Below are 230686 nucleotides of genomic sequence, written 5' to 3' on the forward strand. Positions count from 1 at the left end.
GCGGCACTGAAATACGTAGACAGCCACCGCGCAGAGCTGGGTGCATTCCAGAACCGTTTCAACCACGCAATCAGCAATTTGGACAACATTAACGAGAACGTGAATGCGTCGAAGAGCCGTATCAAAGATACTGACTTCGCGAAAGAAACGACGGCAATGACCAAGTCACAAATTCTATCGCAAGCGTCAAGCTCAATCCTTGCGCAAGCGAAACAAGCGCCAAACTCAGCGCTAAGTCTGCTAGGTTAATTTCAAACCTAAGATGAGAACCTCATTGGCTCGTGGTGAGAGATGAGCGAGTAAACCCAGCTTCGGCTGGGTTTTTTTCTGTCTTTTGGGGCCCCAGGATTTCTGCGAATCACGACATTAGAGCTTCATCACATTTCAGTAAGCCAAAGAAAATAATCGCAAAAAATTGAAAATTTCTTCTAAAGGATATTCATCGGTCGCCGTTAAAGGGACTGAGAGAAATGAGATGTACCTAAGTGAGGTGAGAGACACGACGGTACATTCACTAAAGCCTTAAGGAGATCAATTATGGCGATTAACGTTAATACTAACGTTTCTGCGATGACTGCACAGCGTTACCTAAACCAGGCAGCTGACGGTCAACAAAAATCTATGGAGCGTTTGTCTTCGGGTTATAAAATCAATAGCGCGAAAGACGATGCTGCAGGTCTACAGATTTCAAACCGTTTGAATGCACAAAGCCGTGGCCTAGATATGGCAGTGAAAAACGCAAACGACGGTATTTCTATTGCACAGGTTGCTGAAGGTGCAATGAATGAATCTACCAACATCCTACAACGTATGCGTGATCTTTCGCTTCAATCGGCGAACGGCTCTAACTCAAAAGCAGAACGTGTAGCGATCCAAGAAGAAGTAACAGCGCTAAACGACGAGCTAAACCGTATTGCTGAAACTACCTCTTTCGGTGGTAACAAGCTTCTAAACGGTACTTACGGTACTCAATCTTTCCAAATCGGTGCGGACTCAGGTGAAGCCGTGATGCTTTCTATGGGTAACCTACGCTCAGACACTTCAGCAATGGGTGGTAAGAGCTACGCAGCAGAAGAGGGTAAAGACGCATCTTGGACTGTTGGTGAGAAAACAGAGTTCAAAATGAGCTACACCAACAAGCAGGGTGAAGAGAAAGAGCTATCAATCAGCGCTAAGCAAGGCGATGATATTGAGCAGCTAGCGACATACATCAACGGTCAAAACGATGATGTAAAAGCCTCTGTTGGCGAAGATGGCAAACTACAAGTATTTGCTTCTTCTCAAAAAGTTGAAGGTGATGTTGAGTTTTCTGGCAACCTAGCAGACGAGATCGGCTTTGGTGGCCCGAAAGACGTAACAGTGAAAGACATCGACGTAACCACAGTAGCTGGCTCTCAAGAAGCAGTAGCGGTTATCGACGGTGCTCTTAAGTCCGTAGACAGCCAACGAGCTTCACTCGGTGCTTTCCAAAACCGCTTCAACCACGCAATCAGCAACCTAGACAACATTAACGAGAACGTTAACGCGTCTAAAAGCCGTATTAAAGATACTGATTACGCGAAGGAAACCACTGCGATGACTAAGTCGCAAATTCTTCAGCAAGCAAGTACTTCAATCCTGGCTCAAGCGAAGCAGTCTCCATCTGCAGCGCTAAGCTTGTTGGGCTAAGTGGTAAACCCAGCCTGAGGTCAACACCTTAGTGCTGGGGCACCAAAGCGATAGATTCTATCGTTAGCCCATAAGGTGGAAGGGAGATTGTAATGGATATATCCTCCTACGCATCGAACATCCAGCCTTACGGCACGCCAAATGGCACAAAGTTTGCAAATAAAAATGGCAATGATATAGGCACGTCTAGCCCAGCAAATTCAAATGGTGAGATTTCGCCGCAAAAAGCGAAAAACACCGAATACGACTTCTCTGTTCAAGCTGCGCTCGAGATGGCTGAAAGCCGTCAAGAACTGAACAAAGAAGAACGTGAAAAATTGGTCGCGCAAATGAATGAATTTGTCACGTCCATAAACAAAGGAGTCGCATTTCGAGTGGATGAAGAATCCGGACGAGATGTGGTGACGATTTATGAAGCCAATACCGGTGACGTGATTCGTCAAATTCCTGATGAAGAAATGCTAGTGGTATTGCGTCGCCTAGCTGAGCACACAGCCAACAGCGGGTTGTTGACTGAAAAAGTGTAAGTCGTTTTTAGAGGTGATTTGATGAGTTTAGGCCCTTTGGGGATGTCTGGCGGCATGGATATTAATTCCATGGTCAGCAAAATTGTGGATGCCGAACGCGTACCAAAGCAGCAACGCATCGACAACGAACGCACGACAATTAATGCCAGTATCAGTGCTTACGGACGACTCAGAGAATCATTGGATACGATGAAAAATCTCATGGCGAACTTTCGTCAGGAGAAAGCATTTGCCGTTCGCACTGTCGAAACGACCGATGACAATATCGTATCTGCCACGGCAACCACAGATGCTATCGCTGGCAAATATGCTATCGATGTGTTGCAGCTTGCTCAGAGCCATAAAGTCGCTTCTGACGTATTGCCAGAAGACGCAAAATTTGGCCCTGGTAAGCTGCAGATTTCGCTTGGTGATGAGCGTTTTAATATCGATGTTCGTTCCCGATCTAAGCTCATCGATGTCGTACGTGGCATCAATGGCGCTAAAGATAACCCTGGCGTTCGTGCATCTCTTATTAACGACGTCGAAGGTCCACGCCTTATCCTTGCTTCTAACCTCTCTGGTAAGGATCATCAAATCAGAGTCAGTGTGGAGGCAGAAAAAGGCAACCCTCTTAAATATTTCGAATACCAAACACTTGAAGACCGCGTCAACGCGCTTGAAGAAGCTCGTTCAGCGGCGGAAGATGTCTTAGGTCCTCTTAAATTTCCGGAACAACCAGCAGAAGAGCTGGATGCAAACGGCAATCCTCTACCTCCAGAAGAGCAAAAAGCGGCAGACGATGTACAAGATGATGCATCGCAAGCGCCAATCTCTGCGGCGGGTGCAGAAGCAGCCAAAGCTGGTCAAGAAGCCATTGATGAAGCCAACCGACGCGCGAGTTTACGCCCTGAAGACAGAATTCCAGGGTGGACAGAAACTGCGTCAGGTACTTTGTTGGACTCTTATGAAGAACCAGAGCTCGAACTCGACGAAAAGGCAATAGAGAAGGCACCAGATGTACCAGGCTGGAATAATGCCGCATCGGGCACCCTAACCGATTCTTACGTTACGACGAAAGAGGCTAAGCAGCTTCTTGAGCAAGAAAAAGCGGAAATCGAGCAAAAAATTGCGAGTGAAAAGCAAGCGTTAGACGAAAAAGTGGCACGTGGTGAACTTTCCGAAGCGCAAGCTAAGCAAATTCATCGCGCTAAACTTGATCCTCAAGAACGTGAGCGTCTGGAAAAAATTGATGAAGCAGAAGCGAAAATCGCAAAGGCACAATCTGCTTTTGAAGAATACCTTGGAATGACAGAAGTACAAGCAGGGCAAGATTCAGAAGTTCTGCTTGATGGAGTGGCAAAGCTATCTAGCCACAACAATGTGATTGAAGATGCGATCGAAGGTGTTGATTTAACGCTAAAAGGCAAATCAGAACCGAATAAACCGCCTGCTGAAATTGGTGTCGAGTACGACCGTCAAAGTGTACGCAACGATATCGAAAACTTTGTGGCAGCGTATAACTCGTTTTATCAAACCTCCCAAGCGTTGGCGAGTGTGGATCCGGTAACTGGTCAAAAAGGGCCGTTGTCAGGTGACAGCACCGTACGCAGTGCAGATTCACGATTAAAATCGGTCTTTTCTACTCGAATCGATAAAGCACCTGAAAACCTAAAGTCCTTAACAGAATTTGGCATTACGACCACACGTCAAGGCACCCTAGAAATTAACTATGACATGCTAGACCGCCAGTTGAACAATAACTTCAACGAGTTAGAAAAGTTCTTCGGTGGCAACACAGGTTTTGCTAAACGAGTAGAAGATGCGATTCACGGTATCACAGGTATTACAGGCAGTATTCGTACTCGAGAAAAAAGTCTCACAGAACAAAATTACCGTTTGAGTGACGATCAAGCGGCATTAGATCGCCGCATGGAAAGCCTAGAGAAGCGTACTCATGCGAAGTTTACCGCGATGCAAGATGCGACCGGTAAAATGCAGGGCCAGTTGGGCGCTTTGATGAGTGCGTTGGGTTAATAAATGCAAAAAGAACTCATGGAAATTAGTGATATAGATCAACTAATTACGCAAGAATTAGAAAAAATTGATTTTAATGCTGAAGAAATTCTTCGCTTGGTCGATATCAGGGAACGGTTATTGCAAAACCTGTTACCAATTATTCATCAAAATCCTTTGGTTAAGCAGGATGCAGAGTGGCAAGCATTGCTAACTCGTACCAAAAGAATTGTCGAGCTGATGCAATCGGAAACGTCAAAGGTCGGAAAAGAGCTCCATAAGTTTCGTTATGGCCAGCGTTCACTTCAGCAGTACAAAAAATTTATTTAAAAGAGGATTACTATGCGCGGTTCTTTGCAAGCATACAAAAAGGTATCAGTCGACAGCCAGCTTAGCGCGGCTTCTCCGCACAAAGTCATTCAAATGCTTATGGCTGGTGCGATTGAGCGCCTTATTCAAGGTAAAGCAGCCATGCAAGCAGGCAATATTCCAGCAAAAGGTGAGCGCTTAGGTAAAGCGTTAGACATCATTATCGCGCTACGCAGCTGTCTATCTATGGATGACGGTGGTGATATTGCTTCAAACTTAGATTCACTGTATGAGTTTATGATCACGCAAATTTCTGCTGCTAACCATCAAAATGAGCCTCAGCTGATCGACGACGTTATCGACATTATCCGTGAGATCAAGTCCGCTTGGGACCAAATCCCAACAGAGTTTCATAATCTTACCGCTGCTGAAGTTGGTATTTAATAGTCAAAACAATGCGTTAAGATACTAGACGAATATATTTGTCAATTGCGCAACGAGTTGTGTAGCAAAGTTTCTATCAAGCTCACACCTCTCCATTGCTTGGTTGCCTTATTTTTATATTCAAATAAAATAGAAGCCATTAGTAGCCCTAATGGCTTTTTTGTTGCTGATTTTCCTATTTTGTCTATCGTAAATTGAGTGTGGTGGTTCTGCCTTCTTTAGCACCCAATTGCGCAAATCAAGGTTTGGCCGCAACGCACCTAAAATAAAGGCAATCATTCTTACTTATGCATGGTTTGGCAAAGCTGCTTGTAATTGATGATGACGCATCAAGTCGTTTAAATTTAAGCAATATATTGGAATTTGTTGGAGAAAATTGCGAAGCGGTCAGTTCTGATCAGCTCAGCGATGTTGATTGGTCTAGCGTATGGTCGTGCTGTATTGTTGGTAATATTCCAGCAGGTCAAGCGGCGAGTACGGTTATCTCTCATTTAAACAGCGCTTACCACATCCCTCTTCTAGTCATGGGCCGTTTTCCTTTGCCTGTTGATGATCTTCCAAATTTTGTTGGTGAACTAGAGCTGCCGCTTAATTACCCACAGCTTAGTGAAGCGTTACGCCACTGCAAAGATTTTCTGGGGCGAAAAGGAGTGAATGTTGTTGCTAGTGCACGCAAAAACACGCTTTTTCGCAGCTTAGTTGGTCAAAGTAGAGGTATTCAAGAAGTTCGACACCTGATCGAGCAAGTATCAAACACGGAAGCAAACGTGTTGATCTTAGGTGAGTCCGGTACGGGTAAAGAAGTTGTTGCGCGTAACATCCACTATCACTCTTCATACCGCGATGGCGCATTTGTACCTATTAACTGTGGTGCAATACCGCCTGAGCTCCTAGAAAGCGAATTATTTGGTCACGAAAAAGGCGCGTTTACTGGTGCGTTAACTGCCCGTAAAGGTCGATTTGAGCTCGCAGACGGTGGCACTATCTTTCTTGATGAGATTGGCGATATGCCAATGTCGATGCAAGTAAAGTTGCTTCGTGTATTGCAAGAACGCTGCTTTGAACGTGTAGGTGGCAATAGTACCATCAAGGTAAATGTTCGAGTTGTGGCGGCGACACACCGTAATCTAGAAAATATGATTGAAGAAGGCACGTTCCGAGAAGACTTGTTCTATCGTCTGAACGTGTTTCCGATTGAGATGCCAGCGCTGAAAGAGCGCAAACAAGATATACCATTGCTGCTGCAAGAACTGATGACACGTTTAGAGGCGGAGGGCGGACAACCTATCTGTTTTACACCTCGTGCAATCAACTCACTGATGGAGCATAACTGGCCGGGCAACGTACGCGAGTTGGCTAATCTTGTTGAGCGAATGATTATTCTGTATCCAAATAGCTTAGTGGATGTAAACCATCTACCAACCAAATATCGCTACAGTGACATCCCAGAGTTCCAACCAGAGAGCAATCCATTTGTTTCGGTGGAAGAGCAAGAGCGTGATGTATTCCAAGATATCTTCTCTGAAGATTTTAGCTTTGAAGATCAAGACGACCTTGATCACAGCATGAACGCCCCGCAAGCGCTGCCACCGGAAGGGGTTAATTTGAAAGAGCTGCTGGCTGATTTAGAAGTTAATATGATCAGCCAAGCATTAGAAGCGCAGGGTGGCGTTGTAGCAAGAGCGGCGGACATGCTGGGTATGCGACGTACTACGCTGGTGGAAAAAATGCGTAAGTACAACTTACAGCGCTAGGTAAAGTGAAGTTTTAAGACGATATCTGAATAATCACTTGGGCTGGTTAACATCGCTTTTCTGGCATCCAAAACCGTTATCTCTGAGTGTCAACTTATTGTCGATGGCTTAACGTCCTGATAAATATAAAAAATAGCTTGGTACGCTAATTGCTTACCAAGCTATTTTAGTTTTAGCGGCGATATTTCGACAGGCAGTAATGGATAACAACACCAATCAATCCCATTTAGATTCCGTAGAGAATCAGGTTGAGCGCTACAAACAGGTGCTCGATGTGATGCCTGCTGGAGTGATTTTGCTCGATACGTACGGAGTAGTGCGTGAAGCAAATCCAGAAGCGCACCGAATTCTTGAGATTCCACTGGTTAACGAAAAATGGTTCAACGTTATCCAGGCGGTGTTTGACCCACGTGAAGATGATGGCCATGAAGTTTCCCTGCGGAATGGCCGTAAAGTTCGACTCGCCATCTCGGCGTCCACAACAGGTCAATTGATCCTGATTACCGATTTAACCGAAACCCGTTTACTTCAAGCTCGTGTCAGTGATTTACAGCGCTTATCGTCGTTAGGACGTATGGTTGCGTCGCTTGCTCACCAAGTAAGAACGCCGCTGTCGAGCGCTATGTTATATGCATCCAATTTGGGAGCGCCAAATCTTCCTCCAGCGACAAAAGATCGCTTCCAAACCAAATTAATGGATCGACTGCACGATTTGGAAAAGCAGGTTAATGATATGCTGCTTTTTGCTAAAGGTGGTGATAATAAAGTCATTAAGCCATTTACGATTGCCCAGTTGGTAGCGGAATATCAGCCGATGGTCGAAACCGCGCTAAAAAACAACAGTATTGATTACTGCCTAGAAGTGGAAGAAGAACAAACTGAACTACTAGGCAATGCGAACGCCATTGCATCCGCATTGAGTAATCTGGTCATGAATGCGATTCAAATGTCTGGTAAAGAATCGCAAGTCGATATTTTTTTCCGCCCGGTAAATGGTGAGTTACGCATTTCTGTGCAAGACAGCGGACCGGGAGTGCCCGAAGAACTGCAAGCCAAAATCATGGAGCCATTTTTTACCACACGTTCTCAAGGAACTGGATTAGGGTTGGCAGTTGTTCAAATGGTTTGCCGTGCCCATGACGGTCGATTGGAACTTATTTCAGAGCAGGGTGATGGAGCCTGCTTCACCATGTGCATTCCGCTAGAGCGAGTGCAAACAGAAGCGCAATAAGCGGCGTTTGGTAATAACAATTTCTGGAGAATCATAATGGCGCAAAGCAAAGTGCTGATCGTAGAAGACGATGAAGGTCTTCGTGAAGCCCTAGTCGATACTCTGGCTCTGGCAGGGTATGAGTGGTTGGAAGCGGACTGTGCTGAAGATGCACTGTTAAAGCTGAAATCGAATACGGTTGATATCGTCGTTTCTGATGTGCAAATGGCGGGTATGGGTGGCTTAGCTCTGCTCAAAAGCATCAAGCAGAATTGGCCTAACTTACCAGTATTGCTAATGACGGCGTACGCCAACATTGAAGATGCCGTGTCTGCAATGAAAGATGGCGCAATTGACTACATGGCGAAACCATTTGCACCAGAAGTGTTGCTAAATATGGTCAGTCGTTATGCACCGATAAAAAGTGATGACAACGGTGATGCTATCGTTGCTGATGAGAAAAGTCTGCGTTTACTCGCGTTGGCCGATAAAGTGGCACGTACAGATGCGAATGTTATGGTGCTAGGTCCTAGTGGCTCAGGTAAAGAAGTGATGTCGCGCTATATTCACAACGCGTCAAATCGTAAAAATGGTCCTTTTGTCGCAATTAACTGTGCCGCGATTCCTGACAATATGCTCGAAGCAACACTGTTTGGCTATGAAAAGGGCGCATTTACTGGTGCTGTTCAGGCATGCCCAGGAAAGTTCGAACAAGCACAAGGTGGCACAATCTTACTTGATGAAATCAGTGAGATGGACTTGAACCTGCAAGCGAAGTTATTGCGTGTTTTGCAAGAGCGAGAAGTAGAGCGCCTAGGCAGTCGCAAAAGCATCAAGTTAGATGTTCGTGTGTTAGCGACGAGTAACCGTGATCTTAAGCAATACGTGTCAGAAGGAAACTTCAGAGAGGACTTATATTACCGCCTGAATGTATTCCCAATTGCGTGGCCTGCACTTAAAGAACGTAAAGGCGATATTGCACCGCTTGCCAAGCATCTTGCTGAGCGTCATTGCAGCAAAATGGGCATGCCAGTGCCTCAATTCTCGACCGTTGCGTTAGAAAAACTATTGCAATACCCTTGGCCGGGTAATGTTCGTGAATTGGATAACGTGGTTCAACGAGCGCTGATATTAAGTGAAAATGGCGACATCGATGCAGAGCACATTTTGCTTGAGGGCGTAGATTGGCAAGATGCCAATAGCTTGCAACACGTGGTGCAAAACGCAGATATGGTCGTGCCCAATGTTAAGCCAGTTGCGCAAGCTGAGAATGTCAGCCGTCCAGTAACTGGTGGAGAAGGCTTAGGCAGCGAGCTGCGCGATCAAGAATACGCCATTATTTTGGAGACTTTGGTTGAGTGTAATGGTCGACGCAAAGAAATGGCGGAGAAACTGGGTATAAGCCCTCGAACCTTGCGCTATAAGCTTGCCAAAATGCGTGATGCTGGTATAGATATCCCGAATTAACACAGACAACGGCCATAAGACGAAAAGTGTAAGTAAATTGATTGCTAATGTCTTATGGCACGTTAATTGCTGTGTCAATAATCAGTTTTGTTAATAGTCAATCTTTTGGCTTAGAGGTGCTAATGAAAATTGATGGTATTCAGGCAGAAATGCGCGCCATGATGGTAGAAGCAACCAATACGGCTCCTACTGCAAGTGGGGCGAAAGTTGGAGCGGATTTTAACGATCTCCTAACTAAAGCCATCAATAACGTGAACACACTTCAAAAAGCATCTGGTGATTTACAAACCCGTTTTGATCGTGGTGATGCCGATGTATCCCTTTCTGACGTTATGATCGCTCGTAACAAGTCTAGTGTCGCTTTTGATGCGACGGTTCAAATTCGCAATAAACTCGTTGAGGCATATAAAGATCTCATGAACATGCCAGTGTAATTTAGGTAATAAGTGTGGCAGACAAGTCTACAGATTTAACCGTCACTGAAGGCGGCTCAGATGGTGCACTGGTAGCAAGTCCCGATGTGGATGTGGAGAGTCAAAATCCAGATCTAGAGGAGCGTAGTGCGTCAAAATTCGATATGGCAGTGGGCGACCTCGATTTACTTCGTCAGGTTGTGCTTGTGCTGTCGATATCCATCTGTGTTGCATTGATCGTGATGCTGTTCTTTTGGGTCAAAGAACCGGAAATGCGCCCACTTGGTGCGTATGAGACCGAAGAATTGATCCCCGTTCTGGATTATCTGGACCAGCAGAAAATCAATTATAAGCTTGATGGCAATACTGTTTCTGTTGAATCGAGTGAGTACAACTCGATCAAACTTGGCATGGTTCGTTCCGGCGTTAACCAAGCTACAGAAGCAGGCGATGATATTTTGCTGCAAGACATGGGCTTTGGTGTTTCACAACGTCTTGAGCAAGAGCGTCTGAAACTCAGTCGAGAGCGCCAATTAGCTCAAGCAATTGAAGAGATGAAGCAAGTTCGCAAAGCACGAGTGTTATTGGCACTGCCAAAGCACAGCGTGTTTGTGCGTCATAACCAAGAAGCGTCTGCGTCGGTATTTTTGACATTGTCGACAGGCACTAACCTTAAGCAGCAAGAAGTGGATTCTATTGTCGACATGGTAGCGAGTGCCGTGCCGGGAATGAAAACTTCTCGAATTACCGTCACAGATCAGCATGGCCGCTTACTCAGCTCAGGCTCCCAAGATCCTGCTTCTGCGGCGCGACGCAAAGAACAAGAATTAGAACGCAGCCAAGAGCAAGCGCTGCGCGAAAAAATTGATTCCGTACTATTACCCATTTTAGGTTATGGCAACTATACGGCGCAGGTTGATATCCAAATGGATTTCAGTGCGGTTGAACAAACTCGCAAACGTTTTGATCCAAACACCCCTGCGACCCGCAGTGAGTACGCACTCGAAGATTACAATAACGGTAACATGGTAGCGGGTATTCCGGGTGCGTTGAGTAATCAGCCTCCAGCGGATGCCTCTATTCCGCAAGATGTGGCTCAAATGAAAGATGGTTCTGTCATGGGGCAGGGGTCAGTTCGTAAAGAGTCCACGCGTAACTTTGAGCTAGATACCACCATCAGCCACGAGCGAAAGCAGACCGGGACGGTGGCTCGTCAGACCGTTTCTGTTGCGATTAAAGACCGTCGTCAAGTTAACCCTGATACGGGTGAAGTGACTTATACCCCAATGTCCGAATCTGAAATCAATGCCATTCGCCAAGTATTAATTGGTACCGTTGGCTTTGACCAAGGCCGTGGCGATTTGCTGAATGTATTGAGTGTAAAGTTTGCTGAGCCAGAGGCTGAGCAGCTAGAAGAACCACCAATTTGGGAGCACCCTAACTTCAGTGATTGGGTTCGTTGGTTCGCAAGTGCATTAGTGATTATTGTGGTTGTGTTGGTTCTGGTTCGCCCAGCAATGAAGAAATTGCTTAACCCTACCAGCGATGATGAAGACGAAATGTACGGACCAGACGGCTTGCCGATTGGTGCGGATGGTGAAACTAGCTTGATTGGCAGTGACATCGAAAGCAGCGAACTGTTCGAGTTTGGCTCAAGTATTGATTTGCCAAACCTTCATAAAGATGAAGATGTATTGAAAGCGGTTCGCGCTCTGGTTGCGAATGAACCTGAATTGGCTGCTCAAGTAGTGAAAAACTGGATGAATGACAATGGCTAACGATATCGTACCTCAAGATGACAACGCCGCGGGAATGCCAGTAGAGCTGGATGTTTCAACCATTACTGGCGAAGAAAAAGCGGCAATTTTGCTACTGAGTCTTAATGAACAAGATGCAGCTGGCATTATCCGTCACCTAGAACCAAAACAGGTTCAGCGTGTTGGTAGTGCGATGGCTCGCGCGAAGGATCTCAGCCAAGACAAGGTATCTGCTGTTCATCGTGCGTTTTTGGAGGATATCCAGAAATACACCAACATTGGTATGGGCAGCGAAGACTTTATGCGTAATGCACTGGTTGCCGCTCTTGGTGAAGACAAAGCCAACAACTTAGTTGACCAGATCCTACTTGGTACGGGCTCAAAGGGTTTGGATTCTTTGAAATGGATGGACCCACGCCAAGTGGCGAGCATTATTGTCAATGAACACCCACAGATTCAAACTATCGTATTGTCTTATTTAGAAGCAGACCAATCTGCAGAGATTTTGTCTCAGTTCCCTGAGCGCGTGCGTTTGGATCTGATGATGCGTATTGCCAACCTTGAAGAAGTTCAGCCATCAGCATTGGCAGAGCTGAACGAAATCATGGAGAAACAGTTCGCGGGTCAAGCGGGTGCACAAGCAGCCAAAATTGGCGGCCTGAAAGCAGCAGCGGAGATCATGAACTACCTAGACAACAACGTCGAAGGTTTGTTGATGGAGCAAATTCGCGATCAGGACGAAGACATGGCGACGCAAATCCAAGACCTAATGTTTGTCTTCGAAAACTTAGTCGAGGTGGACGACCAAGGTATTCAGAAGTTGCTGCGTGACGTACCACAAGACGTGTTGCAAAAAGCACTCAAAGGTGCAGATGACTCGTTACGTGAGAAAGTCTTCAAGAATATGTCTAAACGTGCTGCTGATATGATGCGTGATGACATAGAAGCGATGCCGCCAGTACGAGTGGCAGATGTAGAAGCCGCTCAGAAAGAAATCTTAGCAATTGCCCGTCGAATGGCGGATGCTGGTGAGCTTATGCTATCTGGCGGTGCTGACGAATTCTTATAATTTCTATTGCTTCGCAATTATCCTATTGCGGAGCACCCTCACTTCTTAATCGAACACACAATAGGTAACCCATGGCTGGCGATAGAAAACGTGGATTTATCCGTCCTGATGAAGATGATTCGATGATCGAACCTCAACGTTGGGGGCTGCCTGATTATGGCGAGCCTAAAGCCAAACAAGCAAAACAAACCGCGTTCAACTATGACCCGGGATGGGTGCCGAATTTTGATGAGCCTGAAGAAGAGCAGCCACTTGCGCTAACCGAAGAGCAAATTGAACTGATTAAGCAAGGTGCTTATCAAGAAGGCTTACATCAAGGTCAGGAAGCTGGCTTTAAGCAAGGTTACGACAAAGGTAAAGAAGAAGGGTTGCAAGCCGGCCATGCTGAAGGTCTCGAGCTCGGAAAAGCTGAAGGGGTAACTGCAGGGCAAGAATACATTCAGCAGCAAGTTGAAACTTTTATGAACTTGGCCAATCAGTTTGCTCAACCTTTGGAGTTGATGAATGCTCAGGTTGAAAAGCAGCTGGTGGATATGGTGCTCTGTTTAGTTAAAGAAGTGGTGCACGTTGAAGTACAAACCAACCCTCAAATTATTTTAGATACAGTGAAGCAGTCGGTTGAAGCGCTACCAATATCAGGCCACCCTATTACCTTGCACCTGAATCCAGAAGATGTCGCGATTATTCGTTCAGCTTATGGTGAAGAAGACCTTGATTGTCGCAACTGGACGTTAGTTGCTGAACCATCGCTCAATCGAGGTGACGTCCAGATTGAAGCCGGTGAATCAAGCATTAATTATCGCATGGAAGAACGCGTCAAAAGCGTATTGCACAGCTTTTGTGGCGCAAACCGTCATCAAGAGGGTGAGTAATCCATGCAAGCACTCGCTGACCGCTTAAAAAGCTACAAAGTTGAAGGCCTTACGACGCGCCCTGTCGCCTCTGGCAAACTGGTGCGTGTGGTTGGGTTAACGTTGGAAGCGACCGGCTGTCGCGCACCAATTGGCAGTTTATGCTTAGTGGAAACCATGTCAGGTCAGATGGAAGCCGAGGTTGTCGGCTTTTCAGGTGACAACCTATTTTTAATGCCAAGCGAACAAATTACGGGCATTTTACCTGGCGCGAGGGTCACCCCTTTAACCAGTGACGCTGGTTTGCCTGTCGGCATGGAGTTACTTGGGCGCGTGATAGACGGGGTTGGGAATCCACTTGATGGACTTGGCCCTTTGTATACCGATCACCGTGCCTCTTTTAATGCCGAGCCGATCAACCCGTTGGCTCGAAAACCAATTTCTGAACCGCTCGATGTTGGCCTAAAAGCCATCAATGGTTTGTTGACGGTTGGTAAAGGTCAGCGTATCGGTCTGTTTGCAGGTTCTGGTGTGGGTAAATCGGTCACGCTTGGCATGATGACGCGAGGCACCACCGCACAGGTTGTGGTCGTCGGCCTGATAGGTGAGCGTGGACGTGAAGTTAAAGAGTTCATCGAAGAGATCTTGGGTGAGGACGGTCGTCGCCGCTCAGTGGTGGTCGCGGCGCCTGCCGATGCTTCACCTCTAATGCGCTTAAAGGGGTGCCAAACGGCATTAACGATTGCTGAATACTTCCGAGACCAAGGGTTAGATGTTCTGCTATTGATGGACTCGTTGACTCGTTTTGCACAAGCACAGCGTGAAATCGCACTTTCTGTTGGTGAGCCGCCAGCGACGAAAGGTTACCCGCCTTCTGTATTTGCCAAGCTGCCAGCGCTGGTTGAGCGAGCGGGTAATGGAAGTGCCGAGCAAGGCTCGATTACGGCGTTCTTTACCGTGTTGACCGAAGGGGATGATTTGCAAGATCCGATAGCGGACGCATCGCGAGCTATTCTTGATGGCCATATTGTACTTTCTCGTGAAATGGCGGATGCAGGCCATTATCCGGCGATTGATGTCGAGAAGTCGGTGAGCCGTGTTATGCCGCAAATCACGACCGAAGAGCACGTTCTGATGTCAAAAGCGGTGCGACAGGTCTTGTCTATTTGTCGCAAGAATCAAGATTTGGTCTCGATTGGAGCGTACAAACCGGGTACCGATCCTGCTATTGATGGCGCATTTACTTTGAAACCGAAGTTAGACGAATACTTGCAGCAGAGCATGAAAGAATCAGTGTCATATGATATGTGCGTCAATATGCTTAGAAACATTTTGGGTGGGTGATAGCGCATGAATAATGCGATGGAGTTTCTACTTGAGCAAACTAAGGATCGTGAAGACCAAGCTGTGCTTGCACTGAACAAAGCGCGTTCTGAACTCGAAGATTATTACCGTCAGGTTGAACAAATTGAAAAGTATCGGCTTGATTATTGCCAGCAACTCGTCGACCGTGGTCAGGCGGGCCTAACGGCAAGTCAATATGGACACTTAAATCGATTCCTTACCCAGCTAGATGAAACTTTATCTAAGCAAAAGCAAGCAGAAAGTCATTTCAAAGAGCAGGTTGAAAACTGTAAAGAATATTGGTTAACCGTGCGTAAAGAACGCAAATCCTATGAGTGGATGATAGATAAACGCGAAAAAGAGAAACAACTTGCTGAAGCTAAGCGCGAACAAAAGCAAATGGACGAGTTTTCCACCTTACTTTATAGTCGAAAACCACATCGTTTCTAAACGTTATCGGTTCGATATTGCATTACGGTGTTGCAGTTGACTACATCTCTACCGATTCAAGTAAGGTAACTTTGATTGAGTCTTGTTCAATTAGCTCAAATACCTTCGGTCGAATCTCGCGAACCCACCACTCGTTGTATGTTTTTTCGTAGAGAGCCTGGCGTGCTTGTTCATTGTCGAACTCTCTAAGCCAAACAAAATAGTCATGTCCATCATCACCAGTGTGGACGTAAGTATTCAGTACACGCATGCCTTGTGAGCGTTGATAGGGCAACAGTTCTTCCTTCATCCAACTTAGCCACTGTTCTGTTTTGCCTGCTCTGATTCTATATTGGCGTAATTCTGTGATCTTCAAAGTGATTCCTTAATTGTTAAGTCAAATGTCTGTTTACGCTTATCGTTTTTCAAAGTCAATCAAGTAGCTGTACATCATGTTAGGAACCAGGTTCTCGGATAGGACTGTTGATGTTTGTTCCATAAACATGCCATCTATTAGCTTACCGAGAATTGGCTCAATATTGTGGTGTGATTTTTGCATTTTAGCTGTCAGTGTCGGGTCTTTTTGACCTTTGTTTGCCGCCAGTATCGCTGTCTGTCAGCGATACGCTCAGAGCCACGAGAACGAGAGTTTCTAAATGAGTGTGAATTTGTCCCATGTATCTGCGACTACCAAGACGCCAGTTTCTGATGTGTCCGCTAAAGCGTCCGCAGAGAGCACTGAGAGCAAGGGATTTTTAGAAACGTTAACCGATGCATTTGCTGGTAAACAAAAGCCCGAAAAAGTAGCAACAGAATCGACAGTGGTTGAAGAAAAAGAAAGAGCGGATGTAGGCAGTACTTCTTCTGCTAACGTCTCGGACGAATTGTTGGCGCAAGAAAGCCAAGAATCCGTCAGTGACGGGACCCATGATTTTGATGAAATATCAGCAAACAAACCGAATGCAATCTTAAGTGAAGAAGTAAGTTTACAAAAGGCGAGTAACAGCACACCTTTGGAGCATGATGTTGAAGCTATTGAAAAAGTGAAATCAACATCAATTGATACGAGTAACCCATCAAATACAATGGACGTAAAAAGCACGATGGGCGAAGGACAACAGCTTCTTGGTCGAATTGAACAAGCGAATCAAACCCTGAATGCGAGTAATGCATCCATCGATAGTGGCAAAGTTTTGCCTCAGAGCGCGAATTTAGTGCATTCGTTCCACGAGCAAGCAACCGTTTCGACACACCTTGATGAGCTGGCTTTGAATGAAACGCCATCAGTTCATTCGCTTGAACAAGCACAGATGATCCCAGGACAAGACTTAGAGCCAATTTTAGATAAGAATGGTCAACCTATCGATGTCGACAAACTTTCGCCTGAGTTTGCTGCTTGGCAAGAGCTAGCGAAACAAGCCAGCCATCCGACGGCTAAGAGCGCAGTCAGTGGTGAAGTAGCTAATGATCTGTCGCCGTTGTTAACAGACGTTGATGGTTCCAACATCGACGCGCTTCCACGAGTCTCCTTGGATGAACTTGAAGTTATAGATACTAAGTTGGCGCAAGGAAAACCACTGACTCAGCAAGAAGCTCAGATCATTGAAGGGTTGAAACAAGGAACGATCACGGCGGATATTCCTGAGCAAGACCTTGCCCAATTTGTTGCGCTCCCTAATGACATTAAACAGATTCTAGCAGAGCAACAAGTACAACATAACTTAACTCGCCAGGCTGGACCTATGGCAGTGTCTCAGCAAATCCAGCATACAGCGGCTCAAGTACCCCAGCCACAAGCTACTCATAGTGGAGATAAAGTCGCATTATCTTCAATGCCCGATACGTTGATAGCCGCGCAAGTGCCGACGTCGCTTCAAGGTGTGAAAGACGGAGAGATTAGCCAGAAAGTGATGAACGCAGCATTGGCGACTGGTGCGCTAAAGGCGACTGCTGATAAACAAGATAAGCCGGACCTCCAACATGGCTTCGCTGGACAGCTTCAGGCTATGGCAGGTCAGCAAGGAATTAATGTGCAGCAACAAGCGCGTATTGATGCTGCACAACAAGCTCAGCTTCCGTTGCAACTAACTAAAGAGCTAGCCAACGAGCAAGTTGCGGAAAAAGTGCAAATGATGATGTCGAAGAATCTGAAAAATCTCGATATTCGTCTTGATCCACCAGAGTTAGGTCGTATGCAAATTCGTATGACCATGAATAATGACGTTGCCAATGTACATTTTACAGTGAACAACCCGCAAGCTCGTGACATTATTGAACAGACGCTCCCTCGTTTGAGAGAAATGCTAGCGCAACAAGGTATGCAGCTGGCTGATTCTTCCGTCCAGCAACAAAACAGCGGGCAACAGCAAGGTAGGTATACTGCTGAACAACATGGTCAAAGCGCGCAAAGTGGCGGTTTTTCTGGACAGTCCGAAGAGGGTTTTGAATCTGATGTCAATCTGGATTTGAATGTCGCTTCAAAGCGTGATGGAATTAGTTTTTACGCATAAAAGGCCGTTTAACGGCAATGGAATATGGTTACCAAGCAACTCACTAAAACGTCTTGGTAACTCAAAAGAACAATAAGAGACAAGAATGGCAGAAGAACAGTTACAAGGGGCCGATGCGCCGAAAGGAAAAAGCAAGTTACTTATCATCATCATCGCTGTTGTAGTATTACTACTTGGTGGCGGGGCAGCGGCATTTTTTCTAATGGGCTCTGATGAACCTGCTCAGGCTGAATCGTCTCAACAGGCTCAAGTGAAGGCATCGGATGCTGCGCCCATCGCGTATGTGAATCTTCCTCAGGCATTTGTATTTAACGTTACTGGGGATAGCCGCGATAGGCTGGTTCAAATTAAAGCGCAGTTAATGGTTCGCGGTGCAGAAAATGAAGAGTTGGCGCGGTATCATTCGCCACTGATTGAAAGCTCTATGCTATCAACGTTTGCTTCCGCGACGGTTGATCAATTGCGCTCTCCTACAGGACGAGTGGAGTTGCGCGATCGTGCTTCCGAAGATATCAAAGCAGCGCTGAATGCTGCGGTCGGTAAGCCAGTGATTGAAAAAGTACTGTTTACAGATTTTGTTATTCAATAGGTAAAACGTGACCGATCTATTAAGCCAAGACGAAATTGATGCGCTATTGCATGGGGTTGACGATGTTGATGACGTCGATGAACCGATAGAAAACGACACTGAGGGTGCCGTCAATTTTGATTTCTCGTCGCAAGACAGAATCGTACGTGGTCGAATGCCGACGCTCGAACTTATCAACGAGCGCTTTGCACGGCACATGCGTATTAGTCTGTTTAATATGCTGCGTAAAACGGCAGAGGTGTCGATCAATGGCGTGCAGATGATGAAGTTTGGTGAATACCAGAACACATTGTACGTGCCAACCAGTTTGAACATGGTGCGTTTTCGTCCGTTAAAAGGCACTGCGTTGATCACCATGGAGGCTCGTTTAGTCTTTATTCTGGTAGAAAACTTCTTTGGCGGTGATGGTCGATTCCACGCCAAAATCGAAGGCCGCGAATTTACCCCAACGGAACGCCGCATCATTCAGTTGTTACTGAAAATTGTATTTGAAGATTATAAAGAAGCGTGGTCGCCAGTGATGGGGGTAGAGTTCGAATATCTCGACTCTGAAGTAAACCCAAGTATGGCAAACATTGTCAGCCCGACAGAAGTGATTGTCGTGAGTTCCTTCCATATAGAAGTTGACGGCGGTGGCGGCGATTTTCATGTCGTTATGCCTTACTCCATGGTTGAGCCTATCCGTGAACTATTGGATGCAGGTGTTCAGTCCGACAAGATGGAAACGGACGTTCGCTGGAGCTCAGCACTACGTGAAGAGATCATGGATTGTCCGGTTAACTTCCGCGTGAACTTGCTCGAAAAAGACATTTCTTTGCGTGATCTCATGGAGCTGCAACCGGGCGACATCATCCCGATTGAAATGCCAGAACATGCGACGATGTTTGTAGAAGACCTACCGACCTATCGCGTAAAAATGGGTCGTTCGGAAGACAAATTAGCGGTGCAAATTTCTGAGGAAATTGAGCGCCCACATGTCGTCAAAACAGATTTAGCTTTCTTAGGTAAAGACATCATGTCCGAGCTTGAGAGTGAAGACGATATAGACCATTAAGATACCTTATTAAACAGACATGCTATGGCATGAGTAAGGCGTAACACAGGATAGAAAAATGGAACCAAGTGACGATCAAAAGCTAGCAGACGAATGGGCAGCCGCTCTTGGCGAAGACCCGTCTGCCCCTTCTGTAGACGTAGATGAAGTATTGGCTGCGCCACTGGAAGAGCTAAAAGACACTTCAAGCCCAATTAGCGAAGATGAGCGTCGTAAACTCGACACTATTATGGATATCCCGGTGACGATTTCGATGGAAGTCGGTCGTTCTCAAATTAGCATTCGGAACCTGTTGCAGCTTAACCAAGGTTCGGTTGTTGAGTTGGATCGTCTAGCCGGTGAGTCGCTCGACGTATTGGTTAACGGTACTTTGATTGCTCACGGCGAAGTCGTGGTCGTCAACGATAAGTTTGGTATCCGTTTGACGGATGTGATCAGCCAAACTGAACGAATTAAGAAGCTGCGTTAAGATGAGTCGTTCAATCAAAATGCGATTGAAGCAAATCACTGGAGCACTGAGCTTAATGCTAAGTGCTCCTTATGCATTTGCTGCCGCACCAAATAATCTGGATCTTGCGACGACACTTGGCTCGCTTGTGCTTGTAATCGGCGTGATTCTTTTGCTGGCTTGGTTGCTGAAACATATGCAAGTGCCAGCGATGGGACAACAAAAGGGCTTGCGTATAGTGAGTCAGTTGCCAGTGGGTACAAAAGAAAGAATCGCAGTAGTTCAAGTGGGTGAAGAACAGTTTTTGGTTGGGATTACTAGCCAATCGATCCAAACTTTAGCCAAGTTAGATAAGCCACTGAAAGAGGAAGAGTTGGCGACCAATGCTTTTGCGACTCAATTTAGCCAGCTGATCAAAAAACATGACAAAGGGTAATCCAATTCGTTTGCTCCTGAGTACGTTGTTACTTTTTGTCGGCGTGCTGTTTTCTTCATTTACCTTTGCTGAAGCAGAGGAGTCAGCGCTGCCAGATAACTTAGCCGATGGAAGTAGTGTTACAGTTCAGGCTATGCAAAGTGATACTGGTGCTAGCCGTGCTATGTCCGTTTCTAGTGGCGGTGGTATTCCAGCATTCACCATGACCACGAACCCTGATGGCAGTGAAGACTACTCGATTACACTACAAATTTTAGCGTTAATGACCATGCTTGGCTTCTTGCCTGCCATGGTGATTCTGATGACCTCGTTCACTCGAATTGTGGTGGTGATGTCGATATTGCGTCAGGCAATGGGTTTGCAACAAACGCCTTCTAATCAGGTTATTATTGGTATTGCGCTGTTTTTGACCTTTTTTGTTATGTCTCCTGTCCTGAACGAAATCAACGACAAAGCTGTTCAACCTTATTTGAACGAGCAAGTTACGGCGCGAGAAGCGTTTGATGCAGCACAAGCGCCAATGAAAGCATTTATGCTTAAGCAGACCCGAATCAAAGATTTGGAGACGTTCGTAACCATGTCTGGAGAGCAAGTCGAGAATCCAGAAGATGTGTCGATGGCGGTGTTGATTCCGGCTTTTATCACCTCAGAGCTAAAAACTGCATTCCAAATTGGCTTTATGCTCTTCTTGCCGTTTTTGATTATTGACCTTGTAGTCGCTTCGGTACTGATGGCAATGGGTATGATGATGTTGTCACCAATGATTGTTTCGTTGCCGTTCAAGTTGATGTTGTTCGTATTGGTCGATGGTTGGAACTTGATACTCTCGACACTTGCGGGCAGCTTTGCCCTTTAGATAAGCGCAGATAGAGGATAAGACATGACACCAGAAATGTTTGTCGAGCTTTTCCGTGAAGCACTTTGGATGGTGCTTATCATGGTCTGCGCCATTATCATCCCAAGCTTGCTTATCGGCCTTGTAGTTGCGATTTTTCAAGCTGCGACATCCATCAACGAACAAACATTGAGCTTCTTACCGCGTTTGATTGTCACGCTTTTGGCCCTGATGCTGTTTGGGCATTGGATGACGCAAATGTTGATGGAATATTTCTATGGCTTGATTGAACGCTTACCTCAGGTGCTTTATTAGAGGCGCCTATGGAGTACCCCACTAGCGTTGTCTTAGATTGGATCGCAAACTACTTCTGGCCCTATGTTCGTATCTCATCCATGTTGATGGTGATGACAGTAACCGGGGCCCGATTTGTTTCGCCAAGAATCCGCCTTTACCTCGGTTTAGCCATCACTTTCGCTGTCATGCCAGCCATCCCCGCCGTACCTCAAGACATTGAGCTACTCTCGTTTCGTGGTTTCATGACCATTGCCGAGCAAATGATCATCGGCATAGCGATGGGTATGGTTACTCAATTTATGATTCAAACCTTTGTCCTGCTGGGTCAAATATTGGGTATGCAATCAAGTTTGGGCTTTGCTTCTATGGTTGATCCTGCAAATGGTCAGAACACGCCATTGCTTGGTCAGTTATTCATGTTCTTAACGACAATGTTTTTTCTTGCCACCGATGGACACTTAAAAATGCTGCAATTGGTGGTGTTCAGTTTCAAAACTTTGCCGATTGGCTCCGGCTCGCTCAACGCGGTTGATTTCCGTGAAATGGCAGGCTGGCTTGGTATTATGTTCCAAACGGCACTGAGTATGTCTCTATCTGGCATTATTGCGCTACTGACCATTAACTTGTCGTTTGGTGTAATGACCCGTGCCGCACCACAGCTGAATATCTTCTCGCTTGGTTTTGCTTTTGCTTTGATGGTGGGTCTATTACTTTGTTGGTACATACTGGCTGGTCTATACAGTCATTATGAAATGTTCTGGACAGTGGGTGAGGCGCAGATTTGTCGGCTTATTCGCTTGGAGTGCTAAGATTTGGCAGAATCAGACGGTCAGGAACGCACCGAAGAAGCCACGCCCCGACGGTTACAACAAGCCAGAGAAAAGGGGCAGGTCGCTCGATCTAAAGAGCTCGCATCAGCATCTGTGCTGATCGTTGGCGCCATTTCATTGATGTGGTTTGGCGAGGCGTTAGCACGTTCATTGTTTTCCATCATGAGCCGTTTATTTGATCTTCAACGAGAAGAGATTTTCGATACTGCAAAACTGTTTGATATCGCTTTGGGCGCGATGAGTGATTTGTTGTTCCCACTATTTTTGGTGTTAGCGACATTGTTTACCGCCGCCATGATTGGAGCAGCAGGTGTGGGAGGAATCAGTTTTTCTGCCCAAGCGGCCATGCCCAAGCTGTCGAAAATGAATCCGCTTAGCGGCTTAAAGCGAATGGTTGGAATGCAAAGCTGGGTAGAGTTGATCAAATCAATCCTTAAAGTGGTTCTGGTCACTGGTGTCGCCATCTATTTGATCCAAGCATCGCAGGCCGATCTGATTCAATTGAGCATGGATGTGTATCCGCAAAACATCTTCCATGCTTTAGATATTTTGCTGAACTTTATTTTGCTGATCAGTTGCTCGCTATTGATTGTGGTTGCCATCGATATTCCATTTCAAATCTGGCAGCACGCCGATCAGTTAAAAATGACCAAGCAAGAAGTCAAAGACGAATACAAAGAGACTGAAGGTAAGCCGGAAGTGAAAGGCCGTATTCGTATGTTGCAAAGGGAAGCGGCTCAACGTCGAATGATGGCGGATGTTCCTCAAGCTGATGTTATTGTTACTAACCCTGAGCACTTCTCGGTAGCGCTTCGTTATAAGCAGAAGACAGACCGTGCGCCAGTCGTGATCGCTAAAGGTACTGACCACATGGCGATGAAGATTCGAGAAGTCGCCCGCGAACATGACATTACGATTGTGCCCGCACCACCTTTGGCTCGTGCGTTGTACCACACGACAGAGCTCGAGCAAGAGATCCCCGATGGGTTATTTACTGCCGTCGCTCAGGTTTTGGCATTTGTATTCCAATTGAAGCAATACCGAAAACGAGGTGGACAGCGCCCGAAAATTCAAGATTATGATTTGCCAATCCCGCCCGAGCACCGTCATTGATACGAAAAGCGGTAAAGCCTTAAAAAAGCTCGTTTGATCAAAAGCTAAGCTCTATTTGAGTGTTTAGTCATTATTTTGGCGCTAATTATGGTACATAGATTGCTTAAAACGCTTTAATTATCAACCCTACCTAAACTTTTAGGCTAAAGCGGTCGCGTATTAATAGTAAGAGCTTACGTGACGCTTCAATCGATTGAGATCTCTCGCAGTATGAAGTTAAGCCTGCCGTTTGCAGATAAATTGCCACGAATCCCTCAACGTGAAATGCCAGCTATTGGTGCTCCGGTGATGGTTTTGGCCACCCTAGCGATGGTGGTACTGCCGATTCCAGCATTTTTGCTGGATATGTTCTTCACCTTTAACATCGCGCTGTCGATGGTGGTGTTGTTAGTGACCGTTTACACACGTCGCCCTTTGGACTTCGCTGCTTTTCCAACGGTATTGCTGATCGCCACGTTGCTCCGCTTGGCTTTGAACGTTGCCTCGACTCGTGTCGTCTTACTGCATGGTCATGAAGGCGGTAATGCGGCAGGTAACGTAATTGAGGCGTTCGGTAACGTCGTTATTGGTGGTAACTACGCGGTCGGCCTAGTGGTTTTCCTCATCTTAATGATCATCAACTTTATGGTGGTGACCAAAGGTGCGGGTCGTATCTCTGAGGTAAGTGCTCGCTTTACGCTTGATGCGTTGCCGGGTAAGCAAATGGCGATTGATGCGGACTTGAATGCCGGATTGATAGACCAAGAGCAGGCAAGAGTTCGTCGTTTTGAAGTGACCAAAGAAGCGGATTTCTATGGCTCGATGGATGGTGCCTCGAAGTTCGTAAAAGGTGACGCGATTGCCGGTATTTTGATTCTGTTTATCAACATCGTCGGCGGTCTGTCGATCGGTATGGCGCAGTATGGATTGGGTTTCGGTGAAGCGATTGAAATCTATACCTTACTGACAATCGGTGATGGTTTGGTCGCACAAATCCCATCGCTATTGCTGTCAATTGCAGCGGCAATGATGGTGACACGCCAAAACACCGATGAAGACATGGGTGAACAACTGGTCTTCCAGATGTTCGACAACCCAAAAGCGCTGATGATTACTGCGGCTATTCTTGGTGTGATGGGCATCGTACCGGGCATGCCACACTTTGCGTTTTTGAGCCTGGCAGTCGCGGCCGGTGCAGCGGCATATTTCATCGACAAACGGCAGAAGCAGAAAGCGAAAGAGCCCGCTTTACCAGCAACAGCAGACGAAGGTACAGAACCTTCCTCACAGCGCGAACTGTCTTGGGATGACGTCCAGCCAGTCGATATTATTGGCTTGGAAGTCGGTTATCGCTTAATCCCTTTGGTGGACAGAGACCAAGGTGGGGAACTGCTAGAGCGCGTAAAAGGCGTGCGTAAAAAGTTATCGCAAGATTTTGGGTTCCTAATTCCAGCGGTTCATATTCGTGACAATCTTGAGCTGACCCCAAACAGTTACCGAATTACATTGATGGGGGTTGCGGTGGGCGAAGCAGAGATTCGTCCGGATCAAGAGCTAGCGATTAACCCAGGTCAGGTGTATGGCATGATTGATGGTGAGCCAACCATTGACCCTGCTTTTGGACTGGAAGCCGTATGGATCCGAGAAGATCAGCGTGAGCACGCGCAGGCTCTGGGTTATACGGTTGTTGATTCATCAACGGTATTAGCGACGCACCTAAGCCAGCTATTGACCAACAACGCATCACAGCTAATTGGTCATGAAGAAGTAGAGAATTTATTAGAAATGTTGGGACGCAGCGCGCCTAAGTTAGTCGAGAACTTTGTTCCTGACCAATTACCATTAGGTGTGGTGGTGAAAGTCCTACAAAACTTGTTAAACGAGGCCATTCCAATCCGCGATATTCGCACGATTGTTCAAACTTTGGCTGAGTACTCAAGTAAGAGTCAAGAAGCTGACATATTGACGGCAGCAGTTCGAATTAGTCTTAAACGTCTAATTGTTCAAGAAATCAATGGTATAGAGCCTGAGTTACCAGTGATTACTTTGATACCTGAACTGGAACAAATATTGCATCAAACTATGCAAGCATCAGGAGGCGAATCCGCGGGGATTGAACCGGGACTCGCTGAGCGATTGCAGTCTTCACTAAGCCAAGCGACACAGGAACAAGAACTGAAAGGCGAACCTGCCGTTCTACTTACTTCTGGTGTATTACGCTCGACGTTGGCGAAATTTGTGAAGAACACAATACCTAATCTCCGGGTACTGTCTTACCAAGAAATCCCGGATGAAAAACAGATCAGAATTGTGCAAGCCGTGGGTAACTGATCTCACGCATCATTAATGGATTCATAGTTTGAAAATAAAGCGATTTTTTGCCAAAGACATGAGAACGGCGCTGCTCCAAGTGAAAGAGGAGTTAGGCGCGGAAGCGGTGATCATGTCAAACAAGAAAGTGGCTGGTGGAGTAGCGATTGTTGCGGCGATAGATAGTGAATCTAATCCGTCTCAAGCAAGCGCAGCGTCACAGCAAAATCGCGGTGCTTCTCAATCGAATCGCTATAACGAACATCGTCAAATGTCATCGTCTTCTGCTGATCGTTACCAAGATCGTCATTTAGATGAAGATAAAATTAGCCTGAACAGTAATAACAGTAACAATGAAAAAACAGGCTCAATGACGCAGCGATTCGCTAATATGCTTAAGCAATATAGCGGTGGTGCAGCAGATGCTGACGATCACGTAGCGGAAAATGAAGATTCGCTCTCTGCTTTGCTGCAACGCCAAAATAAGCATCGCGACGGCTACAACCAAGAAAAGCCAGCGCCATATCAACCAGATTCACCTTTGGCGAAGCTAATCGCACAGGACAATCGATTTGAACGTCCGACGCCCAAGCTGGACCCGACGCGATATGACCGACGTCGCCCAAGTGATGAGCGTGACGAATCGGCCGATGAGCTAGAAAGCATGCGCGAAGAGATGACGTCAATTCGTCGTCTGTTGGAGCACCAAGTTTCTGGCCTGATGTGGCAAGAAGTAGAACGCCGTGAGCCGCTAAGAGCTATGCTGATTAAGCGCTTAGAGCGAATGGGCGTTTCTCCGGAGTTAGCGGACCAGATGGCCTGTTATATCCCGGAAGATACAAAGCCAGCGCGAGCGTGGAAAGCGTTATTGTCGCTGGTGGCGGATCAAATCAATATTCCTAAACAGGACATTTTAAAACGTGGTGGCGTAGTCGCATTGTTGGGTCCGACTGGGGTTGGGAAAACAACAACCGTAGCGAAACTCGCAGCACGCGCAGCCATGGAATACGGTGCCGACAATGTGGCCCTTGTGACAACAGATACATATCGCATAGGTGCACATGAGCAACTCTCAATTTACGGAAGAATCATGGGTTGTCCCGTAAGAGTTGCTAAAGATTCTAACGAGTTAGCCGATGTTATATATCAGCTAAGAAACAGAAGACTGATTTTGGTCGATACGGCAGGGATGGGGCAACGAGATGTGAGGCTTTCCGAGCAGCTCGACACTCTAATGCAAGAGAGCGGAGAAGTGATTCACAGCTACCTTGTTTTGCCGGCTACCGCACAACGTCGTGTTCTACAAGAAACGCTGGATCACTTCCGACGTATACCACTTTCGGGTTGTATTATGACGAAGCTTGATGAGTCATTAAGCCTAGGCGAATTCATCAGTGTAGTGATTCAAAACGCAATGCCAGTAGCTTACATCGCTAATGGTCAGCGCGTACCAGAAGACATTGTGATAGCGCAACCAAAATATATGCTTGCGAAAGCAAATGAACTGTTAGAGAAGTCGACAGAGAACGAACCTCACTTTTGGAACAGTGACAGTGAAGGACTCTAAGGCGGCGGACTACTATGACTGAGAATATGATACACGATCAAGCAAGCGGCCTCCGTCGCTTAACACAACCATCGTTGACCAAAGTGATTGCTGTTACTGGCGGCAAAGGTGGTGTGGGGAAATCAAACGTAACACTGGGTCTGGCGATTTGTATGGCTCGCCAAGGCAAGAAGGTGATGGTTCTCGACGCTGATTTAGGTCTGGCCAATGTGGACGTGATGCTCGGAATTCGTGCAAAACGTAATCTAGGACATGTCTTAGCGGGTGAATGTGAGCTAAAAGATGCGATTGTCGAAGGGCCTTATGGTATAAAGATAATTCCTGCAACTTCTGGCACACAGAGCATGACAGAGCTTTCTCACGCTCAGCATGCTGGACTCATTCGAGCATTTGGTAGTCTTGAAGACGAAATGGATGTCCTGCTGATTGATACCGCTGCTGGTATCTCTGACATGGTAATCAGTTTTTCGCGAGCAGCTCAAGATGTGGTTGTAGTTGTGTGTGATGAACCGACGTCAATCACAGATGCCTATGCATTAATCAAGCTGTTGAGTAAAGAACACCAAGTTCAACGCTTTAAAGTTGTAGCAAATATGGTCAGAAGCTACCGTGAAGGGCGAGAATTGTTTGCAAAGTTGACACTAGTCACAGAGCGATTCTTGAATGTTAGCCTTGAACTCGTAGCATGTATTCCATTAGATGATAAAGTACGACAGGCTGTAAAAAGACAAAAAATTGTCGTTGATGCGTTCCCACGCTCGCCTGCTGCTTTAGCTATCAGCTCACTAGCAAACAAAGCGTTGACGTGGCCACTACCGAAAACACCAAGTGGACACTTGGAATTTTTTGTGGAAAGGTTGCTAAATCGTACCGAATTCGCAGAGGACCCTTTTGGTGAATAAAGCGATAACCTATGACCAACATGGCAAATTTAATAGCCAGCAGGCGTTCATTGAACGTTATTCAGTGTTGGTTAAGCGCATTGCTCACCACCTACTAGGCCGTTTACCGCCGAGTGTTCAGGTAGAGGATTTAATTCAGGCCGGCATGATCGGTCTTATCGAAGCTCAGCAGAATTATGATGGTTCTAAAGGTGCGAGCTTTGAAACTTATGCAGGTATCCGTATTCGTGGCGCAATGTTAGATGACATGCGTAAAGGCGATTGGGTACCGCGTTCTGTTCATAAAAATAATCGAGAGATTAACCAAGCGATTGCGGAGCTGGAAGGCGAATTAAATCGAGATCCTACTGATTCTGAAGTAGCCACGCATCTCGGTATGACACTGGATCAATATCATAGTGCTCTTACCGATATCAACTGCTCAAAATTAGTCGGTATTGAAGATTTAGGCGTTTCTGATGATGTGATTTCACCGGCGGATGAAACCGATGACAGCAACCCATTCAAAAGGGTAGTTGATGAATCATTTCGAAAAGCACTGGTTGAATCAATAAAACAGCTTCCAGAGCGTGAAGCTTTGGTTCTTTCGCTTTATTATGATGAAGAACTCAATTTGAAAGAAATTGGCGATGTGTTAGGCGTAAGCGAATCTCGCGTAAGTCAAATACTGAGTCAAGCGATGCAACGTTTACGTACCAAGCTCAGTGCGTGGACACAAAATGACTAAAAACACTGATTTTACGATTCAGTGGAGGCAATTTTGAATAAAAACATGAAGATCCTTATTGTTGATGATTTCTCAACAATGCGCCGTATTGTTAAAAACCTGCTTCGTGACTTGGGTTTCAATAACACTCAAGAAGCGGACGATGGTTTAACCGCATTACCAATGCTGAAAAAAGGTGACTTCGATTTTGTTGTAACTGACTGGAACATGCCAGGTATGCAAGGCATCGATTTGCTTAAACACATCCGCGCGGATGCAGAACTTAAGCATCTGCCAGTTCTAATGATCACGGCTGAAGCGAAGCGTGAGCAGATCATTGAAGCTGCTCAAGCAGGTGTAAACGGCTACATTGTTAAGCCATTTACTGCTGCAACATTAAAAGAAAAATTAGATAAAATTTTCGAGCGTTTATAACTCTCTCTTTCTCTTTGTTATTCGAGTCATTCATACCAATTATTAAATACCTATTAAATGACTCGTTTAGCGTTTTCAAAGTGATAAGAAGAACTAAACGTAAAAGGGTCTATTCAGAATGATCTCACTAGAGCAGGCGAAGTCACTCGTTCAAATGCTAGAAAACGGGGAACAAGACCAAGCCAATATGCTTGTTGCCTCGATCTACGAAGGTGCCGATAACCCAATGCTGCAAGAAATTGGAGCGTTAACTCGAGACCTTCACGAATCACTCAAGCAGTTCAGTCTCGATCAGCGCATGACCGAAATTGCGAAAGACGAAATCCCTAACGCTAGGGATCGTCTCAATTATGTGATCGAGAAGACAGAGCTTGCAGCCAACAAAACAATGGATGCGGTCGACTGCTGCCTTCCTATCGCTGACAACCTGCATGATTGCCTTCTAAAAGTTCGTCCTCAATGGAATGAACTCATGCACGGGCGCATAGAATTAAGCGAGTTTAAAGCACTGTGCCACCGAATCGACGGGCTATTAGTGCAAGTCGAAGGTGACAGCACTGAATTGCGCGGCCAGTTGACCGAAATTCTCATGGCGCAAGACTTCCAAGACCTAACTGGCCAAATCATTCGCCGCGTAATTACGTTGGTTAATGAAGTAGAAGGCCGCTTAGTGGAAATCCTAACCGTATTCTCTGGAAATAAACTCGAAGAACACATTCAAGTTTTGTCAGAACCGGCAGATAAAAAGAATACACAAACAAGCGAAGCCGAAGGCCCGATTCTTCATCCAGAACTGAGAGAAGATGCGGTTTCATCGCAGGACGAAGTCGATGACTTGTTGTCCAGTCTTGGATTTTAAAGGTAACGTATGAGCTACGATTTAGACGAAGATATTCTTCAGGACTTTCTCATTGAGGCTGGGGAAATTCTCGAGCTGCTTTCTGAGCAGTTGGTTGAATTGGAAAATAACCCAGAAGACAAAGACTTACTTAATGCTATTTTCCGCGGGTTTCATACCGTAAAAGGCGGTGCCGGCTTCCTTTCATTGGCAGAGCTAGTCGATACTTGTCATGGTGCGGAGAACGTGTTCGACGTTTTACGAAACGGTCAACGCACGGTAACGCAAAACTTAATGGATACGATGCTAAAAGCCTTGGATACGGTTAATACCCAGTTCCAGGCTGTTCAAGATCGTGAGCCGTTAGAAGCTGCGGACCCTGAGCTTCTTGAAGAACTTCATCGTCTATGCAAACCTGAGTCAGAAGATGAAGTAGCGGCAACCGTAGTTGAAGAACCAGTGGCTACTCCAGAACCTATTATTCCCGATCCTATCATCGAAGAACCTGCTGCACCGTCAGCACCATCAAGTGTCGGCTCTGTTGATGAAATTACCCAAGACGAATTCGAAAAGCTATTGGATGAGCTTCATGGTAAAGGTTCAGCGCCAGGCAACTCAATGTCTGCGACACCTACAACGCCATCTGAACCGCCTCAATCGAGTGCACCATCAGTTGAAAGTGGTGATATCACTGATGATGAGTTTGAACGTTTACTCGATGAACTGCACGGTGTAGGAAAAAGCCCTTCTACGGCAGAGGCTGCTGCATCTGTACCAGTAGAGCCACCTAAAGCGGCAGAGCCTTCCGCTCCAGTGGCATCTTCATCAAATCAAGACAGTGACTTAATGACGGACGAAGAGTTCGAAAAGTTACTCGATGAGCTACATGGTTCAGGTAAAGGTCCAACGCTAGAAGAATTGGACATGGCAACGAAGCCTGCTTCAGCAAACGTAGAGCAAAGCCCTGCGAAACCTGAGCCTGTTGCTAAGCCAGCACCTGTTCAAGCAGCGCCAGCACCAAAGCCAGAATCTAAACCAGTCGCGGTAAAAGAAGAAGCCAAAGCACCAGCGGTTAAAAAACCTCAGGCTGAAGCAACCGTTCGTGTTGATACCTCGACGCTTGATACCATCATGAACATGGTGGGTGAGCTCGTATTGGTGCGTAACCGTCTACTAAGCCTTGGTTTGAATAGCGACAACGAAGAGATGTCCAAAGCGGTCGCTAACCTTGATGTGGTAACTGCGGATCTACAAGGCGCGGTAATGAAAACGCGTATGCAGCCAATTAAGAAAGTGTTTGGCCGTTTCCCACGCGTTGTCCGTGACTTGGCTCGTAACCTAAATAAAGACATCGTGCTAGAAATGCGCGGTGAAGAAACCGATCTCGATAAAAACCTTGTAGAAGCATTGGCCGATCCGTTGATTCACTTGGTGCGTAACTCGGTTGATCACGGTATTGAAATGCCAGACGCACGCGCGAAGGCAGGCAAATCACGCACAGGTAAAGTGATTTTGTCAGCATCGCAAGAAGGGGACCATATTGAACTATCCATCGTAGATGATGGTGGCGGTATGGACCCGAACAAACTGCGTGGCATCGCGGTGAAGCGTGGCATGATGGATGAAGATGCGGCGGCACGTTTAACAGATAAAGAGTGCTTCAACCTTATCTTCGCACCTGGCTTCTCAAGTAAAGATAAAATTTCTGACATTTCTGGTCGTGGTGTGGGTATGGACGTGGTTAAGACGGCGATCAATACCTTAAACGGTTCAATCGATATCGATTCTGAGCTAGGCAAGGGCACTAAGATTACGATCAAAGTACCACTAACGTTAGCGATTTTACCGACTCTGATGGTTGGTGTTGGCGGTCATCCGTTTGCTCTACCACTGGCTTCGGTGAGTGAAATTTTCCACTTAGATCTTAGCCGTACAAACGTGGTAGATGGTCAGCTGACGATCATTGTACGTGAGAAATCTATCCCGCTATTTTACTTACAAAACTGGTTAGCATCCAAATCGCAAAACGTCCAAGAGCGTACTGGTCACGGTCACGTGGTGATTGTACAGATTGGTAACCAACGCGTTGGTTTTGTTGTGGATACGCTTATTGGTCAAGAAGAAGTGGTTATTAAGCCACTCGATAATCTATTACAGGGCACTCCAGGTATGGCTGGTGCGACAATTACTAGCGATGGCCATATTGCATTAATTCTAGATGTGCCTGATTTACTTAAGCGATATGCTGCGGCTTCACGCCTTTAAGCAAAGCTGACGTTATTAAAAGGAATAAGATGGCGATTAAAGTACTAGTCGTTGATGATTCGAGTTTTTTCCGACGTCGCGTGAGCGAAATCATCAACTCAGAATCGCGCCTAGAAGTGATTGACGTTGCGGTAAATGGTAGAGAGGCGGTTGAGAAAGCCAAATCTCTCAAACCTGACGTCATCACGATGGATATTGAAATGCCAGTGATGGATGGCATTACAGCTGTACGTGAAATAATGGCCGCTGCTCCAACGCCAATTCTAATGTTTTCGTCCCTGACCCACGACGGGGCGAAAGCTACGCTTGATGCGCTAGATGCGGGCGCATTGGACTTCTTACCGAAAAAGTTTGAGGACATTGCGCGTAACCGTGAAGAAGCGGTGTCATTACTTCAACAGCGTGTGATTCAGATTGCCTCGAAGCGCGCTTTCATGCGTCGACCTATCGCTCGCCCAACAGCGAGTACCAGCACGACTACTCGATCATTAGGTTCAAGAACGGCTTCACCTGTGACTCCAACACCAACTCGACCTGCTGCGACAAAGTACCGTGCTTCTGGTAAGAAGTATCAACTGACGGCAATTGGCACATCAACAGGTGGCCCCGTTGCTCTACAAAAAATTCTGACGCGCTTGCCGATGAACTATCCGCATCCGATTGTATTGATTCAACACATGCCAGCAACGTTTACTGCTGCGTTTGCCAGTCGTTTGAACACCTTGTGTAAGATTCAAGTGAAAGAAGCACAAGATGGCGATGTGTTACAGCCCGGTGTGGCATACCTTGCACCAGGTGGGAAACAAATGATGGTGGATGGACGAGCGGGCGCTGCTCGTCTTCGCATTATTGATGGCGGCGATCGCATGAACTACAAACCATGTGTGGATGTGACTTTTGGTTCTGCCGCAAAAGTATATGGCGACAAAGTGCTCTCTTTAGTGTTGACAGGCATGGGTGCAGACGGTCGTGAGGGCGCTCGCATGTTGAAGTCTGCAGGCTCAACTATTTGGGCACAAGATGAAGAAAGTTGTGTTGTTTATGGCATGCCCCAAGCGGTTGCTAAAGCAGGCATTTCTTCAGAAGATTTACCGCTTGACCGCATCGCTGAACGCATGTTGGTGGAAGTTGGCCTAGCTTAGGATTCATCATGATTGTTTGGAGTGTAGCTAACCAGAAAGGAGGCGTGGGTAAAACCACCTCAACAGTGACATTGGCGGGCTTATTGAGCCAGAAAGGCCATCGAGTATTGATGGTTGATACTGATCCTCACGCCTCACTGACTACTTATCTCGGTTATGATCCTGATGCAGTAACTTCGAGCCTATTTGATTTATTCCAGTTGAAGACGTTTTCTCGTGAGACGGTTAAACCGTTGATTTTAGAAACAGAGCTGGAAGGAATGGATATCATTCCCGCGCATATGTCCCTTGCCACGCTTGATCGCGTAATGGGTAATCGCAGTGGTATGGGATTAATCTTAAAACGGGCGCTGCAAACTGTCTCACAAGACTATGACTATGTGTTGATTGACTGTCCGCCAATCCTTGGCGTGATGATGGTGAACGCGTTGGCAGCCAGTGACCGAATTTTGATTCCTGTTCAAACAGAGTTTTTGGCAATGAAAGGTCTAGAGCGCATGATGCGTACGCTAACCATTATGCAAAAATCTCGCCCGGGCTGTTTCAAAGTGACTATCGTCCCAACCATGTACGATAAGCGCACGAAAGCGTCATTGCAGACATTGATGCAACTGAAAAAAGATTACCCAAATCAAGTGTGGACCTCAGCGGTGCCTATTGATACCAAGTTCCGCGATGCCAGTTTAAAGCACTTGCCAGCTTCGCATTTTGCATCTGGTAGCCGTGGTGTGTTTGCCTATAAACAGCTACTGATTTACCTGGAGAGGTTGGCGTTCGATGAGCAGTAATGATGTGCTGTCCAGTGAACAAGCACTTGATGACTACTTTAATGCATTACTGGATGATGAAACTGAAATAACGACTCTTGAGGAAGACCTTGACCTGTTGGCTCAAGAGGTATCATCTGCAGAGCCAGAGCCAGAGCCAGAGCCAGAGCCAGAGCCAGAGCCAGAGCCAGAGCCAGAGCCAGAGCCAGAGCCAGAGCCAGAATTGCAGTTACAATACCCGGAGCCAGAAACGTACCAGTTTCAAGAAACATATCCGCCAGAGTTGGAAGCTCCAAACCTGGAAGATGTTCAAAGGCTATTAAGTCAGCTTGAAGCAAGCAACCCAGTGGCTGAGTTGGATATTGATAGTATTCTTGAACAAAATACGATTGATATTGCAGCAGAGATAAAAGCGGCTGAGCCTGAGGTACAAACCTTTAGTGAGGTGCCTGAGCTTCAGGGTGTTGCGGAAATACAGGACTGGGTGATTGATGAGCCAGTTTTTGAGGAAGCTCAACCAGAGGTGGATGAACCTCACGCAGTGATCGAACAAAGTATCAATATAGAATCGAACGTCGATACTGAACTCGAAACACAAGCAGATTCCGATATACCAACGGTCTGGGAAAGCACGAAGCGAAGTGAGGACTTCCAAGTTCTTTACTTTGATGTGAATGGTGTCACGTTTGCTGTACCTCTTGATGAGTTAGGTGGTATTCATCGCATTAGCGAGCTTAACCATTTGATAGGAAAACCCGCCTGGTATTTGGGGCTACAAACAAATCGCGAGCAACAGTTTGATGTCGTCGATACCGCGAAATGGGTGATGGCAGATAAGCTTCGTGATGATAGCTATAAAGATAACTACCAATATGTCGTCATGCTTGGTGAGAGCATGTGGGGGTTGGCCAGTAACCAATTAATTGGGACTGAAACGCTTAATATCGACAAGGTTCGCTGGCGTGAGCAGGCGGGTAAACGCCCTTGGCTAGCGGGCATGGTAAAAGAAAAAATGTGTGCCTTAATTCATGTCCAGGCACTCATTGACATGCTAAACGCCGGTTTAGATGTCAAATCACTGAATTAGATTTAAGTCGGGAACGACATTAACGAGGATTAACTATGTCTCAAGCTTTTGAAGTAGAAGTGAAGAAAGATGCATCGAATGACGAAGTTCTTCAGTGGGTGACGTTCCAGCTAGAAGAAGAAACGTACGGCATCAACGTAATGCAAGTTCGTGAAGTACTTCGTTATACTGAAATTGCCCCTGTTCCAGGTGCACCAGATTATGTACTTGGTATCATCAACCTACGCGGTAATGTAGTTACTGTTATCGATACACGTTCACGTTTTGGCCTGATGGAAGGCGAAGTCACCGACAACACTCGTATTATTGTGATCGAGTCTGAGCGTCAAGTGATTGGTATCTTAGTCGATAGCGTGGCAGAAGTCGTTTATCTGCGTTCTTCTGAAATTGATACGACGCCTTCAGTTGGTACCGACGAGAGTGCGAAGTTCATCCAGGGTGTGAGCAACCGTGACGGCAAGCTTCTTATCCTTGTGGATTTGAACAAGCTGCTAACAGATGACGAGTGGGACGAGATGGCTCACCTTTAATGGCTGAATGATGATGGCTGAAGAGACTCTTTTATCTGCTCCATTCCTTGCGGGTGGCGTCGCTTTTATCGTGTTAGTATTGGTTGTTTTGCAACTGCGGATTCGCTCGGGGTTACAAAAGCAGTTAGACCAACAACGAGCTCAATCTCGACACGCAGATAAAGAAGTGCAAAAGTTGAGTAAGCAGTTACTCGAAGTGCGCTCGGTTGTCGTTGGTCTTGGACAAAAAGTGACGGAGCAACAAGACATTATTCAGCACTTAAACGAGAGAATTCGCGAACTCGAACACGCTGATACTGATGGTCGCTTGTATAGTCGTGCTTCTAAAATGGTACAGCTTGGCGCTGATATCAACGAGCTGATTGAAGAGTGCGAACTACCAAAAGCCGAAGCTGAGTTGATGCTTTCACTGCAGAAGAAACTGGCGGGGAAAGAGAAGATTCCACCATTAAGTGGTCAGCCATCAGATGACGCAGAATATCCAGCGCGTGGACGTCGTCGACGCTAAAGGTTATCAAGCGATAAAAAAGAGGCGTTATTACGCCTCTTTTTTTGTTTTTAGCCGCTAATGCTCTTCTTAAATACAACCCTAGATAACCTTCAGTCGATCTTGCTCTTAGCTCTGGCCTCTCAAATTCAAAATGAGCGCTTATAACTACTTATAGTTAATTTTATTAAAGTGTGATGATTAATTAACAAAAATACATGAACTTACATGTAACCTAGCCCTCTTATCCTGTTTTGTCATAACTAAGCTGTGCTAATATAGCGGCTCGTTCATTTTTTAGTTGAAGCTCTATGTTAGAAGTGTCTAACCTGACAGCAATCCGTGATGAAAGGGTTCTGTTTGAAAACCTGCAGTTTGAAATTAAGCCTGGTGAATTGGTCCAGATCGAAGGGCGTAATGGTACTGGTAAAACTACATTGCTACGGATTGTGACAGGGTTAGGTGATAGAGAAGAAGGTGTCATTAAATGGAAAGGCGAAGAGGTTGAAAAATCTCGTGATGTTTTCCATCAAGATCTGCTTTTCTTAGGACATCAAACAGGAGTGAAACGAGAGCTTACCGCATTAGAAAACTTACGTTTTTATCAATCTATTCAAAATAATCGCTCTTCAGACGAAGAAATCTTTATCGCTTTGACTCAAGTAGGATTAGCTGGTCGAGAAGATGTGCCTGTAGCACAACTTTCCGCAGGTCAGCAACGACGAGTCGCATTGGCAAGGTTATGGCTCAGTAAGCAAATTTTATGGATTTTAGATGAGCCGTTGACTGCCATTGATAAGCAAGGCGTCAAGGTGCTTGAATCTTTGTTCGCAAGTCATGCTGATAATGGCGGTATTGTTGTGTTGACGACGCATCAAGATATGTTTGCGGACAGCCCGAAACTTAGAAAAATAAAGCTGGGTGACTGATATGATTTCCTCGATGACCACCATCATTCGTCGTGAGCTCCTAATCGCATTTCGCCGTCAGGCAGACATTCTGAACCCGTTGTGGTTCTTTATTATTGTCATTACTCTCTTTCCTCTGAGTATTGGACCAGAACCTAATTTGTTAGCACGTATTGCAGCGGGCATCGTTTGGGTTGCCGCATTGCTGTCCGCCTTATTATCATTAGAGCGTCTATTTCGTGATGATTTTCAAGACGGTGCACTAGAACAAATGATGCTAATGCCGATTCCATTGCAACTTGTAGTGGTTTCAAAGGTCATAGCACATTGGTTGTTAACAGGGTTACCTCTGATTTTAATTAGCCCATTATTGGCGGTTTTACTTTCGCTCGACTTCAATACTTGGCTATCGGTTGTATTAACCTTGATGATCGGTACACCAACACTAAGTTTTATTGGCGCCATTGGTGTGGCGTTGACTGTTGGGTTGCAAAAGGGTGGCGTTCTTTTGAGTTTGCTTATTCTTCCGCTCTACATCCCAATTTTGATTTTCGCAACATCGGCAATTGATGCTGCCGCACTCGGTATGGCGTATAACGGTCAACTAGCGATTTTAGGTGCGATGCTAATGGGGGCGATGACATTAACGCCTTTTGCCATCAGTGCCGCATTACGAGTTAGTGTCAACTAACTCAATAAAGTGCCAATGAAGCGGCGCTTGATCAAAGAATTATTATTAAAGCACTGCTACGGTCTCAACCCTTTAGACAGTGTCCCTGAAGTAAGAGTGAGAACAAAACATGTGGAAATGGCTACATCCTTATGCCAAGCCAGAAGCAGCTTATCGTTTGAGTGGTAAGTTTCTGCCTTGGTTTTCTGTATTGGCCCTCGTATGCTTATCGGTTGGTACGGTTTGGGGGCTTGCATTTGCGCCTTCAGATTACCAACAAGGTGACAGTTTCCGAATCATCTACATTCATGTCCCATCAGCTATTTGGTCTATGGGCGTTTATATGTCGATGGCGATCGCTGCATTTATTGGCCTAGTATGGCAAGTTCGCCTATCTGATATGGCGGCACTTGCGATGGCTCCGATTGGTGCAGTATTTACTTTTATTGCTCTACTTACAGGTGCTGTTTGGGGCAAGCCTATGTGGGGCACTTGGTGGGTATGGGATGCCCGTCTTACATCTGAATTGATTCTTCTATTTCTCTACCTTGGTGTGATTGCGCTTTACCATGCGTTTGACGATCAAAAAACCGCTGCAAAAGCCGCTGGTATCTTAGCGATCGTAGGCGTAGTAAACCTACCTATCATTCACTTTTCCGTGGAATGGTGGAACACGCTTCATCAAGGTGCGACGATCACGAAATTTGAACAACCTTCTATTTCATCCGACATGCTTTGGCCGTTATTGCTGAACATCTTTGGCTTTGCGTTCTTCTTTGGTGCCGTGACGATGGTCCGTTTTCGTAACGAAATCATCAGTAAAGAAAGTCACCGCCCTTGGGTGCGCAAACTCGCAACAGAACAAACTCAGTGAGGTAACTGATTATGCATTTTGAATCTCTGAGCGACTTTTTTGCCATGGGTGGCTACGCATCATACGTATGGAGTGCGTTTGGTATTACTTTCTTATCCATGCTGATTCTTCTGATCACTAGCCTTCGCCGCGGTGATGCATTATTGAAAGAAGTGAAAGCAAAAATTGACCGTCAAGCTCGTATCGACGCAGCGAAGAACATGGAGAACACCTTATGAACCCGAGACGTAAAAAGAGGCTAGGTATTGTACTAGCGATCTTTATCGGTATTAGTGCCACCATTGGTTTGATACTTTATGCGCTTAATCAAAATATGGACCTTTTCTACACTCCAACGGAATTGGTTAATGGTAAGCCAGATGGCACCAAGCCAGAAGTAGGCCAGCGTCTGCGTATCGGTGGAATGGTGGTTGTGGGCTCAGTTCGTCGAGATCCTAATTCTTTGAAAGTGAGTTTTGACCTGCACGATGTCGGTCCGAAAGTGACGATTACCTATGACGGTATTCTTCCTGACTTGTTCCGTGAAGGGCAGGGTATTGTTGCTCAAGGTGTACTGAAAGATGCCACGACAGTTGAGGCATTTGAGGTCCTAGCGAAGCACGATGAAGAATACATGCCACCAGAAATTGCAGAAGCGATGAAGAAAACGCATGAACCGCTTCAATACAGCACCGAACAGAAACAAGGAAGCGGCCAATGATTGCTGAAATCGGTCACTTTGCTCTCATTCTTTCGCTTGCAATGGCAGTGCTGTTGAGCGTATTGCCATTGTGGGGAGCATCGAATAATAACACCATGCTAATGAACACAGCGCGACCGCTATCTTGGTCTATGTTCCTGATGCTGTTGTTCTCTTTCGCCATTTTATGTTGGGGATTTTATACCAACGACTTCACGTTACAGTATGTAGCGAGCAACTCGAATAGTCAGCTTCCTTGGTACTACCGTTTAACCGCAGTATGGGGTGCACACGAAGGTTCACTGTTGCTATGGGTTTTAATCCAAGCTGCTTGGACTGTCGCTGTAGCGACGTTTAGTCGTGGTATGCCGCAAGAGTCGGTTGCACGTGTACTTGCTGTTATGGGCATGATCTCAGTGGGTTTCCTACTGTTTATCATCCTAACGTCGAACCCATTCCTACGTACGTTACCGTTCTTCCCGGTTGACGGACGTGACTTGAACCCTCTGCTTCAAGACCCTGGTTTGATTGTTCACCCGCCAATGCTTTACATGGGCTATGTTGGTTTCTCGGTTGCATTCTCTTTTGCGATCGCATCCCTAATGACCGGACGCCTTGATACTGCTTGGGCTCGTTGGTCTCGTCCTTGGACAACCGCAGCATGGGTATTCTTAACACTTGGTATCGCACTAGGTTCTTGGTGGGCTTACTACGAACTTGGCTGGGGTGGCTGGTGGTTCTGGGACCCAGTAGAAAACGCATCATTCATGCCTTGGTTAGCGGGTACCGCATTAATGCACTCTCTTGCCGTGACAGAAAAGCGCGGCACATTTAAAGCGTGGACGGTACTATTGGCAATCTCTGCATTTTCGTTGAGTTTGTTGGGCACCTTCTTAGTCCGTTCCGGTATTTTAGTATCGGTGCACGCGTTCGCGTCTGACCCGTCGCGCGGTATGTTTATTCTAGGCTTCCTCGTTTTCGTTATCGGTGGCTCTTTATTGCTGTTTGCCGTAAAAGGGGCAGCAGTGCGTGTACGAGGTAACTTCGACTTAGTCTCACGTGAAAATGCGCTCTTAGCCAACAACGTATTACTTATCGCCGCTCTTGTTGTGGTGTTAGTGGGGACACTGTTGCCGCTCGTACACAAGCAGCTTGGTTTGGGGTCGGTCTCTATCGGTGCGCCATTCTTTGACATGCTATTTGCGTGGTTAATGATGCCATTTGCTTTCCTGCTTGGTATTGGCCCTCTTATTCGTTGGAAGCGAGACAATTTATCTAAACTTGTGAAACCAATGCTCGTTTCAGGTGTGCTTGCTTTCGCCTTGGCCGCGCTATGCGTGTACCTGTTTGCCGATTTCTTCTCAACCATGGCTTACATTGGTTGGGTGATGGCGATTTGGATTATTGCGATGCATGGCTTTGAACTGTACGAGCGCGCAACGCACCGTCATAGCTTTAGTGAAGGTGTTCGCAAGCTGCAACGTAGCCACTGGGCAATGATGTTGGGTCATGTTGGTCTGGCGGTATCTGTTATCGGTATTGCGATGGTACAGAACTACAGCATCGAGCGTGATGTACGTTTAGCACTTGGCGAACACTTCCAAATTCAAGGCTATGATTTCTACTTCTCAGGCTTGCGTGATAAAGATGGTCCAAACTACGATGGCTACATCGCAGACTTTGAGATCACACACGATGGCAAATACGTGAATACGCTTCACGCAGAGAAGCGCTTCTACCGTACGGCTAAGTCTATGATGACTGAAGCAGCCATTGACCGTGGTATTAGCCGCGACTTATACATTGCAATGGGTGAACGTTTAGACGACAACCGATCTTGGGCTGTTCGTATTTACTATAAACCGTTCGTTCGTTGGATTTGGGCTGGCTCTTTGATTATGGCATTAGGCGGCGCACTAGCGATTTCTGATAAACGCTACCGCTTCCGTAAATCGCCGAAGAAAAATGCGAAGTCAAAAGAGCAGGAGGCATAACATGAATAAGAAAATCTTATTTATTCCGCTTGTCGCTTTCATGATTCTAGCGGGCATTTTCGCAACCCAATTAATGCGTAACCAAGAGGGCGATGATCCAACTAAATTGGAGTCGGTTTTGGTTGGCAAGCCAGTTCCTGAGTTTCATTTAGAAGACCTGGCTGAGCCTGGAAAACAGTACGACCAATCAATTTTTAAAGGTGAACCGTTGCTCTTGAACGTTTGGGCAACGTGGTGCCCAACGTGTTATGCAGAGCATAAATACCTAAACGAATTGGCGGGTAAGGGCGTTAAGATCATCGGTATGAATTACAAAGATGATCGTAATAAAGCAATAGGTTGGCTGAATGATCTCGGCAACCCGTACTTGATCAGCCTATTTGATGGCAGTGGTATGCTTGGCCTTGACCTTGGCGTTTATGGTGCTCCAGAAACATTCATTATTGATGCAAATGGTGTGATTCGCTATCGCCATGTAGGGGATGTAAACCCACGTAATTGGTCAGAAACACTGGAGCCGCTTTACAACAAATTGGTTGAGGAGGCGAAGCAATGAGAAAGCTAATTCTTGCCGTTTTTGCTGCGATGACATTATCTCTTGCTGCTCATGCGGCCATTGAAGTGTACGAGTTTGATAATTTGGAACAAGAACAGCAGTTCAAAGAGTTAAGCCATACGCTCCGTTGCCCTAAATGTCAGAACAACACGATCTCGGATTCTAACGCTGAACTTGCTCAGGACTTACGCCATAAGGTGTACGAAATGACCAAAGAAGGGAAGTCCAAAGATGAGATTGTTGATTACATGATCGCCCGTTACGGTAACTTCGTGACTTACAACCCACCATTTACGGTCGCGACTGCGATTTTGTGGCTAGGGCCACTCGCTGTAGTACTGGGTGGTTTTGGTTTGATTGTGCTGCGTAGCCGTAAATCTAAAGTTAAGGCAAAAGCGAGCAGTGACGAGCAATGGGATGAGCAAAAAGAAGCTCGTTTAAAAGCATTGCTTGAAGAAGAGAACAGCGGAGATAAGAAGTAATGACACTATTTTGGATTTCCACCGTTGTTCTCACGCTTATTGCTTGTGCGCTGGTGGCTTTGCCGCTGCTTAAACAAAAAGCGAACAATGATGATGTGTTACGCGATGAGCTTAACAAGGCATTTTATAAAGACCGACTATCTGAGCTTGCAGAAGAAACTGACGAAGGTCTAGTTGAAAGTGAAGACGAACTGATTTCTGATCTAAAGCAATCACTGCTTGACGATATCCCTGGTGATAAAGCGCAAAAAGAAACTAAGGTTTCTCCAATCGCGGTTTTAGTTCCATCGGTAATTCTGACGGTGGTGCTGAGCTATGGTTTGTATTATAAATTTGGCGCGTCAGACGATATTGTTCAATGGCAAGAAGTGTCTGCAAATCTACCTGAGTTATCGAAAAAGCTGATGTCGGCTTCTTCTGAGCCGCTGAGTGACGATGAAATGGCGGATTTGACCCTTGCCCTTCGAACTCGCTTACATTACCAGCCGGAAGACTCGACAGGTTGGTTACTGCTAGGTCGTATTGCGTTAGCAAATCGTGATGTCACCACAGCTATCGATGCGATGGAAAAATCGTACCGCCTAGAGCCAAAAGATCCTGATGTGATGTTGGGTTATGCACAAGCTCTGATGCTGTCTCAAGAGGAAATGGATCAAGCGACGGCTCGCTCATTACTCGGCAAGCTGATGCAGCAAGACTATGTCGATCTGCGTGTGTTTTCTTTGTTAGCGTTCGATGCGTTTGAGCGTCAAGACTTCCCGGCAGCCATCAAGTACTGGGGAATCATGCAGCAAATGATTGGTCCAGAAGATAGTCGCTACGAGATGTTGTCACGCAGTATTGAGAGTGCTCGTAAGCAAATGGGCGAAGCGGTTTCACCGGATAAGAGTGTAGCAGTGACAATTAATGTGGCACCAAATGCTCAGTTGGATCCAAACGCAGTTCTGATTGTGTCAGTACATCGTTCAGATGGCTCCCCGATGCCTGTGGCTGCTGCTCGTTATCCGCTAGGTACTTTCCCTCGCACAGTCGTATTAGATGATGGCAATGCCATGATGCAAGGGCAAAAGTTATCTTCACTCGATAAGCTAATCGTCCGTGTGCGTGTAGATTCTGACGGTAACGTAGCAACGCGTGATCAAGATTGGCACGGAGAAAGTGACGTCGTTGAATTTGGCGCACCAGTAGAAGTGACCATTGATCAGCAGTATTAATTGTTAACATCTGTCTCTGAAACATGACAACGAGGTAGAGTCAGTTGCCTTTAGTGGTATGACTCTAAACGATCGAGTAGAATACCGAAGGCCAGCGATTGCTGGCCTTTATTTATTCCCATATCTGAGTCATCTTTACTATGTATCCTGCTCAACATACGTACAATGGTTAATCGGGGTGACTTAGGTACATTAATAGTCGTTATGGAAAATAAAATGTATAACAAGGGTAAATCTACCTTCTTGTTGCTGTTAGCCGTTGGACTGGTTGGCTGTTCAAGTGCGCCTGATGAAGCAGTAACAGGACAAGAAACAAATCAAACGACTTCTGATGTGTATGACCCGTTGGAAGGCTTTAACCGAACCATGTGGGAACTCAACTACGAATATTTAGATCCGTATTTGGTTCGTCCTGTATCACTTGCGTATGTAGAATACACGCCAGTTGCTATTCGTTCTGGTATCGCTAACTTCTTATCGAACTTAGATGAGCCAGCAAGCATGGTTAATAACTTAATCATGGGTAATGGTACGAAAGCCGTGGACCACTTTAACCGTTTTTGGATTAACTCGACGTTCGGTATTTTCGGTTTATTCGATATTGCAAGTGCCGCGGGTATTACGAAGTACGACGAGAAAGCGTTCAGTGATGCAGTAGGCCACTATGGTGTTGGAAATGGTCCTTACTTCATGGTTCCAGGTTATGGTCCGTATACCTTACGTGAAGTGACAGATACCGTAGATAGTACGTATTTACCCCTCTCTTATCTCAACTTCTGGGCGAGTTTGGGTAAGTGGGCGTTTGAAGGAATGGAGAAGCGTGCTTTATTAGTACCGCAAGAAGCGCAGCTAGACTCGTCGCCGGATCCATATATTCTAACTCGCGATGTTTATATCCAGCGTCAAAACTTTAAAGCAGAAGTTGAAACGGTAGAAGAAGTTAACATCGAAGAAGAAGAGTATTTAGATGAATATCTAGAAGACTTTTAAGCGTTGTTCTTCATAATCGAGAAATGAAAAAAGGCTTAGCTGATGCTAAGCCTTTTTTGTATTTTGCAGCTTGGTTAGAAACGGTAGTTTGCTTGAACACCGATTAGCCAAACATTACCCGTAGTTTCGCCTACAAATTGCCCGCCGACTTGTTCTGCAGTGTCGTCTGACTTGTAACCACGAGACTCAACGATTGGTGCGTCTTTCGCAAAAATATAGGTGAAGCCAGCGTCTAGGCTGAAGTCTTTCGTCCAATCGTACGTTGCGCCAATACTTAGCCAAGTACGGTCAGTTTCTGGAATAGTAATCGTGCGGTTTTTGTCGCTTACCGCTGAAGTATCGTATGCAATACCAGTGCGTAGCGCTAGCTTAGGATCAAGCTGGTAAGTAGCACCAACAGCAAAGCGATAGTTGTCTTCCCAGTTTTCTACTTTAACCATATGCGTGCCAGCAGTATTTAGACGTGCTTCCAATTTCTCGAAAGAGCTCCAATCCGTCCAGTTAACGCTTGCGTGTAACGCAAGTTGGTCTGTTACTTGGTGGAAGCTTGCCAACTCAGCCGTTGCAGGCAGGTTTAGATACATGTAGCCGTTGTCGCGTTCAGAAGTACCGAAGCCAAAACCAAGACCTTCAGCATGGCCTTCAAGCTTTAGTTCAACTTCAGATTTGTACGCGAAGCCGATACGGTTATTTTCATTGATCTGCCATGCTGTACCAACTTGCCAGCCCCAAGCGGTATCGTCACCTTCCATGTATTTTAGAGCGGTACCTTGAGGAACACTGATTGGTTGATTAGTTTCAGGATTTAACCCTACAACGTTATTCCTAGGAGCTGCTGCGCCAAAGCTGCCTTCGCCGATGATGTAACGGATACCACCACCAACGCTGATTGATTCATTGACTTTGTAAGCTGCGTTCAAGTTCGCTTCCATTGTCGTTACGCTTGCTTCGTTACCGAAGTGCGAGGCACCAAAGCCTTTACCTAAATCGGTTTCCATGCCGTAGTTGGTGCCAAATGCCAAACCAATCGCGAATTTCTCATTATATTGGTGTGATAGGTAGAAGTTTGGAATGATTGCATCATGTGCGAAGTCATCTGAAGATGCAGAAGAAGTGCTACCGTGGAAGTTTACATCACCTTCAATATCAATATTTGGGTTCACATAGATTGCACCAACGGACACTTGAGTGCCTTCCAAATAAGTTAGCATTGCTGGGTTACGCCATTGTGCACTTGCGTTGTCAGCCATTGCAGCTTCACCAGCATATGCTCGACCTAGGCCTGTTGCAGAATATTCAGCAAGTTGGAAACCTGCTGCGTTAGCCATGCCCGTTGTGCCAAGTAGGCTTAATGCCACTGCTGTTGATAGAAGAGTCTTGTTGGTTTTCATTCGAATGTTCGCTGATTTGTTTATAACGTGGGACGAAAGTTTAAAGGTAGAGTTTTTACTTTAGAAATGAAAATCCAGCGTAAGTGGTCATTTGGAATATTATCCTTTCAAATGTTATTTATGTGGTTTAATAATCTAACTGTGAAAGGCTTGTAAACGGAATTCAGCGAACAGCTGTGCGTCCTAATTGTGAGATTTAGATACACGTGTTCACTCAAATTGAGTGGGCAATAAATCGCAGATATGAAAAAAGGCTGGAAATCCAGCCTTTTATATAAAGTATTTTTCTACTAACTAACAGCGAAGCGTTTAGAAGCTACGGCTGTATTGTAAGCCGAATAGAATTGCATCAGCATGAGTTGTTGCTGTTACACCGGTAGAAAGACCAGGAGCTAATTGAGTATTCTCATTAACTTTTACATCTTCACCTAACAAGTACGTGAAGCCAAAATCGATGTTTGAGCTATTATCAATATGGTAAGAGAAACCTGTGGAGAACCACTGGCGATCTGAGTCTGGTACCGAGATAGACGTTACTTTATCTTGAGCGCTTGTGTCGTACATGTAACCAGCACGAAGTGTCCAGTTGTTGTTTAGGTAGTAAGTACCACCAATTGCGTAGTGCCAGCCATCTTGCCATTGATAGTCTTTCGAGTAACCACCTTTAAGTAAACCCTGATTTAGGTTCTCAAAATCAATTTGGTCGAAATCTTTCCAGCCGATGTATTGGATGCTGTAGTGTACAGCAAATTTAGTGTCTTGGATTTTGTGGAAACCGGAAAACTCGGCCATATCTGGTAGAGGTAGCGTGATTTCCTGACCTTTGTCGTCTTTCGCCGTAAATTCAGGGCTGTAACGATACGCTAGACCAAAACGGTTGTTTTCATCTAGTTCGTACACAGTACCTACGTTAAAACCAACAGCCCAACCATCAGCTTTATCTACGTCCAGAATTTTTTGACCGCCAACCCTTGGGACTGAAGAGCTAGTTGTACGCTTCATTGTGCCTTGGCCGTAGATTAAATCTAAACCAGCACCAAAGCTCCATTGTTCGTTTAAACGGTAAGAACCCGCCAATCCAAAGTTGAAGCTTTTTACATCCGTAAGACCACCGTACTCTGTTGCGGTGTAGTTATCTGAAAATTCAGTTTTAGTGCCGAAATTAGAGTATGCGTTTACGCCCCATGCAAACTTGTCATTTACTGGAACGATTAGGTGAATGTTTGGAGCTATTGACGTATCACCCACATCATCAGTATCAGCAACACTTACAGTATTGGAGCCCAAAGGAGTATTAACGTTATATTTCGCATCTTTCACTTCAATCATTGAAGTAATGCTTTCGAAGCCTAGCGACAGTTCCATTTTATCAAACAGAGCCATTGCTGCTGGGTTACGAGCCATTACTGCTGCATTATCTGCGATTACCGCATCACCAGCAAATGCACGGCCGATGCCAGTTGCTGATTGAGCGTTGATTTGGAAACCCGCTGCCATCGATTGACCTGAGGCAAAAGCTACCGTTACTGCAAGGAGAGTCTTTTTAAACAGACGCGTGTTCTGAGTCATTTGTTTTTCCTTATTAGATTCGTCTCTTTGGACGATAAATTGAGCTTTTGCTCAGTGGCGCAGATAGTAGTATCAATAGTTGCTTGGACAAATCCGACCATTGGATAAAATTGAATAGAAATTGCAGAAATGATGTCTAAAAGACGGGAAATTGCACTTAAAATGCATAATTTAGAGTTTAAGCTCTAAATGCGATAGGGGTGGTGAATGTTTTGTGTTCTATTTATACAAAAATGCCGCTAAATAAGATCATTTAACGGCATTTAACCTTTTGAAGGCTGGAAATCGTCGAAGTTGTTACATCGGCTTAATCATTGATGCAAGAGTCGTAGCGAGCGCATCAATATTTTCACCTTCTTCCCCGACTAAAATCAGGCTTGAACTCCCGACGGGCTGAACGATTCCGGTCATGCCATCCTTACTAAAGTCGGTACTTTGTTCGCTTGGAATACCAGTAATAAATAACGTTACTTTACCTTTTGGACCTTGGAACACCATATGCACCGCATTGGATTCGCCAAAACCGCAGTGGTTTAGGTAGTAAACGTGATATGGAAAGTTTTCACTAAACTGGTAATGAAATGGCGACATTTTCGCATTAATTTGCGAGCTCGGTACATCCTCATCAAGATGACGAACAAACGGTTCTTCATGAATAACGTGTTTCATCGCGGTATCCGCTAAACTGGCTTGTGCTGGAGACACCAAAACATTTCCCCAGTTTACTTGGCCAACTAATAACCCTGCGGTGAACGCAATAGAAGCGGCAAGTGCCATTGCTTTGCGGACAAAGTTTGGTCTTACGACCTTCTCTTCATCAAGTGCACTCGACGTCTGGCTAAATAAAATCTTATCTGCGAGATCTTCGGGTACATCCACATTCATGGCTTGTTTAATTTTTACATCGAGATCCAAAACGTCATCAACAAACTTATTGTTGGCGTCGCTACCAGCTAAAGCTTGCAGAATCTCTTCATCCTTTTGTTTTGGATCCGACAAAATACGACGACGAAATTCTAAATCATCCATTCTTTTGTCCTCTCTTGGTATCTTGAGAATCCAACATCTCTTTAAGTTGATTACGAGCGCGAAATAGTCGAGTCATCACTGTGTTTTTATTTAAATCAAGAATGTCGCCAATTTCTTCTCCACTGAAACCACCGACAACTTGGAGAAATAAAGGCTCACGGTATTCAACATCGAGCTTCATGATCTGTGCCTGCAGCCATTCTTGCTGATGATGTGAGTCATCGCTGACTTTAGCATCATTGCCGTAATCATCGATATCAACTAAATCAAATTGTTTACGTTCGAAGCGGCGCGCATTTTCTCGTCTCAATATTGTGATGAGCCAAGACTTGGCAGCTTTTTCGTCTTGGAGGCTATCGAGTGACTTCCAAGCTCTAAGACAGGTTTCCTGAACTAGATCTTCCGCGACCGCTTTATCTTTGCACAACCAATATGCGTAGCGGTACAAGTCACGATGATACCCTCGGACGAGCGCTTCGTATTTTCTTTGCTTGTCCATATCAGAGTTGACCGGACTGTTGGAATTTTTCTTTCCAAACATTTTTAATATGGCCACAGGAGCCTCCATCCTCGCTCTGTGAGTTTCTTACTTGTTCTGAGCATGACTTTACTTGTTTCATCGCTTAGCGGTTTTGGTTGCAGGATTTGTCATGCAACCCCTTTGACACAATAAGCCATGTGGTTACCTAAAAGTGTATACGCAAATGTCAGATATCATCGAACACGAATTGATATATATTGTTAACAATATCATCATTAGTAATCAATGGCTTGGATAAGTTCACTAGATGGAGCATTAAAAGGGACTTCTGATGGTGGATTCTTGAATTGTTTTGAATCAATAATCGTTCTAGATGAGCTTAAAACTCGTAAAATCACTATAAAATTGATCTATTTCAAAATATCAAGCAGTGAAGGGGTTATAGTACACCTTGTCATCTCGTTAGTCATTGCGACTAACATGTTGAGCAAGATGACACTTCCTTTTGAAGGCTGACTTTACTTTCTCCTAATCAGGAAACTGATTACTTTTCAATTGGCGTAAGTTAATTGTTTTATAGATATTCCGACCACACAGCTATGTGTGGTTTTTTTTTTGCTTCGATTTTACTTTCCGTATACCTCTTACCGTTTTAACTCTCTATAGTTAACCATTAGTAATCGCATAAGAATCAAAGAAGTAGAGTAATTGAACTACTTGCTTCACGTTTATTTAAACGCACGTTTGATAAATTTAACAAATTCATTACAATGCATCAGGTCAGACCTCTTGTATTTAAGGAGAAACAATGGGCAAGCAGGAAGTAAAAACACGCAATGGTGAGCGTGTCGCTATTGTCGCGGGGCTTCGAACTCCCTTTGCTCGTCAAAGCACGGAATTTAGCCAAGTGCCAGCGGTCGATTTAGGGAAAATGGTAGTAAGCGAAATGCTTGCTCGAACAGATATTGATCCGAAGCTAATCGAACAAGTGGTATTTGGACAAGTAGTACAAATGCCTGAAGCGCCAAACATCGCACGAGAAATCGTGTTAGGCACTGGTATGAACATCCATACTGATGCATACAGTGTGACTCGAGCGTGTGCGACGAGTTTTCAAGCGGCGGTTAATGTCGCAGAAAGCATCATGGCGGGAACCATCGATATTGGTATTGCTGGCGGTGCAGACTCTTCTTCCGTCCTGCCTATTGGCGTATCAAAGAAACTGGCCGCTAATCTGCTTGCTCTTAGTAAGACAAAAACAATGGGTCAGAAGCTTAGTATCCTCAAAAACTTGAGCTTTAAAGACCTGATGCCAGTGCCACCAGCAGTAGCAGAGTACTCTACGGGTTTATCCATGGGACAAACTGCAGAGCAAATGGCTAAAACACATGGTATTTCTCGCGCAGAACAGGATGCGCTTGCACATCGTTCTCATACGCTGGCTTCTCAAGCTTGGAAAGAAGGAAAAATCCAAGATGAAGTGATGACGGCTTTCCCTGAACCATACAAAAAGTGGATTTCGGAAGATAACAATATTCGTCATGACTCAACGGTTGAGGGATACGCGAAATTGCGACCTGCGTTTGATCGTCAGTATGGCAGTGTTACGGCAGCGAACAGTACGCCATTGACTGATGGTGGTGCGGCAGTGATGTTGATGCGAGAAGGTAAAGCGAAAGAGCTCGGAATGGAGATCCTTGGTTACATCCGAGGTTATGCATTCTCTGCTATCGGCGTGGAAAAGGACATGCTGATGGGTCCGACTTATGCCACAGCGAAAGTGCTTGAAAATACAGGCTTGGAACTGTCAGATTTGACGTTGATCGACATGCACGAGGCCTTTGCTGCTCAAGCATTGGCGAATGTGAAGATGTTTGCTTCCGATAAGTTTGCTCAAGAAAACCTTGGTCGCTCAAAAGCGATTGGTGAAATTGACATGGATAAGTTCAACGTGCTTGGCGGATCAATTGCTTATGGTCACCCATTTGCTGCGACTGGTGCGCGTATGATGACGCAAACCCTACGAGAGCTAAAACGCCTTGGCGGTGGTATTGCATTGAATACCGCATGTGCTGCTGGTGGTCTTGGTGCGGCAATGATTCTGGAGGTTGAGTAATGAGCGAGCAAAAAGCATTTAGTCTAAAGGTTGATGAGCAAAATATTGCTTGGTTAGCCATCGATGTTCCTAATGAAAAAATGAATACGCTGCAGGCGGCTTTTGCTGACGAAATGAAAGAAATTTTTGCTCAGCTAAAAGACTCCAGTGGTATTAAAGGGATGATCATCCACTCCCTAAAACCGGACAATTTTGTTGCGGGCGCAGATGTTAGAATGCTAGAAGCATGCACCACAGCAAGTGAAGCGGAAGCCTTAGCAAGGCAGGGTCAGGAGTTGTTCCAGCAGCTATCGGACTTACCGTATCCTGTCGTTGTGGCCATTCATGGCCCATGTTTGGGCGGTGGTTTAGAACTGGCTCTTGCATGTGATTATCGTGTTTGTACGGATTCTGACAAAACGCGTTTAGGTCTGCCAGAAGTACAACTTGGTTTATTGCCAGGTTCTGGTGGTACTCAGCGTCTGCCACGTTTGATTGGCCTGTTACCATCGTTGGACTTGATCCTGACGGGTAAACAACTTCGTGCGAAGAAAGCTAAAAAACTGGGCGTTGTGGACGCCTGTGTGCCTGACACCATTTTGCTCGACGTAGCAAAACAGTTTATCGACAAAGGTAAAAACAAGGGTACGAAAAAGCTATCGACGAAAGAAAAGGTGATGTCTGGTAGCGGGCTAGGGCGCAAGTTTGTATTTGAGCAAGCTGCGAAGAAAACGAATCAAAAAACTCGCGGTAACTATCCAGCAACGGTTGCAATTCTAGAAGTTATTCAACATGGCTTAGAGAAAGGCTTCGCTAAAGGCCAAGAACTTGAAGCGAAGCGCTTTGGTGAGCTTGTGATGAGCTCAGAGTCAAAAGCGCTCCGTTCGATCTTCTTTGCCACAACAGAAATGAAGAAAGAAAATGGCACGGATGCGAAACCAGCACCAGTTCATAAAGTTGGTGTGCTTGGTGGTGGTCTGATGGGCGCCGGAATCAGCCATGTGTCTGTTGCAAAAGCAAAAGTACCTGTTCGCATCAAAGACGTTAGCAACGATGGCGTTTTAAATGCGCTCAACTACAACTACAAGTTATTTGAGAAACAGCGCAAACGTCGCATTCTATCCAAGGCCGATCTGCAAGCGAAAATGCTGCAACTGTCTGGTGGTGTCGATTTTACCAGTTTTAATCATATTGATGTCGTAATTGAAGCCGTTTTTGAAGACTTAGATCTTAAGCAAAAAATGGTGGCGGACATTGAAGCAAACGCTAAGACAGAAACTATCTTTGCGACCAATACTTCTTCGTTGCCTATCCACAAAATTGCAGAAAAAGCGGAGCGTCCAGAAAACGTAGTGGGTTTGCATTACTTCAGCCCGGTAGAAAAAATGCCGTTGGTGGAAGTGATTCCGCATGAAACGACGTCAGATGAAACCATTTCAACAGTCGTTGCACTTGCTAAAAAGCAAGGTAAAACCCCGATCGTAGTGAAAGACAAAGCGGGCTTTTACGTGAACCGCATTCTTGCGCCATACATGAACGAAGCGGCGCATATTCTGCTGGCTAACGAACCGATCGAAAAGATTGATACGGCGTTGCTTGATTTTGGTTTCCCTGTTGGCCCGATTACCTTGTTGGATGAAGTTGGTGTCGACATTGGCGCGAAAATTATGCCGATTCTGGTTAACGAGTTAGGTGACCGATTCAAAGGGCCGGATGTGTTTGATATCTTGTTAAATGATGGACGTAAAGGACGCAAGAGTGGTAAGGGGTTTTACACTTACAAGGGCAAGAAGAAAGATGTCGACAAATCGGTTTACAAACTGCTTAAGCTCGACCCTGAATCTAAGCTAAGCGATAACGATATTGCGTTGCGCTGTGTGCTGCCAATGTTGAATGAAGCGGTACGTTGTTTGGATGATGGCATCATTCGCTCGCCACGTGACGGTGATATTGGCGCGATATTTGGTATTGGTTTCCCACCGTTCTTGGGTGGTCCGTTCCGTTACATGGACCAATTTGGCATTAAAGAGCTCGTAGAGAAAATGAATGAGTTTGCATCGAAGTATGGCGATCGTTACGCGCCATGTGATGGTTTGCTTACTCGAGCTGGTGAAGGGACAACGTTCTATTAAACGTTGCTTCGGTAGAGAAAAAGGCTTGCCAGTGGCAAGCCTTTTTCATAAAGAAGAAATGGTTACTTCTTCTTGTCTTTATCATTCCACTGCTTTGAAGAGCAATCATCTGATTTGATGGATACATTGTCTCCGCTAAGGCGCACACAGTCGTCACTTAATTCGAAGCCATCGCCTTTGACTGAGATTTCAGCGTGAGCAGATGCCAATGGCAGTATAAGAGCCACAAGTAAAAGTGCTTTTTTCATGATTACCTCATTAAGTTATTTTTAGTGCGGTAATTAGAGCATAAGCCGCAATGGCGTAATTTCAATTTTCTGCCAATTATGGTGCCGATTCAATCTATGAGACCGACAACCTCATGGGTTTGTAGGTTCATTCTAGTAATCGACAATTTTATTTCTGTGCAACTAGATCACCCCAAGCCGCAATCTTTTGGCCGAAGTTGGAACTCTTCAATCGATCCTATTTCTTGTCCTAGATGGATGCGCGGAGCCTCCGAATGCGCTTGACCTTGAGAGTGCATGATCAAACGATTTGCAGTACGAGGTTTCAATTCGTTCACAACGAAGCGAATCATGTCTGCGCGCGTCAGCTTCTTCAACTCCGCAAGTACCTTGTCACGTTGGTTAAACTCAGTGTCTTTGTTTCCTATCGCAACCCAAAGACGTTGAGCCCGACCTCGAAGTGTGGTGTCCGGCGTTGCTATTTGGTTCCACAAGCCGCGCTTACTGCTGTGCCATTGGTAATCGTTTAACTCTAACAACACCATATAAAAGGCATTTAAAAACTCATCGATTGAGGTAACCAGCTCGGCAGGTGCTGCATTAGGTGACTGCACATATAGTACAATACCAGGGTGACGATTTAGCGGCATATTGCCAGTGCCTACCATGTAACCTAATTGCTGCTTGGTACGGATTTCGTGGAAAAACGTTGCCGACATAAGGTGATTGGCCAATGAGTATAGCGCGATACTACGAGGCTCAATATCCTCGCACTGGTGGTAAATAACGACCGCGGAATCTTGCTGGTTACAATGCACCTCACGTTGAAAACTGCCATTTTTACCTAGCATAATGAGCGGGCGAAGTGCCTCTTCATAACGTTGCTCGTTAACTCTTAGAGCATCCTTCAAGGTCGTAGCCATGTCATGGGCTTGCTGGCGTTGCCAGTCTCCGTAAACAAACATTTCAACGTGCAGTTCTGCAAGAATGGATTCTACGAATACCGAGAGTTCATCGACTTCGATTTCTTCTAGCGCTTCGACTAAGGTTGCGAAAGGCGGGTTATTGGGTTGAAGTAACCCCGTAAGTGCGTTAAACAGCTGCGAAATAGGGCGATCTTGTGAAGCATTTCTCCAGTTTCGTAACAGTTGTTGTTTGATGGTTTCAAAGCGAGCAGGGCTGAAATCTCGAGAAGCAAAACGGTGCAGAATCATTTCTAGCAACTGAGGCAGCTTTTGACTGAACCCTGAGAGGGTTAAGGTCACGCCACCTTGGTGAGCGTACATGTTGTAACCCATCCCTGCGATTTCTGCTTGATAGGTTTCTTTTGCTAGCGAATCGAGGAACATCTCTACACATAAGCGCGTTTTGACGATGTTCTTTGGTGATGCAACGGCATGAGAGCTGTCGATAGCGACATAAACGACACCTTTAGGCACGCGAAATTCGTCATCTTGCAAATGCCACAGCCGAAACCCTTCGAGATCCTCAATCAACTCTGGCAGCGAATCACCATTTTCGAGTGGCATGGGGTCGAGGTCGTAGCAAATATAAGGGTTCTTTTTCGGTAAGACGAATTGCCAGCTTGGGTCGATTTGTTGATAGAAACGACGTTGGTCTTCACTAAAAGGTGTGACGGAGTACGGGGTAAAGTACCATTCGGCAGTACGGTTGTATTCCAGGCCTTTAGCAATCAAAGTGACGCGTACATTATCGATGGTTAAGTATCGCAGCAATGAACGCTGTAACTCCTCATCGTAGCCCGCCATTTTGTAGTCACCATAAACCGTGTCTTCCGGTTGATAGTGCTGCATGTTGATCACCAGATGGCTGACGAGATCCATTGGGCGCGATGGCTCTTGGAAGCGGAAAGCCGATTCTAATACCGCTTGTTTTTCGAGATAGCGCCATTCATCTAACCCGTCTTGTTTGATCATCGAGAGGTATTGAAAAACTGCTTGAACGATATCATCAACATGATCTAAGCCGTTTGGCGTCAGGGTGCAGCTTACGGTAAAGTCTCGGTAGTTACTGCCACTCGCGCCGCCGCCCGCTGAGAGAGAAGTAATCCAGCCTTTTTCTTTGAGTTGAAGCATCAAACTGCCTTCTCCTTCATAACCCAACAGGTGAGCAAAGTAGGAGAGTGGCTTCACGCTATAATGCGCATCCATTCCCGGCATGGGGAATGTGAGAATCAGTTTACGGAACTCTTTGAGCGGCTCGACTTGAACCAAAATGCCCGTGCTTTCCTCAGTGCCGATCGGTACATCAATCGATTTTCCACGAAGATGGTGATTTGGGATGTCGGCAAACATGGCTTCTACCCAAGCTTGCTGTTCATCGAGCGGCTGTGGCCCAAATAGAGTCAGTGTCATCAAATCGGCGGAATACTGAGAGTGGTGAAACTCCACAATTTCGTCGCGGATGGATTTACCATCTCGGTCGCCAAGAGTATCTAAGTTTCCGACAGAGAATTTTGAAAACGGGTGCTCTGGATTGATGACTTCTTTGTTAACTTGATACAGGCGACGAGAATCATCATTGAGTTTGAGCTTGTATTCGGAGTCGACAGCCTGGCGTTCTTTGTCTAATGCTTCTTCGTTAAACAAAGGTGCGGTAAAAAATTGGCTAAATCGATCTAAGGCACTTTCAAAGGCATTTGGAGCAATATTGAAAAAGAAACAAGTGTGCTCTGTACCAGTCCAAGCGTTGTTTGTTCCACCGTGTTGGCTAATATAGCTTTGAAACTCGCCCACTTTAGGGTATTTTTCCGTACCCAAAAAAAGCATGTGTTCTAAATAGTGTGCCAGACCTTGGCGATCGTTTGGGTCGTCGAAGTGTCCAACGTTCACTGCCAGAGCAGCTGCCGACTGTTGAGCTGTATCGGAATGAATCAGCAGTACACGCAGTTCATTGCTCAAGGTAATGTAGCGGTATTGATTTGAATCGTTAGGACTTAGATGCACGATGCGTCTCCAGATTTCGCATTACAGTAATTTAGGCTCCCCTCGCGGGGGGCGCAAAGTTTGCGTTTCGACAAATACTGCTTGCCGTATTTTTGTTATTCGTAGACTTCTGCACAGGCCCATCGCGTTTGCGTATGGGGAAGAACTGTTTGAGTGAATGCTCTGAACTCATTGCACAGTTAAATAGTGTGATGAACTGAGTACATTCTTTTAATAGATTGTTAAGAAAGTCGCTATCTTTAACAAGCTAATTGGTATAATGAACAGATAATTATATCAGTATTTTTGTTTCGTCATTGTTAAAGTTAGCCCCGTCTATCTAATAAAGATAGCAGTCAACCTTTTGGTAGCGTTAGCTATCCCTAGGAAATAACATGAAAATATTCATCATGCGTCACGGTGAAGCCGAGCATTTTGCAGATTCAGACGCAGCACGACAATTGACCCCAAGAGGCAGAGTCGAATCAGAAGCGGTTGCTAGAGCCTGTAAAGAACAGGGGTTTGCGCAATTCGATAAAGTGTTGGTGAGTCCGTACATTAGAGCTCAACAAACTTGGCAAGAGATCAGTGCGTATTTCTCTGCAAAAAGCATTGAAACTTGTGAAGATATTACACCTTATGGCCAGTCCGAGCATGTCTTCGATTTCGCAAGTGCGTTAATCGAAGTCGAACAATTGGACTCGCTTTTGTTCGTATCGCATTTGCCTTTGGTCGGTTATCTGACTTCAGAGTTTGTAAAAGACATGACACCACCGATGTTTCCTACATCAGGGCTAGTGTGCATTGAATATGATTTACAAACACAAAATGGTGAAGTGCTTTGGCATATTACGCCATAAGTGTCTAAACCAAAATAAGCGTTTGCAAATTAGAGACAGAATAAGAAAGGCAGGAGATCCCTGCCTTTTCGTTTCGTCGTGTCTACAGCAAGCCTGTTACTTTTCAGGAATAGAAAGCAACACTAACAACGCACCATCACCACCAAATTCTAGTGGCGCTTGGTGAAAAGCCATAACGTCAGGATGCTGTGCTAACCAAAGTGGGGCTTTCTGTTTCAGGATGTGTTTCCCAATACCATGTTGCACACACGCACAATGAATCTCGTTTTTGATGCAATAGGCTATCATCGCACCAAGCTCGCGTTTTGCTTCTTGCTGTGTCATGCCGTGCATATCGAGGAACACGTCCGGTACATACACGCCACGACGTAGACGTTTGACTTCATAAGTGGAGACGTCGTCACGTGCATAACGAGTTGGACCTTCATCGTTTAATAGAGGGACAAACTCGTCTGAAAAGTAAAATTCAGAGTCACTCGCTTCACGGTTGGAGCGCTTGATTTCTTTTTGCTTAGTATTTTTTTTTGGTTGCTGGATTATGGTATCCTGTCGCAACTTTTTTACGCCCTGTACTGCTTCCTGAAACAAGGCGAAATCGTCATCGTTCTCGGTGTCTTTTTTGCTCATTAGGTAAACAATTTCATTAATAAACTTTATTGGCAGTATTGTAGCGCTTTTCGGAGGCAATTTTGGATAAGATTTTTGTAGAAGAAGCGGTATCGGAACTGCATACCCTTCAAGATATGATTCGTTGGACGGTAAGCCGCTTTAATGCAGCGAACCTGTTTTACGGTCATGGTACTGATAATGCGTGGGATGAAGCTGTTCAGCTTATCCTGCCAACCTTATACTTGCCGATTGATGTGCCTCCGCACGTATTGAACTCTCGCCTAACGACAAGCGAGCGTCTGCGTATTGTTGAGCGCGTAGTAAAACGCATCAACGAGCGTACGCCAACAGCATACCTAACAAACAAAGCATGGTTCTGCGGTCTTGAGTTCTTCGTCGATGAGCGTGTACTTGTGCCACGTTCTCCTATCGGCGAATTGATTCAAGCGGAATTCCAACCTTGGTTGGTGGAAGAACCTACGCGCATCATGGACCTATGTACGGGTTCTGGTTGTATCGCGATTGCTTGTGCGCACGCTTTCCCTGAAGCAGAAGTGGATGCGATCGACATCTCTACAGATGCTCTACAAGTGGCTGAGCAAAACGTACAAGATCACGGCATGGAGCAGCAAGTGTTCCCAATTCGCTCTGATTTGTTCCGTGATCTTCCAAAAGAGAAATACAATCTAATCGTGTCTAACCCACCATATGTGGATGAAGAAGACATGAACAGCCTGCCAGATGAGTTCACGCATGAGCCTGAGCTTGGTTTAGCTGCGGGTACGGATGGTCTAAAACTAGTGCGTCGTATTCTTGCTAACGCGCCAGATTATCTAACAGATAACGGCATTCTTATTTGTGAAGTTGGCAACTCAATGATTCATATGATGGAACAGTACCCAGAGATTCCATTTACTTGGATTGAGTTCGAGAACGGCGGTCATGGCGTATTTATGCTAACGCGTGACCAGCTGGTTGAGTGTGCAGAAGAGTTTAAACTGTACAAAGACTAATAGAGTCTTGCACTAAACATCAAAACACCGAGCTTTATGCTCGGTGTTTTTTTTATGCATACCTCGCCGATATTAACTCTTTACATCAAAACGTAATAAAGCCACTATGAATCCACGAAGAATTGGAAAGCAGCTATGCTCTGTTTTGAGAGAGCGTGGCGATAAAAAACTTGAGGAAGTAATGGCAGGAAACAGTATCGGACAACATTTCCGAGTGACGACATTCGGGGAAAGTCACGGTATCGCACTGGGATGTATCGTAGACGGATGTCCTCCGGGGTTGGAAATTACAGAAGCAGATCTACAAATCGATCTCGACCGCCGTCGTCCAGGCACATCACGTTACACCACACAACGTCGTGAACCGGATGAAGTTAAAATTCTTTCTGGCGTTTTTGAAGGCAAAACCACGGGCACATCGATCGGTTTGCTAATTGAAAACACCGATCAGCGCTCAAAAGACTACTCTGACATCAAAGATAAGTTCAGACCGGGTCATGCTGATTACACTTACCACCAAAAATACGGCATCCGCGACTATCGCGGTGGCGGCCGTTCTTCAGCTCGTGAAACCGCAATGCGTGTGGCGGCTGGTGCAATCGCGAAGAAATACTTAAAAGATGAGTTTGGTGTTGAGATTCGTGCTTACTTGTCACAAATGGGTGATGTATCTATCGACAAGGTAGATTGGAGCGAAATCGAGAACAATGCATTCTTCTGCCCTGATGCTGACAAAGTAGAAGCATTTGACCAACTTATCCGTGACCTGAAAAAAGAAGGCGACTCTATTGGCGCAAAAATCCAGGTTGTGGCAACTAACGTGCCTGTTGGTCTCGGGGAACCCGTATTTGACCGTCTGGATGCAGACATCGCGCACGCACTAATGAGCATCAACGCGGTGAAAGGCGTAGAAATCGGAGACGGTTTCGAGGTGGTAAACCAAAAAGGCAGTCAGCACCGTGATACGCTTGCTCCTGAAGGTTTTGGTAGTAATCATGCGGGTGGCATTCTTGGTGGTATCTCGACTGGTCAAGACATTGTCGCTAACATTGCGCTTAAGCCAACATCAAGTATCACTGTGCCGGGTGAGACCATCACAAAAGAAGGTGAACCAACTCAGTTGATCACCAAAGGTCGTCATGACCCATGTGTGGGTATTCGTGCTGTGCCTATCGCAGAAGCGATGCTGGCAATTGTGGTGATGGATCATTTACTACGCCACCGTGGTCAAAACCATGGCGTAACAACTGAAACACCGAAGATTTAAGAGCTTTGTGTCATTCCAGCGAGCTATAGCGAGACTAGGAATCTAATTTCAGCGCGATGAAAAGAGAAAGAAACATCTCTGACAACAGAGTGCTCGGATAATAGATCCTGAATCATGCTCCTTCGTCGCTGTTCAGGATGACTGAATATAAAATTATGCCACTCACTGAATCGCGGGTGGCACAATTTTATCAGGCAACCTCTTTTGTTTAAGTAGTTTTTGCTTAATGAATCGAGCCTTCGGTTTCCAAATGGAAAGAAGGCAGACGCCACTTAAAGCGTACCGCAGCCATACGCAACATGTAACCAGTAACCAGTGTAATAATAGTGGCAGTGACATCGGGAACATTGAATTCTAATAGCGCTAAGTACATTCCTGATGCGATAAGAGCGACAGAAGCGTAAAGCTCTTCATGCAGTACCAATGGTGTTTGGCGACAGATTAAGTCGCGAAGTAGCCCACCGAATACACCAGTTACTAACGCTGAAACCATACAAATACCAGGGTGCAAGCCCATGCCCATCGCAATTTTTGTTCCGATGATACTAAACACGATTAAACCTAATGCATCGAGGCGAATGAACAGACCTTTCAGCTTAATCACCCATTTCGCTAAACCTGTTGTTAGCACACCTGCAACACACGTAATTGCAAGGAACTCTGGGTTTTTTACCCAACCAAGAGGGTAGTGGCCTAATAGAATGTCACGTACGGTGCCACCACCAATGGCCGTTGCGCTGGCCACCAACATAACACCAAACCAGTCCATCTTTCTTCTACCAGCACTTAACGCACCTGTCATGGCTTCAGCCGTGATACCAATGATATACAACACACTTAGCAACATAGGGAAACACTCAACGTAAAAAGTCACTACGTTCTACGAGAATCAGCGTAGGCGAAGTAACAACACTTACAAACGGTTCTATCTCTCTTAAAAAGTGATTAAAACCAGCAACATGCTTGTAATCAAACGGCTTAAAAATAGCGGTTTGAACGGCATCAAAATAAGGCGAGAGTGTAGTGGTAAATAAGTACGCTGACGAATGAGAAATTGTATGGAGAAAGCGATGTTCAGATAAATTCAACTAATAACCAAAAATGTGGGGTTGCCTTTACCTCATAGCTAAAAACAGCGACAATATGCAGCGCATGTCAAACTGAAGTACAAACTCGACGATGACCCACGAATACCAAGACTTAATCACCATTTTTAATGACACCTTTTTAGAACAATTTAATACGAAATTAGAGTTAGGTGGTGATGAGCCTATTTATCTTCCTGCTGATGATGAACACCCTCATCATCGGATTATTTTTGCTCGGGGTTTTTACGCCTCTGCTTTACACGAGATTTCGCATTGGTGTGTGGCTGGTCCAGAGCGTCGTTTGCTGGAAGATTTTGGCTATTGGTATGAACCCGATGGGCGAACAGCAGAAGTTCAAGCGGAGTTTGAGAAAGTTGAAGTGCGACCTCAAGCTTATGAATGGATTCTGGCACAAAGCGCTGGCTTCCCTTTTACGGTGAGTTGTGACAATCTACACGGCGATTTTGAACCAGATAGGCTCGGCTTTATGAAAAAAGTGCATAAAGAAGTGCTAGGTATTTTGGACGTTGGCTTGCCTTTGCGAGTGAAAATGCTTTCTGATGCCCTGCGCGCATTTTATCAAACTAAGCCACTGGAAGCGTCGGACTTTTGCGTTAAATAACCACTAATAACCTCAGAGATACACCATGATTATTGAATTTGAAGAAAAACTACTGGAACTGATTGATGCTCGAATTGAAACAGCATCTGACGATGAATTGTTTGCTGGTGGTTATTTACGTGGTCACATCTCTTTATCCGCGGCGTCTTGTGAAGAAGAAGGGATTAGCGATATTACTGAGCTGAAGTCACGCATTGAGAGCAGCTTAGAAGATGCGCGTACCGAGTTAAGCCCGGCCGATCGCGTGATTGTCAGTGATTTGTGGCAAGAGCTCCAGGCTCAGGCTTAATCCCTAAGCAGCGTTCTCCCTTTATTTAATCCTAGTCATTTACTACTTCGAAAAATTCGAACCTCTCCATAAAATTTTTGTGGTTGTAGCGAAACTGTTCAACTTTTATTCTGATCAGCATAAAACGTGAACAAAGGATTACAACCATGAAAATTGTCGCATTTGGTGCATCTACCAGCTCTACCTCAATCAACAAACTACTTGCTACATACGCAGCAAATCAAGTCGAAGGCGCTCAAGTGAATGTTCTAGACTTAAACGATTATCAAGCGCCAATGTTTAGCGAGGACAAAGAGAAAGAAATAGGTCAAGCTGAAGGGGCTGTCGCGTTTTTACGTGACTTGGCGGAGGCTGACGCTCTCGTTGTTTCCTTCGTAGAGCACAACGGTTCGTACCCAGCGGCCTATAAAAACTTGTTCGATTGGGCGACGCGCATTGAGCGTAATGTATTTCAAAACAAACCTGTCGTTTATTTAGCAACTTCCCCAGGTCCCGGTGGTGCACAAAGTGTTCTTGCGGCGGCGACAGGTTCTGCACAATTTTTTGGCGCGGATGTAAAGGCATCGTTATCGGTGCCGAGCTTCTACGAAAATTTTGACGTGGAATCGGGTAAGGTTGTAAACCCAGAAGTGGCAGAGCAAGTGAAACAGGCAGTTGCACTGCTGAAGTAATCTCAGTACGAGCAACTTAGTGAGTTAGCGATTCCCGACACGTATCTGTGTCGGGAATTAAAACGAGAGAATACTCTTACAGCTCGGTAATGGCTTTGCCTTTTCTTAGTTTACGAACCCACATTCGACTTGGGTGAAGTTCGGTTAATACATCAACAGGTAATGGCAGCGGGTCCCCACAGATCTGGGAGGCCAACACTTCAGCTAATAGTGGTGCAGAGCTCAGTCCACGAGATCCTAAACCTAAGAAGCAGAATAGGTTAGGGTACTGATGAATGGTTTCTACCTCTTCTGCTTTTTGATTTTGTAAGTTGGCGTATTGCGTTTTGATCGTCTCAAAGTCACCCACATTTCCGACAAATGGTAAGTGATCTCGGCTAACACAACGAATACCTTGGCGAGATTGATTACCAGTGATATCTACCTCTTTTGCCCATGTTTGATTCGGTACACATTTCACTAGCTTTTCCGCATTATCTTTTTGGGCGTTTTCATCAAATTCGTAGTCAAGGTGACTGCGGTCGTAGCTTGCACCGATACACAAGTGTTGATTACTTGGGTTAACAGGTGTCATGTAACCGTCGTAACACAACACCGTTTTCAGCTGACTCAGCGTTTCGGTTGCTGGCGCATGACTGACTTGTCCTTTCACTTGTCCCATTGGTAGGGAAGCGGTTTGACTCAATGTCTGGAACTCATGGCCGTTCGCAATCACAACCGTTGAGTGCTCAAATGTTTGACCACTCGCCGTTAGTAGCCAGAGCTGACGCTTTTCATCCCAATCTAATGCCTCAACATGGTGTTCAAACTTCGTTGAGAGTAACGACGTCTGCTCCAATTGTTTAATTAACCCACGAGTTAACTCGGCAGGGCACAGCCACCCTCCCATTGGGTAGTGCACAGATGCCATATCAATAGGTAACCCGATAGTGTTCGCAGTCTCCTCGGCGGACAGCTTGTGAATGAGCTCTGGTGTGAAGTTACCCGCAAGTATTTTCTCCAGTTTGTCTGTGGATTTGTCATCCCACATCAACTGAGTCACGCCACACCAGTCATGATCAAAATCGATCTCTTGTGCTGCTTGTTCAACAAACTGACGTGCGAACAAAAATGCAGGAGCAAACACTCGTGAAACACCCGTGTGCGGGCCATTAAGCAGTGGATAAACGGCTCCTTGTCGATTGCCTGAAGCTCCTTTGGCTGGTTGTTTGTCTTTACAGTAAAGGGTGACGTTTTGGCCACGACGAACTAACGTTTTCGCTAACGCCGCGCTGGCTATACCACCACCAATGATGGCTATCGAATCAAGATTGCTAGATGCTGTGCGATTGAACCAAGGGAGATGGTTCGACTGCTTTTCACGTTGCTCCATAGAGCCGGCGATCATTTCTCGTTTAGTGCCGAAACCTTTCACCTTTTTCATTGTAAAGCCAGCTTCGTTCAAACCACGACGTACAAAGCCTGCTGCGGTAAACGTGGCAACTGTACAATCTTGCTTGGCTAGCTTTGCCATGTTGTTGAACAGGCCTTGGTTCCACATCTCTAGGTTTTTGCTTGGCGCGAATCCATCTAAGAACCAAGCATCAATCAAACCTTGTTCGTTGTATGGGACTTGCGGCATGCAGTCTTTAATGTCACCAAACCAAAGGTCGAGTGTGATTGCACCGTCTTCTAAAACAATGCGATGACACTCCGGCACAGCGGCAGGATAGTGCTTTTGTAACTTTTCCGCGTACTCAGCTAGCTCAGGCCAAGCTTCATGCGCCTTCTTTAAATCGGCTTTGCTTAATGGGTATTTTTCAAAGCTAATAAAATGCAGCTCTTTCAATGTTGCGTCCGGATGCTGACGACGAAACTCACTAAACCACTGGCATACTGCTAAGAAGTTTAATCCCGTGCCAAATCCTGTTTCACCAATGACAAAACGTCTTTGGTCAAATTCCTGCCATCTTTCTGGGAGATGATTTTGTTTTAAGAAAACGTAGCGTGTCTCTTCAAGACCGTTTACGTTAGAGAAGTAAACATCATCAAATTGGTCTGAAACCGGAGTACCAGCTTCGTTCCAACCAAGTTCTGCGTTTTTTATTGAAGTCATAATGGTGCAAATTTGTGATTTGGCGCGGTAAGAATGGGGCGATTGTACGAATTTATGGGAAAGCTGACCACTTTTGTTGACTATCTTAGTTATCATCTAGCGGATTTTTGAATTATAGGAATGTCATAATGAAACGAGTCGTAATCACCGGTATGGGTATTGTTTCAAGTATCGGTAACAACGTCGAAGAAGTTCTAGCGTCTCTTAAAGCGGGCAAATCTGGCATCACTGCATCTGAGCAGTTCAAAGAACACGGTCTTCGTTCGCAAGTATGGGGTGACCTAAAAATCAACCCGGCGGAACACATCGACCGTAAGCAGATGCGCTTTATGGGTGATGCGGCTGCTTATGCATACCTATCAATGGAGCAGGCAATCGCAGACGCTGGTCTTACAGAAGAGCAGGTTTCAAACGACCGTACCGGTATCGTTGCAGGTTCTGGCGGTGCTTCTGCATACAACCAAACGGTAGCGACAGACACGATGCGCGCCAAAGGCGTAAAGCGAGTTGGTCCTTACATGGTTCCTCGTACTATGTCTTCTACTGTTTCTGCTTGTCTTGCTACGCCATTTAAGATTCGTGGCGTGAACTACTCAATGAGCTCTGCATGTGCAACATCTGCACACTGTATCGGCCATGCTATGGAGCTTATTCAACTAGGCAAACAAGATATTGTTTTTGCTGGTGGCGGCGAAGAGCTAGATTGGTCTCAAACTATGATGTTTGATGCGATGGGCGCACTGTCAACCAAATACAATGACACGCCAGACAAAGCATCTCGTACATACGATGCAGACCGTGACGGTTTTGTTATCTCGGGCGGCGGCGGCATGCTGGTTATTGAAGAACTAGAGCACGCACTGGCACGTGGTGCGAAAATCTACGGTGAAATCGTAGGTTACGGTGCGACATCAGATGGCTACGACATGGTAGCGCCATCAGGTGAAGGCGCAATTCGTTGTATGAAGATGGCGATGCAAGACGTTGATGGTGTGGATTACATCAACACGCACGGCACATCGACACCAGTTGGTGACGTGAAAGAGCTTGGTGCTATCCAACAATTGTTTGGTGAGAACAGCCCTGCAATCTCTGCAACAAAAGCAATGACTGGCCACGCACTCGGCGCAGCGGGCGTGCACGAAGCAATTTACTCAACACTTATGCTAGACAAAAACTTCATTGCTCCAAGCATCAATATTTCAAACTTGGACGAAGCAGCACAAGGTCTGGACATCGTGACAGAAGCACGTGATGCAGAGCTAACGACCGTAATGTCAAACAGCTTTGGCTTTGGCGGCACAAACGCAACTTTGGTTATTAAAAAGTACCAAGGTTAACTGAATTTGTTGGCGCCTTGCGAGAGTACTGTAAACGCCAACAATCCAGTTTCCAGAGCTTGATCAGTCACACTGATCGAACAGACGCAGACTCTATCCCATGGAGAGCGGGATAGGATCCTTTTGTTCTGGAACTTTGCCCGGCTATTTAGCCGGGCTTTTTCTTTTCTCTGTTTCTGCTTTTCTCTAGGCTTCCCGTCAATCGATTCTATAGGAGTTACCTCCTTGAGGTTTATTGGTGTTATATCTTGAGATTTTTCGGGAAAAGGGCACAATCGCTTTAGTTTCGCATCTTGCGAATAAACGAACTCTTACAAATGGATGTTAGAACGCTGGCGCTATGAAAATTATTGTTGATGAAAATATGCCGTATGCTGAAGAACTATTCAGCCAACTCGGTAACGTAATTCTAAAACCAGGTCGTACACTGACCGCCGATGATTTAGTGGATGTTGATGCCCTAATGATTCGCTCAGTCACCAAAGTGAATGCTGACCTGATCAGCAAAGCAAACAAGCTGAAGTTTGTTGGTACGGCCACGGCAGGCATGGATCATGTTGACCAAGCACTCTTAAAAGAGAAAGGCATTTTCTTCACTGCGGCGCCAGGGTGTAACAAAGTGGGTGTGGCGGAATACGCGTTCAGCGTGATGATGGTGCTCGCTCAGCAACAAGGTTTCTCGGTATTTGACAAGACGGTAGGTATTATTGGTGCAGGCCAAGTAGGTAGCTACCTAGAGAAATGTTTGAAAGGCATGGGTATTAAAGTTCTCATCAATGACCCATTCAAACAAGAGGCTGGTGATCCTCGTAGCTTTACTCCGTTGACAGAACTGATTGAAAGCTCAGACATCATTACACTACATACGCCAATCACCAAAGATGGCCCATACCCAACGCATCATTTGATTGATGAGAAGGTATTAAATGGTCTCCGCAGCGATCAAATTTTGATTAACGCGGCTCGAGGTCCCATCGTTGACAACGCTGCTTTGAAGCAACGTCTTTTGAAAAACGATGGCTTTACAGCGGCACTTGACGTATTTGAATTTGAACCAGAGGTTGATATGGAGCTTCTGCCTCTGCTAGCATTCGCAACCCCTCACGTTGCAGGCTATGGTCTGGAAGGGAAAGCTCGCGGTACGACGATGATTTTCAACAGCTATTGTGAGTTCTTAAATAACGAATTACGTGCGCATGCCAGCGATTTACTGCCAACCGCGCCTGTTCCTACTATGGTATTGGACAGAGCTTGGGACGAAGCAACACTGCATAACATAACGCAGTTAATCTATGATGTGCGTAGAGATGACGCTCTTTTCCGCCGTGAAATCAGTAAGCCAGGCGCTTTTGACCTGATGCGTAAAAACTACTGGGATCGCCGTGAATACAGCGCTGTCACGCTAGTGGGTAACAAAACATGTAACCTTGCTCCATTAGCAGAACTAGGTTTTCAGATTGAGGTAAGTCAATGAGCCAGCAATATAATGTTGCCATTTTAGGTGCGACCGGTGCGGTCGGTGAAACAATTTTGGATGTGCTTCAAGAGCGCAAATTCCCAGTAGGCGAAATCTTCCTACTCGCGAGTGAGCGCAGCGAAGGCAAGACTTACCGCTTCAATGGTAAAACGGTACGCGTTCAAAACGTAGAAGAGTTCGATTGGTCTCAAGCGCATATCGCACTGTTTTCTGCTGGTGGTGAGCTATCAGCCAAGTGGGCTCCAATTGCCGCTGATGAAGGCGTGATTGTTATCGACAATACATCACACTTCCGTTACGAGTACGACATTCCTCTTGTTGTGCCAGAAGTAAACCCAGAAGCGATTGCAGAGTTTCGTAACCGTAACATCATTGCGAACCCGAACTGTTCAACCATCCAAATGTTGGTGGCACTAAAACCAATTCACGATGCGGTGGGCATTGAGCGTATTAACGTATCAACCTACCAATCGGTATCTGGTGCAGGCAAAGCGGGTATTGATGAGCTAGCAGGTCAAACGGCGAAGCTGCTAAACGGTCTGCCTGCAGACAAGAAGCAATTCTCTCAACAGATCGCGTTTAACTGTATTCCACAAATCGATCAGATGATGGAAAACGGCTACACCAAAGAAGAAATGAAAATGGTGTGGGAAACACAGAAGATCTTTAACGATCCATCAATCACAGTCAATCCAACGTGTGTACGTGTTCCTGTATTCTACGGTCACGCAGAAGCACTTCACATTGAGACTCGTTCACCTATCGATGCACAAGAAGTTGTTAACTTGCTTGAGCAAACAGACGGTATCGAAGTGTTCCACGGTGAAGACTTCCCTACACAAGTTCGCGATGCGGGCGGTAAAGACCATGTAATGGTTGGCCGTATCCGTAACGATATCAGCCATCATAGCGGCGTAAACCTGTGGGTTGTTGCTGATAACGTGCGTAAAGGCGCGGCAACTAACGCGGTGCAAATCGCAGAAGTTCTGATCCGCGATTACTACTAAGTCGCTTACAGTTCATTTCAAAGCCTCGCACAGTGCGAGGCTTTTTTGTACGAACGAAACAAAATAGTGTGAGATTAGTACGAATATGGCGAGAGCCACACATTTTTTATTCTCAACGCTATAGTTTTGCATGCGATATCCGATATATTTAACCGATCACCATTTCAAATTGTATTTAGCACAAAACTGAGCCTTCTATGCGTCAAAATTATAAGCGTTTGTTAGCAGCCCTTGTGTTGATGAGCGCGACTCAGACATCATCAGTGGTTCAAGCCGAAGGAATTCGTCTTGTTGGACCGTCTGGTGAAGTGCAATCATCTCCGAGCTATGCTGAAGATATTGAGCGAGCATTACCTGCTCCTCCTGCGAATACTCAACCGTCACGTTTCTTTGGTCCGACTGGTGAAAATCAAACACTATGGTCGATCGCTTCAGAATTACGACCTTCACGCGGTGTTACCGTTCAACAAACGCTTCTTGCCATTTACCGAATTAACCCTCAAGCGTTTGAGAACCAAAACATTCATGAATTGATCCCAGGGAGTCGGCTACGAGTACCTTCTTTAGAGCAAGTGCAAAGCGCGACCACAGCGCAAGCTGTTGCGATTATGAAGGCGCATGAAGCTAAGTTAAAACAGCCGAAGCCGACAAATAGAGCGACGCCAGCACAACGAGTCACCGAGCAACCAAAGCCACAAATTAAAGTAGAACCCAAGTCTGCGACTAAGCCAGAGACAGTGGCAGCAACGGAGCCAAAACCAACTCCGAAAACAATACCCGTCATCCCTGCGCCACCAGTAACCACCTCTCCGCAGGGTGAAAAGCAGGTCAGTGCGCTAAAGGACAAACTTCAAGGCTCACAAAGTGAATTAGAGTCATTAGAAGAGAAGAACCATCGTCTTCGATTGATGCTGTCAGAAGTGCAAAGCGAAGTCGAAACTTTGAAAAGCGAGTTGAATGACGAAGAACGCATTCGCTCAGAAGTCGAGAAGCTGCTTGCTGAAGAGCGCCAACGCCTTGCTGAACAACAGCGCATGCAACCAAGCACCATGGACAAAATTTTGTCTAATGGTTGGCTCGTTGGTCTTGCGGCATTAATTCCTGGTGCTTTGATTGCGTTGCTAGTTGTTATGCTTCTTGGCCGACGCTCTAAAGCGAAAGAGGAAGAAGCGGCTGCGCAGGAACAGCAAAACGTTGATCCTCTTGCGGCGCCAATCGGTTTAGCGGCGGCGGATGAGCTGGATGAAGAGCTCACGCTTGATGATGAATTGTTTGCAGATGAAGATATCAACGCACAGTCTTTACAAGAAGAGAAGTCAGATTTAGAAGAAGACGTCTTTGCTAACCTCGACGATGAAGAACTTGATTTCAATCTGGAAGGGGACGATGACCCATTTGCAGATATTGGCGATGACGGTGACCTAGATGTTGGTCTGGATGAGTTTGAGTCATCGAACAATGGTATCCAAGTCAACGGCGAAGAAAAGGCGCTTGGTTTAGAAGAAATGGAGCGAGCCTTAGATGAGGTTGCTCCAGAACTAGAAGTGCTCGATGACGATGAGTCTGGCTTCGATCTTTCGGATGATGCGAATGAGAAATCAGACTCGCTTTCAGACGATGCATTTGCCGAGTTACTTGCAGCCGATGAGCCGTCAGAAGAGTTACCAAGTGACACTGTCGACCAGGATATGCTTGATGACTTGTTTGCTGAACTTGGCAACGATGACTTCGATTTAGATACTGATGAGCCTGAGTTAAAACAGCCCGTTTCGGATGATGACTTTAGTGTAGGAGAGGCATCTGACGACGATATCGATAAGCTATTGGCCCAGTATGAACAACCGGCTAGTGAATCGGAAGTTCGAGAAGCTGACGCCAATGAAGGTCCTGTTCTAGATGAAAACAGTACAGAGCTACTCGATGAACTCATTGATTTTGATGAAGATGACACAGACGAGTTTGATCCACTAAACGAGCTAGAAGCAATCTCTGGTTTTGAAGGTGATGACTCGATCGAAGAGTTAGACGCAGATAGCACAGACTTACTGGATGAACTCATTGATGATGTTACCTCTGAACTTGATGAAGAGACTGAAGCTGATTTAGATCCGTTTGATGATCTGATTCGAGAGGACGAGAGCCCAGAGCAGAATAAATCGGAAGAGGAAGAGTTACTGAAATCACTTGGTTTTGGTGAGTCAGACGCCGGCGAAAAGCCATCTTCCGTAGTTGAGTCAGAACAAACTCATGAAGATCCGGATATTGAGTCTGGGTTGGACATCGACGCTTTATTAAGTGAAAGCCAACCAGACACGCAACAAGCTGCAGAAGAGCAACCATTAACCGAGCCAGAAGCTGCTTCAGAGCCATTTAGCAGCGATGAATTTCTTGGTGATTTAGAGGACCTCTCACCAGAGAATGATCCTTTAATGAGCGAGCTAGACGACCTATTTGAGTCAGACAGTGAAGAACTTCTGCCAACAGAACAAGAAAAAGCGGATTTTTCTGCTGAACTTGACGCTCTATTTGATAGTGAAGATGACTTACCGCAGCAAGTTGAAAAAACACAAGCTGAGATAGAGGAAGCTTCATCACTACAACAAGAGGCTACCGATACTGATTCAACACAAGAACCATCCGTGGAGTCCGATGCTGAGGTACAGCCTCACGTTGAGCAAGAGGAAGACATTCCAGCCTTCACACCGACACCAAATACAATAGAAAATGAATTCGGTGTTCCACAAGAAGAAGATTGGCTACTGGATGAACCTGAATTGGAGCCGGAAACTGAGTCGACCAACGATTCAGAAGAAGAATTCAATTTTGATGAGCTAGATCTTCCAGAATTCAGCGAAGAAGATGCTCTAGCATCTATGGCTGGCGAACCTGCGTTAGAAACGTCCGAGTCCGTTGAACCAGAACAAATTGAAGCCGACTTGCCAGCTGAGTCCGAAGAAGAGTTCAATTTTGACGAGCTGGATCTTCCTGAGTTTAGTGAAGAAGACGCATTGGTGTCTATGTCGGATGAGCCGGAGTTAGAAACGTCCGAGTCTGTTAAACCAGAGCAAGTCGAAGCTGACTTACCAGCTGAGTCCGAAGAAGAGTTCAATTTTGATGAGCTGGATCTTCCAGAATTCAGTGAAGAAGACGCATTGGCGTCTATGACGGATGAGCCGGAGTTAGAAACGTCCGAGTCCGTTGAGCCAGAACAGGTTGAAGCCGACTTGCCAACTGAGTCCGAAGAAGAATTCAATTTTGATGAGCTAGATCTTCCAGAATTCAGCGAAGAAGATGCTCTAGCATCTATGGCTGGCGAACCTGCGTTAGAAATGTCCGAGTCCGTTGAGCCAGAACAGGTTGAAGCCGACTTGCCAACTGAGTCCGAAGAAGAATTCAATTTTGATGAGCTAGATTTGCCAGAGTTCAGTGAAGAAGATGCACTGGCGTCTATGGCTGGCGAACCTGCGTTAGAAACGTCCGAGTCCGTTAAGCCAGAACAAGTTGAAGCCGACTTGCCAACTGAGTCCGAAGAAGAGTTCAATTTTGATGAGCTCGATTTGCCAGAGTTCAGTGAAGAAGATGCACTGGCGTCTATGGCTGGCGGACCTGCGTTAGAAACGTCCGAGTCCGTTGAGCCAGAACAGGTTGAAGCCGACTTGCCAGCTGAGTCCGAAGAAGAGTTCAATTTTGATGAGCTCGATTTGCCAGAGTTCAGCGAAGAAGATGCCTTGGCGTCGATGGAAGAAGAGCCAGAATTACCGAGCTCTGAGACTGCAGATATAGAACCAATCTCCGGTGAGGATGAAGAGTTAAGTTTTGACGACCAAGATCTTCCAGAGTTCAATGAGGAAGATGTTCTCGCGTCAATGAACGAGGGTGCGCCAGAGAGCCCTAAGGTTGAAGCAGAGACATCGAGACCAGCTATTCAAGCCGATAACGATCATGATGCTTTGTTTGAAGTATTTGCGCAGCAAAACGGCTTTGATACTGACCCAGAAGTGCAGTCAACAGCGACAGAGGGTGAGCCGCTCAGTAATTTGGATGATGAATCATCAATGGCTAACCTTCTTGCGGAAGACGCAAACTCAGAAGTATTTGAAGGTAAACTAGACAGTGACACCATCGCAAGTGCAGGTATGGATTTTGAAACCATGCTTGATGTTGGAGATGATTGGGATGGCTTTAAACCCGCTGCTGATAACGTAAGTTCTACTGAAGAAGTGCCTGAGGACCAGCGTGATGTTTGGAATTCGAGTGATGCACTAAGTCAGCCAGAGATCGCGCAAGAAAACTGGGCAGAGCAAAGCGACTTGGATGACTTCGACCCGAAGAAAAATCAATTTATGACGATTGATGAATTGATGGCTCAGGTCGACAGAGAAGGAGGTGAGTTCGAAGAAGAAGACCTTAAGCTCGATGTCGGATTGAACGAGTTTCCAGATGTTATCGGCGAGATCGGCGATATTGACGTAGATAGCAATGCTGAAGCTGCTGGGAAACTGGATTTGGCTAAAATCTATCTCGAGATGAACGATTCTCAAGGGGCGATTAAACTACTAGAAGAGGCGATTGTTTACGGTGAGGATGATATTCGCCGCGAAGCAAAAAGCCTGATTGATGCAATTAATGGCCGATAAACTGAAACAAAAGGGTAGCGTTTGCTACCCTTTTTGTGTCCCGTTAGTATGATGCTACCTTTATATCACCCTTGGTGAAACTGGCAACTTGAGGTGACTTGAGTATATACTTCCCGCCCCATTTTAGAGTTCGAAGGTTAAGATGAGAATCGCATTAGGTATCGAGTACAACGGTACAAACTACTTTGGTTGGCAGCGCCAAAGAGAAGTGAAAAGTGTCCAAGAAGAGCTAGAGAAAGCATTGTCCGTCGTCGCTAATCACCCAGTTGAAGTTCAGTGTGCTGGTCGGACAGACGCAGGCGTGCATGGCACGGGACAAGTTGTGCACTTTGATACCAACGTTACTCGAAAAATGGTAGCTTGGACCATGGGCGCAAACGCGAACATGCCAAGCGATATAGCGGTTCGTTGGGCTAAGGAAGTTTCAGATGATTTCCATGCAAGATTCTCAGCGACAGCGCGCCGTTATCGTTACATTATTTTCAATCATGCTTTACGTCCAGGCATCTTAAACTCGGGGGTTAGTCACTATCATGGTGAGCTCGACGAGAAAAAAATGCATGAAGCAGGGCAGTTCCTACTCGGCGAAAATGATTTTACGTCGTTTCGCGCGGCGCATTGTCAGTCTCGCAGTCCATTTCGAAACTTGATGCATCTGAACGTTACGCGCCATGGAAACTATGTGGTTATTGATATTAAAGCCAATGCGTTCGTGCATCATATGGTTCGTAATATCACGGGTAGCTTGATAAAAGTTGGACGTGGCGAAGAGAGTCCTGAATGGATCAAGTGGTTATTAGAAGCCAAAGATCGCAAACTAGCGGGTGCGACAGCGAAAGCGGAAGGTCTGTACCTGGTAGATGTAGACTACCCAGAAGAGTTTGGGTTACCTGAAGTGCCGATCGGTCCACTGTTTTTACCAGATAATTTGAACTAATTTTACAAACTTATTTCAAAATATCGGTAGTGTTTACATTGAATGTGAACGGAAAACATACGCTATTTACGATATCAAAAATAGGTACAACCAGTTTTTTATCTACAGTAGCTGCAAGATATGGTTTAATCCGTCGGTATTATGTCGAATTTATATCTTTCGCAATGAAGCGGAAGAGTTGAGAGAAAAGGTCTTCCATGAGTTGGCTTGAAAAGATTTTAGAGAAAAGCAATCTAGTAAGTTCACGCAAAGCTTCTATCCCAGAAGGTGTGTGGACTAAATGTACCTCTTGTGAACAGGTTTTATACCATGCTGAACTAGAGCGTAACTTAGAAGTTTGTCCAAAGTGTAACCATCACATGCGTATGAAAGCGCGTCGTCGTTTGGAAACATTTTTAGATGAAGGTAATCGAGTTGAATTAGGTTCTGAACTTGAGCCACAGGATAAACTGAAATTTAAAGATTCTAAGCGATACAAAGAGCGTATCTCTGCTGCACAAAAAAATAGCGGTGAGAAAGATGCGCTAGTTGTGATGCAGGGTGAATTGCTTGGTCTGCCGCTTGTGGCGTGTGCGTTTGAATTCTCCTTTATGGGTGGTTCAATGGGTTCAGTCGTTGGTGCTCGCTTTGTGAAAGCAGTGGATGCAGCCATTGAAAATAACTGTGCGCTTGTTTGTTTCTCAGCAAGTGGTGGTGCTCGTATGCAAGAGGCTTTAATGTCTCTTATGCAAATGGCAAAAACCAGTGCTGCGCTTGAGCGTTTATCAGAAAAAGGTCTGCCGTTTATTTCTGTTCTAACTGACCCTACAATGGGTGGTGTATCAGCAAGTTTGGCTATGTTGGGTGATATCAACATCGGTGAACCTAAGGCCCTCATTGGCTTTGCTGGTCGTCGTGTAATCGAGCAAACTGTACGTGAAGATCTTCCTGAAGGTTTCCAGCGTAGTGAGTTCCTGCTTGATCACGGTGCTATTGATATGATCGTTGACCGTCGTGAAATGCGTCAGCGTGTGGGTGGTCTTATCGCTAAGATGACTAACCACAAGTCTCCTTTGGTGGTTTCGGTTAACGAATCTCCAAATGAAGAGCCATATTCTGTACCAGAAGCGGACGAAAAAGGGTAAAGTATCAACTAACATAAAAACCAAAGAATTTAATGGTTAAAGTTAGATGACCCAAAACCCAATTCCTCAAGCCACATCTTCATTAGAGATGTGGCTTGATTATTTAGCAAATATTCATTCCTCAGCAATTGATCTAGGCTTAGACCGTGTCCAAGCGGTAGCAAACAAAGCCAATCTTACCAAACCAGCTCCAACCGTAATCACCGTTGCCGGAACCAATGGCAAAGGCTCAACGTGTGCGTTAATGGAAGCCATTTTACTTGATGCTGGCTATTCAGTCGGTGTTTATAGTTCTCCGCACCTGATTCGTTACAACGAGCGTGTACGCATTAATGGCGTTGACGTTGTAGATGCCAAGCACTGTGAAGCATTCGATTATGTAGAAAAGCAGCGTGGTGATGTTAGCCTTAGCCTCTTTGAATTCGGTACGCTTGCTGCGCTACGTATTTTCCAAGTAGAGAAAGTTGACGTTGTCTTACTTGAAGTAGGACTTGGCGGCCGTCTAGACGCCACTAATGTTGTTGACCATGATGTTTCTGTTATTACGAGCTTAGCGATCGATCATGTGGATTGGCTTGGTGATGACATCAATGTTATTGGTTTTGAAAAAGCGGGCATTTACCGTTCAGGGAAGCCAGCAATTTGTGGTCAACCGACGCCACCAGCGACCGTGGCGGCTCATGCTGACGATATTGGTTCTGAGTTCTTCCAAGTAGGTATTCAGTACGATTACCAACTAACTGATAATGGTTGGAAATGGAGCAGTGGGGCATTTGAGTTAGAGGATTTACCAATCCCATCGCTACCATTACAAAATGCAGCCACTGCACTGATGGCACTAGGGGCTTCGGAATTGCAAATCACTGACATAAATATTGTCAATGGCTTGAATAATGCGCGTTTGGCGGGGCGTATGCAAGTACTGCATCACGAACCTGAAATAGTCCTTGATGTCGCTCATAACCCGCACTCTGCTGAGTATTTGGTAGAAAGAGTGAAGCAACAATATCTGGGTAAGAATATCCATATTGTGGTTGCAATGCTGCATGACAAGGACATTAAAGCAACCATTGAAGCGCTAACTCCAGTTGCAACACAATGGTATCCAGCGTCGCTTACTGGACCGAGAGCGGCGACCGCTGATGAATTGTGCCAATACTTACCTGATGGGCAAGTTCATTTTGAAAACCCTGTTGACGCCTTCGAGAGTGCGAGAAGCCACGCAAAGGCAGGAGACGTTATTCTGGTGGTTGGCTCATTCCATACCGTCGGAGAGGTATTGGAACATTGGCAATCAAATAATAAATAAGTAAAGGTATTTTGATGGCAAGTAAATTCCAAAGTCGTTTAGTCGGCACCATCATTCTAGTCGCAGTCGGAGTCATTGTTCTTCCCGATGTGCTAGATGGTAAGAAACTGCACTACAAAGAAGAATTTGCCAGTATTCCTATCAAACCAGAACTTGATAGTGATGTGGAAAACTTCGAAATATTAGAGCCAGTGGAAGACGACATTACGTTACCGGATTCTCCGGTTGAAGCTGTAGTGCAAGAAAGTGAGGATGCTCAAGTAGCCGTTTCTGAGCCCGAGCCAGCGCCAACATCTAAACCTGAGGTCATCAAACAACCAGAGCAAGTTGAGGTCGTCACTCGTCCTGTTCAAGAGAAAAATCAATATGAAGATTCAGCTTGGATCATTCAGTTGATGGCACTTAAGAATCACGAAAATGCTGTCGCGCTTGTCGCGGATTTGCAAAAGCGTGGTTATCAAGCTCACACAAAGAAAGAAAACGAGTTTACGAGAGTGATTGTTGGCCCTGATGTGTCAAAAAGTAAACTTGAACGACAAGTTCAAGAATTACAAAAAATTACAGGTTCAAAAGGTCAATTGCTTAAATTTAAGCCATTAAATCCATAAGAAAACGTTTGCGTCAGCATTTTTTCTGTTAAAATGCGCGCCAACTTAAGATGAAGAAAAGATGAATTGGATAGATTTTATCATTTTAGGTGTGATCGGATTTTCAGCTCTGATCAGTTTAGTTCGCGGTTTTGCTAAAGAAGCTTTGTCTTTGGTGATTTGGTTCGGAGCGTTTTTTATCTCCAGTAATTACTATGCCAAATTGGCGGTGTACTTCACCAACATCGAAGATGATATGTTTCGTAACGGAGCGGCGATTGCGGCGTTATTTGTCGCAACCTTGGTAGTTGGTGCAGTGGTGAATTACGTCATTGGTCAACTGGTACAAAAAACAGGGCTATCAGGTACGGACCGAATTCTCGGGATTGTATTTGGTGGTCTACGCGGAGTCTTAATTGTTTCTGCGGTGCTGTTTTTTATGGATGCGTTTACTGCATTCCCAAGCTCGGATTGGTGGAAAGATTCACAGTTGATCCCTGAGTTCAGCCGTATCATCGCCCCATTCTTCGAGCATTTACAAGCAACATCAAGTTTTCTGTCTGGCACTATCTAGTAGTGCCAGCTACTGTCGCAAATCGAGGATTAGGACATGTGTGGTATTGTTGGAATCGTGGGCACAACGCCTGTAAACCAGTCTATTTATGACGCGTTAACGGTGTTACAGCATCGTGGCCAAGATGCCGCTGGTATTTGTACCATAGAAAGCAATCGTTTTCGTCTACGTAAGGCGAACGGTTTAGTCAAGGATGTATTTGAAGCAAGACACATGCAACGCCTGCAAGGCGAGGTCGGAATTGGTCATGTTCGTTACCCTACAGCAGGCAGTTCAAGTGCTTCAGAAGCTCAACCTTTCTACGTAAACTCTCCTTTCGGTATTACACTTGCCCACAACGGTAACTTGACCAACGCTAACGAAGTTCGTCAGAAGCTGTTTGAAAAAGATCGCCGTCATATCAATACCACTTCAGACTCTGAAGTATTACTAAATGTACTGGCGCACGAAATTGACTCAGTAAAAGGAAATGTCACGACCGAAGACGTATTCCGCGCAGTCACCAATGTTCATCGCACAATTCGCGGCGCTTATGCTGTGACCGCCATGATCATTGGTCATGGTATGATTGCATTTCGTGACCCACACGGTATTCGCCCGCTGTGTTTAGGTAAGCGTGAAGTTAACGGCAGAGCAGAGTACATGGTTGCGTCTGAATCGGTGGCATTGGATGCGGTCGGTTTTGATTTCGTCCGTGATGTTGCACCTGGTGAAGCGATTTACGCAACGTTTGACGGTGAGCTTTACACGAAGCAGTGTGCAGACAATCCTAAGCTGAACCCTTGTATTTTCGAGTTCGTGTACTTTGCTCGTCCAGATTCGTTCATCGATAAAATTTCGGTATACAGCGCTCGCGTTGAAATGGGTAAAAAGCTGGGCGAACGTATTCGTGAAGATTACGCAAACCTTGATATCGATGTTGTCATTCCTATCCCTGAAACGTCTTGCGACATTGCACTGCAAATCGCTCAAGCGATCGATATCCCTTATCGCCAGGGTTTCGTGAAAAACCGTTATGTTGGACGTACGTTTATCATGCCTGGCCAGCAACAACGTAAGAAATCAGTACGTCGCAAGTTGAATGCTATTCGTTCGGAATTCAAAGGTAAGAATGTGTTGCTGGTGGATGACTCTATTGTTCGAGGTACAACGTCAGAGCAGATTATTGAGATGGCTCGTGATTCTGGTGCCAAGAAAGTGTACATGGTCTCAGCGGCTCCTGAAGTTCGTTTCCCGAACGTATACGGCATTGATATGCCAAGTGCTACAGAGCTTATTGCCCATGGCCGTGACAACGATACAATTTGTAAGCAGATTGGTGCCGATGCGCTTATTTATCAACGTCTAGAAGATTTGGTAGAGGCTGTAGGTCTTGGAAACCAAGATATTACTCAGTTCGATACATCCGTGTTTAACGGCGAATACGTAACGGGTGATATTGACCAACAATACCTAGATTTTTTGGATGGTCTTCGTAACGATGATGCGAAAACACAACTTGAAATCCAACAGGATTTAGCAAACCTAGAGCTTCATAACGAAGGCGCATAGGATGCGCTTTCTTAAGTCGTAAAAAAACCAGAGCTTTGGCTCTGGTTTTTTGTTTTCGCTATCTAATTAGTGAATGTTATAAGCGATCACAAAGTCAATAAAGAGGCGAACTTTCTCTGGCAGGTGGTCTTTGTGGTTGTAAAGCATATAAATGTCGCGCGGGTTTGCACTCCAATCTGGCAGTACGCGTACCAAATCGCCGCTCTCGATGTACTCTTTGATCATGACATCTGGCATTAGTGTGATGCCTAAACCTTCGGAACAAGCACTGCGCACCACATTGAGCGCGTTTGCTTGAAAACGACCACGATCAACATTCACCACAGACTCGCCTTTGCTATTAATTAAGGTCCACTTAATAAGCGGGTACCCTTTTAGCAATGAATGGTTAGAGAGCTCTTCTGCATGGTGTGGCGCAGGGTTCGAGGTTAGATAGTCAGGGCTTGCAACGAGAATATCCTTCACCTCGCCAATCTTACGCGCGATGAGGCTAGAGTCGCGTTGCGGTCCCACTCTAAAAATTACATCCCATTCAGTAGGGTCAAGCTTGTCCGCATTATTCTCTGTCGTTAGCTCAATGTTGATGTCCGGGTACTGCTTCATAAAGCTGTTGAACATCGGCATCATCATTCGTTTAGTTAAGTTGTAAGGCGCGGATATCTTAATCTTGCCGGATGCTCCTCGGCAGTCGTCAGTGATTTCCTCTGCTGCGGTTGTTAGCCTTTGTAGTAAAGGAGAGCACTCATGGTAAAAACGTTCCCCTGCTTCAGTGAGCGAGAGTTTGCGAGCATGACGGTTCAATAGTCGAAGATTGACAGAGTCTTCTAGCGCTTGAATGCGTCGGGTGATGGTCGCAACCGGGATCATGGTTTTTCGCGAAGTTGCGGTGTAGCTCCCATTTTCGACAACCAGTCGAAACAGGTTTAAGTCATCTAATTTCATATTTCCAGACACATTAAATTACCGATTACGGTTAATTTATAATTAACTTTGTGATCAAAGCTTGCTTTAAGTCAACATGTTGCATCATTTGAACACAGCAACCCTGTTTGAGTAAATACTGTTATACGCCGTAATATTTGTATTAATGCAGTTTCCGAGCTAAGTTTTATAACAAGGCAAAGCGGCCTCAGGTCTTGCTGTGACACGTTTTGCTGGAAGTAAACACAACAAAAATAATGACTTAATAATAAATCTGTTTTTTTGACTGAGCTTTGTGAGGGATAAAGGTATGTTTAAGACTCACAGTCAAACGGCAATGGTCTCGGCACAGGAAGTGATTAATCAAAAACTAATAATGTTGGTGGACGATGATCCAATATTTCGTAAAGTAACCAATGCCTATTTAGAAAGTCAGGGTTTTAAAGTAGTAGAAGCAGAAAACGGCCTAGAAGCGCTTCAACAACTCAGGGAATGCCAACCCGATCTTATCTTATGTGATTTATCGATGCCGGTCTTAGATGGTATCGAGTTCGTCGAAGAAGTTAGTCTCGAATACCCATATATGCCGCTTATCGTGGTATCAGGCACGGATGAAATGTCCGATGTCGCGAAAGCGTTGCGATTTGGTATTAAAGATTTTCTTCCTAAACCGATAGGTAATTATGAGCACCTATCTCAGGCGATAGAGAATACGCTAGAAGATACCGATAGCCACTTCTCAGAACAACGTGACTTTTCAAGTCAGTGGTTCAGGGTTGATGATGGTGGTGAAATCCCAGATGAACAAGAGCTGTATTGGCATCTGGAATATTTACAACAGAATCCGAGTGCGGCAAGAGATTTACTGCAAGCTCTATTGCCAGAAAAGGATGCTGCTCAGGGAGATTGGCGCTGCTCGTACCGTTTATTGCAATCGACGGATGTGATGCCCTTGGTTTTCGATTATCGTTGGTTAATGAATGGTCAATTTGCGTTTTATCTAGTTGATTCTGCTTCCCAAGCTAATGATGGAGTTGCGACGACATTGCTCGTTAGGGCATTGTTTGACGACTATCTCCGTAACTTGAAAAGTTTCAGTGCTGATCTCAAGGACATGGTAGGGATCATTGAAAAAGGAATTGAGTGTTCGGAGTGTGCGGGTGCAGTCAATGCTGTGTTTGGTGTCGCCGACCTCGCTTCATCCTCGGTCTCTATATTGCCTGCGGGTTTAGATAGCCATTGGTCTGACGGAAATACGAATCAACACATCGCAGCAGGTAACCGTTTAGGGGGAGGAAGTATGAAAAACTTCATCACCCGCGATTTACCGCTTAGTGTTGCAGGACAGTTATCTATCGGGTGTTTAGGTTCTTCAAGTTTTAGTTTAAGTATTACCCGGAAATCCCGACTAGTATAATTATGACTTGCAAACCAATAAGCAGCGTCCTTACGCTGCTTATTATCTTTTTAGAACCACCAAAACAACATACGTTTAGTTTAATAACCTTACTTTTTGCTGGTGTTTAGATTTGGCTGTTTAATGTATAGTCAGCGCTTAAAACAATAATGACCCATTTGTGCAACGATAATTTAACGCTGTGCCTTGGGAGAAGCAAAGTCAACTAGTGAGAAGACACATCATGGCAGACAAAGATTTTAAAGAGCCTTATAATATTTTTTACTTTTTAGGTTTTATTGCAGTTCTTTTGATCCCAACACTTCCTGCAACGCTAACCTGGCTTCGTGTAATGAATGGTTACGCAGGCTTTTAATCTAGCTATTTTGTACCGGAGTTCACCATTCGTATTAAGCGTTACTTTTTCAATACTGTTGGTGGACTCTGTATTGTGCTCGGCATAGCCGGCATAGCCCTTCCACTTTTACCCACCACACCTTTTATTTTGCTTGCTAGCGCATGTTTTATGCGTGGTAGCCCCGCATTTCATCAATGGTTACATAACCACAAAACGTTTGGACCCATTCTCGGCAATTGGCATAAGCATCGGGCTGTTACTTCAAAAGTAAAAAAGCGTGGTGCGATTTTTATTGCGCTTAGTTTCATGGTTTCAATCGTTGTTGTCCCCCTCGTTTGGGTAAAAATTGGTCTTTTAGTGATGCTAATCGTTTTACTCAGCTGGTTTATGCGTCTGCCTGTGATTGAGTTGGTTGCTGACCGAGAAGAAAATCACTAAGATTGTAGAGAATAGTGTGCCCGCTCTTCGAGTGGGCGTTTGTATTTTCAGCGCCTGTGACTTTTACGAAAATAAGCACATAGTGGTGAAAACCTATTGTTCGTTGCCCTCGTGATACTGCGATTAGAGAGGGCGATGAGCCAATCTAAGTAAATCGGTATTATGACTACAGAAACAATTTCACTGATCAAATCTAGCATCAAAAGCATCCAAGACTACCCAAAGCCAGGCATTCTATTTCGTGATGTGACGAGCCTTCTTGAAGACGCGAAAGCATACCAAGCGACGATCAACTTACTTGTTGAACGTTACAAAGATATGGGCTTTACCAAGGTTGTGGGTACGGAAGCTCGTGGCTTTCTATTTGGTGCGCCTTTAGCGCTTGAGCTAGGTGTTGGTTTTGTACCAGTGCGTAAACCAGGCAAGCTACCACGCCCTACTGTTGCTCAATCTTATGAGCTTGAATACGGCGTTGATACACTAGAAATCCATACAGATGCCATCGTTGAAGGCGACAAAGTACTGGTTGTCGACGATTTATTGGCAACGGGCGGTACTATTGAAGCGACGACTAAGCTGATTCGCCAACTGGGTGGTGAAGTTGAGCACGCTGCGTTCGTTATCAACCTACCAGAAATCGGTGGCGATAAACGTTTAGAAGCACTAGGTCTAAACGTGTACAGCATCTGCGATTTTGAAGGACATTAATACATTCAATGAGTTATTTAGCTTTAGCGCGAAAATGGCGTCCTAATCAGTTTGACCAAGTTGTCGGACAAAAACATGTCCTGACGGCGTTGGAAAACGCACTGGCGCAAAACCGTTTACACCATGCTTATCTGTTCAGCGGGACTCGTGGTGTGGGTAAAACGAGTATCGGTAGGCTGTTTGCCAAAGGCTTGAACTGCGAAACCGGCATTACCGCGACACCTTGTGGTAAGTGTGATACTTGTCGTGAAATTGATGAAGGTCGCTTTGTCGATCTTCTTGAAATCGACGCGGCATCACGTACTAAAGTTGAAGACACTCGCGAACTGTTAGACAACGTTCAATACAAACCTGCTCGTGGACGTTTTAAAGTGTACCTCATCGATGAGGTGCACATGCTATCGCGTCACTCTTTCAATGCGTTGTTGAAAACCCTGGAAGAGCCGCCAGAGTATGTGAAGTTCTTACTCGCGACAACCGATCCACAAAAGCTGCCTGTTACTATATTGTCGCGTTGTCTACAGTTCCATCTCAAACCGATCAGCGTTGATGATATTCATCAGCAACTTGACTACATTTTGGGTCAAGAGCAAGTATCGGCAGAACCAAAAGCACTGGGTATGATTTCACATGCTGCAGATGGCAGTATGCGTGATGCTCTTAGCTTGACCGATCAAGCAATTGCTTTAGGTAACGGTGCGGTGCAAACCGATATTGTCAGCCACATGTTGGGGACGATTGATACCGACCAAGCGATTCACTTACTAGAGTCAATCAGTAGCAAGCAACCTCAACAAGCCATGGATAAAATCCAGCAATTAGCAGCAAATGGTGTTGAGTGGGATGGTTTGTTGCAGCAAGTCGCAACACAGCTTCATCGAATTGCGATGTATCAAGCGCTGCCAGCGTCGCTAGACCGAGCGCAGCCAGATGCAGAAAAAATCGAGTTGTTGAGTAAAGCACTAAGTCCGCAAGACGTTCAGCTTTACTACCAAATTGCATTGAAAGGTCGTGAAGATTTGACTCTCTCGCCAAATGGGCGAGTCGGTCTGGAAATGATTGTGCTGCGTATGATGGCGTTCCGCCCATCAAATAACAGTGGGGCAAATGTTGTTTCTAGTAACTGCGAGCCAGCGTCATCTCCGGCTCAAAGTACCAGTCAACCAAAGGCTGCGCCAGCTCAGACAGCCGCGGCTCCTCGAGATCAGCAGCCGAGTCCAGCACAAAGCACACCACAAGTGGCGCCTCAACCTTCATCCAGTTCGCAACCTGAGTATCAAGCGAGTGGATATGAGACGGTTCCACCACAGTATGATATGGCGCCGCCGATGAGCGAAAACCCAGCGCCGCAACATGAAACGCCACCTCAACAAGTGCAAGAGAGCGTTTCAACACCAGCGCGCGGCGGTCTAAGCGGTTTGCGTCACCAATTACGTTCTCAGCGTCAAGGCCTACAACAGAACACTCCTCAAAATGGTGGCTCAAAAAAGCCTAAAGCGGCATCTGCACAACCAGAATCGGTTATCGACCGAGTAGCGCAATTGCATGGCAATTCCGCGCAGGTGTCGCCAAACTCAGCTCCGAAGTCGACGGAGCCACAAGTTGAGGAAGCGTATCGCTGGCGTCCAAGCAAGCCTGTTGAGACAAAAGTAAATACAAAACTGACACCTACGCAGCTCAAGCAGGCACTTGAGCATGAGAAAACGCCTGAAATGGCACAAAAGCTCATCGATGAGTCATTAGAACATAATGAATGGGCGAAGCTAATCAGCTTAATGGAGATCCCTAAGCTGGTAGAGCAACTTGCGCTAAACTCTCATTATAGTAAGGAAGGAACAACCGTTTCGTTACTATTGAGAAGCAGCCAAGCTCATTTGAATACTGATAGAGCTCAAGCCGAATTGCTTAAAGCACTTAATACCGTGTTGGGTGAAGAGTGCCACATGAGCATCGAAATAGGGGAGAGTGGAGAAACACCACTTGAACTGAGAGATAGGCTCTACCAAGAGAAATTACAGCAAGCGCTGAACAGTTTAGAAAACGATCCAAATGTTCAATTTATTGAACGTCGTTTTGCTGCAGAGCTTGATAAAGATAGTGTGCGCCCTATCTAATAATCGAATGGAATGGGGTTGAAAACCCAAAGGTATAACCCCATTAATTGATGCAACACCTCATTAAACCAGAGAGATAAACATGTTTGGTAAAGGCGGTATGGGCAACCTAATGAAGCAAGCCCAGCAAATGCAAGATCGCATGCAAAAGCTTCAAGAAGAAATCGCGAATATGGAAGTAACTGGCGAGTCTGGTGCTGGCCTAGTTAAAGTTACTATCACTGGTAGTCACAGCGTACGTCGTGTTGACATTGATGAAAGTTTGATGGAAGACGACAAAGAAATGCTTGAAGATCTGATCGCTGCGGCGTTCAACGATGCAGCCCGTCGTGTTGAAGAAACTCAAAAAGAGAAAATGGCTTCTGTAACTGGCGGTATGCAACTACCACCAGGTATGAAAATGCCATTCTAATCTGCTGATATTTAATTAAGCGGACTTTTAATGCGTACCAGTCATATGCTGGAGCAATTGATGGAGGCCTTACGTTGTCTACCTGGGGTTGGCCCCAAGTCAGCGCAGCGTATGGCCTTTCATTTGTTACAGCGCGATAGAAAAGGCGGTTTGCAGCTTGCAGATGCGCTTAGTCAGGCAATGACAGAAATAGGTCATTGTACTGAGTGTCGAACCTTCACCGAAGAAGAAGTCTGTCACATTTGTACCAACCCAAAACGCCAAGAAAATGGTCAAATTTGTGTGGTAGAAAGCCCGGCAGACATCGCAGCCGTTGAAGCAACAGGCCAATATTCTGGTCGGTATTTTGTTCTTATGGGGCATTTGTCGCCATTAGATGGTATTGGTCCAAGTGATATTGGATTGGATGTCCTTGATTACCGCTTACGTCGCGGTGATATTACCGAAGTGATTTTGGCGACAAACCCAACAGTTGAAGGTGAAGCCACTGCCCACTACATCGCAGAGCTATGTAAAGAGCACCAAGTTGATGCCAGCCGCATCGCGCATGGTGTGCCTGTCGGTGGGGAGCTAGAGCTTGTTGATGGCACGACGTTGTCACATTCGCTATTAGGTCGACACAGAATTTAATAAAAAGCCGCTGAATTCAGCGGCTTTTTTGATTTTGGGAGTTAGGAACGATTAATCGTTCGATTCTTTACCAAGAAGATTTTTGTAGATAACCGCACCAAGCACGCCACCCACAATAGGAGCAATCCAGAACAGCCATAGCTGAGAAACCGCCCATTCACCCACATATACTGCGACTGCCGTGCTACGAGCAGGGTTTACTGACGTATTGGTGACAGGAATGCTGATCAGGTGAATGAGAGTCAAACACAGGCCAATTGCGATAGGTGCAAAGCCTTGTGGCGCACGTTTGTCTGTTGCACCCATAATGACAATCAGGAACATCATCGTCATGACAACTTCAGTCACAAGTGCAGCGATCATCGAGTATTGGCCTGGAGAGTGTTCACCATAACCATTGGCGGCAAAGCCAGAACCCACAACATCGAATCCTGCTTGTCCAGATGCAATAACGTAAAGCACGCCACCTGCGATAAGCCCGCCGATCACCTGTGAGATGATGTAGGGAGCAACGTCTTTTGTCTCAAAACGACCGCCAGTCCAAAGGCCAACTGTCACTGCAGGGTTCAAGTGACAACCTGAAATATGACCGATAGCAAATGCCATCGTCAGAACGGTTAAACCGAATGCCAAAGAAACGCCCAACAGACCAATACCCACTTCAGGGAAACTCGCAGTCAACACCGCGCTACCACAGCCGCCTAACACTAGCCAGAACGTGCCAAAAGCCTCAGCCAAATACTTATTCATGTTCTTTCCTGATCTTTAATTAAATGACCCGCTGAACATAGTCGAGAATTGTCAATAAATTGTGAGGGAGATCGCGCAAAAACCGCAAATGGAACGCTATGTGGCAAGAGTTCTCAAGGGTGAGATAAAAGGCTGAGGGGGGGGAGTGCTAAATCTTGAGTTTGCTTTGATTACTGCCTCGGAGAGAAACAACCGAGGTACTAACTTTAAACGTGTGGTCTAGAGTCGCATTACGTCAATTGTTCTAATTCAGTGATGTTGTCGAGTGCTTCTTGATTGGTCTTGCCGCATACAATCGGACACGGTTTAAAATCGTGACAGACTTTAGGGCGTTCAGGCTTACCAAATAGCTTGCACAAATTGTCGTCGTTGAGTTGCACACAACGAACACCTGCAGGTTTGCCCTTGGGCATTCCAGGTATTGGTGAAGAGATACTTGGCGCAATACAGCACGCTCCACATCCTAATCGACAATCCATAATGTAAACCTCTTAAAAATTAAGGGGGCAATTATGGTCATTTTGACGTGGATTGGAAGAGTGAAGAAAGAAAAAAATAAAAGGGCGCGCTTAACATTACGCTCCCTTTTTGGTTTTTTGCTTTTAAATCATCGTGATTATTTTAAGAAACGGTTATAAACAAACAACAGAATAAATGCGCCTAGTGTTGCGGTAATGATACTACCAATGTTGACGCCAGTTGCTCCGCCGAAACCGAGAATGCCGCCAAGGAAGCCACCTACAAATGCCCCTGCAATACCAAGTAACATTGTTGCAATCCAACCGCCCCCATCTTTTCCTGGCATGAGCCATTTAGCAAGTGCGCCGGCGATTAAGCCCAAAATAATCCAAGAAATAATACCCATGAAAACTCCTTAATGCCTTCTTGATCAATTGAGTAATGGAAACTTGTTTAAGGATAGAACAGTAAAACGAAAGTAGTTGAATATCTCCACCGTTATGTGGGAAGGATGCAAGATCTTCTCAAAACTTGAACTTTTGCGTTGAGAAGAGTATAAATCGCCCCCTAAATTCCCTTGGTGAGACCTGAAGTATGAGCACTCCATTTTGGCAAAGTAAATCGTTAGAGCAGATGACAGAAGAGGAATGGGAATCTCTCTGTGATGGTTGTGGCAAATGTTGTTTGCATAAGCTTATGGATGAAGATACCGATGAAATCTACTATACCAATGTGGCTTGTAGCTGGCTGAACAGTAAAACGTGTTCATGTAAGGATTACCCAAACCGTTTCACTTCGGGTGAAGAGTGCACCAAGCTGACCCGAGAAGACATCGACGATTTTACTTGGCTGCCACACACGTGCGCTTACCGTCTGTTGGCTGAAAAGCAGCCTTTACCAGAATGGCATCCGCTGATTACAGGCTCTAAGTCCGCAATGCATGCGGCAGGGGAAAGTGTCCGTAACAAAGTCGTTTACGAGATTGATGTGGTGGATTGGGAAGACCATATTTTAAATCATCCCAACCGTCCTTAGTCGAATACAAACAAGCCTTTCATTGATTAAATGAAAGGCTTGTTTGCTATTGGGGCTCCCAACTTTGACGTCTCGCTAACGAAATGCTGCTCAGTTTATTATTTAGTGTTGTAAACTTAGGAGTATGATTTCAACGCTTTACACTTCTATTCCTGATTGTTTTGATCAGGATTGTTTCCTATGAGGTAAACATGACGTTTCATTTCCCCCAGAAACTGCGCCTGACATCTTGGGTGACATTATTCGCACTTGCCGTCATTATGTTCTCCCCAATGGCTGTTCATGCGACTGCCACTGACGATATCCAAGAGCCTTCTGCTGCCGAAATCTCGATTGACAACTTGAACCGAGAGATTGTGGATTTATCCCAAAGCCTCTCGCAAGCGAGTGGCGACGAGCGTGATGCCCTTCAACTGCAACTATTCCAAAAGAATGAAGAATTAAGAAGCCAGTTAGCGTCAGCGATTGAACGTGAAACTATCTCTCGCGACAAGCTGATCTTGCTAGTTAAAAAACAAGAACAATACTCTGAGGATGCGACGAACTATCTATCGGAAAAAATAAAGAAAGTCGTCGAGGATTTAAATAAGGCTAAGGATGAAGAGAAGCTTGCTCTTGTTAATGATTATCGAGAGCTACAGCGTTATCTTGATGTTAGCTTCGATTCGAGCTGGCAAAATCTCGCTTGGTTGAAGGAGCTAGGGGCCCAAAACGAGCGCGCAGAAGCGGAACTAAAAGATAAAATTGATAAACGTATGCGCTTACTGTCTGCTTCAATTGAGTACTTGAGTCAGCAAAGTGAGATCATTGGCTCCCAACTTTCGTCTAGCCCAGAGTCGGAAAAAGCGTCGTTGCAACTTAGTCAGCTCATTACTAAACAAAGGCTAAATATTGCGACAGAAAGCTTACGCAACCTGATTTCAATTGGTGATAAAGTCGGTTTAGAAACGTCTGAATACAAACGCCAAATTTTTGAAGTGACGGGTAATATCACCCATGATTTACTGAATACCAAAGTTGTGTGGTCAATACTGAGTCACTGGTCCAACTCGGCACTGGATTGGTTTGCCGAGAATGCACCGCAGCATATCTTCCAGTTGTTTGTTTTTGCGCTGATTTTATTGATCGCTCGCGGACTGGCTAAGTTAACTCGCAAAGTCGTCCGTAAAGCAGTTGCATCGAAAAACTTAAAACTTTCCCACTTGATGCAGGACTTCTTTATCTCGATGTCCGGCAAATTCGTGTGGGTGATCGGTATCATGGTGGGCTTATCTCAGCTTGGTTTGAACCTAGCGCCAATCCTAACCGGTTTCGGTATTGCTGGTGTGATTATTGGTTTCGCGTTGCAAGACACGTTATCCAACTTCGCGGCGGGTATGATGCTGCTTATTTATCGCCCATTTGATGTTGGTGATTTTGTGTATGCTGGCGGTGTGGATGGCAAGGTAAGCCATATGAGTTTGGTGAACACCACAATCCGTACGTTTGATAACCAAATTATTATTGTGCCTAACAGCAAAATCTGGGGAGATGTTATTAAGAACGTCACGCATGAACGCATTCGCCGCGTGGATATGGTGTTTGGCATTGGCTATGCGGATGACCTCTTAAAAGCGGAGTCAGTATTGTCTGATATCATTACCTCTCACCCTTCGGTACTTCGCACTCCAGAGCCAATGATCAAAGTTCATACATTAAATACGTCTTCTGTAGATTTTATTGTGCGTCCTTGGGTAAAAACGGATGATTACTGGGATGTATACTGGGATGTGACAAAAGAGGTGAAACTACGCTTCGACCGAGAAGGTATTTCGATTCCTTTCCCACAACAAGATGTGCATTTGCATATGGTGGAGAAGCAAGACGCTTAATCACAGGTCCCAACTAGTGAAAGGCACTCTAGATAGAGTGCCTTTTTTGATCTTCGGTTAGCGCTATAGTTACAGTTCGTTAAAGAACACCAGTTTAGGCTCGCATTCTAACAAGTTGTCGATCTGGCTAATCAAAAGAGCAAAGTGTTCTGTTTTACCATGAAGCTCAAATGCTTGTTGGTTTTTAAATTGCTCCTGAAAAACGAAGTGGCATGTATTGTCTTTATCTTGGAACAATTGATAACGAACGCAACCTTCTTCATTGCGAGTAGGTTCAAGCGCTCGGGTAAGTACCTCTTTCAACTCTTGTTCTTTTCCCGGTTGTGCATGAAAGGTAGCCGTCAAGTGAATCATAATGTTTACTCTTTTTGTTATAGGTAACGCCCTTGGCGTTGCAGGAACTCAATTTTGTAACCATCAGGGTCGGTTACAAAAAAGAACGTTGCTAAATGCTTTTGTTGATGGTCAAAGGCTTTGATGTCACCAGTTTCAATGCCGAGAGATTTAATGCGTTTGTGGGCTTGTTCAATGTCCTCCACGCTGACGGCAAGGTGGCCGTAACCTGAGCCGTGAGTGTAGGGCTCACTTTGGTCGTGATTGTGCGTCAGTTCCAATTCAAAGCCAGTTTCTTGGTTGGCTAGATAGGTTAGAGAAAAGCCATCAAAGATGTATTGATCAGCGACTTCTAGTTCAAGTACGTCACAGTAAAATTGTAGAGAGCGGTCCAGATCACTTACTCGGATCATGGTGTGAATCATTTTTGTCATAGGTACTCCTTGATAGTCCGCACAGGTTAGCGATTTCAAAAGGAGTCTGGGTAGTACTCTAGTACGACAAATTAGAAGATGCTCAAGGGTTTATAATACGGATGCATAGCCTAGGATGGTTATTGCTCGGTTGGTTGCTATTAACTGTTAAGTTGCGCAAGTGCTTGACGAGTGGTCTCTTGAGGTTGGCGAGCGTACGTGAGGCAAGCGCATCGAAGTAAGGAGGCAAAGTTGTTCACTTCACCATTGTATTCGAGTGCTTCTTGATAAACAGTGCTTATGAATTTAGGGACCGTCATGTTTTGAGCACTAGCGATTTCCTCAAGAATTGTCCAAAAGCTCGCTTCAAGTTTTACACTGGTCGCGTGACCATCAATACGGATAGAGCGGGTGATGAACTGATAGTTGTCTTGGGGTTGCTTAGCAAAGATTTCGCACATTTTCTTTATTCATATAATTAAAGACCCATAATTATTGTGGTGTACGATTTAAAACGTCAACTGTTTTCATGCATAAAAAAACGCTCCCTTGCGAGAGCGTTGAAACATCACGAGTTGTGAAGTAAGTGCAAGTTGATTATTTAATTTGTTGCTTCAAGTACTCGCCTAGTTGCGAGTGGTGCATGATTTTTGATACCGGAAAGATAGTTTCTGCAGGTCCCCAAGCAAATACGTTGACAGGAGTATGCGTATGAGTACCCGTCCCCCATACTGTGTTTTGCTTTGTTGCATGCTCACGCGCTAGCAAGTTGCCACGGTCGTTGTAAGGAAAGAAAGCATCAAAGTCATTGATTGTCGGTACGTTCTCTTCGCTTAAGTATTTGTGTCCAGCGAGTCGGTATGGATTTGGTTTACTTGCTAATACGCGTTCTGCTTGCTCAGGCGTAATCGAAAAATCGCTATTTGCGTTCACGACTTCCGCAAACTTCTCTGGAGTTTGCTCTTTCTTATCAAGCGCTTGGAATTCACTGATCATGCCGTAGTAACTTTTCTTTTGGTTGTATAAGCCATCGAGGATCTCGAACTGACCAAAGTTGAAGTTTGGCGCGTAATCCTGATTTTTGAATGCTTCGCCGTCGCGTTTTTGTGGTTTAGGCAAGTTTGCTGATGAGTAGCTAAAGCCAAAAGAGCCGGTTTCGTGGTCAGCAGTAACAATGATCAGGGTGTCATCACGGCCTTTTGCCCACTCATAAACTGAGTTTACCGCTTCATCGAATTTAAGCATTTCATGCAGCATCGTACCTGCATCGTTACTGTGGCCAGCCCAGTCAATTTGGCCGCCTTCAACCATCAAGAAAAAACCGTCTTTGTCTTTTGAAAGAATGTCGATTGCTTTGGTGGTCATTTCTTTCAGCGATGGCTGCGTGCGTTTTGGATCGTTTTTGCTTTGACTGTAGGCAATACCATCGTTCATGCCCGAGTAAGCAAAAAGTCCAAGTAATTTGTCACCTTCAGCTTGTGTGAGCATATCGCGGCTGAAAGCAAGGTTGTAACCTTGGTCTTGCGCCTCAGTAAGCAAGTTGCGCTCATCTTTACGTTTCGACTTTAGGTAGACATTACCTTCAGTGAGCTTTTCAAGTTGCTCGTATGTCTCTCCCTTGTCGTTTGTCGACTTTGGAATCCAATGACGAAGTCCCCCAGACATCATCACGTCTACGCCTGTTTCGAGCATATCCGCCGCAATACTGTTTTCTAGGGAGCGATGTGGTTGATGAGCGGCAAATGCTGCTGGCGTTGCGTGGGTCATACGCGTATCAGAGACGAGCCCAGTTGCTTTACCTTTACTTTTGGCTTTTTCCAAAATAGTTTCGACATGGTTGCCTTGGCTATCAATGCCAATGACTTCAGAAGCGGTAGGGATTCCTGTCGCTAGCATCGTAGCTGAGCACGCAGAGTCGACGACAATTGCGTCTTCCGGATTGGTTAGTGATGATCCAATCACACCTTCTTGAGCGAGTTTGTATAACGCTGTGCTTTCGCCTTTGTAAACCGAGTTAGGTGCGTGTTTTGCGTAGGTCTCGAGTAAACCAACTTGTTGAGGACCCATGCCGTCGCCGATCATCAAAATGACGTTTTTGATTTCAGCTGAGAGTGCGTTGAAAGAGAGGGTAGATGCAGCCACTGCCGTAACGATTGGAGATACTAAGCGCTTCATTATATTTTCCTTGTTTATTGAAAGCGCAGGCATTAAAGCAATGATTTATGAAAGTTTTGTGTCGGTAATAAAAGTTTAACCAAATTGTCGTTTTTGTTTGGTTTTGCAGAAAAAATGAGTCGCTCTCTAACGTTCGTTAGTTTGGAAAGAAGTAAGCCCACAAACGTGGGCTTGGATTACGCTTAGGAGTTGAAAGCATGGACTAAAGTTATCCATTCAGTGCCTTCACAAGAAACCTAGTTTAGGGAGCAATAAACGAGCATATATTATCGGGCCACAAGAGCGGTCGAATTCACTTACGTTTGCATCATATCGTTCTTTGGCTTATTAAATTATGGGCTGCAGTAAGTGTTTGGTTCAAATAGGATTTGTTGTCGTGACGATTATCAGACTGGTTATCAGACTAATGCCAGTATGATGCCACCAACGGTAAGTGCCGCAGAAAGGTATTGACCCGCAGAATATGAGCCATCCTCTTCTTTCTCGATTTTATCGGGGTGATCCATGCCAAGCGCACCATGTGTGAAAGATTCGACCTTTTCACCAACAGATTTATCTTCTGCTTCTATTTTTTTGCTGTCGTGCTCGATTTGTTGCAGAGCGGCAAGTAGCGCTTTGCCTTCGGTCGAAAGCGTCACCTTATTGTGTTCGACTTTCAGCGGCGAAGCACTAGTTTCTTCTTGTGCAATACTTGCTTGTTTAGAGGCGACAGGTTGTTTGGCATAGCTATTAACAGAAGTGCTTCCTACTGGATTCATCGAATACTCCTTGGAACATCGACACTCGGTCACTGAGTGCGGGTAAAAAGCAGTTATATTTTTATCGGCGGCAAAGTTTATTTCTGAAGCTATTTGGATAAAAACAGGTCTGCTTTTGCCGCTTCTAGTTTCTATTGGTGATCATTAGCAAAAAATAGACCAGCAGGAAGCAGACCCTTGTCACTCTATGAACTCGAAGCGGTGTGATGATGCAACGCAACGGCAAGGTAGTAACTTAAATTGAAGACCAGCTACTTACATTGAAGATCGTTATTGCGTTTAGTTAGATGTTGATATGCCGCCATGCGGTGAGCATCTTGTACATACCGTACTGGTGGTGCGAGAACCTCTAACTGATAGTCTGTATTATCAGAAAGCACGTTATCTGTTGGGCTAATTACAACCACTTTTAAGCTCGGGTTGCGGCTTAAGATTGATGCTGCCGTACCCAACCCTTGCTCGGTGTGAAACTTGCCTGCAACATGGACAACCTGAGCGCCTGGGTTGTCATCTAGGTAGCTAACGATAGATTCCGCCATAGTTTCATCCCAAGTAACTTGAGCTGCAAACTGTTTTTCCGTCTGCTCTGGCTTACCGTGATGCATGGATGCCATGAACTTTTCTTTGTACGGACTACTACCAGTGTTGATGGCTTGTGCAATGAACATCCGCTGATCATCATCGAGCTTGTTAATGTAATCTAGCCCTTGTCGACCAATGCATCGGACAATGCTCTTTGGTGCATTTGCTGCAATGACCGGGAGATTCTTCTGCTTAGCAAACTCCACGAGAGGGCGATAGTCGCTTTCATAATTGGGCCAAGCGTTGGCTTGTTTCATTAAGTACTGTTCGCCGATCTCCCCACGTAGGTAAGCGTCAACAACAGGTTGTTTGTCGCGGGTAAATTGTTCCATAGATAACGCGAGTGAGCGGTCGTAGGACGTAAGTTGTTTGAGCATATCGGTTTGAAAGCGATGAATGCCGGCGTGTGTGTGCCATTCACCAATAAGAATGACATCTGCTTGTTGCAGCTCAATTGGCAGTTTGCTTAGAGCGATGTGCTCGCCAGAAGGGGTGTATAGTTGGTAGTCGTAAAAACTAGTGACTTCCGCTGAGGTTGCGTGAGAGTTGGTGTGCGTATATGAAGAGCAACCAGTAAGTAAGCCTGCAAAGAGCAAGCTCAAAGTAGAAAAGCGCATTGAAAAGCCTCCAAAAATGTCCGGATGATATTAATGGAGGCTGAGCAATGAATCAATATAAATGATAACTATTTGCGTTTGTTGTTTTTTTTGACTTATTAATTGAGTGTTTTTTTGCGATATACACGCAACATAAAATCAGCCTCACATTGGAAAAGTGTAGCGGATTTCAACTCTTCACGAAGAGCATCGGTTGCTTTCCATGCGAATGGCGTCATTTGCAATAAATCGATTGCGGCTCCGTTTTTCAAGTCCATAACATAGTTAAGATGCTGCTGGTGCTCTAATTCAAACCCTTCAATATGTTCTGGTTCTTCATTGTGAAGACGAACTTCTTGATAAATACGCTCACGCAGTTGGTATAAGTGGCGACTAGCAGGAGTAACCGTGACAACAACGCCGTCGTTTTTTACAACGCGCTGCAGCTCCTCAGCTTTACAAGGGGCATAAATGCGCAAAATGGCATCTAAGGATTCATTTGCGAAGGGAAGTCGGTGACTAGAAGCCACACTAAAATTGCAGTGCGTGTAACGCTTCGCCGCGTAACGAATGGCAACTTTGGAAATGTCTAAGCCATAAATCGTGGCATGGTTCGCTTGTGTTTCTATCGTCTTTTGTACTTGATCTGTGTAGTAACCTTCACCACAACCAATATCTAATAATTGATGGGTGCTCCCCTCAGTGTATGTTGCACACAGCTGCGCCACTTCTTGGCGCATTGGGTTGTAGTAATCTCCTTCAAGGAATCGACGACGAGCTTGCATCATCTCTTTGTTGTCACCAGGATCTTTAGAACGTTTGTGGTGCGCTGGCATCAAGTTAACGTAGCCTTCTTTTGCTAAGTCAAACTGATGATTGTTTTCGCACTTAAACGTTTTTTCATTTAACGCTAGAGTTTGGTGGCATAGAGGGCATTGATAGTTCATGACGATCTCGAACAGAAAGTAGGGCGGCAAATTCTATCAAAAAGCATGGTCTCAAGTGAAACAAAAAGAGCCGACTGGGTCGGCTCTTATTAAGTATTAGTGGAAGAAGTCGACTTGCTCTTTCAAGTTTCGTGCTTGTTGTTGAAGTTCAATGGCACTTTGCGAGGTTTTTGCGCTCGTGTTGCGGCTTTCTCGGTTAAGTTCACTGATAGAATGGGCATTTGCTGCAATTTCTTGTGAAACTTGAGCTTGTTCTTCTGAAGTCGCTGCAATGGCGTCGGCTTGAGAGGCTATCGACTGCACTTGTACTGCGATGGCTTCTAATGCTGTGCCCGCGTCTTGTGCTTTGTCCAAGACCTGGTTTGCACTGCGTTGGCTGTCTGTCATCATATTAACTGCATTATGAGTCGACCCTTTTAGTTTCTCGATAATTTCCACGACATCCTGAACTGAGCTTTGGGTTCGGTGCGCAAGTGTGCGCACTTCATCTGCTACAACTGCGAAGCCACGACCTTGTTCACCTGCTCGTGCTGCTTCAATGGCGGCATTCAAGGCAAGTAAATTGGTTTGCTCAGCAATTTCATCAATCATTTTAGTGACGGTTTGAATACTCTCGCTATCGCGATTTACTTGCTCGATAGCCGTTGCTGATTGATCCAATTGATCGTTAAGTTGAGCAACGTCGATACATACGCCTTCAACAATCGCGAGACCAGACTGGCTATCGGTATTTGCTGAGCGTACGTTTTCCGCAATGCTTTCGACTTGTTGTGCGACAGATTGAGCGGAAGAGGCCATTTCTTCAATCGCTGTCACAACTTGCTCGACTTCTTGTTGTTGTCGGTCGGCTTGGGTCAAATTGCTATGTGCATCGTTGGCAACGCTGGTGGAGTTGCTCTCCACTAAGTCGCTTGTTGAACGGATCTTACCGACAAGTTCATTGAGCTGACTTGCCATACTGGCGACACCCGAGCTCAGGTTCGTAATTTCATTCTTTGATGCTTTACGAGACGCTGGGATGCTCAAGCTGACTTCGCCGCCGGCTAAGCGAGTCATGTATGAGTTTAGAGTCGTGAGAGGTTGTAAGCTGCGATTCAAGAAAAGTGTCAGTACAACAAAAGTAATGATTGCCGCTACCGAAGAAATGATGGCAATGAGTGTGAGAAGCGTGTCGCTACCTTTTGTAACTTCTTTGATAAACGTACCGCCTAGCAGTTTCCAGTTCCAACCTGGAACCTCTGTGTAGACAAGATACTTTTCGCCTACGTTACCTTGGTACTCGAAAGGGTAGCGAATTAATCCACTAGATTGTTCGAAAATCTGGCCAAAAGGCTTGTGACCATTGTAGTCGGCGACTTCTAGTATTGACGAATCTGAGCCGCTTTTTGCTGGATGAAGTAGGTATTTACCAAGATTGTTTTCGTCGTTATCAACGATAATGGTGTAACCAGTGTCGCCCCATTTTATCTCTTCGAGTGCATCGAATAAGGTTTGTGTCGCTTGGTCTACTGGTAAGCCAATAAACGATAGGCCTGCTACCTTTCCTGTCGCATCTTTGATTGGGGCATAGTAGGTAATGTAGCGCTCGCCATACAATTTAATTTGAGCGTAATACGGTTGTCCTGCTTTAAGTTGCTGATAACCAGGATGGTTGATGCCTAGCGTGGTTCCGACCGCTCGCTGACCTTGTGGATCTTTTAGGGAGGTGGACACCCGAATAAAGTCGTCACCCAATGGTGCGAATAGCGTTGCTATAGCGCCGGTATCACGTGTGAAACTGTCGACCAACTTGGTGTCATTAATTAAGCTTTCACTGTATTGAGTGATGTTTGGTACTTCATGTCCCATGAAGTCAACCGTGTAATTTTCGACATAGACACCGGCAAGGTAGCCATTGCGAAAAGTAGATTCGAGGACTTTAGCGGTGTGCAGGTAAGCATCGAATTGGCCAGCAATGGTTTTTGCCATTGATTCTACTTTAGATTGGTGTTCTTTCAGTGTGCTTTCCAATAGAACATCGGAAGCGTTGCGGTAAACAAGCGCTGCAATACTGCTGAAAGCAATGAATAGACACAAAGTGATCACCAGTTTCAACTGGAATCCGACACTTTGATTTCGGTATCTCTCTAACATAGACTAATTCCTGATATTTTTATTATTTATGAGTTTTGTATCGGTATGCTATCGGTTTATATGATCAATTTTTTTGATATTTATTAATGAAACCGTCAAAAGTGACCAGTAACCAATAAGTTAGTAAAGATAGGACCATCTAAGCAGAGCTTTTATTACAAAAAAAGCCGGGTATCCCGGCCTTTATATGGTGATTCTTACTGCGCTGAAATGACAGTGACAAGTTCATGTGTCTCACCTGGTTGGAGGGTTTGACCTTGCTCAATACTTGGTGCATGAACAGTAGACTCCACACACAACATGGTTTGATAACCATCGTCAGCCATGTCACCCATGCTTTGCGCACCTTCTGCCCAAGGGTTCCATAATACTGCTGAGTTGTGGCCTTGGTTGTGTACGCTTAGCGTACGATCCAATACCGGGTCTTTTACCAAAATTTTCGCTTCTGGTTGCGTGTAAACGCGATCAATGGTGTCAGTTAGTTGTAGAACATTACCACCTTGGCATACCGCATCAGCTTTCAAGCTATCAATGTACTCGGCACCCATGCCTGTCGTTTGTGCTTGCTTAATGTCTCCAACGTTTAGGTAAGTATGTAATGCGCCAGAGAAGGTCCAAGCCTCGTCATCAATGTTCATGACTTTGAGCGTCACTTTTAGCTCATCGCCCACTTCAATCACCAAACGAGCGTCAAACATATGGGGCCAAATATCGTGGATTTCTTCTGTCGGAAACAGAGCAAGTTCAACAATCACACCGTTATGGTTCTCACGATGTTCAACCAACTCCCATTCTGCGGTGCGGGCAAAGCCGTGAGCTGGAGCAGCAATACGCCCAAACCAAGGCCAACAAACCGGAATACCACCGCGAAGAGCAGCTTTACCATCGAAGACAGCTTTTTCGCTCATCCAGATCAGATCTTCTTGACCTTCAGGCGTGAACGACACGACATGACCACCGTGTAGCGAGATGCCTGCCGTTGCTTTGTCATGAATCACGCGGACGATTTTTATCTGATCAACTTCAACGATAGTGACGTTATCAGATAGCACCGTTAGGGCTGGGAGAGTTTTTAAATCCATGTGTAGTTTCCTATCGCTGGGGGAGAGCTTTTAGACGCGCTTCGCACATTAAATGCAACATCGAGCCTGCATTCTCTCAAATTCCAGATACAAAAAAGGCGACTCTAGAGCCGCCTTTTCTTTAACGAAGTTATTCGCTAATTGCTAATTTTCTAATTACTTAGAGATGTGAGCGATTAGGTCTAGAACTTTGTTTGAGTAACCGATTTCGTTGTCGTACCAAGATACAACTTTAACGAATTTGTCAGTTAGCGCGATACCAGCTTTAGCATCGAATACTGAAGTGCAAACTTCGCCGATGAAGTCTTGAGATACAACTGCATCTTCAGTGTAGCCTAGAACGCCTTTTAGTTCGCCTTCAGAAGCTTCTTTCATCGCTTTACAGATGTCTTCGTAAGAAGCACCGTTAACTAGGTTAACAGTTAGGTCAACTACAGAAACGTTAGCAGTTGGTACGCGGAAAGCCATACCAGTTAGTTTGCCGTTTACTTCTGGAAGTACAACGCCTACAGCTTTAGCAGCACCAGTTGAAGATGGGATGATGTTTTGAGAAGCACCACGACCACCGCGCCAGTCTTTAGCAGAAGGACCATCTACAGTTTTTTGAGTTGCTGTAGTTGCGTGAACTGTAGTCATAAGACCAGATTCGATACCGAACTTGTCGTTAAGAACTTTAGCGATAGGCGCTAGACAGTTAGTAGTACAAGAAGCGTTAGAAACGATGTCTTGACCAGCGTAAGTGTCGAAGTTTACGCCGTTAACGAACATTGGAGTAGCGTCTTTAGAAGGACCAGTTAGTACAACTTTTTTCGCGCCAGCAGTGATGTGCTTACGTGCAGTCTCGTCAGTTAGGAAAAGACCAGTTGCTTCAGCTACAACGTCAACACCGATTTCGTCCCATTTTAGGTCTTCAGGGTTGCGCTCTGCAGTAACACGTACAGTTTTACCGTTAACGATTAGGTTACCGCCTTCAACTTCAACAGTACCGTTGAAACGGCCGTGAGTTGAGTCATACTTAAGCATGTATGCCATGTAATCTACATCGATAAGGTCGTTAATACCTACTACTTCGATGTCGTTGCGCTCTTGCGCTGCACGGAATACGAAACGACCGATACGGCCAAAACCGTTAATACCTACTTTGATAGTCATTATAGTTGCTCCACAACTTAATTTCTGATTAAAGATAACTGGTAGTAAAATTACAGAATCCAGTAAACATCTGCAAGTGATAATCGGACTTAACTTGTTTAAAGTCAAAAAAAAGCGACGCTTTTTTTAACAATTCTTTGCAAATGTACGTTTTTTAAACTTTTAACTGATTCTTCTGTAGCCCAGTTGGCGTAATATAACTGGTGAGATAAGTGCTCTTATCAAATTAATTACGCATGGTGTCCTGGTGAGAAAGTATGTGCTACAACTGTTAAGAGAAGCAAGTTTTTTTGCTAAAAAAGTCAATACCAAGAACAGTAAATAAGGAGCCGAAAGTCGTGGAACAAAGCGGGAAAAAAGTGACGAAGTCAGATGAACAGTGGCGTGAGCAACTGTCTGATGAAGAGTTCCGTGTTTGCCGAGAGCAAGGTACAGAGCCTCCTTTCAGCGGTAAGCTACTGCATAATAAGGAAACTGGTGTTTATGCTTGTACTTGTTGTAATGCCCCTCTCTTTGTCTCTGATAACAAGTATGACTCTGGCTGCGGATGGCCAAGTTTTGATGCGCCTATCAACGATCAAGCGGTGCGTTATTTAGAAGATCTAAGTCACGGAATGGTACGTACAGAGATTCGTTGTGCAACGTGTGATAGCCATCTAGGGCACGTTTTTGAAGATGGCCCACAGACCACAGGAGAGCGTTTTTGTGTTAATTCTGTGTCGTTAATTTTCAACAAATCAGAATAATAACGACAAAATTGTGCTCGAGATTGTTTTATCCTTTCAGGATGATTCATGCTCAACAGTGATCTGAGTGTCGCTCGACTTAAATAAAAACTCCCGCTCATTGCGGGAGTTTTTCGTTTATATCTCACTGGGTATCATTGCTGGGGAATAGATACCTTTCTCTATGGCTTTCGCCACCGATTCGGCTAATTCATCCAACTGCTTATATCGCTCTGGATGACTGAAATTGAACATACGTTGGAGCTGCTTTTCATCAGCAAGCGGTACGTCGAATCTCTTCGCGACCATTGCCCATAGATACGCTTGCTCTTTGTCTCCAAGCCCCTGATGAATACTTGCCATTGACTTGAGAATGACCGGATTGATGTTGTCTTCATCAGATAAAGACAACGCGTTATTAAGAAGCTCCAGGGTTTTCTTGGTATCTCGGTTGGTATAAAAAGTGGCTAATGCATATTGCATCTCAGCATTATTTAATTGGGGAGACCCTTCCATTTGTAAAAATGCGCGCCGAGCTTGAGTATCTCCCGTTTGAGACCATAAGAAATACAAAGTAGCCGGGTCTTCTGAGCCTTTTAACTCGTTTACAATGCCCTCTAGCTCATCAATACTGTGTACCAATGCATTAAAGCGTTGTCTTTTGAGAGCACTTTGATCAATAGGGGTGATCTGGGAGGCGAGTTCTAAGCATTTCCTATATTCAGCGACCAGACCGTATTCGATGATTTGGTTGGCCTCTGATGGGTTTTTCAATTGCTCAAACCGATGCCAAACCAAATTTGTTCTTGGAATTCGACATTGGCCGTCATCCATATTGAGCTGCTCGCAACGTAGCTCTGGTGTTTTTTGGCACAACTCTTCGGTTGTCACGTTACCTTCAAAACAGCCCGATAGCGCAAAACATGCGAGGCTGAGAAGTAACCAGTTTGTTCTTTTCATGGCTTTGCTTGTGATCCGTTACACCAATTCATTTTCGTATTCTTGACTCAGTTTCTTAACCCGTTATGTTCTGTAAATAGAATGTAATAAGAAGGTACACTATGGACGCAGAACAACTATTACAAGCGATGACTCCAGAAGTTTATGATCGCTTAGTCTATGCAGTAGAAACGGGAAGATGGCCTGAGGGTACAACACTTTCTAAAGAGCAGCGAGATTCGTGTATGCAAGCTGTGATGTTGTATCAATCAAAACATAATACTGATGCGCAGCATATGACGGTTGCAGCCGGTGGTGAAATCAGTTTTAAATCAAAACAAGAGCTTAAAAAACAATTCAGCGGAGAAGAGAGCGATATTGTTCGTGTCAATCCGAACATTGATTAATCCTTACGCCTTATTTCTCAAAATTTTATTATTTTGATTTTGAAAGAAAAAAGCCCAAATTGTATTGGGCTTTTTAGATCGTAGAAAGCTTGAACTTACAGGCTCATTTCACCACGCAGTACTTGTTGCATTCTCTCTTTTACTTCTTCGTAAGAAAGGTTTTGGCTTAGAAGGTAGTGTAGTTTTGCCAGCGCCGCTTCGGGCGTCATGTCAAAGCCACTGATAACACCAGAGTCTGCGAGCGCACAACCTGTGGCATATCCGCCCATATTCACTTTACCTGCCAAACACTGAGTTAGGTTTACGACAATAACGCCGCGCTCAGAGGCGTCTTTCAGGTGACCAAGCAGCTCAGGGTTCTGAGGAGCATTACCGACACCAAAAGTCAGAAGAATCATCGCATTCACGGGCTGACGAAGCGTGTTGCGGATAACTTCGTGTGAAATACCAGGGTACATGGTGATCACCCCGATTGGTTGTGGCGTGATGTTGTGAACCTTAAACTCACCTTCTGGTTGTGCACCAACGGTTACGCTGTTGCTAACTTGAATATTGATCCCAGCTTCCAATAGTGGAGGAAGGTTTGGTGAAGTAAAGGCATTAAAACCGTCTGCATGAGATTTTGTGCTGCGGTTACCACGCATCAATTGATTATTGAAGAACAAAGTTACTTCGTTGATCGGGTAGTTTGCTGCAATATGTAGCGCGTTTAATAGGTTTGCTTGGCCGTCAGAACGCAGCTCTGCGAGAGGGATTTGTGAACCCGTTACAATCACTGGTTTACCAAGGTTTTCAAGCATGAAAGACAATGCTGACGCTGTGTACGCCATGGTGTCAGTACCATGTAGGATAACGAAACCATCGTATTTGTCATAGTTGTCACGAATATCATTCGCAATCTGCTGCCAGTCAGCAGGTGTCATATCTGATGAGTCAATCAGAGGGTCGTATTCGTGGATGGTGTAATCCGGCATTTCAGGACGATGGAATTCGGGCATGCTTGCTAATTGCTTTTCCATAAAGCCAGCAACAGGCACATAGCCGTGGTCGGATTTTTGCATTCCGATGGTACCACCGGTGTAAGCGATGTAGATGTGTTTTCTAGTCATCGTTTTTTCTTTCGTGTAGGGGAACAGAGGCGGGGATTATATACCTAAATAACCTTGAGATGCGAGGCTATACGCACAGCATCAGAAAGTCATCTGAGGAGATGCAAAGCCTAATAAAAAGGGCACTTCAAGTAGAAGTGCCCTTTGTAATATTGATGGAAAAACTACTGCACTTGGCAGTTCAAACAAAATGCGTATTGACCTTTAGGATCGTTGAAGCTTTGGAGCAAGCTTGCGTCTTGTTCGAATTGTTGAGCTACGGGTTGAAGACTTTTTGGTAGCAAGCTTGTTGCATCAATACCTAGAGAGACTTTCACCTGTTTCATAAACTCTTGCAGAAATAGTTCAGTAGGTGAAAGAGGCTCTTCTACCCAGTAAATGCCGTAATCGGTCACGTTCGCTAGTTTCGCCGCTAGCTCTACAGCATCATCAAAGTCACCCATTTGATCGACAAGACCAAAGGATAGTGCATCTTGGCCAGTCCAAACTCGACCTTGAGCAACTTTGTCAACTTCCTCTAGAGACATATCGCGATTCTCGCCAACTAGAGAAATAAAGCGCTTGTAACCGTGTTCGATACCTAATTGGAACACTTGAGACGCGCCCTCAGAAAGGCCAGTGGTAATACCGTCACCTGAGAACGGCGATGTGCCAACGCCATCAGTATTAATACCTAACTTGCTAAAGCCTTTTTCAAACGTGGTGATGACACTAAATATACCAATGGAGCCCGTCAGGGTTGTTGGCTGAGCAACGATTTTGTCTGCGCTCATTGAAATCCAATAACCACCAGAAGCGGCCAAACTCGACATGGATACAACAACCGGCTTACCTGCTTGCTTCAGAGCTTCTACTTCGTTACGAATCACTTCAGAAGCAAAGGCACTGCCTCCTGGACTATCTACTCGTAATACGACCGCTTTCACTTTTTCATCATTGCGTGCTTGACGCAGCAAGCTTGCGACGGTGTCACCACCAACAGTTCCGCGAGGTTGTTGACCGTCCATAATCGCGCCACTGGCTAGAACAACGGCGATGTCGTGCTGAGGTAGTGTGTAATCGGGACGAATCGTTGCAAGGTAGTCGTAGTAACCAATCGCGTTGTAGCTGTCTTTGCCGTCACTACCAAACTGTTTTGCAAATAGAGTGCGAATGTCTTGGCGTGTCGCAAGTTCATCCACTAGCCCCAGTTTGACTGCGAGCTGAGCAATATCGCCATTTACAGACTTCATCTCGTTAATCAGCTCATCCATGGTTGGATTAAGCACTTTCGCATCAATGTTTCGGTTTGTTGTTACGTCATCAACAAAAGCACTCCACAATTGAGTAACCCAGCGTGTTGCTGACTCTTTCGCCGCATCGGACATGTCATCACGAATAAACGGTTCGATCGCGGATTTATAAGTACCTACGCGAAAAACATGAGTGGAAACGTCAAGCTTTTCAAGTAACGTTTTGTAGTACATTGAGTAAGCGCTGTAACCTTTAATCAATACACCACCATCAGGTGCCAGATAAACTTTGTCAGCGTAACTTGCCAAGTAATATTGGCTTTGGTTGTAGAAATCACCTACGGCGTAAACGGGTTTGCCTGACGCTTTAAATTCGTTCAACGCTTTCGCGATGTAACGTAGTTTCGTGAGATTTGTTTCTGGCATGTCTCGCAGTGCTAGCACTAATCCAGATACTTTAGGATCGTCTTTCGCGTAGCGAATAGTATCAACGATATCGAAAAGGACGTTTTCTTTCGGTAACTCATTACCCAAAAGGGAACCAGCAAAAGAGTCCATTGGGTTTACATAACGTCTTTGTTCGACAATTGGGCCTGAAAGGTTCATCACCAATGCCGATTCTTTTTCGACGACAGGTTGACCGTCTCCGGTATAAGTAAAGGCAAAGTAGAAAACGGCAATCATCAGCAAGAAAATTAGGTTTGCCAGTGCGAGTCTGATGAAAGTGATACTTTTCCATATCCCTTTAAATATCAAACCAATAAATTTGAAGAGTTTTTTCATCTTGTCTCCATAACGAGATAGTTACGCCGAGTCTAACAAAGTATGGGTTCTTATCTCTAAGATCTCAAAAGATAACATTTTTTTAGCTTATCACGACCACTCAACAATTGGCATATTTTCACACGAGATTGATCGGTGTTACAAAAATGTAAACGCTTGTTTGATTTTTTGGTTGAGCAGGCTTAATCTGGTCAGACCATGATAATAACAATGGATGTTAAGTGATGTCTGCCATGTACCCAAACCTATTAAAGCCACTGGATCTCGGTTTCACACAATTACGAAACCGAGTTCTGATGGGATCAATGCACACGGGCTTAGAAGAGCACAAAGAAGGATTACACAAGCTCGCTGCTTTTTATGAAAAACGCGCGAAAGGCGGTGTCGGACTGATTGTAACCGGAGGTTTTTCTCCTAACTTACGCGGTCGTTTACACCCGTTGAGTGCTGAATTCAGCAAGCCAAAACATGCTAAAGCCCATAAAGTTGTGACAGAAGCGGTGCACAAGCACGGTGGTAAAATTGCGTTGCAAATTCTCCATGCTGGGCGTTATGCAATGCATCCATTCTCGCAAAGTGCATCTGGCATTAAAGCGCCGATTGCAAAGTTTGCTCCGAGTGAAATGAGCGACCGCCAGATAAAGAAAACCATCGACGCGTTTGCTAATAGTGCGGAGTTAGCACAGCTTGCTGGTTATGATGGCGTCGAGTTAATGGGCTCGGAAGGTTACTTGATAAACCAATTCTTATGTAAACGTACTAATATGCGTTACGACGAGTGGGGTGGCAGCTATAAAAAACGTATGCGTTTTCCGTTAGAAATTGTTAAAGCGGTACGCAAGGCGGTAGGTGACAAGTTCATCATCATCTTCCGTCTTTCTATGCTGGATCTTGTCGAGCAGGGCAGTACTTTTGAAGACGTTATCGAATTGGCGAAAGCACTTGAAGAGGCTGGCGTCACGATTATTAATACGGGTATCGGTTGGCATGAGGCTCGAATTCCGACCATTGCGACTCAAGTACCACGTGGTGCGTTTACATGGGTTACGGAAAAAGTTAAACCTCACGTTTCGGTTCCTATTATCACTTGCAACCGTATAAATACGCCAGATGAAGCAGAACGCATTTTATCTTCAGGTCATGCCGACATGGTTTCGATGGCGCGCCCATTCTTGGCCGATCCTTACTTTGTTGCTAAAGCCGAACAGGAAAAAGCGCAGCTTATTAATACGTGTATTGGTTGTAATCAGGCGTGTCTAGATAACGTGTTTAAAGGTAAGCGCGCCAGTTGCTTAGTGAACCCTTTAGCGTGCTATGAAACCGAAATTGTTGTTGAACCAGCCTTTAAGAAGAAAAACATTGCAGTTGTTGGTGCAGGCCCTGCGGGCTTGGCTTGTGCGACCACACTGGCTGAACGTGGTCATAAGGTTGATTTGTTCGAAAAGAACGACCGCATCGGTGGTCAGTTCCGTCTTGCGATGCAGATCCCTGGTAAGGAAGAGTTTCGAGAGACGATACGATATTTCGCTAACCGTATTGATGAAACAGGCGTGAATCTGCACTTATCGACGGAAGCGAACTATGACTTACTCACAGAATACGATGAGATAGTGATGGCATCGGGTGTTGAGCCACGTAAAGTCAATATTGATGGAATTGATAACCCAGAGAAAGTCGTCGACTATCAAACTCTCATTCGAGACAAAACGCCAGTCGGTGAGAAAGTGGCTATCGTTGGTGCTGGTGGCATTGGCGTAGATGTCGCGACCATGCTCACAGAGCCAGTTGGACAAACGTTGGATGACTGGTTGCATGAATGGGGAATCGACAAGGAGATGTCTCAGCCGGGTGGTTTATACCCTTACCCTGATGCGGTTAGCGATAAAGAAGTCTGGGTACTTCAGCGTCGTAAAGGTCGTGTAGGTAAAGGTCCGGGTAAAACGACAGGTTGGATCCATAAACGTACCCTTGAAAAACGGGGCGTACATTTAGTCGGTGGTGTGTCTTACGATAAAATTGATGATCAAGGTTTGCACATTCATGTAGATGGAAAAGAACAATTATTGAACGCGGACAAAGTCGTCATTTGTGCGGGGCAAGAGTCTGTTCGTCCGTTTGAAGATAAATGGTCTGAACTCGGAGAGAAGATTCATATCATTGGCGGAGCTGACCATGCGGGTGAACTTGATGCTGTGCGTGCGATTCGTCAAGGTGTTAAATTGGCGGTAAAACTCTAGCCTTTTAATGTGTGTTTACCATAAAAGCTGCGCTTTGAGCGCAGCTTTTTTGTATAGAACTAGTCACTGATATCTGGCAGTTGTTTGGCCATTACCACGCCAGCAAAAGTAATAAAAGAGAACACTAACACCACAGCTGAAAGGCTCAAGAAGTTCGACATAACACCAAGAGAGCTCATTAGAAGCAGCATTATCCCAACCACTGTGTTACTCACGGCTACATAGCTCGTCCGTTTGTCACCTTCTGCGATATCAACTAAATAGGTTTTTCGTCCGACTCGTATTCCGTCGTGGGCAATACAAACACAAAAGTAAAGCAGAGGAATCACGAATAGGAAGCTTTGGCTAGCGGTGACCCATGTATCGTAAACAAATAACACAACACCAAGTAGCGCGCTCATCATTGCGCCTATGACCATCACACTGCGGCTAGAGCGATCGGACATTCTTCCCCAGAAAGGACCTGACACAAAGGAGGCTAAGCCACTCGCAAACATAAAGAGAGCTAGCACCCAGAGCTGTCCACCCAGAGATTGCTGTGCTAGCACAACGTAGTACGGTGCACTCAGCGCAGAACATAAAAATAGTGTCCGCGTGATAACGAATCGACGAAAGGTCACGTCTGTCTTAAGTAACGCGAGTTGTTTAAATGCTTCGAGGACGCCATTTCGACCACCGTCTACCTCACCGGCATACTCATTAATTCGCGCATAGACTAATGCCGCGATGAGCCATATGACGCCCGCTAAGCCTAAACTCAGACCGTAAAAGCGCTCTGTCGGTTCTACGTCCCATAACCAGGCTAGTGCCAGAAGGCTCGCGAAAAGTAGCGTAACCAGGCCAGCAGCGCTTGAAGACCAGCCGTTGACTTGACCTCGTTGGTTTTTAGGGATGGTTTTGCCCAATACATCTTTTGATGCGACGGAATTTAAACCGCGTGAGAGGCTGAAGATCACAAGGCATGCAATCACACCATAACCCGCAGCTGCTCCTGTTAGAGTTAATGCGACCAATCCGATTGCAAATATGGAAAGAGCCTGCAAGATACTGCCAATTACCCAGACCCATTTTCTTACTGGAATGCGTCGGATGTAGTGCGCGATGCTAAGTTGTGGGATAAGGGATCCTGACTCACGAATAGGAACCAGCCAACCAATTAAGTAAACCGGAGCCCCGAGACTTTGTAGTATCCACGGCAACGTGACTTTAGGATTGATTAACGCATCGCCGACTTTCGTTAAAAACTGAGCGAGAATGATTTTAAGAAAGTTGCCGGGAACTTGATGACAAGCTGATTCAGGAATCGCCTTACAGGCACGGGCATCTTCGTCATTAACGATCTTTTCGTAAATGCTGTTTTGTTTGTCCTTGTTCATCAACCTGCCTATGTTCAACTTATTCATTTTGCGAATAAATTAACATTAAACCCAGATTGATGTTAAGTGAAGCACGTTATCAAGCCCACAGAAAACCGGTTGTTATTCGCAGGAGCAGATTGTGCTAAAGTGGCGTAAACAAAATAACAACGATATTCAATAAGGATTCTTTCATGGACGCTCTCGATCTTTTGCTCAATCGCCGATCTATCGCGAAGTTATCCGCGCCTGCACCAGAAGGTAAAGCTCTTGAGAACATCATTCGTGCTGGCCTTCGTGCGCCTGACCATGCGGGATTAACCCCTTGGCGTTTCGTTATCGCACAGGGCGATGGTTTGAAAAAACTGTCAGATATCTTGGTAAAAGCGGCAGAAGCTGAAAATAGTGATGAAGCGGTGGTCGAAAAGGTAAAGAATGCCCCATTTCGCGCACCAATGGTGATCACGGTGATTGCTAAAGTAACAGAACATGAGAAAGTACCAGCACTAGAGCAACACTTATCTGCGGGATGCGCTGTACAAGCGATGCAAATGGCAGCCGTAGCGCAAGGCTTTCAAGGGTTTTGGCGCTCAGGTAAGTGGATGTTCCATCCAGAAGTTCATCAAGCATTTGGTTTAGAAGGTGACGATGAGATTGTTGGTTTCTTGTACTTAGGCACGCCTGGTTGTACACCGATGAAAGTTCCTGAGCGTGACCTTTCTCAGTTTGTTGAATTTCTATAACTGAAAACTTAAATAAACTGACTGTTTATTTATACAGTTTTTCTTGATTTATTAGGGCTACATTCGTTAATGTGGCCCTAATTATATTTATTTCCAAAACGTTATGTCTCGTCTGTTTATTGCTGAAAAACCAAGCTTAGGCCGTGCGATTGCCGCTGCACTGCCAAACCCTCAAAAGAAAGATCAAGGATTCATCCGCTGTGGGAACGGGGATATCGTTACTTGGTGTATCGGCCATTTGCTCGAACAAGTCGAACCTGACGCTTACGATGAGCGTTATAAAAAGTGGAATATGGCAGATTTACCAATTGTTCCGCAGCAATGGCAGCTCAGACCGAGGAAAAGCGCAAGTAAGCAATTAACAGTGATTCGTAAATTGCTCAAAGAAGCTAACGAAGTCATTCATGCAGGAGACCCAGATCGAGAGGGTCAGCTGTTAGTTGATGAAGTTCTGGACTATTGCAAGTTATCTAAAACCAAGAAGGAATCCACACAGCGTTTGCTGATTTCCGATTTGAACTTACCTGCGGTTAAACGCGCACTCAGTTCTATGCGCAGTAATCGCGAGTTTATCCCACTTTCAGTTTCTGCATTGGCCCGCTCTCGGGCTGATTGGCTGTATGGTATGAACATGTCTCGTGCTTATACCTTGCTTGGTCAAAAAGCAGGGTATCAAGGTGTTCTCTCGGTAGGGCGAGTGCAAACGCCAGTTCTTGGCTTAGTGGTGCGTCGTGATGAAGAAATCGAAAACTTTGTCCCGAAGGACTATTTTACCCTACATGCTCTGATCCCATATCAAGATGCCAATGGTACTTTTGATATTCGTGCTCGTTGGAAGCCAAGTGAGGCATGCAAGCCTTGGCAGGACGAAGAAGGTCGAGTGTTAAACCGTAAGTTGGTGGAAAATGTTGCAAACCGCATCGCAAATCAACCTGCAAAAGTGACGGAGTCGGAACAAAAGCAAACCAAGCAATCAGCACCATTACCTTATTCGTTATCTGCCTTACAGATCGATGCCGCGAAGCGCTATGGTATGAGTGCGCAACAAGTACTAGATACTTGTCAGGCATTGTATGAAAAGCACAAGCTGATCACTTACCCGCGTTCAGATTGTCGCTATTTACCGATGGAACACTACTCACAAGCAGGGACGGTGACAACTGCTATTGCGAATAACGCAAAAGAGTTGCAAGTTGCCGTTCAGGGAGCAGACTTAACATTAAAGTCCAAAGCCTGGAACGATAAAAAAGTGGATGCGCACCATGCGATTATCCCTACACCGAAGCAAGCTAATGTGAATGCGCTTTCCGGCAATGAGATGAAAGTGTATCAATTGATTGCGCGCCAGTACCTCATGCAGTTCTATCCGGCGGCGGTTTACGCAGAAGCGAAATTGGTTTTCGATATCGCTGGTGGTACGTTTGTCGCGAAAGGTCGTCAGTTAGTTTCGCCGGGTTGGAAAGCGCTAATGGGCAAAACTGACAAGGAAGATGAAGGTATTGATGCCGTGCCACCGCTACCCGAAGGCACCGTGTTAACTTGTCGTGAAGGGGAAATAAAAGACCGAAAAACCGAGCCACCAAAGCATTTTACCGAGGCATCGCTGTTGCAAGCGATGACCGGGATCGCCCGTTATGTTGCGGATAAAGAACTGAAAAAAATCCTTCGTGACACTGATGGGCTAGGCACGGAAGCGACTCGCGCTGGTATTTTGGACACGCTGTTCAAACGCCAACTGCTTACGCGTCAAGGTAAGTCAATTCTCAGTTCTCCTGCGGGAAGAGGTCTCATTCATGCCTTGCCAGAAGATTCAACATACCCTGATATGACGGCTCATTGGGAGCACCAGTTACAAGGTATGGCAGAGAGAAATCAAGCATATCAGCCGTTCATGCAAGCACTGGAACAACGCATTGATAGCTTGATGGCACAAGTAAAAGCAGGGCCTATCCCTGATTCATTACGTCATCTACCCAAGGCGGAACGTCCTGCGTTTAAACGTAAAAAGCGCAGTTATTCAAAGAATGGTGGCGCGACTAAATCTCGTTCAACCAAAGGTAAGTAGGCATAGGACAAGCGCGGCGTAATTAAACACCGCGCATGCTTGAAAATAGATTACTCGAACAGGTCACCGTGGTTTTGGATCGCGCCTCTTACTTCACCTTGAGTTAACACGCGTTTGTCCAGTACCTCTTTCACCTGGTTGCCCAAGTCAACTAATGTATCTCGATTCGCTTGAGTTTGGCGTTTACCAGCACTTCTCAAGCAGTAATTTAGTTCGTGCTCTTCGCTAAAATTAACCAAATCCCTATCTGCTGCCATCGAGCTTTCTCCTTATTTGTTTTACTTTTTCCTAAGTCTGGATTGGATGTAGATAAATTCAAGTTAGATTGCGCGAATTATGCTGGTGGATCACTGATGAACATTATGTTTGCCAACCAAGTCACGATTATGAAGCCTGGCTTTGATGGTATTTGGTTTAGTGATGGTTGTGTCTTAATGCTGCTACCAAGGTAACTCAGTACCATCGTAGTTAATAAATCGACCTGAAAGCTGCGGTGTGCTCAGTTCTATCACGTTCGCTAGGCCTTGCGCGGAGGTTTGCGTATCTATCAAAGCATTTGGCCCGCCCATCGCCGTTTTTACCCAACCAGGGTGAAGCGCCAAAACAGTAAACCCTTCAGGTGTTAAATCATTACTTAAGCTTTTAACAACCGAGTTAAGCGCCGCTTTCGATGAGCGATAAATATAGCCGCCGCCGGACGTATTTTCGGTCATACTGCCGACTTTTGATGAGATACAAGCAATCTTTTTCATCTTGCCTTGTTGTAAGCGAGGGTAACAGTACTCAACCAGTTTTAACGGAGCAATGGTGTTTACTTCGAAGACTTTACGCCATGCTTCTACGTCAGTATTTCCAAAGCCATATCCCTTGGGGCCGTAATATCCTGCATTATTGATGAGTAAGTCGATGGCAGGGAGTTTATCGGCAAGCTTAGCGACTTGTTCGTAGTGCGTGACATCCAGTTCGTGCAAAACTAGATTGCTGAATTGTGAGGCTAGAGTTTGTAGTTCTGAACTGTTCTCTAAGGAACGGCTAGTAGCATGCACTTGGTGGCCTTGCTTCAGGTACAGCTCAGTTAAGCTAAGGCCAATGCCGCGATTTGCTCCGGTAATAAAGACGGTTTGACTCATACAAACACCTATGTTTTTTTGATTTCAGTTGAAAGTCATTGTGTTAGTTAAGCACAATAAAATCAACCAACCACCACGCACCAACAACAAGAGATGAAAATAGGGACAGGGCACAAAGAGAGCCAAATAGTGCGCCGAGAATAGCAAAGAAAGTAGAATTCATATGTATATTAAATTTAATTGATATTGAAAATCATTATCAATTAAATTGCGTTTTATTCAACCCTTTAAGTTGATACTATTTCGTTACCATTGTTATTAAGAATTTCTCATGCTGCCATTTATCTACCACCCGATTTATTCTCAACTTGAGTTGCCAGAGGGGCATCGTTACCCAATTATGAAATACCAGTACCTCTATGAATCGGTATTGGTGCATATGGAGAAAGATAACTGGAAAGAGCACACGCAGTTTTTCCAGCCCGAAGCATTAACTGTTGGGGAAGTAAAACGTGTTCATGACGAGGAATACGTCGAGTTACTTGTTAGTGGAAATATGCCAGCTGCGAAGATGCGCCGAATAGGTTTTCCTTGGAGTGAGTCTCTCATTACCAGAACGCTAACTTCAGCAGCGGGCACGGCTCTGACCGCAAAAAAGGCACTTGAGTACGGTGTGGCCATTCATTTGAGTGGTGGGTATCACCACGCACACAAAGAGTTTGGCAGTGGTTTTTGTTTATTTAATGACTTAGTGATCGCGGCCAGGCAAGCGCTCGAAGTCGAGCATGTCGATAAAGTATTGATCATTGATAGTGATGTTCACCATGGGGATGGAACAGCAACTTTATGTGACGATGAGCCAGATATCATCACGCTTTCTTTCCACTGTGATAAAAACTTCCCAGCGAGGAAGCCTCAGTCTGACCTCGATGTGCCTTTGGTGCGAGGAACAGGTGATGAGGATTTTTTAATGGCGTTTAAAGAAGTGGTCGATATGGCACTTAATCTTCATCGCCCTGATTTAGTTATCTACGATGCTGGTGTCGATATACATCAGGACGATGAGCTTGGATATTTTGATGTGTCGACTCAAGGGATTTTAGAACGTGATAGATTTTTAATGCACACAGTGAAATCTCGAGGTATCCCTGTCGCAGCTGTCGTTGGAGGTGGATATCGAACGAATCATGCTGACCTCGTCCCAATCCACTTGCAGCTTATCAATGCCGCTAAAGAAGCCTTTATTGATGAGTAGATACAACGAGACGTAAATATCAAATTGATTCAACACAGGAACGAACGAAAAGGGCATTAATTTTTTGTGGGTTCTTTCTGAGTGTGGCGGAGTGCTTAGTTGCGTTCAAGAAGTGATAAGTGATTTGTACAAATCTTTTTAAGTCTGGAGATGCGAAAAAGCCCGCTAATTTCTTAGCGGGCTTTTTCTAAAAGTGGCGGAGAGATAGGGATTTGAACCCTAGATACGCTATTAACGTATGCCGGTTTTCAAGACCGGTGCTTTCAACCACTCAGCCATCTCTCCGTTGTTGAGGCGCATAATATAAGGCTTTGAAAATGTTGTAAACCCCTAGTTGAACTGATTGGATGTTTACTGCGCAAATTTGTGGTTTGTGTTGTTTAAATAAACAAAAACTCCCCAAAAAGGGGAGTTTGAATAGTATATGGATTGCTAGGTATTAATCGTTTTTAGAATAAAAACGCTGTAACTCAGTTAAACCTTGCATCAAAACTGGCAACTTCGGTGCATCATCTCTAAGTCGTTTGTAGTTTTTGTCATACAGCTTGTAGTTGCCAAACTTATCGATCACTGTGGTTTGCGAGCTAGTAATTAAGGCAAGCTCGCGAGTATCGCCCGCCAAGATCCAGCGACGACGACTTTCATCGAATAGGTTGCGACCACTACTGTAATCATATGGGTTGGAAGATACGCCGAGCATATCTTGCAACAGTGTAACTGAGAGGTCCAAGTGACTTGTGCTGTGATTAAATTCGCCAGCTAGCATTCCAGGCCAATGGATCACCATCGGAACTTGTAATTGATAACGGCTGTAGTTGCTGTTTGCTCCCCAGCTGTTCGTGTTGGTTTCGTTAAATTCACTACCGTGATTAGAAGTGATGATTACGATGGTGTTTGTCAGTTGTCCCGTCGTTTCTAGTTCATCAATAATACCTGCGATAGTTCTATCCGCCGACTTCACTGCATATTCATAAGCTTTTTTGAATCGCTCACTTGCGGGCATTTCTTCGTCATTATTTGAAGGAATCGATTCAAAATTATCAACGGTGGTGACTTCGATGTAACTAAACCATGGCTGACTTGCTTTCTCTGCTAACCATGTATTCCAGTTTGCGATAGATTGTTTATCGGTATGAGCTTGCGTGCCATTTAGGTCTTCCGCTAAGTTCAAGTCGCGGAAAATAATTTCTGAGTAGAGATCATCTTCAAACCCACTGCCACTGAATAAACCAAAGTTGTAGCCCTGATCTTTCAGTACATCGAGCAATACTGGGGAAGCACCTTGCGCCTTGATGCTTGATGCATAACTGGTCGGTAAGCCATAGAACAAACCAAAGGCCCCGTATGTATCATTACTTGAGCTGTAATGATTACGGAAGTTCTGATTGTTTTCAGCAAACTCATAGAGGTTAGGCATCTCTTCTTGGTTCAGCGCATCCGCTCGTAAATTGTTTATGCTGATCATCAACACATTGAGCTTATTAACTCGGCGGTTAAACTCAAGCTTTTCAAGAGGGTAGTTGACTAACTCTACGTTGCCTTCGTTTTCTGCTAAACGTTTTAGGTATTCCTCACGGTCAAGTAGACCATGTTTTTCCATAAAACTCTTCGCCGTCATCGGGTAAGACAAAGGGAAGTTTGAACGCTGGCTAGTAATTGGGTTGTAAAAATACGCATCTGCCCAAATGTAAACCAAATGGCTGGTCATAAAGCTGAGGAAAAAGACGGCCGCGAGAGGGCGTCCTACGTGCTTATGAGATAGTTTGCGCTGTTTTCGCCATACCCATTCGGATAGTGCGAGTTGAATAAGGAAGATCAGCGGCATCACAACAAATAAATGTTGTAGGTCAGTGCTGAGCGCACTTTTGTCTTCGCTGAATAGTAACTCCCAGACAACGGGAGTTAAGTGCAAATTGATCGACTGATACGCTTGGGTATCAATTAATAATATGGTTTGCCCAACGGTTGCGAAAATCACTGCCACCAAACGGAACAATTTCCGCGATGGCAGGATAAACGTCAACGGGAATAGAACAAGCAAGTAAAGTGCGAAAACTAGAAAGCCAAAGTGACCAACCCAAGAAACCGCCAGATAAAACTGACCAAGTAACGTCTCGGGCCAAGGAGACTGAACAATGTAGCGTGTGCCTATCAACATCGATGCAACGATATTGAAGAATGCAAACCAGTGACCCCAACCAACTAGTCGAGATACACGTTCGCCGTATGAGTTTCCGCTGTCTACCATGTATGTGTTCTATTGTCCGTGATTAGTGTGTTTTTGGTGTTTCTAAAGAAGACATCAGCGCCTGAGCAAATTTTTCAGCAATCGCTTTGCGTTGTGAAGCAGCAACACGTTGATTTAAGACATTGGTTGCGATATTTCCGGCAATCATTAGCGTCAACTCAGGAGAAGCAGCGTGTTTTTCAAGAACTGTTGCTACTTCAGCAAGAATTTTTTCTACTTGCTCGTCAGTATATTTAGATGTAATCGGCATAAAGACTCTAATAATGATAGTAAAAGCGGCTTATGATAACCTACAATGCCCATCAACTAAAACCTTGTAGCAAGATAAAATCACTATGAGTCTTCATCTTTCAAACGTTATTCTGCATCAACTGTGCAAAAACGATCAGGACGAGCTGGTTGTAAACTTTCGTCCAGCATCATTAGAGAACGATGCATCTACAGAAAACTTAGTCGCTGAGCTTCACCGAGTATTCCATTCTAAAGCTGGTAAAGGTTTTGGCGCTTTCCAGTCAGACAGCGAATTTCAATTTTGGCTTCAAGAAATGCGCAAAGGAGAGCGAGATTTTTACGACTTCTCACAAATTAGTGCAAATCGCTTGAAAGAAGAGTTGATTAAGTACCCATTTGCGGATGAAGGTATCTTGGTTTTCGCTGAGTATCAGAGTTTAGCAACGGACTACTTGTTCATCGGTATCTTACCAATGAATCAAAGTTTAAAAGTGACCGAAGGTTTGGACATCAGTGCGACAGATTACTTAGATATCACCAAAATGGATATTGCCGCACGCATCGACCTGTCGAGCTACGAGACCGACAAGGAATCCAATCGTTATCTGCAATACATTAAAGGACGCGTTGGCCGTAAAGTGGCGGACTTCTTCCTAGATTTTCTGCAAGCGGATATTGGCTTAGATACTAAACAACAAAACTTAGTGTTGATGCAGGCGGTGGATGATTTTTGTGCTGACTCGAAGCTAGAAAAGCAAGAAGTGAACGAGTACAAGAAACAAGTTTACGACTACTGCAATGAGCAAATTAAATCCGGTGATGAAGTTCAAATCTCAGAACTTTCCGGAGAGCTTCCTCAAAGCCAAGATGGCACGAGCTTTATGGATTTCACCAAAGAGCAAGGGTACGAACTTGAAGAGTCTTTCCCAGGTGATCGTGCGACGGTTCGCAAACTGACTAAATTTGTTGGAGCTGGTGGTGGTTTGAATATTAGCTTCGATAGTCTCTTACTTGGCGAGCGTATTTTTTATGATCCAGAGACGGATACCTTAACGATTAAAGGGACGCCTCCAAATCTAAAAGATCAGTTAAGTCGCAATTAAAATCATATCGTTAAATAAAGAGAGCAAACGGCTCTCTTTTTTTATGTGAATAAGAAACATCCATAGTATATGCTTGTAATTAATGGAGATATGCGAGGGTCAAGTGTTGCTGAAGCTAAAAGAAGGAATACGGCGGTTTGTTTGGTTCTGGTTCGTTTTGTGGAGTGTTTTAGCACTTGGCATTTGGCTGCAAGCCAAACAAACGATTCAAACGATTTCGACTGTAAATGAGTTAGGAAGTAAAGTTGAAGAAGTCAGGCACTTTTTTAACTTCGATCTGCCTTACCGTGTTAAACACGTCGACCAAATTTCACTGAAACTTCAGTTGGCTTATGCAGTTCGCTTACAGCTTGAAAGTGAGTTTTCTGAAGGGAAAATCACACCAGACATCACTCAATTGCTTTATACGACCGACCGATTTTTAGAAAGTGCTCGAGCTTTTGTAAGAAGTGACAGTGAATTGGTTTCGTTAGCTGAACAGTTACGAAGCAGCCGTGCTCGAACAGAAAACTCTGAGCAAATTCAGGCAATGTACTATCGCTTAGGTGCGCTTGTTTTTGAGTCTGTCTTTAGTGACTCTGCAACGAATAGCGATACTTACCGTGACTTAGACCGACTTTTTATTGAATCAGAGGCACTCTCTCCCGAAGAGCGAAGTGCTCTTCAGCGCCAGCTTGCTCAAACCTCAAGCGCACTATCTGCTCAGGCACAGGGCAGTTATTTATCTAATCAACTGCTTAATCCAGATTTCCCGAACCAGTTAACTTCGATAAATGATCAGTTGGAACAGAAGCTAATGACTTTTATTGTTTGGCTGTCTGTAATCAGTGGTTTGCTCCTTTTCCTCATTTCATGGGGAGCCTTCTCCCCAAAAACGATTCAACCGATACCACTACCCAGAACCGATGATAAAAAGTCAGAGCAAGTTGGCGATGATGAAAATGGAGCTAACACTGTTCCCTCAGCTCAGTCAGAAAATTTTCAAAACGTCCAAATGAACGAAAAAAGTTGTAATGAGGTGAATTCATCACAAGTGGGAGTAGTGGAACGTGAGCCGTACATAGATATCAATAAAATGTTAGATTCTCTGTCTGGTGACGAGGGCGCTGTGCGGATGTTACTGGAGGTCTTTATTCAGGACCACTCTGGCGATGGCACTAAAATGTATCAGCTGTTAGAAGAGGATAAAGAGCAAGCGCAAAGAGCCGCACACAGTCTTAAAGGGGTCTCAGGGAGTTTAGGTGCAATGCCATTGCACTGTATTTCGGGTGATATTGAACTGTTGATTAAACAAGGGCAAAAAGTGCCGGAAGAGAAGTTGGCATGTTTAGATGATGTCCTAAAACAAACCATACTTTTTGCTAATAATGTTCTCAATAGTGAAAAGATAACAGAAGCGCTAACAGATTGATATTGCTCTGACTTAATGTCATAAGAGTTGAGGTAATAAAGGCTCGAACTATATGACTTAGTTCGCTTTATTCCTGTTCTATACAATTTGTTAAAGGTGTTTTCATGTCCGTTCGCCGAATGTCTTCAATGATGTTGATAGGGCTGGTTATGATGCTTTCAGGGTGCTCCCTGCTCGAAGTCAAGATCGAGAGTCAAACCGTCCCTCTTACCAAACAAGAGCTCAATATGCGTCTTTTGACTCGTGAGTATGCGCAGCAGTTTTTTGCTCAGGTTGAGCAAGCAGCAGATGCACTACACGAACAATATGATCCTCATGATAAAGTTCATCAATCTTATATTTTACTTTGGAAGATAAATGCTGAAGAAGGCATCCAAGCTTCTGCGTATCAAGTGTCCCCAATGGCTGCACTGATTGATACATGGACTTTCACGCTACAAATGGAACAGTTCTTTACTACCGCTTCTGGTAATGAGCTCTTTGCGTCTGATGAGGCCAAGTTAGTTTCCGTTTATTTAGCGAAAGAGGTAGATAAACTGGCTCAATCTTTATTGAAGAAAGAAGCATACATCAAGACACAAACGTTTGTTGCAGAGTTCGCCAAGCAGCATCCATTCGCTGATTTAAGCATGATTAGGACTCCGGCTTACCGTGGGTGGTTAGATGCAAACCAAATTAGCGAAGAGGAAGCCGTTACAACGCTAGGCACGATGCCAGAAGCACTTGGGGATGTCTCTGAACGTCTAAGTCTGGTATCAGAACAGACACCAAAAATTATGACGTGGAAAGCGCAGTTGTTGGCCTTGAATAGCTCTGCCAGTATCGAAAAAGTCAATGCGGCGCTCAATAGTTTGCAAGTTACCGCTGATTCGATGAGGGATTTTATCGATAACAACCCAGAGTACATGCGTTATTTGGCAGAACAAATGGCGCTGGAGTTACAACCTTTGGTTGACGATATCGATCAAAGGACGGAGGCGCGTTTATCTCAGTTGGGTGAAGAACGCCAAGCTATAGAGCTGATGGTTGCCAGAGAACGTCAAGAAATCGCACAGATCATTACCCATGAGCGCGAGAAGTTTGCTCAAGATATGGATCGAGTGTCGCAAGAGGTTGTGAATCTCGCAATGACTAAGCTGATTGAACTTGTCAAAAGTACCATCATCTACTTTATTCTGTTCATTGCCGTTATATTCTTTGCACCGCTTGGCTTGGGCTATTGGTTTGGGAAGCGTGCAGCCGTGAAAACGCCAGTCAAACAAAGCTAACGATTTGTTTTGGAAATAAAAAAAGAGCGCTTTAAAGTGCTCTTTTTTAGTATTGAATTCGGAAGGGAGGTTCTTCCTATCTCTGCGAAGTTAAGCGGTTTGCTGCTTTAATTCGCCTTCAGCTTCTTCAACTGCTTCTGCTGTTGGTTCGCACTTATCAACAAACCAACCCATGTAAGAAGTGAAGATCGTTACGATGATACATACAAAACTCAGCCACATGAACGGGGCATAAGACAGTGTAGCAACACCCAAAATACTGGCCATGTAGATACCGTTGTCACTCCAAGGGACCATACCTGAGGTTAGCGTGCCGCCAAATTCTGCGTTACGAGACAAATTCTTACGTTTGTAGCCTAGACGGTCATAGTTCTTCGCACAGATTTTTGGGGTCAGAATAAGTGAAACGTACATCGCTGAACCAAATACGTTGCCCATAAAGGCCGTACCAATTGTGCTTGTTGCCAATGAACCTGCACTTTGAACGCGTTTTTCAAACAGCTTCGCGATAGTCTCTAGCACGCCTACTTTATCTAGTAGACCGCCAAAACCAAGGCCGAATACGATAACCGCTACCGACCCAAGCATTGAAGACATGCCGCCACGGTTAAGGATTGAGTCAATGAAATCTACGCCAGATGAGATTGCAAACGGAGCCCAAGCCGTGTTGAACGCGGTTAGGAAATCGACATCTTGGATCATCACTGCCCAAATAATACCTAGCAGAGAACCAAAACTGATCACTGGGAATGAAGGCATACGCATCGCTAGAAGTGACAATACGATGACCACAGGAACAAATGAGTAAGGGGTGATGTAGAACTGCTGTTCCATCGCCTTAATGACAGAGTCTACCTGGCTCATGTCAACTTGACCTGCGTAGTGGAAGCCAAATGCAGTAAACATAATGCCTGTAATAATGTAGCTAATGAGTGCTATCGGCAACATGCCTTTAATATGTTCCATCACTTCAACGTTAGACATAGATGAAGCAAGGATTACTGAATCCGATAGAGGCGACATTTTGTCACCAAAGTAACAGCCTGAAAGTACGGCACCTGCAGTGATTGGCGCAGGAACACCAAGACCTTGACCGATGCCCATCATTGCAATACCTGCCGTGCCAGCCGCACCCCAAGATGTGCCAGTCGCTAGCGCAGTCAATGAACAGATGATCATGGTCGCGAGCAAAAAGATGGAAGGGTGGATTGCTTTAAGGCCGTAGTAAATAATGGTTGGAACAATACCACCAGAGATCCAAGTACCTACAAGCGCGCCAACGGCCAAAAGGATTAAAACGGCTCCAAGTCCATTGGAAATGCCATTTAGTGCTGCTTTTTCCAGATCTTTATACTGATGGCCAAGCTTTATGCCCAATATCATGACAATGAACCAACCGATGTATAGCGCTAGCTGAATCGGTAGGTCTAGCTTGGCTGTGAACGAAAATGCCAGCAGGAGAAATAAACCGAGCGAGATAAATACCTGTATCAAGCTTGGTAGGCGTGGTGTAACTTGCTTCATATGTGCCTCTGTCAATCTTGGAGCAATAGAGGAAGGCGCTCCTTGTTGTAATCGCGCATAACATACATTAACAAAAATTATATTTCGAACATTTGGTGTTTTATCTTGATGTTCGTCGGTAAAAACGTTTGCTTGTGAAATTAACTGTTAGTTTGTTTTAACTTTTTTGGTTTTAAATGTTGTGTAATGTGAAATTATTGTGCTTCATGTGTTATTTTCTCGTTGAGTGGTAAGACCAATTAGGGGGCTAAAGTGCTTTCCCTACTTGAAAAATGGTTAAAACCGCAAACCAAACACTAAAAAATCTCGTGTAACCCGGTTTTTCAGAGGAAAAGGTTAAAAAACGCGCTTATTTACAAAATAGGGGTTGAGATTTTGCTGTGAAAAATTAACTATGGGGTAGGTTTTTTAATACATGGAGAGTTAATACGATGAGAGTTGGTTTAGTTGGTTGGCGCGGTATGGTTGGTTCAGTCCTTATGCAGCGTATGGTTGAAGAGAAAGACTTCGACCTAATCGAACCAGTATTCTACAGTACTTCTCAAGTTGGTATTCCTGCTCCTAACTTAGGAAAAGACGCAGGCTTACTGCAAGACGCATATGATATTGAAAGCTTAAAACAGCTTGATGCGGTAATCACCTGTCAAGGTGGTAGCTACACAGAAAAAGTTTTCCCTGCACTTCGTCAGGCTGGTTGGAAAGGCTACTGGATTGACGCGGCCTCTACGCTACGTATGGCTGAAGATTCGATCATCACACTTGATCCAGTGAACTTAAAGCAAATCCAACAAGGCATCCACGGTGGCACGAACACATTTGTCGGTGGTAACTGTACGGTTAGTTTAATGCTAATGGGGCTAGGTGGTCTATTTGAGAAAGGCCTTGTTGAGTGGACAAGCGCAATGACTTACCAAGCCGCATCTGGTGCTGGTGCGCAAAATATGCGTGAATTGATCTCGCAAATGGGCGTTATCAATGACTCTGTTAGCTCTGAACTTGCAAACCCATCAAGCTCTATCCTAGATATCGATAAGAAAGTCGCGGATACAATGCGCAGCGGCTCTTTCCCTACCGATAAATTCGGTGTGCCACTAGCTGGTTCGTTGATCCCATGGATCGATGTGAAGCGCGATAATGGTCAGAGTAAAGAAGAGTGGAAAGCGGGCGCCGAGGCGAATAAAATTTTGGGTTCTCAAAGTTCACCTGTCCCAATTGACGGTACTTGTGTGCGTATTGGCGCGATGCGTTGTCACTCTCAAGCACTTACTATCAAGCTTAAACAAAATGTACCAATGGACGAAATCGAAGAAATCATCGCCACTCATAACGATTGGGTGAAAGTGATTCCTAACGACCGTGACATCACTGCTCAAGAGCTAACGCCAGCAAAAGTTACGGGCACAATGTCTGTACCAGTGGGTCGTCTACGTAAGATGGCAATGGGTGATGATTTCCTAAATGCTTTCACTGTTGGTGACCAACTGCTTTGGGGTGCTGCGGAGCCATTGCGTCGTACTCTGCGAATTATTCTGTCTGAGAAAGCATAATCACATCAATCCTTTATTTGATGACAAAATAAAAGAGCTCCTTAGGGAGCTCTTTTTCATGCGTCGTCTTCCGTTCGAACGACTCTTTTGTCTGGATCGGCTAGTTCACTACCACAATGTTTACAGTAAATTGCGTCAGAGTCGTGCCCTGCGTGGGAGCAGTTTGGGCATTTCACCAATACTTTGTGCGATTGCATCTCTTGGTGCAGTTCGGCAGTGAAAATACCTGTAGGTACCGCCAAAATGGAATAACCCAGTAACATAGTGAGTGATGCAAGCCCTTTACCTAGGTCTGTTTGCGGGACCAAGTCACCATACCCAACCGTTGTGATGGTCACGATCGCCCAATAAATACTTTTAGGAATGCTAGTAAATCCGTTTTCAGGTCCTTCAATGATAAAAATCAACGAGCCGAAAATCGTTACCATAATGGCGACGGAACTAAAGAAGATAAAAATCTTTCTGCGCGCCATAAGCAGTGAACGTAAGAGGATATTGGACTCTTGGAGGTATCGGACTAACTTGAGTATGCGGAATATTCGCATCACTCGCAGCGCCCTGATCACACCCATAAACGAAGCGGATGGGAAGAAGAGTGCTAAATAAGTGGGCAAAATCGCAAGTAAATCGACGACACCATAAAAACTCTTTGCGTAGGCGGCAGGTTTAGGAGAGCAATAAAGCCTTAGAAGGTATTCAATCGTGAATAGGCCAGTAAATGTGTATTCAATAAACTTCAGCTCTTTTTCCCACTCGGCCCGAACGGAAGGTATCGAATCTAACACCAGTACGATTAACGAACTGATGATCGCGATAATGAGAGCAATATCGAACGTTTTACCAGCTTTGGTATGAGTACCAAAAATGGTGACATATAGAGTATGTTTAAGAGAGTCAGTCGTCATGACAAAGCGATCCATTGTTGAATCGCTCTATCATACAATTTTATAGAAACTCAGGCTAATCCTGGAAATAAGTTGCGTAAGCCATTCGCAATGAACTCTATGCCAAGCGCGCCCAATATCAAACCCATGATACGAGTAATGACGTTGATTCCAGTTTGACCTAAAAATCGTACGATCAATGGGGCAGAACGGAATAATAGCCATGAACAAAGGCAGAACAAACCAATCGTAATACTAATGCCCACGGTATCGAACATGCTTGGGTAGCGTGCACCATAAACAATAGTCGAACTGATTGCACCAGGACCTGCCATTAAAGGCATTGCAAGAGGGACCACACCAATCTGTTCACGACTGACGTATTCCGTTTTCTCTTGTTTGTTCTGCTTATCTTCCCCCAGTTTACCGCTCATCATCGAGAATGCGATGCTAAGTAATAGCAACCCGCCAGCCACACGAAACGAATCCAGAGAAATACTGAACATGTCTAACAGCAACTGACCAGCAAAAAGCGAAATGATCAGGATGATCGCAACAGCCACATTTGCTGTTGTTGCCGTATTGCGCTTTTCGTCTGGTGTCATATGCCCGGTTAGTGACACAAACACAGGCATGATACCAACAGGGTTTACTGCGGCGACCAAACCGAGAAAAAACTGCAAGAAGATAGCAAGTTCAAAAGTTTGCATGTTGCGTACTCATCAAAGTTCACATTAGTGAAAAGGAGAAGGGGTAATTTGGGCGTAATGTAAGGCAAAAGTTAGGTTGTAAGAAATGAAAAAAACTAACGCATTCCCTGCCATTTAAGTGAGAAAAACTAATTCTTTAATAAACTGTATCTAATCTGGAAAGGAAATGTTACGTATAAAGTTGCTGATAAATTGCACTGTTTTACATAAACGTTAACATTCGCACATTTTTGATAAAAACCAAGGTGGTTTGTAGAGAGATGTATTCGGTTCGATATACTCTCAGTGGCACAAAGAATTGGGCCTACATGTAATTTTGTTGGTCAAAAATGAAACTTTTTTACAGGTTGTTGTAGTTTCTTTTATTTATTTGTCCATTTGCTTCTTTTTTACTCAATAAAAAATGAAAGTTAATTTATTTGTTTATCAGTGATTTATGTCATTTTGGTGTGATGAGGCACCACTTTGGTAGTATTTAGGTGGTGAGAACTGATCCAAGTCAATTTTTTTCACACTCTGAAATATTATACTCAGTCCTGAAAGCAATTTACTAAGACGTTTGTTTTCTAAGTGACTGATAAACAGTAAAAACGATAAGTAATAGCCTTAGTAAAAAGTTTTTAATATTTGTTAATTTTAGGAGATTCCCTATGCCTGTAACTAATATGGCTGAACTAGATGCAATGGTTGCTCGCGTTAAGAAAGCGCAAGAAGAGTTCGCTACTTACTCTCAAGAGCAAGTAGATAAAATCTTTCGTGCAGCATCGCTTGCAGCTAACCAGGCCCGTATCCCGCTAGCTCAACAAGCGGTAGAAGAATCTGGTATGGGTATTGTTGAAGATAAAGTAATCAAGAACCACTTTGCTTCTGAGTTTATCTACAACAAATACAAAGACGAACAAACGTGTGGCATCTTAGAAGAGGATGACAACCTAGGTACTATGACTATCGCTGAGCCTGTAGGCATCATCTGCGGTATCGTACCAACGACTAACCCAACTTCTACAGCGATCTTCAAATCTCTAATCTCTTTGAAGACTCGTAACGGTATCATCTTCTCACCACACCCACGTGCGAAAAACTCAACTAACGATGCAGCTAAACTCGTTCTAGATGCAGCAGTAGCAGCAGGCGCACCAAAAGACATCATCGGTTGGATCGACCAGCCTTCTGTTGAGCTTTCAAACGCTCTAATGAAACACGATGACATCGCTCTTATCCTTGCAACTGGTGGTCCAGGCATGGTTAAAGCCGCTTACTCTTCTGGTAAGCCAGCAATCGGTGTAGGTGCAGGTAACGTTCCTGTTGTTATCGATGAAACAGCAGACATCAAACGTGCTGTTGCTTCTATCCTTATGTCTAAGACTTTCGACAACGGTGTAGTATGTGCTTCTGAGCAGGCTGCAATCGTAGTTGACGAAGTATACGACGAAGTGAAAGAGCGTTTTGCTTCTCACAAAGCGTATGTCCTAAGCAAAGCAGAAGCTGATAAAGTTCGTAAAGTTCTTCTTATCGATGGCGCGCTAAACGCGAAAATCGTAGGTCAGCCAGCAGCAGCAATCGCTGAAATGGCAGGCGTTAAAGTTCCAGCAGACACTAAAGTTCTTGTTGGTGAAGGTCTGGGTAAAGTATCTCACGATGACGCATTCGCTCACGAGAAACTATCTCCAACTCTAGGTCTATTCCGTGCTGACAACTTCGAAGACGCGGTTGCTCAAGCGGTAACTATGGTTGAGATTGGTGGTATCGGCCACACATCTGGTCTTTACACTAACCAAGATACTAACGCTGATCGTATCCGTTACTTCGGTGACAAGATGAAGACAGCTCGTATCCTAATCAACATCCCGACTACTCACGGTGGTATCGGTGACTTGTACAACTTCAACGTTGCGCCATCTCTAACGCTAGGTTGTGGTTCTTGGGGTGGTAACTCTATCTCTGAGAACGTAGGTCCTAAACACCTAATCAACAAGAAAACTGTAGCGAAGCGAGCTGAAAACATGTTGTGGCATAAACTACCTAAGTCAATCTACTTCCGTCGTGGTAGCCTTCCAATCGCGCTTGGCGACCTAGAAGGTAAGAAACGTGCATTCCTAGTAACTGACCGTTTCCTATTCAACAACGGTTATGCAGATGACGTAGTAAGCCTACTGAAAGCTCAAGGCATGGAAGTTCAAACATTCTTCGATGTTGAAGCTGACCCAACACTGTCTGTAGTAGAAAAAGGTGCGGCTCAAATGGCTAGCTACCAACCTGACGTTATCCTAGCGCTAGGCGGTGGTTCACCAATGGATGCAGCGAAAATCATGTGGGTAATGTACGAACACCCAGAAACTCACTTTGAAGAACTAGCAATGCGCTTTATGGACATCCGTAAACGTATCTACAAGTTCCCTAAAATGGGTAAAAAAGCTGAGCTTGTATGTATCACTACAACTTCAGGTACTGGCTCAGAAGTTACTCCATTCGCGGTTGTTACTGACGACAAGACTGGTGCGAAATACCCACTAGCTGACTACGAAATCACGCCAAACATGGCAATCGTTGATGCGAACCTAGTAATGAACATGCCTAAGTCTCTAACAGCATTTGGTGGTTACGATGCAGTAACTCACGCTCTAGAAGCTTACGTTTCTGTTCTTGCTAACGAATACTCAGATGGCCAAGCTCTTCAAGCACTTAAGATGCTAAAAGAGTACCTACCATCAAGCTATGCGAACGGTGCAAATGACCCAATCGCTCGTGAGAAAGTACACAACGCAGCTACTATCGCTGGTGTTGCATTTGCGAACGCATTCCTAGGTGTTTGTCACTCAATGGCTCACAAACTGGGTGCTGAGTTCCACTTGCCACACGGCCTAGCTAACGCACTACTTATCTCTAACGTGGTACGTTACAACGCGAACGACAATCCAACTAAACAAACTGCGTTCTCTCAATACGACCGTCCACAAGCACGTCGTCGTTACGCTGAAGTTGCTGACCACCTAGGCCTAAGCCAAGAAGGTGACCGTACTGCTCAGAAGATTGAACGTCTACTAGCATGGTTGGATGAACTAAAAGTTAACCTAGACATCCCAATGTCTATCCAAGCGGCAGGTGTTGCTGAATCAGATTTCGTAGCGAAACTGGATGAGCTAGCGGTAGAAGCGTTCGATGACCAATGTACTGGTGCGAACCCACGTTACCCTCTAATCAGCGAACTTAAAGATGTGTTGATGGCTTCTTACTACGGTAAAGCATTTGTTGAAGGCGAAACTTTCGAAGGTACAACTGTTATCAAGAAGAAAGCAGACCAAGAAGCAGCAAAAGCAGCACCTAAAGCAAAGAAAGAAAAAGCTGACGCGTAATTAAAAAATCGAGTGAGCAAGGTTTTCGCTAGCACGGAACCTTAATCGGGAAAAGGTTAAAGCCCCAGTCAAATGACTGGGGCTTTTTTTATTTTGGTGCAGGATTTACATCTGGCTTGGGAAAACAGAGTTGCTGTGTATGCTTACACTTCGGTCGCAACTACTCGGCCACTGAAGTATTCATTCGCGACGATGTATGCTGTGTTGCGGACTAGTTCGTCTTGGATCTCAGCCCAGTGTCTCTCGTTGAGCTCTTCTTTTGTATGATTTACCGAGGGAATAACGCCGCCCACTCGAATGTTGAATGGTGTGAGTTCTTTTGCCCAGCTGTGAGTAAAACCTGACACCAACGCCGCCATGCTTTCAACTCCCGTAAAGTCTTCATGGTTGTCATGAGAAATGACGTTAACAATGACGCCTTTCTTGTTTTTGGCTCGAAAGCGCTCTGCTCCTACTTGGCCGTAGGTATAAAGGAAGCGTGCCGCAGACGACAAGTGATCAATGTAAGTACTCATTGGTTCTGGCGCCATTAAGCCAGGCATAGGGGAGCTGGTCCAGCAATTAACAATCACATCTGGTGTCGCACGTAGCTGTGATTCTATCTGGTCAAACAATAAGTTAATGGACGTTGTGTTATCACTACACACATTCATCGCATACACTTTGTCAGTGAAAGCGCTGATTTGCTCATAGCTCGCTCTCAAAGCGCTAGAATTTTGGTCACAAAGAATCAACGTTGCTCCAAGGTGAGCAAAGTGATTTGCACAGGTTCTTCCTATAACCGAACCTGCAGACGTGACGAGAATAATTGATTCTTTGATATCCATAGCACCTTCACTGTATCCATATGTGAAAAACAATACACCAGTGGTTTGTGCTAATAGCATGGTTGAAATTCGTTGGGTTCAGTGTGAAAGGCTTCAAACTAACGCTTTCGAGTGAGGACTATTGTGCGGTAATTTGTAAGATGTCACATTTCTGACGTGTAGGTATTGCAAGCTATTGGATAAAAAGCGGATCTCTATGCTTTAGCTTGAATTTGATGCTGACGTTGAGCCGTCACTAGCTGATTATATAGCCCAGCATCTGGGATCGGTTGTTTGTTGCGTTCGCCCAATCTGCGTCGCTCATGACCAGATAGGTTGTGATAAACCTCCTCTGGTAGGTTGAATGTGTCTTCAGGCAGGTAAGTCAGCGCATCTGGTTTTAGGTAATGGCTCAGCTTTGCGGAAGGCAATCCTGCATCGTGAAACTGTTTCGCTTGTTCAGCTGCGAGTTCATAGCTGCTGCTATCAGAACGAAGAGCTTGAGGTTGCGATAAACCCAATTGTTGGCGAAGAATACTGTCACTGGTGATGACTTCCTGGACCTCTTCAACTGGGACCACATCGCGAACATCATTAGAGAACATAGACAGAATCAGCGAGAAATCCGCACGACGACCTTCGTGTACGGCATGGTTAATACCATTACCGAACTGAAGTTCGTTGATAATTGCAGCTTTGTCTAACGTATGAATTTGCATGATGTTCCTCGCTCGATGCTCTTTTAACGGCGTGGATAAGAAAAACTTTAGTAAAAGAGGGAATTATTTAAAGGTGCTAGGGAAGGCGAAACAAAAAAGCCCGCTAAATAGCGAGCTTTTGAATAAGACTAAATTGAACTTAGGGGGGAAGTATATTACTTCGCTAGGTTCTCAGCTACGAAGTCCCAGTTTACTAGAGCCCAGAAGCCGTTCATGTAATCAGGACGTACGTTGCGGTAATCGATGTAGTACGCGTGTTCCCATAGGTCAACAGTTAGAAGTGGTGTTGTACCTTCTTCTGTTAGAGGAGTAGCAGCGTTAGAAGTGTTAACGATCTCTAGAGAGCCATCAGCTTTCTTAACAAGCCAAGTCCATGAAGAACCGAAGTTGTTGATTGCTGAATCAGTAAACTTCGCTTTGAATTCTTCAAAAGAACCGAATGCTGCGTTGATTGCGTCTGCAACTGCGCCAGTTGGCTCGCCGCCCGCATTTGGAGCAAGACAGTGCCAGTAGAACGTGTGGTTCCAGATTTGCGCTGCGTTGTTGAATACGCCACCAGTAGAAGTCTTGATGATCTCTTCTAGAGTTTTGCCTTCGAACTCAGTACCAGGGATAAGACCGTTAAGCTTAACAACGTAAGTGTTGTGGTGCTTACCGTGGTGGTAGTCTAGAGTCTCTGCTGAGATGTGTGGTTCTAGTGCGTCTTTCGCGTAAGGAAGAGCTGGTAGTTCAAATGCCATTACTCGATTCTCCATTGATTTGAAAGGATGACCTTTCGATTGCTTCCAGTGTTTTTTTATAGCTATGTCGCCTTTAAGGCTGACTTGCTAAGTATTTTAGCAAGTTTTTACTTTATTAAAACCCCGATATGAAAATATTTTAAGAGGTTAGCAGTGGTGAAGTGCTGCATTGCTCGCCAATGAGCAACCTAAAATTAAACCTTATTAATTATATGGTTTTTATTCTGTCGTTATTGAGTAGAATGTGGCAAATAAATAAAGTTCAAACCCATGAATGAGGAAGCGATGGAAACTATCGACAAAATCAAACAGCAGATCTCTGAAAACTCAATCCTGCTGTACATGAAAGGATCACCGAAACTACCTAGCTGTGGTTTCTCTTCTCAAGCGTCACAGGCACTAATGGCATGTGGTGAGAAGTTCGCTTACGTAGACATTCTGCAAAACCCAGATATCCGTGCTGAGTTACCAAAGTACGCGCAATGGCCAACTTTCCCTCAACTATGGGTTGAAGGTGAGCTTATCGGCGGTTGTGACATTATTCTAGAAATGTTCCAAAAAGGTGAACTGCAGCCTCTAATCAAAGAAGCAGCAGCGCGCGCTGAAGATCAAGCTGAGTAATTCGTAAATACTCACATTTAGCGATAGAATACGAAGGAGCCGTACTGGCTCCTTTTTCTTTTTAGGTTAGTGGAATGAACATAAAGCTTTACTACGTGCATGACCCAATGTGCAGTTGGTGTTGGGGTTACAAACCAACGCTGGATAAACTAAAACAGCAACTGCCAGGTGTGATTCAATTTGAGTATGTGGTTGGTGGTCTTGCGCCAGATACTAATTTACCGATGCCGCCCGAGATGCAACAAAAACTCGAAGGTATTTGGAAGCAGATTGAGCGCCAGTTAGGCACTAAGTTTAACTACGATTTCTGGAAGCTTTGTACGCCAGTTAGAAGCACTTACCAATCTTGTCGTGCGGTTATTGCAGCGGGCTTTCAAGACTCTTATGAGCAGATGCTAGAAGCGATTCAGCATGCGTACTACTTACGTGCGATGCCTCCTCATGAAGAAGCCACTCACTTGCAACTAGCGAGAGAAATTGGCTTGAATGTTCAGCAATTCAAGAATGACATGGATGGCTCTTTCTTAGAAGGTGTGTTCGAAGATCAATTGAGCCTTGCAAAGAGCCTAGGTGTGAGCTCTTACCCTAGCTTGGTTCTTAAAATTAACGACGCTTATTTTCCGATTGCCATCGATTACCTGTCGACAGAACCAACCTTGAAGCTGATTCGTGAGCGTATTATTGACAATATGCCAGCGCAATAACCACAGTTATGAATAACAAAAAGCCGCTCATTGAGCGGCTTTTTCGTAACTAATGTATATCCATCCAAACAATAGTATTAAAGCACCATTGCTGCAATCCAACCAAAGATGATTAGAGGGATATTATAATGGATAAAGGTTGGAACGACTGTTTCCCAAATGTGCTCATGTTGACCGTCGGCATTTAGACCAGATGTAGGGCCTAATGTAGAGTCAGAAGCTGGAGAGCCTGCATCACCTAACGCCGCTGCAGTACCTACCAGTGCAATCGTTGCCATCGGCGAGAAGCCGAATGCTAGCGCAAGAGGCACATAGATAGTTGCAAGGATTGGAATCGTAGAGAACGATGAACCAATGCCCATTGTTACTAATAGACCAACGATCAGCATCAGTAGTGCAGCTAGAGGCTTATTGTCACCGATGCTGGTTGATAGCGATTGTACTAGTGTTTCAACACCGCCAGTTTGCTTCATTACTGCTGCAAAACCTGCCGCTGCAATCATGATGAAGCCAATCATTGCCATCATGTGTACACCTTTAGTGAACACGTCGTGCGTCTCTTTCCATGCAATAACGCCGCCGAAAGTAAACACCATAAAGCCAGCTAGAGCACCGATAATCATTGAACCCGTGTAAAGCTGAACACCCAATGCAGCGACAATACCAAGTGCCGCAACTAAGATGTGCTTTTTATTGATGACATGATCGGTTTCGTCAACGACAGTCAACTCAGTTTCTTTGTAGACACGCGGTTTACGATAGCTAACAAAGATAGCCAGTAATAGACCAAACAGCATCCCTGCACCTGGCAGTAACATGGCGGTTGGGACTTGGCTTGCAACCACGTTTTCCAAACCGTTGTCATGTAGGTTCTTTAATAGAATGTTGTTTAAGAAAATACCGCCGAAACCAACAGGTAAGATCATGTAAGGTGTGATCAAACCGAAGGTAAGAACACACGCGACCAAACGTCGGTCGAGTTTAAGTTTCGCAAATACGCCCAAAAGAGGTGGAATCAAAATTGGAATAAAGGCGATATGGACCGGAATTACGTTCTGAGATGACATCGTAACAAGCACTAATGCCACCAACACGGCGTACTTTAAGCCAGTAGTGGAAGCGGAGTTTTCTTTGCCATTTAAGCGCTTGATAACACTTTTGGCCAGTAGATCCGTGATGCCTGATTTCGAGATGGCAATAGCGAAAGTACCTAACATGGCGTAGCTTAGCGCGATAGTTGCACCGCCACCTAGACCACTTTCAAATGCGGCAACCGTATCCCCAAGGCTCATGCCTGCGACTAGGCCGCCTACGATGGCACTAAACGTGAGGGCAACCACCACGTTTACGCGCATCAATGCTAACACGAGCATGACGCACACTGATATAACGACAGGATTCATACTTTTCCTAATATGTTGTGTTTACTTATTATTCTTCGTCGACAAGCGGCCAACCGCCGAGGGCCTTCCATTTGTTGACAATACCGCAGAATAATTCTGCTGTTTTTTGTGTATCGTAAAGCGCAGAGTGTGCTTCACGGTTATCAAATTCCATCCCGGCTGTTTTGCATGCTTTAGCGAGAACTGTTTGGCCATAAGCAAGGCCACTTAATGTAGCCGTATCAAAAGTAGCAAAGGGATGAAAAGGGACTCTTTTTAGTTTACAGCGTTCATTTGCTGCATTTACAAAACCCAAGTCGAATGCTGCGTTATGAGCAACCATAATTGCACGTGAGCAATCTGCGGCTTTTTGTTCTTTGCGAATAAGCTTATAAATTTCCTTTAGCGCCTCTTGCTCAGAAACAGCACCACGAAGAGGGCTGAAAGGGTCACGAATACCATTGAATTCAAGCGCTTCTTTTTCTAAGTTAGAGCCTTCAAATGGTTCCACATGAAAATGAATGGTGGAGGCCGGATGCAACACGCCATGTTCGTCCATTTTCAACGTAACGGCACAGATTTCTAAAAGTGCATCAGTTTGAGCATTGAAACCAGCGGTCTCAACGTCTACTACCACAGGGAAATAACCACGAAAGCGTTTTTTCAAGGTTAGAGCTTCATTTTCTAGTGTCATGTTGGCTTATTTTTGTGTGACGAAGGCTGCATTATTGCAGATTATACCGATGAGAAAAACCGCAATTTAAGAGAAAACCGGAATTCTATTTTGCATCCAATCAATAAGTTTGTATTGCATATTATGTAGACGTTTATTCGCCATACTTTGCATCATGTAAACCGATAAAACATGAGGAAGTAAAACGCTAAGTGGCGGTTAAGGTGATTGGAACACTATGGCTCACATTAATGGCAGTGTGACAGATATTCCGATATTGGCGAGATTTTTGCATGCCGGTTGAAGTGGTTTTATTGATGCAATTTGACGGCAACAGACTGCCGTTTAAGAGACAGTATTAGATGAAGAAATGGCTGATTACCAGTGGTGTTGTATTTTCGTTGTTTAGCACAAGCAGCTTCGCTTTGATGGGCAAACGTTATGCTGCAACTCCACAGCAATCTCAATGGGAAATGGTGGTCAATACACCATTAGAATGTCAGCTTGTACACCCCATTCCAAGCTTTGGAGATGCGGTATTTTCATCTCGTGCAAATAAAAAAATCAATTTAGACTTTGAGTTAAAAATGCGTCGTCCGATGGGAGAAACACGTAACGTCAGTCTCATTTCTATGCCGCCACCTTGGCGGCCAGGTGAACACGCCGATCGAATTACAAACCTAAAGTTTTTTAAACAGTTTGATGGTTATGTCGGAGGGCAAACAGCATGGGGCATTTTGTCTGAGCTGGAAAAAGGCCGTTATCCGACTTTTAGTTACCAAGATTGGCAGAGCCGAGATCAGAGAATTGAAGTCGCATTGTCATCAGTACTATTTCAAAACAAGTACAACGCGTTTAGCGACTGTATTTCCAACTTATTGAAATATAGTTTTGAGGACATTGCTTTTACGATTTTGCACTACGAAAGACAAGGTGATCAGTTAACCAAGGCTTCTAAAAAGCGTTTATCACAAATTGCAGATTATATCCGACATAATCAAGATATCGATCTCGTGCTGGTGGCGACGTACACAGATTCAACCGATGGTAAAAGTGCGAGTCAAAGTTTATCAGAGCGACGTGCAGAGTCACTTCGTGACTATTTTCAGTCTCTAGGGCTACCGGAAGATCGAATTCAAGTGCAAGGGTACGGCAAGCGTCGTCCTATTGCAGATAACGGTTCGCCAATAGGAAAAGACAAAAACCGCCGAGTCGTGATATCTCTAGGGCGAACCCAAGTGTGATGCTTATAAAAACGCCGAAGCTGAAAGCTTCGGCGTTTTTGATTTACTGACGTTGTTAATAATATTTTAGTGGTATTTTGCCAAGCACCTTTCGGTGATTCCTGCTGTATAATTTGAATGTTAGTTTAAGCGGAATTTGGCAATGACTTCGCAATTGGTTGCGGTATCTATTTTTTCAACCTGTTTGGCAATAGCTGGATTAGGGTGACGCTTCATAAAGTCTATCAACGCCTTAGTACAGCATCCTATCGAGTCGATAAAGCTTGCACACTCTTTATTTGGGCATTGTGGGATAAGTGTTAAGACTTTCTCAGAGGCCAGTTGAAGGTATTTGAGTTCATAGTCAGTATCTCCGGCCCAACGCCAGAACTGAGCTAAGTTATGACAAGAAATCACAGAAATTAATAATCGCTCGTCCGCCTCAATTTCCACACATTCGCTGATATCTTCACTCAGGCTTAGGGCTTGCTGGTAATGAAGAATGCTGCGAACAGGGTCATCTAGTTGAAGTGCCGTATCGGCTAGAAGTGTGTGTTTTTCCCATTCACTGATCATTATCGTAATCCCGCATATCGAAGTTGCGGATAAATCTAAACGATAACTATTATCAAGTAAAGAGTTTTGTTTATAAAAGGACAGGCAGATCGCAGACCTGCCTGTAATCGGAGTTCAACTTGCAGTACAAGTGATTATTAGAAGTGCCGCTTAGCCTTCAAGACCTGCTGAAGCTTGCTTGTTTTGAATAAGCTCAATCATATAACCATCTGGGTCTTTTACGAATGCAATGTGCGTGCTTCCGCCTTTTACTGGACCTGGCTCACGCGTCACATTACCGCCCGCCGCTTTGATAGCGTCGCAAGTTGTGTAGATATCATCAACACCAATGGCGATATGACCAAAAGCGGTACCTAAGTCATACTCAGTTTTACCCCAGTTGTAAGTCAGTTCGATCACTGCACCTTGGGATTCGTCACCATAACCAAGAAACGCTAGCGTGTATTCGTACTCTTTATTTTCGTTAGTACGAAGCAGCTGCATGCCCATAACTTCAGTGTAAAACTTGATGGATTTGTCTAGATCACCTACGCGAAGCATAGTGTGGAGAATTCGACCGTTTGACATTTTTTGCTCCTAGCTTTGATTTACAAATAGCGTTAGCTATCTGGGTATACTTTCTCTTTATATTCGCACAAATCTTCGATAATGCAGCTACCGCAGCGAGGCTTTCTTGCTACGCACGTATAACGACCATGAAGAATGAGCCAGTGGTGCACATCGAGTTTGAACTCTTTTGGCACAACTTTTAATAGCTTCTGCTCGACATCATCAACCGTTTTTCCCATCGCAAATTTAGTGCGATTCGACACGCGATAAATGTGCGTATCGACGGCAATAGTTGGCCAACCAAAAGCGGTGTTGAGCACGACGTTTGCGGTCTTGCGACCTACGCCTGGCAGCGCTTCTAACGCTGCACGATCTTCAGGAACTTCACCATTGTGTTTTTCCAACAAGATCTTACAAGTCTTGATTGTGTTTTCTGCCTTTGAGTTAAACAAACCGATGGTCTTTATGTATTCTTTTAAGCCATCGACTCCCAAATCAAGAATGCTTTGAGGTGTATTCGCTACAGGGAAAAGCTTGTCGGTGGCTTTATTGACGCTTACATCGGTTGCTTGAGCTGATAGTAATACAGCGATTAGCAGCTCAAAAGGGGAGCTCCAGTTAAGCTCAGTTTGAGGATTCGGATTGTTTTCTCGTAATCGCTCAAGAATTTCGATTCTTTTTATTTTGTTCATTGCTGACTTCCAATACCGTCTCTGCGGTTTATGAAAAAGGCTCCTATGACAGAGCCTTATCTTGTTATGCGTTAGTGACGCGAGCACGTTCTATGGTTGGTTTTTCTTCTTTTGGTTGACGTGCCTGAATTGAATTATCTATGACATTTTTGAGCGCTATCAACAGCCCAACACCGATAAATGCACCAGGTGGGAGAAGCGCTAACAGGAAGCTATTGTCAAATTGGAAAACTTGAATCCGTAGAGCTGAAGCCCAGTCTCCTAGGAGAAGGTCTGCTCCGTCGAATAGTGTGCCATTACCAATTAATTCGCGCATGGCACCTAAAACAACCAAGACGCTCGTCATACCAAGGCCCATCCACAAACCATCTAGCGCAGCGGGTGCAACATCATTTTTTGACGCGTAAGCTTCTGCTCGGCCAATAATAATACAGTTCGTTACAATCAGAGGAATAAAGATACCTAGAGACAGGTACAAACCGTACGCATAGGCATTCATTAACAACTGAACGCAGGTAACGAGTGAGGCAATGATCATCACGAATACAGGTATACGGATCTCTTTTGGCACATAGTTACGAATAAGAGAAACCGTGACGTTGGATCCAACTAGCACGAGTAAGGTTGCAATACCAAGACCTAATGCATTGGTTATCGTGGAAGAAACCGCTAGCAGTGGACATAAGCCCAGCAGTTGTACGAGAGCGGGGTTGTTACTCCACATACCGTTTTTCATCAGTAATTTATTCTCATTCATTACTGCTCTCCTTCACAGCCTAACGGCTGGTTAAGAATGTCTTCACGAGATTGGTTTACGTAGTTAACGGTATTTCGCACCACTTTTACGACGGCTCTTGGCGTGATCGTTGCACCAGTAAATTGATCGAAATCGCCGCCATCTTTACGAACTTTCCACGAATTCCAATTGTTTTCCGTGACTTGTTTTCCTGTAAAGCTCAGGATCCAGTCGGTGACACGAAGATCGATTTTATCGCCCAGACCAGGGGTTTCTTGGTGGTTTAGGACGCGTGTCCCCAAAATATTGCCCTGATTATCAATCCCAGTAATCACTTTTATCTCACCATTGTAGCCATCTGGCGCGATAGATTCTATTGCGATTGCTGTTGGTTCACCATTCTTCGTAGCGAGGTAGGCTGGCATCGCACGTAATGTCCCCAGATCTGGAGACGTGACCATTGTACAAGCTTGCGTGAGTGCGTTGTCATGCATGTTTTCTGGAATGACTTGATTCAAAACAGAAAGTAATTGTTTTTGCTCTTGTACCTTGATTTGGTCTTTTGTTAGGTACTGAGTAAGGGCGACTAATCCGGTTGTTGCACATGCAAATATCGCGAGTGTCAGACCATTTTTTCTAATAGCGGTTAACATGTTTACCTCAGTGACCGTAAGTTCTAGGTTTGGTGTAGTAATCGATCAGTGGCACACACATATTTGCAAGCAACACTGCAAATGCAACACCATCTGGGAAACCGCCCCAACTGCGAATGATAAAAACCAAAGCACCAATAAGCGCACCGAAGATTAAACGTCCTTTGACGGTGGTAGACGCCGAAACGGGATCGGTTGCAATAAAGAATGCGCCAAGCATGGTTGCACCAGATAACAAGTGTAAAATTGGCGACGCAGTTTCCCCTGGCGTCAGCAACGTGAACACTAGGCTAAACAGAGTCAGACTCGCAAGGAAACCTGCTGGAATATACCATTGGATGATACGCTTTTTGATCATGACTATGCCGCCAAGAAGGTAAGCAAGGTTTACCCATTGCCAACCAATACCACCTAAGCCATCAAATATCGGCTGCGACATTACTTCGCTTGGAGTGGCACCTGTAAGAATGCCAGTCTTAAATGCATCAAGTGGTGTCGCCATTGTCACACCGTCAACACCTGAGCGAACTTGCTGAAGTGATAAGCCGTCGTAATCATAGCCCGTAAAAATTAAAGAGAGTGTATCTGCAAAATTTACATGATCAGGTATGAGTGATGTCGGTGCACTCCAACTCGTCATTTGTACTGGGAAAGAGATCAACAAGACCACATAAGCGACCATTGCAGGGTTGAATAAGTTTTGTCCAAGGCCACCATAGAGGTGTTTAGCGATTACTATCGCAAAAATAAGCCCGATCACCATAATCCACCACGGAGACCATGGTGGTATAGCAACGGCTAACAACCAAGCGGTAACTATTGCACTGTTATCACGTAGCGCTCTCATTGGTGAGCGTTTACGACAGATCATGACTAAGGCTTCAAGGGATACAGCGACTGCAATGGCAAAAATCAGCTGAATCAGCGTACCCCAGCCAAAGAAGTAGGTTTGAGCTACTAAACCTGGAAGTGCGCAAAGTGCCACCCATTTCATTAAGTCTGGCGTATTACGACGACTGTGGGTATGCGGTGAACTGGCAATAAAAAACGACACTACTCGTTCTCCTCAGTATTATTTTTATTAGCTTCTTGTTGCGCTTTGCGTGCCTTCGCGCGCGCAATTGCTGCGGCAACCGCGGCTTTCTTCGGATCCACTTCTGGTTCTTCGGAGGTTGCTTCTTCAACAGGCTCTGTTTGCGTTTCTTGCTTCGCTTTGCGCGCTTTGGCTCGAGCGATGGCAGCTGCCACGGCGGCTTTTTTCGGATCTTCGGTTTGCTCGGCAGGTGCTTCAGCTGAGTCTGCTTGCTTCGCTTTGCGCGCTTTGGCACGTGCAATGGCAGCGGCAACTGCGGCTTTTTTCGGATCGTCGGTTTGCTCGGCAGGTGCGTCAGCTTCTTCCGCTTCAGTTGAGTCTGCTTGCTTCGCTTTTCGCGCTTTGGCACGTGCAATCGCAGCAGCCACGGCGGCTTTTTTCGGATCGTCGGTTTGCTCAGTAGGTGCTTCAGCTTCTTCCGCTTCAGTTGAGTCTGCTTGCTTCGCTTTACGTGCTTTGGCACGTGCAATCGCAGCAGCCACGGCGGCTTTTTTCGGATCTTCGGTTTGCTCGGCAGGTGCGTCAGCTTCTTCCGCTTCGGTTGAGTCTGCTTGCTTAGCTTTGCGCGCTTTGGCTCGAGCAATTGCAGCGGCAACTGCGGCTTTTTTCGGATCGTCGGTTTGCTCAGCAGGTGCGTCAGCTTCTTGCGCTTCAGTTGAGTCTGCTTGCTTCGCTTTACGTGCTTTGGCACGTGCAATGGCAGCAGCAACCGCGGCTTTCTTCGGATCGCTGTCTTGCTGTGCAGACGTTTCCGATTCTACAGATTCAGTTGAATCTTCTTGTTGTGCTTTTTTCGCTTTAGCTCGGGCGATGGCGGCCGCAACTGCCGACTTTTTATCATCAGCGTTATTGTCTGGCGTTTCGCCTTGTTCTTTTTGCGCTTTCCGTTCGCGAGCAAGACGTTTGCGCTCTTCGCGCAGTTTTGCCATTTCTGAGTTATCAGGTTCACTAGAGCCTGCTTTAGCTGCTGCCGCTTGTTTCGCCTTCGCTTTGGCAATGGCTGCCGCTACGGCTGGTTTTACTGCTGGCTCTGTTTTTTCTGTGGTTTCTGTCTTTTGAGCTTTCACTCGTGCGATTGCTGCTGCTATCGCATCATCGCCGCCAGAAGACTTCATCTCTTTACGGCGCTGATCGGCAGCTTTCTTGAAGCGATTTTCACGTTCTGCTTTTTCGCGTTCCATACGCGCTTTTTTCTCTTCAAAACGCAGTTTTGCTCGCTCTGCAGCTTCCGCTTCTTGTGTTCTAGTTCTAATTTCTGCTTTCGCTTGGCGGTAGTACTGTACGAGCGGAATTTCACTTGGACATACAAACGCACAAGCGCCGCACTCGATACAATCCTTTAAGTTTAATTCTTCGAGTTTGTCATACTCTTCAGCTTTTGCATGCCATTGCAGTTGTTGAGGCAGCAGCGAAGCAGGGCACGCTTCTGCACATTGGCTACAGCGAATACATTCCATCTCATACTGGTGCGGAGAGATCTCACGACGAGTCGGAGCAAGGATACAGTTTGCTGTCTTGGTAATCGGCACTTGGGAGTGAGGAAGGGTAAAGCCCATCATTGGCCCACCCATAATTAAACGCTGTAACTTCTTATCTGCTTTATAGCCAAACTCATCCAACAGTGCTTGTACTGGTGTCCCTAATAATGCCCAAACGTTGCGTGGTTGTTTGAAGGTTTTACCAGTGAGAGTCACGATGCGTTTTATCATCGGCTCACCGTCGATGACTGCGCGTTTTATAGCGTAAAGAGAACCAACATTCTGAACCAAAATACCAATATCGGCTGGAATCGCGCCACTTGGCACTTCTTTATTGGTTAAAATTTTGATCAGCTGTTTTTCACCGCCAGAAGGGTATTTAGTTGGGATAACGCGAATAACGATATCTTTGTTTATAGCCGCAGCTTCTAGCGCTTTGATTGCTTCTGGTTTGTTGTCTTCAATGCCAATAATCGTGAGCTTTGGTGTCAGGATATGTTCGACAATTTCGATACCTTGAATAAGCTCTTCGGCATGTTCTTGCATGAGCTTGTCATCAGACGTGATGTATGGCTCGCACTCTGCTGCATTAACGATAAGAATCTCGGTACGAGCAAAACCTGATTGGATTTTTTTTGCAGTAGGGAAGCCTGCGCCACCCATACCAGAAATACCAGCGAGACGAATAACATCAATCAGTGCGTCAGGGGTTTCTTGTTGGTAATCTGCGACGGGGTTTCTTTCACACCATGCATCGTTACCATCAGGCGTGATGACAGCGCATAATTCACTTAACCCAGAAGGGTGCGCGACAGTTCGTGGCTCAATCGCGGTGAGCGTACCTGATGTTGGAGCATGCACTGGAACCGTAAAGCCGGTCTCCGATTGCGTTAATGGCTGACCTTTTAATACGTAGTCACCTTCGGCAACCAGTAGGTTACCCGCTTTACCAATGTGCTGTTTTAGCGGCAATACAATTTCTGACGGGATAGCCGCATGAGCGAGTTCAGTTTTGTTGGACTGCTTTTTATTTTCTGCCGGATGCACACCACCTGGGAAATCCCAAAGCGCGCCTGTACGAATTTGTTCAATCAAAGACAACATGTGAAACCTTACTTAATTGAATCTTTCACGTTCGCTGCATTGTCGGCAGCATCCGTAATGTTAAGTACCGGAATGGAGTGAAGTTGCCACTTCCAGCTTTCTGTGGTCGTTGCCACAGGAATCATTTCAATACAATCAGTCGGACATGGGGCAACACACAAGTCACAGCCCGTACATTCGTCTTTGATTACGGTATGGACCGCCTTTGTTCCGCCTACAATTGCATCCACCGGACACGCCTGAATACACTTAGTGCAGCCAATACACATGTCTTCATGAATAAACGCAACGGTTGGAATTTTGCTGTCGAGATCGTGCGCAGATTCTTCTGGCTCAACACCCATTAAGTCGGCGAGCTTTTCGATTGTTGCCTGACCACCAGGTGGACATTTGTTTATGTGGTCGCCATTTGCAATTGCTTCAGCATAAGGGCGGCAACCAGGGTAGCCACATTGACCGCATTGAGTTTGCGGTAAAATGGCGTCGATTTGATCCACAATAGGGTCCGCTTCAACTTTAAAGCGAATAGAAGCAAAACCAAGTATCGCGCCGAAAATCGCAGCCAGAACCGCTAACGCGATAATCGCAATTAAAATCGTACTCATCGCTTACTTCACCAAACCTGTAAAGCCCATAAAGGCGAGTGACATTAAACCTGCTGTAATCATTGCTATTGATGCACCTTTAAAAGGTACAGGAACGTCGGCGGCGGCTATGCGCTCTCGCATGGATGCAAAAAGTATCAACACCAATGAGAAACCAACAGCGGCGCCGAAGCCGTAGATGATCGATTCAATAAAGTTATGGTTTTCATTAATGTTAAGAAGTGCCACGCCCAATACTGCGCAGTTTGTTGTGATCAGCGGTAAGAAAATGCCAAGCAAGCGATAAAGCGTCGGGCTGGTTTTGTGCACAACCATTTCGGTGAACTGCACCACAACGGCTATCACCAAAATAAAACTCATGGTTCGAAGGTACTCAATACCCAGTGGACGAAGGATGTAGCTTTCCACTAAATACGCACACACTGACGCGAGCGTTAGCACAAAAGTTGTCGCTAAGCCCATACCTATTGCTGTTTCCAGTTTTTTGGACACACCCATGAAAGGACATAGGCCCAAAAACTTCACCAGTACAAAGTTGTTCACCAGCACAGTGCCGACCAACAACAAAACATATTCGGTCATAGTTATTACGTTCTTAAAATCCGATCTTGATATTATCGTGTTTTGTGACACCAATAACAACCAGTGAACGATGTGGTTTTACATACACGATGGAAAAATAGTCGTCTAATTGATGTATTTTGATGAATCAATAAGAAATTGAATCGTTTGCTGAATGTATTGTTAGCGAGAGGATACTACCTATTAATTTTCATCTAATGTGTGATTTTAAAAAAAGCCCGCCTCTCCCAGGTAGAAAAGAGAAGCGGGCAATGCATATTTACAAGCTAATTATTTAAATCTTCTGAGTGCTTGATGGACTGTGTTTATATCTTACTTGTGAAAGTACGAGTGATGACGTCTTGCTGTTGCTCTGTCGTTAGAGAGTTAAAACGTACCGCATAACCAGACACTCGAATCGTCAACTGAGGGTATTTCTCTGGATGTTCAACCGCATCCAATAACATCTCTCGGTCTAGAACGTTGACGTTAAGGTGTTGACCACCTTCAATCGCAATGCCCTCGTTGCTTGCTTCGTGATGGAAGTAACCATCCATTAGCGCGGCTAGGTTTTTCTTCTGACTTAATTCATCTTTACCCAATGCGTTCGGCACAATTGAGAAAGTGTAAGAAATACCATCTTTAGCGTAAGCGAACGGTAATTTAGACACCGATGCCAGAGACGCAACCGCCCCTTTTTCATCACGACCGTGCATTGGGTTTGCACCCGGCCCAAAAGGCATACCTGCGCGACGGCCATCAGGTGTATTACCCGTTTTTTTACCGTAAACCACGTTAGATGTGATTGTTAAAATCGATTGAGTTGGCACTGCTTCGCGGTAGGTGTGCATCTTCTGAATTTTCTTCATGAAGCGCTCAACTAGATCACAAGCGATGTCATCAACACGGGCATCGTTGTTGCCAAATTTTGGATAATCACCTTCGATTTCAAAATCAACGGCGATGCCATCTTCATCACGAACAGGTTTCACGGTCGCGTATTTAATTGCCGCCAAAGAGTCAGCGACAACAGACAGACCTGCAATACCACACGCCATGGTGCGGTGCACGTCGCGATCCATCAATGCCATCAGTGATGCTTCGTAGCTGTAACGGTCATGTGAGTAATGGATGATGTTCAACGCTGTGACGTATTGCGTTGCTAGCCACTCCAACATATTTTCGAAACGAGGCATCAAAGCGTCAAAGTCGAGAATTTCATCTTGAACTTTGTCCACTACCGGACCCACTTGCGCTTTCGATTTTTCATCGATACCACCATTGATGGTGTAAAGCAGTGCTTTTGCAAGGTTGGCACGTGCACCAAAGAATTGCATGTGCTGACCAACAATTTGCGGGCTCACACAACAGGCAATCGCGTAGTCGTCATTGTCGAAATCAGGACGCATTAGATCGTCGTTTTCGTATTGAACCGAAGAGGTATCAATCGACACTTTTGCAGCATATTGTTTGAACGCTTCAGGCAATTGCTCTGACCAAAGAATCGTCATATTTGGTTCAGGAGCAGGGCCCATAGTATGCAGCGTATGTAAGTATCGGAATGTCGTTTTAGATACTAGTGTACGGCCATCAACACCCATACCTGCCATGGCTTCGGTTGCCCAGATTGGGTCGCCAGAAAACAATGAATCGTATTCTGGTGTGCGTAGGAAGCGAACCATGCGTAGCTTCATGATGAAGTGGTCAATCATTTCTTGCGCTTGTGATTCATCAATCAAACCGTTTGCGATATCGCGCTCTAGATAGACGTCTAGGAAAGTCGAAGTACGGCCCAGTGACATTGCTGCGCCGTTTTGCGATTTAACCGCCGCTAGGTAGCCAAAGTAGGTAAATTGGATCGCTTCTTGTGCTGTTTTTGCAGGTAGCGACATATCAATGCCGTATTTCAGACCCATTTGACGAATGTCTTCAAGTGCTTGAACTTGATCGGCTATTTCTTCGCGAAGACGAAGTGTTTTCTCAAGATCGTTGCCTTGTTCTAAGAACGTTTGTGTTGAATTGTATTGTTCTTTTTTGTCTGCTTTTAAGAAGTCGATACCGTATAGGGCGAGACGGCGATAGTCACCAATGATACGACCACGGCCATAAGCATCAGGAAGGCCCGTGATGATGCCGGATTTACGACAGGCTAGAATTTCTTTGGTGTAAAGGTCGAAACACGATTTGTTGTGAGTTTTACGGTATTCAGTGAAGATCTTTTCAACCGTTGGATCCAGTTCGCGGCCATAAACTTCGCACGAGTTTTTTACCATGCGAATCCCGCCATTGGCGATGATTGCACGTTTTAGCGGTTGATCAGTTTGTAAGCCAACGATCTTTTCCAGATCTTTGTTGATGTAGCCTGCATCGTGGGAAGTGATTGTTGAGGGCAAGTCTGTGTCAAAATCAATAGGGGCGTGTGTGCGGCTTTCTTGTTTTATGCCTTCAAGCACTTGGTTCCATAATGCTGAAGTGGATTCGCTAACTTCAGCTAAGAAAGTCTCGTCTCCCTCATAGGGTGTATAGTTTTTTTGGATGAAGTCACGAGTGTTGACAGAGTTTTGCCATTCACCAGCAGTAAATCCAGCCCATGCATCTAGCATGTCAGTTGTCGGAATAGTCATAAGTAAATCCCTAAGTTATTGATAATTAGAATGGAGGCGACGAGTAGGACGGAACCATTCTTAACCCTTTTAATCGTATGGATTTATTTATTATGAGTAAAATGAATGCTTTTCATTTTTTCAATGATTAAATTGCATTAATAATAGATTCAAATAGTTATGATTGTTTTTTGCTAGGAAAGAGACAGAATTAAATATGTGGTGTTGTGAGAACACTATCTACGACAATGTTATGAGTTCTGTAATTTGAACTTATTTCGGTGTGATTTTATGGCGCCTAGATTGGCTTAGATTTCATGGCGATTAAGATACAAAAAAGCCGTGTCTTGCGACACGGCTTTTCTATAATCTGGCTCCTCCTGCTGGGCTCGAACCAGCGACCTGCGGATTAACAGTCCGTCGCTCTACCAACTGAGCTAAGGAGGAATTGCTTTGCTTGAAAGCGGGAAGAATCTTACCGAGCACTCAAACTACTGTCAACAGTAAAAAAATACATTTTTAGCAAAAAATATTGATTTAAGGGCTTTACTTTTCTGTATGGCTTGCCAGTAAAGGCTCGAGGTTAGTTATCCACTAAATTTGTGGATAAGTATGTTGATGAGATCTGGGTAAAGAAAATTAATATGCAACTAAGTTTTTATTTAATGAATTTTTAGTCGGAGTTATGCGTAAAATAAGCAAATAAAACAGAGGTTTATCGATGTTAATCAAAAGGTATTCAAAGTGGATAAAAATCAATCTTTTGGGGATAAGAAAGTTTTAAGCTAATTTTTGGGGAAAAGTTGTGGAAACTATAATGTAAAGAATGTGTGTAGCTCTTCAACTAGGGCGAAGTACTATATCAGAGTCACTTTTATATGGCTATAGCATTCTAGACAAACAAGAAAATTTATTAACAATGATGGTTAAATTCTCGATAGACGTAGATTTCATTAGCTAAGGTGTATATATATACAGCCAAAGCGCAGTAAAATTGAGGAAGGGTATGAGTAAAGTCTATGAATTGGTCTCCGATTATCAGCCGTCGGGCGATCAACCAGGAGCGATCAATCAGTTGCTTGAGGGGCTCGATGCTGGGCTAGCACATCAAACCTTGTTGGGGGTCACAGGCTCAGGTAAAACCTTCACATTAGCGAATGTGATTGCTCAAGCCCAACGACCTGCAATATTACTTGCGCCAAACAAAACGCTTGCTGCTCAGTTATATGGTGAGATGAAGTCATTCTTTCCTAATAATGCGGTTGAGTATTTTGTTTCTTACTACGATTACTACCAACCTGAAGCATACGTTCCCACAACAGATACTTTCATTGAAAAGGACGCTTCGGTTAACGCCCACATTGAGCAAATGCGACTGTCTGCCACTAAAGCTTTATTGGAACGGAAAGACGCTATTATCGTTGCTTCGGTTTCAGCTATCTATGGTTTGGGTGATCCGGAATCCTACTTACAAATGATGCTTCATTTGCGACGTGGAGATGTGATTGATCAGCGTGATATGCTTCGTCGCCTAGCGGAGCTCCAATACTCGCGCAATGATGTTGCTTTTGAGCGAGGGCAGTTCCGTGTCCGTGGCGAGGTGATTGATATATTCCCTGCTGAATCAGACCAAGACGCTGTGCGCGTTGAGATGTTTGACGATGAGGTGGATTGCATCAGTGTGTTCGACCCATTGACAGGCGTGGTCAAACAACGAGACTTGCCGCGCTATACCATCTATCCCAAGACGCACTATGTGACGCCAAGAGATCGCATTCTTGAAGCGATTGAAAATATTAAAGTCGAACTAGAAGTGCGCAAAAAGCAGCTTCTAGATAACAACAAGCTACTGGAAGAGCAGCGAATTAGCCAGCGCACTCAATTCGATATCGAAATGATGAATGAGTTGGGCTTTTGCTCCGGTATCGAAAACTATTCTCGTTATCTCAGTGGACGCTCGGAAGGTGAGCCGCCACCAACCCTGTTTGACTACTTACCTCATGATGGCTTGTTGATCATCGATGAATCTCACGTGACAGTACCGCAGATAGGTGCCATGTATAAAGGCGACCGTTCGCGTAAAGAAACGCTGGTGGAGTTTGGTTTCCGGTTACCTTCAGCTTTGGATAATCGTCCACTGAAGTTTGAGGAGTTTGAAGCACTAGCGCCACAAACGATTTTCGTCTCTGCTACTCCTGGAAATTACGAACTAGAAAAATCGGCGGGTGATGTAGCGGATCAAGTCGTTCGTCCTACAGGCTTGCTTGACCCTGAGTTGGAAGTTCGCCCAGTAGCGACCCAAGTCGACGACCTATTGTCTGAGATCCGTATTCGCGCTGCTAAAGATGAACGAGTTCTGGTTACAACACTGACCAAACGAATGGCTGAAGATCTCACCGAATACCTTCACGAACATGATGTTAAGGTACGTTATTTACACTCAGACATTGATACTGTTGAGCGTGTGGAAATTATCCGTGACCTTCGTCTTGGGGAATTTGACGTGCTGGTGGGAATAAACTTATTGAGAGAGGGCCTGGATATGCCAGAGGTCTCGTTAGTTGCAATTTTGGATGCGGATAAAGAGGGCTTCTTGCGGTCTGAACGCTCACTCATTCAGACCATTGGTCGTGCTGCACGAAACATCGAAGGTAAGGCGATTTTATACGCTGACCGAATCACCAACTCAATGAAAAAGGCGATGGATGAAACTAACCGTCGTCGCGAGAAGCAGGAAGCGTACAACGAAGAAATGGGTATTTCGCCACAAGCGCTCAAACGAAATATCAAAGACATCATGGAACTTGGCGATATCACTAAGTCTAAACGCCAGCGTAACACTAAACAGGTACCATTATCGAAAGTGGCGGAGCCTTCGCAAACTTACGAGGCACTGTCCCCTCAGCAGCTAGAAAAAGAAATCAGTCGACTGGAGGCAGCGATGTATCAGCATGCGCAAGATTTAGAATTTGAGTTAGCGGCACAAAAGCGTGACGAGATTGAAAAACTACGAGCGCAGTTCATCGCAAATAGTTGAACAAACTTACCGATTTAACTATCCAAGCATTTTAGGTCGCTTGTAAAAAAAAGAAGCCAATAGGCAGTCGGGTCTATTGGCTTGTTTTGTGAACATATCGTTCACTAACAACGTCAGTTGGCTAGGTGACCCGAGGGGTCACTATCGTTACAGCATGGTTTGTGCCACTTTTTAAATAATTGATATTATTTTTGAATTTTTTCCTTTGCCCATAATTTAGCTAATGTTATTTGCAAAATGCAAAGCGTAATGCGATTATTGTTTAAAACACAACAAAATAATAGCTAGGTTATGCAACAAAAACCCGAAGGCCCAAAGTCTCGTTACCTTTTAATGGTCGAGGACACCGCATCTGTTGCGGCTCTGTACCGCTCATACCTGACACCGCTTGGCATAGATATCAATATTGTCGGCACAGGTAGGGATGCCATTGAGAGCCTAAATCATCGAATTCCAGATCTTATTTTACTCGATCTCCGTCTGCCAGATATGACGGGGATGGACGTTTTACATGCCGTTAAAAAGAGTCATCCCGACGTACCTATAATCTTTATGACCGCTCACGGTTCTATCGATACCGCTGTCGAGGCCATGCGTCATGGCTCACAAGACTTTCTAATTAAACCGTGTGAAGCAGACCGTTTACGTGTCACGGTTAACAATGCCATTCGTAAAGCGACCAAGCTAAAAAATGAAGCCGATAATCCAGGTAATCAGAGCTATCAGGGGTTTATCGGCAGTAGCCAAACCATGCAGCAGGTTTACCGTACGATAGATTCAGCGGCGAGCAGTAAAGCGAGTATTTTTATCACAGGTGAAAGTGGTACTGGTAAAGAGGTATGTGCCGAGGCTATTCACGCAGCAAGTAAACGTGGTGACAAACCTTTTATTGCAATTAACTGTGCTGCAATTCCAAAAGATTTGATTGAGAGTGAACTGTTTGGTCACGTAAAAGGGGCCTTTACTGGCGCTGCGAATGATCGTCAAGGGGCAGCTGAGTTAGCGGATGGCGGCACACTTTTTCTAGATGAGCTTTGTGAGATGGACTTGGATTTACAAACCAAGTTGCTACGATTTATTCAAACGGGCACATTCCAAAAAGTGGGTTCCTCAAAAATGAAGAGCGTGGATGTGCGCTTTGTGTGTGCCACTAACCGTGATCCCTGGAAAGAGGTACAAGAAGGTCGATTCCGTGAAGATTTGTACTATCGTTTGTATGTCATTCCTTTGCATTTACCGCCTTTACGCGAACGAGGCGAAGATGTTATTGAAATTGCATACTCACTGTTAGGTTACATGTCACACGAAGAAGGAAAAAGCTTCATACGTTTTGCGTCTGATGTCATCGAGCGATTCAACAGCTATGAGTGGCCGGGTAACGTTCGTCAGTTACAAAACGTGCTACGCAATATCGTTGTTCTAAACAACGGTAAAGAGATTACGTTGGACATGTTACCGCCACCGTTGAATCAACCGCTTGACCGTCCGTCGTCTGTGGCTAAATTAATTGAGCCGAAAGCGATGACCGCATCTGAGATTATGCCATTATGGATGACGGAAAAAATGGCAATCGAGCAAGCGATTGAAGCATGTGATGGCAATATTCCTCGAGCGGCGGGATACCTTGATGTCAGTCCGTCGACGATTTACCGCAAGTTACAGGCATGGAACGGCAAGGAAGAGCGGCAAAAAGTATGAGTGTAAATGTATTAAATCAGCAAAAAATAGATGAACTGTCGATGGAAATTGGCAGTGACAACGTACCTGTACTGTTCGATATCTTCCTAGGAGAAATGGATACCTATATCGAGAACTTATCCCAACTGCAGGGGGCAGAGCGATTAGCTTACTCAAAAGAAATCAGCCACGCGTTGAAAAGTAGTGCTGCGAGCTTTGGGGCAGATCGCCTTTGTGAACTGGCGATGTCTATAGACAAAAAAGCGAAAGCCGGTGAGTTAACTGCGGAGTCTGAGGTGTTAGAGGTTATGTTCGATCTTTTGCACGAAACTCGAGATGCTTATCGCTCTTGGCGACAGTAACTATTTATTCCTATTAACCATTTTTTCTTAGTAAACATCTGTTCTTACTGGATGCCTGAACTAAAACCCTTCGATGACAGAAGGGTTTTCATTATCAATAAACACCTTGAAAGAGGGCGCTAGCCAGGTAACGCGCTCTTAAATAGAAAGTTGTAGCTGACTTTCAATCGCTAGTTTGAGCTTGTTTCTATCGTGACGCCAGTCTCGGTTAGAGGAGGCGAGTGACTCCGTCACTACATTCCATTGACTTAAGACGTCTTGCTCGGTTTTCTCTGCTAGAACCACGTCTATTTTTCTTCCTTGACAGGCACGTTCACACCATTCTAATTTTTGAGCCATCGTCATTCGTCCCGCTGGGCCGTATTCTGGACTCAGGTTAGCAACAAAAATGACTTTTGCTTTTGTGTTTGCTGCAATCGCTTTGCCGAGTTCAGGCAGCAATAAAGGAGGCATGATACTAGTTAAAAAACTGCCAGGGCCAAGAATAATCGCGTCAGCTTCCGCCAAAGCTGTGATGGCTTCTTTGGTAGCAGGCACTTCTGGTGAAAGATCCAAACGTCGCAAGTCTGCTTTCATTTCGTCGACATTTGTTTCTCCCGTAACCCACTTCCCATCTACGGATAACGCGGAAAGATCCGAAGGGTGTTCGGACATAGGAAGGATGTTAACGTCGACTTTTAACATATTGCGAATCAGATTAATGGCATCTAAAGGTCTGACCGATAAGTTATCGAGTGCAGTAAGCATCAAATTACCAAGATTATGACCATCAAGTTCGCCAGTGCCTTTGAAGCGATATTCAAACATCATAGAACTGATCGAAGGCTCTGTAATGAGCTGATTAATACAGTTACGTGTGTCTCCCCAAGCGATTCCTCCTTGGCAGTGACGAATTCTTCCTGTTGAACCACCATTGTCAGTCGTGGCAACAATCCCAGTTGCATTGCTGCCAAAATCTCGTAATGCGGCCAGCATTCGACCTAAGCCATGACCACCGCCAACAGCGACCACTTTTTTATCTGTGTAGATATTCATTATGTTCTTCTAATAATCTAATAAAAAACGGCTACAATTTATCTTAAGGAGTGTCTTAAAGGTACTCACTTAGCGGTAAATTGTGTCTCTAGAGAGTTTTTTATCACTCAAGTCTGGATTCCATTACAAATATTAAGTATTTTACACCGCAAAGCTATCAGAGATTTCATATCTCTGGTTGCCATAACTCCGAGCTCACTATTGCTAAGTCCTTGGATAAGCGTTTTGAGCCAGTGGCATACTGTCACAAGGGCATGATTGGAAATGGCCATGCCTCCCGTGTTTGGAAAGGTGTTCCGTGGCGCAACAATTCGAAGACAAATTTCATCGTAAGTTTTATTACTTGCGTCTGTCTGTGACCGACGTATGTAATTTCAAATGTACCTATTGCCTTCCTGATGGCTATAAGCCTTCGGGCAATAAAAACTCGTCTTTTTTATCTCTCCCTGAAATCAAACGGGTCGTAAAAGCATTCGCTGATTGTGGCACGTCAAAAGTGCGCATCACTGGTGGTGAGCCTAGCTTACGCAAAGATTTTACCGACATTATCCATTCAGTAGCGGCGACGCCTGGCATTCAAAAAGTTGCAACGACAACCAATGGCTATCGCATGGCAAAACAAGTCGCAGATTGGCGTGAAGCGGGTTTAACCCACATTAATGTCAGTGTGGATAGCCTTGACCCGCGTATGTTTCATCAAATCACAGGTGAAAATAAGTTTACTGAAGTCATGAATGGTATCGAACGTGCGTTCGAGGTCGGTTATGAGCAAGTAAAAGTTAATGTGGTGTTGATGAAAGATCTGAACCATCACGAGCTGCCAGCGTTTCTTAACTGGATAAAAGATCGTCCAATCCAACTGCGTTTCATTGAGTTGATGCAAACGGGTGAGATGGATGAGCTATTTAATAAGCACCATGTATCCGGAGTGGCAATTCGTAACCAGCTAATTGCAAATGGTTGGTTGCTGAAAGTACGCTCGCATAATGATGGTCCTGCGCAAGTATTTGTTCATCCTGATTACAAGGGTGAAATAGGTCTTATCATGCCTTATGAAAAAGACTTTTGTGAAAGCTGCAACCGACTGCGCGTTTCTGCGATGGGTAAGCTGCACCTATGTCTGTTTGGAGACTACGGTGTAGAATTGCGTGATCTTTTGGAACGTGATGAGCAAGAGAGTGAGCTTATTGAACGTATCCAGGCGCAGTTACAAACCAAGTCGGTAAGCCATTTCTTGCATGATGGCAATACTGGTATGACGCCACACCTCGCGTCTATCGGCGGCTAACTTCATTCAACTTTTAGAGCGAGCTTAGTGATAAGCTGGCTCTAACTTTTTCCGAATCGATACCAAGCGTATCAAAGCTAATTAAGAGAATAGGTGAACAAATGGGTCACGCTGAAAGCAAATTCCAACCTGCAAATATTGCCGTTCTAACGGTATCTGACACTCGTACTGAAGAAAACGATACCTCTGGTCGTTACCTAGCTGAGCATGCTCAAGAAGCGGGTCACAACGTAGTAGACAAGCAAATTGTTATTGATGACATGTACAAGATCCGCGCGATTGTTTCTCAATGGATTGCTGATGAAAGCGTACAAGCGATCATGATTACTGGCGGTACAGGTTTCACCTCACGTGATAGCACGCCAGAAGCACTTAAGCCTCTATTTGATAAAGAAGTTGAAGGTTTTGGTGAGTTGTTCCGTATGGTGTCGTACGAAGAGATCGGTACGTCTACGATTCAGTCTCGTGCGATTGCTGGTTTTGCTAACCACACCGTGATCTTCGCAATGCCAGGTTCAACTGGTGCGTGCCGCACAGGCTGGACAAAAATTATTAAACAGCAGTTGGATGCAAGTCATCGCCCTTGTAACTTCATGCCACACCTATCTGTATAACCTTTCCTAAAAGCGAAGGAAAAACAATGACCCAATTTACACATATCAATGCTTCTGGCGAAGCAAACATGGTTGACGTGTCAGCAAAAACGGAGACGGTTCGTGAAGCTCGTGCTGAAGCATTTGTTCACATGGCCCCAGAAACACTTCAACTGATTGTCTCTGGCCAGCACCATAAAGGTGATGTATTTGCGACGGCTCGTATTGCTGGTATTCAAGCTGCTAAGAAAACCTGGGATTTGATTCCACTTTGTCATCCGCTACTACTCTCTAAAGTTGAAGTTCAACTGGAAGCTATCGAAGCAGAGAACAAAGTTCGCATCGAATCAGTATGTAAACTTGCGGGTAAAACTGGTGTGGAAATGGAAGCGCTCACGGCAGCTTCCGTTGCTGCTCTAACGATTTACGATATGTGTAAAGCAGTACAAAAAGACATGGTCATTGGTCAAGTTCGTCTATTAGAGAAAACGGGTGGTAAATCTGGTCACTTTAAGGTGGAATCATGATTAAAGTACTTTTCTTTGCTCAAACTCGCGAGCTGATTGGCATCGACAGTGTTGAGTTAGACGGGCCGTTTGAAACGGTTGAATCAATTCGTGCACATCTAGTGGAAGAAGGCACTGAGAAAGATGGCAAGTGGGATTTAGCACTCGAGTCAGGAAAGCTACTTGCTGCAGTGAACCAATCTATCGTCCCTCTGGATACACAAGTAAAAGCAGGTGATGAAGTTGCGTTTTTCCCGCCGGTAACTGGGGGTTAAGATGGATTCTCGTGTTTCTGTACAAATTGAAGACTTTTCGGTTGAGCAAGAATATCAACGTCTATCTGAAGGGACGGCTGCCGGCGCTGTCGTTACATTCGTTGGTAAAGTTCGAGATATGAACCTTGGGGATAATGTGATTGGTTTACATCTAGAGCACTATCCGGGGATGACAGAGAAGAGCTTGAGCGACATTTGCGATCAAGCTGAGTCTCGCTGGCCACTATTAGGTGTATGCGTGATTCATCGCGTCGGAGACATGGATAGCGGTGATCAAATTGTATTTGTGGGCGTTTCTAGTGCGCACCGCGGCGCGGCATTTGATGCGTGCGAGTTCATCATGGATTATCTGAAGACCCAAGCACCATTTTGGAAAAAAGAGCGTACGACGAATGAAGATCGTTGGATTGAGTCGCGCGACACCGATCATCAAGCTGCACAGCGTTGGGAAAAATAGAACTAACCCGCATTCTAGTGAAAAAAGCTAAGTGCTAATGGCACTTAGCTTTTTTTGTATTTATCTTCATTGTATTGCTCACTTTGTTTCAATATTTCCTATCTTTTGTCTGGTGATATTCTTCACAATAAAAGTTTTTTGCCCAATATATAAACAATTATTTGTTAGACTTGATTTGTCATAAATGTTAAATGATGTGTAAATATCTAGCATAAGATGCTAGTAAATGGTTTAAACTCAGATTAATCGAAAGTTTCGCCTGTTAAATGTCGCTTCTGGTCTTTATTTGGCTGGTGAATGCTTTGGAGTTAGAGTTTACTGCTAGATATGTGTGGTTTGGTCAGCATTATTGGTTTTTTTGCTACATTTTTATGGCAAATTACTTCAATGATTGCTAATGTGTGCCGCAGTCTTTGTAAGGTTTTAGACTTTTGTGCTCAGAAAGTGCACTAAAAAAATCTAAAACTCTGACCGTTCCAGGCCCTTACAAAGAAGTCATGGATGCTAACGAAAAAATTTGGAGTTTTACGCATGTATAAGAATAAAATCACGCGCGCTTTATTTATTGGTGCTGGTCTTTCTCTCGCTCTAGCTGGTTGTGGTGAAAAGCCTGCGGAGAAACAAGCTGCTGAGCCTGCTCCGGCTCCAGCCCCTGAAGCTAAATCTGATTCTAAAGAGCCAAAACTTGCTGCTGTTCAAGAATTGGTGCGTGGTAACGGTACAGAAGTTGCGACAATAGACCCTCATAAATCTCAAGGTGTTCCAGAATCCCACGTGATTCGCGATCTTCTTGAAGGCCTTGTAAACCAAGATGCGGACGGTAACACTATCCCTGGTGTTGCAGAATCTTGGGAAACTGAAGACAACAAAACATACACTTTCCACTTACGTGAAGACGCAAAATGGTCAAACGGTGATCCTGTCACTGCAGGTGATTTCGTTTACAGCTTCCAACGCGCAGTCGATCCAGCAACCGCCTCTCCATATGCTTGGTACATGGAATACACCAAGATGAAGAACGCAAAAGACATTGTTGCGGGTAAAAAAGATAAGAGCGAGTTAGGTGTTAAAGCGGTTGACGATCACACGTTAGTGGTTGAGTTAGATACTGCAGTACCATATTTTGTAATGATGATGGGCCACACGACAGTGAAACCTGTTCATCAAGCAACTGTTGAAAAGTTCGGCGATCAATGGACGAAGCCAGAGAACTTTGTAGGTAACGGTGCTTATGTTGTTGACAACTGGGTTGTAAACGAGCGTTTGGTTCTAAAACGTAACGAACAGTACTGGGACAACGAAAACACGACGCTTGACCAAGTTACTTTCCTACCAATCGAGAACCAAGTAGCGGAAATGAACCGCTTCCTAGCGGGTGAAATCGACTTCACGAATGAGCTGCCTACAGAGCACTTCAAGCGTCTGAAGAAAGAGCACCCACAAGAAGTGTCTGTAACCGGTAACTTATGTACTTACTACTACATCTTCAATACGAAGAAAAAGCCGTTTGATGATGTTCGTGTGCGTAAAGCGATTTCTTATGCGATTGACCGTAACATTGTGACCGATGCGATTTTAGGTCAAGGTCAAAAGCCAGCTTACTTCCTAACACCTGAAATTACGGCAGGTTTCAACCCAGAAATTCCTGCATACGGCAAAATGACGCAAGAAGAGCGTAACGCAGAAGCTGCGCGTCTATTGGAAGAAGCGGGTTACGGCGCAGACAACCCTCTTGAATTTAACCTTCTATACAATACATCAGAGAACCACAAGAAACTTGCGGTTGCACTGGGTTCAATGTGGAAGAAGACACTTGGTCTAGATGTTACGCTAGAAAACCAAGAGTGGAAAACTTACCTATCTACCAAAGATTCTGGCAACTTTGAGGTTGCTCGTGCAGGTTGGTGTGGCGACTACAACGAAGCTTCATCTTTCCTAACGCTGATGATGAGTAATAACACTACTGGTGGTATTCACTACGACAGCAAAGAGTACGATGCGATCATGAACAAAGCATTTGCTTCAACTTCTGACGAAGAGCGCCAAGCACTTTACCTAGAAGCAGAGAAGTTGATGGCAAAAGATATGCCAATCGCACCTATCTACCAGTACGTGAAATCACGTCTACTATCACCGAAAGTTGGTGGCTTCCCAGTAAATAACGCGGAAGACAAGATTTACTCTAAAGATCTCTACATCACAGAGTAATTCGTAACTCGATAGAACTATAAAAATGAGGCTCTACATGTGAGAAATTGCATGTAGCGCCTATCTTTAGTCCAAAAGAATTGGACGACTTCTTTAATTTAACTGTCACAGACTGAAAGAGTGAGTTTATGCTTAAATTCATCGCAAAAAGGATATTTGAGGCGATCCCAACAATGTTGGTTTTGATCACCGTATCTTTCTTTCTTATGCGCTTTGCACCGGGAAACCCTTTCTCTACAGAGCGTCCATTGCCACCCGAAGTAATGGCAAATATCGAAGCTAAATATGGCTTGGATAAACCTGTATTTGAACAATACACCACGTATTTGACCAATGTTATCCAAGGTGATTTCGGACCGTCATTTAAATACCTTGATTACTCAGTAAACGAGCTGATCGCGGTTGCCTTACCTGTTTCGGCTAAAGTGGGCTTCATCGCCTTTATCTTTACTTTGATAATGGGGGTTACCGTCGGTACCATTGCTGCGCTCAAGCAAAATACTTGGATTGATTACACCATTATGTCGACTGCGATGCTTGGTGTCGTTATGCCATCCTTTGTATTAGCGCCTGCGCTTATCTACATATTCTCGCTTCATTGGAATATCTTCCCTGCGGGCGGTTGGCAAGATGGTAGCTGGCAGTATTTAGTGCTTCCTGTTATTGGTATGTCGCTACTGTATGTTGCTACCTTTGCTCGTATCACGCGTGGTTCGATGATCGAAACCCTAAACAGTAACTTTATTCGTACGGCACGTGCTAAAGGTCTAAGTTACCGTTACATCATTATCAAACATGCTCTGAAGCCGGCACTTCTCCCTGTTGTTTCTTACATGGGTCCAGCTTTCGTAGGTATCATCACCGGTTCCGTTGTTATCGAAACCATTTTTGGTCTGCCTGGTATTGGTAAACTATTCGTTAACGCTGCGTTTAACCGTGACTACTCGCTAGTAATGGGGGTAACCATTCTGATTGGTTTCCTATTTATTCTATTCAACGCGATTGTAGATATTTTACTTGCAATGATTGACCCGAAAATTCGCTACTAACAGGGACGTTTGGTTATGTTAACGAAAAAAGAAAACCTAGAAGCGATTGAGAAATTCTCCGAAAACTTGGAGATTGAAGGTCGCAGTCTTTGGCAAGATGCTCGTATCCGTTTCATGCGCAACAAAGCGGCGATGGTGAGCTTATTCCTTCTTGTTCTAATGACCTTGGCGGTTATTATCCTGCCAATGATCGCACCGTACACATTTGATGATACTGACTGGTACGCGATGCACGTTGCACCGAATGCTGACCATTGGTTTGGTACTGACAGCTTAGGCCGTGATTTATACGTGCGTACGCTAATTGGAGGTCGTATTTCGTTGATGGTAGGTGTTATGGGTGCATTTGTAGCGGTACTGATTGGTACGCTCTACGGCGCAGCATCTGGTTTCATCGGCGGTAAAGTTGACCGCGTAATGATGCGTATTCTAGAAATTTTATACGCGGTACCGTTTATGTTCCTGGTGATTGTACTGGTAACATTCTTCGGTCGTAACATCATGCTGATCTTCGTTGCGATTGGTGCTATCGCATGGCTAGATATGGCGCGTATCGTACGTGGTCAGACTCTTAGTCTACGTAGCAAGGAGTTTATCGAAGCGGCACATGTGTGTGGTGTAAGCAACTGGAAAATCATTACTCGTCATATCGTACCGAACGTACTGGGTATTGTAGCGGTATACTCTACGCTGCTTATCCCAAGTATGATTCTAACGGAATCATTCCTATCATTCCTTGGTCTTGGTGTTCAGGAACCAATGACAAGTTGGGGCGCTCTTCTACAAGAAGGTGCACAGACAATGGAAGTAGCAATCTGGCAGCTGGCATTCCCAGCAGTGTTCATGGTTGTGACGCTATTCTGCTTCAACTACGTTGGTGACGGCCTGCGCGATGCGCTGGATCCAAAAGACAGATAATTAAAAGATAAGATTAAGGAAGCAATGATGAGCTTATTAGATGTCAAAGATCTGCGCGTCGAATTCACCACGCAAGATGGTATCGTAACCGCAGTAAACGATTTGAACTTCTCTCTCAACCAAGGCGAAACCTTAGGTATCGTTGGAGAGTCGGGATCAGGTAAATCTCAAACCGTATTCGCAATCATGGGCCTTTTGGCTAAGAATGGTATTATTTCTGGTAGCGCAAAGTTTGAAGGCAAAGAAATCCTAAACTTACCAGAAAAAGAACTGAACAAAGTGCGTGCGGAACAGATCGCAATGATCTTCCAAGACCCAATGACATCACTGAACCCTTACATGAAAGTCAGTGATCAGTTGATGGAAGTGCTTATGCTGCACAAAGGCATGGGCAAAGCGGAAGCATTTGAAGAATCAGTACGCATGCTGGAAGCGGTAAAAATCCCTGAAGCGCGTAAGCGTATCACGATGTACCCGCATGAGTTTTCAGGCGGTATGCGTCAGCGTGTAATGATCGCGATGGCGTTGTTATGTCGTCCTAAACTGCTTATAGCCGATGAGCCAACAACAGCACTTGATGTGACGGTACAAGCACAGATCATGGACTTGTTGAATGAGCTGAAATCTGAGTTCAACACAGCGATCATCATGATCACTCACGACCTTGGTGTGGTTGCAGGTTCGTGTGACAAGGTGCTGGTGATGTATGCAGGCCGTACCATGGAGTACGGCAACGTAAACGAAATTTTCTACAATCCAAGCCATCCTTATGCGGAGGGGCTGCTGAAGGCGATTCCTCGCCTCGATACTGAGGGTGAAATTCTGCCGACCATTCCTGGTAATCCACCAAACTTGCTTCGTCTACCGCCGGGCTGCCCTTATCAAGAGCGCTGTCACCGTGTGATGGATCGTTGTAAGCGCGAGGCGCCAATTCTGACACCATTTGGTGATGGTCGTCAGCGTGCATGTTTTTCTGAATGGGAGGCTTGGAACAAATGAACGCAGTAGACAAAAAACTAATTCTGGACATTTCTGAGCTGAAAGTTCACTTCAGCATTGCCTCAAAGTCGGCATGGCCGTGGTCAAAGCCTTCGAGCCTGAAAGCGGTAGATGGCGTGAACGTTCGACTATACGAAGGGGAAACGCTTGGTGTAGTAGGTGAATCAGGTTGTGGCAAATCGACGTTTGCTCGTGCCATCATTGGTCTGGTTGAAGCTACTGACGGCCAAGTAGTTTGGTTGGGTCAAGACCTTACTAAAATGAAAAGCGTTCAGCGCCGTGAGACGCGTAAAGAAATTCAGATGATTTTCCAAGACCCATTGGCATCGCTGAATCCGCGTATGACTGTTGGTGATATCATTGCTGAACCTCTTGAGACATTCTATCCAGAACTGTCTAAGCAGGAAGTGAAAGATCGCGTTAAAGAGATGATGGCGAAAGTTGGCCTATTACCTAACGTGATTAACCGTTACCCACACGAGTTCTCGGGTGGTCAGTGTCAGCGTATCGGGATAGCGCGTGCGCTTATCCTTAAGCCTAAGATGATCATTTGTGACGAGCCAGTATCGGCGCTTGATGTATCTATTCAAGCTCAGGTGGTTAACCTACTTAAAGAGATTCAAAAAGAGTTAGGGCTTTCTCTGGTATTCATTGCGCATGACTTGTCTGTCGTTAAACACATTTCAGATCGCGTTTTAGTTATGTATTTAGGTAATGCCGTGGAACTTGGCGAGGCCGAGGCTCTGTTTGCTGATCCTAAGCACCCATATACGCGTGCGCTAATGTCTGCGGTTCCGATCCCGGACCCGGATATTGAGCGCAATAAGAAAATCCAAATGCTAGAGGGTGATCTTCCTTCACCTATCAACCCACCGTCGGGTTGTGTATTCCGCACTCGTTGCCCACAAGCAACCGAAGAGTGTGCGAAGACAAAGCCAACCATTTTAGGTAATGACGTTCACGCGGTATCTTGTTTACACGTTAGTGTATAAATTCAGCCTGTGACGGGCTTAAGCGCGACACCTTCATCGGGTCGCGCTTTTTTTATGTGTCTGATTTATACATTCGAATTTCTTGAACATGATGTCCTAAGTTCGATGATTCTCTGTTTGATAGGAAACGCTAATATAGACACAAACAGAACGAGAGGAGAGCAATCATGGGTAAGTTGGTTGAAGGTGTTTGGCAAGATGTCTGGTATGACACAAAATCAAATGGTGGCAAATTTGTGCGCGAAGATGCCGGATTCCGTAACTGGGTTAAAAACGACCCTGATGCGGAGTTTACACCAGAGTCCGGTCGATACCATTTGTATGTCTCTCTTGCTTGTCCGTGGGCACATCGAACCCTCATTTTCCGCAAGCTGAAAGGTTTAGAACCACATATTGATGTCACGGTCGTTTGCCCTGATATGCTCAGCCAAGGTTGGCAAATGGGGCTTCCTGAGCCATTGTTTGGTCACACGCGCATGTATCAAATTTACACGCAGGCCAAACCCGATTACACGGGCCGCGTAACCGTGCCTGTACTTTGGGATAAAAAGACCAATACTATTGTGTCAAACGAGTCGTCAGAGATCATTCGCATGTTCAATTCGGAATTCAATGCGTTAACAGGGAATCACGACGACTACTATCCAGAACATCTAAAACACGTTATTGATGAGTGGAACGATTTTGTTTATCCGAATGTCAACAACGGAGTGTATCGTTGTGGCTTCGCGACTACACAAGAGGCGTATGAAGAAGCGTTTGATTCTTTGTTTAATGCGTTAGATAAAATCGATGCTCACCTAGCGACGCATCGTTACTTAGCAGGGAACACAATTACTGAGGCGGATTGGCGTTTGTTTACGACTCTTATTCGTTTTGATGCGGTGTATGTGGGGCATTTCAAGTGTAACAAGCAGCGCATCGCAGACTACGAAAATATACAAGGCTACTTAAAAGAGTTGTATCAAGTTGAAGGCGTCGAAGACACGACGGATTTCTATCACATTAAACGCCACTACTACTTCAGCCACACTGGGATTAATCCGACGCAAGTTGTACCAAAAGGGCCTGATTTAGACCTAAATACTCCTCATGGAAGAGAAAGGATTGGCTAGTTTGCTGCTTCCATCGCAAATGAAAAAGTACTTAACGGTTAGCAATGCCGTTAAGTACTTTTGTGTCATCTAAATACCGGGAGTAGGAGTTTACTTTTTCATTCATCGTCACCTTACTTAGCGCGTACGATGTCCATCACTAGCTTTCCGTCCACTTTTACAGGACCGTCCTCTTTAGCGCCGAGCGTATACTCAAACACACCAGTCTTCATGCCACCTTTCTCTCCGTGGACCATTAACATCAGCATATCGCCTGATTCTACTGGTTCCATCAAAATTGCATTTACGTTTTCATTCTTTCCCATTTTTAACGGAGCGTAGCCGATAACAGGACCAGGCTTCATTGATTCGTCTGTTCGGTGGACAACCATCCACCCATTGTCATCAGCATGAGCCATTTCAGCGGTCACCGTTCCTCCGGACATATCTTGATCGACGCCTTTAATACTCGGGGCGGAAAAGCTGAATGAAGAAAAACTAATCAGAAACGCAGCTAAACCAAACTTTATCAGTGATGTATTGATGAAATCCTTCATATATATTCCTTAGCAGTCAATGAGTTTGTGCATTGCAGTAGCTTTTACGTATTTCCTAGCAAAAAAGTTTAGCTAAAACGTAAATAATGCCGATAAATTGAACAGGGACCGTGCTGCTTTGGAGCCAATGCATTTTGGGGAGTGGGTCAATCGGTGTAAGAACAAGCACGAGCAATGTCGATTAGGTATGGGGGCGATAGGGAGAAAAGCTTTGTGCACCAGTAATTATAGGTTGTGCAGTGATTGGTATAAAAAACAAATAAGTGTTCTGGCCAGCAATAGAAAAAGCCCTCGACGAATCGAGGGCTTTGTATCTATATCCAACTAGATGTCAGAAGCGATTATTTAGCTTCTTGGTCTGCTTGGATAGCTGTTAGAGCGATGGTGTACACGATGTCGTCTACTAGCGCGCCACGAGACAAGTCGTTTACAGGTTTACGCATACCTTGCAGCATTGGACCGATAGATACTAGGTCAGCTGAACGTTGTACCGCTTTGTAAGTCGTGTTACCCGTGTTTAGGTCTGGGAATACAAATACTGTCGCTTTACCTGCAACTGGAGAGTTTGGTGCTTTAGAAGCAGCAACGTTTTCCATAATAGCAGCGTCGTACTGTAGAGGACCGTCAATGATAAGATCAGGACGTTTCTCTTGAGCCAGTTTTGTTGCTTCACGTACTTTATCAACGTCTGCACCCTTACCAGATTCACCAGTAGAGTAAGAGATCATTGCAACGCGTGGTTCGATACCGAATGCTGCTGCAGAGTCAGCAGATTGGATAGCGATTTCAGCAAGCTGTTCAGCAGTTGGATCTGGGTTGATTGCACAGTCACCGTAAACCAGTACTTGATCAGGCAGAAGCATGAAGAATACTGAAGATACGATAGACGCATTTGGTGCCGTCTTGATGATTTGGAACGGAGGAACGATAGTGTTCGCCGTAGTGTGAACAGCACCAGAAACTAGGCCGTCAACTTCGTCGTTCTCAAGCATCATTGTGCCTAGGAATACTGAATCTTGTAGCTTCTCACGAGCCACAACTTCAGTCATGCCTTTCGCACCGCGCAACTCAACTAGGCGAGCAACGTAGTTTTCACGAACAGCATCTGCATCAATGATGGTTACACCAGTACCTAGCTCAACGCCTTGTTGAGCCGCTACGCGACGGATTTCATCTGGGTTACCTAGAAGTACACAGTCTGCAATGCCGCGTTCAGCACAGATCGCTGCTGCTTTAACTGTGCGTGGTTCGTCACCTTCTGGAAGAACGATACGCTTACCTGCTTTACGAGCAAGTTCAGTTAGCTGGTAACGGAACGCTGGTGGGCTTAGACGACGAGACTTCTGAGTGCCTTCAGTCATAGACTCGATCCAGTTACCGTCGATGTGGCCAGCAACGTGTTCGTTGATGAACTCGATACGCTCTTTATCGTCTGCAGGTACTTCGATGCTGAAGCTCTGCAGGTTTAGAGACGTTTGCCAAGTGTTACCTTGTGCTTTGAAGATAGGTAGACCAGTGTCGAATGCTGGTTTACATAGGCCTTCGATTTCGCTAGGGATATCGTAACCGCCAGTTAGCAGTACTGCACCAATATCCACACCGTTCATTGCAGCAAGAGAAGCAGCAACGATAACATCAGGACGGTCTGCAGAAGTAACAAGTAGAGAACCCGGTTTGAAGTGCTCAATCATGTTTGGCAGAGAACGTGCACAGAAAGTGATGCTCTTGATGCGACGAGTGTTGATGTCACCTTCGTTGATGATATCTGCTTTCAGGTGCTTAGCCATGTCGATTGCGCGAGTCGCAATCAGATCAATACTCCATGGCACACAACCTAGTACACGAATTGGAGAAGTGTTGAAAATTTCCATCACTTTCAATTCGTTTTGTTTTGCGCTGTCTGCATCGTCAAAGATTTCAGATAGGTCAGGGCGAGTACGGCCAGCTTCGTCAACAGGAGCGTTTAGCTTGTTGATGATAACACCAGAGATGTTTTTGTTTTTAGTGCCGCCGAAGTTAGAACATGCTACTTCGATACGCTCTTTCAGTTGCGCAGGGTTATCAGTACCTGGAGTCGCAACTAGCACGATTTCTGCACCAAGTGTTGCCGCGATTTCCGCGTTTACTTGGTTTGCAAATGGGTGCTTACGAGTAGGTACAAGACCTTCGATTAGCGTAACGTCTGCGTCTTTGTTGATTTGGTTGTAACGTTCAACAACGGTTTCTAGCAGCTCGTCCATGTTGTCGTTACCGATTAGGCTTTCAGCAACAGACATCGCCATTGGTTCACCGATCTTCATATCGCTGTTACGACCAACGATAGTTGAAGTCAGATCTGGCTGATCACCACCTGAACGTGGCTGACAGATTGGCTTGTAGAAAGAAACTTTAACGCCTTTACGCTCCATAGCGCGAAGAACACCCATGCTAACGCTTGTTAGGCCAACGCCTGCGCTAGTAGGGATAAGCATAATAGTACGAGACATTCGTAGAGTACCTTTAGCTATTTGGGGGATAAAAGCTCAACTCTTATTCCATGAAGCTCGAAGAATAGGAGTTGAGCCCCTAAGAAATTCGTTTGAATGAAAATCTGGCTAGCCGAGTGGCTAGCCAGGAATTCAATTAAAGACCTGTCAGGCGAGCAGTGTCTTCAGCGATGACTAGCTCTTCGTTAGTAGAGATAACCATTGCAGGGATACGGCTGTTTTCAGTCGTGATAACGCCTTCGCCGCCGAAGCGAGCTTTAAGGTTAGCTTCGCTATCTACTTCGATACCGAAGATGCCAAGACGGTTTAGAACCATTTCACGGATAGGGCCAGAGTTCTCGCCGATACCGCCAGTGAAAGTGATTGCGTCTAGACGGCCTTCCATTGAAGCAGTGTAGCCAGCAACGTATTTAGCTAGACGGTGGCAGAACACGTCCATTGCGCGTGTTGCTTCTTCTTTTTGACCGTAGTTGTCTTCAACGAAACGACAGTCAGAAGTCACTTCAGTTAGACCTTGAAGACCAGACTCTTTAGTTAGCATCGTGTTGATTTGATCAACAGAGTAACCTAGAGCGTCGTGTAGGTGGAAGACGATAGCAGGGTCGATGTCGCCACAGCGAGTACCCATTACCAGACCTTCAAGTGGAGTAAGACCCATAGAAGTGTCTACAGATTGACCGTTCTTGATCGCACATACAGATGCGCCGTTACCTAGGTGACAGTTGATGATGTTTACTTCTTCAACTGGTTTGTTTAGTAGGCCTGCAACTTCACGAGTGATGAACAAGTGAGAAGTACCGTGCATGCCGTAACGACGGATACCGTGTTCTTTGTATAGGTTGTATGGAAGAGCGTATAGGTAAGACTCTTCAGGCATAGTTTGGTGGAACGCAGTGTCAAATACAGCAACGTTTTTCAGCTCTGGGAAGTTTTTCTTAGCCGCTTCGATACCGATGATGTGAGCAGGGTTATGAAGAGGTGCAAATGTTGCAGCGTCTTGAATACCTTTTAGAACTTCATCAGTAATTAGTGCAGATTGAGTGAACTGCTCGCCGCCGTGAACGATACGGTGACCGATTGCGCCTAGGTTAGCTTTAAGCTCTGGCTTAGAAGCAAGAATAGTTTCTACCATAAACGCTAGTGCTTCTTCGTGAGCTGCACCATTGCCTAGTTGAGCTTCGTGCTTGCCATCAAGTTTCCACTTGATGCGAGCTTCAGGAAGGTGAAGACACTCAGCAAGACCTGACAAGTGCTCGTCGCCGTTCTCGGCATCAACAACGGCAAATTTAAGAGAAGAACTACCGCAGTTTAAAACTAAAACTAGCTTAGACATGTATGACTACCTGTTATTCGTCTGATAAAAAATCAGTTAAAGAATGAAAAATTAATCACAAGAATAGCCGATACCCAGAAGGCTGCGTACTAATCCTGGTCAAAAATTGTTCTAATTCCATATAAAGAAATAGTGATGAACCCTTCCATCACTATGATGCGATCCGTGCAGATAGATATCTCGGAGTTGCTTAAATTGTAAATAACAGCAACAATGAGATTGAGGGTCTGCAAAGGATAGCGATAATAAGCAATGATAACAAAAAAAATTTGAAAGAATATTAACTTTCATCAATTTTTTGTACCTTCAGTTGAAATGTTCAACTATTTTTTAGTGAGAGAGCGGTATGAGTAATAAAGTCGGATTGATCCATAGCCTGAAAGATGGCCAGAATTACATGGAGATCTGGCCAGTTCGTAAAGAGCTAAGCGCCATATTTCCGGAACAGCGTATCATTAAGGCGACTCGCTTTGGCATTAAAGTCATGCCGGCCGTTGCTGCGATCAGCGTACTCACTCAAATGGCATTCAACAATTACCACGCGTTACCTCAATCCATTGTTGTTGCCTTGTTTGCGATTAGCTTGCCACTTCAAGGCATTTGGTGGCTTGGTGCTCGATCCAACACGAAATTGCCGCCTTCTTTGGCCTCTTGGTATCGGGAGTTGCATCAAAAAATTGTGGAAACAGGTTTTGCATTAGAGCCTGTCAAAGCTCGCCCTCGTTACAAAGAGCTTGCGATAATACTGAACCGAGCGTTTCGCCAGCTCGATAAATCGTCATTAGAGCGTTGGTTCTAATTTAAATTGTTTGAAATGGAGTGTGCACTGGCCGCTCCATTTTTGATCCTGCCTCTATTACCTACTTTGACGGTCGTTGATGAAGCGAGCGAAGCTTTGTTTACCAAAGATTCTTTCCGGATGAAGAAGTCCCCCCGATCACAAATGTTGCTTTAGTGTTAAATCTTTCTTTTCTTTACTAAGACTTAGTAGTAATAATAAAAACAAGATGCGCAAGAAGTGCACAGTTATATGAACACAACAATACCGCCTTCAAACATTTGAATTCACGAGTCGATACACATATTGAAAGCTCGTGAAACAAGGACGAAGTCACATCAAGGAGTTATGATGAAAACGAAACGTTTATTAGCCACTGCCGTTCTATCAGCTACTGCTATTTTCTCTTCTACCAATGTACTGGCCGCCACTGCAACTGTCGCAGTTTCACAGATTGTCGAACACCCGGCGTTAGACGCGACGCGTCAAGGATTGCTTGATGGTTTGAAAGCGAAAGGCTACGAAGAAGGCAAAAATCTAGAATTTGATTATAAGACCGCACAGGGTAATCCAGCGATTGCGGTGCAAATTGCCCGTCAGTACGTCGGCGAAAATCCTGATGTGTTAGTTGGCATCGCGACACCTTCGGCACAAGCCTTGGTGTCGGCTACTCGCTCTATTCCTGTTGTCTTTACTGCGGTAACAGATCCGGTTGGTGCGAAATTGGTTAAGTCGATGGAACAACCAGGCAAAAACGTAACTGGCCTGTCTGATCTTTCACCCGTTGCTCAGCATGTCGATCTCATCCAAGAAATTCTTCCTCAGGTGAAAAGCATCGGGGTTGTATTTAATCCCGGTGAAGCTAATGCCGTGACTTTAGTTGAATTACTAAAAGAAAGCGCAAAAGCAAAAGGCATACAAGTGGTTGAAGCGACCGCACTAAAAAGTGCTGATGTTCAGTCTGCGACTCAAGCGATTGCAGCGAAATCAGACATTCTTTACGCCCCAACAGACAATACAGTTGCAAGTGCGATTGAAGGGATGATTGTTGCAGCGAATCAAGCGAAGAAACCTGTATTTGGTGGCGCGACGTCGTATGTCGAAAAGGGTGCAATTGCAGGCTTAGGTTTTGACTACTATCAGGTTGGTGTACAAACCGCGGATTACGTGGCGGCGATTCTTGATGGTCAAGAACCAGGCAAGCTGGATGTAAAAGTCGCGACGGGCTCTGACCTTGTAATTAATGAAAGCGCAGCATCTAAGCTCGGTATCAAGCTGCCAAGTTCTGTGGTTGAACGTGCGACAAGCATGCAATAAGTAACGTTCTTTTGGGGTAAAGACCGTCACGCTGGTTGGTAGAGGTTTGCCCCAAAATTGATACTCGCCAGACTTCTCGTGTAGAGCATTCTGCTAGAGAAGAAGGGGAGTATACGTTAGAAGTCTTACGTTCAGGTTGGTATTAGCCAGCCTGAGCATGCAGAAAGGAGCAGTTATGTCTGCATTTGCTTTTTTTGGTGCACTCGAAATTGGCTTGATTTATGGCCTAGTCGCTCTGGGTGTGTATCTTACGTTCCGTGTTCTCGACTTCCCCGATTTGAGTGTGGATGGCAGCTTTCCAATGGGAGCTGCGGTGGCTGCAACGGCGATTGTCGCAGGTATTAATCCTTGGCTTGCGACAATAATGGCGATGATAGCTGGTAGTATGACGGGGTGGGTAACCGCTTTTCTGGCTGTTCGGTGTGGTATTTTACACCTGTTAGCTTCCATTCTTACCATGATCGCTGCATTTTCAATTAATATTCGTATTATGGGCAAACCTAATATGGCGTTGCTTGGAGAGGATACGATTCTCACTCCGTTTGAAGCATTGGGCGATGCGATGTTTATTCGCCCTCTGGTTGTTGGGGTCTTAGTTCTTCTTTCCGCTTTCTTTGTCATTCGCCTGCTGAACAGCGACTTTGGTCTTGGTTTACGAGCCACGGGTGTGAATGCGCGTATGGTTTCTGCGCAAGGGGCGAGCACTGGCTTTTATACCTACTTTGGCTTGGCTTTATCTAACGGTTTTGTCGGATTCGCAGGCGCGTTGTTTGCACAAACGAACAGCTTTGCAGATGTGACCTCTGGCGTGGGCACCATTGTGGTTGGTTTGGCTGCTGTGATTTTGGGCCAGACCCTCATTCCGGGGCGAAAAATTTGGGTTGCGGTATTTGCTGTCATCATCGGTTCGGTACTTTATCGCCTTGCAGTGGCTTTCGCTTTGAGCTCTGGCATGTTTGGTTTACAAGCTTCAGACCTCAACCTGGTTACCGCAGTATTGGTGGCTGTGGCGCTTATTGCTCCAAAGCTAAAACAGAGCATGAGAGCGAAACAACGAGTTACTGATGCTAAACAAGCGGCATCAAAAAATGGTTCTGGGGAGGCATTATGATCGAACTAAATAATATTCAGGTCACGTTCAACCCTGGGACGATTTTGGAAAATCGTGCATTGAAAGGCGTCTCTTTAGAGGTTCCAGAGCATCAATTTCTTACCGTGATTGGTTCTAATGGCGCAGGAAAATCGACGTTGCTTGGTGCGGTGACAGGTGAGACGCCGATGATAGGTGGTCAGGTGATCATTGATGGCAAAGACGTCACCAAGCAGACGGTTGCCCAACGTGCGACGCAATGCGCCCGAGTGTTTCAAGATCCATTGGCCGGGACTTGTGGCGAACTGACGATAGAAGAGAACATGGCTCTAGCGCACATGCGTGGTAAAAAACGCAGCTGGGGGTTGGCGCTCTCTACTAAACGTCGCAAGCTGTTCCAAGAGCGAATTAGCATCCTCGGTCTTGGTTTAGAAGACCGCTTGGGCGATAGCATTGGGTTGCTGTCTGGTGGGCAACGACAAGCCGTTAGCCTTGTGATGGCGACGTTATCGGAGAGTAAGTTGTTATTGCTTGATGAACACACGGCTGCGCTTGATCCTCGTATGGCGGCGTTTGTTATCGACTTAACTAAACGTATTGTCGATGAGTTCGATTTAACCGTGATGATGGTGACGCATTCGATGAAAGACGCATTAGCATGTGGCGATAGGACCGTAATGCTTCACCAAGGTGAAATTGTGCTTGATGTGGCTGGAGAGCAGCGCGCTAACATGCAAGTACCAGACTTGTTGGATATGTTCTCTAAAGTGCGTGGTGAAGAGCTTGCAGATGACAGTCTCTTGTTGAACTAAGCGGTATCCGACAAGTCACTACGCCTACTAAGTGTGATCCTCCTTGAGAAAATTGGCTGATATGTCAACTCGCAGGGAGGATTTCTTGTCTCTAATTCTTCAATAACATAGTGGCATATCCGATGACGAGGAGTGCCCATAATGAACCTGCCATTTATTTTTCATAGTCAAACTATTGATGGTTTAGCTTTTAATGACGAGCAAGTTACAGTCAGACTGAAAACCGAGACATTGGATTTTGATTCCGTCTATGTGCGTATTGAGCCGGACAATGAAGAATATCTGGTCGACATGGCTCAAGTAGGAACGGCTGGTGAATTATTACTATGGGAGGCATCGTTTCGACCAAATCAAGATCGAGATGTCACACATTATGTGTTTAAGCTCCTCAAAGACGGACAACAATACTGGCTCGATGCACGAGGCGTACAAAAGCGTATTCCACCCAAAGAGTTCCACTTTAAGTTGAATGTAGAGCATCAACCACCAAGCTGGGTCCAAGAGCAAGTTTTCTATCAAATCTTTCCTGACCGTTTTTCTGCTAGTAAAAGTGAGTCTGATATTCGCCACGCTTATGCTCAGTATGATTCTGCATCGATCGTCAAGGCGTGGGGAGATGCGGTAGGCTCTCACCAAAATACCGGGGCACGTGAATTCTTTGGCGGCGACCTCAAAGGTGTGGAGCAAAAGTTGGACTATCTTGAACAGCTCGGCGTTACTGCGCTTTATTTTAATCCGATCTTTTCTTCACCAAGTAATCATAAATACGACACCACTGATTACTTCACTGTTGACCCTATGTTCGGCACCAACGATCAGTTTGCTGAACTGTGTGAGAAAATCCGTGGTAAGAATATGAAGATTGTCTTAGACGCGGTGTTTAACCACACGTCAGTGCATCATCCTTGGTTTGATATCCAACAAAAAGGAGAAGGAGCATATGGCAATCCGCAGTCAAAGCTCCGTGATTACTACTTTTTCGAAGGCGAAACCAATCACTACATTGGTTGGAAAGGCATTGGTAACTTACCGGTTCTGAACTTCGAAAATGAACAGGTGCGCGACTACATCTACCAAAGTGAAGATTCTGTCATCAAGTATTGGCTGAAGCCACCGTACTTGGTTGATGGCTGGCGGTTTGATGTAATCCATATGCTTGGCGAAGGGGACGGCGCGAAAAACAATGCTCATTATGTGGCAGCGTTTCGTCATGCAACTAAGTCAGTAAACCCGAATGCTTATGTGTTAGGTGAGCACTTTTTTGAAGCAACGCAGTGGTTGCAAGGTGATCAAGAGGATGGGGCGATGAACTACTACGGTTTTGCTCATCCAGTCCGAGCTTTTATCGCACGACAAGACATTATGTACGATCCAATCAACATTGATGGTTTGGAGTTTAAAGTATGGTTGGACGAAGCCAGAGCAAAAATCCCATTTTCGAATCAGCTATCGCAGCTAAATCAACTCGATAGTCACGATACTGCTCGGTTTATCACATTGGTTGATGGTGATAAGCGTAAAATGAACATCGCGCTAGCAATGCTTATGACTTACGTTGGCACGCCTTGTATTTACTATGGGAGTGAAGTCGGTCTAGAAGGAGGGCTAGACCCGGATAATCGTCGTTGTTTTCCTTGGAATGAAATTGAAAGTTCACAATGGCTATCGCTTTACCAACAATGGGTCAAGATACGTAAACAATGTAAGCCTTTACAGTCGGGCTGTATTCAATGGCTGCATTGCACTAACAACCAGTTGGCGTACGCACGTGTACTGGGTCGTGAAGCAGTCGTTGTTATGATTAATCTCAGTGGTAATGAATGTTCAATCGATTTACCTATGTGGCAACTGGGCTTGGAGGTTAGCCAAGTTATATCGTTGTTAGATGACACAGAACAGGTTGATTATAAAGGTCATATCTCTGTCAATATGTCGGCACAGAGCTGCAAATTATGGCGACTAAAGTGACACCACACTCTATATTGATTAAACTCCTTTAATATATAAACGGTCTCAAACAGCGCGCACACATTTGTTTGGTCTCTTGTTATCTGGTGCTGCATTGCATGCGTCACCAGATAACGAGTATCAATTTAATAGCAGTCATAAGAGACTATTGACCTTTCATATGCATGGTACTCAATGGTAAACCAAAGGCGATTTAGCCTCTCATTTGTCATCTTTTTTCCTCTGGCGTTATTTGTAGTGGTTTTACTCGTGACAACGAAAAATTACTATGATGCGGTTAACCGCTATATCGATTCTGAGTATTCGCGTATCGAGCGTGCAATGTCTCGCGGTATTAAAGTACTCACGGCTTTAGATTACAGCTTCACCAACTATACCAATTACGCTAACCCACTGTTTGAAGAACATAATTCTTTAGTCAAAGAAGGGCTTTGTTATCTTTGGCCTATAGATGTGTTATTACTCGAAAGTGTTTATAGTGAAGGGTTACCTGCGGTTGACCTTGATTATATGATCGTAGGGGATGAAAGCTTATGTCAGCAAGGTTCAACGATTAACCAGTTAGCTGAACAAAAGGCGGGTTTTGCGCCGTCATTGTCATTTCTGCACGATATTGAATCGCACATTGTTGGAATCCATTACATTGACAAGCGCGGTTACGTTATCTCCTCACCCGATACCTACGCAAAAAATTTCACTAGAGAGCTTTTGTCAACGCTAAAAGCCCGACCTTTTTGGCAAAAAACCGCGCAAGATAAAGTGAACATTACCTTGGCTGGACCAGGGCCAGTGTTGGACTCGATGGAAGGTCAAGTCATTAGTATGACGGTACCCGTCTATGAGAAAGGAGAACACCAAGGTGTTTTGTCTATTGATTTTGACATCAATACGCTCATGGCTTCGTCGCTAGGTCTTGTTGGTCAGTTTCATTTGGTTTCCAATTTACAATCCATTCCTTCAAACAGTACACGAATCAAACCAGTCGAATTAGAGCGATTGAGTGCGAATCACAGCATGTACTACGAGTACAACCTTTGGGATGAAGCTAAGAACCTAGCGGTTTTTGAAAAATACAGCCTTATTGTCGCACTATTTATTTACGTGCTGAGTACCGTCGTCTTGTTCTATGTGAATATGCATAGCGAGCGACGTTACTTTAAAGAACTGGCAGCAAGAGACCCAATGACCAGTTTATTGAATCGTCGAGGTATGCAAACCGTGTGGCGTAATAAGATGACAAAAAAACAGGTTGCTTTGGCAGTGTTCGATATTGATAACTTCAAGAAGATCAACGACACCTATGGTCATGATGTCGGTGATTCTGCAATTCAGCTTGTTGCAAAATGTATACGTGAAAATATTCGCCATACCGATGTTGCCTCAAGGTTTGGTGGCGAAGAGTTCGTTTTAGCTATTTATGACGAAGATTCAGAAGGCATTAAACTCATTTTAGACAGAGTAAAAAAAGCCATAGATGAGCGCTCGATACGCGTAACGAAAGAAGGCTTTACGATCTCTGGCGGTGTGGTGTTTAGTAAAGAGAGCCGAGTAGAAAACTTTGATGAATTGTTTAAAGCGGCGGATGAAAAGTTATATCAAGCCAAAAGTACCGGCAAAAATAAGATCTGTTACTAGGATTTAGGTACAAAAAAGGACGAGATATTCGTCCTTTTTGTGTTCGGGAATTATGCAACCTGAGAGTTTAAGTCATCGCGGTAGCGTTGAATATGCTCAACAATTGGTGCGGCTTTGTTGAACGTTCTGATTTCTCTAAATAGGTCTTTTGCTTCAGGATAAGCTTGACGTAAGTAAGAGAACCATTGTTTTACGCGGTTTGGGTAATACAAGCCTTTATCGCCTTTCATCTCAAACTTGGAGTAATAGATGAGCAACTCAACCACCTCGGGCCATGACATTGGCTGGTGGTTATGTTTTACCATATTGCCTAAGTTAGGGATATTGAAAGCGCCTCGGCACACCATCAAAGAGCTAACGCCAGTCGTTTCAATGCAACGTTGACCGTCTTCATAATTCCAAATTTCGCCATTCGCAATCAGTGGGATATCAAAACGTTCACGAATTTGGTTGATGTAATCCCATTTTATCTCAGAAGCTTTATAACCACCTTGTTTAGTACGTGCGTGTACGGTCAGTTCATTTGCGCCAGCAGACTGAATGGCATCGACAATTTCAAAGCAATCTTCAGGGTTCTCCCAGCCAAGACGAATTTTTGCAGTTACGGGAATGGCTTCTGGAACGGCTTCTCGACAAGCTTTAACCACACGGTGAATGAGCTCAGGATGCTGAAGTAGAGCAGCACCACCTTTACTTTTGTTGACCATTTTGGCTGGGCAACCAAAGTTTATATCAATACCTCTGGCGCCAAGGTTTGCCGCTTTAATTGAGTTCTCAGCCATCCAGTTCGGTTCTTGTCCCAACAATTGCACATGTACTGGCACACCAGATGCAGTCTGAGAACCTTGCAACAGCTCTGGGCATAAACGGTGAAACACATGATCGGGTAATAGCTGGTCGATTACGCGAACAAACTCCGTAACACACAGGTCATAGTCGTTTATCTCGGTCAGGATTTGGCGCATCAAATGATCTAAAACGCCTTCCATTGGGCCTAGTACAACTCGCATAGCTTGCCTAATACAGTTTGGTGGTAAAAAGGAGGGCGATTGTAGCGATGTAAGTTAAGTTTGTCATTAAAAGAGTCGAAGCGCCCAATGCAGTCAAACACACAACGTTAGGTTACGTGCTTTTGAGCTCTGAGGTATAATGCCGCCAAATTTATGGGAAACCAGATGTCATGCAATACACATTGATTGAAAAAGGTGAAGTTCACGTCGATGAATCTTGCCTATTTATCGAAGGCGCAGTGTTAGCTGCGAATCTGACGACAAAACCACTCGCTCCTGAAAAGTGGTTAGAGCCGCTATTAGGTGAGGGATTCAAAGCGATTCAACCAGCTGTGGAAGAGCAAATTCACAAGCAGCATAACCGAATTCAACGAAACGAATATTCCGTGCTAGAGCTAACAGGCAAAGAACCTGAACAACTTGCTGATTTTGCCGAAGGCTTTATGTCTGTTTGGCCAATGATTGAAGAACAGTGGCAAGACGTTGAGCTCAATGATGGATTACAGCGTATGCTGCAAGCATTACTGACCACTTTGATGCTGGCGATCGATGAGCCAGCAACGCAGCAACAGATGCGTGACGCAGGTATTGAAACGCCACCGGCCCTGACAGATTTAGTCGACCAGCTTGATTTAATGGTCGGTGAAGTCGCGCTGGGCGCGGATGAGTTGATGGTAGGCAATAAAGCTCAAAGCCTAAACCCATTCAAAGGTATCGGGCGCAATGATCCCTGTCCTTGTGAGAGCGGAAAAAAATTCAAGCAGTGCTGTGGTCAATCACGCGGCTAAGTCGAATCGCCGCGCTATCCACTTAACAAAAAGCCGACCAGATGGTCGGCTTTTTGTTAATTTTTACGCGTCAGTAGGATTAACGAATTGGATTAACGCGTTTTGCAGGGAAGAATTGTGCAATTACAATTAATGCCAAAGCGATTAAATTGCCTGCAAAAATTACGACTAACCATTGTGGCATTGATAAATCAAGGAACTGCCATACAACCTTAGAGCAATCACCATATGCTTCAAACATCCAAGGAACCCACTGATTGAGCTGAGCCCAGCTAGGGAATGTGACGAATAAATCGCAAGTCGCGAATGGTGATGGATTAAACTGGTAGTCAACGTGCTGCATCGCAAGTAACAAACCCTTGTAAGCACTTAATCCCCAGCCTATCAAACCTAGCCAGCGGAAAATTGGGTTCTTGGGTGCCAATATACCAACCATTGCAGCGACGCCCACTCCCATCATCGCGACTCTTTCATAAATACACATGACACATGGTGCAAGCATCATGACGTGCTGAAAATAGAGGGCACATGCTTCAAAGAAAACGACGAATAGCAGAAGCAGTAGCCACGATAAACGTCCCTTTGAAAACTGGTTAAGTGAATTTAAAATAGTCACGTTTTTGTTCCTGTCTGAAATAGAAAAAGCTCTGAATACTCAGAGCTTTTTATCGTGGATAAGTTTCCTAATCAACTCAAATTTTAGTGACCACCGGATACTACGGGAGTCAGATCACCACTATGAGGTAAAATCCAACCAGCTTCGTAGAAAGAAGCTGTTGCAGGCTCTAGGAAGAACATGATTCCCATCAGACCGACAATCGCAAGAACGACGGTGTAAGGCAGCGCCATGATAACCATTCGACCGTAAGACAGACGAATTAATGGAGCGAGAGCCGATGTGAGTAAGAATAGGAATGCCGCTTGACCGTTTGGCGTTGCAACAGAAGGCAGGTTAGTACCAGTATTGATTGCCACCGCCAGTAAGTCGAACTGATCACGAGTAATGAGACCCTCAATGAGTGCAGTTTTTACTTCATTGATGTAAACCGTACCAACGAACACGTTATCCGACACCATAGATAATAAGCCATTCGCCACATAGAACAGAGCTAGCTGAGTACCTTTATCTTCAACGGCAAGCACCGCATCGATGACTGGTTTAAACAGCTCTTGATCAATGATTACAGCAACGATCGAGAAAAATACAGCAAGCAGTGCAGTGAAGGGCAGGGCCTCTTCAAACGCTTTCCCCATGGAGTGCTCTTCAATGACACCAGTAAATGCGGTCGCTAAAATGATCACAGAAAGGCCAATTAAGCCGACAGCCGCTAAGTGCAAAGCGAGTGCAACGATCAACCAAACCGCAATAAGACCTTGAACCCAGAGTTTTGCGACATCTTGATTTGTTCGCGTTTTACGCTCTTCACGGTCAAAATCGACGAGGATCTGACGAACGTTATTAGGAAGCTTCGCGCCGTAGCCAAACACTTTAAGCTTTTCAACTAAAGCACAAGTGATGAGACCACAGAAAAATACAGGTAGTGTCACTGGAGACATACGGATTAGGAATTCACCAAATAACCAACCCGCTTGGTCTGCAATAATTAAGTTTTGAGGTTCACCAACCATCGTGGTTACGCCACCTAAGGCAGTACCTACACCAGCATGCATCAACAAAGAGCGCAAAAAGGCACGATAGTTTTCTAGGTCATCACGCGTTAGTTCAGTGATCGTGTCATCTTGTGTATGGTCATGGTCACCGATAGGGTTACCAGACGCTACTTTGTGATAGATAGAGTAAAAGCCGATCGCCACGCTGATAACAACGGCGATAACCGTCAAGGCATCCAAAAATGCAGATAAAAATGCCGCAGCAAAGCAGAACGCGAGTGATAGAAGGGTTTTAGAGCGAATGCCAAGTAAAATTTTGGTAAAAATGAACAGCAACAGCTGCTTCATGAAGTAGATGCCCGCAACCATAAATACCAGAAGTAGCAGTACTTCGATATTTGCTACTAATTCGTGCTTAACTTGCGCAGGGCTAGTCATGCCGATAGCAATGGCTTCAATAGCAAGTAAACCGCCAGGTTGTAATGGGTAGCATTTTAATGCCATTGCTAGCGTGAAAATAAATTCAGCGACCAACAACCATCCAGCTACAAATGGGTTTATTAGGAAGAATACAATCGGGTTAATTATTAAGAAGGCTATAATGGCAACTTTGTACCAATCAGGCGCTTTACCAAGGAAGTTCTTGATAAAAGCGTTTCCGAGCGATATCGGCATGATAATTCTCTTTATAACAAAATTATGAATAGACACTACAATAGTGCTTAAGTATCTGTTTGTTAGACTTATTAACTAGTCTTTAAAAACAATAACTTAGTAAAACAACAATCCTTTGTTTATTGTAGTCTTGCCAAGTTACTTCCCCTGAACTCAAGCACCGCTCACTTTCGACCGCAAACTCTACACTCAGGCATTTATTAGTCAATAACAAAACGTGATGCTACCGACTAAAATGACTTTTTAAATGTAATAACGCGATCAAAACGGCGTTACTATACCATGAAAGTATTAAAAAAATCCTCTTGGATTTTAAATGACGGTCAGTGACGAGAAAAGGCAAATTAAGAAAGAATATTAACTGTGATATACAAAGTAATTTTTCATATTTTGAATATAAAAATGTGACACGGTTGTCTTTATTTCTCCGAGATTTGTGAGCTGTTTAATTAAATGAAAATTCATATTTTACTGCTTTCGCTCGCATGTTAGAGCCTCTTAAATTGACACAACATATAGAGTATTAACTCTATGTTATGGAGTCGTTTTCACTATTGATCGTAAATTTTCTCAAACCGCTAAGTAGTGGTATGATGAGTAGTATCGACCCTCAGAAATCAATATTGGATAAAAAGTAGAATGGTCATAAAGGCGAAAAGCCCTGCGGGATTCGCAGAAAAATATATTATCGAGAGCATTTGGAACGGCCGTTTTCCTCCAGGCTCAATTTTACCTGCTGAGCGCGAGCTGTCCGAACTGATTGGTGTTACTCGAACGACTTTAAGAGAGGTTCTTCAACGACTAGCCCGTGATGGATGGCTGACTATCCAGCACGGCAAACCTACGAAAGTTAACCAATTTATGGAGACCTCTGGTCTGCATATTTTGGATACTTTAATGACGCTAGACGTTGATAATGCGACAAACATTGTAGAAGATCTGCTTGCGGCACGTACTAACATCAGTCCTATCTTTATGCGCTATGCATTTAAAGCGAACAAAGAGAGCTCTGAGCGTACAATTAAGAACGTAATCGAATCTTGTGAAGCTTTAATGAATGCGGCTTCCTGGGACGAATTCATCGCTTCCTCGCCGTATGCCGAAAAAGTTCTGCAGAATGTGAAAGAAGATAACGAGAAAGATGAAGCGAAGCGTCAAGAAATCTTGATTGCTAAAACGTTCAACTTTTACGATTATATGCTTTTCCAGCGCCTAGCATTCCATTCAGGAAATCAAATTTACGGTTTGATCTTTAATGGTTTGAAGAAGCTCTACGATCGTGTCGGTAGCTACTACTTCTCAAATCCAGCTTCTCGTGAGCTAGCTCTGAAGTTTTACCATCAATTGCTCGAAACTTGTGAAAGTGGCCAGCGTGAGCAACTACCAGTAGTGATTCGTCATTATGGTATGGAAAGTGCGTTGATCTGGAACGAAATGAAAAAGCAATTACCAACGAACTTCACGGAAGACGACAGCTAAGCGCTGACAAGTTGAATAAACGAAAACCGCAGTGCCTTAGGCCTGCGGTTTTTTTGTTTTTATTTATAAGTCGGCGACGGACCTAGCACCAATAATAAGGCATGGAACGTTTATCCTGCTAGCGAGAGTCTGGGTAACGGTAGATATAATGACTCTACGACATCTGAAAGGACATGGTCGTAAGTATTGAAGATGGTCAATGACAAGTCCGATGTGACGCCATAAAGCTCTGCTTCTGTTAAGTCGACATGACTCCCTGTCACGTATTCATTTAGCGTCTGTATTGAGCGCGTGGAAGCAGGAGAGGTAATGCTAAGTGGAGCGATAACCGCTAGTTGGTTTAGCTTACGCATCATGACCGATGCATAGTTTTTGAAACGCTCATTTCCGCCTTGTTCTCCTAAATCTTGAATGCTGATTCGTAACTGAGTCAGGGTCTCCAAGCTATCCATAATGTTTTGCCAGTTCATGTGATACTCATTATGCAAGTCATCTCTTTGCTCAACCGCTAGCCATGCGATGGTTACTTCATCCATCAAGAACAAGCAATGACGAATCAACTTACCATGCTCCATCTGGTTTCTTGCAACACTATGGTCATCCCATTGTTCAAGTAGTTTCCCTACTTTAATCTGTAATACGCGATACATGGGTTTGTTTTCAAACCGTGAGGTTTCGACTAAAAGATGAAGCTTGTTAGTCAGAGCATCATTAAGAGCGTCCAATTTTTGTTGATCGTTTTGTTGGAATTGAAGCGAGTAGTGAGTAGCAGCTCGGTGGTGTCTCAGAAGGTGAACAACATCTCGTAATAATGTTAACAGCTGATATTTGCGCGCATGTTGCTGCTCTCGTTTAGAAGATAAGTGATATATTCCGGCTAAAATAGCGATGGACAATAGTGTGGAAATCAAAACAAACATAACCAACTCCTTGTTAGTGTTTGGACCTAACAAGGAAGATTGCAGTTTTGATGCCAAACAAAAACTCAATTTAAACAATTGGTTATATTGAATGTTCTTTTTGAATGGTCGTTGTTGGTGCATGGATTCACCAAATTTGTGAATATGTTTGATTATTCGGTGTCGATGCTTGGTGTACGCGTTATTCTTTGTGAGTTACATATTGATTACTTTTTAGTCTGATTCAAGTCACAATGTTTAGAAATTAAAATATTCGAACACTTCATATGATATAAGTTGTCTATTTTGTTGATTGTTCGAGGTAATTAATTTGTCTAATAAATTCGACCTATGCTTCAGTACTCACTCAAAGATAACGCTCCCTATCGATACAAATGATGAGGATAGGTACCTTCAGTTTCGTAAGGACAACCCACATATATTTGGTAGTTTTATTCCCGCAGGTACTCCTTTCATACTGAACGAAGGCTCTGTGATCAACATAGCTAAGTTGCGTAGCGAGAGACCTGATATAGCTTGTGCTCTTGATACTGTAAAAAATTGGTCACAAGAAACCAAAAGAAATGTAGCCAATCTAACAAGTGAGTTTGGCGATGAAAACTTACAAGCGGTAGCCCTCCTCTATGAAAAAGAGATTAAGCCTTTTTTAGATGCTACTAATCATACGATGGGGGGGAAAATCGATGAGTATACTGCAGTAGGTGCTGCCGCTACTGCTGTTAATGAAAAGCAAGTCAGATTGAGTAATTTCGGGAAAGCTTTGCTCAAATATCAAAATGCCTTACTAGATGTACGTACAGCCTCACGAAATGGTGCGCAGAAAAAGGAGCTTGTGAAGCTTGGATATAGAGTTAAAGAAGCTCACAATTCTTTGAATGCAAAATTTACAAAAGAGCTTACCCATTATGCAGGACGAGTTAAAAGTAGCCGTGGAAACATTTGGAGCAACCCGAATAGAGCTGCCAATATCGCGAGAAGTGGCAGGGATATAACTAAGTTACATTTAACATCTATAGCTAACATCCGCTCAATTCGATTTCTTGAACAAAGCTCTAGTATTGTGGGTAAAAAGATCATCATGATTGATGCTGGTGTTCGCTTTAACAATGTTCGAAATGCCAAGAATAACGGAGAAGATTGGCAAAAAAGAGCAGCAATGGAAGTTGCAGGGTTTGGTGCGAGCAACGCTGCTGGCGTTTGGACCACATCCAAAGTGATTGCATCTGGAATGGGAATCGCTTTGGCTGCTGGCCCATTTGGAGTCGTAGTATTAATTGGTGTAGGCTTAGGTGTCGGCTATGCAGCAGCTAAGATGGCTGATAGTGCAGGGCAAAATTTAGCCAAAGGTGCCTATGAAGTTAGTTCTAACATTCATTGGAATTAAAGGGATCAACGTGTCTTATTTTGATATGACAAATATGATTATCGGATGTACTTGGTTAGTTAGTACTTTGCTTTTCATTCGTGTTTCGGTAAAGCGGATCGAGAAAAAGATGTCGAAGGATGGTCATGGCCCTGTCGGTTGGGATAGAGATACCTGGGGGGTTAGATTCCCAATGTATACTACAGTTTTAATGCGAGGCAAGCCTGCGAAAGTATCACTTGTAGATGATCAGTTAATACTAAAATACGCAACGACATTTGATCGAGTTCTCGCTTTTGTAGTCACGATCAGCTTTGTACTTTTCCTTGCATGTGGCGCGATTATTACTTGGGGTCCAGAAGAATTCTCTTTGTAGTACAATCAAGCTTAATCGATAAGCTTAACTGCGAGAAAAGGCTTAACTGATTTAGTTAAGCCTTTTCAATAAAGATACTTACATTACGCGCATGCCAGGTTGAGCGCCTTCGTGTGGCTCAAGGATCCACAGGTCGCTACCACCAGGGCCTGCCGCTAGGATCATACCTTCAGACATACCAAATTTCATCTTACGAGGTTTTAGGTTTGCTACCATTACCGTTAGCTTGCCTTCTAGCTCTTCAGGTTTGTAAGCTGACTTGATGCCAGAGAATACCTGACGAGTTTCACCACCGATGTCCAATTGGAACTTAAGCAGTTTGTTGGCTTTTGGTACTTCTTCACAAGAGATGATACGAGCGATACGCATATCTACTGCAGCAAAAGCATCGAACTCAATCTCTTCAGCGATTGGTTCTTTGTCTAGCTCGGTTTGGCTAGCCTTGTTCTTTTCCGCTTCAGCTTTCTCTTTCGCCGCCATTTCTGCCGCCGCATCTTCTTTAGATGCTTCGATCATCGCTTCAACATTCTTCGGATCGATACGGTTGAACAGTGCTTTGAACTTAGTGATCTCGTGGCCTGTTAGTGGAGCAGCGATGTTTTCCCAAGTCAGCTCTTGGTTTAGGAATGCTTCAGTACGTGCAGCTAGAGCAGGCATTACTGGTTTCAGGTAAGTCATCAGTACACGGAACAGGTTGATACCAACAGAACAGATGTCTTGTAGCTCCTGATCTTTGCCTTCTTCTTTTGCTACAACCCACGGTGCTTTTTCATCAACGTATTGGTTAGCTTTGTCTGCCAGTGCAGTGATTTCACGGATTGCACGACCAAACTCACGCGTTTCGTAAAGCTCAGCGATACGGTCAGCAGCAGAAACAAATTCGTTGTAAAGTTCAGGCTCTGCAAAGTTGTCAGACAGTTTGCCTTCAAAACGTTTCGCGATGAAACCTGCGTTACGAGATGCCAGGTTAACGATCTTGTTAACAACGTCAGCGTTTACGCGCTGAGTGAAGTCTTCAAGGTTAAGATCTAGATCGTCGATACGGCTGTTTAGTTTCGCAGCGTAGTAGTAACGTAGACACTCAGGGTCTAGGTGCTCTAGGTAAGTGCTTGCTTTTACAAACGTACCTTTAGACTTCGACATTTTTGCGCCGTTTACGGTTACGTAACCGTGTACGAATACGTTGTTAGGCTTGCGGAAGCCAGAACCTTCTAGCATTGCTGGCCAAAATAGGCTGTGGAAGTAAACGATGTCTTTACCGATGAAGTGGTACAGCTCTGCTGAGCTGTCTTTTTTCCAATACTCGTCGAAATCTAGGTCGTCGCGCTTGTCACATAGATTTTTGAAAGAGCCCATGTAGCCGATAGGCGCGTCTAGCCACACGTAGAAGAATTTGTTTTTCTCACCAGGGATCTCGAAGCCAAAGTATGGTGCGTCACGTGAGATATCCCATTGCTGCAAACCAGATTCGAACCATTCTTGCATTTTGTTCGCTGTTTCAGCTTGTAGCGAGCCAGAGCGAGTCCACTCTTTTAGCATGCTTTCAAACTGGGGCAGGTCGAAGAAGAAGTGCTCTGAATCTTTCATTACTGGCGTCGCACCAGAAACCGCAGATTTAGGATTGATCAGTTCTGTTGGGCTGTAAGTCTCACCACAGTTGTCACAGTTGTCACCGTACTGGTCTTCAGACTTACATTTTGGACAGGTACCTTTTACGAAACGGTCTGGTAAGAACATCTCTTTTTCTGGATCGAACAGCTGAGAGATAGTGCGGCTAGAGATAAAGCCATTTTTCTTCAACTCAAGATAGATGTGTGACGCTAGCTCACGGTTCTCATCTGAGTGCGTGCTGTGGTAGTTATCAAAGCTGATATCAAATCCAGCGAAGTCTTTTTGGTGCTCTTCGCTAACTGCGGCAATCATTTCTTCAGGAGTAATACCCATCTGTTGCGCTTTAAGCATGATTGGCGTGCCGTGAGCATCGTCAGCACAGATGAAGTTTACAGTGTTGCCGCGTAGGCGTTGGTAACGAACCCAAATGTCCGCTTGGATATGCTCAAGCATATGACCAAGGTGGATCGAACCGTTAGCGTACGGAAGGGCACAAGTTACCAGCATTTTCCTTGACGGAAAGTTTTTTGGATCGTTTGCCATACTTAATATTCGCTTTTCTTGATAGGTATAAATAAATTTTGATGGATAATACTACCCCATGAACTGACTAACTCCAAGGTGTCAAACTGCGGAATGCCTTAGTTTTTTTGGGGTTCTGGTTGAGCCTGGACGGTGGTAGCATGACATCTAAAAGGAGGGCTTATGCATCAGTTCACTTCAAAACAAGATTTTTGTCACTGGTTTAACCAATTCCAACATCCACAGTTGGTGGAAAACTGGGCAGATACTCATGGCGCAATTTCGATTACGACAAAGGGTTCTATTGATATAACGTTGCCATTCGCAAGTAATGAGCTTCAAACCGTACTGCATGACTGGATCAAACAGCAGCAAGCCTCGGGTAAAGTGGCTGAATTCCCATTTAATATTCGCCTTGGAGTTAAAGCTTTAGAAACTCAAGTGGCTAACTCGGTTAAGGGTGTTAAGAACATCATTGCTGTCAGTTCTGCGAAAGGTGGCGTTGGTAAATCTACTACCGCAGTTAACTTAGCGTTGGCGATTGCTCAATCTGGGGCGAAAGTGGGATTGTTGGATGCAGATATCTATGGTCCGTCTGTACCTATGATGTTGGGGCAAGAAAATGCTAAACCAGAAGTTCGTGATGGCAAGTGGATGGAACCCATTTTTGCTCACGGCATCTATACTCATTCTATCGGTTATTTGGTGGATAAATCAGAAGCGGCGATATGGCGCGGTCCAATGGCTTCAAAAGCATTGTCGCAGTTATTAACTGAAACAGATTGGCCAGATTTGGATTATTTGGTGATTGATATGCCGCCGGGTACGGGGGATATTCAATTGACTCTGTCACAACAAATTCCGGTAACAGGTAGCGTGCTAGTCACAACGCCGCAAGATTTAGCCCTTGCCGATGCAAGGAAGGGAGCGGCAATGTTTAACAAAGTCCATGTCCCGGTTATTGGTGTTGTGGAAAACATGAGTTATCACATTTGTAGTCAATGTGGCGCGAAAGAGCATATTTTTGGTATGGGCGGAGCTGAAAAAATGTCGCAAGAATTTGGCTTAGCATTGTTAGGACAAGTTCCGCTTCATATCTCTATGCGAGAAGATATTGACGCTGGCGTGCCAACGGTAGCAAGACGCCCAGAAAGTGAGCATGCAGGGTATTATAAGCAACTTGCCGATCGCGTATGTAGCACGATGTTTTGGCAAGGCAAAGCAAAACCAGATGCGATTAGCTTTACAATGGTGAACTAAGTTTACTATGCCTGTTGGTTGATAATTGCACATTTTAACGTTTGCTCGGAGGTTAATCCTCTGAGCAGGCAGAAACTTATGACTAAACCCTAATTCCAACTAGTAACTATGGGGTGAACTCCCTATAATCAGGCAGTTTATCTTTTTATGTGACTAGAAATCATCATCGGGTGCAAACTAATGTCTGATAATAATCAATGCGTCATCGTAGGTATTGCTGGCGCTTCTGCTTCTGGAAAAAGTCTGATCGCGAGCACTATTTATAATGAGCTTCGCGCGAAAGTAGGCGATCATCAAATCGGTGTCATCACGGAAGATTGCTACTACAACGACCAAAGCCACCTAAGCATGGAAGAGCGAGTAAAGACGAACTACGATCACCCGAGTGCGTTGGACCACGACCTACTGTGTGAGCACCTAGAAAAATTGGTACGTGGTGAAGCAGTAGAAGTGCCTGAGTACAGCTACACTGAGCACACAAGAACAATTAACACCACCACAATGACACCTAAAAAGGTGATCATTCTAGAAGGTATCCTTCTTCTTACAGACCCTCGTCTTCGTGATTTGATGCATGCGACAGTATTTATGGACACACCGTTAGATATTTGCTTGCTTCGCCGTGTTAAGCGTGATGTGGAAGAACGAGGCCGAACTATGGAGTCTGTTCTTAAGCAATACCAACAAACAGTACGTCCGATGTTCATGCAGTTTATCGAACCTTCTAAGCAATATGCGGACATTATTGTTCCTCGCGGTGGTAAAAACCGTATCGCAATTGATGTATTAAAAGCTCACATTGCAAGACTTTTGAAAGCTTAAGCCTATAGACGGCTATATCGCTTTATTTTTAGGAGAAGAAGTGGCACCTTAAGTGCCACTTCTTTTTTTTGTTTTTAAATTAGTCAGTTGCAGGTTAAAACCAGACACTTTTCACGCTTTTGTGGAACTGTCAGCGGCAAATGGAGTCTGCGCTTATAATTGTAAAAACACTCGAGCAAGGAAAAACAAATGAAGAAACTGCTCTTAATTCTAGCAATACCGATTGTGGTCATTTTGGTCGCAATTTTAGCGTTAACCATCTTCGTCAATCCGAATCAGTTTAAACCCCTTATTGTTGAGCAAGCGCAAAAGCAAACGGGATTAGAGTTGGTGATTGAAGGGGATATCAGTTGGCAATTTTTCCCATCAATTGGCTTTGAGTTGGGACATACAGAATTGCGAAACCCACAAGGCTTTAGTAAACCCAATTTATTCAAAGTTGATACCGTTGGTGTAGACATCTCTGTTATGCCACTTTTTAGTCAACAGCTTGAAATTGGAAACGTCACGCTTGATGGTGCTGAGTTCTACATTGAAACCAAGAAAGATGGCAGCAAGAATATTGATGCATTGACGAAAGCCCAAACACAACAAGCAGAACAAGAGAGCAATGCTGCGCCTACGCAAAATGGTGAAACGCAAACTTCTGGTTCTGATTGGAGTATTAATCTTGCTGGCGTTACGGTTTCTAACGGTTCATTAGAAATGCAGGATAAGCAAGCCGGTAGTTACACCAAACTTTATGATATTTCATTAAACCTTTCCGAATTCGCTTTTGACAACTGGACAACGGCTGATTTTGGCGTGAAGGGCGAAATGAACGACCAAAAGTTCACCGCGAAAGGTCAGGCAGACTTTAAGCTAGAAAAAGGTTTGGCAAACTACGCGCTAAAGAACATCAACTTTGATGCGACATACTCTGACCCTGCCAATAAAATTGAATCGGCAACGATCGGTTTAGACACGTTTGAATTCGATAAAGTAAATAACCTGACTTATGCCATTAAGGGTGTCGCTGGTGGTATGAAGTTAGATATGCAGGGTGCTGGTCAACTTAGCGTGGACAAGGCTATCAGCAAAGTACAGTTGGATAAGTTAACTCTTAAATCGACTTTTGAGGGTGATGCTTTACCTCAGTCCCCGATGAAAGTCGACATGGTGTCTGATCTGTCTTTCGACCTAACGAAAAACCATCTGAGTTTTGTTCTAGAGAAGTTAACAGCGAATGCTATCGCCCTAGATGGTAAGGCAGATGTGACACTCGGTGATATTCCTAAAGTACGCTTTGCTCTCCATAGCCCCAATATCGATCTTGATGAGTTCTTAGGGTTAGATAAGCAAGCTGCCGAAGGTAATAAGCCTGCTTCTGGTGGCGAGAGTGCTCCTGCCGGACCTGAGGTTGAGCCTGATTTGTCTGCGTTGAAAACGTTAGATGTAAAGGGTGACATTACCATCGACAAATTCAAAGCGGCAAATGCGAAGATGGAAGCGGTAAAAACGAGCTTCACTGTAAATCGTGGCGTGTTTGAGCTTACATCTTTTAGTTCGAAGTTGTACCGAGGCTCAATCTCAGCGACAGCGAAGTTAGATGCACGCCAATCACCAGCGACTTACAGTGTTAAAAAGTCAATCAAAGGCGTGAAAGTTCAACCGCTACTTATAGACGTTGCTGAAAACGACAAACTTGAAGGGACAGGTAACATTGATGTGAATGTTACAGGTAAGAGTCTCACGCCTACCGGTATCAAGAAGAATCTATCTGGTACGGTTGTTATCAATTTTGCTGACGGTGCGGTGAATGGCATCAACGTTGCTCAGTTGATTCGTGAAAACTATGCGAAATTTAAAGGGCAAAAAGTTGAAGGCACCAATGAAGCTAAGAAAACAGACTTCAGTGCGATGACGGCGACATTGAAACTCAACAAAGGTGTTGTATCAACGGATAATATGCAAGCTCAGTCTCCATTGTTACGTGTTCGTGGTAAAGGTACCGCAAACTACATCAATGAAACAGTCGACTTTACTATCAGCACGTCAGTTGTAGGTAGCCTAGAAGGCCAGGGCGGTAAAGATATAGATGAGCTGAAAGACATCACGATTCCAATCAATGTGTCTGGTAAGTGGGCAGAACCTAAATTCAAGCTCGTATTCGATGATGTTCTGAAGCAGAAAGCTCAGAAAGAAATCGATCGTGGCGTAGAGAAGCTAACGGACAAAATCAAAGACGAGAAAACCAAAGATGCGGTCGATGGTTTATTGAAGAATCTTTTCAACTAACCGTGCGTGAAAATCAAAAGGGTTGGCATTTTGCCAACCCTTTTTAAATTACTCTGCGAGTGTTACCAATCGACGCCTTTGAGGGCTTTTACGCCAGATTCAAATGCGTGCTTTACATTTTTCACTTCAGAAACGGTATCGGCCATTTCAATCAGGGTTCGATGTGCGCCACGCCCAGTAATAATAACCGACTGCATTTTAGGTCTGTTGCTCAGTGCTTCGACCACTTCGTCTAAGTCGATGTAGCCGTAGCTCACCATATAAGTTAGCTCGTCAAACAAGATGACATCGATAGAGTCGTCTTGCAGCATGCGCTTACATTCTTGCCATACGCCTTGCGCAGCTTCGGTATCAGCGGCTTTGTTTTGAGTTTCCCACGTAAAGCCGGTTGCCATTACTTGGAATTCAACGCCGAGTTTCTCAAGTAGGTTGCGCTCACCGTTGTCCCAAGTACCTTTAATAAACTGCGCGACAGCACAATTCAAACCATGACCCACTGCGCGTGCGATCGTACCGAATCCTGATGTCGATTTACCTTTACCATTTCCGGTAATGATCAGTAGCAGACCTTTTTCCTCTTGAGCAGCAGCGATTTTTGCGTCTACCTGTTCTTTGACTTTTTGTTGGCGAGCTTTATGGCGTGCTTCTTTATTTTCTTCGATAGACATAATACTTCCTCAATTCCTTTTCGTGCTGTGTCCAAGCTAATTTGGGTTCATTGATTTATCTCGCTATGATAGACCAACATATCGTGAAGAAAAACCACCGATAATTCAGGGAATAAAATGAAGAAAATACTTGTTGTTTGTATGGGAAACATTTGTCGGTCACCAACTGGAGAGGCAGTGTTAAGAGCGAAAGCTCAAAAGCTAGGCGTTGAAGTAGAGGTTGATTCGGCAGGTACAATTGGCTACCACGCAGGAAACCGACCGGATTCAAGAGCGATGGCAGCAGGAAAGCAGCGAGGTTATTCTTTTAAAGGAATGCAAGCGCGCCAAGTCACCATTGATGACTTTGAAAAGTTTGACCTTATATTAGCCGCAGATAAAGCAAATTTGGCCGATTTATTGGATATTTGTCCGTTGAAGTATCGACACAAAGTATCGTTATTTTTAAGTCATTCTGAGTCAGGTTACGACGAAGTCCCGGACCCATATTATGGTGGGGAAGATGGCTTTGAACTGGTGCTTGATTTAATCGAAGAGGCATCAGACGCAATTTTGAAGAAGCTATAATCGCCGTGCTTGAAGACAATAGAAAAAGGGATGAGCTCAGCTCATCCCTTTTTATTCGTGTTAACCCGCTAGTATGTCGGTTGCGACTTTGTAGCTTGGGTCTTCCTTCACGTTAATTTCAACCAAGCTGCCAGCTTTGTCCAAAAGTTTACGACAATCTGGGCTTAGGTGACGAAGGTGCAGCGTTTTACCTTGAGCATTGTAACGCTCAGCCAGTGTTTCAATGGCTTCAATTGCAGAGTGATCTGTCACGCGAGAGTCTGCAAAATCGACAATCACATCTTTTGGATCTTCAGGCGCGTTAAACAACTCCAGGAAGTTAGCCGCAGAGCCAAAGAAAATAGGGCCGTGAATCTTGTACTCTTTTGAACCTTCCTCGTTTAAGCACGTGTCGGCATAGATGTGCTTAGCGTGTTGCCATGCAAACATTAATGCAGAAACGATAACACCAACCGCTACGGCAACAGCAAGGTCAGTAAGAACAGTAACAACGGTCACAAGAACAATAACGAAGAAGTCTTGCTTCGGTACGCGGCGTGCTAGCTTAAATGTTGCCCATTCGAATGTACCAATGACAACCATGAACATCACACCAACCAGAGCAGCGAGTGGGATCATTTCAATTAGCGAAGAAGCGAATAAGATAAACATCAATAGAGCGATAGCCGCAACGATACCAGATAGACGGCCGCGACCACCTGAGTTTACGTTGATCATCGACTGACCAATCATCGCACAACCACCCATTGCGCCAAACACAGAACACGTCATGTTTGCCATACCTTGACCGATACATTCGCGGTTAGATTGACCACGAGTATTCGTCATCTCATCTAAAACTGTCAGTGTTAGTAGAGATTCAATTAGACCAATGGCCGCGAGAATGATCGCGTATGGAAGAATGATTTGTAGTGTCTCTAGTGTAAATGGTACCGCAGGAATAGAGAAGGTTGGTAGTGAACCTGCGAGTGTTGCAGCTTCATCACCAGACATTGTACGCAGGAAGTCAACAACAGTGCGAGTTTCCAGATCCAAGCCAACCACTAAAGCCGTCACCGTTACGATCGCAACAAGTGAAGAGGGTACAGCTGTTGTGATTTTTGGTAGAAAGTGAATGATTGCCATAGTCAGCGCAACCAAACCAAGCATTAGCAGCATCTGGTCTTGTGGTAGCCAAGTAAGCATGCCGTTGATGTCTGGCGCTTTAAACTGACCCAACTGAGCTAGGAAGATAACAATAGCCAGACCGTTCACAAAACCGATCATCACAGGGTGAGGTACGATACGGATGAACTTACCCAATTTAAACATACCAGCGGCAATTTGAAGAATACCAGCGAGCATGATGGCTGCGAATAGGTACTGGACACCGTGAGTCGCGACAAGCGAAACCATTACGACTGCCATGGCACCTGTTGCACCAGAAATCATGCCAGGACGACCACCGAAAATGGAAGTAATAAGACCAACGATGAATGCAGCGTAAAGACCGACCATCGGATCTACGCCTGCGACGAACGCAAATGCGACAGCTTCAGGAACCAATGCTAGCGCAACGGTTAAGCCTGATAGCACATCATTTTTTACGGAGTGCTTAGAAAATTGGGGAAATTCGAACATGTTTGTTTTTAAGTTCTCTTTGCAATGAGTTAAACCCGACACATATTCGTATTTGCACAAGCCACTGGAAGGTTGATTTTTAATCAAACATTGCAGTGTAAACCGTAGTATTAAAAGAGCAGCATCAGAATGGTGTCGAAAACTTGAGTCGGCGCATGCTACCGAAAAGTGTGATTAAGTTCAAGAATGATACGAATAATGGCGTACAAATGTGATCACGAATTGGTATTTATATGAACAATTTATTGGGCAAATATGAAGATAAAAAAGGCTACCAGATGGTAGCCTTTAATTTATTTATGCCGTTAAGCAGTTGAACGTAATGATTTAGCCTAGTTAAAGTTAGGCTTTGTCATCTCTGCCGATGCACGGTTTTTAGCCACTTGGCTACCTGCACCTTTAGCTTGGTAACGTTCGGTTTTGAACGGCGCTGCTGCAACCGTGATTTCGCGTAGCTCTTGAGGGCCAGGTGCTTTCGTCATCGGTGCGCTAGCGTTTAGCTTAGCAGCAACTTTAATGGCTTCGACTTTAGGCTCTGGTTTATCTACTGGCGCTTCGGCTACAATCTCTTTTGCTGCTTCAACGATAGGCTCTTCAGTAGGTGTCGTTTCTACAATGGCATCAACCGGTTCAGCATGTTCAGTTACAGGAGTTTCAACGATAGGCTCTACCGATGCTGTTTCTACTACTGCCGATTCAGCTTTTTCTGCGATTACTGTTTCAACAACAGGTGCTTCTACTACTGGAGCTTCCACTTTCGCTTCAACGGTTTCTTGAACCTTGTGTTCAACAACTGGCGCATCTGTTACGACAGGTTGCTCGCGACGAATAATCACTTTACCCATTGCCATTTCTGGACACGCAAAGCCACCTTGGATTGTAGGTACTGCTGCTACAGCTTCTTCCTTAACTCGCTCTTCCTTCTTAGGTGCTGGTTTCGGAATGTAACGTGGCATTACTTTACCCATAGCCATTTCAGGAGAAGCGACACCTCCCTTACGTAGGCGGAACGGGTTAGGGCGGCGATCACGGCCACGGCGACGACGCTGGCCGCTTGCACGCAGGTGACGTGGCGAACGACGATTACGACGTTGCTTAGACTCTGCTTGCTTGTTGTCTTGCTGTGCCTCTACCGCTGCTTCTGTTGGCTTTTCAACTTTAGCTTCAACCGTTTCTTGACTCTTAACCGCTGTTTCTTCGGCTTTCTTCTCAATAGCTTCTTGGTCCTTAACGCGTACAGACTTGTTCAATTTGCGACGTTGGCGGCGCTCTTTCACTTTTTCTGCTTTCGCATTTTGCTGCTTCGGTTTGCTCTCTTCTGGTTTTGTTTCAGTACGAGCTTCCGCTGCTAGCTGCAGACCTTTTTCCGCTACTTTTGCGTTTGCTTTCTGCTCTTGGGCTTTATCTGCCTGTTGAGCTTTAGGTTTACGCTTTTGGTTACGGTTTTGCGGTTTATTTGTTTGTTGTTGAGCTTCGTTTTGCTCATTAGCCTGCTCATCACGAGGCTTACGACGACGTCGGTTATCGCGATTGTCGCGGTTATCACGATTATCACGCTGGTTGTTATTGCGACGACGATCGTTGCGATCACGTTTGTTACGTCGATTATCGCGATTTGGTTTTTTCTCTTCCTGAGGTTTCTGTTCTTCTTTTGTTTCTTCAGAACCACCGAATAGGAAGCTACCAAGTGCTTTAAACAGACGGCTGAACAATCCAGGTTTCTCTTCTTGTTCAACGTTTTGTTCTTTCTTCTTCGCCTCAGGAGCTGGTTTAGCTGCTGGTGCAGGTGCGGTTTGAGACGGAGCAGCAAAGCCTTTAAGAACTGGCTCTTCAATTCGTTTTGGTTTTACGTCAACTTCCGCTGGCTCTTTACCTTCTGCTTCTTTCATTGCTTCCAGTTTCTTAGGAAGTAAGTAAGAAATCAGATCGAACTCTTCGCCTTCACGAACACGGATAACTTCAAAGTGCGGTGTTTCCATATCAGAGTTAGGAACAACCGTAATTTTCACTTCTTGAATGCGTTCGATATGGTTTACTGAACGACGTTTTTCGTTCAATAAGTAAGAGGCGATTGGCACAGGTACGACTGCAAGTACTTGTGCTGTGTTGTCTTTTAGCGCTTCCTCTTCAATTAAACGAAGTACAGAAAGTGCTAGAGATTCATTGTCGCGAACGACACCAGTTCCGCTACAGCGAGGACAGATGTGATGGCTTGCTTCTGCAAGAGAAGGGCTCAAGCGCTGGCGTGACATCTCCAACAAACCAAAGCGAGAAATACGACCGATTTGTACACGAGCGCGATCAAGACGAACGGCTTCACGTAGACGGTTTTCTACTTCTCGTTGGTGACGAACTGGGGTCATATCGATAAAGTCGATAACCACTAAGCCACCCAAGTCACGTAGACGTAATTGGCGAGCAATTTCGTCGGCTGCTTCTAGGTTCGTGTTTAGAGCTGTTTCTTCAATATCGCCGCCCTTGGTTGCACGAGCAGAGTTGATATCGATAGACGTTAGTGCTTCAGTCGGGTCAATAACAATAGAACCACCAGATGGCAGACGCACTTCACGTTGGAAAGCCGATTCAATTTGGCTTTCGATTTGGTAGTGGCTGAATAGTGGAACTTCGCCTTCATATTTCTTAACGCGGTTAAGGAAATCAGGGCGCACCAATTGAATGTGCTCTTTTGCACGTTCGTAGATGGTGTTGCTATCAATTAAGATTTCGCCAATATCACGACGCAAATAGTCACGGATTGCACGAACGATAACGTTACTTTCTTGGTGGATTAAGAATGGAGCAGGGTTAGAGTCCGCTGCACCTTTGATTGCACCCCAGTGGTTAAGTAGTACATTCAAATCCCACTCAAGCTCTTCAGCACTCTTGCCAACGCCAGCAGTACGTACGATTAGGCCCATGCCCTGAGGCAGTTCCAAAGTACTTAATGCGGCTTTTAGTTGAGTACGCTCGTCACCTTCGATTCGACGAGAAATACCGCCAGCACGAGGGTTGTTAGGCATCAGAACAAGGTAACTACCAGCAAGAGAAATGAAAGTAGTAAGAGCTGCGCCCTTGCTTCCACGTTCTTCTTTTTCCACTTGAACGATAACTTCTTGGCCTTCCGTTAGCACTTCTTTGATGCTTGGACGACCTTGGTAGGTGTAACCTTCAGGGAAATATTCGCGGGCAATTTCTTTGAGAGGGAGGAAACCGTGACGCTCGGCGCCGTAATCAACAAATGCGGCTTCTAAGCTTGGTTCGATACGTGTGATACGTCCTTTGTAGATATTCGCTTTTTTAGATTCATGACCTGGACTCTCGATATCAAGATCGAAAAGTCGCTGGCCATCAACCAGAGCGACACGCAACTCTTCTTTTTGAGTTGCGTTAATTAACATTCTTTTCATTGAAAATTCTCGTTGTCTTTTCTTTTATATCTTTCTTGTCGACTTGCCACTGTTTTTTCGCTCTTTCACGGTGCCTGATCCCATGGCTTGTATTTTGCAGCCTCCCGGCTGGAAGGGGATGCTCTCGGGCACTTCAGTCATCACAAGCCTCTTGTGGTTTCTGTTGGAAACGTAGACTTGTGACCCGCTATTTGGGCGGTAGGTACTCAACGTGAATATGCGAGGAGTAGGGTGGCAAGAGTGTTGAATTCGATGTGTCTCACGCCAATGCTGCACTCGACCTTCAACGATCTACTCACATTGCTTGAGGATAAATGATTGGTAATGAATAAAATGTAACCAAACCTTCCTTAGCAGCTGTGAACTATAGCAGTGCGCGTGGCTATCAGCAATCTGCTTTCACGCAAACGATAGAAAATTTGCCGCTAAACTCAAAATTTCTATTTTATAACTGGCTGTTTCATAAGCAATTGAGATGTGCAAACTGTTCAAGACAGAAAACAAATTGAGAACTTGATTGAGAGTTTTAATAATTTAAACAAAAGCTTGGCGAAATTTAGACCAGTATGTGCCACCGAGTGTTTCTTTTACGACAAGAATAATGTGAAGTCGCACGAAATTGAGTTTACAATACCGCCCATGAACGAAATAAGAACAAAAGTCCAGTTCGTCGACATCGACGAAGATATGGCGGGTCAGCGCATTGATAATTTTTTGCGCAACCAATTAAAAGACATTCCTAAAAGCATGATTTACCGAATTGTGCGTAAGGGCGAAGTGCGCGTAAATAAAAAGCGTATAAAAGCAGAGTACAAGTTAAAAGCAGGCGATCTCGTTCGTATTCCACCGGTGACCGTCGAGAAAAAAGATGACGATGTCGCACCAAGTACGAAACTTAACAAAGTCGCTGAGTTGGAAAATATGATTATCTTCGAAGATGACCATATGTTGATTCTAAACAAACCATCTGGCACCGCTGTGCATGGTGGCAGTGGTTTAAAGTTTGGTGCGATTGAAGCGCTTAGGGCTCTGCGTCCTCAAGCTCGCTTTCTTGAACTTGTGCATCGTATTGACCGTGATACTTCAGGGATTTTGCTGGTTGCTAAAAAGCGTTCTGCACTTCGTCACTTGCAAGCCCAGTTTCGTGAAAAGACAGTAAAGAAGTTTTACTTAGCTCTTGTCATGGGGCAATGGAAAAGCAGTTGTAAGGTTGTGAACGCGCCACTGCTCAAAAACGAAGTGAACAGTATTGTTCGTGTTAACCCTAATGGTAAGCCGTCAGAAACGCGTTTTAAGATTTTGGAAAAGTTCGAACAAGCTACATTGATTCAGGCGAGTCCGATTACTGGTCGAACTCACCAAATACGAGTTCATACGCAATACACTGGTCACCCAATCGCTTGGGATGATCGCTACGGTGATCGTCGCTTTGATGCTTACACAGGTCAAGTTGGTTTAGATCGTTTGTTCCTACACGCGGCAAACATTAAGTTCCAACACCCATCAAATGATGAGTGGATGGAAATCAACGCACCGATGGAACCGAAACTAGAAAAAGTGTTGGCGGGTTTAAGAAACGCGTAACCATGTTTTCCTCGCGGATGCAAAAGGGAGCCACAGGCTCCCTTTTATCGTATTTGGGTTAAAGGACATCGAGTCCTTGAACATGCAACATATCAATCAAATCAATCAATGGTAGTCCGACAAGTGTGTTCGGGTCTTTACCAACTAATTTCGTAAACAAACAAATTCCCATGCCTTCGGCTTTAAAGCTGCCTGCGCAGTAAAAAGGTTCTTCCCTGTCGACGTAGCGTTCGATTTGTTCAAGCGTTAAATCTCTAAAGTGCACCTCGAAAGAATCAAAGCCGACTTCTGTATGGTTTGTGACGGTGTTATGTACTGCAAGACCAGTATAGAAAGTGATGACTTTTCCACTTTGAGCCAAAAGTTGATTTATCGCGTTATCTCTATTTAAAGGCTTGCCAACGATTTCACCATTAATGACACAAACTTGGTCACTGCCGATAACTAAACTTGCTGTATCCGTCTGGCAAGATATTGCTTTCTCTTGGGCCAGTCTCTGCACAAGTTCAGTTGGCGTTTCTTGGTCAAAAGGTGTTTCATCGCAATCAGGTGATAAACAAACGAATGGTAGTGAGAGCTTTTCAAGCAGTTGTTTACGAAAAGGGGAAGTTGAGGCTAAAACCAGTTGGTAATTTTTCATTTTGAATTACAATTCGTGGGAGCATTTCCAATAGGATAATCGATCAAAAATGATTCTGGCTAATGCTCTGTATGTTAAGCGTAAAAAAGTACAACTTTTTTGCCTTTTTCTTTGACTAATTTTGATTTGGAAGATAATATTCGCGCCCTATGCAAAAGGTAAAAATACCGCGAACGGTTGACCCAGCTAAAGCTGCACAGAAACGATTGGATTACGATGGCATCATCCAAGCTAGTCTTTTCAAGCGCTTAGTGGAAACAACTGAAGGCGTAAAACGCGACGCAGAAGTCTCATTGTCATTTGGGATGGATGAACAGCGACTCGTTGTTATCTCTGGTAAAGCTAACATCGAAGTCGATTTAGAGTGTCAGCGTTGTAATGAGGTATTCGCACATGAGTGCGAAGTTGAATTCCTTTCTACTCCTTACTACGGTGAGAAAACAGAACAGGAAGCACCAGAAATTTATGATTTGGTAGATCTAAATGAATATGGTGAATTAGACCTCATACAACTTGTTGAAGACGAGTTCATCTTAGCATTACCTCAAATTGCGATGCACGATGAAGCGGATTGTAGCGTTGATTCAAATAACATGGTTTTTGGTGAGATTCCTGAAGAAATTGAGGAAGAAAAACCGAATCCATTCGACGTTTTGAAAAGTCTGAAAAAGTAATAGGTGTGGTAGCCGATTCTTCTTCAGGTTTTTAACCCAATAGTATAGGAGTAGGGTCAATGGCCGTACAGAAAAACCGTAAAACTCGTTCTAAGCGCGGTATGCGTCGTTCACACGATGCGCTAACTACAGCTGCTCTATCTGTAGACGCGACTTCTGGTGAAACTCACCTACGCCACAATGTAACTGCTGAAGGTTACTACCGTGGTCAAAAGGTTATCAACAAGTAAGGTTGAACCTTTGCAAAGTATTACCGTTGCACTTGATGCAATGGGCGGGGATTTCGGTCCACGCGTAACAGTGCCTGCCGCCGTGCAGGCACTGTCTCATTTCCCAGAGCTAAAAGTGATTCTTATTGGTGATCAATCTCTGATCACGTCTCAATTATCTCAACTCGGTACCTCGACCAGTTCCCGCTTGACTATTCTTCACAGCGAGAAAGTTATCTCGAACTCAGAAAAACCTTCATTGGCGTTACGTAATAGCCAAAATAGTTCTATGCGTATGGCTATCGATTTGGTTTCTGAGCAGAAAGCGGATGCTTGTGTTAGTGGTGGCAACACCGGTGCATTAATGGCACTATCGCGTTTCATTCTTAAGTTACTTCCTGGCATTGAACGTCCTGCTTTAGTTTCCGCTTTACCGACGATTACCGGAAAGCGCACTTGGATGCTAGATCTGGGGGCGAATGTATCGTGCGATGCTGATAGCTTGTTCCAATTTGCTGTAATGGGCAGTGCATTAGCTGAAGAACACTTGGGTCGTCCTCCTCGCGTTGCTGTACTCAATATTGGCGCAGAAGAGATTAAAGGTAACGACTTAGTCAAACGTTGCGCAGAAATGCTTTCTCAGACCGATGCGATTAACTTTGTCGGTTATATTGAAGGTAATCAAATTTTGCATGATGTTGCGGACGTCATTGTTTGTGATGGATTTGTCGGCAACGTATGCTTAAAAGCCAGTGAGGGAACAGCTCAACTTTTTATCGAAAAAATTAAAACCAGCATAATGGCATCAACGATAAAGGGTTGGATAGCTAGAAAGTTGTTTTCTAGGCTGTTTAATGAACTAAAAACACTGAACCCCGACCAGTATAACGGCGCAAGTTTGCTAGGATTGCGCGGCATTGTCATAAAAAGCCATGGAAGTGCGGATGTATCTGCGATTGTCAATGCACTTGGCGAGGCAGTACACGAGGTCAAACGACAAGTACCAAGCCGTATTAGCGATCGTTTGGAAGCGGTTTTACTCGAGAGGCATTATTAGTCTTCATGTATAGCAAAATTTTAGGTACTGGCAGCTACCTGCCATCTCAGGTGCGTACAAACGCAGATCTAGAGAAAATGGTAGATACAAGTGATGAGTGGATCGTTGCTCGCACGGGTATTAAAGAGCGTCGAATTGCTGCAGAAAACGAAACTGTAGCAGACATGGCATTCTACGCAGCTGAAAACGCTATCGATATGGCGGGTATTGATAAAAACGATATCGACCTGATTATCGTAGCCACAACGAGCAGTAGCCATACTTTCCCTTCATCTGCGTGTCAGGTGCAGGCAAAGCTTGGCATTAAAGGTTGTCCAGCTTTTGACTTAGCCGCTGCTTGTTCTGGTTTTGTGTACGCATTATCTGTTGCAGACCAACATATCAAATCTGGTATGTGCAAAAACGTACTTGTGATTGGTTCAGATGCTTTGTCTAAAACGTGTGATCCGACAGACCGTTCAACCATTATCCTATTTGGTGATGGTGCCGGAGCCGTTGTCGTAGGCGCTAGCCAAGAGCCTGGCATTATCTCTACCCACATATACTCGGATGGTCAATTCGGAGAGCTTCTAAGCCTACCTGTACCTGTGCGGGGGCAAGATGCGGATAAATGGCTTCATATGGCTGGGAACGAAGTATTCAAAGTCGCTGTAACTCAGCTATCGAAACTAGTAAAAGATACGCTTGAAGCCAACAACATGCATAAGTCTGAACTAGACTGGCTAGTGCCGCACCAAGCGAACTACCGCATTATTTCAGCGACAGCGAAGAAACTTTCGATGTCACTAGACCAAGTCGTGATTACACTTGATAAACACGGCAACACATCAGCTGCAACTGTGCCAACAGCACTAGATGAAGCGGTACGTGATGGTCGTATTAAACGCGGTCAAACTCTGCTTCTTGAAGCGTTTGGCGGCGGATTCACTTGGGGCTCGGCCCTTGTGAAGTTCTAAGTTTCACAAGAATTCAAAATTTAAGGTGCACTTGGTGCATCTTATTTCTTTTTACTTTGCTTAAAGGAAAACAACATGAGCAAGTTTGCTATAGTATTTCCAGGTCAAGGTTCTCAAGCTGTAGGTATGCTTGCAGAACTAGGCGAACAATATGACGTGGTAAAACAAACATTTGCAGAAGCATCTGACGCACTAGGTTACGATCTATGGGCGCTTGTTCAAAATGGACCTGCAGAAGATTTAAACGAGACTTTCCGTACTCAACCAGCTTTGCTAGCTTCATCTGTTGCAATCTGGCGTGTATGGCAGGAACTTGGCTTAGAGCAACCAGCAAACCTAGCCGGTCACAGCCTAGGTGAGTACTCAGCACTTGTATGTGCGGGTGTTATCGACTTTAAAGAAGCCATCAAGCTGGTTGAATTACGTGGTCAACTTATGCAAGAAGCAGTACCAGCTGGTACTGGCGCAATGTACGCGATTATCGGTTTGGCTGATGATGCGATTGCAAAAGCGTGTGAAGACGCAGAGCAAGGCGAAGTGGTCTCTCCAGTAAACTTTAACTCGCCTGGTCAAGTCGTTATCGCTGGTAGCAAAGACGCAGTAGAGCGAGCTGGTGCGCTATGTAAAGAAGCTGGTGCGAAGCGTGCGCTTCCTCTTCCTGTTTCAGTACCTTCACACTGTGCACTTATGAAGCCAGCAGCGGAAAAACTTGCTGTAGCTCTTGAGTCTATCGAATTTAACTCACCACAGCTGCCAGTTATCAACAACGTTGATGTGGTTGCTGAGACAGATCCTGCAAAAATCAAAGATGCGCTTGTTCGTCAGCTACATAGCCCAGTTCGTTGGACTGAAACAGTTGAACTGATGCACGAACAAGGCGTAGAAAATCTTCTTGAGCTTGGTCCTGGTAAAGTTTTAACAGGTCTAACAAAACGTATCGTGAAAACGCTAACTGCAGCAGCAGTGAATGATATCGCATCGCTAGACGCTGCGAAGTAATCCATAAAGCGATAAATTTGCGATAAGAAAAGGAAACACAACATGATGAATCTAGAAGGTAAGATCGCGCTAGTTACCGGCGCAAGCCGTGGTATTGGCCGCGCGATCGCGGAACTTCTTGTCGAGCGAGGTGCTACGGTTATCGGTACTGCTACTTCTGAAAGTGGTGCGGCTGCTATCAGCGAGTATCTTGGTGATAACGGTAAAGGTCTAGCTCTTAACGTGACCGATGTCGAGTCTATCGAAGCGACACTAAAAACGATCAACGAAGAATTTGGTGTGATCGATATTCTGGTGAATAACGCTGGTATTACTCGTGACAACCTATTGATGCGTATGAAAGATGATGAGTGGAACGACATCATCGATACCAACCTAACGCCTATCTACCGCATGTCTAAAGCGGTTTTACGCGGCATGATGAAAAAACGTGCGGGTCGTATCATCAACGTAGGCTCTGTTGTTGGTACCATGGGTAACGCAGGTCAAACTAACTACGCAGCAGCGAAAGCGGGCGTGATTGGTTTTACTAAATCAATGGCTCGTGAAGTTGCGTCTCGTGGTGTAACAGTGAATACTGTTGCTCCTGGTTTCATCGAAACTGACATGACTAAGGCACTAAATGATGACCAACGTGCGGCAACTTTGTCGAACGTGCCAGCAGGTCGTTTAGGTGACCCACGTGAAATTGCATCAGCAGTAGTTTTCCTTGCTTCTCCTGAAGCAGCGTACATTACTGGTGAAACTTTGCATGTAAATGGTGGTATGTACATGGTTTAATGCGACAGTTTATGCAAAATAAGCTATTTTACATTGTGAAAAATAGCCTATAGTTGCAGTTAACTGTCATGAACTTGTCATGCTTATGCGCAAGATTTGTGCATGATTTAAGTCAAAAATGTATTGAAATTCGGTTAAATTCGCTAATTTTGTGGTTTGACCAGCAAGGACCCCCTTGCAACTTTCAATAGTTCGAATAAACTACGGAATCATCGCATTAGGCGAAATCTGTAAAGGAAAAGAAAAATGAGCAACATCGAAGAACGCGTAAAGAAAATCATTGTTGAACAGCTAGGTGTAGACGAAGCAGAAGTTAAAAACGAAGCTTCTTTCGTTGACGATCTAGGTGCTGATTCTCTAGACACTGTAGAATTAGTTATGGCTCTAGAAGAGGAATTCGACACTGAGATTCCTGACGAAGAAGCTGAGAAGATCACTACTGTTCAAGCTGCAATCGACTACGTAAACAGCGCTCAGTAATTAGCTCTCCCAGGCGGTCTCCTAGACCGCCTGTGTTCTTTCTAACTTCTTCTATCCTCTCATAGAAATATTCAATTCCCGGAGAATTATATCGTGTCCAAGCGTCGTGTAGTTGTCACTGGCATGGGTATGTTGTCACCGGTAGGCAACACAGTAGAATCATCTTGGAAAGCCCTGCTAGAAGGTCAAAGTGGTATCGTAAATATCGAGCACTTTGATACTACGAACTTCTCAACTCGTTTTGCAGGTCTTGTTAAAGATTTCGATTGCACAGAGTACATGTCTAAAAAAGATGCTCGTAAGATGGACCTTTTCATCCAGTACGGCATTGCAGCGGGTATTCAAGCTCTTGATAACTCTGGCTTACAAATTACCGAAGAAAATGCGGCTCGAGTTGGTGTTGCTATCGGCTCAGGCATTGGCGGTCTTGACCTTATCGAAACTGGCCATACTGCATTAGTAGACAAAGGCCCTCGCAAAGTTAGCCCATTTTTTGTTCCTTCGACCATTGTAAACATGGTTGCAGGTAACCTATCTATCATGCGTGGTCTTCGTGGTCCAAATATCGCGATTTCTACCGCATGTACTACTGGCCTGCATAATATCGGCCATGCAGCACGTATGATTGCCTACGGCGATGCAGATGCGATGGTTGCTGGTGGTGCAGAAAAAGCTTCTACGCCTCTTGGCATGGCTGGCTTCGGTGCAGCTAAAGCGCTATCTACTCGTAATGAAGAGCCTCAAAAAGCGTCTCGCCCATGGGATAAAGGCCGTGATGGTTTTGTTCTAGGTGATGGTGCTGGCATGATGGTGCTTGAAGAGTACGAACACGCGAAAGCACGTGGCGCGAAGATTTACGCAGAACTGGTTGGTTTTGGTATGTCTGGTGATGCTTACCACATGACTTCTCCAAGCGAAGATGGCTCTGGTGGTGCACTTGCGATGGAAGCGGCAATGCGTGACGCAAACATCACAGGTACCCAGGTAGGTTATGTGAATGCTCACGGTACATCTACTCCTGCTGGCGACGTTGCAGAAATCAAGGGCGTGAAACGTGCTCTTGGTGAAGAAGGTGCGAAGCAAGTACTTGTATCATCAACTAAGTCTATGACTGGTCACCTATTAGGTGCAGCAGGCTCTGTTGAAGCAATTATCACGGTTATGTCTTTGGTTGACCAAATCGTTCCACCAACGATTAACCTTGATGACCCAGAAGAAGGTCTAGACATCGACCTTGTGCCGCACACTGCGCGCAAAGTTGAAGGTATGGAATACGCTATCTGTAACTCGTTTGGCTTTGGTGGTACAAACGGTTCTTTGATCTTCAAAAAGTTCGCTGAGTAACACTATCTAACCTTATTTAGATAAGCGAAACTTGTATTCTAACGGCTCGATGCTTAGCATTGAGCCGTTTTGTTTTATTTGTTGTCTGCTAATTTGAAGGTACGTGAATGTTTTGGGTAAATGGAGTTCCGCAAACGCATGTAGAGCTAGGTGACCGCTCATTCCAATACGGTGATGGAGGCTTTACCACCATCCTGACCCAAAATGGAGAGTTGGTTTACTGGCAAGAACATACTGAGCGCATGAGTGCTTGCCTTGACGCTTTGAAGATCTCTTCACCTGACTGGGAAGTTGTGCATGATTGGGCAAGCAAAGCGGTTTTATCTGACGCACGAGCGGGGGTGAAGATTCACGTTAGCCGCGGTATTGGCGGGCGAGGGTATAGCCCTAATGGGATTGAAGGCCCTATCGTGACGATTTCCAATTTTGCGTTTCCTTCTCATTATTCATCTTGGCAAGAACAAGGTGTGGACTTGGGCGTTTGTAATACTCGTCTAGGGATTCAACCTTTACTTGCGGGACATAAGCACAACAACCGTTTAGAGCAGATTCTCGCCAAGGCTGAAATCGACAATACAGAGTTTGCAGATGCAATAACGTTAAATGTGCAAAACCATGTCATTGAAACTACAATGGCCAACCTTTTTTGGGTTAAAGGTAATAAAGTATTTACGCCGGAGCTGACCTTATCAGGCGTTACGGGCGTAATGCGTCGTAAGGTGCTTGAGTTACTTAAAGTAAGTCATATTGAAGTCATCGAGGGGCGTTTTATACTTCCAGATTTGCTGAGTGCTGACGAGGCTTTCATGTGTAACTCAATATTAGGTATCGCACCTATTCGCAGCATAGTGACATCGAACTCTAAGACTATATTTCCGATAGGAAAATTGACTCAACGACTGCAAGGGAATTTAACTACGTGATTAAAAAACTGTTGGCTTTTGTTGTGCTGATCGCAGTGATAGGCGCAGCAGCTGTTTTTTATATAATTTCACAGGCTAAACAATACGTTGAAAAGCCTATTCTATTGGAACAACCTCAGCTGTTTACTGTAGAAAGTGGTACAAGCTTTCATCATGTCATGCGCGCCTTAGTTGAAGATGAGGTGATTGAAACATCGGAGTACATCCGTTTAATTCCTCACTTATATCCAGAATTGTTGCAGGTGCGAGCGGGTACTTACCAACTTGAGCCTGGTATGTCGCTTTCGCAAACATTGGAGCATCTGAATACTGGAAAAGAATACCAGTTTGCGATCACTTTTGTTGAAGGCAGCCGCTTTTCTGAATGGGTAGATCAACTAAAAAGTGCTCCTTATTTAAAGCATGATTTAACCGATCTTTCAGAAAAAGAAATGGCTGCGAAGCTCGGAATTGAGAGAGAAAAGCTAGAAGGGTTGTTTTTAGCAGAAACCTACCATTACACAGCGGGTACGAGTGAAAGCCAGTTATTAAAACGAGCGCATCGAAAACTCAATAAAATACTGGACGCTAGCTGGGAAGCTCGTCAAGAAAAGCTGCCATTACAGGATAAATATGAAGCCTTGATTCTCGCGTCTATCATAGAGAAAGAGACGGCTATTGATTCTGAGCGTGAGCGCGTCGCTTCTGTGTTTATCAACCGATTGAACAAACGCATGCGGTTACAAACTGATCCGACAGTTATTTATGGTATGGGTGACGCCTACGATGGCAACATCCGTAAGAAAGATTTGCGTACGCCGACACCATATAACACCTATACCATCAATGGATTGCCACCAACACCGATTGCGATGGCTGGTGAAGCTTCCATTGAAGCGGCTTTGAATCCAGAAAGCAGCAACTATTTATATTTTGTAGCAAGTGGAAAGGGCGGACATGTATTCTCGAAATCCCTTGCTGAGCACAACCGTGCTGTTCGTGCCTATTTAAGAGAACTAAGAAAGAACAAATGATGAAAGCAAACTTTATTGTCGTTGAAGGCCTAGAAGGCGCGGGTAAAAGCACTGCGATTAAAACCGTTTTAGATACGCTAAAAGCGGCCGGTATTGAGGATATCGTAAATACCCGTGAGCCAGGAGGCACACCGCTAGCAGAAAAAATGCGCGCTCTGGTGAAAGAAGAGCACGAAGGTGAAGAACTTAAGGACATGACGGAGTTGCTTCTTCTGTACGCTGCACGTGTTCAGTTGGTTGAGAACGTGATCAAACCAGCTTTGGAAAACGGTCAGTGGGTGGTTGGTGACCGACACGATATGTCGTCGCAAGCTTATCAAGGTGGTGGCCGTCAGATTGACGCATCGTTAATGAAAAATCTCCGGGATACAACGCTTGGTGATTTTAAACCTGCTCTTACTCTCTATATGGACATTGACCCTCGTGTTGGGCTTGAGCGTGCGCGTGGGCGTGGTGAGTTAGATCGTATAGAGAAGATGGATATTAGTTTCTTCGAGCGTACACGTGAGCGTTATTTGGAGATTGCTCATGCCGATCCTTCCATCGTTATCATTAACGCAGAACAGACGATTGAAGGCGTGTCGCGTGATATTCGGGACGCTCTAAACGAGTGGCTAGCTCGTCAATAAGTGAAATGTAAATTTAGGTGACTCATGTTAAATGATTATCCATGGCTACAGCCAATATGGGATAACCTCAAAGTAGGGTTAGAGTCGGACAGAATACCAGGTGCGCTTTTATTACAAAGCGATCAGGGCTTAGGCATCGAAAAACTTATCGAGTTTTTTAGCCAAGCGCTTCTTTGCCAAAATTACGCGAGTGAAGCATGCGGTTTTTGTCATAGCTGCCAGCTAAATCAATCTCAAAACCACCCTGATTTACACTGGATCAAGCCAGAGAAAGAAGGAAAGGCGATAACGGTGGACCAAATTCGCGCTTGTAACCGTCTTGCTCAGGAATCATCTCAGCTTAATGGTTACCGCCTATTTGTAATAGAACCGGCGGACTCTATGAACGAGTCGGCATCGAATGCGCTGTTAAAGACGCTAGAAGAGCCTGGGGCAAAGTGCTTGTTTTTGCTCGTTACCCACAATCAGGAGCGTCTGCTCCCAACGATTCGTAGCCGTTGCCAACACTGGGTTGTTGCGCCTCCGTCAGCGGAACAAGCAATGCAATGGATGCACGAACAAGGGGCGAAGCAAGTTCCTGCTTATGCTTTAAAACTGAATATGGGCTCTCCAATAAAAACATTGGATGCGTTAAATAATGGTGATCTCGAAGCTTACTTGGCTTTTGAACGCAGTTTTATTAAGGCAATGTCTTCGCCTGTTTCAGACGTTTCTGAGTGTGCTTCTTTAATCGCTAAACACTCAGAGCAATCACTAGACTGGGCATGGTATTTACTGACAGATGCTCAGAAAGCGCAGTTTGGTGTATCAGAAGCTCAAATGCTTCCGGGCGCGACAAAGTTTCAACCGGACAACTATAACGGTTTGTACTCATCAGCGAAGGCGCTGATGAACCTGAAAGCTCAGGTGCAAGCCTTTCCTGGCCTGAACCTTGAGCTACTATCAATGAATTGGTTAATTGAATCACGAGAGGCATTATGTTCGTAGATTCTCATTGTCATTTAGACAAATTGAATTACGACGATCTCCACATCAATGTGGAAGACGTTATTAACAAAGCTAAACAAGCAAACGTAACTGAGCTACTTTCTGTTGGAGTAACGCTGGATTCTTTCCCGAAAATGATGGAAATGATCGAGCCTTATGACAATGTTTATGCTTCGTGCGGTGTGCACCCACTTGATGTTGAAAGCGACTTTTCGATGGACGTATTGCGCCACCATGCGTCGAATGCAAAAGTCGTCGCTATTGGCGAAACGGGTTTAGATTATCATTACAAGCCCGAAACGGCCGCGTTACAGAAAGAGCGCTTTGAGCAACACGTTGATCTTGCAGTGGAGCTCAACAAACCTTTAATTATCCATACCAGAAACGCACGTGCGGATACTCTAGATATTTTGCGTAAGGGTGGGGCAGAGAAATGTGGTGGTGTTATCCACTGTTTTACAGAAGATCTTCCATTTGCTGAAGCTGCACTGGAGCTGGGGTTTTATATTTCTATCTCGGGGATTGTTACTTTCCGTCAAGCTACAGAGTTAAAAGAAGTGGTGAAGACTCTACCTTTAGAGAAGCTTCTTATTGAGACAGATTCTCCTTACTTGGCTCCTGTTCCCCATCGTGGCAAAGAGAATCAACCCGCTTACGTTGTCGAAGTCGCTTCTTATATTGCGCAACTCAAATCGTGCTCTCTTTCTGAAGTGGCACAAAAAACCACCGAAAACTTCCGAAATCTTTTTTTGCGATGAAAAAATAATAAGAGCATAAAAAAGGAGCTTAGGCTCCTTTTTTGTTGATAAAAACAACAGATACGCTCACGAGTTTAATGTTTACTAAAAATGTTGATTTAATAACATTCAAAAATCACAAATGTAATTTTGTTACTAAAAATAACATTGGGGCGTATTTTATTTACGCCTTAAAATTAATTATATAAATAATTAATTCTTTATAAAACAGTAATATAAGTGCAATGCAAACCTTTTCATCGGCTGTTTTTGGGTGTGATCCAAGACTTGTTTTGAAACTAAATTTCGTAACTGTGTGGAAAGTTTGAGGGTCATCAATATATATTTAGAGCCGGAAAATATAATGCAGTTGTGGTTACATTTTCATTGGGTGCTAACCTTTAGGCTACGGGGGTGTGCCGTTAGTGCCCAAATAATACTTATAAATTTATCAGGAGCATAAACATGTTTAAGAACCTTTTTGCTAACCTGCAAAAAGTTGGTAAGGCTCTGATGCTTCCAGTATCAGTTTTACCAGTTGCAGGTATTTTATTAGGTGTGGGTGCTGCCCATCTAAGCTTTATTCCAGAGATCGTTTCTAATCTTATGGAACAAGCTGGTGGTTCAGTATTCGGCCAAATGGCACTTCTATTTGCAGTAGGTGTAGCTCTAGGCTTCACTAACAACGACGGTGTTGCAGGTCTTGCAGCTATCGTTGGTTACGGCATCATGACGGCAACGCTAGGTGTAATGGCGGGCGTTATGGGTGTTGAGAAAATCGATACAGGTGTACTAGGTGGTATCCTTGTCGGTGGTGTGGCTGCTTGGGCATTCAACCGTTTCTTCAAAATCCAACTTCCAGAGTACCTTGGCTTCTTCGCTGGTAAGCGCGCAGTGCCAATCATCACTGGTTTTGCTGCGATCATCCTAGGTGTTATCCTTTCTGTTATCTGGCCACCAATTGGCGGTGCAATTTCTGCATTCTCTGATTGGGCTGCACACCAAAACCCACAGCTAGCATTCGGTATCTACGGTGTTGTTGAGCGTTCTCTAATCCCATTCGGTCTACACCACGTATGGAACGTACCGTTCTTCTTCGAAGCAGGTTCTTGTGTTAACGCTGCCGGTGAAGCTCAAAATGGTGTACTAACTTGTTACCTAGTTGCTGATGAAGCATCTCGTGCTGCTGGTAATGGCTTCGGTCAGCTAGCGGGTGGTTACATGTTCAAGATGTTCGGTCTACCAGCTGCAGCAATCGCAATTGCTCATTGTGCTAAACCAGAAAACCGTGCAAAAGTAATGGGTATCATGGCGTCAGCTGCACTGACTTCATTCCTAACTGGTATTACTGAGCCAATCGAATTCTCATTCCTATTCGTTGCTCCACTACTATACGGTATCCACGCTCTACTAGCTGGTTCTGCATACATCGTTTCGAACACTCTAGGCTTTGTACACGGTACTTCTTTCTCTCACGGTCTGATCGACTTCCTAGTTCTATCTGGTAACGCTCAGAAGATGGTGCTAATGATTGCCGTTGGTCTAGTTTACGCAGTAATTTACTACGTAGTGTTCCGTGGTGTAATCACAGCGCTTGACCTAAAAACACCTGGCCGTGAAGATGAAACGGAAAGTGCAGCTGTAGCTTCTGGCTCTGATATGGGCGGTGAACTGGTTGCAGCGTTTGGCGGTAAAGCTAACATTACTGGTCTAGATGCATGTATCACACGTCTACGTGTAGCAGTTGCAGATACAGCAGCTGTTGACCAAGACAAGCTAAAACAACTAGGCGCTGCTGGTGTTGTAGTTGTAGCTGGTGGTGTACAGGCTATCTTCGGTACTAAGTCAGATAACCTAAAAACTGAAATGGATGAGTGGATTCGTAACCACGGTTAATCGCAGTCATTCATAGTAATGCATAAAAGGAGGCTTCGGCCTCCTTTTTTAGTTCCTATTTTATTAACTGACAGTTCCTTTTTAGTGTGATCCTAAACTCATCTTTACTTTTGTCAGCTTTTTCATACATCGAGCTTACCCATCGTTGACATATTGATATGCCATTATGTTTGAATAGCGAATAATGTTTTTTTGAATAATTGATAACGTGTATGAAGAACAAATTCATTTTAGTTTTGGGACTAGTTTCTAGTACGGCAATGGCGGCAAGCGAACCAACGGATCTATCAGTTGGTATGGCTGTCGATCAACAATTAAGTGTTGTTGTAGAGTTAGATAACAAATATCGTGGCATTATCGGAAACGATGGTATGGCGTTTGATTACATCGCTAAGCGTGGAACATTCGATCAAAACATGCCTGTGACTTGGTATGTCGGCGTTGGTGGCTGGTATGAATGGGATGACGAGTTTGGTGTGAGAGTACCACTTGGTGTGAACTGGGATTTATCACGCGGCTGGGACCTTTATGGTCAAATACACCCAGAGCTAGATCTTTACAAAGGTGCTGACTTGCAACTTGGCGGCGCCGTTGGCATCAAGTACAGTTTCTAGAATTGAACTAATGTATGTATAAAAAAACGCCGGTAACTACCGGCGTTTTTTATGTGGAACTTAACGTTCTATTGTTTATCCATGGCTCGCTTGATGCAAACGGCAGCGCCGCCCCAAGTGATACCTAAACCAATAACCATCATAATAATTGCGCTGATTGTCATTTTGCTGTCTCCTTGCGGTTCACTGCGTTGATCACTAGACCAAAGATAAAGAGTGCGGCGATAAGTGCCCAGCCTAAAGTTAGATCATAGCCACCGTAGCCTTCAGTAATTAGGGCGTATAGCTTGGTCGCTAAGATAATGGCGAGCATGATTGGTGTAACGAAGCGTAAGCAGATCTCGAACCATTGACCAACAGAGAAATCAGAGCGCTCGTTAACGTAATTACGTACTTCTGGCACGCGCTTCAATAGCCACGCCATCAAGACAATCTCAACCAGACCACCAACCATGATGCCAACGTTGTTTGCAAAGTGGTCTACTAGATCGAGTAGCAGCAGACCGCCATTGGTAGCAAACGCCATAGAGACAACGAAGCCAATACCAATCACAACATTTGCAGCTTTTTTACGGCTCCACTTCAGCTTGTCGATAATGGCTGAAGTTACGGCTTCCATAATTGAAATATGCGAACTTAGACCAGCAACCACCAGTGCAAAGAAGAACAGTGGACCAAGAATATATGGGGCAGGTAGTAGGTTAATTGCCGCAGGTAAAGTAACAAAAGCCAAGCCAACGCCTGCAGATACCACCTCTGTTAACGGCTTACCTTGCTCTTGAGCCATGTAACCCAATACTGAGAAGATCATGATGCCGGCTAGGATCGAGAAGCCACAGTTGATCAACACGGTCATAAACGCGTTATTCGTTATGTCTGACTTTTCTGGTAGGTAGCTAGAGTAAGCTAGCATGATGGCGAAGCCGATACTTAGCGTAAAGAAGATCTGACCATATGCCGCTGCCCATACTTTCACATCCCAAATTTTGCTGAAATCGGGTTCGAACATGTAGTTCACGCCATCTAGAGCTCCTGGCAAGAAAATCATACGTCCGATTAAGAAAATCACCATCAAGAATAGGATTGGCATCATAATTTTAGATGCTCGTTCAATTCCTGATTTCACGCCTTTGGCAATAGCGGTGTAAGTAATTGCCCAAGCAATCACCATGGATAAAGCAATCTTCCATTGAATACTGCCTAAGTCTGTTGGTGAGTTGTCACCTAGCTTTAGGTATTCACTAAAGAAAAATGCGTTGGTATCGGTTCCCCAACCTTGAGTGAACGACAACCCAAAGTAAGAAATCGACCAACCGATAACAGCCACATAGTAAACGGCAATAACTGCAGCCACACCAACTTGGAACCAGCCAAGCCATTCAAATTTAGAATGAATTTTCGCTAGTGTTTTTGGTGCCGAGCCTCGGTATTTTTGTCCCATACTGAACTCAAGGATCATAAATGGAATACCGGCAGTGATCATGGCAAAAATGTAAGGAATAAAAAATGCGCCGCCACCGTTTTCATAGGCCATGTATGGGAAACGCCAAATGTTTCCCAAACCGATAGCAGACCCAACTGCTGCTAAGATGAATCCCGCCCGGGATCCCCATTGTTCTCGCTTCATATTTGACTCCTATAAGACTCCCTGAGGAATGAAGCTCTCTACGTAACACAGTAATAATTGCGCAAACAGTTGGAAGAAAGGACCGCTGTTATCCATCAGCTTTTCTATCCTTAATTCTAACTTTTTATAATTTTATAGAGCTATATTCTGGCTACTGTAAGAGAAAGTAGATTATTAATCTTAAAATTTTGATGTGTGTTTGATAAAACTGAAATATTTATCTGTTTTCACTGATCAGACTAACTTCTAATAATACTTAGCGCAATAGAATCTAAATGTTAATTCAGATGCGTTGTCTGGTTTTAATCTTGTTAAATTTGAGTTTGATTGTGGTTTTGTGTGGGTGGTTGGTTGTTTGTCTGGAATAAATAACTGGGATCTAATAATTGCTTTGGTGTTTAAGACTATTTTGATGAATTAGGGCGTACGGCTATCTTTTGTGCACCTATCTAGATGATGCTTCGTTACTTTGCCAAACAATGGTGTTTAGACGATGTCCTTTATCGGCTCTGTGCAGGACTCGTTCAGCGTTCTTTGTGACGAGCCCTACAGAGGAACATGCATAAAAATTAGAAGCGGAAACTAAAACCAACATTTGATTGGAATTGGTTCATCCAATCAGTATCGAACTTAATGATACAGTTTGAGCCGTCATTAGGTAGAGTACAGGCGCCAGATGTATCGTTATCAACGACCATTCCTAACCATCTCAGTTGGGCTGTTAACGCAAAGTTCTTTGAAAATTCATATTCCAGCCCTGCAAAAGCGCTAGCCGAAAATCCGTATTTTTTGTCTACCCAATCCACATCGGCATAAGAAGCGCCCAAACCTACACCGATATAGGTTTGCCAATTTTCTGCGACAGGATAGTACATGCTGCTTTGGAAGTGCAGATAATGGATATCTGCCGAGTTGGACAGCTTTTCAAGTTCCGTCGATTGATTGGAGTAAAACAATCCGATCCTTCCTTTTTCTAAGGGAGTCTCGACTGAGAGAGCGTAGTTCACTGCGGGGTCGAGATCGTATGTATTACCACTTTCATCCTCTACTTGGCCGCCTCCTGTATAGCCTATGTATGGTGTAACGATGATATTCGCTTGTGCATTGATAGCAGTACTCATCATCATGATTCCTACTAGCCAGCTGAGTTTTTGGTTCATGCCCTATCTCCTTATTATGACTAAGCTAATTGTGATGGGTTAGTCAAAATTGCGCGACTAAATTAAGCAAATCTTGAACATATTTCACACCGGTGTTATTAATTTGTTACATATTAAGGAGGTGTTTATGGAACACGATCTAAAATCCGCATTAATCATTGTGGTGACTGTTTTTGCAGTGCTTTTGTCATTTGGCATCATTGCTATTACAACAGCTTAAGATAACCACTTTTACCAAACGTTTTAACAAAATGGCGTGAGCCTATGATACGTAACAGCGGTATAATCACAGAAAGCCATGCAGAGCTTGATGTAAAAGTTTATGAGCACTTTAGGCATGGTAAAACTGCTTTAGTCACGCAAGGTGGAGGGCAGAGAGGGATTTTTACCGCTGGCGTTTTAGACGCCTTTTTACTTTCCAACTTCGATCCTTTCGATGAATTCTATGGCACCTCTGCCGGAGCACTTAACTTATGTTCTTACTTGTGTCGTCAACATGGCATGGGCAAAGCTTTTATTACCGAGCTGACAACGTCTCCTGAATTTTTTAATCTGTTTCGCTATATCCGAAAGCAGCAGTACTTAGGTTTAGAGTGGGCATTAGAACGGATTCAAGATTTCCCATACAAGCTTGACCTTGATTTAGGTCGTAGTGCATTGGGAAAACGAGGAGCGTTTGCTGCGGTAACGAATATAGAGACGCTATCAGATCAATATCTACCAATCTTGGATGACTCGTGGTTTAACACTATGCTAGCGACATGTGCGATTCCCAAGTTGTACCACGGACCTGTCGACGTAAATGGCAATAAGTTTGTTGATGGCGGCGTGTCTGCCTCTATCCCTGTTCAAGAAGCGTGGCGTCAGAATGCTCGCAACATTATTGTCATTCGCACAGAGCCGTTTTCAGAGATTGAAGCGAGAGCCCAAAGTGAAGTGGGGGATGTGCCTGTCGAATGGTATCGAGAGTCTATCAACTCAGTACAGCAATCATGGCAGCAAAAAGTGAATCAGTGGAAGCTGGATTGGGCGTCGTTCTTCCAACAAAAAATTAATGCAGCACATCAATCGAAGCTTGCAGGGAAAATGCTGTTAAATGGAGGTCGTTGGTTGTTCGGTGCCGATAACTTGTATCGTTTAAGTCATCTGATTGGTGAGAATTTTGATTCAGGTTTAGCCGACATGCTGATGATTCATTATCAAACATTTGAGCTCACTCAGGCCTTTATATCTGCTCCACCTGACGACACTTTTATTTTACAAGTTGCGCCTAAAGAGGGGCTTCGTTCTTCTTCTTTGTTAAGTGACCAAGAGTCACTAGAGCATGACTATCAACTTGGGCTTCAAGCTGGGTTTAACCTAGTTCAACTCTATGACCAGCTGGATGTTGAAATTGATGGTAGAGAGAGAGCATAAACCTTCTTACGTTCACGATGTGCGCAATATACAAAGCATATAAATAAGGCTCCATTTTCGGAGCCTTATTTGCGGGTTCTTGTGGTTAACTCCGGTTAGGTATAACGACTACGCTTGTAGAATGCGCATGCAGTTGGTTGAGCCAACAACATCCATTACATCGCCTTGAGTAATAATGACTAAATCACCTTTGTGCAAGTACCCTTGCTCTTTAAGGCTAGTAATCGCTGCTTGAGCCGTTGGTAAACCCGCATCACTTTTTGACTCGAAATATACAGGTGTCACGCCTCGGTATAATGCTGCTCGATTTAGTGTCGATTCATTCCGTGATAAGGCAAATATTGGCAAGCCAGAGCTTAAGCGAGACATCATCAACGCAGTCCTGCCGGACTCAGTTAACGAGATCATCGCTTTAATTCCTTCCATGTGATTCGCAGAGTACATGGTTGCCATTGCGATGGTTTCTTCAGCGGTTTCGAAGGTTCTATCTAAGCGATAAGTAGATAGACTTGCCTCCGACATTTTTTCTGCCCCCACACATACTTCGGCCATGGATTTGACCGTTTCTACAGGATATTTACCTGCAGCAGTCTCTCCAGACAGCATCACCGCGTCAGTGCCGTCTAGAACCGCATTGGCCACATCCATCACTTCAGCACGCGTTGGCATTGGGCTAGTAATCATGGACTCCATCATTTGTGTCGCAGTAATCACGATACGGTTTAAACTGCGTGCGCGGCGAATCAGTTTTTTCTGGACACCTATGAGCTCAGGGTCACCGATTTCTACACCAAGGTCACCACGTGCAACCATCACTACATCGGATGCGAGAATAATGTCGTCAATAGACTCATTGGTCGCGACGGTTTCTGCTCGTTCGACTTTAGCCACTAACATGGCTTCAAGGCCTGCATCTCTGGCTAAGCGTCGAGCGTAATGCATGTCTTCGCCGTTACGCGGGAATGAAATAGCAAGGTAGTCTACTTGAATTGCTGCGGCGGTAAGAATGTCGGCTTTATCTTTCTCTGTGAGCGCATCGGCTGACAATCCGCCGCCTTTTTTGTTGATCCCTTTATTGTTGGACAGTGGACCACCGACAATCACACGGGTATGAACTTTATTACCCTCTACTTTGGTAACTTGCAGCTGAACGCGTCCATCATCGAGTAATAAAATGTCATTTGGTGAAACATCTTGCGGTAGTTCTTTATAATCTAACCCTACAGATTCTTGATTGCCTTCACCTTTTGGTAAATCACTATCTAATGTGAATTTATCGCCCACATTCAAAATGACTTGGCCGTCTTTAAACGTTGATACACGGATTTTAGGGCCTTGTAAGTCACCAAGAATTGCAACCTGACGCCCAAGTCTTGCTGCAATGGTACGGACTTTGTTCGCACGTTGAATGTGGTCTTCACTGGTTCCATGTGAAAAATTCATACGGACAACGTTTGCACCGGCTTTGATGATCTCCTCAAGTATATTGTCCTTATCCGTTGAAGGACCCAGCGTAGTGACAATTTTTGTTCGTCTTAATTTGGAAGTCATAGATTCTCCGATGAATGTGTGTGTACAGGTAACTTGAACTCTATCCTTACTTTACGCAATCGCTCTCAAGGTTAGCCTCGCTTAGCCCACACCTTAAAGCTACTTGAATATAAGTATATGCACAGAATGTTTACATTAAGAGTAACCCCGGTAAAACAGACAGATATTCGACAGGCAATGGCCTTATTGATAAAAATACGCTGCTTTAAAGGCATTACTTCATAATTTAGTGAATAAAAATAAGTTATTTTTCAAACAATTTAACAGGAGTAGATTCTTCGTTATTTGATTGAATACACAAACAAACAGGTTTATACGTGATGCTTGTCACGGGGATTTATTAATTCACTTCACAATTAGTTCGCAAAGTAAAAAAATTGTCCCGTTATAGAATTTCGGAGTGCAAGATGTACATGGCTCAACCGGGCCATATTGATCATATCAAACAGGTCAATGCTGGTCGTGTATATAAACTAATTGACCTAAAAGGTCCTATTTCTCGAATTGATTTGTCCAAGCAGAGTGAGCTTGCTCCTGCTAGTATCACCAAAATCACTCGAGAATTAATTGAAGCGCACTTGATTCATGAAACGACAGTACAAGAAGCGACGAGTCGTGGTCGACCTGCTGTCGGTTTGCAGGTCAATAATGAAGGCTGGCAATTTTTGTCAATGCGTTTGGGGCGGGGTTATTTAACCATTGCTTTGCATGAGTTAGGCGGTGATGTACTGATCGATACTAAAATCGAGATACACGAGCTTGATCAAGACGATGTGCTTGAGCGCCTGCTTTACGAAATTGATGAATTCTTTCAGACTTACGCGGATCAACTTGATCGTGTTACCAGTATTGCCCTTACGCTGCCTGGTCTCGTGAACTCAGAGCAAGGTGTCGTTTTGCAGATGCCTCATTACAATGTCGAAAATCTTGCTCTTGGACCAGAGATATACAAAGCAACGGGCTTGCCAGTTTTCATTGCCAATGACACGCGAGCTTGGGCATTAGCAGAAAAGCTTTTTGGTCATTCTCAAGATAATGACAACTCCGTTCTTATCTCTATCCACCACGGTTTAGGTGCGGGCATCATTCTGGATGGGCGCGTTTTGCAAGGCCGTCACGGTAACATTGGTGAACTCGGGCATATTCAAATTGACCCAAATGGAAAACGTTGTCATTGCGGCAATATTGGCTGTTTGGAAACCGTTGCCAGTTCTCAGGCAATTCGTGAAGAAGTCGTAAGACGAATCGCTGATGGCGAAGACTCTATTCTTGCTAAACAAGAGGAAATGAGTATTGAGAGCATTTGTGAAGCCGCTGCAAACGGTGATCCTTTGGCCGTCGATGTGATTGAAAAACTTGGACGCTACTTAGGCTCTGCAATTGCTATTGTGATCAACTTATTTAACCCTGAGAAAATCTTGATCGGTGGTGTGATTAACCAAGCAAAAGATGTGCTTTATCCTGCGGTTCGTCGCTGTATCGAAGAGCAGAGTTTACCTGTTTATCACCAAGATCTTGAGCTGGTGGAGTCTCGTTTCTATAAGCAAGCCACAATGCCTGGTGCCGCGTTGATTAAGCAAGCGTTGTACGATGGTCAACTATTGATGAAGGTTGTGGAAGGTTAAGTACTTTTTAACATGATGATGTGCCTGGCTGTTGAGACTGCATTTGTAGGTGATTTAGGGTGAGACTTAACGGCTCACCCTTTTTGATCGCCTATTACTAGAAAGGGAATTTGAGTTATGTTGCATTGCTATATCTGCGCCATTCATGTAATTTCCTAAAAAGCTCAAGTAAATAAACAAAATGGCTTTCAATGTGCTGCGTGACTTTGCGTCTGATGCAAAGAGAAGTAATACGCTAAAACTGTTGTACTTTAAAGCTGTGCTCGAAAAGCCAAATATTTTAAGGTTATTTGGTTATATAACCTTGCTGTGTCTGTACTGATTTCGAGTAAAATAAGAATTATCCATAATTTAGGTAGTAGTATGTCCGGAGTGTTAAATACGGTTGACCAGCGTACAAACTTGGTTGGTGAAAATCGACTAGAGCTTCTGCTGTTCACTTTAAATAGTCGCCAATTATTTGCGATTAATGTGTTCAAAGTGAAAGAGGTCATCAAGCTTCCACCGTTAACCAAGCTCCCTGGATCGCACTACAATATTCGTGGGGTTGCTTCTCTACGAGGTGAAGCGGTACCAGTGATTGATTTACGAGGCGCAATTGGTTTTCCTGCTTTACGTGGTGAAGCGGAAGAAGAAAATTTGATCGTGACAGAGTACAACCGCACGGTGCAGGGCTTCTTAGTCGGTCCGGTTAAAAACATTATTAATACGGCATGGACTGAAATTCAGCCGCCTCCTTCCACGTCTGGTCGCTCGAATTACCTCACGGCTATCACGCAAATCAAAGAGGGGGATGCCTCTCAAATTGTCGAAATTATTGACGTTGAAAAAGTTTTAGCAGAGATCGTACATTACGACGTGACTATCTCGGAGGACATTCTCGATCAAGAATTGGCCCAAGCAATGGTCGGGCGTAATGTTCTGATTGTGGATGATTCCTCTACAGCTCGTAATCAAGTTCGCGATACGCTTTCTCAATTGGGTATGAATATCATCGAGTGCCGTGACGGGCTAGAAGCGTTAACGGTTTTAAAACGTTGGTGTGATGAAGGTAAAGATGTAGAAAAAGAGCTGTTGATGATGATTACGGATGCTGAAATGCCTGAAATGGACGGTTATAAACTGACCCATGAAGTGCGCCAAGATCCACGTATGTCTAAGTTGTTTATCACATTGAACACTTCTCTGAGCGGTAGTTTTAATGAAGCCATGGTACAAAAAGTAGGCTGTGATCGCTTTATATCTAAATTCCAACCGGATCTGCTGGTTGAAGTTGCTCAAGACCGATTACGCCAGATGCTTTCTAAAAGTGCATGATTAGATCTAGTGAAATCAGAGGGAGCGCACCTCTCTCTGATTTTTAACATTTCTCTCCTTAATTCCTCTGTACTAATGGAAATCCCGAGATTTACTTTGTAGATTGTTCAAGTAGTGCGTGCAATCCATCAACTTGCCAGCAATAACGTGTGTGACTTCTCCCTCTTTTTCAAGAATGCCTTTCACCATTAATACTTTAGCGCCTAAATACGCTTGCTTTTGGGCTCGTGCTGTCGCTTGCCAAACGACCACATTAATGTTGCCCGTGTCATCTTCTAACGTAAAAAATGTCACGCCAGCGGCGGTGCCTGGAGATTGTCTTCCTGTTACCACACCTACCACTGTGACCAGTGACTTATGCGGTTTCTCTGTCAGTTGCCTCATGCGGGTAAAGTGAGGGAGTTTGCCCGTTTCTTCTAATAATTTAATTGGATGGCGGCTAAGAGATAGTCCCGTGCTTGCGTAATCCTCAATTAAATTTTCATATTCAGAGGGTTGAGTCTGGTAGCTAACATTGGGTTCTTCGACCTTGTGAAACAATGGTAGGTCAGATAAGGAATCCATTGCTGCCCAGCGAGCGTTATAACGATTTCCCGATAAGGCCTGAAATGCATTGGCTGAAGCCAATAATTCAATGTCACTTCGGCTTCTTAATATCTGCTTTACTTCTTGAATCGATCGGTAACCATTAAGTGGTTTGCGCTCAATAAGCCTTTGTGCGCTTTCTGCGTTAAAGCCTTTCACCAAGCGAAAACCAAGTTGCACGCCGAGCCTGCCATTCGGACGTGAGACGAGATGATGTTGATATTTTGAATGATTGACGCACACCGGCAATACTTCGACGCCATGTCGGCGAGCATCTTGTACTAATTGCGATGGGCTATAAAATCCCATTGGTTGGCTGTTCAACAATGCAGTGTAAAATTCGGCTGGGTAATAATATTTTAACCATGCAGAACAATATGCCAGCACTGCGAAAGACGCTGAATGACTTTCAGGGAAACCGTACTCACCAAAGCCGCATATCTGATCGAAAATGCGCTCAGCAAACGCTAAGTCATAACCTCTCTCTTGCATACCATTGATCAGTTTTGGCCTGAATTTAGCGAGATCGCCATTCTTTTTCCATGATGCCATCGCTCGACGGAGTTGATCGGCCTCGCCGCCGCTAAACCCTGCGGCTACCATGGCTAGCTTGATGACTTGCTCTTGGAAAATAGGGACGCCCATAGTCCGCTCCAGAACGCTTTTTACTTCTTCCGATGGATAACTGACAGGCTCTTTGTGATCTCGTCGTTTTAAAAAAGGATGCACCATATCACCCTGAATAGGGCCTGGACGAACAATTGCAATTTGAATCACTAAGTCGTAATAACAAGCAGGCTTTAGGCGAGGAAGCATGCTCATTTGTGCACGAGATTCTATTTGGAATACGCCTATCGTGTCAGCTTTTTGGATCATGCGATACACGTGTGGATCATCTTGTCGGCGAGTGATTTCGGAAATAGAGAGGGATCGCTGGTGATGTTTCTCGACCAGCTGAAAGCATTTTTTGATGGCGTTTAACATGCCGAGTGCGAGCACATCGACTTTTAGTAGCTTCAAGCTTTCTAAATCGTCTTTATCCCATTGAATGATAGTGCGATCTTCCATCGAGGCATTTTCAACAGGTACCAACTCATATAAAGGGCCAGATGAAATTACAAAGCCACCTACGTGCTGAGATAAATGGCGTGGGAAGCCAATGATCTCGTTGACCAATTGGATAAATTGCTGCCCTTTGAGAGATTCTGGTTGTAAGCCAAGTTCAATAATTTGAGCTTGCCAGCCTTGGCTGCGATCTCGGCGATTAACGTTCTTAATGAAAAAATCTAATTGGGTCTCTTCAATCCCTAGTGCTTTACCGACTTCACGCACGGCACTTTTAAAGCGATAGCTGATCACTGTTGCAGCAAGTGCTGCACGCTCACGGCCATATTTTTTGTAAATATACTGGATAACTTCTTCACGGCGCTCGTGTTCAAAGTCCACATCAATATCCGGCGGTTCCTTACGTTCTTTACTGATAAATCGTTCGAATAAGACAGCGATTTGTCGAGGATCGACGGCGGTAATTTCCAGGCAATAACACACCACAGAGTTTGCAGCGGAACCTCGCCCTTGGTAAAGAATGCCTTGCTGTTTCGCGAACATTACGATGTCGTGAATAGTAAGGAAGTAGTAGTGGTATTTCAGCTCTTGAATAAGCGCCAGTTCATTCTCGATGGTTTGATTGACTTCTGCTGGCACGCCTTCAGGAAAACGCAGCTTTTTACCGCGTTCGACCAACATACGTAAGTAAGAGTCGGGTGTGTAACCATCTGGGATCAGCTCGGTAGGATATTCGTATTTTAAATCGGAGAGCTTAAACTCGCATAAATCGGCGATGTAAGTGCTTTCTTCCAGCCATTCTGGTTTGTAAATCCGAATCAACTTTTTAAAAGGACGAAGTGCTCGCTCAGTATTCGAAATACGATCAAAACCGAGTTTATCGACGCTACACCCATGCTTTATAGCAGTAAGTACATGCTGTAATGGCAAGCGTTCAACATCATGCATGAGAACGCCTCCGCAGGCAGTTATAGGTAATTGAAATTCATGTGCTAACTGCTCGCAGTGCGCAATGTATTCAGTATCGTTGTTACTCAAATGGCGCTGAATCGCTACCCACAAACGATTAGCGTGGTGTTGATTGAGCCAGCGCCCCCAATAGTGATCACTCTCTTGATGTGTGGGCAGCCACAATACCAAACAATGTCGAACCGACATCAAATCCCATTCGAACAGTTGATAGTTGCCTTTTTCACTGCGTCTCCTTGCGTTTGTGATGATACGACACAACTCGGCATAAGCCTTGCGACAAGGGCAAAGCAGTACGATTTGGCATTCATCATTTAACCAAAACATACTTCCAACGATTTGTTTGATATCGAGTTTATGTTGTTCGATGGTTGCATGGGCTTTGACAACGCCCGCGACTGAACATTCATCCGTTATAGCTAGAGCTTGATAGCGATAGAAAGCAGCTTGGAGTACCAGCTCTTCTGCATGAGAAGCCCCAGTCAAAAAAGAGAAGTTAGACTGACAAAATAGTTCCGCGTAACTCATAATGACCCAACAAAAATAACTGTCGATTTAACAAAAATAGCCATGAAGAAACCAGTGCTTGTGCTGATCGCGAAATATCCATAACCAGCGGCCTTGCTTGGTGTGTGCAATGTAGTAATCACGCATGATCTCATCACCATCCCACCACCCAGAAACTATTCGCTCAGGTCCGTGGACCAAAGAAACTTGCTCTTGCAATACAATGGGAGTCGGTAATTGCATTGCTGGGCGTAGTATGGATGGTATGGCGTGCCCCTTTTCATCCGGAGCATCAGCAGGGCGATACTGACTGGCCTTTTCTGGTCTAGGATCGCAAGCAATATTGGGTTTTAAAACGGCACTTTTTCCCAATTTAGCTTGCAGTAAAGAGAGCAGCTCTAAAGCATTCATGTTTCCTTTCTGCCCAGCAAAGAGATCGCGTGATGCACTAAGAGGCTCACCTTGACGGATGACTTTTAACGTTAGCCCTGTGACTGGGCCATTAAGCGAGAGTGATTCTAAGCTTAAACTCGCTAACTGTTGCCAACGCTGACATAGGTAATCACCTTGCGCAGAAGTGAGTTGAAGGTGTTGCTCTTGTTTCTCACGCTGGTGGAGTGTTAAACACAGTTCAAAAGCGACCTTATCTCTTAATTTAAGAAAGGTTTCGAGTTGACGAAGTAATTTGGCCAACGGCTTTTCAATCCACTGAACGTTTTCGATCTCAAACAAGAGCTCTAAATAAACTTGGAAGGATTCGGTAGGGTGATAAAAGTCGACAGGGTGTTTAAACTGCCCAGTCAGTCGACCAACGTAGTTCACCAAATCGATATCAAAGCGTCGTGCGATGTCTTGCAATGGCAGTTCAAGCAGGTTTTGCAATGTGGTGACACCTACACGTTGTAACTTCTCTACGGTAGCGTTTGATAAATCTGTCAGTTTTAACGGTAGTGGTGATAAAGCTTTTTGTATGGCAGATTTGTCTTCACTGATGACGTTCGCTCCTGATATTGCCATCAATTTGGCAGCAAAAGGCGAAAAACCACATCCGAATTGAAAACTCAGTTTCAGCTCCGATAAGTGAGCTCTGACTTTATTCCAATAGTTTTCAAGCCCTTCATACAGAGCGAGCATTGGAGTAGCACGCAGTAAAATACCTTGGTTTGGCATCAACACAACGTCAGATGTGATCAAATACAGCCATTGAGCAATTTCTTGTAACTTGCTCCATTCGGTGTGCGGATGATAAGGATGCACTTGTAAATCTCGACACAAGGACGCAGCACTGCCTAGGCCCATACCTGGTTTAATGCCTTGTTGTTCGGCAATCTCGTTGTATTGAAGAATCTGGCAACGTTGGCTTTCGACAATCACCACGGGTTGTTCTTGGTTATCACCAAAGAGTGCGTCTAGCTGCAGGCGAGGGAAGTGCAAGTAAATCCACAGAGCCATATCACTAACCTTGGTTCGCCAGTGGGAAATTGACCACAGTCGAGTGCACAGTTTCAGATGATGGTTTCACCAGTTGCGGGTAATGGTGTTGGAAGCCGATACTAACGCTACCTCTATTCCAGCCTCCTTTCCTTTTCAGCACTTCAACATGAATCCCTTGCTCGTCGCCTTTCAGTTTTAAACTGAGTGACACAGGCAAAGACAAGCGGTTGATAGTATTTGTTTTAAGCATAAAGAGAGGGCAAGTACCTTGTTCACTCGCTACCTGTAAGCGTTTCACTTGATGTATTTCAAGCTCTTCTTGCCATAACAAAACATTACTGCATACCCCACTTTTCAGACATTGCTCTGCAGCCCAAAGAGCGTCTTTGGGGTGAGTTGGAGTAACGACCCACACTTGGTTTATATCCAACCCGATGTAGTGTAAAAACAGAGAATTCACTAGCGCAGGTGGTTGAATAAATGCGGTCACACCATTGGTCTGAGTGGCTTTTAAATAGGGAGCGAGCAAACGCAATTCACCAATACTACCAATAGATTCCATCTCCACTACGCCATGAGGTGGAAAGCCTCCGCCGAGCAAATCATCTAATTCAGAAAAACCGGAACTAGTCTGCAACTGCTGAGGATCTGCTTTCGTTAAATTTGCTTGCCAAACAAGGTGTTGGCTTTTTAAGTTCTGAATAATATCTTGCATAATAAATACCTGTATATATGTACAGTATATTTCTGTGGGAGAAAGTCGCAAGATTTTTATGAAGAGAGAAATGAAAAAAGGCAGCGTTTGCTGCCTTTTCAATCGATTATGTGAGGTAACCTGAATGAGTTATTTACGCTTCGGTTGAGCGTCGATGCACTGACCGTTCACATCGGTAACCGCAGGATCCATTAAGTGCAAATATAGCGGCATGATATCCAGTGGCGTTTTGAGAGTATTCGCATCTTCACCCGGATATGCTTTTTCACGCATGCGAGTACGAGTGGCACCAGGGTTAATTGCGTTAACGCGGATCGGTGTATCACTCAGCTCGTCAGCTAAAACTTGCATCATGCCTTCTACGGCAAATTTAGAGATAGCGTATGGCCCCCAGAATGCGCGGCCAGAGTGGCCGACAGTTGAAGAGGTAAAGATAATACGCCCAGCTTCTGATTTACGCATCACAGGCAGTAATGCTTGAGTCATTAGCACTTCGGCTTTCACGTTGATCTGCATGATATCGTCGAAGTCTTCCTCTTTGATTTGATCAAATGGACACAGCGAACTCAAGACACCTGCGTTGTGTAATAGACCATCCAAGCGACCAAACTGTCCTTCGATTGTCTCTGCCATATCAATGTAATTCTGCTGAGTTGCACCCTTGAGATCTAATGGAATGATAGCAGCTTGTGGATAGCCAGCAGCTTCAATCTCATCATAGATAGATTCAAGGTTTTGCACATTTCTACCCAAGAGAATAACAGTTGCACCGTGCTCGGCATAAGAAAGCGCGGCTTGACGGCCGATGCCATTACCAGCGCCAGTAACAAGAATGACTTTACCTTTTAGAGCATCAGCTGAAACGGAGTAGTTCACGGCGATAAATCCTTATTATTGTAAGAGGGTCCATGATAGTTAATTGACGCTAAAAAACGCCTGTTTCTCAATGGAAAATCTTGGTAATCGTGACAAGATGGTTACAATACACCAATTCATGTGTTATACCAATTCCAGAACTTTCGTTAGGTATGCTATCAATCAGAACAAGTGGTTACAAACCGCGCTGCCTTCTCGCTGATGTTTCTGCGTAACATACTAACGTCATCTGAAATGAGATAAAGGAGCTCTCGTTGGAATTTTTATTAGATTATGGTCTGTTTCTGGCCAAAATTATCACGGTGGTTGCTGCGATAATTGTTCTGCTCATTATTGCAAAATCGGCTGGTGGCAAATCGGGTGCGGCGAAAGGGGAGTTAGAGATTACCAACCTTTCAGAGCAACACAAACAATCTGTTGAGCAGTTAGAGCATCATTTGCATGACGATGCTTTCATCAAGGCTCGAGATAAAGCCGTCAAGAAAGAAGAAAAAGAGAAGGACAAATCTCGCGAGAAAGAAATCAAACAAGCGAGCAAAGACGGTTCATTAGATAGCAAGCGTGAACCACACCTATTTGTTCTTGATTTCAACGGTAGCATAGACGCAAAAGAAGTCGCGTCTCTACGTGAAGAAATCACCGCTATTTTGGCTGTCGCACGTGAAGGTGATGAAGTGTTACTTCGCTTAGAGTCTGGCGGTGGTATGGTTCATGGTTACGGCCTTGCCTCTTCTCAACTGGACCGAATCAAAGCTGCGGGTCTTCCTCTGACCATCTCTGTTGACAAAGTTGCGGCAAGTGGCGGTTACATGATGGCATGTGTAGCAGATAAAATTGTTTCTGCACCATTTGCAATTGTGGGTTCTATTGGCGTTATCGCACAGATTCCTAACTTCAACAAACTGTTGAAGAAACATGACATTGAGTACGAACAACTAACAGCGGGTGAATATAAACGCACGCTAACGATGTTCGGTGAGAATACCGATAAAGCGCGCGATAAGTTTAAGCAAGAACTTGAAGAAACACATGTCTTGTTTAAAGACTTCATCCGTGAGCGTCGTCCTAGTTTGGACCTAGACAAAGTAGCCACTGGTGAGCACTGGTTCGGCACACAAGCGAAAGAGCTTGGTTTGGTGGATGACATTAGTACATCTGATGATATCGTTGTTGCGGCATGCAAAGATAAAACTGTACTTTCTGTGCATTATGTACAAAAGAAAAAACTGGCCGACAAGCTAGCAGGTGTGGCGGGTAAAGTCGCTGATAGTGTGATTTTAAAGTTAGCTGAGCGTGGTCAAAAGCCGATTGTTTAATCGAGCTTAAGTTCATGACATTTAAAACGGCGAGGGCGGAAGCTCTCGCCGTTTTTGTTGAACTTTATGTTTATTGATGAATCCAATTACGCATTAGGTGTAATGCTTTACACGACATTTTTCCTCGCTCCAAAGACTGATTACCCGTATAATGTGCGCCTCGAAAACCGAGCAAATTGCTGAAAAGAAACTATTGGTGGAGAAGAACATGTCCTCTCAAACTCCGGTTGTAACCGTAGATGGACCTAGTGGTGCAGGTAAAGGCACTTTATGTATGTTGCTGGCGAAAAAGTTGGGTTTCCAACTCTTAGATTCTGGCGCAATTTATCGTGTACTTGCACTCGCTGCGATTCACCACGGTGTCGACACCGAGTCAGAAGATGCTCTTGTCCCACTAGCAACACACCTAGACGTTCAATTTATCGCGGAAGGTGACTTAGTTAAGGTCATTCTAGAAGGCGAAGATGTGTCAGGGGAGCTTCGTAAAGAAGAAACGGGTATGGCAGCATCTAAAGTTGCGGCTTTGCCACGTGTTCGTGAAGCATTACTACGTCGTCAGCGTGCATTTGAGACCGCTCCGGGTCTGGTTGCTGATGGTCGTGATATGGGCACAATTGTATTCCCGAGTGCGCAAGCAAAAATCTTCCTTGATGCGAGTGCTGAAGAGCGTGCAAATCGACGCCTTAAACAGTTGCAAGAGAAAGGGTTAGATGTTAGATTTGCTGACCTTTTAAGCGAGATCCAAGAGCGTGACGACCGAGATCGTAACCGCCCAGTGGCGCCATTACGCCCTGCTGAGGATGCGCTTGTGCTAGATTCTACGTCGATGACTATCGACGAAGTAGTAGAAAAGGCACTACAATATATCGAATCGAAGCTAGCTGAGTAATAATACTCGACTAGGCTAAGAGCGTTGGTCGCAAGGATGATGACTGGCGAATTTAATAACCCCATGCGGTAGGATACCCGTGGAAGTTTAATTTATTGAAGATTAATTAAATGACTGAATCTTTTGCTCAACTCTTTGAAGAGTTTCTAAACGAAACAGAATTCCAACAAGGCAGCATCGTTAAAGGTACTGTAGTAGCTATCGAGAACGGTTTCGTTCTTGTTGACGCTGGTCTTAAGTCTGAATCTGCTATCCCTGCTGAACAGTTCAAGAACGCTGCTGGCGAACTTGAAGTTGAAGTTGGCGCTGAAGTAGACGTAGCTCTAGACGCTGTTGAAGATGGTTTCGGTGAAACTCAACTTTCTCGTGAGAAAGCTAAGCGTCACGAAGCTTGGATCGTACTTGAGAAAGCTTACGAAGAAGCTGAAACTGTTGTTGGTATCATCAACGGTAAAGTTAAAGGCGGTTTCACTGTTGAACTAAACGGTATCCGTGCTTTCCTTCCTGGCTCTCTAGTAGACGTACGTCCAATCCGCGACACTGCTCACCTAGAAAACAAAGAGCTAGAGTTCAAAGTTATCAAACTTGACCAAAAACGTAACAACGTAGTTGTTTCACGTCGTGCAGTTATCGAATCAGAGAACAGCGTTGAGCGTGACGAGCTTCTAGAAACTCTACAAGAAGGTTCTGAAGTTAAAGGTATCGTTAAGAACCTTACTGACTACGGTGCGTTCGTTGACCTAGGTGGCGTTGACGGTCTTCTACATATCACTGATATGGCTTGGAAGCGCGTTAAGCACCCATCTGAAATCGTTAACGTTGGTGACGAGATCCAAGTTAAAGTTCTTAAGTTCGACCGTGAGCGTACTCGCGTATCACTAGGTCTTAAGCAACTAGGCGAAGATCCATGGGTAGCAATCGCTAAGCGTTACCCAGAAGGTCACAAACTAACTGGTCGCGTAACTAACCTAACTGACTACGGCTGCTTCGTTGAAATCGAAGAAGGCGTTGAAGGTCTAGTTCACGTTTCAGAAATGGATTGGACTAACAAGAACATCCACCCTTCTAAAGTTGTTAATGTTGGCGACGAAGTTGAGGTTATGGTTCTTGAAATCGACGAAGAACGTCGTCGTATCTCTCTAGGTCTGAAACAGTGTAAAGCTAACCCATGGCAGTCATTCGCTGAAGCACAAGCTAAAGGCGACAAAGTTACTGGTAAGATCAAGTCTATCACTGACTTCGGTATCTTCATCGGTCTAGAAGGCGGCATCGACGGTCTAGTTCACCTATCTGACATTTCTTGGAATGTTGCTGGCGAAGAAGCTGTACGTGAGTACAAGAAAGGCGACGAGATCTCTGCAGTTGTTCTAGCAGTAGACGCTGAGCGTGAGCGCATCTCTCTAGGCATCAAGCAAATGGAAAATGACCCATTCAATGCTTACGTTGCTGACAACAAGAAAGGTGTTCTAGTTAACGCTACTGTAACTGCTGTTGACGCTAAAGGCGCTACTGTTGAAATCGCAGAAGGCGTTGAAGGTTACATCCGTGCTTCTGAAGTATCACGCGATCGCGTAGAAGATGCTTCTCTAATCCTAAGCGCTGGTGATGTTGTTGAAGCGAAGTTCACAGGTGTAGACCGTAAGAACCGCGTAATCAACCTATCTATCAAAGCTAAAGACGAAGCTGACGAGCAAGAAGCAATGGCATCTATCAACAAGCAAGATGACAATGCATTCGGTAACGCAATGGCTGACGCTTTCAAAGCTGCTAAAGGCGAATAATATACTCGCTTAAGCAAAAAAGGAGCCGCAAGGCTCCTTTTTTATATTTGGTCATATTTAAGTAGTAATACTAATGACAGTAAACTATCTTAATAAAAGGCATTTCTTCATTGCGCATTTTGCATAAAATTTGTCTAGAATTGTCAGCAAGTGTTTGTTGGAATTAGTATTACTTACTATAATAAGTGATAAAGATACTCAAAGAGGGCAACTATGACTAAGTCTGAACTGATTGAAAGACTCTGCGCTGAG

At 44.7% G+C, this 230686-nt stretch carries 209 protein-coding genes, 2 tRNA genes, 1 pseudogene and 1 riboswitch (1 of these 213 cut by a window edge); of the genes and pseudogenes, 139 read left to right on the forward strand and 73 right to left on the reverse strand.

The features are described from left to right. The 15 genes from R7035_RS10970 to fliJ all read left to right on the forward strand — a co-directional run. A partial coding sequence (locus tag R7035_RS10970) for a flagellin (protein ID WP_257969381.1) occupies positions 1 to 249 on the forward strand: 249 nt, incomplete at its 5' end. Between the two features lie 288 nt (positions 250 to 537). Next, positions 538 to 1668 carry a flagellin gene (locus R7035_RS10975; protein WP_005380449.1) on the forward strand — a complete coding sequence of 377 codons (1131 nt, stop codon included), beginning with the start codon at positions 538 to 540 and terminating at the stop codon, positions 1666 to 1668. A 92-nt stretch (positions 1669 to 1760) separates the two neighbouring features. Then, complete coding sequence (flaG, locus tag R7035_RS10980; RefSeq protein ID WP_005380451.1) at positions 1761 to 2195, forward strand: flagellar protein FlaG; 435 nt, start codon at positions 1761 to 1763, stop codon at positions 2193 to 2195. Positions 2196 to 2216: 21 nt separating this feature from the next. Next, complete coding sequence (fliD, locus tag R7035_RS10985) at positions 2217 to 4211, forward strand: flagellar filament capping protein FliD (RefSeq protein WP_154205107.1); 1995 nt, start codon at positions 2217 to 2219, stop codon at positions 4209 to 4211. Between the two features lie 3 nt (positions 4212 to 4214). Beyond that, positions 4215 to 4520, forward strand: coding sequence for a flagellar protein FliT (locus R7035_RS10990; protein ID WP_005380456.1), 306 nt, complete (start codon positions 4215 to 4217; stop codon positions 4518 to 4520). 12 nt (positions 4521 to 4532) lie between these two features. Continuing rightward, positions 4533 to 4943 carry a flagellar export chaperone FliS gene (gene fliS / locus R7035_RS10995; RefSeq protein WP_005380457.1) on the forward strand — a complete coding sequence of 137 codons (411 nt, stop codon included), beginning with the start codon at positions 4533 to 4535 and terminating at the stop codon, positions 4941 to 4943. Positions 4944 to 5230: 287 nt separating this feature from the next. Beyond that, positions 5231 to 6697, forward strand: coding sequence for a sigma-54 dependent transcriptional regulator (locus R7035_RS11000; protein WP_005384490.1), 1467 nt, complete (start codon positions 5231 to 5233; stop codon positions 6695 to 6697). Between the two features lie 199 nt (positions 6698 to 6896). Beyond that, positions 6897 to 7928, forward strand: coding sequence for a sensor histidine kinase (locus R7035_RS11005; RefSeq protein ID WP_005380459.1), 1032 nt, complete (start codon positions 6897 to 6899; stop codon positions 7926 to 7928). Positions 7929 to 7964: 36 nt separating this feature from the next. Further along, positions 7965 to 9374 (forward strand): sigma-54-dependent transcriptional regulator, encoded by a 1410-nt coding sequence (locus R7035_RS11010; protein WP_053304425.1) that lies wholly within the window; start codon positions 7965 to 7967, stop codon positions 9372 to 9374. Between the two features lie 122 nt (positions 9375 to 9496). After that, complete coding sequence (gene fliE / locus R7035_RS11015) at positions 9497 to 9808, forward strand: flagellar hook-basal body complex protein FliE (RefSeq protein ID WP_005384482.1); 312 nt, start codon at positions 9497 to 9499, stop codon at positions 9806 to 9808. A gap of 14 nt (positions 9809 to 9822) precedes the next feature. Continuing rightward, complete coding sequence (gene fliF, locus R7035_RS11020; protein ID WP_318146130.1) at positions 9823 to 11565, forward strand: flagellar basal-body MS-ring/collar protein FliF; 1743 nt, start codon at positions 9823 to 9825, stop codon at positions 11563 to 11565. Next, complete coding sequence (gene fliG / locus R7035_RS11025; RefSeq protein ID WP_005380470.1) at positions 11558 to 12613, forward strand: flagellar motor switch protein FliG; 1056 nt, start codon at positions 11558 to 11560, stop codon at positions 12611 to 12613. The genes fliF and fliG overlap by 8 nt, the downstream gene beginning before the upstream one ends. A 71-nt stretch (positions 12614 to 12684) precedes the next feature. Next, on the forward strand, positions 12685 to 13485 hold the full coding sequence (fliH, locus tag R7035_RS11030) for a flagellar assembly protein FliH (RefSeq protein WP_005380472.1): 801 nt from the start codon (positions 12685 to 12687) through the stop codon (positions 13483 to 13485). A 3-nt stretch (positions 13486 to 13488) separates the two neighbouring features. Further along, entirely contained in the window at positions 13489 to 14808 is a 1320-nt protein-coding gene (fliI, locus tag R7035_RS11035; protein ID WP_132936877.1) for a flagellar protein export ATPase FliI, read from the forward strand. A 6-nt stretch (positions 14809 to 14814) separates the two neighbouring features. Beyond that, positions 14815 to 15258 (forward strand): flagellar export protein FliJ, encoded by a 444-nt coding sequence (gene fliJ, locus R7035_RS11040; protein WP_005380474.1) that lies wholly within the window; start codon positions 14815 to 14817, stop codon positions 15256 to 15258. Between the two features lie 40 nt (positions 15259 to 15298). Here fliJ and R7035_RS11045 read toward each other — a convergent pair whose 3' ends face one another. After that, positions 15299 to 15613, reverse strand: a complete 315-nt coding sequence (locus R7035_RS11045; protein WP_005380475.1) for an NIPSNAP family protein — start codon at positions 15611 to 15613, stop codon at positions 15299 to 15301. A gap of 280 nt (positions 15614 to 15893) precedes the next feature. On the opposite strand from R7035_RS11045, the gene R7035_RS11050 reads away from it, so the two are divergent. The 31 genes from R7035_RS11050 to R7035_RS11200 all read left to right on the forward strand — a co-directional run bounded on the left by R7035_RS11050 (position 15894) and on the right by R7035_RS11200 (position 44731). Continuing rightward, entirely contained in the window at positions 15894 to 17747 is a 1854-nt protein-coding gene (locus R7035_RS11050; protein ID WP_262651790.1) for a flagellar hook-length control protein FliK, read from the forward strand. Positions 17748 to 17832: 85 nt separating this feature from the next. Next, positions 17833 to 18336 (forward strand): flagellar basal body-associated protein FliL, encoded by a 504-nt coding sequence (fliL, locus tag R7035_RS11055; protein WP_005380477.1) that lies wholly within the window; start codon positions 17833 to 17835, stop codon positions 18334 to 18336. A 7-nt stretch (positions 18337 to 18343) separates the two neighbouring features. Then, positions 18344 to 19390: a flagellar motor switch protein FliM gene (gene fliM / locus R7035_RS11060; RefSeq protein WP_005380478.1), complete on the forward strand. Its 1047-nt coding sequence runs from the start codon at positions 18344 to 18346 to the stop codon at positions 19388 to 19390. A 58-nt stretch (positions 19391 to 19448) separates the two neighbouring features. Next, complete coding sequence (gene fliN / locus R7035_RS11065) at positions 19449 to 19859, forward strand: flagellar motor switch protein FliN (RefSeq protein ID WP_005380479.1); 411 nt, start codon at positions 19449 to 19451, stop codon at positions 19857 to 19859. 1 nt (position 19860) lies between these two features. Further along, a complete protein-coding gene (gene fliO, locus R7035_RS11070) occupies positions 19861 to 20274 on the forward strand; it encodes a flagellar biosynthetic protein FliO (RefSeq protein ID WP_169627481.1) in 414 nt (137 codons plus the stop codon). Next, entirely contained in the window at positions 20261 to 21130 is an 870-nt protein-coding gene (gene fliP / locus R7035_RS11075; protein ID WP_262651791.1) for a flagellar type III secretion system pore protein FliP, read from the forward strand. The genes fliO and fliP overlap by 14 nt, the downstream gene beginning before the upstream one ends. A 24-nt stretch (positions 21131 to 21154) precedes the next feature. Then, the gene (gene fliQ / locus R7035_RS11080) at positions 21155 to 21424 is read left to right on the forward strand and encodes a flagellar biosynthesis protein FliQ (protein WP_005380488.1); all 270 of its coding nucleotides are present in this window, start codon (positions 21155 to 21157) and stop codon (positions 21422 to 21424) included. 8 nt (positions 21425 to 21432) lie between these two features. Beyond that, positions 21433 to 22215: a flagellar biosynthetic protein FliR gene (gene fliR, locus R7035_RS11085; RefSeq protein WP_005384463.1), complete on the forward strand. Its 783-nt coding sequence runs from the start codon at positions 21433 to 21435 to the stop codon at positions 22213 to 22215. Between the two features lie 3 nt (positions 22216 to 22218). Beyond that, entirely contained in the window at positions 22219 to 23349 is a 1131-nt protein-coding gene (gene flhB / locus R7035_RS11090; RefSeq protein WP_005380490.1) for a flagellar biosynthesis protein FlhB, read from the forward strand. Positions 23350 to 23559: 210 nt separating this feature from the next. Further along, complete coding sequence (gene flhA / locus R7035_RS11095) at positions 23560 to 25659, forward strand: flagellar biosynthesis protein FlhA (RefSeq protein ID WP_025998722.1); 2100 nt, start codon at positions 23560 to 23562, stop codon at positions 25657 to 25659. A 28-nt stretch (positions 25660 to 25687) separates the two neighbouring features. Continuing rightward, positions 25688 to 27205: a flagellar biosynthesis protein FlhF gene (gene flhF, locus R7035_RS11100; protein WP_033907111.1), complete on the forward strand. Its 1518-nt coding sequence runs from the start codon at positions 25688 to 25690 to the stop codon at positions 27203 to 27205. A 14-nt stretch (positions 27206 to 27219) separates the two neighbouring features. Continuing rightward, on the forward strand, positions 27220 to 28107 hold the full coding sequence (locus R7035_RS11105; RefSeq protein ID WP_005380498.1) for a MinD/ParA family protein: 888 nt from the start codon (positions 27220 to 27222) through the stop codon (positions 28105 to 28107). Then, entirely contained in the window at positions 28100 to 28834 is a 735-nt protein-coding gene (locus R7035_RS11110; RefSeq protein WP_213969101.1) for an RNA polymerase sigma factor FliA, read from the forward strand. The genes R7035_RS11105 and R7035_RS11110 overlap by 8 nt, the downstream gene beginning before the upstream one ends. Positions 28835 to 28879: 45 nt before the next feature. Continuing rightward, on the forward strand, positions 28880 to 29248 hold the full coding sequence (gene cheY, locus R7035_RS11115) for a chemotaxis response regulator CheY (RefSeq protein WP_017635949.1): 369 nt from the start codon (positions 28880 to 28882) through the stop codon (positions 29246 to 29248). Positions 29249 to 29366: 118 nt separating this feature from the next. Then, a complete protein-coding gene (locus R7035_RS11120) occupies positions 29367 to 30107 on the forward strand; it encodes a protein phosphatase CheZ (protein WP_005380502.1) in 741 nt (246 codons plus the stop codon). A gap of 9 nt (positions 30108 to 30116) precedes the next feature. Continuing rightward, positions 30117 to 32351, forward strand: a complete 2235-nt coding sequence (locus R7035_RS11125; RefSeq protein WP_262651792.1) for a chemotaxis protein CheA — start codon at positions 30117 to 30119, stop codon at positions 32349 to 32351. 29 nt (positions 32352 to 32380) lie between these two features. After that, on the forward strand, positions 32381 to 33493 hold the full coding sequence (locus tag R7035_RS11130) for a chemotaxis response regulator protein-glutamate methylesterase (protein ID WP_025767174.1): 1113 nt from the start codon (positions 32381 to 32383) through the stop codon (positions 33491 to 33493). Positions 33494 to 33501: 8 nt separating this feature from the next. Continuing rightward, on the forward strand, positions 33502 to 34281 hold the full coding sequence (locus tag R7035_RS11135) for a ParA family protein (RefSeq protein ID WP_256901272.1): 780 nt from the start codon (positions 33502 to 33504) through the stop codon (positions 34279 to 34281). Then, a complete protein-coding gene (locus R7035_RS11140; RefSeq protein ID WP_318146131.1) occupies positions 34271 to 35347 on the forward strand; it encodes a chemotaxis protein CheW in 1077 nt (358 codons plus the stop codon). Before R7035_RS11135 ends, R7035_RS11140 begins: the two co-directional genes overlap by 11 nt. Positions 35348 to 35382: 35 nt before the next feature. Further along, positions 35383 to 35877: a chemotaxis protein CheW gene (locus R7035_RS11145; protein ID WP_005380507.1), complete on the forward strand. Its 495-nt coding sequence runs from the start codon at positions 35383 to 35385 to the stop codon at positions 35875 to 35877. Positions 35878 to 35890: 13 nt separating this feature from the next. Continuing rightward, complete coding sequence (locus tag R7035_RS11150; RefSeq protein WP_025998721.1) at positions 35891 to 36385, forward strand: DUF2802 domain-containing protein; 495 nt, start codon at positions 35891 to 35893, stop codon at positions 36383 to 36385. A gap of 290 nt (positions 36386 to 36675) precedes the next feature. Further along, a complete protein-coding gene (gene ccmA, locus R7035_RS11155; protein WP_005380511.1) occupies positions 36676 to 37293 on the forward strand; it encodes a cytochrome c biogenesis heme-transporting ATPase CcmA in 618 nt (205 codons plus the stop codon). Between the two features lies 1 nt (position 37294). Beyond that, a complete protein-coding gene (gene ccmB, locus R7035_RS11160) occupies positions 37295 to 37963 on the forward strand; it encodes a heme exporter protein CcmB (protein ID WP_005380512.1) in 669 nt (222 codons plus the stop codon). Positions 37964 to 38072: 109 nt separating this feature from the next. Further along, complete coding sequence (locus R7035_RS11165) at positions 38073 to 38816, forward strand: heme ABC transporter permease (protein WP_005380513.1); 744 nt, start codon at positions 38073 to 38075, stop codon at positions 38814 to 38816. Positions 38817 to 38827: 11 nt separating this feature from the next. Next, positions 38828 to 39034: a heme exporter protein CcmD gene (ccmD, locus tag R7035_RS11170; RefSeq protein WP_005380515.1), complete on the forward strand. Its 207-nt coding sequence runs from the start codon at positions 38828 to 38830 to the stop codon at positions 39032 to 39034. After that, positions 39031 to 39516, forward strand: a complete 486-nt coding sequence (gene ccmE / locus R7035_RS11175) for a cytochrome c maturation protein CcmE (protein ID WP_005380516.1) — start codon at positions 39031 to 39033, stop codon at positions 39514 to 39516. The genes ccmD and ccmE overlap by 4 nt, the downstream gene beginning before the upstream one ends. Continuing rightward, positions 39513 to 41489: a heme lyase CcmF/NrfE family subunit gene (locus R7035_RS11180; protein WP_318146132.1), complete on the forward strand. Its 1977-nt coding sequence runs from the start codon at positions 39513 to 39515 to the stop codon at positions 41487 to 41489. The genes ccmE and R7035_RS11180 overlap by 4 nt, the downstream gene beginning before the upstream one ends. Position 41490: 1 nt before the next feature. Next, positions 41491 to 42045: a DsbE family thiol:disulfide interchange protein gene (locus R7035_RS11185; RefSeq protein ID WP_005380518.1), complete on the forward strand. Its 555-nt coding sequence runs from the start codon at positions 41491 to 41493 to the stop codon at positions 42043 to 42045. Further along, positions 42042 to 42527: a cytochrome c-type biogenesis protein gene (locus tag R7035_RS11190; RefSeq protein ID WP_318146133.1), complete on the forward strand. Its 486-nt coding sequence runs from the start codon at positions 42042 to 42044 to the stop codon at positions 42525 to 42527. Before R7035_RS11185 ends, R7035_RS11190 begins: the two co-directional genes overlap by 4 nt. After that, on the forward strand, positions 42527 to 43741 hold the full coding sequence (gene ccmI / locus R7035_RS11195) for a c-type cytochrome biogenesis protein CcmI (RefSeq protein ID WP_005384453.1): 1215 nt from the start codon (positions 42527 to 42529) through the stop codon (positions 43739 to 43741). Before R7035_RS11190 ends, ccmI begins: the two co-directional genes overlap by 1 nt. 216 nt (positions 43742 to 43957) lie before the next feature. Then, positions 43958 to 44731, forward strand: a complete 774-nt coding sequence (locus R7035_RS11200) for a VacJ family lipoprotein (protein WP_318146134.1) — start codon at positions 43958 to 43960, stop codon at positions 44729 to 44731. A gap of 74 nt (positions 44732 to 44805) precedes the next feature. Here R7035_RS11200 and R7035_RS11205 read toward each other — a convergent pair whose 3' ends face one another. The 4 genes from R7035_RS11205 to R7035_RS11220 all read right to left on the reverse strand — a co-directional run bounded on the left by R7035_RS11205 (position 44806) and on the right by R7035_RS11220 (position 49288). Continuing rightward, complete coding sequence (locus tag R7035_RS11205) at positions 44806 to 46122, reverse strand: outer membrane protein transport protein (protein WP_033907381.1); 1317 nt, start codon at positions 46120 to 46122, stop codon at positions 44806 to 44808. A gap of 309 nt (positions 46123 to 46431) precedes the next feature. Next, a complete protein-coding gene (locus R7035_RS11210; RefSeq protein WP_005384451.1) occupies positions 46432 to 47691 on the reverse strand; it encodes an outer membrane protein transport protein in 1260 nt (419 codons plus the stop codon). Between the two features lie 297 nt (positions 47692 to 47988). After that, positions 47989 to 48720: a DUF3379 domain-containing protein gene (locus R7035_RS11215; protein ID WP_033907380.1), complete on the reverse strand. Its 732-nt coding sequence runs from the start codon at positions 48718 to 48720 to the stop codon at positions 47989 to 47991. Then, positions 48713 to 49288, reverse strand: coding sequence for a sigma-70 family RNA polymerase sigma factor (locus R7035_RS11220; RefSeq protein ID WP_005380528.1), 576 nt, complete (start codon positions 49286 to 49288; stop codon positions 48713 to 48715). Before R7035_RS11220 ends, R7035_RS11215 begins: the two co-directional genes overlap by 8 nt. A gap of 721 nt (positions 49289 to 50009) precedes the next feature. Here R7035_RS11220 and fadI point away from each other — a divergent pair. Both fadI and fadJ read left to right on the forward strand, forming a co-directional pair. Beyond that, positions 50010 to 51317, forward strand: a complete 1308-nt coding sequence (gene fadI / locus R7035_RS11225; protein WP_318146135.1) for an acetyl-CoA C-acyltransferase FadI — start codon at positions 50010 to 50012, stop codon at positions 51315 to 51317. Continuing rightward, a complete protein-coding gene (gene fadJ / locus R7035_RS11230; RefSeq protein ID WP_132936866.1) occupies positions 51317 to 53428 on the forward strand; it encodes a fatty acid oxidation complex subunit alpha FadJ in 2112 nt (703 codons plus the stop codon). The genes fadI and fadJ overlap by 1 nt, the downstream gene beginning before the upstream one ends. 68 nt (positions 53429 to 53496) lie before the next feature. Here fadJ and R7035_RS11235 read toward each other — a convergent pair. Both R7035_RS11235 and R7035_RS11240 read right to left on the reverse strand, forming a co-directional pair. After that, positions 53497 to 53676 (reverse strand): annotated as a pseudogene (locus R7035_RS11235) (CG2 omega domain protein); the annotation flags it as partial. Between the two features lie 167 nt (positions 53677 to 53843). After that, positions 53844 to 56621: an insulinase family protein gene (locus tag R7035_RS11240; protein ID WP_086046947.1), complete on the reverse strand. Its 2778-nt coding sequence runs from the start codon at positions 56619 to 56621 to the stop codon at positions 53844 to 53846. A 374-nt stretch (positions 56622 to 56995) separates the two neighbouring features. Between R7035_RS11240 and sixA the strand changes: the two genes are divergently transcribed. Further along, positions 56996 to 57460, forward strand: a complete 465-nt coding sequence (gene sixA / locus R7035_RS11245) for a phosphohistidine phosphatase SixA (protein WP_005380537.1) — start codon at positions 56996 to 56998, stop codon at positions 57458 to 57460. 96 nt (positions 57461 to 57556) lie between these two features. Here sixA and smrB read toward each other — a convergent pair whose 3' ends face one another. After that, complete coding sequence (gene smrB, locus R7035_RS11250; protein ID WP_005380539.1) at positions 57557 to 58087, reverse strand: endonuclease SmrB; 531 nt, start codon at positions 58085 to 58087, stop codon at positions 57557 to 57559. A 62-nt stretch (positions 58088 to 58149) separates the two neighbouring features. On the opposite strand from smrB, the gene prmB reads away from it, so the two are divergent. Both prmB and aroC read left to right on the forward strand, forming a co-directional pair. Continuing rightward, positions 58150 to 59082 (forward strand): 50S ribosomal protein L3 N(5)-glutamine methyltransferase, encoded by a 933-nt coding sequence (gene prmB, locus R7035_RS11255; protein WP_005380541.1) that lies wholly within the window; start codon positions 58150 to 58152, stop codon positions 59080 to 59082. Between the two features lie 181 nt (positions 59083 to 59263). Beyond that, positions 59264 to 60349, forward strand: coding sequence for a chorismate synthase (gene aroC, locus R7035_RS11260; protein ID WP_033907375.1), 1086 nt, complete (start codon positions 59264 to 59266; stop codon positions 60347 to 60349). A gap of 223 nt (positions 60350 to 60572) precedes the next feature. Here the strand turns inward: aroC and R7035_RS11265 are convergent, their stop codons facing one another. Beyond that, the gene (locus R7035_RS11265; RefSeq protein ID WP_005380544.1) at positions 60573 to 61196 is read right to left on the reverse strand and encodes a trimeric intracellular cation channel family protein; all 624 of its coding nucleotides are present in this window, start codon (positions 61194 to 61196) and stop codon (positions 60573 to 60575) included. A 332-nt stretch (positions 61197 to 61528) separates the two neighbouring features. Here R7035_RS11265 and R7035_RS11270 point away from each other — a divergent pair, with 332 nt between their 5' ends. From R7035_RS11270 to R7035_RS11280, 3 genes are all read left to right on the forward strand, one after another. Beyond that, positions 61529 to 62059, forward strand: a complete 531-nt coding sequence (locus R7035_RS11270; protein ID WP_005380546.1) for an elongation factor P hydroxylase — start codon at positions 61529 to 61531, stop codon at positions 62057 to 62059. A 25-nt stretch (positions 62060 to 62084) separates the two neighbouring features. After that, a complete protein-coding gene (locus R7035_RS11275; RefSeq protein WP_005380548.1) occupies positions 62085 to 62348 on the forward strand; it encodes a YfcL family protein in 264 nt (87 codons plus the stop codon). 146 nt (positions 62349 to 62494) lie between these two features. Then, a complete protein-coding gene (locus R7035_RS11280; RefSeq protein WP_318146136.1) occupies positions 62495 to 63019 on the forward strand; it encodes an NADPH-dependent FMN reductase in 525 nt (174 codons plus the stop codon). A gap of 76 nt (positions 63020 to 63095) precedes the next feature. On the opposite strand, the gene mnmC is transcribed toward R7035_RS11280, so the two are convergent. Continuing rightward, positions 63096 to 65114 carry a bifunctional tRNA (5-methylaminomethyl-2-thiouridine)(34)-methyltransferase MnmD/FAD-dependent 5-carboxymethylaminomethyl-2-thiouridine(34) oxidoreductase MnmC gene (mnmC, locus tag R7035_RS11285; protein ID WP_318146137.1) on the reverse strand — a complete coding sequence of 673 codons (2019 nt, stop codon included), beginning with the start codon at positions 65112 to 65114 and terminating at the stop codon, positions 63096 to 63098. A 128-nt stretch (positions 65115 to 65242) separates the two neighbouring features. On the opposite strand from mnmC, the gene fabB reads away from it, so the two are divergent. The 10 genes from fabB (at position 65243) to purF (ending at position 79657) form a co-directional block, all read left to right on the forward strand. Then, a complete protein-coding gene (fabB, locus tag R7035_RS11290) occupies positions 65243 to 66454 on the forward strand; it encodes a beta-ketoacyl-ACP synthase I (protein ID WP_005380557.1) in 1212 nt (403 codons plus the stop codon). 340 nt (positions 66455 to 66794) lie between these two features. Continuing rightward, positions 66795 to 67928, forward strand: a complete 1134-nt coding sequence (locus tag R7035_RS11295; protein WP_005380560.1) for a 4-phosphoerythronate dehydrogenase — start codon at positions 66795 to 66797, stop codon at positions 67926 to 67928. Further along, entirely contained in the window at positions 67925 to 68938 is a 1014-nt protein-coding gene (locus tag R7035_RS11300) for an aspartate-semialdehyde dehydrogenase (protein WP_005380562.1), read from the forward strand. Before R7035_RS11295 ends, R7035_RS11300 begins: the two co-directional genes overlap by 4 nt. A gap of 197 nt (positions 68939 to 69135) precedes the next feature. Next, the gene (locus R7035_RS11305) at positions 69136 to 73575 is read left to right on the forward strand and encodes a FimV/HubP family polar landmark protein (RefSeq protein WP_318146138.1); all 4440 of its coding nucleotides are present in this window, start codon (positions 69136 to 69138) and stop codon (positions 73573 to 73575) included. Positions 73576 to 73717: 142 nt separating this feature from the next. After that, the gene (gene truA, locus R7035_RS11310) at positions 73718 to 74512 is read left to right on the forward strand and encodes a tRNA pseudouridine(38-40) synthase TruA (RefSeq protein ID WP_005380566.1); all 795 of its coding nucleotides are present in this window, start codon (positions 73718 to 73720) and stop codon (positions 74510 to 74512) included. A 197-nt stretch (positions 74513 to 74709) separates the two neighbouring features. Continuing rightward, complete coding sequence (gene accD, locus R7035_RS11315; protein WP_005380583.1) at positions 74710 to 75636, forward strand: acetyl-CoA carboxylase, carboxyltransferase subunit beta; 927 nt, start codon at positions 74710 to 74712, stop codon at positions 75634 to 75636. 46 nt (positions 75637 to 75682) lie between these two features. Beyond that, positions 75683 to 76945 (forward strand): bifunctional tetrahydrofolate synthase/dihydrofolate synthase, encoded by a 1263-nt coding sequence (folC, locus tag R7035_RS11320; RefSeq protein ID WP_005380586.1) that lies wholly within the window; start codon positions 75683 to 75685, stop codon positions 76943 to 76945. Positions 76946 to 76959: 14 nt separating this feature from the next. Then, a complete protein-coding gene (locus tag R7035_RS11325) occupies positions 76960 to 77553 on the forward strand; it encodes an SPOR domain-containing protein (protein WP_042522511.1) in 594 nt (197 codons plus the stop codon). Positions 77554 to 77614: 61 nt separating this feature from the next. After that, positions 77615 to 78106, forward strand: coding sequence for a CvpA family protein (locus tag R7035_RS11330; protein WP_005380590.1), 492 nt, complete (start codon positions 77615 to 77617; stop codon positions 78104 to 78106). Positions 78107 to 78142: 36 nt separating this feature from the next. Further along, on the forward strand, positions 78143 to 79657 hold the full coding sequence (gene purF, locus R7035_RS11335; RefSeq protein WP_005380592.1) for an amidophosphoribosyltransferase: 1515 nt from the start codon (positions 78143 to 78145) through the stop codon (positions 79655 to 79657). Between the two features lie 66 nt (positions 79658 to 79723). On the opposite strand, the gene R7035_RS11340 is transcribed toward purF, so the two are convergent. After that, positions 79724 to 80599 carry a LysR family transcriptional regulator gene (locus tag R7035_RS11340; protein ID WP_005384959.1) on the reverse strand — a complete coding sequence of 292 codons (876 nt, stop codon included), beginning with the start codon at positions 80597 to 80599 and terminating at the stop codon, positions 79724 to 79726. Positions 80600 to 80888: 289 nt separating this feature from the next. Here R7035_RS11340 and R7035_RS11345 point away from each other — a divergent pair, with 289 nt between their 5' ends. The 7 genes from R7035_RS11345 (at position 80889) to recR (ending at position 86634) form a co-directional block, all read left to right on the forward strand. Then, entirely contained in the window at positions 80889 to 81995 is a 1107-nt protein-coding gene (locus R7035_RS11345) for a response regulator (RefSeq protein WP_005380606.1), read from the forward strand. A 223-nt stretch (positions 81996 to 82218) separates the two neighbouring features. Continuing rightward, positions 82219 to 82350: a hypothetical protein gene (locus tag R7035_RS11350; protein ID WP_005380608.1), complete on the forward strand. Its 132-nt coding sequence runs from the start codon at positions 82219 to 82221 to the stop codon at positions 82348 to 82350. 33 nt (positions 82351 to 82383) lie between these two features. Next, the gene (locus tag R7035_RS11355) at positions 82384 to 82770 is read left to right on the forward strand and encodes a YbaN family protein (protein ID WP_373920817.1); all 387 of its coding nucleotides are present in this window, start codon (positions 82384 to 82386) and stop codon (positions 82768 to 82770) included. A gap of 162 nt (positions 82771 to 82932) precedes the next feature. Continuing rightward, the gene (apt, locus tag R7035_RS11360) at positions 82933 to 83478 is read left to right on the forward strand and encodes an adenine phosphoribosyltransferase (protein ID WP_005380615.1); all 546 of its coding nucleotides are present in this window, start codon (positions 82933 to 82935) and stop codon (positions 83476 to 83478) included. Between the two features lie 8 nt (positions 83479 to 83486). Beyond that, a complete protein-coding gene (gene dnaX, locus R7035_RS11365) occupies positions 83487 to 85592 on the forward strand; it encodes a DNA polymerase III subunit gamma/tau (protein WP_047104392.1) in 2106 nt (701 codons plus the stop codon). An 82-nt stretch (positions 85593 to 85674) separates the two neighbouring features. Further along, positions 85675 to 86004: a YbaB/EbfC family nucleoid-associated protein gene (locus R7035_RS11370; RefSeq protein ID WP_005380618.1), complete on the forward strand. Its 330-nt coding sequence runs from the start codon at positions 85675 to 85677 to the stop codon at positions 86002 to 86004. A 30-nt stretch (positions 86005 to 86034) separates the two neighbouring features. After that, complete coding sequence (recR, locus tag R7035_RS11375; RefSeq protein WP_005380619.1) at positions 86035 to 86634, forward strand: recombination mediator RecR; 600 nt, start codon at positions 86035 to 86037, stop codon at positions 86632 to 86634. 51 nt (positions 86635 to 86685) lie between these two features. On the opposite strand, the gene aqpZ is transcribed toward recR, so the two are convergent. The 3 genes from aqpZ to R7035_RS11390 form a co-directional block, all read right to left on the reverse strand. Further along, the gene (gene aqpZ / locus R7035_RS11380; RefSeq protein WP_136975977.1) at positions 86686 to 87384 is read right to left on the reverse strand and encodes an aquaporin Z; all 699 of its coding nucleotides are present in this window, start codon (positions 87382 to 87384) and stop codon (positions 86686 to 86688) included. Positions 87385 to 87614: 230 nt separating this feature from the next. Then, positions 87615 to 87863 carry a YkgJ family cysteine cluster protein gene (locus R7035_RS11385; protein ID WP_065767476.1) on the reverse strand — a complete coding sequence of 83 codons (249 nt, stop codon included), beginning with the start codon at positions 87861 to 87863 and terminating at the stop codon, positions 87615 to 87617. Between the two features lie 137 nt (positions 87864 to 88000). After that, positions 88001 to 88249 carry a GlsB/YeaQ/YmgE family stress response membrane protein gene (locus R7035_RS11390; RefSeq protein ID WP_005380625.1) on the reverse strand — a complete coding sequence of 83 codons (249 nt, stop codon included), beginning with the start codon at positions 88247 to 88249 and terminating at the stop codon, positions 88001 to 88003. A gap of 188 nt (positions 88250 to 88437) precedes the next feature. On the opposite strand from R7035_RS11390, the gene R7035_RS11395 reads away from it, so the two are divergent. Next, a complete protein-coding gene (locus R7035_RS11395; protein WP_005384948.1) occupies positions 88438 to 88878 on the forward strand; it encodes a YcgN family cysteine cluster protein in 441 nt (146 codons plus the stop codon). Between the two features lie 191 nt (positions 88879 to 89069). Beyond that, entirely contained in the window at positions 89070 to 90749 is a 1680-nt protein-coding gene (locus tag R7035_RS11400) for a mechanosensitive ion channel family protein (protein WP_005380681.1), read from the forward strand. Positions 90750 to 90818: 69 nt separating this feature from the next. On the opposite strand, the gene R7035_RS11405 is transcribed toward R7035_RS11400, so the two are convergent. From R7035_RS11405 to gap, 10 genes are all read right to left on the reverse strand, one after another. Next, the gene (locus R7035_RS11405) at positions 90819 to 91103 is read right to left on the reverse strand and encodes a putative quinol monooxygenase (RefSeq protein ID WP_005384942.1); all 285 of its coding nucleotides are present in this window, start codon (positions 91101 to 91103) and stop codon (positions 90819 to 90821) included. Positions 91104 to 91120: 17 nt separating this feature from the next. Beyond that, entirely contained in the window at positions 91121 to 91516 is a 396-nt protein-coding gene (locus R7035_RS11410; protein WP_005380685.1) for a VOC family protein, read from the reverse strand. Positions 91517 to 91656: 140 nt separating this feature from the next. Further along, on the reverse strand, positions 91657 to 91956 hold the full coding sequence (locus tag R7035_RS11415; RefSeq protein ID WP_005384938.1) for a ribbon-helix-helix domain-containing protein: 300 nt from the start codon (positions 91954 to 91956) through the stop codon (positions 91657 to 91659). Positions 91957 to 92092: 136 nt separating this feature from the next. Continuing rightward, entirely contained in the window at positions 92093 to 93670 is a 1578-nt protein-coding gene (locus R7035_RS11420; RefSeq protein WP_318146139.1) for an alkaline phosphatase, read from the reverse strand. 398 nt (positions 93671 to 94068) lie between these two features. Further along, the gene (locus R7035_RS11425; RefSeq protein WP_053349598.1) at positions 94069 to 94428 is read right to left on the reverse strand and encodes a hypothetical protein; all 360 of its coding nucleotides are present in this window, start codon (positions 94426 to 94428) and stop codon (positions 94069 to 94071) included. Positions 94429 to 94679: 251 nt separating this feature from the next. Beyond that, the gene (locus tag R7035_RS11430) at positions 94680 to 95627 is read right to left on the reverse strand and encodes a ChaN family lipoprotein (protein WP_258481875.1); all 948 of its coding nucleotides are present in this window, start codon (positions 95625 to 95627) and stop codon (positions 94680 to 94682) included. Between the two features lie 98 nt (positions 95628 to 95725). Further along, on the reverse strand, positions 95726 to 96553 hold the full coding sequence (gene rlmA, locus R7035_RS11435) for a 23S rRNA (guanine(745)-N(1))-methyltransferase (protein WP_132936857.1): 828 nt from the start codon (positions 96551 to 96553) through the stop codon (positions 95726 to 95728). Positions 96554 to 96649: 96 nt separating this feature from the next. Then, positions 96650 to 98686 carry a methyl-accepting chemotaxis protein gene (locus R7035_RS11440; protein ID WP_151515028.1) on the reverse strand — a complete coding sequence of 679 codons (2037 nt, stop codon included), beginning with the start codon at positions 98684 to 98686 and terminating at the stop codon, positions 96650 to 96652. Positions 98687 to 98883: 197 nt separating this feature from the next. Further along, a complete protein-coding gene (locus tag R7035_RS11445; RefSeq protein ID WP_064368686.1) occupies positions 98884 to 99768 on the reverse strand; it encodes a D-hexose-6-phosphate mutarotase in 885 nt (294 codons plus the stop codon). Between the two features lie 156 nt (positions 99769 to 99924). Beyond that, positions 99925 to 100920 (reverse strand): type I glyceraldehyde-3-phosphate dehydrogenase, encoded by a 996-nt coding sequence (gap, locus tag R7035_RS11450; protein WP_005380697.1) that lies wholly within the window; start codon positions 100918 to 100920, stop codon positions 99925 to 99927. A 338-nt stretch (positions 100921 to 101258) separates the two neighbouring features. Between gap and msrB the strand changes: the two genes are divergently transcribed. Then, positions 101259 to 101666: a peptide-methionine (R)-S-oxide reductase MsrB gene (msrB, locus tag R7035_RS11455; protein ID WP_005380698.1), complete on the forward strand. Its 408-nt coding sequence runs from the start codon at positions 101259 to 101261 to the stop codon at positions 101664 to 101666. Between the two features lie 117 nt (positions 101667 to 101783). On the opposite strand, the gene R7035_RS11460 is transcribed toward msrB, so the two are convergent. Further along, positions 101784 to 102605, reverse strand: a complete 822-nt coding sequence (locus tag R7035_RS11460; protein ID WP_136975968.1) for a DUF2989 domain-containing protein — start codon at positions 102603 to 102605, stop codon at positions 101784 to 101786. 101 nt (positions 102606 to 102706) lie between these two features. On the opposite strand from R7035_RS11460, the gene R7035_RS11465 reads away from it, so the two are divergent. Continuing rightward, a complete protein-coding gene (locus R7035_RS11465) occupies positions 102707 to 102991 on the forward strand; it encodes a YeaC family protein (protein ID WP_005380700.1) in 285 nt (94 codons plus the stop codon). 95 nt (positions 102992 to 103086) lie between these two features. On the opposite strand, the gene ansA is transcribed toward R7035_RS11465, so the two are convergent. Next, positions 103087 to 104100, reverse strand: coding sequence for an asparaginase (ansA, locus tag R7035_RS11470; protein ID WP_318146140.1), 1014 nt, complete (start codon positions 104098 to 104100; stop codon positions 103087 to 103089). Positions 104101 to 104264: 164 nt separating this feature from the next. Continuing rightward, complete coding sequence (sppA, locus tag R7035_RS11475) at positions 104265 to 106115, reverse strand: signal peptide peptidase SppA (RefSeq protein WP_005380705.1); 1851 nt, start codon at positions 106113 to 106115, stop codon at positions 104265 to 104267. 224 nt (positions 106116 to 106339) lie between these two features. Here sppA and R7035_RS11480 point away from each other — a divergent pair, with 224 nt between their 5' ends. After that, on the forward strand, positions 106340 to 108352 hold the full coding sequence (locus R7035_RS11480) for an NADPH-dependent 2,4-dienoyl-CoA reductase (RefSeq protein WP_262651801.1): 2013 nt from the start codon (positions 106340 to 106342) through the stop codon (positions 108350 to 108352). Positions 108353 to 108411: 59 nt separating this feature from the next. Here the strand turns inward: R7035_RS11480 and R7035_RS11485 are convergent, their stop codons facing one another. Further along, on the reverse strand, positions 108412 to 109728 hold the full coding sequence (locus R7035_RS11485) for an MFS transporter (RefSeq protein ID WP_054701571.1): 1317 nt from the start codon (positions 109726 to 109728) through the stop codon (positions 108412 to 108414). 173 nt (positions 109729 to 109901) lie between these two features. Between R7035_RS11485 and R7035_RS11490 the strand changes: the two genes are divergently transcribed. Next, positions 109902 to 110450: an NAD(P)H nitroreductase gene (locus tag R7035_RS11490; RefSeq protein ID WP_005380711.1), complete on the forward strand. Its 549-nt coding sequence runs from the start codon at positions 109902 to 109904 to the stop codon at positions 110448 to 110450. Positions 110451 to 110553: 103 nt separating this feature from the next. Next, positions 110554 to 112515 (forward strand): DNA topoisomerase III, encoded by a 1962-nt coding sequence (locus tag R7035_RS11495; RefSeq protein WP_138939551.1) that lies wholly within the window; start codon positions 110554 to 110556, stop codon positions 112513 to 112515. Positions 112516 to 112565: 50 nt separating this feature from the next. Here the strand turns inward: R7035_RS11495 and R7035_RS11500 are convergent, their stop codons facing one another. Continuing rightward, positions 112566 to 112772, reverse strand: coding sequence for a hypothetical protein (locus R7035_RS11500; RefSeq protein ID WP_005380717.1), 207 nt, complete (start codon positions 112770 to 112772; stop codon positions 112566 to 112568). A gap of 183 nt (positions 112773 to 112955) precedes the next feature. Continuing rightward, a complete protein-coding gene (locus tag R7035_RS11505) occupies positions 112956 to 113645 on the reverse strand; it encodes an SDR family oxidoreductase (protein ID WP_005384911.1) in 690 nt (229 codons plus the stop codon). Positions 113646 to 113916: 271 nt separating this feature from the next. Between R7035_RS11505 and R7035_RS11510 the strand changes: the two genes are divergently transcribed. Continuing rightward, positions 113917 to 114840, forward strand: a complete 924-nt coding sequence (locus R7035_RS11510) for a histone deacetylase (RefSeq protein WP_054577627.1) — start codon at positions 113917 to 113919, stop codon at positions 114838 to 114840. 194 nt (positions 114841 to 115034) lie between these two features. Here the strand turns inward: R7035_RS11510 and R7035_RS11515 are convergent. The 3 genes from R7035_RS11515 to R7035_RS11525 form a co-directional block, all read right to left on the reverse strand. Next, positions 115035 to 115125: transfer RNA gene (locus tag R7035_RS11515), tRNA-Ser, on the reverse strand. A 154-nt stretch (positions 115126 to 115279) separates the two neighbouring features. After that, a complete protein-coding gene (locus tag R7035_RS11520) occupies positions 115280 to 117088 on the reverse strand; it encodes a DUF3413 domain-containing protein (protein WP_054577628.1) in 1809 nt (602 codons plus the stop codon). Between the two features lie 22 nt (positions 117089 to 117110). Beyond that, complete coding sequence (locus R7035_RS11525) at positions 117111 to 117338, reverse strand: YejL family protein (protein ID WP_005380722.1); 228 nt, start codon at positions 117336 to 117338, stop codon at positions 117111 to 117113. 85 nt (positions 117339 to 117423) lie between these two features. On the opposite strand from R7035_RS11525, the gene yejK reads away from it, so the two are divergent. The 3 genes from yejK (at position 117424) to R7035_RS11540 (ending at position 121101) form a co-directional block, all read left to right on the forward strand. Continuing rightward, entirely contained in the window at positions 117424 to 118422 is a 999-nt protein-coding gene (gene yejK / locus R7035_RS11530; protein ID WP_005380723.1) for a nucleoid-associated protein YejK, read from the forward strand. Between the two features lie 82 nt (positions 118423 to 118504). After that, a complete protein-coding gene (locus tag R7035_RS11535) occupies positions 118505 to 119833 on the forward strand; it encodes an Hpt domain-containing protein (protein WP_054577629.1) in 1329 nt (442 codons plus the stop codon). A gap of 104 nt (positions 119834 to 119937) precedes the next feature. Further along, positions 119938 to 121101: a hypothetical protein gene (locus tag R7035_RS11540; protein WP_047103468.1), complete on the forward strand. Its 1164-nt coding sequence runs from the start codon at positions 119938 to 119940 to the stop codon at positions 121099 to 121101. 90 nt (positions 121102 to 121191) lie between these two features. On the opposite strand, the gene nhaC is transcribed toward R7035_RS11540, so the two are convergent. Beyond that, the gene (gene nhaC, locus R7035_RS11545; RefSeq protein WP_206954792.1) at positions 121192 to 122625 is read right to left on the reverse strand and encodes a Na+/H+ antiporter NhaC; all 1434 of its coding nucleotides are present in this window, start codon (positions 122623 to 122625) and stop codon (positions 121192 to 121194) included. A 431-nt stretch (positions 122626 to 123056) separates the two neighbouring features. On the opposite strand from nhaC, the gene asd reads away from it, so the two are divergent. Further along, entirely contained in the window at positions 123057 to 124172 is a 1116-nt protein-coding gene (gene asd, locus R7035_RS11550; RefSeq protein ID WP_005380727.1) for an aspartate-semialdehyde dehydrogenase, read from the forward strand. 56 nt (positions 124173 to 124228) lie between these two features. Here asd and R7035_RS11555 read toward each other — a convergent pair whose 3' ends face one another. Continuing rightward, on the reverse strand, positions 124229 to 125092 hold the full coding sequence (locus R7035_RS11555) for an ion transporter (RefSeq protein WP_005380728.1): 864 nt from the start codon (positions 125090 to 125092) through the stop codon (positions 124229 to 124231). A gap of 35 nt (positions 125093 to 125127) precedes the next feature. Further along, positions 125128 to 125766 (reverse strand): YchE family NAAT transporter, encoded by a 639-nt coding sequence (locus R7035_RS11560; protein WP_005380729.1) that lies wholly within the window; start codon positions 125764 to 125766, stop codon positions 125128 to 125130. A 650-nt stretch (positions 125767 to 126416) separates the two neighbouring features. Between R7035_RS11560 and adhE the strand changes: the two genes are divergently transcribed. After that, the gene (gene adhE, locus R7035_RS11565) at positions 126417 to 129119 is read left to right on the forward strand and encodes a bifunctional acetaldehyde-CoA/alcohol dehydrogenase (protein ID WP_005380731.1); all 2703 of its coding nucleotides are present in this window, start codon (positions 126417 to 126419) and stop codon (positions 129117 to 129119) included. Positions 129120 to 129262: 143 nt separating this feature from the next. Here the strand turns inward: adhE and R7035_RS11570 are convergent, their stop codons facing one another. The 3 genes from R7035_RS11570 to sodB all read right to left on the reverse strand — a co-directional run bounded on the left by R7035_RS11570 (position 129263) and on the right by sodB (position 131384). Next, entirely contained in the window at positions 129263 to 130006 is a 744-nt protein-coding gene (locus R7035_RS11570; protein ID WP_165935364.1) for an SDR family oxidoreductase, read from the reverse strand. Positions 130007 to 130140: 134 nt separating this feature from the next. Further along, positions 130141 to 130644: a VC2046/SO_2500 family protein gene (locus R7035_RS11575; RefSeq protein ID WP_132936850.1), complete on the reverse strand. Its 504-nt coding sequence runs from the start codon at positions 130642 to 130644 to the stop codon at positions 130141 to 130143. A gap of 155 nt (positions 130645 to 130799) precedes the next feature. Continuing rightward, complete coding sequence (gene sodB / locus R7035_RS11580; protein WP_005396533.1) at positions 130800 to 131384, reverse strand: superoxide dismutase [Fe]; 585 nt, start codon at positions 131382 to 131384, stop codon at positions 130800 to 130802. Between the two features lie 285 nt (positions 131385 to 131669). Here sodB and R7035_RS11585 point away from each other — a divergent pair, with 285 nt between their 5' ends. Continuing rightward, the gene (locus R7035_RS11585; RefSeq protein ID WP_017635833.1) at positions 131670 to 132005 is read left to right on the forward strand and encodes a Grx4 family monothiol glutaredoxin; all 336 of its coding nucleotides are present in this window, start codon (positions 131670 to 131672) and stop codon (positions 132003 to 132005) included. Positions 132006 to 132079: 74 nt separating this feature from the next. Then, positions 132080 to 132709 carry a DsbA family protein gene (locus tag R7035_RS11590; protein WP_132936849.1) on the forward strand — a complete coding sequence of 210 codons (630 nt, stop codon included), beginning with the start codon at positions 132080 to 132082 and terminating at the stop codon, positions 132707 to 132709. A gap of 77 nt (positions 132710 to 132786) precedes the next feature. Here R7035_RS11590 and R7035_RS11595 read toward each other — a convergent pair whose 3' ends face one another. Together R7035_RS11595 and rnt are read right to left on the reverse strand one after the other, a co-directional pair. After that, positions 132787 to 134112 (reverse strand): Na+/H+ antiporter family protein, encoded by a 1326-nt coding sequence (locus R7035_RS11595; protein WP_318146141.1) that lies wholly within the window; start codon positions 134110 to 134112, stop codon positions 132787 to 132789. 28 nt (positions 134113 to 134140) lie between these two features. After that, on the reverse strand, positions 134141 to 134785 hold the full coding sequence (rnt, locus tag R7035_RS11600; RefSeq protein ID WP_025767203.1) for a ribonuclease T: 645 nt from the start codon (positions 134783 to 134785) through the stop codon (positions 134141 to 134143). 341 nt (positions 134786 to 135126) lie between these two features. On the opposite strand from rnt, the gene motY reads away from it, so the two are divergent. Beyond that, positions 135127 to 136008 (forward strand): flagellar protein MotY, encoded by an 882-nt coding sequence (gene motY, locus R7035_RS11605; protein WP_005384887.1) that lies wholly within the window; start codon positions 135127 to 135129, stop codon positions 136006 to 136008. 120 nt (positions 136009 to 136128) lie between these two features. Here the strand turns inward: motY and R7035_RS11610 are convergent, their stop codons facing one another. From R7035_RS11610 to R7035_RS11660, 11 genes are all read right to left on the reverse strand, one after another. Continuing rightward, the gene (locus R7035_RS11610) at positions 136129 to 136563 is read right to left on the reverse strand and encodes a DUF2753 domain-containing protein (RefSeq protein ID WP_005384886.1); all 435 of its coding nucleotides are present in this window, start codon (positions 136561 to 136563) and stop codon (positions 136129 to 136131) included. A gap of 150 nt (positions 136564 to 136713) precedes the next feature. Beyond that, positions 136714 to 137130 (reverse strand): lactoylglutathione lyase, encoded by a 417-nt coding sequence (gloA, locus tag R7035_RS11615; RefSeq protein WP_005380739.1) that lies wholly within the window; start codon positions 137128 to 137130, stop codon positions 136714 to 136716. Between the two features lie 32 nt (positions 137131 to 137162). Further along, on the reverse strand, positions 137163 to 137804 hold the full coding sequence (gene nth / locus R7035_RS11620; RefSeq protein WP_005380743.1) for an endonuclease III: 642 nt from the start codon (positions 137802 to 137804) through the stop codon (positions 137163 to 137165). 64 nt (positions 137805 to 137868) lie between these two features. Then, positions 137869 to 138561: an electron transport complex subunit E gene (locus R7035_RS11625; RefSeq protein ID WP_005380745.1), complete on the reverse strand. Its 693-nt coding sequence runs from the start codon at positions 138559 to 138561 to the stop codon at positions 137869 to 137871. Beyond that, a complete protein-coding gene (gene rsxG / locus R7035_RS11630) occupies positions 138561 to 139193 on the reverse strand; it encodes an electron transport complex subunit RsxG (protein WP_047103464.1) in 633 nt (210 codons plus the stop codon). Before rsxG ends, R7035_RS11625 begins: the two co-directional genes overlap by 1 nt. 7 nt (positions 139194 to 139200) lie before the next feature. Further along, positions 139201 to 140247: an electron transport complex subunit RsxD gene (gene rsxD, locus R7035_RS11635; protein WP_033907336.1), complete on the reverse strand. Its 1047-nt coding sequence runs from the start codon at positions 140245 to 140247 to the stop codon at positions 139201 to 139203. Beyond that, the gene (gene rsxC, locus R7035_RS11640) at positions 140247 to 142868 is read right to left on the reverse strand and encodes an electron transport complex subunit RsxC (RefSeq protein ID WP_262651804.1); all 2622 of its coding nucleotides are present in this window, start codon (positions 142866 to 142868) and stop codon (positions 140247 to 140249) included. Before rsxC ends, rsxD begins: the two co-directional genes overlap by 1 nt. Before the next feature lie 8 nt (positions 142869 to 142876). Continuing rightward, positions 142877 to 143473, reverse strand: a complete 597-nt coding sequence (gene rsxB, locus R7035_RS11645; protein WP_005380760.1) for an electron transport complex subunit RsxB — start codon at positions 143471 to 143473, stop codon at positions 142877 to 142879. 3 nt (positions 143474 to 143476) lie between these two features. Continuing rightward, positions 143477 to 144055, reverse strand: a complete 579-nt coding sequence (rsxA, locus tag R7035_RS11650) for an electron transport complex subunit RsxA (RefSeq protein ID WP_005380762.1) — start codon at positions 144053 to 144055, stop codon at positions 143477 to 143479. A 305-nt stretch (positions 144056 to 144360) separates the two neighbouring features. Continuing rightward, positions 144361 to 146658: a formate C-acetyltransferase gene (gene pflB, locus R7035_RS11655; protein ID WP_262651805.1), complete on the reverse strand. Its 2298-nt coding sequence runs from the start codon at positions 146656 to 146658 to the stop codon at positions 144361 to 144363. Between the two features lie 350 nt (positions 146659 to 147008). Then, positions 147009 to 147084, reverse strand: a tRNA-Asn gene (locus R7035_RS11660). Positions 147085 to 147643: 559 nt separating this feature from the next. On the opposite strand from R7035_RS11660, the gene uvrB reads away from it, so the two are divergent. The 3 genes from uvrB (at position 147644) to luxU (ending at position 151713) form a co-directional block, all read left to right on the forward strand. Then, positions 147644 to 149674: an excinuclease ABC subunit UvrB gene (gene uvrB, locus R7035_RS11665; protein ID WP_017636056.1), complete on the forward strand. Its 2031-nt coding sequence runs from the start codon at positions 147644 to 147646 to the stop codon at positions 149672 to 149674. A 291-nt stretch (positions 149675 to 149965) separates the two neighbouring features. Continuing rightward, the gene (gene luxO, locus R7035_RS11670) at positions 149966 to 151372 is read left to right on the forward strand and encodes a quorum-sensing sigma-54 dependent transcriptional regulator LuxO (RefSeq protein WP_213880389.1); all 1407 of its coding nucleotides are present in this window, start codon (positions 149966 to 149968) and stop codon (positions 151370 to 151372) included. Continuing rightward, positions 151369 to 151713 (forward strand): quorum-sensing phosphorelay protein LuxU, encoded by a 345-nt coding sequence (gene luxU / locus R7035_RS11675; RefSeq protein ID WP_005380770.1) that lies wholly within the window; start codon positions 151369 to 151371, stop codon positions 151711 to 151713. Before luxO ends, luxU begins: the two co-directional genes overlap by 4 nt. A 138-nt stretch (positions 151714 to 151851) precedes the next feature. Here luxU and R7035_RS11680 read toward each other — a convergent pair whose 3' ends face one another. Beyond that, complete coding sequence (locus tag R7035_RS11680) at positions 151852 to 152748, reverse strand: YvcK family protein (RefSeq protein ID WP_025767209.1); 897 nt, start codon at positions 152746 to 152748, stop codon at positions 151852 to 151854. A 175-nt stretch (positions 152749 to 152923) separates the two neighbouring features. Beyond that, a riboswitch (molybdenum cofactor riboswitch) is annotated at positions 152924 to 153058 on the forward strand. Here R7035_RS11680 and moaA point away from each other — a divergent pair. The 11 genes from moaA to R7035_RS11735 all read left to right on the forward strand — a co-directional run bounded on the left by moaA (position 153047) and on the right by R7035_RS11735 (position 163148). Beyond that, positions 153047 to 154036: a GTP 3',8-cyclase MoaA gene (moaA, locus tag R7035_RS11685; RefSeq protein ID WP_005380776.1), complete on the forward strand. Its 990-nt coding sequence runs from the start codon at positions 153047 to 153049 to the stop codon at positions 154034 to 154036. (Overlaps the previous riboswitch by 12 nt.) Positions 154037 to 154137: 101 nt before the next feature. Beyond that, the gene (moaB, locus tag R7035_RS11690) at positions 154138 to 154650 is read left to right on the forward strand and encodes a molybdenum cofactor biosynthesis protein B (protein WP_005388935.1); all 513 of its coding nucleotides are present in this window, start codon (positions 154138 to 154140) and stop codon (positions 154648 to 154650) included. Positions 154651 to 154676: 26 nt separating this feature from the next. After that, the gene (gene moaC, locus R7035_RS11695; RefSeq protein ID WP_005380779.1) at positions 154677 to 155156 is read left to right on the forward strand and encodes a cyclic pyranopterin monophosphate synthase MoaC; all 480 of its coding nucleotides are present in this window, start codon (positions 154677 to 154679) and stop codon (positions 155154 to 155156) included. Next, entirely contained in the window at positions 155153 to 155410 is a 258-nt protein-coding gene (moaD, locus tag R7035_RS11700) for a molybdopterin synthase sulfur carrier subunit (RefSeq protein ID WP_005380780.1), read from the forward strand. The genes moaC and moaD overlap by 4 nt, the downstream gene beginning before the upstream one ends. A gap of 1 nt (position 155411) precedes the next feature. Then, a complete protein-coding gene (moaE, locus tag R7035_RS11705; RefSeq protein ID WP_318146142.1) occupies positions 155412 to 155867 on the forward strand; it encodes a molybdopterin synthase catalytic subunit MoaE in 456 nt (151 codons plus the stop codon). Between the two features lie 531 nt (positions 155868 to 156398). Beyond that, complete coding sequence (locus tag R7035_RS11710) at positions 156399 to 158075, forward strand: ABC transporter substrate-binding protein (protein ID WP_017633862.1); 1677 nt, start codon at positions 156399 to 156401, stop codon at positions 158073 to 158075. Positions 158076 to 158203: 128 nt separating this feature from the next. Then, positions 158204 to 159124, forward strand: coding sequence for an oligopeptide ABC transporter permease OppB (gene oppB, locus R7035_RS11715; RefSeq protein WP_005380786.1), 921 nt, complete (start codon positions 158204 to 158206; stop codon positions 159122 to 159124). A gap of 15 nt (positions 159125 to 159139) precedes the next feature. Then, positions 159140 to 160042 carry an oligopeptide ABC transporter permease OppC gene (gene oppC, locus R7035_RS11720; RefSeq protein WP_017633861.1) on the forward strand — a complete coding sequence of 301 codons (903 nt, stop codon included), beginning with the start codon at positions 159140 to 159142 and terminating at the stop codon, positions 160040 to 160042. 27 nt (positions 160043 to 160069) lie between these two features. Then, the gene (locus R7035_RS11725) at positions 160070 to 161041 is read left to right on the forward strand and encodes an ABC transporter ATP-binding protein (RefSeq protein ID WP_005380792.1); all 972 of its coding nucleotides are present in this window, start codon (positions 160070 to 160072) and stop codon (positions 161039 to 161041) included. Beyond that, positions 161020 to 162033, forward strand: coding sequence for a murein tripeptide/oligopeptide ABC transporter ATP binding protein OppF (oppF, locus tag R7035_RS11730; RefSeq protein ID WP_005387265.1), 1014 nt, complete (start codon positions 161020 to 161022; stop codon positions 162031 to 162033). The genes R7035_RS11725 and oppF overlap by 22 nt, the downstream gene beginning before the upstream one ends. A 167-nt stretch (positions 162034 to 162200) precedes the next feature. Continuing rightward, positions 162201 to 163148 (forward strand): glutathione S-transferase family protein, encoded by a 948-nt coding sequence (locus tag R7035_RS11735; RefSeq protein WP_042523110.1) that lies wholly within the window; start codon positions 162201 to 162203, stop codon positions 163146 to 163148. 113 nt (positions 163149 to 163261) lie between these two features. On the opposite strand, the gene R7035_RS11740 is transcribed toward R7035_RS11735, so the two are convergent. The 3 genes from R7035_RS11740 to R7035_RS11750 all read right to left on the reverse strand — a co-directional run bounded on the left by R7035_RS11740 (position 163262) and on the right by R7035_RS11750 (position 167503). Beyond that, entirely contained in the window at positions 163262 to 163684 is a 423-nt protein-coding gene (locus R7035_RS11740; RefSeq protein WP_005380804.1) for a hypothetical protein, read from the reverse strand. Between the two features lie 341 nt (positions 163685 to 164025). Further along, positions 164026 to 166170 (reverse strand): phosphate acetyltransferase, encoded by a 2145-nt coding sequence (gene pta / locus R7035_RS11745; protein WP_005380805.1) that lies wholly within the window; start codon positions 166168 to 166170, stop codon positions 164026 to 164028. A 136-nt stretch (positions 166171 to 166306) separates the two neighbouring features. Then, entirely contained in the window at positions 166307 to 167503 is a 1197-nt protein-coding gene (locus tag R7035_RS11750; protein WP_005380807.1) for an acetate kinase, read from the reverse strand. Positions 167504 to 167849: 346 nt separating this feature from the next. Between R7035_RS11750 and yfbV the strand changes: the two genes are divergently transcribed. The 6 genes from yfbV to R7035_RS11780 all read left to right on the forward strand — a co-directional run bounded on the left by yfbV (position 167850) and on the right by R7035_RS11780 (position 175103). Continuing rightward, positions 167850 to 168302 (forward strand): terminus macrodomain insulation protein YfbV, encoded by a 453-nt coding sequence (gene yfbV / locus R7035_RS11755; RefSeq protein WP_005380809.1) that lies wholly within the window; start codon positions 167850 to 167852, stop codon positions 168300 to 168302. 330 nt (positions 168303 to 168632) lie between these two features. After that, on the forward strand, positions 168633 to 169598 hold the full coding sequence (locus R7035_RS11760) for an ABC transporter substrate-binding protein (protein WP_017633858.1): 966 nt from the start codon (positions 168633 to 168635) through the stop codon (positions 169596 to 169598). A 175-nt stretch (positions 169599 to 169773) separates the two neighbouring features. Beyond that, positions 169774 to 170709 carry an ABC transporter permease gene (locus R7035_RS11765; protein WP_012841584.1) on the forward strand — a complete coding sequence of 312 codons (936 nt, stop codon included), beginning with the start codon at positions 169774 to 169776 and terminating at the stop codon, positions 170707 to 170709. After that, positions 170706 to 171500: an ABC transporter ATP-binding protein gene (locus R7035_RS11770; protein WP_005387275.1), complete on the forward strand. Its 795-nt coding sequence runs from the start codon at positions 170706 to 170708 to the stop codon at positions 171498 to 171500. Before R7035_RS11765 ends, R7035_RS11770 begins: the two co-directional genes overlap by 4 nt. A gap of 141 nt (positions 171501 to 171641) precedes the next feature. Beyond that, positions 171642 to 173468, forward strand: coding sequence for a maltodextrin glucosidase (gene malZ, locus R7035_RS11775; RefSeq protein WP_256901246.1), 1827 nt, complete (start codon positions 171642 to 171644; stop codon positions 173466 to 173468). A gap of 174 nt (positions 173469 to 173642) precedes the next feature. Continuing rightward, positions 173643 to 175103 carry a sensor domain-containing diguanylate cyclase gene (locus tag R7035_RS11780; protein WP_005387278.1) on the forward strand — a complete coding sequence of 487 codons (1461 nt, stop codon included), beginning with the start codon at positions 173643 to 173645 and terminating at the stop codon, positions 175101 to 175103. A 50-nt stretch (positions 175104 to 175153) separates the two neighbouring features. On the opposite strand, the gene dusC is transcribed toward R7035_RS11780, so the two are convergent. Next, positions 175154 to 176113 (reverse strand): tRNA dihydrouridine(16) synthase DusC, encoded by a 960-nt coding sequence (dusC, locus tag R7035_RS11785; protein ID WP_256901245.1) that lies wholly within the window; start codon positions 176111 to 176113, stop codon positions 175154 to 175156. A gap of 170 nt (positions 176114 to 176283) precedes the next feature. On the opposite strand from dusC, the gene R7035_RS11790 reads away from it, so the two are divergent. Next, positions 176284 to 176901: a YecA family protein gene (locus tag R7035_RS11790; protein ID WP_005380818.1), complete on the forward strand. Its 618-nt coding sequence runs from the start codon at positions 176284 to 176286 to the stop codon at positions 176899 to 176901. 79 nt (positions 176902 to 176980) lie between these two features. Here R7035_RS11790 and dsbB read toward each other — a convergent pair whose 3' ends face one another. Together dsbB and nhaB are read right to left on the reverse strand one after the other, a co-directional pair. Next, a complete protein-coding gene (gene dsbB, locus R7035_RS11795) occupies positions 176981 to 177517 on the reverse strand; it encodes a disulfide bond formation protein DsbB (RefSeq protein WP_047103441.1) in 537 nt (178 codons plus the stop codon). 83 nt (positions 177518 to 177600) lie between these two features. Then, positions 177601 to 179187 carry a Na(+)/H(+) antiporter NhaB gene (gene nhaB, locus R7035_RS11800; protein ID WP_005380822.1) on the reverse strand — a complete coding sequence of 529 codons (1587 nt, stop codon included), beginning with the start codon at positions 179185 to 179187 and terminating at the stop codon, positions 177601 to 177603. 639 nt (positions 179188 to 179826) lie between these two features. On the opposite strand from nhaB, the gene fadR reads away from it, so the two are divergent. Beyond that, positions 179827 to 180666 (forward strand): fatty acid metabolism transcriptional regulator FadR, encoded by an 840-nt coding sequence (gene fadR / locus R7035_RS11805; protein ID WP_005380824.1) that lies wholly within the window; start codon positions 179827 to 179829, stop codon positions 180664 to 180666. A gap of 110 nt (positions 180667 to 180776) precedes the next feature. Here fadR and R7035_RS11810 read toward each other — a convergent pair whose 3' ends face one another. Further along, positions 180777 to 181586, reverse strand: coding sequence for a hypothetical protein (locus R7035_RS11810; RefSeq protein WP_154205152.1), 810 nt, complete (start codon positions 181584 to 181586; stop codon positions 180777 to 180779). Positions 181587 to 181896: 310 nt separating this feature from the next. Here R7035_RS11810 and R7035_RS11815 point away from each other — a divergent pair, with 310 nt between their 5' ends. Continuing rightward, positions 181897 to 182970: a hypothetical protein gene (locus R7035_RS11815; protein ID WP_256901244.1), complete on the forward strand. Its 1074-nt coding sequence runs from the start codon at positions 181897 to 181899 to the stop codon at positions 182968 to 182970. A gap of 10 nt (positions 182971 to 182980) precedes the next feature. Continuing rightward, positions 182981 to 183325 (forward strand): hypothetical protein, encoded by a 345-nt coding sequence (locus tag R7035_RS11820; protein ID WP_104980051.1) that lies wholly within the window; start codon positions 182981 to 182983, stop codon positions 183323 to 183325. A 78-nt stretch (positions 183326 to 183403) separates the two neighbouring features. Here R7035_RS11820 and metG read toward each other — a convergent pair whose 3' ends face one another. After that, complete coding sequence (gene metG, locus R7035_RS11825; protein ID WP_132936841.1) at positions 183404 to 185479, reverse strand: methionine--tRNA ligase; 2076 nt, start codon at positions 185477 to 185479, stop codon at positions 183404 to 183406. 162 nt (positions 185480 to 185641) lie between these two features. Between metG and apbC the strand changes: the two genes are divergently transcribed. From apbC to R7035_RS11840, 3 genes are all read left to right on the forward strand, one after another. Beyond that, on the forward strand, positions 185642 to 186718 hold the full coding sequence (gene apbC / locus R7035_RS11830; RefSeq protein WP_262651808.1) for an iron-sulfur cluster carrier protein ApbC: 1077 nt from the start codon (positions 185642 to 185644) through the stop codon (positions 186716 to 186718). A 180-nt stretch (positions 186719 to 186898) separates the two neighbouring features. Beyond that, on the forward strand, positions 186899 to 187540 hold the full coding sequence (udk, locus tag R7035_RS11835) for a uridine kinase (protein ID WP_005380833.1): 642 nt from the start codon (positions 186899 to 186901) through the stop codon (positions 187538 to 187540). Positions 187541 to 187729: 189 nt separating this feature from the next. Continuing rightward, positions 187730 to 189817, forward strand: coding sequence for an AsmA family protein (locus R7035_RS11840; RefSeq protein WP_213967578.1), 2088 nt, complete (start codon positions 187730 to 187732; stop codon positions 189815 to 189817). 62 nt (positions 189818 to 189879) lie between these two features. On the opposite strand, the gene cobO is transcribed toward R7035_RS11840, so the two are convergent. Next, on the reverse strand, positions 189880 to 190485 hold the full coding sequence (gene cobO / locus R7035_RS11845; RefSeq protein WP_005380837.1) for a cob(I)yrinic acid a,c-diamide adenosyltransferase: 606 nt from the start codon (positions 190483 to 190485) through the stop codon (positions 189880 to 189882). A gap of 117 nt (positions 190486 to 190602) precedes the next feature. On the opposite strand from cobO, the gene R7035_RS11850 reads away from it, so the two are divergent. After that, the gene (locus tag R7035_RS11850; RefSeq protein WP_025767219.1) at positions 190603 to 191052 is read left to right on the forward strand and encodes a low molecular weight protein-tyrosine-phosphatase; all 450 of its coding nucleotides are present in this window, start codon (positions 190603 to 190605) and stop codon (positions 191050 to 191052) included. A gap of 60 nt (positions 191053 to 191112) precedes the next feature. Here R7035_RS11850 and R7035_RS11855 read toward each other — a convergent pair whose 3' ends face one another. Together R7035_RS11855 and rne are read right to left on the reverse strand one after the other, a co-directional pair. Then, a complete protein-coding gene (locus tag R7035_RS11855; RefSeq protein WP_005380840.1) occupies positions 191113 to 192672 on the reverse strand; it encodes a SulP family inorganic anion transporter in 1560 nt (519 codons plus the stop codon). Positions 192673 to 193004: 332 nt separating this feature from the next. Continuing rightward, the gene (gene rne / locus R7035_RS11860) at positions 193005 to 196079 is read right to left on the reverse strand and encodes a ribonuclease E (RefSeq protein ID WP_318146143.1); all 3075 of its coding nucleotides are present in this window, start codon (positions 196077 to 196079) and stop codon (positions 193005 to 193007) included. A gap of 639 nt (positions 196080 to 196718) precedes the next feature. Here rne and rluC point away from each other — a divergent pair. Next, positions 196719 to 197663 carry a 23S rRNA pseudouridine(955/2504/2580) synthase RluC gene (gene rluC / locus R7035_RS11865; protein WP_021033985.1) on the forward strand — a complete coding sequence of 315 codons (945 nt, stop codon included), beginning with the start codon at positions 196719 to 196721 and terminating at the stop codon, positions 197661 to 197663. Positions 197664 to 197721: 58 nt separating this feature from the next. Here the strand turns inward: rluC and R7035_RS11870 are convergent, their stop codons facing one another. Then, positions 197722 to 198303: a Maf family protein gene (locus R7035_RS11870; protein ID WP_170893526.1), complete on the reverse strand. Its 582-nt coding sequence runs from the start codon at positions 198301 to 198303 to the stop codon at positions 197722 to 197724. A 149-nt stretch (positions 198304 to 198452) separates the two neighbouring features. Between R7035_RS11870 and yceD the strand changes: the two genes are divergently transcribed. The 15 genes from yceD (at position 198453) to R7035_RS11945 (ending at position 211601) form a co-directional block, all read left to right on the forward strand. After that, positions 198453 to 198977, forward strand: a complete 525-nt coding sequence (gene yceD / locus R7035_RS11875) for a 23S rRNA accumulation protein YceD (protein WP_005387307.1) — start codon at positions 198453 to 198455, stop codon at positions 198975 to 198977. A 59-nt stretch (positions 198978 to 199036) separates the two neighbouring features. After that, positions 199037 to 199207: a 50S ribosomal protein L32 gene (rpmF, locus tag R7035_RS11880; protein WP_005396978.1), complete on the forward strand. Its 171-nt coding sequence runs from the start codon at positions 199037 to 199039 to the stop codon at positions 199205 to 199207. 10 nt (positions 199208 to 199217) lie between these two features. Further along, complete coding sequence (gene plsX, locus R7035_RS11885) at positions 199218 to 200243, forward strand: phosphate acyltransferase PlsX (RefSeq protein WP_017633846.1); 1026 nt, start codon at positions 199218 to 199220, stop codon at positions 200241 to 200243. A 5-nt stretch (positions 200244 to 200248) separates the two neighbouring features. Further along, the gene (locus R7035_RS11890; protein ID WP_017821385.1) at positions 200249 to 201199 is read left to right on the forward strand and encodes a beta-ketoacyl-ACP synthase III; all 951 of its coding nucleotides are present in this window, start codon (positions 200249 to 200251) and stop codon (positions 201197 to 201199) included. A 75-nt stretch (positions 201200 to 201274) separates the two neighbouring features. Next, positions 201275 to 202198, forward strand: a complete 924-nt coding sequence (fabD, locus tag R7035_RS11895; protein WP_176311092.1) for an ACP S-malonyltransferase — start codon at positions 201275 to 201277, stop codon at positions 202196 to 202198. Positions 202199 to 202243: 45 nt separating this feature from the next. Beyond that, positions 202244 to 202978: a 3-oxoacyl-ACP reductase FabG gene (gene fabG, locus R7035_RS11900; protein ID WP_031781117.1), complete on the forward strand. Its 735-nt coding sequence runs from the start codon at positions 202244 to 202246 to the stop codon at positions 202976 to 202978. Positions 202979 to 203224: 246 nt separating this feature from the next. Beyond that, complete coding sequence (gene acpP / locus R7035_RS11905; protein WP_004406112.1) at positions 203225 to 203458, forward strand: acyl carrier protein; 234 nt, start codon at positions 203225 to 203227, stop codon at positions 203456 to 203458. 93 nt (positions 203459 to 203551) lie between these two features. Next, the gene (gene fabF / locus R7035_RS11910; RefSeq protein ID WP_005372948.1) at positions 203552 to 204802 is read left to right on the forward strand and encodes a beta-ketoacyl-ACP synthase II; all 1251 of its coding nucleotides are present in this window, start codon (positions 203552 to 203554) and stop codon (positions 204800 to 204802) included. Between the two features lie 107 nt (positions 204803 to 204909). Beyond that, positions 204910 to 205725, forward strand: coding sequence for an aminodeoxychorismate lyase (pabC, locus tag R7035_RS11915; RefSeq protein WP_086046934.1), 816 nt, complete (start codon positions 204910 to 204912; stop codon positions 205723 to 205725). Next, positions 205722 to 206738 (forward strand): endolytic transglycosylase MltG, encoded by a 1017-nt coding sequence (gene mltG, locus R7035_RS11920; RefSeq protein WP_086046933.1) that lies wholly within the window; start codon positions 205722 to 205724, stop codon positions 206736 to 206738. Before pabC ends, mltG begins: the two co-directional genes overlap by 4 nt. Further along, entirely contained in the window at positions 206735 to 207367 is a 633-nt protein-coding gene (gene tmk / locus R7035_RS11925; RefSeq protein ID WP_005387350.1) for a dTMP kinase, read from the forward strand. Before mltG ends, tmk begins: the two co-directional genes overlap by 4 nt. Positions 207368 to 207391: 24 nt before the next feature. Continuing rightward, complete coding sequence (locus tag R7035_RS11930; protein WP_017821391.1) at positions 207392 to 208354, forward strand: DNA polymerase III subunit delta'; 963 nt, start codon at positions 207392 to 207394, stop codon at positions 208352 to 208354. Beyond that, positions 208345 to 209112 (forward strand): TatD family hydrolase, encoded by a 768-nt coding sequence (locus R7035_RS11935; RefSeq protein WP_005372957.1) that lies wholly within the window; start codon positions 208345 to 208347, stop codon positions 209110 to 209112. The genes R7035_RS11930 and R7035_RS11935 overlap by 10 nt, the downstream gene beginning before the upstream one ends. 444 nt (positions 209113 to 209556) lie before the next feature. Further along, positions 209557 to 210987 carry a PTS glucose transporter subunit IIBC gene (gene ptsG, locus R7035_RS11940; protein WP_176311091.1) on the forward strand — a complete coding sequence of 477 codons (1431 nt, stop codon included), beginning with the start codon at positions 209557 to 209559 and terminating at the stop codon, positions 210985 to 210987. 212 nt (positions 210988 to 211199) lie between these two features. After that, on the forward strand, positions 211200 to 211601 hold the full coding sequence (locus tag R7035_RS11945; RefSeq protein WP_005372960.1) for a hypothetical protein: 402 nt from the start codon (positions 211200 to 211202) through the stop codon (positions 211599 to 211601). 68 nt (positions 211602 to 211669) lie between these two features. Here R7035_RS11945 and R7035_RS11950 read toward each other — a convergent pair whose 3' ends face one another. The 3 genes from R7035_RS11950 to R7035_RS11960 all read right to left on the reverse strand — a co-directional run bounded on the left by R7035_RS11950 (position 211670) and on the right by R7035_RS11960 (position 214388). Then, on the reverse strand, positions 211670 to 211765 hold the full coding sequence (locus tag R7035_RS11950) for a MetS family NSS transporter small subunit (RefSeq protein WP_005372963.1): 96 nt from the start codon (positions 211763 to 211765) through the stop codon (positions 211670 to 211672). Continuing rightward, positions 211762 to 213228 carry a sodium-dependent transporter gene (locus R7035_RS11955; RefSeq protein WP_005372966.1) on the reverse strand — a complete coding sequence of 489 codons (1467 nt, stop codon included), beginning with the start codon at positions 213226 to 213228 and terminating at the stop codon, positions 211762 to 211764. The genes R7035_RS11950 and R7035_RS11955 overlap by 4 nt, the downstream gene beginning before the upstream one ends. A 569-nt stretch (positions 213229 to 213797) precedes the next feature. Then, positions 213798 to 214388, reverse strand: coding sequence for an outer membrane protein (locus tag R7035_RS11960; RefSeq protein WP_318146144.1), 591 nt, complete (start codon positions 214386 to 214388; stop codon positions 213798 to 213800). Between the two features lie 127 nt (positions 214389 to 214515). Between R7035_RS11960 and R7035_RS11965 the strand changes: the two genes are divergently transcribed. Beyond that, positions 214516 to 214608, forward strand: a complete 93-nt coding sequence (locus R7035_RS11965) for a YnhF family membrane protein (RefSeq protein ID WP_005372970.1) — start codon at positions 214516 to 214518, stop codon at positions 214606 to 214608. 44 nt (positions 214609 to 214652) lie between these two features. After that, positions 214653 to 215804, forward strand: a complete 1152-nt coding sequence (locus tag R7035_RS11970) for a patatin family protein (protein WP_176311090.1) — start codon at positions 214653 to 214655, stop codon at positions 215802 to 215804. A 108-nt stretch (positions 215805 to 215912) separates the two neighbouring features. Here R7035_RS11970 and pyk read toward each other — a convergent pair whose 3' ends face one another. Then, positions 215913 to 217355 (reverse strand): pyruvate kinase, encoded by a 1443-nt coding sequence (gene pyk / locus R7035_RS11975; RefSeq protein WP_176311089.1) that lies wholly within the window; start codon positions 217353 to 217355, stop codon positions 215913 to 215915. A 407-nt stretch (positions 217356 to 217762) separates the two neighbouring features. Here pyk and R7035_RS11980 point away from each other — a divergent pair, with 407 nt between their 5' ends. Together R7035_RS11980 and R7035_RS11985 are read left to right on the forward strand one after the other, a co-directional pair. After that, positions 217763 to 218980 carry an ROK family protein gene (locus R7035_RS11980; protein ID WP_005385828.1) on the forward strand — a complete coding sequence of 406 codons (1218 nt, stop codon included), beginning with the start codon at positions 217763 to 217765 and terminating at the stop codon, positions 218978 to 218980. A gap of 363 nt (positions 218981 to 219343) precedes the next feature. Continuing rightward, positions 219344 to 220297, forward strand: a complete 954-nt coding sequence (locus tag R7035_RS11985) for a chemotaxis protein CheV (protein WP_005372976.1) — start codon at positions 219344 to 219346, stop codon at positions 220295 to 220297. Between the two features lie 72 nt (positions 220298 to 220369). On the opposite strand, the gene R7035_RS11990 is transcribed toward R7035_RS11985, so the two are convergent. The 4 genes from R7035_RS11990 to R7035_RS12005 form a co-directional block, all read right to left on the reverse strand. Beyond that, the gene (locus tag R7035_RS11990) at positions 220370 to 223444 is read right to left on the reverse strand and encodes an error-prone DNA polymerase (RefSeq protein ID WP_064368639.1); all 3075 of its coding nucleotides are present in this window, start codon (positions 223442 to 223444) and stop codon (positions 220370 to 220372) included. A gap of 27 nt (positions 223445 to 223471) precedes the next feature. Next, a complete protein-coding gene (locus R7035_RS11995; RefSeq protein ID WP_054729229.1) occupies positions 223472 to 224875 on the reverse strand; it encodes a Y-family DNA polymerase in 1404 nt (467 codons plus the stop codon). A gap of 4 nt (positions 224876 to 224879) precedes the next feature. Further along, entirely contained in the window at positions 224880 to 225572 is a 693-nt protein-coding gene (gene imuA / locus R7035_RS12000; protein ID WP_318146145.1) for a translesion DNA synthesis-associated protein ImuA, read from the reverse strand. 129 nt (positions 225573 to 225701) lie between these two features. Continuing rightward, positions 225702 to 226448 (reverse strand): YciK family oxidoreductase, encoded by a 747-nt coding sequence (locus R7035_RS12005; protein WP_005372980.1) that lies wholly within the window; start codon positions 226446 to 226448, stop codon positions 225702 to 225704. Between the two features lie 254 nt (positions 226449 to 226702). Between R7035_RS12005 and sohB the strand changes: the two genes are divergently transcribed. The 4 genes from sohB to ihfB form a co-directional block, all read left to right on the forward strand. After that, on the forward strand, positions 226703 to 227764 hold the full coding sequence (gene sohB, locus R7035_RS12010; protein ID WP_206959656.1) for a protease SohB: 1062 nt from the start codon (positions 226703 to 226705) through the stop codon (positions 227762 to 227764). Positions 227765 to 227972: 208 nt separating this feature from the next. Continuing rightward, positions 227973 to 228653 (forward strand): (d)CMP kinase, encoded by a 681-nt coding sequence (gene cmk / locus R7035_RS12015; RefSeq protein ID WP_021033981.1) that lies wholly within the window; start codon positions 227973 to 227975, stop codon positions 228651 to 228653. A gap of 110 nt (positions 228654 to 228763) precedes the next feature. Beyond that, positions 228764 to 230434, forward strand: coding sequence for a 30S ribosomal protein S1 (rpsA, locus tag R7035_RS12020; protein WP_005385817.1), 1671 nt, complete (start codon positions 228764 to 228766; stop codon positions 230432 to 230434). Positions 230435 to 230647: 213 nt separating this feature from the next. After that, positions 230648 to 230686 carry the 5' portion of an integration host factor subunit beta gene (gene ihfB, locus R7035_RS12025; protein ID WP_005385816.1) on the forward strand. The gene runs 243 nt beyond the window's last position, so only the first 39 of its 282 coding nucleotides appear in the window; it begins with the start codon at positions 230648 to 230650; the stop codon falls past the right edge of the window.

Source organism: Vibrio sp. 1731 (genome assembly GCF_033339955.1).
GTDB classification, from domain to species: Bacteria; Pseudomonadota; Gammaproteobacteria; order Enterobacterales; family Vibrionaceae; genus Vibrio; species Vibrio alginolyticus.

Excerpts from the sequence above, each read along its gene's own strand:
- R7035_RS10975 (WP_005380449.1), top strand. The coding sequence starts at position 538 with ATGGCGATTAACGTTAATACTAACGTTTCTGCGATGACTGCACAGCGT.
- flaG (WP_005380451.1), top strand. The coding sequence starts at position 1,761 with ATGGATATATCCTCCTACGCATCGAACATCCAGCCTTACGGCACGCCA.
- fliD (WP_154205107.1), top strand. The coding sequence starts at position 2,217 with ATGAGTTTAGGCCCTTTGGGGATGTCTGGCGGCATGGATATTAATTCC.
- R7035_RS10990 (WP_005380456.1), top strand. The coding sequence starts at position 4,215 with ATGCAAAAAGAACTCATGGAAATTAGTGATATAGATCAACTAATTACG.
- fliS (WP_005380457.1), top strand. The coding sequence starts at position 4,533 with ATGCGCGGTTCTTTGCAAGCATACAAAAAGGTATCAGTCGACAGCCAG.
- R7035_RS11000 (WP_005384490.1), top strand. The coding sequence starts at position 5,231 with ATGCATGGTTTGGCAAAGCTGCTTGTAATTGATGATGACGCATCAAGT.
- R7035_RS11005 (WP_005380459.1), top strand. The coding sequence starts at position 6,897 with ATGGATAACAACACCAATCAATCCCATTTAGATTCCGTAGAGAATCAG.
- R7035_RS11010 (WP_053304425.1), top strand. The coding sequence starts at position 7,965 with ATGGCGCAAAGCAAAGTGCTGATCGTAGAAGACGATGAAGGTCTTCGT.
- fliE (WP_005384482.1), top strand. The coding sequence starts at position 9,497 with ATGAAAATTGATGGTATTCAGGCAGAAATGCGCGCCATGATGGTAGAA.
- fliG (WP_005380470.1), top strand. The coding sequence starts at position 11,558 with ATGGCTAACGATATCGTACCTCAAGATGACAACGCCGCGGGAATGCCA.
- fliH (WP_005380472.1), top strand. The coding sequence starts at position 12,685 with ATGGCTGGCGATAGAAAACGTGGATTTATCCGTCCTGATGAAGATGAT.
- fliI (WP_132936877.1), top strand. The coding sequence starts at position 13,489 with ATGCAAGCACTCGCTGACCGCTTAAAAAGCTACAAAGTTGAAGGCCTT.
- fliJ (WP_005380474.1), top strand. The coding sequence starts at position 14,815 with ATGAATAATGCGATGGAGTTTCTACTTGAGCAAACTAAGGATCGTGAA.
- R7035_RS11050 (WP_262651790.1), top strand. The coding sequence starts at position 15,894 with ATGAGTGTGAATTTGTCCCATGTATCTGCGACTACCAAGACGCCAGTT.
- fliL (WP_005380477.1), top strand. The coding sequence starts at position 17,833 with ATGGCAGAAGAACAGTTACAAGGGGCCGATGCGCCGAAAGGAAAAAGC.
- fliN (WP_005380479.1), top strand. The coding sequence starts at position 19,449 with ATGGAACCAAGTGACGATCAAAAGCTAGCAGACGAATGGGCAGCCGCT.
- fliO (WP_169627481.1), top strand. The coding sequence starts at position 19,861 with ATGAGTCGTTCAATCAAAATGCGATTGAAGCAAATCACTGGAGCACTG.
- fliP (WP_262651791.1), top strand. The coding sequence starts at position 20,261 with ATGACAAAGGGTAATCCAATTCGTTTGCTCCTGAGTACGTTGTTACTT.
- fliQ (WP_005380488.1), top strand. The coding sequence starts at position 21,155 with ATGACACCAGAAATGTTTGTCGAGCTTTTCCGTGAAGCACTTTGGATG.
- fliR (WP_005384463.1), top strand. The coding sequence starts at position 21,433 with ATGGAGTACCCCACTAGCGTTGTCTTAGATTGGATCGCAAACTACTTC.
- flhA (WP_025998722.1), top strand. The coding sequence starts at position 23,560 with ATGAAGTTAAGCCTGCCGTTTGCAGATAAATTGCCACGAATCCCTCAA.
- R7035_RS11105 (WP_005380498.1), top strand. The coding sequence starts at position 27,220 with ATGACTGAGAATATGATACACGATCAAGCAAGCGGCCTCCGTCGCTTA.
- cheY (WP_017635949.1), top strand. The coding sequence starts at position 28,880 with ATGAAGATCCTTATTGTTGATGATTTCTCAACAATGCGCCGTATTGTT.
- R7035_RS11120 (WP_005380502.1), top strand. The coding sequence starts at position 29,367 with ATGATCTCACTAGAGCAGGCGAAGTCACTCGTTCAAATGCTAGAAAAC.
- R7035_RS11125 (WP_262651792.1), top strand. The coding sequence starts at position 30,117 with ATGAGCTACGATTTAGACGAAGATATTCTTCAGGACTTTCTCATTGAG.
- R7035_RS11130 (WP_025767174.1), top strand. The coding sequence starts at position 32,381 with ATGGCGATTAAAGTACTAGTCGTTGATGATTCGAGTTTTTTCCGACGT.
- R7035_RS11135 (WP_256901272.1), top strand. The coding sequence starts at position 33,502 with ATGATTGTTTGGAGTGTAGCTAACCAGAAAGGAGGCGTGGGTAAAACC.
- R7035_RS11140 (WP_318146131.1), top strand. The coding sequence starts at position 34,271 with ATGAGCAGTAATGATGTGCTGTCCAGTGAACAAGCACTTGATGACTAC.
- R7035_RS11145 (WP_005380507.1), top strand. The coding sequence starts at position 35,383 with ATGTCTCAAGCTTTTGAAGTAGAAGTGAAGAAAGATGCATCGAATGAC.
- R7035_RS11150 (WP_025998721.1), top strand. The coding sequence starts at position 35,891 with ATGGCTGAAGAGACTCTTTTATCTGCTCCATTCCTTGCGGGTGGCGTC.
- ccmA (WP_005380511.1), top strand. The coding sequence starts at position 36,676 with ATGTTAGAAGTGTCTAACCTGACAGCAATCCGTGATGAAAGGGTTCTG.
- ccmB (WP_005380512.1), top strand. The coding sequence starts at position 37,295 with ATGATTTCCTCGATGACCACCATCATTCGTCGTGAGCTCCTAATCGCA.
- R7035_RS11165 (WP_005380513.1), top strand. The coding sequence starts at position 38,073 with ATGTGGAAATGGCTACATCCTTATGCCAAGCCAGAAGCAGCTTATCGT.
- ccmD (WP_005380515.1), top strand. The coding sequence starts at position 38,828 with ATGCATTTTGAATCTCTGAGCGACTTTTTTGCCATGGGTGGCTACGCA.
- ccmE (WP_005380516.1), top strand. The coding sequence starts at position 39,031 with ATGAACCCGAGACGTAAAAAGAGGCTAGGTATTGTACTAGCGATCTTT.
- R7035_RS11180 (WP_318146132.1), top strand. The coding sequence starts at position 39,513 with ATGATTGCTGAAATCGGTCACTTTGCTCTCATTCTTTCGCTTGCAATG.
- R7035_RS11185 (WP_005380518.1), top strand. The coding sequence starts at position 41,491 with ATGAATAAGAAAATCTTATTTATTCCGCTTGTCGCTTTCATGATTCTA.
- R7035_RS11190 (WP_318146133.1), top strand. The coding sequence starts at position 42,042 with ATGAGAAAGCTAATTCTTGCCGTTTTTGCTGCGATGACATTATCTCTT.
- ccmI (WP_005384453.1), top strand. The coding sequence starts at position 42,527 with ATGACACTATTTTGGATTTCCACCGTTGTTCTCACGCTTATTGCTTGT.
- R7035_RS11200 (WP_318146134.1), top strand. The coding sequence starts at position 43,958 with ATGTATAACAAGGGTAAATCTACCTTCTTGTTGCTGTTAGCCGTTGGA.
- R7035_RS11205 (WP_033907381.1), bottom strand. The coding sequence starts at position 46,122 with ATGAAAACCAACAAGACTCTTCTATCAACAGCAGTGGCATTAAGCCTA.
- R7035_RS11210 (WP_005384451.1), bottom strand. The coding sequence starts at position 47,691 with ATGACTCAGAACACGCGTCTGTTTAAAAAGACTCTCCTTGCAGTAACG.
- R7035_RS11215 (WP_033907380.1), bottom strand. The coding sequence starts at position 48,720 with ATGGATGATTTAGAATTTCGTCGTCGTATTTTGTCGGATCCAAAACAA.
- R7035_RS11220 (WP_005380528.1), bottom strand. The coding sequence starts at position 49,288 with ATGGAGGCTCCTGTGGCCATATTAAAAATGTTTGGAAAGAAAAATTCC.
- fadI (WP_318146135.1), top strand. The coding sequence starts at position 50,010 with ATGGGCAAGCAGGAAGTAAAAACACGCAATGGTGAGCGTGTCGCTATT.
- fadJ (WP_132936866.1), top strand. The coding sequence starts at position 51,317 with ATGAGCGAGCAAAAAGCATTTAGTCTAAAGGTTGATGAGCAAAATATT.
- sixA (WP_005380537.1), top strand. The coding sequence starts at position 56,996 with ATGAAAATATTCATCATGCGTCACGGTGAAGCCGAGCATTTTGCAGAT.
- smrB (WP_005380539.1), bottom strand. The coding sequence starts at position 58,087 with ATGAGCAAAAAAGACACCGAGAACGATGACGATTTCGCCTTGTTTCAG.
- aroC (WP_033907375.1), top strand. The coding sequence starts at position 59,264 with ATGGCAGGAAACAGTATCGGACAACATTTCCGAGTGACGACATTCGGG.
- R7035_RS11265 (WP_005380544.1), bottom strand. The coding sequence starts at position 61,196 with ATGTTGCTAAGTGTGTTGTATATCATTGGTATCACGGCTGAAGCCATG.
- R7035_RS11270 (WP_005380546.1), top strand. The coding sequence starts at position 61,529 with ATGACCCACGAATACCAAGACTTAATCACCATTTTTAATGACACCTTT.
- R7035_RS11275 (WP_005380548.1), top strand. The coding sequence starts at position 62,085 with ATGATTATTGAATTTGAAGAAAAACTACTGGAACTGATTGATGCTCGA.
- R7035_RS11280 (WP_318146136.1), top strand. The coding sequence starts at position 62,495 with ATGAAAATTGTCGCATTTGGTGCATCTACCAGCTCTACCTCAATCAAC.
- mnmC (WP_318146137.1), bottom strand. The coding sequence starts at position 65,114 with ATGACTTCAATAAAAAACGCAGAACTTGGTTGGAACGAAGCTGGTACT.
- fabB (WP_005380557.1), top strand. The coding sequence starts at position 65,243 with ATGAAACGAGTCGTAATCACCGGTATGGGTATTGTTTCAAGTATCGGT.
- R7035_RS11295 (WP_005380560.1), top strand. The coding sequence starts at position 66,795 with ATGAAAATTATTGTTGATGAAAATATGCCGTATGCTGAAGAACTATTC.
- R7035_RS11300 (WP_005380562.1), top strand. The coding sequence starts at position 67,925 with ATGAGCCAGCAATATAATGTTGCCATTTTAGGTGCGACCGGTGCGGTC.
- R7035_RS11305 (WP_318146138.1), top strand. The coding sequence starts at position 69,136 with ATGCGTCAAAATTATAAGCGTTTGTTAGCAGCCCTTGTGTTGATGAGC.
- truA (WP_005380566.1), top strand. The coding sequence starts at position 73,718 with ATGAGAATCGCATTAGGTATCGAGTACAACGGTACAAACTACTTTGGT.
- accD (WP_005380583.1), top strand. The coding sequence starts at position 74,710 with ATGAGTTGGCTTGAAAAGATTTTAGAGAAAAGCAATCTAGTAAGTTCA.
- folC (WP_005380586.1), top strand. The coding sequence starts at position 75,683 with ATGACCCAAAACCCAATTCCTCAAGCCACATCTTCATTAGAGATGTGG.
- R7035_RS11325 (WP_042522511.1), top strand. The coding sequence starts at position 76,960 with ATGGCAAGTAAATTCCAAAGTCGTTTAGTCGGCACCATCATTCTAGTC.
- R7035_RS11330 (WP_005380590.1), top strand. The coding sequence starts at position 77,615 with ATGAATTGGATAGATTTTATCATTTTAGGTGTGATCGGATTTTCAGCT.
- purF (WP_005380592.1), top strand. The coding sequence starts at position 78,143 with ATGTGTGGTATTGTTGGAATCGTGGGCACAACGCCTGTAAACCAGTCT.
- R7035_RS11340 (WP_005384959.1), bottom strand. The coding sequence starts at position 80,599 with ATGAAATTAGATGACTTAAACCTGTTTCGACTGGTTGTCGAAAATGGG.
- R7035_RS11345 (WP_005380606.1), top strand. The coding sequence starts at position 80,889 with ATGTTTAAGACTCACAGTCAAACGGCAATGGTCTCGGCACAGGAAGTG.
- R7035_RS11350 (WP_005380608.1), top strand. The coding sequence starts at position 82,219 with ATGGCAGACAAAGATTTTAAAGAGCCTTATAATATTTTTTACTTTTTA.
- apt (WP_005380615.1), top strand. The coding sequence starts at position 82,933 with ATGACTACAGAAACAATTTCACTGATCAAATCTAGCATCAAAAGCATC.
- dnaX (WP_047104392.1), top strand. The coding sequence starts at position 83,487 with ATGAGTTATTTAGCTTTAGCGCGAAAATGGCGTCCTAATCAGTTTGAC.
- R7035_RS11370 (WP_005380618.1), top strand. The coding sequence starts at position 85,675 with ATGTTTGGTAAAGGCGGTATGGGCAACCTAATGAAGCAAGCCCAGCAA.
- recR (WP_005380619.1), top strand. The coding sequence starts at position 86,035 with ATGCGTACCAGTCATATGCTGGAGCAATTGATGGAGGCCTTACGTTGT.
- aqpZ (WP_136975977.1), bottom strand. The coding sequence starts at position 87,384 with ATGAATAAGTATTTGGCTGAGGCTTTTGGCACGTTCTGGCTAGTGTTA.
- R7035_RS11385 (WP_065767476.1), bottom strand. The coding sequence starts at position 87,863 with ATGGATTGTCGATTAGGATGTGGAGCGTGCTGTATTGCGCCAAGTATC.
- R7035_RS11390 (WP_005380625.1), bottom strand. The coding sequence starts at position 88,249 with ATGGGTATTATTTCTTGGATTATTTTGGGCTTAATCGCCGGCGCACTT.
- R7035_RS11395 (WP_005384948.1), top strand. The coding sequence starts at position 88,438 with ATGAGCACTCCATTTTGGCAAAGTAAATCGTTAGAGCAGATGACAGAA.
- R7035_RS11400 (WP_005380681.1), top strand. The coding sequence starts at position 89,070 with ATGACGTTTCATTTCCCCCAGAAACTGCGCCTGACATCTTGGGTGACA.
- R7035_RS11405 (WP_005384942.1), bottom strand. The coding sequence starts at position 91,103 with ATGATTCACTTGACGGCTACCTTTCATGCACAACCGGGAAAAGAACAA.
- R7035_RS11410 (WP_005380685.1), bottom strand. The coding sequence starts at position 91,516 with ATGACAAAAATGATTCACACCATGATCCGAGTAAGTGATCTGGACCGC.
- R7035_RS11415 (WP_005384938.1), bottom strand. The coding sequence starts at position 91,956 with ATGTGCGAAATCTTTGCTAAGCAACCCCAAGACAACTATCAGTTCATC.
- R7035_RS11420 (WP_318146139.1), bottom strand. The coding sequence starts at position 93,670 with ATGAAGCGCTTAGTATCTCCAATCGTTACGGCAGTGGCTGCATCTACC.
- R7035_RS11425 (WP_053349598.1), bottom strand. The coding sequence starts at position 94,428 with ATGAATCCAGTAGGAAGCACTTCTGTTAATAGCTATGCCAAACAACCT.
- R7035_RS11430 (WP_258481875.1), bottom strand. The coding sequence starts at position 95,627 with ATGCGCTTTTCTACTTTGAGCTTGCTCTTTGCAGGCTTACTTACTGGT.
- rlmA (WP_132936857.1), bottom strand. The coding sequence starts at position 96,553 with ATGAACTATCAATGCCCTCTATGCCACCAAACTCTAGCGTTAAATGAA.
- R7035_RS11440 (WP_151515028.1), bottom strand. The coding sequence starts at position 98,686 with ATGTTAGAGAGATACCGAAATCAAAGTGTCGGATTCCAGTTGAAACTG.
- R7035_RS11445 (WP_064368686.1), bottom strand. The coding sequence starts at position 99,768 with ATGGATTTAAAAACTCTCCCAGCCCTAACGGTGCTATCTGATAACGTC.
- gap (WP_005380697.1), bottom strand. The coding sequence starts at position 100,920 with ATGACTATCAAAGTAGGTATTAACGGTTTTGGCCGTATCGGTCGTTTC.
- R7035_RS11460 (WP_136975968.1), bottom strand. The coding sequence starts at position 102,605 with ATGAAAAGAACAAACTGGTTACTTCTCAGCCTCGCATGTTTTGCGCTA.
- R7035_RS11465 (WP_005380700.1), top strand. The coding sequence starts at position 102,707 with ATGGACGCAGAACAACTATTACAAGCGATGACTCCAGAAGTTTATGAT.
- ansA (WP_318146140.1), bottom strand. The coding sequence starts at position 104,100 with ATGACTAGAAAACACATCTACATCGCTTACACCGGTGGTACCATCGGA.
- sppA (WP_005380705.1), bottom strand. The coding sequence starts at position 106,115 with ATGAAAAAACTCTTCAAATTTATTGGTTTGATATTTAAAGGGATATGG.
- R7035_RS11480 (WP_262651801.1), top strand. The coding sequence starts at position 106,340 with ATGTCTGCCATGTACCCAAACCTATTAAAGCCACTGGATCTCGGTTTC.
- R7035_RS11485 (WP_054701571.1), bottom strand. The coding sequence starts at position 109,728 with ATGAACAAGGACAAACAAAACAGCATTTACGAAAAGATCGTTAATGAC.
- R7035_RS11490 (WP_005380711.1), top strand. The coding sequence starts at position 109,902 with ATGGACGCTCTCGATCTTTTGCTCAATCGCCGATCTATCGCGAAGTTA.
- R7035_RS11495 (WP_138939551.1), top strand. The coding sequence starts at position 110,554 with ATGTCTCGTCTGTTTATTGCTGAAAAACCAAGCTTAGGCCGTGCGATT.
- R7035_RS11500 (WP_005380717.1), bottom strand. The coding sequence starts at position 112,772 with ATGGCAGCAGATAGGGATTTGGTTAATTTTAGCGAAGAGCACGAACTA.
- R7035_RS11505 (WP_005384911.1), bottom strand. The coding sequence starts at position 113,645 with ATGAGTCAAACCGTCTTTATTACCGGAGCAAATCGCGGCATTGGCCTT.
- R7035_RS11510 (WP_054577627.1), top strand. The coding sequence starts at position 113,917 with ATGCTGCCATTTATCTACCACCCGATTTATTCTCAACTTGAGTTGCCA.
- R7035_RS11520 (WP_054577628.1), bottom strand. The coding sequence starts at position 117,088 with ATGGTAGACAGCGGAAACTCATACGGCGAACGTGTATCTCGACTAGTT.
- R7035_RS11525 (WP_005380722.1), bottom strand. The coding sequence starts at position 117,338 with ATGCCGATTACATCTAAATATACTGACGAGCAAGTAGAAAAAATTCTT.
- yejK (WP_005380723.1), top strand. The coding sequence starts at position 117,424 with ATGAGTCTTCATCTTTCAAACGTTATTCTGCATCAACTGTGCAAAAAC.
- R7035_RS11535 (WP_054577629.1), top strand. The coding sequence starts at position 118,505 with ATGGAGATATGCGAGGGTCAAGTGTTGCTGAAGCTAAAAGAAGGAATA.
- R7035_RS11540 (WP_047103468.1), top strand. The coding sequence starts at position 119,938 with ATGTCCGTTCGCCGAATGTCTTCAATGATGTTGATAGGGCTGGTTATG.
- nhaC (WP_206954792.1), bottom strand. The coding sequence starts at position 122,625 with ATGAAGCAAGTTACACCACGCCTACCAAGCTTGATACAGGTATTTATC.
- asd (WP_005380727.1), top strand. The coding sequence starts at position 123,057 with ATGAGAGTTGGTTTAGTTGGTTGGCGCGGTATGGTTGGTTCAGTCCTT.
- R7035_RS11555 (WP_005380728.1), bottom strand. The coding sequence starts at position 125,092 with ATGGATCGCTTTGTCATGACGACTGACTCTCTTAAACATACTCTATAT.
- R7035_RS11560 (WP_005380729.1), bottom strand. The coding sequence starts at position 125,766 with ATGCAAACTTTTGAACTTGCTATCTTCTTGCAGTTTTTTCTCGGTTTG.
- adhE (WP_005380731.1), top strand. The coding sequence starts at position 126,417 with ATGCCTGTAACTAATATGGCTGAACTAGATGCAATGGTTGCTCGCGTT.
- R7035_RS11570 (WP_165935364.1), bottom strand. The coding sequence starts at position 130,006 with ATGCTATTAGCACAAACCACTGGTGTATTGTTTTTCACATATGGATAC.
- R7035_RS11575 (WP_132936850.1), bottom strand. The coding sequence starts at position 130,644 with ATGCAAATTCATACGTTAGACAAAGCTGCAATTATCAACGAACTTCAG.
- sodB (WP_005396533.1), bottom strand. The coding sequence starts at position 131,384 with ATGGCATTTGAACTACCAGCTCTTCCTTACGCGAAAGACGCACTAGAA.
- R7035_RS11585 (WP_017635833.1), top strand. The coding sequence starts at position 131,670 with ATGGAAACTATCGACAAAATCAAACAGCAGATCTCTGAAAACTCAATC.
- R7035_RS11590 (WP_132936849.1), top strand. The coding sequence starts at position 132,080 with ATGAACATAAAGCTTTACTACGTGCATGACCCAATGTGCAGTTGGTGT.
- R7035_RS11595 (WP_318146141.1), bottom strand. The coding sequence starts at position 134,112 with ATGAATCCTGTCGTTATATCAGTGTGCGTCATGCTCGTGTTAGCATTG.
- rnt (WP_025767203.1), bottom strand. The coding sequence starts at position 134,785 with ATGACACTAGAAAATGAAGCTCTAACCTTGAAAAAACGCTTTCGTGGT.
- motY (WP_005384887.1), top strand. The coding sequence starts at position 135,127 with ATGAAGAAATGGCTGATTACCAGTGGTGTTGTATTTTCGTTGTTTAGC.
- R7035_RS11610 (WP_005384886.1), bottom strand. The coding sequence starts at position 136,563 with ATGATCAGTGAATGGGAAAAACACACACTTCTAGCCGATACGGCACTT.
- gloA (WP_005380739.1), bottom strand. The coding sequence starts at position 137,130 with ATGTCAAACGGTCGAATTCTCCACACTATGCTTCGCGTAGGTGATCTA.
- nth (WP_005380743.1), bottom strand. The coding sequence starts at position 137,804 with ATGAACAAAATAAAAAGAATCGAAATTCTTGAGCGATTACGAGAAAAC.
- R7035_RS11625 (WP_005380745.1), bottom strand. The coding sequence starts at position 138,561 with ATGAATGAGAATAAATTACTGATGAAAAACGGTATGTGGAGTAACAAC.
- rsxG (WP_047103464.1), bottom strand. The coding sequence starts at position 139,193 with ATGTTAACCGCTATTAGAAAAAATGGTCTGACACTCGCGATATTTGCA.
- rsxC (WP_262651804.1), bottom strand. The coding sequence starts at position 142,868 with ATGTTGTCTTTGATTGAACAAATTCGTACAGGCGCGCTTTGGGATTTC.
- rsxB (WP_005380760.1), bottom strand. The coding sequence starts at position 143,473 with ATGAGTACGATTTTAATTGCGATTATCGCGTTAGCGGTTCTGGCTGCG.
- rsxA (WP_005380762.1), bottom strand. The coding sequence starts at position 144,055 with ATGACCGAATATGTTTTGTTGTTGGTCGGCACTGTGCTGGTGAACAAC.
- pflB (WP_262651805.1), bottom strand. The coding sequence starts at position 146,658 with ATGACTATTCCGACAACTGACATGCTAGATGCATGGGCTGGATTTACT.
- uvrB (WP_017636056.1), top strand. The coding sequence starts at position 147,644 with ATGAGTAAAGTCTATGAATTGGTCTCCGATTATCAGCCGTCGGGCGAT.
- luxO (WP_213880389.1), top strand. The coding sequence starts at position 149,966 with ATGCAACAAAAACCCGAAGGCCCAAAGTCTCGTTACCTTTTAATGGTC.
- luxU (WP_005380770.1), top strand. The coding sequence starts at position 151,369 with ATGAGTGTAAATGTATTAAATCAGCAAAAAATAGATGAACTGTCGATG.
- R7035_RS11680 (WP_025767209.1), bottom strand. The coding sequence starts at position 152,748 with ATGAATATCTACACAGATAAAAAAGTGGTCGCTGTTGGCGGTGGTCAT.
- moaB (WP_005388935.1), top strand. The coding sequence starts at position 154,138 with ATGGGTCACGCTGAAAGCAAATTCCAACCTGCAAATATTGCCGTTCTA.
- moaC (WP_005380779.1), top strand. The coding sequence starts at position 154,677 with ATGACCCAATTTACACATATCAATGCTTCTGGCGAAGCAAACATGGTT.
- moaD (WP_005380780.1), top strand. The coding sequence starts at position 155,153 with ATGATTAAAGTACTTTTCTTTGCTCAAACTCGCGAGCTGATTGGCATC.
- moaE (WP_318146142.1), top strand. The coding sequence starts at position 155,412 with ATGGATTCTCGTGTTTCTGTACAAATTGAAGACTTTTCGGTTGAGCAA.
- R7035_RS11710 (WP_017633862.1), top strand. The coding sequence starts at position 156,399 with ATGTATAAGAATAAAATCACGCGCGCTTTATTTATTGGTGCTGGTCTT.
- oppB (WP_005380786.1), top strand. The coding sequence starts at position 158,204 with ATGCTTAAATTCATCGCAAAAAGGATATTTGAGGCGATCCCAACAATG.
- oppC (WP_017633861.1), top strand. The coding sequence starts at position 159,140 with ATGTTAACGAAAAAAGAAAACCTAGAAGCGATTGAGAAATTCTCCGAA.
- R7035_RS11725 (WP_005380792.1), top strand. The coding sequence starts at position 160,070 with ATGAGCTTATTAGATGTCAAAGATCTGCGCGTCGAATTCACCACGCAA.
- oppF (WP_005387265.1), top strand. The coding sequence starts at position 161,020 with ATGGGAGGCTTGGAACAAATGAACGCAGTAGACAAAAAACTAATTCTG.
- R7035_RS11735 (WP_042523110.1), top strand. The coding sequence starts at position 162,201 with ATGGGTAAGTTGGTTGAAGGTGTTTGGCAAGATGTCTGGTATGACACA.
- R7035_RS11740 (WP_005380804.1), bottom strand. The coding sequence starts at position 163,684 with ATGAAGGATTTCATCAATACATCACTGATAAAGTTTGGTTTAGCTGCG.
- pta (WP_005380805.1), bottom strand. The coding sequence starts at position 166,170 with ATGTCTCGTACTATTATGCTTATCCCTACTAGCGCAGGCGTTGGCCTA.
- R7035_RS11750 (WP_005380807.1), bottom strand. The coding sequence starts at position 167,503 with ATGTCTAAGCTAGTTTTAGTTTTAAACTGCGGTAGTTCTTCTCTTAAA.
- yfbV (WP_005380809.1), top strand. The coding sequence starts at position 167,850 with ATGAGTAATAAAGTCGGATTGATCCATAGCCTGAAAGATGGCCAGAAT.
- R7035_RS11760 (WP_017633858.1), top strand. The coding sequence starts at position 168,633 with ATGAAAACGAAACGTTTATTAGCCACTGCCGTTCTATCAGCTACTGCT.
- R7035_RS11765 (WP_012841584.1), top strand. The coding sequence starts at position 169,774 with ATGTCTGCATTTGCTTTTTTTGGTGCACTCGAAATTGGCTTGATTTAT.
- R7035_RS11770 (WP_005387275.1), top strand. The coding sequence starts at position 170,706 with ATGATCGAACTAAATAATATTCAGGTCACGTTCAACCCTGGGACGATT.
- malZ (WP_256901246.1), top strand. The coding sequence starts at position 171,642 with ATGAACCTGCCATTTATTTTTCATAGTCAAACTATTGATGGTTTAGCT.
- R7035_RS11780 (WP_005387278.1), top strand. The coding sequence starts at position 173,643 with ATGGTAAACCAAAGGCGATTTAGCCTCTCATTTGTCATCTTTTTTCCT.
- dusC (WP_256901245.1), bottom strand. The coding sequence starts at position 176,113 with ATGCGAGTTGTACTAGGCCCAATGGAAGGCGTTTTAGATCATTTGATG.
- R7035_RS11790 (WP_005380818.1), top strand. The coding sequence starts at position 176,284 with ATGCAATACACATTGATTGAAAAAGGTGAAGTTCACGTCGATGAATCT.
- nhaB (WP_005380822.1), bottom strand. The coding sequence starts at position 179,187 with ATGCCGATATCGCTCGGAAACGCTTTTATCAAGAACTTCCTTGGTAAA.
- fadR (WP_005380824.1), top strand. The coding sequence starts at position 179,827 with ATGGTCATAAAGGCGAAAAGCCCTGCGGGATTCGCAGAAAAATATATT.
- R7035_RS11810 (WP_154205152.1), bottom strand. The coding sequence starts at position 181,586 with ATGTTTGTTTTGATTTCCACACTATTGTCCATCGCTATTTTAGCCGGA.
- metG (WP_132936841.1), bottom strand. The coding sequence starts at position 185,479 with ATGGCAAACGATCCAAAAAACTTTCCGTCAAGGAAAATGCTGGTAACT.
- apbC (WP_262651808.1), top strand. The coding sequence starts at position 185,642 with ATGCATCAGTTCACTTCAAAACAAGATTTTTGTCACTGGTTTAACCAA.
- udk (WP_005380833.1), top strand. The coding sequence starts at position 186,899 with ATGTCTGATAATAATCAATGCGTCATCGTAGGTATTGCTGGCGCTTCT.
- R7035_RS11840 (WP_213967578.1), top strand. The coding sequence starts at position 187,730 with ATGAAGAAACTGCTCTTAATTCTAGCAATACCGATTGTGGTCATTTTG.
- cobO (WP_005380837.1), bottom strand. The coding sequence starts at position 190,485 with ATGTCTATCGAAGAAAATAAAGAAGCACGCCATAAAGCTCGCCAACAA.
- R7035_RS11850 (WP_025767219.1), top strand. The coding sequence starts at position 190,603 with ATGAAGAAAATACTTGTTGTTTGTATGGGAAACATTTGTCGGTCACCA.
- R7035_RS11855 (WP_005380840.1), bottom strand. The coding sequence starts at position 192,672 with ATGTTCGAATTTCCCCAATTTTCTAAGCACTCCGTAAAAAATGATGTG.
- rne (WP_318146143.1), bottom strand. The coding sequence starts at position 196,079 with ATGAAAAGAATGTTAATTAACGCAACTCAAAAAGAAGAGTTGCGTGTC.
- rluC (WP_021033985.1), top strand. The coding sequence starts at position 196,719 with ATGAACGAAATAAGAACAAAAGTCCAGTTCGTCGACATCGACGAAGAT.
- R7035_RS11870 (WP_170893526.1), bottom strand. The coding sequence starts at position 198,303 with ATGAAAAATTACCAACTGGTTTTAGCCTCAACTTCCCCTTTTCGTAAA.
- yceD (WP_005387307.1), top strand. The coding sequence starts at position 198,453 with ATGCAAAAGGTAAAAATACCGCGAACGGTTGACCCAGCTAAAGCTGCA.
- rpmF (WP_005396978.1), top strand. The coding sequence starts at position 199,037 with ATGGCCGTACAGAAAAACCGTAAAACTCGTTCTAAGCGCGGTATGCGT.
- R7035_RS11890 (WP_017821385.1), top strand. The coding sequence starts at position 200,249 with ATGTATAGCAAAATTTTAGGTACTGGCAGCTACCTGCCATCTCAGGTG.
- fabD (WP_176311092.1), top strand. The coding sequence starts at position 201,275 with ATGAGCAAGTTTGCTATAGTATTTCCAGGTCAAGGTTCTCAAGCTGTA.
- fabG (WP_031781117.1), top strand. The coding sequence starts at position 202,244 with ATGAATCTAGAAGGTAAGATCGCGCTAGTTACCGGCGCAAGCCGTGGT.
- acpP (WP_004406112.1), top strand. The coding sequence starts at position 203,225 with ATGAGCAACATCGAAGAACGCGTAAAGAAAATCATTGTTGAACAGCTA.
- pabC (WP_086046934.1), top strand. The coding sequence starts at position 204,910 with ATGTTTTGGGTAAATGGAGTTCCGCAAACGCATGTAGAGCTAGGTGAC.
- tmk (WP_005387350.1), top strand. The coding sequence starts at position 206,735 with ATGATGAAAGCAAACTTTATTGTCGTTGAAGGCCTAGAAGGCGCGGGT.
- R7035_RS11930 (WP_017821391.1), top strand. The coding sequence starts at position 207,392 with ATGTTAAATGATTATCCATGGCTACAGCCAATATGGGATAACCTCAAA.
- R7035_RS11935 (WP_005372957.1), top strand. The coding sequence starts at position 208,345 with ATGTTCGTAGATTCTCATTGTCATTTAGACAAATTGAATTACGACGAT.
- ptsG (WP_176311091.1), top strand. The coding sequence starts at position 209,557 with ATGTTTAAGAACCTTTTTGCTAACCTGCAAAAAGTTGGTAAGGCTCTG.
- R7035_RS11945 (WP_005372960.1), top strand. The coding sequence starts at position 211,200 with ATGAAGAACAAATTCATTTTAGTTTTGGGACTAGTTTCTAGTACGGCA.
- R7035_RS11950 (WP_005372963.1), bottom strand. The coding sequence starts at position 211,765 with ATGACAATCAGCGCAATTATTATGATGGTTATTGGTTTAGGTATCACT.
- R7035_RS11955 (WP_005372966.1), bottom strand. The coding sequence starts at position 213,228 with ATGAAGCGAGAACAATGGGGATCCCGGGCGGGATTCATCTTAGCAGCA.
- R7035_RS11960 (WP_318146144.1), bottom strand. The coding sequence starts at position 214,388 with ATGAACCAAAAACTCAGCTGGCTAGTAGGAATCATGATGATGAGTACT.
- R7035_RS11965 (WP_005372970.1), top strand. The coding sequence starts at position 214,516 with ATGGAACACGATCTAAAATCCGCATTAATCATTGTGGTGACTGTTTTT.
- R7035_RS11970 (WP_176311090.1), top strand. The coding sequence starts at position 214,653 with ATGATACGTAACAGCGGTATAATCACAGAAAGCCATGCAGAGCTTGAT.
- pyk (WP_176311089.1), bottom strand. The coding sequence starts at position 217,355 with ATGACTTCCAAATTAAGACGAACAAAAATTGTCACTACGCTGGGTCCT.
- R7035_RS11980 (WP_005385828.1), top strand. The coding sequence starts at position 217,763 with ATGTACATGGCTCAACCGGGCCATATTGATCATATCAAACAGGTCAAT.
- R7035_RS11985 (WP_005372976.1), top strand. The coding sequence starts at position 219,344 with ATGTCCGGAGTGTTAAATACGGTTGACCAGCGTACAAACTTGGTTGGT.
- R7035_RS11990 (WP_064368639.1), bottom strand. The coding sequence starts at position 223,444 with ATGAGTTACGCGGAACTATTTTGTCAGTCTAACTTCTCTTTTTTGACT.
- R7035_RS11995 (WP_054729229.1), bottom strand. The coding sequence starts at position 224,875 with ATGGCTCTGTGGATTTACTTGCACTTCCCTCGCCTGCAGCTAGACGCA.
- imuA (WP_318146145.1), bottom strand. The coding sequence starts at position 225,572 with ATGCAAGATATTATTCAGAACTTAAAAAGCCAACACCTTGTTTGGCAA.
- cmk (WP_021033981.1), top strand. The coding sequence starts at position 227,973 with ATGTCCTCTCAAACTCCGGTTGTAACCGTAGATGGACCTAGTGGTGCA.
- rpsA (WP_005385817.1), top strand. The coding sequence starts at position 228,764 with ATGACTGAATCTTTTGCTCAACTCTTTGAAGAGTTTCTAAACGAAACA.